Source organism: Ferrimonas sp. YFM, assembly GCF_030296015.1.
GTDB lineage: Bacteria > Pseudomonadota > Gammaproteobacteria > Enterobacterales > Shewanellaceae > Ferrimonas.
Map to the genome: position 1 here is coordinate 114,596 of NZ_AP027368.1, position 224,996 is coordinate 339,591.

The following is a 224,996-nucleotide window of genomic DNA, read 5'->3' on the forward strand; positions in this document are numbered from 1 at the left end:
GGTGGGCCATCTGGTGGACCTGGCACCAGGAGTAATCGTGCAGTGTCCGCTGTTTGGGTTGGCGCAGATAGATCTTGTCGCCCTGTACCCTGGCCCATTCATCCAGCAGCTCTACCGGAGTCTTGAAACTTTCAGCCATCAGATGTCCCTCTTCTGTATTTTTTGTGCCACGCGCCTGGTGGGGATTATGGATTCCGCTCTCCTGGCGGAATACGAAAAACCGGTCTAACCACTTGAAAATAGCAGGAAACGGTCATTTTTAAAGCGCCTTTTGTGCGATCTCTGTGCCTTTGTGGGCAGAGGCGACCTGTAAAGGTGTCGCGATAGTCGGGATTTGTGTGATCTCCGTCGACAAAGGGGCGAATAAACAGAGAGTTCGTTTGGTGGTGAACCAGTAGCCCGCGGGTAACCCTGTTTTTTGCCGTTTACCTGCACCAGTGAGATGAAGTTGCTGCCGGCGGCCTTGGCCGGGCAAAAAATGAGCAGGGGACGGGGGGAGACGGTGGGAGGAGCGAGGGTTGAAGCAGGGTGGGCCGAAGGGCGCTCAGTGCGCCCCCGGCTCCGGCATGGGTGAATCAGTCGTCCAGGTGTTCCCAGGAATCCTTGGTCATCTGGATCTTCTGCCACCACTCGTCGGGGGCGTCGATCTGGCCCTCGTCATCGACACGGGGATAGGGGATCCCTTTCTGACGGCAGATCTTGGCGAAGATGGGGTGGCCGCCTTCAAACAGCAGGCGCTGGCACTCACTGTCGTCCAGGGTGCGCTTGTCATACATGCCCGCTTCCTGGCGCTGGCGCTGGGCCTCATAAAGCATCAGGGCGGTGGCCACGGAGACGTTCAAAGATTGCACCATGCCCACCATGGGGATGATCACATCCTGATCCGCCAGGGCCAGGGCTTCCTGGGTGATGCCGGTCTTCTCCTGCCCCATCAGAATGGCGGTGGGCTTGGTGTAGTCGATCTCGCGGAAATCCACGGCGGTATCGGACAGGTTGGTGGCGATGATCTGCATCCCCTGCTCGCGCAGTGCCTGGATGGCGTCGGTGATCGATTCGTGGGACTTCAGGCCTACCCAGTTCTGACTGCCGGTGGCGGTGCCGCCGGAGAGCTTGGTTTTCTGATCAGTCCAGATGGCGTGCACCTGGTGAACCCCGACGGCATCGGCCGTGCGCACCATGGCCGCCAGGTTGTGCGGCTTGTGGACCTCCTCCATGCAGATGGTCAGGTCCGGCTGGCGCTTGTCCAGCATGGCGTTGATTCGAGCTAAGCGTTCGGGGCTCATGGGGATTCCTTAAGGTTAGAAACGAAGCCGGGGGCGCCCATGCGCCCCCGAAAGTATAGGTCTGTGTGGATCTGGTTTAGAGCACCATCACCGCATCCATCTCCACCAGGGAGCCTTTGGGCAGCTCCTTGACGCCGATGGCGGCACGGGCGGGGTAGGGCTGTTGAATGTACTGGCCCATCACCTCGTTGACCTTGGCGAAGTTGGCCAGGTCCAGCATGTAGATGTTCAGCTTCACCAGCTTCTGCAGGTCACCGCCGGCGGCTTCGCAGACCGCCTTCAGGTTGTCGAACACCTGGACCACCTGAGAATCGAAGTCGTCGCCCACCATCTCCATGGTTTCTGGGACCAGAGGGATCTGGCCGGAGATGTAGACGGTGTCCCCGGCGCGGATGGCCTGGGAGTAGGTGCCGATGGCGGCAGGTGCTTTGTCGGTGGCAATAACGAGCTTGTCGGTCATGGTGTCCCCACAGAGTTTGTCAGTTACGGCTGCGTGCAACCTTCAGTACTTCAGGCTGAACCCGCAGTTTACGCATCACATTGGCCAGGTGTACCCGGTTCTTCACCGTGAGCGTCAGGGTGATGGTGTAGACCCGCCCCTCCTTCTCCTCGGTGTTGAGATTATGAATATTTGCGTCGCAGGCCGCAATGATGGAGGTGAGCTTGGCCAGGATCCCCTGATGGTTGATGATGTCCATCCTCAGGCCGGTGAGGTACTCCTCCCGGTTGTCCTGATCCCACTCCACGTTGAGGAACTTTTCCGACTCCACTTCCCGGGCGCGACGGATGTTGCTGCAGGTGTCTCTGTGTACCACCAGCCCTTTGCCGGGGCTGACGTGGGCCACGATGTCGTCGCCGGGAATGGGTCGACAGCACTTGGCGAAGGAGAGCAGTACGCCCTCGGCGCCTCGAATCGGCAGCTTGTCGCGGCCCTCGGTGGACTCCAGCTCGCCCTTGAGCTTCTGGGCGACCACCAGGCTCATGGCGTTGCCCAGGCCGATGTCAGCCAGCAGACCATTGAACTCGTCGTGGCGGTATTCCGCCACCACCTGGTCGATGCGCTCGGCGGAGATGTCCTCCAGGGTGAGGTCGCCCAGGGCGTGATTGAGCAGACGTTTGCCCAGTGCGGTGGCGTCTCTGTCCTGCAGATTCTTCAGTACGTGACGAATCTTGGCCCTGGCCTTGGCGGTCACCACGAAGTTCAGCCAGGCGGCGTTGGGACGGGCGCCCGGTGCGGTGATGATCTCCACGGTTTGGCCAGATTTCAGTGGCTGGCTCAGAGGGTAGGCGTGACGATTGACCTTGGCGCCGACGGCGCCATTGCCCACATCGGTGTGCACCGCATAGGCAAAGTCCACCGGCGTGGCGCCCAGGGGCAGCTCCAGAATCTTGCCGGTGGGGGTGAAAACGTAGATCTCATCGGGGAAGAGATCGGTCTTAACGTTTTCGATGAATTCGAAGGAGTTGCCGGCACTTTGCTGCAGTTCCAGCAGACTTTGCATCCATTTGCGCGCCCGAACCTGGGCGGTGGTGGCGTTGGCTTCGGCGTCGCCCTTGTAGAGCCAGTGGGCGGCGACACCCTTGTCGGCCATCTGATCCATGTCTTCGGTGCGGATCTGCACCTCAACCGGCACCCCGTGGGGGCCATAGAGGGAGGTGTGCAGGCTCTGGTAGCCGTTGGCCTTGGGGATGGCGATGTAATCCTTGAAGCGATCCAGCCGCGGTTTGTACAGGGTGTGCATGGCGCCGAGCACCCGGTAACAGGTGTCGATGTCTTTGACGATCACCCTAAAGGCGTAGATGTCCATCACCTCTTGGAACTGGAGCTCTTTATTCGCCATCTTGTTGTAGATGGAGTAAAGGTTTTTCTCCCGCCCATAGACCTCACCCTCGATGGTCACCTCATCCAGCCGACCAAGGATCGCCTCGCGGATGGAGTTCATGATCGCCTTGCGGTTGCCGCTGGCGGCCTGCAGGGTGTCGCGCAGTACCCGATGGCGCATGGGGTAGAGGGCGGAGAAGCCCAGGTCTTCCAGCTCGTTCTTGATGTTGTGGATACCAAGACGGTTGGCGATGGGGGCGTAGATCTCCAGGGTTTCCCTGGCGATACGACGGCGCTTATCCGGGCGCAGAGAGCCCAGGGTACGCATATTGTGGGTGCGATCGGCGAGCTTTATCAGGATGACCCGGATGTCCTGCACCATGGCCAGGACCATCTTGCGGAAGTTCTCCGCCTGGGCTTCCTTCTTGTCGCGGAACTTAAGCTTATCGAGCTTGGAGACGCCCTCCACCAGCTCAGCCACCGAGGGGCCAAACTGTTCGGCCAGATCCTCTTTGGTGAGCTCGGTGTCCTCGATGACGTCATGCATCAGGGCAGCGGCCAGGGTCTCGTAGTCGAGACGCATCTCCGCCAGGATGCGGGTGACCGCAACCGGGTGGGTAATGTAGGGCTCGCCGCTGGATCGGGTTTGCCCATCATGGGCATCTCTGGCGGTGATATACGCTCGAGTGAGATTCTCGACCTGCTCAGGATCCAGATAGCTGGATACCAGTTCCCTCAGGCTTTCAAACAGATACAACGACGACCCCCGGTGCTGGAATTACAGAGTGCGTCCTTCAGCGATGGCAGCTACCGCAGCCAGCTCGGCCGCTTCCTGCTCGCGCTGAGCTTGCAGCTCTTGCTCATCCAGAGTCTTGGCATCGATCAGACCCGCTTCGATTTCGCGCAGGGCGATCACAGTGGGCTTATCGTTCTGCTCCTCGACCAGCGGTTCCTTGCCGTTTACAGACAGCTGACGCGCACGGCGAGAGGCGACCAGGATCAGGTCAAAACGGTTGCCAATCTTATCTACGGCGTCTTCAACAGTTACGCGTGCCATGAAAAGGAACTCCTGTGTTTGAGCTTAAAAAAATGACGCAAAAGTGTACATGAAGTTGACTAGCCTGCCAACAGATCATCTAGCATATCACCGTGGACAGTTTTTTGCCCAGCCAGATGCAGTCGGTTGGCCAAAACAATGGCAGAGAGATCCGCCAGTGCTGTGTCGAAATCTTCGTTGACGATCAGGTAGTCGTACTCATCATAGTGACTCATCTCATCCACCGCATCCGCCATGCGGGCGGCGATGGTGTCGGCGCTGTCCTGGCCGCGGCTGTTGAGCCGGCGCTCCAGCTCCTGCCGCGAGGGGGGCAGAATGAAGATGCCGATCGCCTCGGGCATCAGAGCCTTCACCTGACGGGCGCCCTGCCAGTCGATGTCCAGAAAGACGTCGATCCCTTTATCCAGGGTCTGCTCGATGGTGACGCGGGAAGTGCCGTAATAGTTGCCGAATACTTCTGCCCACTCGAAAAACGCGCCCTGATCGATCAGCGCCTTGAACGCTTCCTTATCGACGAAGTGGTAGTGCACGCCGTCGCTTTCGCCGGGACGGGGGGCTCGGGTGGTGTGAGAGACCGACACCTGCATGTCCGCAGGCTTGTCCTTGAGCAGGGCGCCGATGAGAGACGACTTACCTGCACCACTGGGGGCCGATACAATGAATAGGTTTCCACGACGGGTCATGGCTTATTCCACCCTGAAAAAAAGTTAAAACCGGGCCGCCGCCTCTGCAAAGCAGGGTCGGGGGAAACCGGTGTCTAAGTTCTAGTGACAGTGGCGGCAAGAAGCAAGGGCCGGCCACCTGATTCTGAGGCGGCGTAAATTACCATGAATGGGTGGATAAATCACCCGTTTGGGGCAGGAAAACGGGAGCACATCCATGGCTGTGGCCAATTCCTCTTGATTGGGGCCGGTGCTGGTGTGACTCTAGCTCAATCTATGGAGCCGGCCACTTTGTGATGAAGCTGAAACAACAGATCGCCCAGAAGTTGATGATCGACCTGCGCTATTTTGGCGATTCGTCCGCCTCGCGCACCCCAATGACCCGGTTGCCGAAAGCGGTGGCCGACTGGATCGCCCGTCATGGCCTGGGTGGGGTGATCCTGTTTTCCGAAAACCTGCAGCATCCGCAGCAGATTCGCGCCCTGACCTCGCAGCTGCAACAGGCGGCGGCGCGCTCTCCCCTTGGCAACCCTTTGCTGATCTCCGTGGACCAGGAGGGGGGACGGGTGTGTCGCACCCCCAAGGCGCACACCACCGCCTTTGCCGGCAACATGGCCCTGGGGGCGGCGTCATCCGTTTACCCTGAGCTGGCCAACGAGGTGGCCGTCGCCATGGGCCGGGAGTTGTCGGCCCTGGGGATCAATGTCAATCACGCGCCCTGCATCGACGTGAACAACAACCCGCACAACCCGGTGATCAACGTGCGTGCCTATGGAGATGACCCTCATCTGGTGGCCCGACTGGGGCTGGCTCAGGCCCAGGGTCTGGCCGCAGGGGGCGTTCTGGCCACCCTCAAGCACTTCCCAGGCCATGGGGATACCCACAGTGACAGCCACACCGGCCTGCCCCGAGTGGATCACGACCGAGCCCACCTGGACAGGGTGGAGCTGGCTCCCTACCGCACCATCCTCAGGCAGGTTCAGCCCGCCATGGTGATGACCGCCCACATTCAGTTTCCTGCCCTGGATGACACCACCCTGACCGGCTTGGACGGTCGGCAGCACCTGGTGCCGGCCACCCTCTCCCGCAAGATCATCACCGGCCTGCTGCGCCAGGAGATGGGATACCGCGGGGTGGTGATCACCGATGCCCTGGATATGGCGGGCATCAGCGGCTGGTTGCCACTGACCCAGGCGGTGATCCACACCTTTGCCGCCGGAGTGGACATTGCCCTGATGCCGGTGCGCATTCGCTGTGAGGCGGATTTGACCAAGCTCGATACCCTGATTGACGCTGTGGCCGGGGCGATGGACAGCGGCCAGCTGGACCCGGATGAGTGGCAGCGCTCCCTGGCGCGGATCGCCGACCTGAAGCGGCAGCTGACCTTGGGCGCTCTGCCCTCCCCAGAGGTGCTCGGCTGTGATGCCCACCGCGCCCTGGAGCGCAAGCTGGCGACCGCGGCTGTTACCCAGCTGTGCCCCAACACCCTGCCCAGGCCGGCCGCTGAACATCGCCACTGGTTGTTGATGATGCCCGATCTGGACAAGGCCCAGGCCCTGGCCGCCGCCCTGAGGGAGCTTAAGCCCGAACTTGAGATTAGCTGCGTCAGCCTGCTTCAGCCGGACGCGGAACTTCACAGGGCGATGGAGCGGGCGGAGTTGGTGGTCAGTGGCTTTATCTCGCCCCGCCAGAGCGCCGCCGAGTTGGGGGGCATGGAGGATGTGTCGGCGCTGAGTGAACAGGCACTGATTCAGGCCCACCAGCCTGAGCGGCTGGTGCGTTTGCTGACGCAGGCCAGAACCTGGGGCCAGTCGGTGGTCCACCTGAGCCTGCGAGCCCCCTACGAGTTTTCACAGGTCAGCCCCTGGTGCCACTGGGGCCTGGCCAGTTTTGCCTATCACCTGGACCGCCCCGGACGGGGGACGAGTTACGATTCACTGGCCGCGGTGCTGATGGGCCAGGCCCAGGCATCCGGTCTTATGCCCCTGAAGGAGGGAGAGGAATGAGCAAACGCTATCTGGTCAGCCAGATGTTCGACGGCCAGCAGATGTTTAAGAACGTGGTACTCACTGTAGAGAATGGCCGTGTGGCCGGCATCGACAAGGAGCGCAACCGCTGGGATGAGAAGCTGACCGGCATCCTGGCGCCGGGCTTTGTGGATCTTCAGGTCAATGGCGGCGGCGGCGTGCTGATCAACGACGCCGCCGACGCGGATCAGGTGCTGGAGGTGCTGAAGGCTCATGCCCGGTTTGGTACCTCGGCGATGCTGCCGACGGTGATCACCGATGACCTGGCCAGCATGACCCGGGCCGCAGACGCGGTGGCCAGGGCTAGGCAGAGTTCCCCCTACGGCATCCTGGGGATTCACTTCGAAGGGCCGCATCTGGCCCCGTCCAAAGGGGGCGTGCACAACACCGAGCATATGCGTCCCATCGGTGAGGCGGAGTGGCAGCTTTATGCACGGGACGACCTGGGGGTGAAGATGATCACCCTGGCGCCGGATGTGGTGTCAGAAGCGGAGATCCGTACCCTGGTGTCACTGGGGATGATCGTCTTCCTGGGTCACTCCAACGCCAGCGCCGACGAGGTGGACGCTGCCCTGGCCGCCGGCGCCGTCGGCTTTACCCATCTGTTCAATGCCATGTCGCCCCTGGCGTCCAGGGCGCCGGGCATGGTGGGCAGTGCTCTGCTGGATGAATACAGCATGGCGGGGATCATCCTCGATGGCCATCATATGGACTACCGCGCGGCCCGTCTGGCGCTGAAGTGCAAAGGGCAGGACAACCTGATGCTGGTGACCGATGCCATGCCGCCGGTGGGCAGCGATCAGCAGAGTTTTGAGCTGGTGGGGCGTCAGGTCACCCGTCACCATTGCCGGCTGGAGGGGCCGGATGGCCAGTTGGCGGGCTCGGTGCTGGATATGAACCAGGCGGTGCTTAATGCCATCGATGGCCTGGGAGTGGCTCCGGGCCAGGCACTGCGCATGGCGTCGGCCAATCCCGCCCGCGCCCTGGGGATGGAGGAGGTACTGGGACACCTTAAGCCCGGCGCACTGGCCAACATGGCGCTGTTGGGGCCAGGGATGAAGGTGAGCCGCACGTGGGTGGCCGGTGAGACCCTGTGGCAGGAGAAAGTGTGATCCTGCCCCATCCTGAGCGCCAGAAAAAATCATGAAGCGACATTCAAAACGATAAAGCCGATTAGGCCGATAGCCACACTCCGTTATACGAGAAGGGGAGGACTGGGTAGTCTGTAACCAATGGCCCACAGCACCAAGGCCCAGAGTACCGAGTTTCATCATCATCTCATATCGTTTTTTTGAGGGCCTGTTGGCCCTCTTTTTTTGCCCGATTCTCGCCCTGACAACACCGACAGAAGCACGGGAAAAACCGGAGCGGGATTCAAAGCGGCAAAGTCGATTAGTGCAATAGTAAGAGTGCGTTATACGACCAAGAAGGGGCCGAGTAAGCTGTAATCAATGGCCCACAGCACCAAGGACCAGAGTCTCCAGTTTCACGACCTTATCTTATCGATTTCCTTGAGGGCCTGATGGCCCTCTTTTTTTACTCCAGTGCCAGCTGCACCCGATTGTTCTTCACCCTCACCGGAAAGGTGGCCAGGGAGATCTCCTGCTGCTCCAGGTTGCGACCGCTGTGCAGACAGTAGCGCCGCCGCTGGCCGGCGGCCTCCAGGGCCAGGGTACGGGACTCTTCGTCGACCCGGGCACGAAAGACCGAGTTGGCTTTGCCCAGGGGATCGTGATTGTCCAGGGCAAACAGCTGGCCTGAACGCAACAGAAACAGCGCCAACTGCTGATCCTGCACCAGGGCGCACACTCCCTCACCCGGATTGAGTTCCGACAGGGCACAGATATCCTGCCAGTCTGTGCAATAACGGCTCATAAGCACCTCCCTCGTTTCCCGTCACAATAGCGGGTCGTCATGACCCTGCCATGACACAGCAAGAAGGGGGCCGGGTCATTGAAACATCAAAGCCTAATTAAGTATTTGTTTGATAATCAGAGTCTTATGTAGATAAATCTGAGATTTTGGTCTGAGCAGAATCGAGATGACCAGCTGCTATACTGCGCGGCATTGGCGCACAGTGCCCTGTTTTGGCGCGGCCATCCTATTGAAAAGGTGAAGATTGCGATGACTCAGCCCACTCCCCCAACCCTGCTCTGCTGTTGCCTGAGATTGACTCAGCAGGATGTGGACGAGGTGATCCTGGCCGGTGCGACCAGCGCCGATGAGGTGGCCAATGCCTGTGGCGCCGGCACCGGCTGCGGTTCCTGCCGACCGGAAATTACCCAGCGATGCCGCACTCTCGCCACCAATACCTCCGGTGATTCATAAAACAGATTGCGTCAATGGCTATTGTTCGCTTTATTCGTTAATGGTGCAGGGTTAATCTGAACTCAATCGCCACACAGCGTGGCCCAAAATTGAGATAAGGGGATAGCCATGAACAACACCAACCTGATTGGGCTGAACAGCCAGGGTGCCGAGCAACTGGCCGGTCAACTGAACGACCTGCTGGCCAACTACCAGATTCTTTACATGAACGTCCGCGGTTTCCATTGGAACATCAAAGGGGCCGATTTCTTTGAGTTGCACACCAAGTTTGAGGAGATCTACAACGTCCTGCTGGAGAAGGTGGACGAGATCGCCGAACGGGTCCTGACCCTGGGGCATCAGCCTCTGCACGCGTTTTCCGATTACCTGCAACACAGCGAGATCCGCGAAGCGGTGCAGGTGAGCAGCGGCAGTGAAGGCATCGACCTGCTGCTCGACGGCTACAAGGTGTTGATCGCCAAGCAGCGTGCCATCCTGGAGTCCGCCGGCGAATTGGGGGATGAAGGGACTGCCTCGCTGATGAGCGACTACCTGTCCCAGCAGGAGAAGGAGAGTTGGATGCTGGCAGCCTACCGCGGACGCAGTGCCTGATACAGCAAGCCCAGCCGATTGGCTGGGCTTTTTACTGCCTGAAGATCAGAACAGCTCCATCAGTTGTTGGTAAAGCTGGGCCTTACGGGCGTCCGAGGCAAAGCTGGCGTCGATGGCGTTGGCGCTCAACTTCAGCCACTGCTCCTTGCTCAGATTCAGAGCATTTTGCACGTTCACGTAATTTTCCAGCATATAACCACCAAAATACGCCGGATCGTCCGAGTTCAGTGTGACTTTCAGATCCTTGTCCAGCAGGGTCTTCAGGTTGTGATCTGCCATGGTGTCGAACACCCGCAGGCGGACGTTGGAGTTGGGGCACACCGTCAGCGGGATCTGATGCTCCGCCAGGTGGGCCACCAGCTCAGGATCCTGCAGGCAGGCCACCCCATGGTCGATGCGTTGCACCTTGAGCAGTTCCAATGCCTGCCAGATGTATTCCGCCGGCCCCTCCTCACCAGCATGGGCCACCAGTTTGTACCCCTGAGCTTCGGCAGCGGCGAAGGCTCGCTGGAACTTCTCCGGCGGATGACCCAACTCGGAGGAGTCCAGGCCGATGCCTAGGATCTTCTCCCTGAAGGGCTTGGCCTGCTCCAGGGTCTGAAGGGCGGATTCCTCGCTGAGATGACGCAGGAAACAGAGAATCAGGCCGTGGCTGATCCCCAACTGCTGTTGCCCCTGGTCCAGGGCCCGGGTCAGTCCGTTGATCACCGTTTCGAAGGGGATGCCGCGATCGGTGTGGGTCTGAGGGTCGAAGAAGATCTCGACGTGCTCAACGTTCTGCTCGCGGCAGCGCTGCAGGTAGGCCCAGGTGAGGTCAAAAAAGTCCTGTTCGGTCTGCAGGACATTGGCGCCCTGGTAGTAGAGGTCCAGAAAGGATTGCAGGTTGCTGAAGTCGTACGCCTGGCGGAGGGCATCCACGGAGTCGTAGGGCAGGGTGATGTTGTTGCGTTGTGCCAGCCGAAACATCAGCTCGGGCTCGAGAGAGCCTTCGATGTGCATGTGGAGTTCGACTTTGGGCAGGGCGTGGAGAAAATCGGTGGCCAGGGTCATAGGCATAATCTCTTTGTAGTCATTGTTAGGAGGTTATGCCCATCTAGTCTAACTCAATTCCCGTATATGAGTTAGAAGTTATCTGGGGACCGGGCGCAGGGAGGCAAAAATGAACTGGCTGAAACTCTTAATGGTTTCTTTGTGGCTGTGGGCCTGGCAGGCGGGAGCCGGCTGCCAGAGCCCCAGCTTCGAGTTTGATCGGCGCATTCCCAGTGGGGAGCGGGCCAAGCTTGACCGCTGGCTGGGAGAGGCGGCAGAGGCGGTGGCGGATCTGGCCGGCCAGCATCCGGTTCCCTGTGCCCGCATCCGGGTGTATGACGGAGGCCGTGGCAAGGGGGCGGTGCCCTGGGCCCAGATAGACCGGGGGGAGCGCGAGGGGATCCGTTTCTACGTGGATTACCGTCTTCCCCTCAATTCCTTGCGGGGCGACTGGACCGCCATGCACGAGTTCAGCCATCTGCTGATCCCCTTTCCCGGCAATGACCAACCCTGGTTCAGTGAAGGGTTGGCCAGCTATCTGCAGTATCTGCTGATGGCCAGGGCGGGCATTCTGTCCGCCGATGAAGCGATCAAGCGACTGGATCGGGGGTTTCGGCGCGGTATTGACGATGATGGTCATGGCGGTGTCGCTCTGGAAACCCTGTCCCGGGAGATGTGGCGTCGCCACGCCTACCGGCGGGTGTACTGGAGCGGCGCCGCCTACTTCCTGGCGGTGGATACCGAACTCAGGCGCACGGGTAAAGGGTCTTTGACTCAGGTGTTGAGCGAGTTTGTGGCCTGCTGCCGTCAGCAAAACCGTCACTGGACGGTGGACACCCTGGTGCAGGCGTTCGATCGTCTCAGCGGCACCACTTTGTTTGCCGACACCAGGTCGAGCATGATGCCTCAGACCGGCTTTCCGGATCTCAGCCGCTCCTATGAGTATCTGGGGCTGGTGCGCACCGAGGCCGGCCTCAGCCTGACCTCCGGCTCCCCCTGGCGGGAGAGGCGGCAGCAGCTGGTGGCGGACACTGTGCCCTCGCCACTGCCTGCGACCAGCCGCTAGCGGCTCGCACAGCTGCTGCCTGACAGGCAGGAAAAAGGGGAGCACAGCTCCCCTTGCTTCTCTCTCTTTCCCTGGGGCCTAGCTGAAGTAGGCCACCTGTTTGTCCAGGTTATCGGACAGCTGCTGCAACTCGGCGGCACTGTCGGCGGTTTGTGCCGAAGTGTCGCGGGTCATGCGATTAAGTTCGCTGACTGAGGTTGCATTGGCTGCGATCTCCTGGGAAACCTGGGCTTGTTGCTCGGATGTGGTGGCCATGCTCTGAGCCATGTCGGCGATGGCATTGATCTGGCCGGTGATGTTGTGCAGTGCCCCTCCCGCTGCCTGGGCCTTCTCCTTCACCGACACACTGGTGTTCTGGCTGGAGTTCATCATGGACACCGCAGACTCGATGCGCTGTTGCAGCTGGCTGATGATGGAGACCACCTCCTGAACCGAGCTCTGAGTGCGATGGGCCAGTTGACGCACCTCGTCGGCGACCACCGCGAAGCCGCGGCCCTGCTCACCGGCGCGGGCCGCCTCGATGGCGGCGTTCAGCGCCAGCAGGTTGGTCTGCTCGGCGATGGTGTCGATCATGGTGGTGACGCTTTCGATGTTGCGGCTCTCTTCATGCACCTGACGGATGGCATCGGTGGAGTCGTTGAGCTGGTCGCTGAGGCTGTTGATCTCCTGCTCCATGTCGGTGACCAGTACCGAGCCGGCGTTGCTGTCCTGGTTGGCGGTCTGGACGTTGTGGGCCACCGCTTCCACCTGTTCGGCCACCGCATTGGCGGAGGAGGCCATCTCCTCGATGGCGGTGGCCATTTGGTCCACCTGCTGCTGTTGCTGCTCGGACTGGCCCAGGTTGGACTGGGCGTGCTCGGCCACCAGGCGGGCGGCGGCGTTGGAGTCGTTGCTGGTGGTCTTGATCTCCCCCACCAGCTGGTTCAGCTGCTTGGCCATCTGCCCCATGGCGAAGGTCAGCCGGGTGATCTCGTTGCGGCTGTCTCCACAGACCTGAGGGATGTCGATGCTGACCCGGCCTTCGCCCAGGGCAACCATATAATCGCTGGCCTTGCCCAGAGGGCGCAGGATCCGCTGCAGTACCCAGGTGACCACCACTATGGTGAACAGGCCCGCCAGTGAGGCCACCAGGATGATGGTGGTCAGCAAAGAGCGGGTCTCTTTGGTGACCTCATCCAGGAAGGTGCCGCCGGACAGCACCCAGTTCCAGCCGGGCACCTTGGCAAACACCAGGTACTTTTCGCCGGTGACGCCATTGTAGGTATGGGGGTAGCGCACCACTCCGGTATCGCTTTCGAACAGTTTTTGGAAGGGTTTCTCTTCCGTGGCCAGCTGGATAATGTTCTTGGTCAGGTTCTCCTTCAGGGGATGATGGATGTACATCCCCCGCTTGGTGTCACTGTCGTCGAAAACGATGGAGTAGCCGGTGTCACCCCACTGGATGGTGGCCAGGTTGTCAAACAGATCTTGTGAGGCCTGATCCACCGGCAGACCCACGAAAGAGGCACCGATCTGGCGGCCATCTGCGCCCTCAATAGGTGCGTAGTAGGTGAGGTACTGCTTACCGAACAGGGTGACCTTGTTGTAGTAGCTGTCGCCCCGGCTCAGGGCGCGATAGGCGGCGCTGGTGCGGGTCAGTTCGGTACCCACTACCCGCTCACCACTGAGGTTGGTCAGAGAGGTGGAGAGGCGAACATAGTCACTGCCCTCTTTAACGAACACCGTGGCCACGGCACCGGTATCCCGGGTAAAGGCATCCACCAATCGGTTGTCACTGACCCGCTCGCCATAGACGCTGAGATCCTGCAAGGCGCGCCCTTTCAGCTCCACTTCCGAGGTGGCGGGCTGCAGGCCGTCCAGGTATTGGTTCTGGAAGGCGGTTTCCAGCACCTTGGCTTCCTTCAGGTAACCGTCGAAACTCTGTTTCAGCGTGATGCTCAGGGCTTGCACCTTGGATTGGTGCTCGGAGAGTGCCTTGTCCAGCAGGGTTTGATAACTCTCCCGGTAGACCAGATACCCGGTGAGAGAAAAGGCAATTACGATAAGGACAGTAATAATGGAGCAAAGCTGAAAGCCGATGCTTTTATTCTGCACATTGAAGGTGGACATATTATTTATCCGTAGTTAATGACGCCAATTAAATAAATCTAAAGTGTTTCTGCCCCATGGTCAGAATAGTCTTGGTGTCAAAGAACGCCGATGTACCAGGCCGCTGCGCTAGAAGCGGCCATCGATGGGGAAGGCCATAAAATCAAAGGGATCAATTGGATGTCAATATGGCAGATCTCTGAAGATGAGGGATGTGTGACCGGAGAAGGAATTTCGAATAAAAGAGACAAAATCGCTAAAGATTTAAATTTTGAATAACTTATCAAAATGGAAAGAATTGTGATTTGATGGGGTTTGTGCTGAATTCAATAAGTGATTGGCGTCATGCTTTGTGATGGAAATATACCTAATTCCTGCGAATTAACTTATCTAAACACCGGCCGTTTGTCATCTTATGAAACCATTTTTAATCCAGATTCAGGGCCGTTGAACTAGGGTTGTTGATAGCTCTTGACGTATAATGGCTTAATCATTGTACGTAATTACCTAACGGGGCGGGGCGATGAAGGGAGCCACCTTTAATCAGCTGATGATTTTTCAGAGCATAGTGCAAGAGGGCAGCATTCGCGGTGCCGCCCGCAAGCTGGAGATGGCGCCGCCGTCGGTGAGTCAGGCCCTGAAACAGCTGGAGGGGCAGGTGGGATTGCCCCTGTTTAACCGCAGCACCCGCCGCATCGAATTGACCGAAGCGGGTCAATTGCTCCATGAGCGCACCGCAGGCGCCATTTCGACCCTGGATTACGCCCTGGAGAGTGTCCAGGATCTGAGCGAAAGCCCCTCGGGGAAGGTGAGCATTACCCTGCCGCGGTTTGTGTTCCAGTTTTTCCTTAAGCCTATCTATGCGGAGTTCTGTCAGCGCTATCCCGACATTCAACTGGAGATCTCCGTCTCCGACGAAGCGGTCAACATCCTCAACGAGGGGTTTGATATGGGAATCCGTTTCGGCGATCGCATCGAGCCGGGCATGGTGGCCCGCCAACTGACCGCCCCCATGCGCGAGGCACTGTTTGCTTCACCGGACTACCTTGAGCGCCACGGCTGCCCAGACTTTCCCGAGTCACTTCAGCAACACAAGCTGGTGCAGTACCGGTTTATCGCCGCCAATCAGCTGGCACCGCTGTTGCTCCAGCACCAGGGGCAGCAGATCACGGTACAGATGCCTCTGGCCCTGGTGGTCAACGACACTGACGCCATGATGGATGCGACTCTGAAGGGGTTGGGGATCGGCAGGATGGTGACCCCCATGGTCACCGACTATTTCCAGCAAGGGCAGCTGCTGCCGGTGCTGGAGCAGAACTGGACTCCCTACCCGGGCCTCTACCTCTATTTTGTCCAGAACAGCCAGAAGGCGCGGCGGGTCAGGGTGCTGATCGACTTCCTGGTGGAGAAGGGCAAGGCGCTCTACGGCGCCTGATCGCCTAACCGGTCACCCTCTGGGCTTCCAGGGCTTCGCTCACCGGGTGGCTCCAGTGGCCCTCGGTGTCTGAGGCGAACTCCCAGTTCATCAGGCCACCCAGGCAGTGGGCGGCTTTCAGGGGCTGGATTACCTGTGAGATTATACGATCCACCGGAAGGTAGCTGTTGGCCTGAGCATTGTGACGGCTGACCGGCAGGCCCAGTATCGCCTTGTCCACGTTCATCCCCGGCAACTGACAGTATCTCTGATAGGACTCCACAATCCGCAGCGGGTCGCCGCTCCAGGGGCGGTTGTTGTAGAACTGGATGTTCACCAGATCGATGGCGCTGCCCGCCTGTTCCAACACCTTCAGATAGCCGCTCATGCCATAGCCGGATTCCAGATAGGGGGGCTGGGGCGCGTGGGAGATCAGGTAGCGGTCGCTGGGCAGCTCCCGCCTCAGGGCCAGGGTCAGGTTGACCAGAAACCCGATGCCGTCATAGCCCGCTCGACCGACAAAGGCGGCGCTGTCCTCCCAGTCGATGTCGATGCCATCCAGTTCGTTTTGGATGACAAACTGAGCCAGGATGTAGGCCAGATAACTCTCCTGTCCCACCAGTTGCCGGTAGGCGGAGCTGGTCATGGTGGCCCCGCCGAAGCTGATCATCACCTTGATCCCCTGCTGCTGCAGCTGGCGGACGGCCTGTTTGGTCCCCTGGGTCAGTATGGGCGGAGAGGGTTGGGCGGCGATGGCGCCGGACAACTCCAGGGTGAAGGGGCTGTGTTCACTGCAGCTGAGGAAGGCAAGAATGATGTGAGTGTAGGGGCGTTCCAGTGCCCGCTGCAGCGGAATGGTGCCACTGGAGAAGTAGCTGACCAGCTTAGGTTGGTTCATAACCTGTTCCTTGTGTTGCCGAGTCGCGGGCGGTTCCTTGCCCAATTGCAACTATAGGAGAGAGCCGGCGGTTACGCCAAAAAAGGTCTTTAAAAACAAAAGCCCCGCGATGCGGGGCTGGGCTGAGTGCGCTTGGGCTTACTCGATGTTCTGGATCTGCTCGCGCATCTGCTCAATCAGTACCTTGAGCTCCACCGCGGCGGCGGTGATGTCGGTGCTGATGGACTTGGAGGCCAGGGTGTTGGACTCGCGGTTGAACTCCTGCATCATGAAGTCCAGGCGACGGCCACAGGCGCCGCCCTTCTTCAGCACCTTGCGGGTCTCACTGACGTGGGTGTCCAGGCGGTCGATCTCCTCGGCCACGTCCATCTTCTGGGCCAGCAGAATCATCTCCTGCTCGATGCGGCCGGGATCCATGTCCTCTTTCACTTCCGCCAGGCGGTCGTTGAGCTTCTGACGCTGCCACTCCATGATCTCCGGCATGCGGCCACGAACAAAGGCGGCCTGCTCGGTCACCCCATCCAGGCGGTCGCTGATCATCTTCTCCAGGGCCTGGCCTTCGGAGCCGCGGGCCTCCAGGAACTGATCCACGGTGTCGTCGAACTTCTGCAGCAGCTCCTTGCCGATGGCGTCCATGTCGCGCTCACTGGCTTCCAGAACCCCGGGCCAACGCATCAGTTCCACCAGATTCAGCTGGCCGATGCCGGCCATGGTGTGCAGGTGCTGGGCCTTCTCGATGAGCTGGGCCGCCAGTTGCTCGTTCATCTGCACCGTGTCGCCGGCGTTTTCGGTCAGTTCGAAGCGCAGGTTCACCTCCACCTTGCCTCGTGCCAGGCGCTTGCGCAGGCGCTCTCTCAGCATGGGCTCCAGGGAGCGAAACTGCTCGGGCAGTCTCAGGTAGGTTTCCAGGTAGCGCTGGTTAACGGAGCGGATCTCCCAGGAGGCGCTGCCCCAGTCAGCTTTAACGTCGCTGCGGGCATAGGCGGTCATGCTGTGGATCATTGGAAGTGGCCTTGTAAAGTGTCAGTGGTCCGATTATACCCACGGGGGAGGGGAGACGGCAAAGCCCCCGGAAATTCCAGGGGCTTAGGCTCACTGTCCCCCGGGGGCCTTGGGGGTGTCCAGCCAGCGGTGCTGGGTGGTGTCGGTCATCGCCACCCCGTGCTGTTCCAGTATGGTGAGGATCGCCAGGTTCAGTTCCTCCGCGGCTTCCAGGTAGTCGGGGAAGGCGGTGGTCTGAATGTAGCTGAGTACGTTGAGCTGCAGGGCATTGGGGCCAAACTTGTGGAAGCGCACCCGCAGCGGCGATTCATGGGTCATGGGGTGATCCTTGAGCGCCTGGGTGATCTCATCCATCACTCCCCGCAGTTTGCTGGCCGGGGTGTCGTAGCGCAGGTTCAGCGCCGGGCTGTAGCGGATCTTCTCCCGTTCGGAAAAGTTTTCCAGCTGCAGGTCAACGAAGGTGGCGTTGGAGATGTGGATCACCGTCCGGTCTATGGTGCGCACCCGGGTGTAGCGCAGGCCGATCTCCTCCACCACCCCCATCTGGGTGCCGAACTTACAGAAGTTGCCCACCTTCACCGGCGAGGAGAGGTAGAGGGTGATGGCGCCGATGAGGTTTTCCACCGATTTTTGCGCCGCCAGGGCCACCGCCAGACCACCGATCCCCAGGCCCGCCAGTATGGTGGTGGCCTTGAACCCCAGGTTCTCCAGCCACATCAGCAGGCCGATGATGATGATCAGGATTTTGCCTATGGTGAACAGGGGTTTGAGCAGCTGGGCGCCCTGGTCCTTGCCCTTCTCCTGGAAGCTGCGATTGAGCCTCTCCCGGGCCAGCTCCATGCCGGAGACCATCACCCACACCAGGGCCAGGATCATCAGGGCGTGACCCTCGGCAATGGCCCTGGCTTCGATGGAAGGTCGCACCAGGGGGAAGGCCTCCCGCACCACCAGCACCACAAACAGCAGCCTCAGCGGACCGCTGATAAAGCGTTGCAGCTGGGCGTTGTCCGGGTAGCGCCTTCGCACCAGCCACTTGCTGATGGCGAACAGCGGCAGGCTGATGAGGTAGGCGATGAGGAACATCAGCAGCACCGCCACAAACTGCCAGCTCTGCAGGCCGAGGATTTCGAACTCGGGCAGGTGGTCGCTGAGGTACTCCCCTATGGGACCGTCGCCATACTGCTCGTAGAGATTGGGGACTTCACCCAGGGTGGCGTTGGAGATTTTCCAGATGTACTGGCCATCCCCCCGGGGCACTCGCTGCATGTAGACACTGACCTGACGGGAGCCCAAGGGGACGCGCCCCACCAGATCCCGGTAGGGCGGCAGACCGTCTCCGGTGAGGCCGTTTTTCGATTCGCTCAGGGTGTCCAGGTCGACCCACAGGGTGCGGTTGAGGATCAGCTTGAACTCCTCGGCCAGCAGCGACAGCGGCAGCTCGGCCACCCGTTTGGGCAGGTTGCGCCCATCCAGATAGTGGGCGGCCCGTTCGAAGTCGTTGTGGCGCAGGGCGTGCAGCAATCCTTCCATGGAGGAGCGAGGGGAGCCCCGCTCATATTCGTCCACCACAGTGGGCTCTGAGGCGGGTTTGTCCGGCGCTGGCTCCTCGGTTTCTGCCGGGGTTTCCTGCTCCATCATGTTTTTCAGTGTCGGCGGCTCCGCCTGCAGGCTCAGAGGCAGCAGCAGACAGAGCAACAGCAATCCATGTCCTAGTCGCATCATCATCGTCTGTTTTTTGTTCGGGCTATGATTCAGTTATATCAGATAATGCTGGTTAAACAACCAACTACCCACAGCGGGAGAGAGCCTCGCGTCCAGGGGGTCGGATCGGTATAATGTGCCGCACATTTTCAGAGCCAAGGCACTATTCATGCGTCCAGACAACCGAGCCCCCAACCAGACTCGCCCCATTACCCTGACCCGTAACTACACCCGTTATGCGGAAGGGTCCGTACTGGTGGAGTTCGGCCACACCAAGGTGCTGTGTAATGCCACCGTCGAAGAGGGCGTGCCCCGCTTCCTCAAGGGTAAGGGCCAGGGCTGGGTCACCGCTGAGTACAGCATGCTGCCTCGCGCCACCCACAGCCGCAGCGGCCGGGAAGCGGCCCGGGGCAAGCAGGGTGGCCGCACCCTGGAGATCCAGCGACTGATCGCCCGCTCCCTGCGTGCGGCGGTGGACCTGGAGAAGCTGGGTGAGTACACCATCACCGTGGATTGCGACGTAATCCAGGCCGATGGCGGCACCCGTACCGCTTCCATCACCGGCGCCTGCGTGGCCCTGGTGGATGCCCTTAACGGCCTGCAGCGCGACAAGAAGCTGACCGTGGACCCGCTGAAGTTCATGGTGGCCGCAGTGTCCGTGGGCGTGGTGGACGGTCAGGCGGTGTGCGATCTGGAGTACGTGGAAGACTCCGCCGCCGAAACCGACATGAACGTGGTGATGGCAGAGGATGGCCGCATGATCGAGGTGCAGGGCACCGCCGAGGGCGAACCCTTCACCCACGAGGAGTTGTTGGAGATGCTGGCCCTGGCCAAGTCGGGGATTCACGACATCGTCGAAGCCCAGAAATCGGCGTTGGCCGAAGGATAACTGTTTTATTGAAGGCGACTGAGAGGTCGCCTTTTTTGTACCCACACAACGAGAATAAGGTCGGAATAGAGTGAAAGCTTATCAACGAGAATTTATCGAGTTTGCCCTGGAACGTAACGTGCTGCGTTTTGGCGAGTTTACTTTGAAATCTGGCCGCAAGAGCCCCTACTTCTTCAACGCGGGCCTGTTCAATACCGGTGGCGATCTGGCGCGCCTGGGCCGCTTCTACGCGGCGGCGCTGGCGGACTCCGGCATCGAGTATGACCTGCTGTTCGGCCCCGCCTACAAGGGGATCCCCATCGCCACCACCACCGCGGTGGCCCTGGCGGATCACCACGGTACCGACAAACCCTATTGCTTCAACCGCAAGGAGAAGAAGGACCACGGCGAAGGTGGCAACCTGGTGGGCGCCGAGCTGGCCGGTCGGGTGATGCTGGTGGACGACGTGATCACCGCCGGCACCGCCATCCGCGAGTCCATGGAGATCATCCAGGCCAATGACGCCTCTCTGGCCGGGGTGCTGATCGCCCTGGACCGCCAGGAGAAGGGCAAGGGTGAGCTGTCGGCCATCCAGGAGGTGGAGCGGGATTACGGCTGCTCCATCATCGCCATCGTCACCCTGGGGGATCTCATCGCCTATCTGCAGGAGCAGCCGGGCCGTGAGCAGGAGCTGGAACAGGTGAGCGCCTACCGCGCCCAGTACGGCATCTGATTTCCAGGCTTTCCTGGATTTCAAAGAAAAACGGCGCCAGATGGCGCCGTTTTCGTCTCATTTCGCAGCCGTTTAGCTTTGCAGAAGCTGGCGCTGGATGAAGGCCCACTGTTCGCTGAAGCGCTCGGTGGGCAGCACCTTGAACTCGCTGCGCACGTACTGGGCGATGCGACCCTCGGCGTAGGAGAGCAGCAGGTTGGCCAGCATCCCCTCCTCCAGGTAGAAGCCGGAGCCTTCCCGAATCGCTTTCTCTCTCAGGGCCTGCTTGAGGTTGGTCTCGATGCGGGCGAACAGCTTGTTCATCCGCTCACGCAGGCGCTGCTGTTCCCCGGTGAGGGCGTCGCCGGTCAGCAGTCGGGTGATCCCCGGGTTGCGCTCGGCGAAGGTCAGCAGCAGCTGCAGGATCAGCTGGCAGCGCACCATGGTGTCCTCCTCCTCCTCCATGATCAGATTGATCCTGGAGAGCAGGGCGTCTTCGATGAACTCGATGAGCCCCTCGAACATCCGCGCCTTGGAGGGGAAGTGACGATACAGGGCGGCTTCGGACACGCCCACTTCGGCGGCCAGCTTGGAGATGGTGATCCGCTCTCCGGGGGAGGTCTCCAGCATCTTGGCCAGGGACTGCAGGATCTGCTCGCGACGGTTGCTTTTGTTATTACTGCTCATGGTCGTGACTCCGGAGTTACTTGGTACCGGAGTGGCCGAAACCGCCTTCGCCGCGCTCGCTGGCGTCGAAGGACTCGACCTGGGTAAAGGCGGCCTGGACCACGGGCAGGAACACCAGCTGAGCCACACGCTCGCCGGGCTCGATGGTGACGGTCTGGCTGCTGCGGTTCCACAGGGAGCACATCAACGGTCCCTGATAGTCGGAGTCGATGAGACCGACCAGGTTGCCCAGGACGATGCCCTTCTTATGGCCCATGCCGGAGCGGGGCAGGATGGTGGCGGCCAGGCTGGCGTCGCCGATGTGGATCGCCATGCCGGTGGGCACCAGCTGGCTCTGACCGGGCTCCAGCACCAGAGGTTCGTCCACCATGGCGCGCAGATCCATGCCAGCAGAGCCTGGGGTGGCGTACTCGGGCAGGGGCCACTCGCTGCCCAGGCGGGCGTCCAGAATTTTAAGCTCGATGGGTGTTTTCATTCTTGTCTCTTAGTTCGTCAGTTTCTCTGCGATGGTCAGCAGCAGTGCCTCAGCCTGGGTGGCCTTGTCGCTGTGGCCCAAATCCTTGCTGCCTCCGGGCCAGTACAGGGTCAGTGCATTGCTGTCCGCATTGAACCCCTGGCCAGGCTTGGAGACGTCATTGGCGGCGATCATGTCCAGCTTCTTGCGGGCCAGCTTATCCAGGGCGTAGTGCTCCACATCCCGGGTTTCGGCGGCGAAGCCGACAGTGAACGGTCGCTTACTGTGGCCGGCTACTGTAGCAAGGATGTCCGGGTTACGCACCATCTCAATGGTCAGAGTTTCCTGAGACTTTTTGATCTTGTCCGAGGCGGCACTCACCGGGCGGTAATCGGCCACGGCGGCGCAGCCGATGAAGATCTCATGACGCTCCACTTCGGCCATCACCGCGTCCAGCATCTGCTGGGCGGAGTCCACGTCGATGCGGGTGACGCCATCCGGGGTGGCCAGGTTGACCGGGCCGCTGACCAGGGTCACCTCGGCCCCGAGGCGGGCGGCTTGCTCGGCCAGGGCAAAGCCCATCTTGCCGGAGCTGTGGTTGGAGAGGTAACGCACCGGGTCCAGGGCTTCCCGGGTGGGACCGGCGGTGAGCAGCAGTTTCTTGCCGGCCAGGGGGCCGGGTGCGGCGTCCGCCTGGGCGGCGGCCAGGGAGAGGGCGGTGATCTCTTCCGGTTCCGGCATGCGGCCGGGGCCCACTTCGCCGCAGGCCTGATCGCCACTGGCCGGGCCCCAGAGGGTCACGCCACGGCTCTTCAGGGTGGCGAGGTTGGCCTGGGTGGCCTGGGCCAGGTACATCACCTGATTCATTGCCGGGCAGACCCGGATGGGGGCCTCGGTGGCCAGGCAGACCGCGGTGATCAGTTCATCCGCCATGCCGTTGGCCATGCGGGCGATGAAGTTGGCGCTGGCGGGGGCGATGATCACCTCATCGGCCCAGCGGGCCAGCTCGATGTGGCCCATTCCCAGCTCGGCGGCCGGGTCCAGCAGATCGTGGGCCACGGCGTGGCCAGACACCGCCTGCAGCGACATGGGGGTCACAAACGCCTTGGCGCCGCCGCTGAGGACAACGCGGACGTCGGCGCCGGTCTCCTTGAGGCGGCGAACCAGGATGGGGGCCTTGTAGGCGGCGATGCCACCGGAGATCCCCAGCACGATATTTCGGGTGATTTTGCTCATGGCCATTGGTCGTTTTCTGAGAGTGGCGCCTAAGATAACACATGGCGGACCGGGTCGGTGACGACCGGGTCACTAACTGCAGCAGCATCAGGGAGGGAACCCTATGGCAATTGGAGACTGGCCCGCGTCGGAGCGGCCAAGGGAGCGGTTGATGGATCGCGGGGCCCAGGCCCTCAGCGATGCGGAGCTGTTGGCGATCTTTCTGCGCACCGGCCACAGTGGCGTCAGTGCGGTAGAACTGGCCCGACAGGCGTTGGGTCAGGCGGGCAGCCTCAATGCCCTGCTGGGGATGCCCCCGGACAGCTTCACCGCCATCCACGGCATGGGGCCGGCCAAATACGTGCAGCTGCAGGCGGCCCGGGAGCTGGGGCGGCGCTGCCTGGGGGAGCGCAGCCAGGCCAGGAGCGCCCTCAACAGCCCTCACGCCGCCCGCGATTATCTGCAGGCGACCCTGGGTCATCGTCACCACGAAGTGTTCGCCATGCTGCTGCTCGACAGTCAGCACAGAGTAGTGGAACTTACCGAGCTGTTTCGTGGTACCATAGACGCCGCTAACGTGTACCCCCGGGAAGTGGTGAAGACGGTGTTGTCTGCCAACGCCGCCGCGGTGATCCTGGCCCATAACCATCCCAGCGGGGTGAGTGAACCCAGCCAGGCCGATCGCGCCATCACCAAACGGATACAGAATGCCTTGGCACTGATCGACGTATCGGTGCTTGATCATTTGGTCATCGGCCACGGCGAGTGCTGCTCATTTGCCGAAAGAGGATGGCTATAAGCTCAGTTTGCTTGATCTTTGCTTCTTTATCTTGTATAAAATGCGCCCTTCGTGTGCCTCGGGCGACGGCCATACGAGGTACAATGATGCTCGAGCAATATTTTGGAGACTGAAATGTCTAAAGTATGTCAAGTTACCGGCAAGCGTCCGGTAACCGGGAACAACGTTTCCCACGCTAAAAACCACACTAAGCGTCGTTTTCTGCCCAACCTGCAAACCCACCGTTTCTGGGTTGAAGGCGAGAAGCGCTTCGTGAAGCTGCGCGTATCCACCAAAGGTATGCGTATCATTGATAAGAAGGGTATCGATGTAGTTCTGGCTGAACTGCGTGCCCGCGGTGAGAAGGTTTAAGGAGATAAATCATGGCAGCTAAAGGTGGTCGTGAGAAGATCCGTCTGGTATCCACTGCTGGTACTGGTCACTTCTATACTACTGACAAGAACAAGCGCAACATGCCTGAAAAGTTCGAAATCAAAAAGTTCGATCCTAAGGCTCGTAAGCACGTTCTGTACAAGGAAGCCAAGATCAAGTAATTGATCGGCACCTTGAGAAAACCCGGCATCTGCCGGGTTTTTTTATGCCCGCCAAAAACCTACAATCGAACTCAATACTGGCTACCCTGAGGCCCGCCATGGCCAAACGTCGCACTTGGAACAACGCGCTGATCATCGCCCTCTCCCTGTTTGGCATGCTGTTGCTCTATGTCACCAACCTGGTGAGCCCCAAATCCAGCAGCTATCCGCTGTTGCCCGAGGGCAGCAGCATCGAGGCCCTGGTGTTTCAGGAGCTGGTGGTGCGCCGTGATGGCGATGGCTGGCTGTCGGCTCCGGTGCTTGAGGCGGAGCGCCTCAATGGGCTGATGGCCCTGTGGAGCGACGCCCGACTGCTGCCCATCAATGCCCCGGATCCTCTGCCCAGGGGGCCGGTCCAGGTGGATCTTTATCTGGACAATGGCAAGTCGCCGGTGACGGTGCTGCTCTATCCGGAGCTGGGGTACCTGAAACTGCTGGGGCAGGAGCAGTGGTGGAAGCTGCTGTCGGCCCAGGGAGAGGCGCTGCTGAATCAGGAGGAGAAGGATGCCTGAACTGCCGGAGGTTGAGGTTACCCGTCAGGGGGTGACACCCCATCTGATGGGACGCACCGTGGCCAGGGTGGTGGTGCGTCAGCCCAAGCTGCGCTGGCCAGTGCCACCGGAGATTTTGCAGCTGGAGGGGCAGGTGATCACCGCCGTCAGCCGCCGGGCCAAGTATCTGCTGGTGGAGAGTGAGGCCGGGGTGCTGATCCTGCACCTGGGGATGTCTGGCAGCCTGCGGGTGTTGTCGCCGGCGCCGCCGCCGGAGAAACACGATCACCTGGACATCGAGCTGGACAGTGGTGCGGTGCTGCGACTGAACGATCCCAGGCGCTTTGGCGCCGCCTTGTGGTGGACCCTGCCCTTGGACGCCCACCCACTCATCGCCAAATTGGGCCCTGAGCCACTCTCTGCGGCCTTCAATGCCCAACACCTGGCAAACTGCCTTAAGGGGCGCACCAAGGCAGTCAAATTGGCGCTGATGGACAATCACGTGGTGGTGGGCGTCGGCAACATCTACGCCAACGAAGCGCTGTTCAGTGCCGGCATCGATCCCCGCAAGCCCGGAGGCGAGTTGACGCCGACGGCCATCGAGCGGTTGGTGACCGAGGTGAAGGGGGTATTGAGCCGGGCGATCACCCAGGGGGGCACCACCTTGAAAGACTTCACCCAGGCCGATGGCAAGCCGGGTTACTTCGCCCAGGAGCTGCTGGTGTACGGCAAAGGGGGCCAGCCCTGTCCGGTGTGTGCCGATGAGCTGCAGACGGTGAAGCTGGGACAGCGCACCACCACTTACTGCCCCAGCTGTCAGCGCTGAGCGCTGGCACCTTGAATCATTGGCGGCTGGCCATCTCCTCGGCCACCGCCTGTTCCACGATGGGGTGGAGGAAGTTGCTGACATCGCCGCCGTGGAAGGCCACGTCCTTCACCAGGGAGGAGGAGATGAAGGTGTACTCCTGGGCCGGGGTCAGGAAGATGGTCTCCATCTCCGGGTGCAGGTGGCGGTTCATCCCCGCCAGCTGAAACTCGTACTCGAAATCCGCTACCGCCCGCAGGCCGCGGATCAGCACGTCGGCGTTCTGATCTTTGGCAAAATCCACCAGCAGCCCGGTGAACCCCTGAATCTCCACGTTGTCCATGTCGGCGGTGACCGCCTGAGCCAGTTCCACCCGTTTTTCCAGATCGAACAAAGGTCGTTTGCTGGCGCTGGCGGCGATGCCCACCACCACCTTGTCAAACAGCTTGGCGCTGCGCTTGATCAGGTCCAGGTGGCCATTGGTGATGGGGTCGAAGGTTCCGGGGTAGATGGCAATTCGTTTCATAGGTATTCAAGTGGAAAGGATTGAATTATTGATGCTAAGTCAATTAGCGCCGGAGATCATCCCGGCACCGGAAAAATCACCCCGGCTCAGGGTGGCGAAGATCACCTTGGGCACCGTGCCATTGGTGCGGAAAACTTGGGCAGGGTATACTGCCCCCAGTTGAATTTGGCCCCCCGTCGGCATGGCGTCGGCGGCGCGGTGGCCCCGAACAGAGGTTTGGACAGAGATCATGATTATTGTGACCGGTGGAGCCGGGTTTATTGGAAGCAACCTGGTGAAGATGCTCAACAACCAGGGACGTACCGACATCCTGGTGGTGGATGAGCTGGAAGATGGCACCAAGTTCGTCAACCTGGCGGACTGTGACATCGCCGATTATCTGGAGAAGGATCGCTTCCTGGAGCTGGTGAAGGCGGGACACGACTTCGGTGAGGTGGAGGCGGTATTCCACGAGGGCGCCTGCTCCTCCACCACAGAGTGGAACGGCCGCTACATGATGGAGAACAACTACGAGTACTCCAAGGTGCTGCTGCACTACTGCCTGGACCGTAAGATCCCCTTCCTGTACGCCTCCTCCGCTTCGGTGTACGGCATGGGCCCGGTGTTCAAGGAGGATCGTACCCACGAGAAGCCTCTGAACGTCTACGGTTTCTCCAAGTTCCAGTTCGACCAGTATGTGCGCCGGTTGCTGCCCACCTTCGAAAGCCAAGTGGTGGGTTTCCGCTACTTCAACGTCTACGGACCCCGTGAGCAGCACAAGGGCGGCATGGCCAGCGTGGCCTTCCACCTCAACACCCAGATCCACAAGGGCGAAAATCCCAAACTGTTCGGCGCCTACGACGGCTACGAAGCCGGCGGCCAGACCCGTGACTTCATCTACGTCGGCGACGTGTGCCAGGTGAACCTGTGGGCCTGGCAGGAGAAGGCCGAGTCCGGCATCTACAACCTGGGCACCGGCGCCGCCGAACCCTTCCAGGCGGTGGCCGACGCGGTGATCGACTTCCACGGCAAGGGCCAGGTGGAGTACATCGAGTTCCCCGACAAGCTCAAGGGCCGTTACCAGAGCTTCACCGAAGCGGACATGGCCAAGTTGCGTGCCGCCGGTTACGACCGCCCCTTCAAGACCGTGGCCCAGGGCGTAGCTGAGTACCTGGCCTGGCTGAACCAGTAGGACGGCGTCGATGAAATATCTGGTAGTGGGGCCCGCCTGGATCGGTGACATGGTGATGGCCCACAGCCTGCTGCGTCAGTTGCGCAAGCAGGATCCCGAGGCGGTGATCGACGTGCTCGCCCCCACCTTCTCCCTGCCTGTAGTGCGGCGGATGGCGGAGGTGAACGAGGCGTTGGACCTGGCGTTCAAGCATGGCGAAACCGCCCTGGGCCCCCGGGCGCAGTTGGGCCTCAGCCTCAAGGGACGCGGCTACGACAAGGCGATCATCCTGCCCCGCTCCTTCAAGACCGCGGTCACCCCCTTCTTCGCCGGCATTCCCGAGCGGGTGGGCTTCAGCGGCGAGCTGCGCAGCTGGATGCTGACCGACGCCAGGAAGCGTCTGCCCCGGGAGATCGACGGCCGCATCGCCGATCAGACGGTGACCCGCTTTATCTCTCTGGGCCTGACCGCCGAGCAGGCGCGCCAGCCCATCGAGGTGCTCAACCCGGTTCTGGGCATAGACCAGGCCAATCGGGATCAGGTGGTGGCCAAGCTGGGTCTGGATCTCAGCCGTCCGGTGGTCTGCCTCTGTCCCGGTGCCGAGTATGGTCCCGCCAAGCAGTGGCCCCTGGAGCGTCATGCCGAGCTGGCTCAGACCCTGGTGGCCAAGGGTTACCAGGTGTGGGTCATAGGTTCGCCCAAGGAAGCCGCCGCCGGTGACACCATCGCCGCCGGCGACAGCCCCCACATCCTCAATCTCTGTGGCAAGACCCAGCTGGTGGACGCCATCGACCTGTTCAGCCTGGCCACCGCCGTGGTCAGTCACGATTCGGGCCTGATGCACGTGGCCGCCGCCACCGGGGTGAAAACCGTCGGCATCTATGGCTCCTCCAGCGCCGAATTCACCCCGCCCCTGAGTGAGCGGGCGGTGGTGGTGTCGGTGCCCACAGACTGTGCGCCCTGCTTCAAGCGGGAGTGTCCCTATGGCCACTACAAGTGTCTGACCGGCATCAGTGTCGAGCAGGTGCTTGAGGCGGTGGAGAGCCCAGCATGAGCCGCAGCGTACGCCTGGCCTGTGCCATGATCACCAAGAACGCCGGCCCCCGCTTCGCCCAGGTGCTGGAGAGCGTCAACTGGGTGGATGAGATTGTCATCCTCGACAGTGGCAGCAGTGACAACACCCTGGAGTTGGCGGAGCAGGCGGGTGCCAAGGTGTTTCACAGCAGTGACTGGCCCGGCTTTGGCCCTCAGCGTCAGCGGGCCCAGGAGCACGTGACCGCAGACTGGATTCTGTGGCTGGACACCGATGAGGTGGTCACCCCACAGTTGCGCGCCTCCATCGAAGCGGTGCTGGCGGACCCGGATCCTCAGCTGGCCTATCGGGTGAACCGGTTGAGTGATTTCTTCGGCCGTTTCATCCGCCGCAGTGGCTGGTACCCGGATGCGGTGGTGCGGCTGCACGCCCGGGAGAGCTATCGCTACAACGATGCCATGGTCCATGAGGCGGTGGCGGCGCCCAAGGAGAAGGTGCGTGCCCTCAAAGGGGACCTGCTCCACTATACGTCGGACGACTTCCAGGGCTACATGGGCAAGTCCCTGAACTACGCCACGGCCTGGGCACAGGCGCGTCATGCCAAGGGCAAGCGCACCAGCGTGGCGGGGATCATCGGCAGCAGTCTGTGGTGCTTTATCCGTAAGTACCTGCTGCAGCTGGGGTGCCTGGAAGGGCGCCATGGCCTGCTGCTGGCGCTGCAGTCCAGCCACTATGTGTTCAACAAGTATTTTGCCCTGTGGGTGATGCAGAATCGCCGTTGACGTGCGGACAATAAAAAAAGGCGCCTCGGGCGCCTTTTTTATTTTCTCCGACTTTATTTGCGCAATATTTGTGGGGGAATTACAGCCAACATCACCCTTGTTAATAATTTCCTTTCAACTAAAGGCTGAGCGAAACTTAATTTGGTCTGGGTAATTCATTGACATTGTTATCAGCAGAATTCCCCTTACAGAGTCATTACACCCCCTTACGTTTCGAAAAGCGCGCCGTGATAATTTCGGCCAATCTCCAACTTTTCTGTTTTTTATTCGTTTGTCGTTCGACCACCTGTCGTTGACGTTTTAGCGACAGTGGCCGTGCTGGAATAAGACGCATGCCTGCGGAGGTGAAACCTCTGCTGCTCCCTGTGGGGCGAACCATCCAGTCCATAGAGTGTTTGTATGGAAATCAATGTACAAGGTAACTCCGGCTGCGCCCTGCGGCTGGTCCGTCATCAGGGGCAACTGGCCATCTCCAAGGTGGCGACCGACAGTGCCTATGTGGCCAGACTGAAAGATCAGATTGGCAAACAGAAGGACGCCCGAAATCGGGTGGATCTGCCTTTTATTCATGTGCCGGAAATATTGGCAGAGGTGGAAGATCGCACTGAGGGGCACCCGCCTTATACCGCAGTGATGGAGTATTTGAATTATCAGGACTACGCCGAGTTTTTCCTGAAATCCTCCAAGAACAAGATCGACGCATTTATCGACCAGATCATCGAATATATTCAGCTGGAACTCAGAGAATCCCGGCTGGAGACCATTCATGCCCAGGTCTTTCTTAAGAAGTTGGATGAGATTGCCGAGAAGATCAGAGGCAGTGCCAGGCAGGCGGTGAAAGAGCGTCAGCTGGCCAACCTTCGCCGTGAGGTGGAAAGCACCACAGTGGTGGTGCCCGTGGGCCACACCCATGGGGATCTGACCCTGGCCAACATGATGATCAGTGCCGACGGCAGCCGCATCGGCATCTTCGACTTTCTCGACAGCTACCTGGACTCGCCGCTGCTGGACGTGGCCAAGCTGCGCCAGGATACCCAGTTTCACTGGTCCCGGCTGATGACCCAGGGGCCGCTGGACGGTGCCAGGTATCGCGCCGTCATGGCTTACATCGACGCCAGGCTGGACCGGCATTTTCAGCAATTTCAGTGGTACCGGGATCATTATCGTCTGATCCAGGCCATCAACATCTCCCGAATCTTCCCTTACGAAAAGCACGCCGGGGTGACCGAGTTCACCATCTCGACCCTGGCCCGATTAGGATACTGACCCTATGAACATCATCATTCCCATCGCGGGCCGCTCCTCCCGCTTCCCGGATCTCAAGCCCAAGTGGATGCTGACCCATCCCCGTGGCGACTTTATGGTGGTCGAAGCCGTCAAGGGCCTGGATATGGCCCAGGTGTCCCGAATCTACCTGGTGGGCCTGGCAGAGCATGAGCGGGAGTATGGCTTTGTGGCGGCCCTGCAGGAGCAGTTTGAGGCGCTGGGGCTGGCGGATCGGGTGGAGTTTGTGCTGTTGGATGAGCAGACCCGCAACCAGCCGGAGACCGTGGCCCGGGGCATAGAGCAGGCCAGGATCCGGGGGCCCATCTACATCAAGGACTCCGACAACTACTTCGTGGATCTGCCGACGTCGGGCAACAGCGTCTCCTGCTACGACCTGCATAAGCTGGAGAACGTCAACGCCCGCAACAAGAGCTATGTGGAGCTCAATGCCGACGGCTGCATCATGAACATCGTGGAGAAGAAAATTGTCTCCAGCCTGTTCTGTGTCGGCGGTTATGGCTTTGCCTGTGCCGAGCAGTTCATCAGCTACTTCGAGGCGATGAAAGAGGAGGCGGATCTCTACCTGTCCCACATCATCTTCAAGATGATTCTCGACGGTGAGCACTTTGCCCACCAGCAGGTGGCGCACTACGTGGACTGGGGCACCATCAAGGAGTGGAACGCCTACAAGGCCCAGTACTCCACCCTGTTTGTGGATCTCGACGGCACCCTGGTGCGCAACTCAGGCCAGTTTACCGAGCCAAAGTGGGGCACCACCGACGCCATTGCCCCCAATGTGGCTACCCTGAATGCCCTGCACGCCTCGGGCAAGGTGGAGATCATCCTCACCACCTCCAGAAAGGAGAAGTTCCGTCAGGCCACCATCGATCAGTGTGAGCGCGAGGGGATTAAGTATGACCAGCTGATCATGGGGCTGGTGCACGGCCGGCGCATCGTCATCAACGACTACGCCAAGTCCAACCCCTATAAGAGTTGTGATGCCATCAACATCAAGCGCAACAGTGCGGATCTGAAGGAGAAACTCGAAGATTCCGTGGGCTTTTACATCGACCTGGACTGACAGCATGATCAACAACAGTGACATCAGCGTGGTGGTCCAGGGGCCGGTGCAGGCCCTGGCCGATCGTCCCATGGACGAGGGAATTACCGCCCGCGCCCTGAAAAGCATCCGTCAGCATCTGCCCGGTGCCACCATCATCCTCAGCACCTGGGAAGGGCAGCCAGTTGAGGGGCTGGACTATGACGAGCTGGTGCTCAGCGCCGACCCGGGTCCCAACATCAACCGTTACCGCCGGGACGGCACCCCGGACCGGGTCAACAACAACCGCCAGATTGTCTCCACCATCAATGGCCTCAAGCGGGTGACAACCCGCTACGCCATGAAGCTGAGATCGGACAATTTCCTGGTGGGGGATCAGTTCAAGGCCCTGCAGCAGAAGTTTGGCGCCCGCAATGAGCGGTGTCGGTTTCTGCAGGAGCGGGTGGTGGTCAACAACACCTTCACCCGGGAGTACGCCAAGGGGCTGCCTGTGGTGTTTCACGCCTGCGATTTCTTCTACTTTGGCCTGACTCAGGATGTGATCGCCCTGTGGGACTTCCCGCTGTTTGAGGATCTGCCCTACAACCCGAGACAGGCGGGGCGGGAGCAGCACGAGGGCTTCCCCTACTACATGCCGGATTGCACCCAAAATTTGTGGCTGGCGGCGCTGGGTCGGTTTGATTCCGGGCTGGCCATTGAGCATCTGCATCAGATGACGCCGCGACTGAAGCACCTGTCGGATCTCTGTTTTGCCAACAACCTGGTGGTGGGGGAGCCTGAGGTGATCGGGCTGGGGCTGAATGCCAAATTCAGCGGCCGCGAGCGGGCCAACCGCACCGGCAGCCTGATCACCTATCTGCATCATCTGGGGTGGCAGCGTCTCTATCGGCGTCATTGTGCCCCAGACCACTATATTCCTGGCGACTGGGCGGACCGGCTTCGCATCGGCGTGTTGCGGGGATTGCTGTTGCCGCCCAAATGGCTGGAGGGACGGATGCGGCTGAAGAAGAAGGTCAGGAACAGCTTGGCCTGAGGTGAGACCAACAGGGCCGGTCAGTTTGATCGGCCCTGCTGTTGGAAGGGGTTAGTGACCCAGCAGCCGCTCGAAGTAAGCCTTGGTCTGCTCGGCTGACTGACTGGTGTGGAAGTGCGCTTCGATGCGCTCCTTGGCCAGGCGGCCCATCTCCAGGGTCTGTTCCGGGCTTTGCCACAGAGTCTGCATCGCCTTGGCCAGGCCGGCGTCGTCACCGGGCTGCACCACCAGGCCACTCTCGCCGTCGACGATCAGCTCGGCGCTGCCGCCGGTGTCGGAGACGATGGGAGCCACCCCATACACCATGGCTTCAATGACGGTCTTGGGCAGCCCCTCCCGCTTGGTGGAGGGCAGGATGGAGGCGCTGCAGGAAGCGATCAGCGCCGGGGCGTCGGTGCGGAAACCCGCCAGGTGGATGCGCTCTTTCATGGGGCTGGCGTCGATGAGGGCGCGCACCTCGTCGGTGTCCATACCGCCGCCCACCAGCAGCAGGTGAATGTTGCTGTCTGCCGGCAGGTGATGGGTGGCCGCCAGCAGCACCGGCAGGCCCTTGCGGGGACGGGCATTGGCCACACAGCCGAAGGTGAAGGCGCCGTCTGGCACGCCAAACTGACTCAGATCCGCCGGGGTGTCCTGGTACCACTCCAGGCTGTGGCCCTTGTAGACGGTGGCCACGTTCTCCGGGTTGATCCAGACGTGGTTGCGCAGATCATCGCGCACCGCATTGGCCACACAGAGGATGCCATCCAGGCGGGGGTGCAGATGGGTCAGGTAGCTGCTGGGATCCCAGCGGCTGATGTTGCCGGTCTGGCCTCGGTAGCTGACCATCTTCACATCCAGGCCGATGGCGGCAAACAGGCCGTTGGTGATCGCCTTGTTGTTGAACATGTAGACGGCGTCGTAGCCCCCCTGTTTCAGTTCCTGACGAATCCGTTTGACGGCGCTCCACTGAAACTTCTTCTTGGGGTGGAAGTCGATCACCTTAACCCCATTTTCCCGGAACCTGGGCACATAATCCGCGTCTCCCTGGGTCATCAGGGTGACGTCTACCCCCAGCTTGGCCATGCCAATGAAGATCTCCGCTTCGGGACGCACGCTGTTCCAGGTGTCCTTGTAGGAGCTGATGATAAGGAGTTTGAATGACATGGCATTACCTTGGCTTAGGGGGGGGAGAAGGGCGCATTATATCAATGAAAATGAGCAGGGTAGAGGGAGATTGATGAATGGTGACTGAACCCGAAAGTCGGCGGCATGGGATCGGCTGAAGATACCGTGGTACACTTTTCCTCTTTTCCCGTCACCATGCGAGTCTGCCGTGTATTTAGAGTACTGTCACAGTAAGCTGGGTAACTTTGGGGATGATCTCAATCCCTGGATGTTCCCCAAGCTGATGCCCAAAGCGTTTGAAGATGAATCCGACAAGGTTGCCTTTCTGGGGATCGGCACCATTCTAGACCAGAAGCGCATCGATCGCAGCAATCTCAACGCCAATCGCGCCAATGTTGTCTTCAGCTCCGGTGCGGGATTTGGGACGCCTCCGGCCATCAATGACAGCTGGTACATCTACTGTGTCCGAGGGGAGCACACTGCCCGCCAATTGGGGGTGGACGCCTCCAAGGTGATTGCCGACGGTGCCTATCTGCTGCGCAATCTGGTGGAGTACCGCAATCCGGTCAAGAAGCACAAGATCGCCTTCATTCCTCACCACAGCAGTGAGGACTTTGCAGACTGGCAGGCGATCTGCGACCAGTGCGGCATCAAGATGATCACCGCCCGTCAGCCCGTGGACAGTTTCCTAGAGGATCTGCTGGCCTCCGAGCTGGTGATCACCGAGGCGATGCACGGCGCCATCGTGTCCGACGCCCTGCGGGTGCCCTGGGTGCCGGTGAGCTTCAGCCCCAAGTTTATGCCGGAGAAGTGGCGTGACTTTACCCGGGCACTGAAGATGGATCTGGAGGTGACTCCTCTGCCCTTCGTGGCCCACTACCCCCTGAATCTGGGCCAGAGCGTGGAGCACGGCTTCAAGCGGGGCATGAGCAAGCTGGGTGTGGGTCCCAGCAAGTGGGCGCGTCTGCCCAACGCCTACACCAAGGCGACCCCGGCTCAGATTGACGGGCTGTGTGAGGCGATCATGGCGGTCAGTCGTGACGGCAAGGTGCATCAGAGCAGCGATGCCGTGGTGGAGGAGGTGACCGAGCGTTTGGCTCAGTGCCTCGACGGTTTGTATGGGGACTTCCTGGCAGGCAAGTTCCACCAATAATCTCTGTGCCGGCACGCCGGCACGCTAGTGAACGACGGGAATAGACGATGCATATTTGCCATGTGAATCTGGCAAAGGGGTTCAGCGGCGGCGAGCGCCAGACCCTGAACCTGATCCGCACCCTGGCTGGCCGGGGCGAGGTGCGTCAGAGTGCGGTAATTCGGGCAGACTCGCCCCTGAATCAGCACCTGGCGGATCTGGATGTCACCATCATCCACATCAACCATCACCTGACTGGCCATGTGCGGCGGCGCCTGCCCAAGGGGACCCTGCTGCACGCCCACGACGGTAAGGCGGTGTACTGGTGCGCCCTGCAGAACCTGTTGCACGGCAACCCCTATGTGATCACCCGCCGGGTGGACAACCCGCTCAAATCCAACCGGCTGACCCGAATGGGTTACAGCCGGGCCCAGCGGGTGGTGTGCCTGAGCCGGGCCATTGCCGCCCAGGTCGGCAAACTCTCCGGTGAGATTGCCACCAGCATCATTCCCAGCAGTTATTCTGCGTTCGAAGCCGATGCCGACAAAGTGGCCGAGATTCGTAACCAATTCCCTGGAAAGGTGATCGTGGGTCAGGTGGGTAAGCTGATCCACCATAAAGGCTACCAGTTGACCATAGAGGCGGCCTCGCGCCTGGGCAGCAGCCAGCCGCAGATGCAGTTCATCTTCCTGGGGGCCGGCGCCGATGAGCAGGAACTCAAGGCTCAGGCCGAGGGGCTGGAGAATGTGCGCTTCCTGGGACATCAGGCCGAGGTGGGCCACTACCTGGCGGCGATGGATCTCATGGTGTTCCCCTCCCTCAACGAGGGACTGGGCTCCACCGTGCTGGAAGCCTGGCAACATGGTACTCCGGTGATCGGCAGCGACGCCGGCGGCATCCCGGACATGATTGAAGATGGGGTGACCGGCCTGCTGGTGCCCGCCGGTGACAGCCAGGCCCTGGAGCAGGCGATAGTGCGCCTGGCTGGCGACGCCGAGCTGCAAGCCAGACTGGCCTGTGGTGCCAAGGCGCGGCTGGCGGACTTTACCCCCCAGAGTGTGGCCGAGCGTTACCAGGCCCTGTATCACGAGCTGTTGAGCTAAGTTTCGATTTGAGTCCGCCGGAGTGGGCGGGCCCTTAACCCGGTCAGGGATGGCCAAGACTAAAGGACTGCGTTATGAAGCAGAGTATTCTCCGAGAGCTGACAGAAGCGGCCCAGGTGCTGGACAGCTTCCTCAATGACGAGGCCCAGCTGGCGGCCATTGAAGCGGCGGCCCGGCTGATTGCCGACTCCCTCAAGCTGGAGGGCAAGGTGATCTCCTGCGGTAACGGTGGCTCCCACTGCGATGCCATGCACTTTGCCGAAGAGCTGACCGGCCGCTATCGCGACAACCGCCCCGCCTATGGCGCCATTGCGGTGTCCGATCCCAGCCACCTCTCCTGCGTCAGCAACGACTACGGCTACGAGCATGTGTTCTCCCGCTTCATCGAAGGGGTGGGGCGCAAAGGGGATGTGCTGTTCGGCATCAGCACCAGCGGCAACTCCCAGAACATCCTCAACGCCATCGAGGCGGCTCGGGCCCAAGGGATGAAGACCGTGGTGCTCACCGGCAAGGACGGCGGCAAGATGGCCAACCTGGCGGACGTGGAGATCCGGGTGCCCCACTTCGGGTACGCCGACCGCATTCAGGAGGTGCACATCAAGGTGATTCACATCCTGATCATGCTCATCGAGGAGCAGATGGCGGGCTGAGCTTTGCTCTAAAAACAAAAAAGAGGCGCCTTGGCGCCTCTTTTTGTTTTCTGGGAAGGAGATCAGTTGCTGTTGATCTTCTTGATGATCTCCGTGGTGGAGACCCCATCTTCAAAGCCGAGGATCTTCACTTCGCCACCGTTGGCGATCACCTCTTTGTGGCCGGCGATCTGCTCCACCTGGTAGTCGCCCCCCTTGACCAGCAGGTCGGGCAGGACTTCGGCGATCAGCCGCTGCGGGGTGTCCTCACCGAAGGGCACCACCCAGTCCACGGCGCCCAGGGCGGACAGCACGCTCATGCGTCGTTCCAGGTTGTTCACCGGGCGGGCTTCCCCCTTGAGGCGTTTGACCGAGTCGTCGCTGTTGACCGCCACAATCAGGCGGTCCCCCAACTTGCGGGCCTGCATCAGGTAGCTGACGTGGCCGGCGTGGAGGATGTCGAAACAGCCGTTGGTCATCACCACCTTCTCGCCGCGCGCCTTGGCATCGGCCACTGCGTACAGCAGCTGACTCTCGCTCATCACGCCAAAGCCGCTCTCGTCGTGCATGGAGGCCACCATGGAGGCCAGCTCCACGGCAGAGATGGTGGAGGTGCCGCGTTTGCCTACCACCACCGAGGCGGCGGCGTTGGCCAGGGCACAGGCCTGGGCCAGATCGCTGCCCGCGGCCAGTGAGGCCGCCAGGGTGCCGATCACCGTGTCACCGGCACCGGTGACATCATAGACTTCCCGGGCCATGGCGGGCAGGTGCAGCTCCTGCTGACCCGGACGCAGCAGGGTCATCCCCTTCTCGGAGCGGGTCACCAGCAGGCCATCAAATTCAAACTGTTCGATCAGGGCCAGCCCCTTGGTCACCAGGTCTGCTTCGTCGGTGACCTTGCCGACAACGGCTTCGAACTCACCCATATTGGGGGTCAGCAGGGTGGCGCCGCGGTATTTCTCGAAATCGGTGCCCTTGGGATCCACCAGGCTGGGAACCCCGGCCTTGCGGGCCAGGCGCAGAATCTCCTGAACGTCCGACAGAGCGCCCTTGGCGTAGTCGGACACCACCACCACGCCTGCACGCTCCAGCGCCTGCTCGGTCTTGTCGTTGATCGCCTGTTCGCCACCTGTGCCGAAGGCCTCCTCGAAATCAAGGCGGATCAGCTGCTGGTTGCGGGACATCACCCTGAGCTTGGTGATGGTGGGGGCGCTGTCCAGGGCCACCAGGTTGGGGGTGACCCCCAGGCCCTGCACCTTGTTGATCAGGGTGTCGGCGGCCTCATCCTGGCCCACCAGGCCGATGAGCTCACTCTGGCCTCCCAGGGCGGCGATGTTCAGGGCGACGTTGGCGGCACCGCCGGGGCGGTCCTCGATCTCATTGATCTTCACCACGGGGACCGGGGCTTCCGGAGAGATGCGACCCGTGGGGCCATCCCAATAGCGGTCCAGCATCACGTCGCCGACGACCAGCACCCGGGATTGATTAAAGGAGGGCAGGGATACTTTCATTGCCTGGGAACCCTTAGTTCATTGAATTGGAAAAATCTTATCATGTTGACGCCGCGGAGGCCCGATCAGCCGTAGAAGCTTCGGTACCAGTCGGCGAACCGCTGCAGACCCTCTGCCAGGGAGGTGTCCGGGCTGAAGCCCACCGCCTGCTGCAGGTTGTCGGTGTCGGCGAAGGTGGTGTAGACGTCACCGGGCTGCATCGGCTTCATATTCAGCTTGGCCTTGACCCCCAGGGCTTGCTCCAGGGTCTGGATGAAGGTCAGCAGCTCCACCGGCTGATGGTTGCCGATGTTGAACAGCTGGTAGGGGGCGCTGGACTGGTCCGGAGTGGCGCAGTCGTTGTTGCCGTCCCGCTGGGGGATCGCCTCCATCACTCGCACCACGCCCTCGACGATGTCGTCGATGTAGGTGAAGTCCCGGGACAGCTTGCCGTGGTTGAACACGTCGATGGGCTCACCGGCGAGGATCTTGCGGGTAAAGCTGAAGTAGGCCATGTCCGGACGGCCCATGGGGCCGTAGACGGTGAAGAACCTCAGCCCGGTGGTGGGCAGGTCATACAGGTGGCTGTAGGTGTGGGCCATCAGCTCATTGGACTTTTTGGTGGCGGCGTACAGGCTCACCGGATGATCCACCGCGTCGCTCTCGCTGAAGGGCACCTTCTTGTTCATGCCGTATACCGAGGAGGAGGAGGCGTACACCAGGTGCGGCACCTTCTGCTGACGACAGCCCTCGAGGATGGTCATCATCCCCGCCAGGTTGGAATCCAGGTAGGCCATGGGGTTGTCGATGGAGTATCGCACCCCGGCCTGGGCGGCCAGGTGCACCACCCGGTCAAACTGGTCGCAGGCAAACAGCTGGGCCATGCCGTCCCGGTCCGCCAGGTCCAGCTCAACGAAGCTGAAGTTCTCCTCCGGCAGCAACTGTTCCAGACGGGCACGCTTGAGGGCTACGTCGTAGTAGTCGTTGAGGTTGTCCAGCCCCACCACCTGGTGGCCCATGGCCAGCAGTCGTTTGCTGGTGTAGAAGCCGATGAAACCGGCGGCGCCGGTAACCAGAATTCTCATAAATGTTTCCTTTGTCCTCGTGGGACCAATAATCAGGCCTGCGACAGCAGGGCATCCACCTTGGCGGTTACTGCATCGACCTCGATGGCGTGCATCAGTTCCTGGCCTTTGGCCCGGGTTCCCCAGGGGATCGCCGACAGGGGTTGGCCCTGTTGTGCCTCTATGTGCTCCTGGTAGGCGCTGACCACCCACTCCTGGCTGGTGTAGGGGCCGGTGCGGCCCGGGTTGGAGTGGGCGTACAGACCCACCACCGGGGTGCCCTGGGTGACCGCCATGTGGGCAGGGCCGGTGTCCGGGGCCAGCACCAGGGTGGCGCGCCCCAGCAGGGCCAGCAGCTGCTTCAGGCTGGTCTGGCCCACCAGATTGGTGATCTCAGCTTCAGCATAGTGCTGAATCTCCTGAGCCAACAGCTTTTCCAGTGGCGCCGGGCCGCCACACAGCAGCACGGTCAGGCCGCGACCGGCGGCGTGATCGGCCAGGGCGGCGTAGCGCTCCGGCAGCCAGTTGCGCTCGCCCTTGCTGGCGGCGGGGCAGATGATCAGGGTGCGCTGTCCCTGGGGAATCCGCTTCCGGGCGAAGCTCAGGTCCTCGTCTGACAGGGGCATCTGCCACTGCGGCGAGGTGTCGGTGACGCCGAGCTCCCGGGCGAAGTTCATAAAGCCATCGAGCACATGAGGCTCGGCCTGGGGCTGAATCTTGTGGTTGGTGAACAGCCACTGTCCCTCTTTGGCCCTGGCCTTGTCGAAGCCCACCTTGACCCTGGCACGAATGCCCAGGGTGGCGATGGAGGCGCGCAGGGCCACCTGCATGTGCAGCAGCACATCGAAGCGGCGGCCCTTGAGGGAGCGCCACAACGCCTTGTAGCCGTCCCAGCCCTTGCGCTTGTCGAACACCACCAGCTCGACGCCGGGCAGCCCCTCGAGCAGAGAGGCCTCCACCTTGCCCACCACCCAGGTGATGCTGGCCTGAGGGTGGCGGCGCTGCAGGGCCTGCACCATGGCCACCGCATGGCAGACATCACCGATGGCGGAGAGGCGCATGATGCAGATGGAGCTGGGCGTCGAGGGAATTGGCGAACTGGAGTGCATAAGCAGGGCGGTTTCCGGCCGATAAAGCGGCAATTTTAATGAAATTCCCCGCTGTGACCAAGTCTCTTTACCCCCTGTGTTGCCATCGCCCCGGACCAGGGTCACAATGAGCGCACTTTTTCTGGCCATTATTCGCGGAGTCCGGCCCCATGCAGCTGATTCAGAACCACCACTCCAGCCTGCTGCTGGCGGACGGCAGCCCTGCCGATGCCTCCTGGTTTGACCGCCAGGCTCTGGAGGCCGCGGGAAGGGTGGAGGGCCACTCCGATGCCAGTGGCCGTAACCCGGCCTGGTTCCTCAATGTGGATGGTTTTCGCTGTGTGTTGCGTCACTACTATCGGGGAGGGCTGCCGGGGAAGCTGATCAAGGACCTCTACCTGTGGCCCGGCCTGGAGCAGACCCGGGCCTACCGGGAGCTGGCGCTGCTGGAGCAGCTGGTGGCCCTGGAGCTGCCGGTGAGCCGGCCGGTGGCCGCCCAGGTGGTGCGCATAGGCCCGGTGTATCGGGCGGATCTCATCACCGAGCGTCTCGAGGGTTGCCAGGATCTGGTCAAGCGCCTGGTCAAGGGGCCTCTGCCTGAGGAGAAGTGGCGCCAGCTTGGCGCCCTGCTGGCCCGTTTCCATCGGGCCGGGGTCTATCATGCGGATCTCAATGCCCGCAACATCCTGATGGACGACGAGCAGTTCTACCTCATCGATTTTGACCGGGGCGAGATTCGTACCCCGGATAGTGGTTGGCAACAGGGGAATCTGCAGCGGCTGCTGCGCTCCTTCCGTAAGGAGTTGGGGCGGGTCGAGGGACTCCATTGGCAGGAGTCCCACTGGCAGGCGTTGTTAGCCGGCTACAACGCCTAGGATCACCTCCGCCTGACGCTGGGTGGCGCCGCGGTTGCGCGCCACAAACTGCAGCGCCGCATCCCCCATGCGTTGACGGCCATTGTGGTCGCTCAGCAGCTGATCCAGGGCCTGCACCAGGTTGTGTTCATCCTCCACCACCAGCATCACTCCCTCCTGCTTGAGCTGGTCACCGATCTCCTTGAAGTTGAAGTAGTGCGGGCCCATCAGCACCGGCTTGCCAAAGGCCGCCGGCTCCAGCGGGTTGTGGCCGCCCCGTTCGATGAGGCTGCCACCCACCAGGGCGATGTCGCTCATGCCGCACAGGGTTTTCAGCTCGCCCATGGTGTCGCCAATCAGCACCTGGGTGGTGTCGGCTATGGGGCCGCCGTCGCTGCGCCGGGCCAGAGTCAGGTTCGCTTCCTGGCTGAGATCGGCGGCGCGGGCAAACTGCTCCGGATGCCTGGGCACCAGCATCAGCAGCAGGTCAGGGAAGTGTTCTAGCAGGGTTTTGTGGGCGGCCAGGGCCAGCTCAAACTCGCCCGGGTGGGTGGAGGCGGCCAGCCAGCAGGGGCGTTCGCCCATCAGCTGCAGGCGCAGGGTGTTGGCGTGCGCTCGCTCTGCATCGTCCACCGCAATATCAAACTTGAGACTGCCACAGTCGGTCATGCCTGCCGGGGCGGCCCCCAGTTTCACCAGGCGGGCACCGTCGGTGCTGTTCTGGGCGGCCACGGCGGTCAGTTGTGCCAGCATCGGCCCCACCAGTGACGGAAAGCGGCCATAGCCCTTGGCAGAGCGCTCGGACAGGCGGGCGTTGGCCAGGATCACCGGGATCCGCCGTTTATGGCAATGGTGCACCAGGTTGGGCCACAGCTCGGTTTCCATCAATACCACCCCAACCGGCTTCAACCGGCTCAGGAACCAGGCCATCACCGGGCTCAGATCCAGCGGCAGGTAGCAGTGATGCACCAGTTCGCCCAGATGCTGTTTCACCTGGGCTGAGCCTGTGGGGGTGGTGGTGGTCACCAGAATCGGGGTGTCAGGACGTTGCTGTTTCAGGGTGCGGATCAGTCCCAGGGCGGCCAGGGTCTCCCCCATGGAGGCGCAGTGGACGATCAGTGGCGCCCGTACCCTGGGCAGGTTCAGGGCGAAGCGTTCGCCGAGGCGGCCACGGTAATCCGGGCTGCGCAGGGCACGCCAGCCCAGGTAGGCCAGCACCAGGGGAGTGAGCAGGATCAGCAGCAGGCTGTAGAGTATTCGGTTCATGGCCGGGTCTGTGACTGGTCGGAGCCCGCATCATAAGGCAGGGGCAGGGCTGTTTCAAATCCACTGGTGTCTGGTAAGCTAGGCCAGGTCAGAGAGAAGATAAAACTATGAAGACTAAAGACAGAATCATTCTTGCCAGCCGTGAACTGTTCAATGAGCATGGTGAGCGGGCGATCACAACGAATCACATCGCCGCCCATATGGGGATCAGTCCCGGCAACCTGTACTACCACTTCCGCAACAAGGAAGAGATCATCCGTTGCATCTACAAGGAGTACGAGAACTACATCGTTGAGGCGTTCCGGCCTCTGGATGTGGAGAACGAGAGTGATCTGGAGTTCCTGGTTCGTTACCTGGACGGTATGTTCCAGGCGATGTGGCGCTTCCGTTTCTTCTACGCCAACCTTACCGACATCCTTACCCGGGACAAGGAGCTGCACCAGCGTTACCTGGAGGTGCACAGCCGCATGACCAAGGTGGCGGCGGACAACCTGAGATTGCTTAGGGACAACGGCACCGTGGTGGTGGAGGACAAGTACATCGAGGACCTGGCTCAGACCCTGAAGCAGATCGTCACTTGTTGGATCTCCTATCGCAATGCCCAGATGCTGGAGAGCAGCATCACCAAGCGTGAGATCTACAAAGGGGTGATTCGGGTGCTGATCACCTTCAGGGGCATCGTTTCCGATGCGGCGATGCCGGAGTTCGATCGTATCGAGCGCAAGTATCGCGAACTCTACGAGAGCATGGGCGGCGAGCCGACCTAAGGCGCACCGACCCGGGCTGGCTGTATTTGCGCCAGTCCACCCTTTACAGTTTTAAATACCCCAAGGGGCAGATTGCTGCTGCAAGCTGCCCCATCCCCCGTTAGAATGTCGCCAATAATTAAGACGGGCTGTCGCGTCGCACACCCTTCCCATCTCCTCCCCTGACGGGGTCCGAGTCTGGGAAGTTCCTGTGCCCACCAGCGCGGCGCGTCCCACAATAATCAAGGATGCCAATGGGAGGCAGCATGTCATCTTCCGCATTTTACGCCCAGATCCAGCAGCAACTGGAGGACGTAAAGGCCGATGGGCTTTACAAGCACGAGCGAGTCATCACTTCACCCCAGCAGACCGCCATTGAGGTGAACACCGGGGAGCAGGTCATCAACTTCTGCGCCAACAACTACCTGGGTCTGGCCAACAGCCCGGAGCTGGTTGCTGCGGCTCAGCAGGGGCTGGCGGATCACGGCTTCGGCATGGCCTCCGTTCGCTTTATCTGCGGTACCCAGGACATCCACAAGGCACTGGAAGCCAAGCTGTCCGCCTTCCTGGGCATGGAAGACACCATCCTCTACTCCTCCTGCTTCGATGCCAATGCCGGCCTGTTTGAGACCCTGCTGGGGCCAGAAGACGCCATTGTCAGTGATGCCCTGAACCACGCCTCCATCATCGACGGCGTTCGCCTGTGTAAGGCCAAGCGGTTCCGCTACGCCAACAACGACATGGCCGAGCTGGAGAGCTGCCTGAAGCAGGCCCGTGAGGCCGGCGCCCGTAACATCCTGATTGCCACCGACGGCGTGTTCTCCATGGATGGCGTGATCGCCAACCTGGAAGGCATCTGTGATCTGGCGGACCAGTATGGCGCCCTGGTGATGGTGGACGACTCCCACGCCGTGGGCTTTGTCGGCGAAGGCGGTCGCGGCACCCATGAGCACTGCAAGGTGATGGAGCGGGTGGACATCATCACCGGCACCCTGGGCAAGGCCCTGGGCGGTGCCTCCGGCGGTTTCACTTCCGGCAAGAAAGAGGTGATCGACTGGTTGCGTCAACGCAGCCGTCCCTACCTGTTCTCCAACTCCCTGGCACCGGCCATCGTCGCCGCCTCCCTCAAGGTGCTGGACCTGATTGCCGAAGGTCAGGCACTGCGTGCCCAGTTGTGGGACAACGCCAACCATTTCCGCAGCCGCATGAGCGACGCCGGATTCACCCTGGCCGGTGCCGATCACGCCATCATCCCGGTGATGATTGGCGACGCTGCCCTGGCGTCCGAGTTCGCCGACCGCCTGCTGGCGGAGGGGATCTACGTGATTGGTTTCTCCTTCCCCGTGGTGCCCAAGGGCCAGGCGCGCATCCGTACCCAGATGTCTGCCGCCCACACCCGTGAACAGCTGGATAAGGCGATCGATGCCTTCATCCGCATCGGTAAAGAGCTGGAGATCATCTGATGACCACCATGAAAGCGCTGTCGAAACTCAAGCCCGAGATGGGGATCTGGATGGTGGATGCCCCCAAACCCAAGCTGGGGCACAACGACCTGCTGATCAAGATTAAGAAGACCGCCATCTGCGGCACCGATGTGCACATCTACAACTGGGACGAGTGGTCTCAGAAGACCATCCCGGTACCCATGGTGGTGGGACACGAGTACGTGGGCGAAGTGGTGGACATGGGCCAGGAGGTGCGTGGGTTTGAGCTGGGCGACCGGGTCTCCGGTGAAGGCCACATCACCTGTGGCCACTGCCGCAACTGCCGTGGCGGCCGTACCCATCTGTGTCGCAACACCTCGGGTGTGGGCGTCAACCGGGACGGCGCCTTTGCCGAGTACCTGGTGATCCCCGCCTTCAACGCCTTCAAGATCCCCGATGACATCAGCGATGATCTGGCGTCCATCTTCGACCCCTTCGGCAATGCGGTGCACACCGCCCTCTCTTTCGATCTGGTGGGTGAGGATGTGCTGATCACCGGTGCCGGTCCCATCGGCATCATGGCTGCCGCCGTGGCCCGTCACGTGGGTGCCCGTCACGTGGTGATCACCGACGTCAACGATTACCGTCTGGAGCTGGCCGCCAAGATGGGTGCCACCCGCACGGTGAACGTGGCTAAGGAGAAGCTGGAAGATGTGATGACCGAGCTGAAGATGACCGAGGGCTTCGATGTGGGCCTGGAGATGTCCGGTGTCCCCAGCGCGTTCAATTCCATGCTGGAAACCATGAATCACGGCGGCAAGATCGCCATGTTGGGCATTCCCCCGGGTTCCATGGGCATCGACTGGAATCAGGTGATCTTCAAGGGACTGATCCTTAAGGGTATCTATGGCCGGGAGATGTTCGAGACCTGGTACAAGATGGCCAGCCTGATCCAGTCCGGCCTGGACATCACCCCCATCATCACCCACCACTTCCACATCGACGATTTCCAGGAAGGGTTCGATGTGATGCGCGGTGGCCAGTCCGGCAAGGTGATCCTCAACTGGGATTGATCTCGTAAAGAGGATGAACAGGGCCGGTTTACCGGCCCTTTTTTATCCGCCGGGGTTTTTCGATACACTGAGGCTCTGGCGCTTGAGGGTGTATAGCGAAACAACGGCGGTCAGCAGGTCCAAAGGAGAAGTGTGTGGCCAACTATCAGAACATCGATCTGGGGGCACTTTCCCAGCTGCAGCAGCAGGGAGGGGTGCAACTGGTGGACATCCGGGATCCCGAGTCCTTCGTCCGGGGGCGGATCCCCGGCGCCCTGAGGTTGCATCAGGGCAACCTGGCCCAGTTTATGATGGAGGGGGAGTATGAGGATCCCCTGGTGGTGGTGTGCTACCACGGCATCAGCAGCCAGAGTGCGGCCCAGTACCTGGCGGAGCAGGGGTTTGAGCAGGTCTACAGCCTGATAGGCGGCATGGAAGCCTGGACACAGTCCGGCGCCGAGGTGGAAGCCGGATGATTGCCCTAGGTGTACTGAACAACCCCAGGGCGGCCCAGGCCTTTGTGGATTACCTGGCGGGCCTTGGGGTCAAAGCCGAGCTGAGCCGCAGTGAGCAGGGGGTGGAGATCTGGGTGCCCGAGGTGGATCAGCCCAGAGCCAAGGTGGAGTTCGAGCGCTTCCTGGCGGATCCTCTGCACCCCAGGTATCACGAGGCTTCCTGGCGCAACGGCAGTACCGATAATGGCCTGAGTTATGGCAAACCCCTGAAGCAGCTGATGGGAACCCTGCTGGGCCGGGCGGGACCGGTAACCCTGTTGGTGATGCTGGTCTGCATCGCCGTCTATATTCCCTGGGGAGTGCTGCGCTGGCAGCAGCCGCTGTTCTATGCCCTGCACTTCTTCGAAAGCTGGGATGCCTTCTCCCTGGAGCAGGGCTGGCGGCTGTTCTCCCCCATACTGCTGCACTTCGACCCCATGCACATCGTCTTCAACCTGCTGTGGTGGTGGTTCCTGGGGGGACAGGTGGAGCAGCGCCTGGGCAGTGGCAAGCTGTTTGTACTGCTGCTGGCGGGAGCGGCCCTGCCCAATCTGGTTCAGTTTGCCATGGTCGGGCCGGCGTTTGGCGGGCTCTCCGGGGTGGTGTATGCCCTGGTGGGCTACTGTTGGCTGATGGGCAGGCTGGCGCCCCAGCGGGGAATAGTGCTGCCCGACTCCTACATGATGTTTCTGATTCTATGGCTGGTGATGGGCTTCATGGGCTTTATGAACATGGCCAATTGGGCCCACCTTGGTGGATTGCTGGTGGGACTGGCCCAGGCGCTGATGGACAGCGGTGGCCGGACCCGAAGGGCATAAAGAAAGGGGAGCAGAAGCTCCCCTTTTTCTTCACTGATACAGGAATTTGGTAAACAACAGGTTGACCAGCAGGGGCTCCCCCACCTCCTGCTCCAGCAACTGGTTGACGGTCTCAAAGCAGTAGCGGCGAATCTCTTCCCGGCCGGTGAGAGACTGAATCTTCTCTTCGTCCTGTTCGCCGAGGATCTCGATGATGGTACTGCGGATCAGTGGGGCATGGTGCTCCACAATGGCGACGTTATTGGCGTCTTCGAGCATCAACTCGATGCTGACCCGGATATAGCCCAGGCGGCTGCTGTCGGTGACATAATTAGTGGTAATTTCCGGCTCCAAACCGTAATAACCATAATTGTCAGAGTATGCACTGGCAGCCCCCTCTTGTGCGGCCTCCTCGGCCATGGCCCACGGCGATAAAATCAGTATCAGGGCCAAAAAGCAGTTGGCTAAACGCATTATCCCTTGGGTCTCCATATTCACATGTGCGAGTAGTTAGCATATCAACTCTAATACAGAGTTTCCTTGGCTCCAAATCTAGTTTTGATACTATGGGAATGGGTGTGTGGATCTTCGCTGACGGTTTTGGCGCCAGCCTGTCTTGGCGGTGAAAAAAGGATGGTCAGGGGCGGCTTGAGATGAACCTGTTATCGGGCCCAAGGATCAACGGCCAACACACCCTGACCCACTGTATAGGAGTCGTAATGACGGCAACCACCCTAGAAGCCCTCAATCAGGCAGACGTGCACCCGGTCATCGAGATGACCCAGCCGCCGGCCAAACTGCTGCCCTGGCTGCAGGACAAGGGCTCTCTGACGCTCAAACTCAAAGCGCTCTGTCGACGCTTCGAGGTCGAGCTATTGCAGGAGGGGGTTGGGCCTGCGGTTCAGCCCGGCCCGGGCTGGGAGGTGGGGCAGCCCATCTGGCAGAGGGTGGTGTTGCTGAAGCTTGACGGCGTGCCCTGGGTGTACGCCATCACCGAAGTGCCCCGCGCCACCCTGGAGTGCTCCGAAATCGATTTCCCCAATCTGGGTAACCAACCCCTGGGAGAGAGGCTGTTTGCTTCCGGCAACCTGGTCAGAGGGCCTCTGCAGGTGTGCCGTTATGGGGAGCGCAGCAGTGCCGGTACTCAGGCGAAAAAACTGGGGTATCCGGTGGCCGAAGGGCTCTGGGGCCGCCAGCGAGAGTTTGAATTGGCAGGCCGAAGCCTGCGAGTATCCGAAGTGTTCCTGCCTCCCGCCTACGAGACTCTGCTCCTCTCCGCCTGATTTCATTGAGCTTTTTCTGTTCAGTAAATGTGAACTCGCACTCATTCTCATCTGCTTGATTCAGGCATAATATGCACAGTATCTAATATAAGGGGTTGAGGGTGACTCGCTGCTCCGTGCCGATGATGTTGATCTTGTTGCTGACCCTGGTGTGCCAGGGGGCGGTGGCGCGCATCCATCTTATGGCGCCACCCTCCGGGGAGCAGCATGGTCATGGCCATCATGTTGCCATGGAGGAGTCCGAGGCCGACTGTCACCCGACGCCTTGCCATGGCGTGGAGCACTACTGCGAAGGCGAGTGTGGCCATTGTCAGATCCTGATCCCTCCCACCAGCCTGGTGACCTCTCAGGTGGCCATGGCGGTAGCCCGGCATTCGGCGCCCCTGGCGCCCCCTCTGATGCATGTGGACTCCTGTCCGCCGGAACAGGCGTTGCGGCCTCCCATCGGTTAACTCCAGATTACTGCTCGACATAACGTCACCGATTAGATTGAATTTTGGAGTAACCATGAACAAGTTTTTTGCTGCAGTGGCCCTGATGGCCGCCTTGATTGCCACCCCATTCTCTGCCCAGGTTCAGGCCCATGCCGAGGGCCATGGCGCCCATGCCGCGGCCGAAGCCACCCACGCCTGCCCCATGCACCCCAAGGTGAAAGGGGTGGCCGGGGATGAGTGTCCCAAGTGTGGTATGGCACTGACGCCTGTGGCTGCCAAGGGCCACGGCCATCACAAACATCAGCATGCCAAACATGACTGCGACAAGGCCAATTGTCCCAACAAGGCCAAGCACGCCAAGCATGACTGCGACAAGGCCAACTGCCCCAACAAGGGCAAGCACGCCAAGCATGACTGCGACAAGGCCAATTGCCCCAACAAGGACAAGCATGCCAAGCATCAGCACAAGCATGATTGCGCCAACTGCCCCAAGATGAGCGGCAAAGGGGCCCACTACACCCATGCCTGCCCGATGAACCCCAAGATCGTCGGTTTTGAGGGCGACAGCTGTCCCAAGTGCGGCATGGATCTGGAGCCGGTTGCCAAGGCAGACCGTCAGGCCTATACCCACGCCTGCCCCATGAACCCCAAGATCCGCGGTTTTGAGGGTGACAGCTGCCCCAAGTGCGGCATGGATCTGGAGCCTATGGCCCAGGCCGGTAAGGGTCACAGCCATCATTGATGGCGGGCTTTGAAAAAAGGGTGAACTTTTTTTCGGAAATTCGTTCATAATGGTGGCCACAGGCTAGAGAACTGAACCGACCATGACCCCATTGAGCAGAGTACTGAGCATGCTGTTACTCGCACTGGCGCTGATAAGCCAGGGTGCGGTGGCGCGTATGCCGATGATGCCCATGGGAGACTCGGTTCAGGCCATGGCCACCATGGACTGCCACAGCCAGATGTCCGATTCGGCCCAGGCCGAAGAGGAGAGCTGCTGTTGTGATGGCGGGACCATGACCGGAACCATGGCCATGGACTGTGACAGCGGCTGCAGCCAGTGTCAGGACTGTTTCCATTACAGCTCCACGCCGGTTTCGCCCCTGCAGATCGGCCGTTCGCCACAGCATGGCGAACCCCCCGCCTATCTCACCAGTTTTGACTCCGTCTGTCTGGAGTCTGATGAGCGACCTCCCATCGCCTGACCCTTTATAGCGACGACTTTGACACCCAGGGTGCCTTGACCGGCACCCTACCTGGCCCGTGAATCGGGCCTACCGACTATAAAGAGGTGTCCGGGCTATCCCAGAGATAGAGCCGGATTCGAGGAGAAGCCAAGATGTTTGGTGACAACTTTTCCGCCCGTTGGCTGCTGGTTTTGATGCTGGCTGTGCCGATGTTGGCCATGCCACTCCACGCCCAGCAGGCCAGTGCGCCCGCCCATAATCACGCTGAACAGGCCGAACCCTACGCCTGTCCCATGCACCTGGATCAGACCGGCCACCAAGGCGACCGCTGCCCTGAGTGCAAGATGTTTCTCACCCCGGTGGATGCGCCCTATGCCTGCCCCATGCACCCGGACCAGACCGGGGCCATCGGCGATCGCTGTGCCATCTGCAATATGTATCTGACTCCGGAGGAGGATGAGGAGGAGGCGGCCCGGCCCTATGCCTGCCCCATGCATCCGGAGCAGACCGGTGGGGAGGGGGACCGCTGCCCCATCTGCAACATGTTCCTGCAGCCTGTGGAGGGCGACGCCCATGCAGGTCATGACCACGACGCCATGGCAGCACCAATGGCGTCTCCTGTGGCCAAGCCCAGCCCGCTGCCGTCCAACGGCGGAGGGGTCAAGTACGTCTGCCCCATGCACCCCCATATCGTCTCCGATGACCCAGGATCCTGCCCCATCTGTGGCATGGACCTGGAGAAGGTGGAGCTGGGTGCCAGCACCGAAGAGGTGGTGGTGGGTGTGCCCGGAGGCATGCAACAAGCCCTGGGTATGCGGGTGGAAGCCGTGGAGCAGGGCACCCTGTGGCGCTACATCAATACCATAGGCACGGTGGAGTATGACCAGGATGCCCTCAGCCACATCCATGCCCGGGTGTCCGGCTGGATCGAAAAGCTGGGGGTTGCCTCGGTCGGCGACCCGGTGAAAAAGGGCGACCTGTTGTTTGAGCTGTACAGCCCGGAACTGGTCAATGCCCAGGATGATTATCTGCTGGCCATGGGCAGCCTCAAGAGCGACACCATCCGCGGACCTGAGCTGATGCGCAAAGCCAGGTTGCGTCTGGAGTTGCTGGGGATGGACTCCGGCCTGATTCAGCGCCTGGAGCGTACCGGCAAGAGCCTCTACCGGGTGCCCTTCTATGCCCAGCAAGATGGCTACATCAGTCAGCTCAATGTCCGCGACGGCATGTATATCCAGCCAGCCACCGAGGTGATGAAGCTGGTGAATCTGGACAGGGTCTGGGTGATCGCCGAGGTGTTTGAGAACCAGCAGGGCTGGTTCAAGGTAGGCCAGGATGCGGCGGTAACCGCGTCTGCCCTGGGGCTGTTCGAGCTGGAGGGGCAGATCGACTACATCTATCCCGAGCTGGATCCGGTGACCCGGGCGATGCAGGTGCGGGTCAGTCTGGCCAACCCTGAAGGCAAGCTGCGTCCCGGCTCCCTGGTGGATGTGGAGCTCTATGGCACCGCCAAGCGCGGCCTGACTCTGGTGCCCACCGAGGCGCTGATCCAGACCGGTCGCAGTAACCGGGTGGTGGTGCAGAGGTCCGAGACCGAGTTTGTGGTCAAGGAGGTGACCCTGGGGATGATCGCCCGGGGCAAGGCGGAGATCCTCTCCGGCATCGAGCCCGGTGAGCGGGTGGTGGTGTCCGGTCAGTTCCTGCTGGATTCCGAGGCCAGCCTCAAGGGCAGCCTGATGCGGATGACCAGTGGCAGCGCCCACAGCGGCCACAGCCACTAGGAGGTCCCATGCTGGAAAAAATCATTGAAGCCTCCATCCGCCAGCGGGTGATGGTGCTGGTGGTGATGGCGGTGATCGCCCTGGTAGGCTGGCAGGCACTGCGCACCACCCCACTGGATGCCCTGCCGGACCTGTCCGACGTCCAGGTGATCGTCAAGACCCCCTATCCGGGACAGGCACCACAACTGGTGGAGGAGCAGGTGACCTACCCGCTCTCCTCGGCGATGCTGGCGGTGCCCGGCGCCAAGACGGTGCGCGGTTACTCCTTCTTCGGCGACTCCTACGTCTACGTCATTTTTGAGGATGGCACCGACATCTACTGGGCCCGTTCCCGGGTGCTGGAGTACCTGTCCCAGGTACAGGGGCAACTGCCGGCCGCCGCCCGGCCTGAACTGGGGCCCGACGCCTCCGGGGTGGGCTGGGTGTTTGAATACGCCCTGGTGGATCGCAGTGGTAAGCACGATCTGGCCCAGCTACGCAGCCTGCAGGACTGGTATCTGAAGCTGGAGCTGCAGAGTGTGGCCGGGGTGTCCGAGGTGGCCACCATAGGTGGCATGGAACAGAGCTACCAGGTGGTGGTCGACCCGCACAAGCTGGCCCTCTACAAGCTGGATATCGGCCGGGTGAAGCAGGCCATCGACCGGGCCAACGCCGAGGTGGGTGGTTCGGTGGTGGAGATGGCCGAGGCGGAGTACATGATCCGCTCCAAGGGCTATCGCCAGAGCCTGGTGGATTTCGCCGAGATCCCCCTGGGGGTGGTCTCCGACGTCGGCAACCCTGTGCTGCTCAAGGATGTGGCCACCCTGCGCCTGGGGCCGGCCTCCCGCCGCGGCATGGCGGAGCTGGATGGGGAAGGTGAAGTGGTGGGCGGCATCATCGTCATGCGTTACGGTGAAAATGCCCTGGCCACTATAGACGCGGTCAAAGCTAAGCTGGCTACCCTCAAGGCGGGCCTGCCCGAGGGGGTGGAGGTGGTGACCACCTACGACCGTTCCCAGCTGATTCTCAACTCTGTGGACAACCTTAAGGGCAAGGTGATCGAGGAGATGGCGGTGGTGGGCCTGGTGTGCCTGCTGTTTCTGCTGCACGCCCGCTCCACCCTGGTGGCGGTGATCACCCTGCCGCTGTCCATCCTGGTGAGCTTTATCATCATGGGCTGGATGGGGGTGAATGCCAACATCATGAGCCTGGGGGGGATCGCCATCGCCATCGGTGCCGTGGTGGATGCCGCCATCGTGATGGTGGAGAACGCCCACAAACACCTGGAGCACTTCAAGGCCGACCAGGGCCGTGAGCCCCTGGAGCCAGAGCGCTGGCAACTGATGAAGGAGGCGTCGGTGGAGGTGGGGCCGGCGCTGTTCTTCAGCCTGCTGATCATCACCCTGAGCTTCATGCCGGTGTTCGTATTGGAGGCTCAGGAGGGACGGCTGTTCCACCCCCTGGCCTACACCAAGACCTTTGCCATGGCCGCCTCGGCCCTGCTGGCGATCACCCTGATCCCGGTGCTGATGGGCTACTTCATTCGCGGACGCATTCCCGATGAGCGCAAGAACCCCATCAGTAGGCTGTTGATCGCCCTCTATCGTCCCTCCCTGGGACTGGTGCTGCGATTCCCCAGGATCACCCTGGTGCTGGCCATCGTTGCCCTGGCGAGTGCCTGGTACCCCACCAGCCGGCTGGGCTCGGAGTTCATGCCTGAGCTGGAGGAGGGGGACCTGCTGTATATGCCCACCACCCTGCCCGGAGTGAGCGCCGGCAAGGCGGCGGAGCTGTTGCAGCAGACCGACCGGCTGATCAAGACCATCCCCGAGGTGAAACGGGTGTTCGGCAAGGTGGGACGGGCGGAAACCGCCACGGATCCGGCCCCGCTGACCATGCTGGAGACCACCATCATGCTCAACCCCAGGGAGAGTTGGCGGGAGGGTATGACCCTGGAGGGGGTCATCGATGAGCTGCAGCGCACCGTGAAGGTGCCCGGGGTGACCAACGCCTGGGTGCAGCCGATCAAGACCCGCATCGACATGCTCTCCACCGGCATCAAGACCCCCATCGGCATCAAGATCTCCGGTGCGGACGTGGACGAGCTGCAGCGTATCGGCGGCGAAATTGAAGCGATACTGACCCCGCTGTCCGGCACTGTCTCCGCCTTCGCCGAGCGGGTAGGGGGCGGCCGCTACATCGACATCGAACCCAAGCTGGCGGTGGCGGCCCGCTACGGCCTCAGCCTGGACGATGTACAGAACGTGGTACGCCTGGCCATCGGTGGCATGCAGATTGGTGAATCGGTGCAGGGGGCAGAGCGCTACCCCATCAACCTGCGCTATCCCAGGGAGCTGCGGGATGACATCGATAAACTCAGGGCCCTGCCTGTGGTGACCGCCAAGGGTCATTACATCCCCCTGTCCAACATCGCCGACATCAGCATCAGCGACGGCGCCCCCATGCTCAAGAGCGAAAATGGCCGGCTGATCTCCTGGGTGTTTGTGGACATCAAGGGGATCTCCATCGGCGAGTACATCGATCAGGCCCGTCAGGCCCTGGACAGCCAGCTGAAGCTGCCGGCCCGTTACAGTGTCAGCTTCGCCGGTCAGTATGAGTATATGCAGCGGGTAGAGGCGAAGATGGTCCAGGTGATCCCCATGACCCTGGCGGTGATCTTCCTGCTGCTGATGCTCACCTTCGGTTCCACCCTGCAGGCGGGCATCATCATGCTCAGCCTGCCCTTTGCCCTGGTGGGCTCCGCCTGGCTGCTCTATCTGCTGGAGTACAACCTGTCGGTCGCCGTGGCGGTGGGGATGATCGCCCTGGCCGGGGTGGCGGCGGAGTTCGGGGTGGTGATGCAGGTCTACCTGAACAACGCCATCAAGGCCAGACGCAAGTCCGGTGCCTATTCGTCGGTGGCGGATCTGCGTGAGGCGCTGATGGAGGGGGCGGTGATGCGCATCCGACCCAAGGCGATGACCGTGGCCACCATCTTCTTCGGCCTGTTGCCCATCATGTGGGGTGCCGGTTCCGGTAATGACGTGATGCAGAAGATCGCCGCCCCCATGGTGGGAGGCATGGTGACTGCACCCCTGCTGTCGCTGTTCGTGATTCCTGCCCTCTATCTGTTGATCTACCGCAGGGAGCTGAAGGAGGAGGCATGAAGATAGGCGAGGTGGCCCGGGAGACCGGGCTCAGCGTCAAGGCCATTCGTTACTACCATGACATTGGTCTGGTGGCCGCCCCCCGGGGTGACAACGGCTACCGCAGCTATGGCCGGGTGCAGCTGGCTCAGCTGCAGTTTGTGGCCAGGTGCAAGGCCCTGGGGTTTTCTCTGGAGCAGTGCGCCACCCTGCTGGCTCTCAACGGCAGCGAACGGCGGACGGCCGCAGAGGTGAAAGCGATGGCATCGGAGCAACTGGGCCAGGTGCGTGACAAACTGGACCAGCTGAGGTCTCTGGAGCGGCGCCTGTCCGGGCTGGTTGGAGGCTGCCCCGGTGGTGCCGGGGCCCAGTGCAGCATCCTAGACACCCTGAATGGCGGCGTTCGCTAGCGTCGCACCGATGCAAATGCAAAGAGGCGCCGAGGCGCCTCTTTTTTATGGCTGTCTGGTTGTGCTTCAGCGATTCCCCACGGGCTCAACGGCGGTGCGCAGGTGCCGACCAGACAAAAAAAAGGCGGCCGAAGCCGCCAAGGTTGGTCAGAAATTGACGCTGGCTCTGGCCATCAGGGCCAGCAATTGGCTCTGAGTCAGCAGCCGGCTCTCCACCGGCCCGGCGTCACTGCGCAGGCTGACTTCGGGCTGTCGGGCGAATTCGCGTACCTCCGCATCGCTGCGCAGCTGAGGCAGCTGGAGCCGGTAGCTCTGATGGTCCTGGGCCTCGAAGCTGAGGTAAAGGGGCTCGGAACTCACGTATTCATGGTCCTCCGCATTGAGTTGCAACAGCTCGGCATAGCGCAGCTCGAGGATCTGCAGCCCGGCCTTGAGTGGCAAGGCGCTGCGGTAGCTGGGCACCGCTTCGCCATTCACCTTGTTGGCCCAGATGGAGGAGGGCAGTTCCAGGGTGGCGGCATTGGCCAGGACGGGCAGCAGGCTTATCAGTGCAGCGGAAATCAGGGTTTTCATAAGGTTATCTCCAGAAGATTCGTCAATTGAGTGGAATAGGGGTACGAACCGTCAGGAGATGGGAGGACGCAGGGGTTCCGGGTAAGGGGTCGGGTAGTTTGCCGGCATCTCAAAGGGGAGTGGAACACTTCCCGGTACGGGAGGCTGCGGGATCTCCACAGGCAGCAGAGTCGCCGCGGCCACCCACACACATCCCGTTTGACACTGCTGGCACAGTGACAGGTCGGCATGATGCGTCGCCAACTCGCAGTTGACCACCATGTCGGCGGGCATCCTGTGAGCGGGCTGGCCCAGGGTGGGTTGCGTCAGGCTGATGGTCAGGAGTGTCAACAGCAGGACGAACCACAACCCAGGTTTTCGGGAAGTGTTCCTAATCATATGGCCAGGGTAAAGCCTCCCGCCGCAGGAGGGTCAATACCTTGAGTGATCAGCTGCCAGTTTGACTGAACACTCCATTCACTCAGCTTGGTTTTTCCCCTTGCCGGTGCCGCCCACAATGGCGGCGACCTAATCGCTAAGGAGACACACCATGACCGAGTTACTGGAATCTGGCCGCAACCGCATCAAATGGGCCCGGGCCCATATGCCCATAGTCCGGGCCCTGGGGGAGGAGTTTGCCCGCACCCGCCCCTTCGAGGGACTGACCCTGGGGATCTGCTTGCACGTGGAGGCCAAGACCGGGGTCTGGTTGGAAACCCTCACCCAGGGGGGCGCCCGGGTGGTGATCACCGGCAGTCCCGGCACCACCCAGGATGACACCGCCGAGGCGATCCGCCACGACTATGGCGTGCAGGTGCTGGGGCACAGGAACGAGAGTTTCGAGGACCACATCGAGCAGTGCCGTCAGGTGCTGCGGGCCGAGCCGCAGATTCTGTCGGACAATGGCGCCGACCTGCACAGCCTGCTGTTCACCGAAGCGGAGTTTGCGCCTCTGCGCGGCGGCATTCTTGGGGCCACCGAGGAGACCACCACAGGGGCGATCCGGCTGCGCCAGTTGGCGCCGGAACAGGGCTTTCCCACCCTGGTGATCAACGACACCCAGGCCAAGCGCATCGTCGAGAATCGCTATGGCGTCGGCAGTTCTGTGGTGGATGGCATCATGCGCGCCACCAACGTGATGCTGCATGGCAAACGGGCGGTGGTGATCGGCTATGGCTACTGTGGCAGCGGTGTGGCCATGCGCCTGCGGGGCATGGGGGCGCATGTCACCGTGGTGGAGCAGGATCCTCTGATTCGTCTCGAGGCCCACATGGAGGGATTCCCCACGGAGGACCTGGAGCCGGCCCTGGCTCAGGCGGAGCTGGTGGTGACGGTCACCGGCTGTGACGGGGTACTGACCCGGGAGCACTTCGGCCTGATTCCCCACGGGGCGATCCTGGCCAATGCGGGTCACTTTGCCCGGGAGATGGAGCTGGATTATCTGCGGGCTGCATCGGACAAGGTTAGCCGCATCCGCGAACAGGTGGAGGCGTTTCGCTACAAGGGCAAGACCCTGTATCTGCTCAGTGGCGGCAACCTGGTGAACCTGGCCGCCGGGGATGGCAACCCGGTGGAGATCATGGATCTCGGGTTGGCGATGCAGGCCCTGAGCCTGGCGGCGGTGGCCCGTCGTGGCCAGGAGTATCCCAATGAGCCGCAGCCGGTGCCCCGGCCCATCGAGATGCAGGTGGCCAGGCTAGCGGTGGATCACTGGATCCGCAAAGGTGCGCCTCAGTAACTCCAGCAGTCGCTCCAGCCTGGGGGGCTTGTTCTCCCGGGCGGGGTAGACCACCGACAGGGGCACCGGGTGCAGCCACTGATCCATCTGCGCCTGCAGGGTGCCCTGCTTCAGCTCGCTGCGACAGAGAAACTCCAGGGCGGTGGTGATGCCGACGCCGCTGCGGGCCAGGCGCAATGCCATGGTTTCGCTGTCGGTCTCCACCACGAACTGGGGCTTGACCAGCACCGGCTGGCCGGACTCATCGATAAAGTCCCAGTGGCGGCCGGTGAGGCAGTGGCGATAGTGGATGCAGCGGTGGCCGGCCAGCTGCTCTATGGTGGTGGGGACCCCGGCCTGGCGCCAGTAGTCCGGACTGGCCACCAGCTTGGTGTCCAGCTGGCACAGGGGGCGGCACACCATGGAGCTGTCCTCCAGGCGACCAATCTGCAGCGCCAGGTCGATGCCACGGCCCACCAGATCCTCCACCGACTCCCCGATCAGCACCTCCAGCTTGACGCCGGGGTGCTGCAGCAGCATCTGCGCCAGGCAGTGGTGCAGGGGTTCGGCGTCCAGCACCGCCGGCACCTGAACTCTCAGAGTGCCCCGAATCTCCGCCGCCTGGTCGGCCATCTGCTGATCGGCTCGCTCCGCCTCATCCAGCAGCGGAGAGATCCGCTCCAGCAGCTGTCGTCCCTCATCGGTGAGAGACAGGCGTCGGGTGGTGCGATGCAGCAGGCGGACGCCGTAGTGCTCCTCCAGCTGGCGCACATGACCCGAGATCAGGGCGCGGGACAGATCCAGCGCCTCGGCGGCTGCGGCAAAGCTGCCCCGTTCCGCTACGGTGCGAAAGGTGAGCCATTGATCAAAGCGGTGTCGCATCCTGTTGCTCCCTCTGTTGGCAGGCGGCCAGACGATCAAATGCTTCGCCCTCGGTGGGCACTGGCAGCTGGTGCTTGCCGGCGTAGTAGTGGCTGGAGAACATCTGGAAGAAGGCGTCCATCACCTCGGCGGCATGGGCTTCCCCCGCCAGCTCCAGCACCATGGCGGCCACCTCGGCGGTGGCCAGCTGGTGATCGTGCACCGCTTCCCTGAGTTTGTAGTTGCTTAGATGCTCCGGATTGATGCTAAGCACCGGCATCTGCCTCAGGTAGGGGCTCTTGAAGTAGATCTTGCGTGCCTGGGCCCAGGTGGCGTCCAGCAGGACAAACAGTGGCCGCTTGCCCGATGGGCAGGGCCGCGGGGCCTCCACCACAGGCTGATCCTCCACATAGGCATCGGGAAACACCAGGTAGGGCTGCCAGCCGGGGTCGGCCAGGTAGTCCAGCAGCCGGGGATCCGGTTCGGTGCGGTCCCAGACGAAGGCGGCGGTGTCCGGCAGGATCTCGGCGATGAGGCGGCCGGTGTTGGTGGGCTTCATTGGTTCCTTGCGGTGCATGATCAGGCAGAACGCCGGATTCACCTGCTGAGGCTGACGGTAGTCGCAGACGCAGTGGGTCTGGGCGATCTGGCAGCGGGGGCAGCGCACTATGGTGGCGCCCCTGGACTGATAGGGCCTACTGGACTCGGCCACCAGCCTGGCCCGCAAGGTGAGTACCGCGTTCTCCATCGTCACTGTCCGAATACCGGCAATAGTTTCAGTTTACCGGCAATCTCACACAGGGCCACCGTCAGGCCGAAGGCCACCACCAGCCAGATGGCCCCCTGACCGCCCGGGGCACGGTAGTCACTCGCGGGATGAGTGCGGCGCACCGCCCGGGCCATCAGCGCCGGTACGATGGCGGCCCACAGGGTGGCGGCCAGGCCGGCAAAGCCGATGGCGTAGATAAAGCCGTGGGGCCAGGCCAGGGCCAGTAACAGTGGCGGCAGGAAGGTGATGGCGGCGGTTTTGCTGCGCCCCGAGACCGAGTTGTCGAAGCCAAACAGGTCGGCGATAAAGTCAAACAGGCCCAGGGTTACGCCCAGGAAGGAGCTGGCCACCGCCAGGTTGGCGAACAGTGAGAGCATGGTGCCCAGGCTGCCGCCGTCGTTGTGCTCCAGGGCGGCCACCAGATCCCCCATGTTGCCCCCGGCCTGGATCACCGGCAGCATCTGTTGCTGGCTGAGGTTGCCAAAGGTCAGGGTCAGCCACAGCAGGTAGATGGTGAACGCCAGACCGGTGCCCAGCAACAGGGCCAGGGCGATGCGCTTGGGCTGTTTGCCGTAGTACTTCACCAGGCTGGGGACATTGCCGTGGTAGCCGAAGGAGGCCAGCATGAAGGGCAGGGCCGCCAGGCCGAAAATGGCGTAGCTTTTGCCCTCCTCCTGGGCGGGGAACAGCTTGGTGGCTTCAATGCCCGGGGCCAGATCCAGGGTGGAGGCGGCGAAGGTGAGCAGCATGGCGCCGATCATGATGGTGCTGAGGCGATCCACCGCCGCAGCTCCCAGCCAGACGATGACTGCCAGAACTCCGGCGAAGCACAGGGCGGCCGGTTTGGCGCCGAGCTCCAGCCCCAGGGTGGCGGAGAGGCCGTGGCTGACGATGGAACTGCCACCGCTGATGTAGGCGTAGGTCAGGATGTAGAGCACGAAGGCGATGGAGATGCCGTTGGCCACCCGCCAGGGGCGGCCCAGGGTCTCACCCACCATGGAGTCAAAACTGGCGCCCACCGGGAAGTGCAGGTTGGTTTCCAGCACGAACAGGCCGGAGAGCAGCATGCACAGCCAAGCGAAGGCCAGCATCAGCAGGCTGTAGCCGTACCACATGCCGGCGCCGGTGACCGGTAGGGAAAACATGCCGGCACCCACTGTGGTGGCGGCGATGATCATGGCCCCGCCGAGAAGGCCGGGGGAGGAGCGGTGTGTCATTGGGATTCCAAACTCAAAAAGGGCCCCGCAGGGCCCTTGGATAACATAGTGGCGACTAGCCCGCCTGGCTGATGGAGGCGCGCATGCTGACCGGCAGCTGGGTCAGCACCAACTGGGCCAGCTCCTTGATCAGGTCGGTGTCCGGCGTGTCGCCGATGCAGCCCATCTCCTTCAGTCTCAGGGTCAGGGTGTTGAACACCTTCTTGTCGAAGAACTCAGGCGCACTGGTGCCGTGGAGCTTGCACAGACGCTCCGCCAGCTTGGTGGCTTCCTTCTCCAGGGAGCCCCGCTCGATGTGGGGCTCGGCCTGCAGCCTGGCAAGCAGGATGGCGTAGCGCTGCAGGGTCTCCTGACAGATGGCCGCCAGTTGCATCAGGCTGTTGCGCCGGCTCTCCACTATGGTCAGCTGGCCATGGTCGTCCTCAAGCAGGTGACCATGGTTGAGCAGTTCGTTGATCAGGGCGTGCAGATACTCATCCAGCTCGCCGTCCAGACCCATAAACAGCTCAGCCTGCAGCAGCGGGTAGAGCTTGTGGGCGTCTTCGATCAGCTGCTTGCGGCTGGGCTTGGCGCTCTTGACCACCAGCGAGGCCAGCAGGCTGGGCAGGATCATCAGGTGCAGGATGTTGTTGCGGTAGTAGGTCATGGTGACCGCCTGGTGGTCGGCGATGCTGACGATCTCACCCAGGTCATCCTGACTCAGCTGGAACTTCTCCAGGTCCAGCACGGTTTGCAGCACCTGCTTGCCATCCCCTTCGGTCAGGGTGGTGTAGGGGGTGTAGGGCACCGCCTGCAGCAGTTTCAGGTAGAAATCCAGCTGCTGCTCCAGGGTGGCCCGTGGCAAGGCGTGCTGCGGGGTGGCCAGCAGGGTGGTGGCGGTCAGGGTCACTGAACTGACGGCGGCGGCATCGTTGATGTTGCACATCAGCTGATTGGCCAGCTCGTTCACCGCCGGGGTCAGCCAGGGCTGACGCTGCTCAGGATCGTCCTGAGTATCCTCGCGCCAGTTGGGCACCTTGTCGTTGAGGAACTGATGCACGGTGATGGGCTGGCCAAAGTTGACGTAGCCTTCACCATAGTTGCGCAGCTTCTTGATGGCGGACAGCACCTGGCCCAGTCCCTCTTTCTCCTTCTTCTTACCCTTCAGCTCCTTGTGATAGGTGGATACCTCCATCACATGGTCATAGCCCAGGTAGATGGGCACCAGGGTCACCGGACGCTCGATGCCGCGCAGCACCGTCTGGATGGTCATGGCGATCATCCCGGTCTTGGGCGGCAGCAGGCGACCGGTACGGGAGCGGCCCCCTTCGCAGAAGTACTCGATGGAGTAGCCCCGGGCGAACAGCTGGTGCAGGTACTCGCGGAAGACGTCGGCGTACAACTTGTTACCGCGGAAGGAGCGGCGGATGAAGAAGGCACCGCCCTGGCGGAAGATGGGACCGGCAGGCCAGAAGTTCAGGTTCACTCCGGCAGCGATGTGCGGTGGCACCATCCCCTGTTGGTAGATGATGTAGGAGAGCAGCAGGTAATCCATGTGGCTGCGGTGGCAGGGCACGAACACGATCTCGTGACCATCCTGGGACAGCTGACGCACCTGCTCGGCACCGCGAACATTGATGCCGTTGTAGATCTTGTTCCACAGCCAGGAAAGGATGCGCTCACCGATGCGAATCAGGTTGCTGGAGTAGTCGGCGGCGATCTCCTCCAGGTATTCGGTGGCCTTCTCCCGGGCTTTCTCTTCGCTGATCCCCTTGCTCTTGGCCTCGTCGGCGACCGCTTGCTGCAGTCCCTTTGAGGCCAGCAGGCTGGCAAACAGGGCCTGGCGATCCGGCAGACGCGGGCCGGTGGCCACGGTGCGCTGACGACCGAAATGCACCCGGGCAACCCGGGCCAGCTTCTGGGCAATCCCCTCGTCGGTGCCGTGGTTGTCGGCCATGTAACGCAGTGACACGGGACGGGAGAAGCGGATGAAGCTATCCCGGCCCAGCATCATCAGGATAAAGAATTTGCGCAACCAGGTGGGGTGCTCCCGGTTCAGCAGGGTGGCGGAGACACTCTCCTCCTTGCCTGGGTCCCGGCCCCAGAACAGAGACACCGGCACCACCTGGGCGTCCAGGTCATCATAGGTGCGGTGCAGGCCCAGCAGCTTTTCGAAGCGGGCCATAAAGTCCGCTTTCTTGCGCGTGCCAAACAGGGGGGTGGCGCCGTTGAGCCACACCACCCGGCTCACCTTCTCTCCCTTGACCTCCAGGGGCTCAAGGGGACTGGGCAGGCCGCTGTTCAGACAGGCCTCATGCAGGGCCAGCAGATCAGAGTGGGATTCGTGGGCCATCACGTACACCAGGGGCCGCTTGGGATCGATATCCAGCTCAGAGATGGGGTCCTCGGGCACCAGGCGGGTGGTCACTACCGGCTTCTGCAGCCAGCGTGCACCCTGCATCCAGGGTGAAAGGTAGTCTTGAGTCACCGTTGAGTTCGCTTCTTGTTCTTCAATTGACGTAGATTCTACACCGAAAGCGCTCGGTACGGCAGTGGCTCAGATATTCAGTTGTCTCAAACTGTTCCGGAACTCCTGCCTGCAAATAACTGTTGAATTAATCGCCTACCTGTATATACTCACAGTGGTACTGTATAGATAAACAGGTAGAACTATGAAGCCGTTAACCCCAAGACAGAGCCAGGTGCTGGAGCTTATCCGCAGTCACATGCAGGAGACCGGCATGCCCCCCACCCGGGCCGAGATCGCCAAACGCTTGGGGTTCCGCAGTGCCAATGCCGCCGAGGAGCACCTCAAGGCCCTGGCCCGCAAACAGGTGATTGAGATTGTGCCCGGCACCTCCCGGGGCATCCGCCTGCTGGACAGCGGCCCTGAGCCGGAGCAGCTGGGTCTGCCCCTGATCGGTCAGGTGGCCGCCGGTGAGCCGATCCTGGCTCAACAGCATATCGAGCAGCACTGCCAGATGGATCCGGCCATGTTCCATCCCAGCGCCGACTTCCTGCTGAGGGTGCGCGGCGACTCCATGGTGGACATCGGCATCATGGATGGTGACCTGCTGGCGGTACACAGCCAGAAGGACGCCCGCAATGGCCAGGTGGTGGTGGCCAGAGTTGGAGAGGATGTGACGGTAAAACGCTTCGAACGTAAGGGTAACGTCGTCTATCTGCACGCAGAAAACCAAGAGTATCAACCCATAGTGGTCGACCTGGAGCAGGAGTACATGTGCATCGAGGGGCTGGCAGTGGGGGTGATTCGAAATGGAGGATTGCACTGATGAAAAGCCGCCAGGCAACACAATACCGCCACCCTGGCCTGTGGCAGGGAAGTTGGAATCATGGTGCCAGCCTGAACAAGCTGGAGGATGGCATCGAGACCTTGACCCGGCTCGCGCCGGAACTGGCTGAACTGAGCCGCAAAGAGCGCTGGCTGGTGCTGGTCAATCCGCCCGCCTTCGGCTGGAAGCGGATCCTGAAGGAGGCCGGTGTGGCCATGGATCGCATTTTGCTGGTGCGCTGCCAGGACGAGGTGGAGGGGCAGTGGGCCGTGGAGCAGGCCCTGAGCGGCCGCACCTGTTCTGCGGTGCTGGCCTGGTTGCCCACCATCGCCGCCCGTGACTGGCGACGCCTGGAGCTGGCCAGTCGCCGGGCCGATTGCTGTGGCTATCTGTTCCAGCCTCAACACCATCCCATGACTCCTGCCCTGGTCAGCAACTGGATCCACTGATTTTCGGGAAAAAGGGGGGCTTTAGGCTGTAATTAGCCCCAATCCCGATTTTTGAATCTAATTCGCCCCCTTCCTGCGATAATTCGCTCATTCTTTCATCTGCTTAGACTTATATTCCGACTTGGCCGGCATATAAGGTATTTCCTCTGTTTTGCCCTTCCATTGTTTCATTGAGTGCTATTCTTGATCTTGATCAAATGAGTTTGTCTCATTAGGTTAGGAAAAGACACGATCGCAGAATCGTGTGCGGCGGAGTGACTCCGGATTAAGCGGTTCCGCGGTATGCCCAAACCTATTGAGGGGGAGGGGAGCTTCATAGGGCTGTGAATTACTGTGCTGGCTCTCTTCTGGATATTGCAGGTTGCAATACACAGAGGAGCAGTATTTGTGAGACGTTACTTTTCGTTGGTGATCGGCCTGGTGCTGATGCCAACCCTGGCGCTGGCCACGGAATCAGACTACAACCTGACCCCCGGGGTGACCGCCATCAGCGAGCAGGTCTACGGCCTGCATATGACCATCTTCTACATCTGCTGTGCCATTGCGGCGGTGGTGTTCGGCATCATGCTTTACTCGCTGATCCGACACCGCAAGTCCAAGGGGGCAGTGCCTGCCAATTTCCATGAAAGCACCAAGGTTGAGGTGCTGTGGACGGTGATCCCTTTCATCATCCTGATCGTCATGGCGGTCCCGGCCACCAAGACCCTGGTGGCCATGGAGGACCCCAGTGCGTCGGATCTCACCATCCAGGTGACCGGTTCCCAATGGAAGTGGCACTACAAGTACTTCGACAAGGGCGTGGAGTTCTTCAGCCTGATGTCCACCCCTCAGGAGCAGATTAAGAACGCCGAAGCCAAGGGGGAAAACTACCTGCTGGAGGTGGACAAGCCCCTGGTGATTCCTGCCAATCGCAAGGTACGCTTCCTGATGACCTCCGACGATGTGATTCACTCCTGGTGGGTGCCCGCCTTCGCGGTGAAAAAAGACGCCAACCCGGGTTTCATCAACGAGGCCTGGACCAAGGTGGATAAGCCTGGCACCTACCGAGGTCAGTGTGCCGAACTCTGTGGCAAGGACCACGGCTTCATGCCTGTGGTGGTGGAGGTGTTGCCCGAAGCGGAGTTCGACATCTGGCTGGCGGAGCAGCAGGACTCGGCGGCGGCGGCGGCCCAGGCGGAGACCGCGGCCCTGACCGAGACCCTGACTATGGAGGAGTCCATGGTCCTGGGGGAGCAGGTCTATCTCTCCCGCTGCGCTGCCTGCCACATGCCTAATGGTGCCGGACTCCAGGGGGTGTTCCCGGCACTGAAGGACAGCCCCATCGCCCTGGGCGATCCCAAACCCCATATCGACATCGTGGTGCACGGAAAACCGGGCACCGCCATGCAGGCGTTCGCGGCTCAGCTGACCAATAAGGAGCTGGCGGCGGTGGTGACCTATGAGAGAAACGCCTGGGGCAACAACGTAGGCGACGTGATTCAGGCGGCGGATGTGGCTGCCTCCAAGGGACAGTGAGGGCAGGCCAATGACTTTAGCAACGCGAGAGAATCAGGCCGACGTCGGCCACATCGAGACCCCTGAACAGGAGCACCATCATGCCCCCCGTCGGGGATTGAAGCGCTGGTTGCTGACCACCAATCACAAGGAGATCGGTACCCTCTATCTGTGGTTCAGCTTCACCATGTTCCTGGTGGGCGGGGCCATGGCCATGGTGATCCGGGCGGAGTTGTTTCAGCCCGGCTTGCAGCTGGTGGAACCCAACTTCTTTAACCAGATGACCACGGTACACGGCCTGGTGATGGTGTTTGGCGCCGTGATGCCCGCCTTCACCGGCCTGGCCAACTGGATGATCCCCATGATGATTGGGGCGCCGGACATGGCCCTGCCCAGGCTGAATAACTGGAGCTTCTGGATCCTGCCTTTCGCCTTCGCCATGCTGCTGGGCAGCTTGTTTATGGAGGGGGGCGGTCCCGCCTTCGGCTGGACCTTCTATGCACCGTTGTCTACCACCTTCAGCGGCGACTCCACCGCCCTGTTTGTGTTCTCGGTGCACATCATGGGGATCAGCTCCATCATGGGGGCAATCAACGTCATCGTTACCATAGTCAACCTGCGGGCACCGGGGATGACCTACATGAAGATGCCCCTGTTTGTCTGGACCTGGCTGATCACCGCTTTTTTGCTGATCGCGGTGATGCCGGTGCTGGCGGGGGCGGTGACCATGGTGCTCACCGACAAGTACTTCGGCACCAGCTTCTTTGACGCGGCCGGGGGGGGGGATCCTGTGCTGTTCCAGCACATCTTCTGGTTCTTCGGTCACCCCGAGGTGTACATCATGATCCTGCCGGCCTTCGGCATAATCTCGGCCATTGTGCCGGCCTTCAGCCGCAAACGGCTGTTTGGCTATGCCTCCATGGTGTACGCCACCGCCTCTATCGCCCTGCTCTCCTTCATCGTTTGGGCACACCACATGTTTACCACAGGGATGCCGGTGGCGGCGGAGCTGTTCTTCATGTACTGCACCATGCTGATCTCGGTGCCCACTGGGGTGAAGGTGTTCAACTGGGTGGCCACCATGTGGCGAGGGGCCATCAGCTTTGAGGCGCCGATGATGTTTGCCCTGGCCTTCATCGTGCTGTTTACCATAGGCGGCCTGTCTGGGCTGATGCTGGCGATTACGCCGGTGGACTTTCAGTACCACGACACCTACTTCGTGGTGGCTCACTTTCACTATGTGCTGGTCAGCGGCGCGGTGTTCTCCATCATGGCCGCCGCCTACTACTGGCTGCCCAAGTGGACCGGCCATATGTACAGTGAAACCCTGGCCAAGTGGCACTTCTGGTGCTCCATCATCTCGGTCAATCTGCTGTTCTTCCCCATGCACTTCCTGGGGCTGGCGGGGATGCCGAGACGGATTCCTGATTACGCCCTGCAGTTTGCCGACATCAACAAGATCGTCTCCATCGGCGGCTTTGCCTTCGGCCTGTCACAGCTGATCTTCCTGGCCCTGGTAATCAAGTGCATTCGTGGCGGTGACAAGGCCCCGGCCAAGCCCTGGGACGGCGCCGAAGGCCTGGAGTGGAGTGTGGCGTCGCCGGCACCGCTGCACACCTTCGATACCCCGCCCGAGGTGAAGTGATGGCTGGCCGAGACGCGAACCGCGCCCTGGTGACCCGGCTGCTGCTGGTCACCCTGGGGATGTTCGGCTTTGGTTTTGCCCTGGTGCCCCTCTACGACGTGTTCTGTGAGGTGACCGGCATCAATGGCAAAACCGGCGGCCCGGCCACGGCCCAGGTGTCGGGAGTCAACCGGGAGCGCCTGGTGACCGTGGAGTTTGTTACCTCGGTCCACAGCGCCATGCCCTGGGAGTTTGAGCCGGAGATCAACCGCATTCAGGTGCACCCCGGGGAGACCAAGCAGGTGGCCTTCCTGGCGCGCAACCTGTCCGGTGACGCGATCATCGGTCAGGCGATCCCTTCGGTGAGCCCGGGCCAGGGGGCACTCTATTTCTCCAAGATCGAGTGCTTCTGTTTCAATCACCAGCCCCTGGGCGCGGGCGAACAGACCAAGATGCCGCTGCTGTTCTATCTGGATCCGGCACTGCCGGAGGAGATTCAGACCCTGACCCTGTCATACACCCTCTACAACGTCACCGACAAGGTGCAAGAGCGTGGCAAAGGAGTGTAATCCGATGAAGCACGAAAAGTACTATGTACCTGAACAGAGCTACTGGCCCATCGTGGGCGCAGTGGGGCTGTTTCTCATTGCCCTGGGGGCCGGCAACTATGTCGGGGGCCTGAAATCTGGTGACACCGGCATCTTTGGTTATGTACTGCTGTCCGGGATTGCGGTGATTGTGGTGATGGTGGTGGGCTGGTTCCGTAACGTGATTGACGAGTCCATGGCCGGCCTCTACTCCAAGCAGATGGACCGCTCCTTCCGGCAGGGGATGTCCTGGTTCATCTTCTCCGAGGTGATGTTCTTCGCCGCCTTCTTCGGCGCCCTGTTTTACGCCCGGATGATTGCGGTGCCCTGGCTGGGGGGCGAGGGCAACAACGCCATGACCAATGAGGTGCTCTGGCCGGGGTTTGAAGCGATCTGGCCCCTGGAGACCACCCCGTCCGGGCAGACCACTCAAGCCATGGGCTGGCAGGGACTGCCGCTGTACAACACCCTGATCCTGCTGACCTCCTCCATTACTCTGCACTTTGCCCATCTGGGGCTGGAACAGAACCGGCGCAAGGCGCTCACCCTGTGGCTGGGGGGGACCATATTGCTGGGGCTGGCGTTTCTGGTGCTGCAGGCGGAGGAGTATGTGCACGCTTACCAGGAGATGAACCTGACCCTGAGCTCAGGGGTGTACGGCAACACCTTCTTCCTGCTGACCGGGTTCCACGGACTGCACGTGACCCTGGGGACCATCATGCTGCTGGTGATGTTCTTCCGGGTGGTCAAAGGCCACTTCACCCCGGAAAACCACTTTGGGTTCCAGGCCACCAGCTGGTACTGGCACTTTGTGGACGTGGTGTGGCTGATGCTGTTTGTGTTTGTCTACATCCTGTAAGCGCAGCGAAGATCAGTAGGGGCGGGGGTTGGGGGCGATCCAGCCTCCCATCATCGCCAGGATCAGCAGGATGATGACAAAGGCGGAGAGAGCCACCCGCCGTCCCAGGAAGTGGCTCATGGATTTAGGGGCGTCCTTGCTCCTGAGCATCATCACCAGGGCCCGGCCCAGGTTGAAGATGATGAACAGCAGCAGGGCGACGATCAGCAGTTTGATGGCGAGTTCCATGGCAGTGTCCCGTGGCAACCGCCCCGAGTGATGGAAGCGGATGATAAAGAAGGTCCTTGTTCCTCTGGTTACTTTGCTGACATTTTGCGCACTGGTCAAGCTGGGCTGGTGGCAACTGCAGCGGGCGGAGGAGAAGCGGGACCTGCTGGCTCAGATGGTCCAGAACGGCCGGGTGGCGCTGCGTTGGGAACAGCTCAGTGACGAGCCTGCCCTGACCGGGCGACCGCTGAACATCAGCGGTGTCCCCCGGACCGAGCACAGTCTGCTGCTGGATAACCGCACCCTGTCAGGTCGGGTGGGCTATCAATGGCTGCTGCCCCTGGAGGTGGTTCCGGGAGAACCCTGGCTGCTGCTGGACATGGGGTTTGTGCCATCAGGACGAGACAGGGCCGTGTTGCCTGAGTTGCCACAAGTGGCCCAGCAGCTGCAATTGGAGGGGCGGCTCTATCGCCCGGGGCACAACCCCCTGGCGAACCGGCTATTGCCGGAGCCCGGGGCGGTGACCCGAATTCAGGCGGTGAACTTTCAGGAGCTGTCCGCCTGGCTGGAGCGCCCGCTGCACCCCTGGTTGCTGTTTGTGGACCAACCTGCAGACCTGGGTTTCGAGCGACACTGGCGGCCGGTGACCCTGTCCCCGGAGCGGCATCAAGGCTATGCCATGCAGTGGTTCGGCCTAGCCTTGGCCTGGGTGGTGGTGGTGGCCCTGGTGTGGCGCCGCCCAACAACACGTGTTCAGGCACCCAACTCCATTGAGTCCTGAACTTAATCCGCCCTCAACCGACGATGGGCGACCAGTAGAGGAGAGCCTATGAACTCCCGAGCACCATTGATTCTATTGTTACTCGCCTTTGTGGTTCCGGTGGCGGCGGCCTACCTGGTGCTCAATCAGGGGTGGTATCAGGGAGGCAGTACCAACAAGGGGACCCTGCTGGACAGCCTCGATTATCAGGCCATGGCTCAGTCGAATCCGGCTGAGCGGCAGTGGCAACTGCTGACCCTGGTTCCTGCCCACTGCGATGCCCAATGTGAAGACCGACTGACGGCATTGCAACAGATCCATGTGGCTCTGGGGCGGGAGAAGACCCGGGTGGTGCCCGTACTCTATCTGCAACAGGGCCAGAGTGAGGCCACCCGTCTGCTCAGCGAACGAGGGTTCGCCACTGCCAAAGCCAATGAGCAGATCAGCCAGTGGCTCCAACGTTATCCCCTGGTGATTGTCGACCCTATGGGGCAGTGGGTCATGGGCTATGAGCCCGCCGAGGGGCGGGAGCAGCAGATTGCCCAGGGCAAGGCGCTGCTGACGGATCTGCGCAAGATGCTCAAGCTGTCCCGCATCGGATAGGAGGCAGGATGAATCGATTGATACTGGCCACCGCTCTCCTCGCCTTTACCGTGATTTTGGTGGGGGCCTTTACCCGCCTCACCGATGCCGGTCTGGGGTGCCCGGACTGGCCCGGGTGCTACGGTTTCCTGACGCCCACCGCGGCTCAGGCCAATGCGGATCTGGCCCTGAGTCGCTACCCGGACAGGCCGCTGGAGGTGGCCAAAGCCTGGGCCGAGATGGGCCACCGTTATGTGGCCTCCCTGCTCGGCCTGATGATCCTGGTGATTGCGGTCAAATGTTGGCGCACACATCAGCGGGGACATGGCCTGGCCCTGGCGGCCCTGGTGCTGTTTCAGGGGGCTCTGGGGATGTGGACGGTCACCCTCAACCTGATGCCTGTGGTGGTGATGGGCCACCTGCTTGGCGGCCTGACGCTGTTTTGCCTGCTGATTCTGCTGTGGCTCCGGCGTCGGCCCCATCTGCCGGCGGCCTTGCCCGCCCTGGCGGTGCCCGCAGCCCTGGCGCTGGTGGCGCTGGTAATGCAGATCGCCCTGGGGGGCTGGACCTCCGCCAACTACGCGGCGGTGGTCTGCACCACCCTGCCGGTGTGCGAAGGGAGCTGGTGGCAGAATTTGGATTTTGCCTCTGCGTTTCGCCTGATTCAGCCCCAGGCCGAAAGCTATGAGTTCGGCACCCTGGATTACGCGGCGCGAATGACCATTCATGTGACCCACAGGCTGTGGGCGGTGGTGACCGCGGCCCTGCTGTTCTATCTGGCCTGGCAGCTGATGCGTCGCCCGCTGTGGCGCCCTCTGGGGCTGGCTATCGCCCTGATGACCCTGCTGCAGGTTGGACTGGGTCTTGCCAATGTGCTGTTCCAACTGCCCCTGGCAGTGGCAGTGGCGCACAACGGTGGCGGCGCCCTGCTGGCGATGCTGCTGGTCAGTACCAATTATCTGCTGCGGGCCCGGGCCCCCAGTTCAAGCCCTGTGGGGGAGGAGGCGCCATGCTGAAGGCGATTGGATGGAGTAAGGGGCGTCAGGGGCTGGCGTGGCGGGATCTGCTAGAGATGACCAAGCCCAAGGTGGTGCTGTTGATGCTGGTTACTGCCCTGGTGGGCATGGCTCTGGCTTCTCCCGGGATGGTCTCCCCCAGGGTGCTGATCCTGGGGCTGAGCGGCATCGGCTTGATGGCCGGTGCGGCGGCGGCGGTCAATCACCTGCTGGATCGGCAGATCGATCTTAAGATGGCCCGGACCCACAAACGGCCGGTGGCCACCGGCCGGGTCTCGCCGTTTCAGGGGGGGATGTTTGCCCTGGTGATCGGCACCCTGGGGTTTGTGATCCTCTACGGCTTCATCAACCCGTTGACCGCCTGGCTGACCCTGGCCAGCCTGGTGGGCTATGCCCTGGTGTACACCGGCTTTCTCAAGCGGGCGACGCCGCAGAATATCGTCATAGGCGGGCTGGCGGGGGCCATGCCGCCGCTGCTGGGCTGGACCAGTGTTACCGGGGACCTCCATGGCCACGGCCTGCTGCTGGTGATCATCATCTTTACCTGGACGCCGCCCCACTTCTGGGCCCTGGCCATTCACCGCCGGGAAGAGTACGCCAAGGCCGACATCCCCATGCTGCCGGTGACCCATGGGGTGGAGTACACCAAGACCTCCATACTGCTCTATAGCTTCCTGCTGGTGATCGCCTGCATGTTGCCCGTTCTGGTGGGCATGAGCGGCGCCCTCTATCTGGCGGGCTCCACCATCCTGAGTCTGTGGTTCCTGGCCCGGGCCTGGCAGCTCAAGTTTGCCCCTAAGCCGGATTCGGCCATCAAGCTGTTCCTGCTCTCCATTTGGCAGTTGCTGGCGCTGTTTGTGCTGATTCTGGTGGATCACTATCTGGGGGTGGCACTGTGAGTCGCGCATTGACCCTGGCCATTGCCCTGGTGGCACTGGCTGCCGGAGCCATGCTGGCCCTGTGGAGCAGCAAGCCGCCCCAGGTCTCGGCCCTGTGGCTTCCCGAACCCAGACCCCTGGCTTCTTTTGAGCTGACCGATGACATGGGGCGCCCCTTCAACAACGACAGCCTCCAGGGGCAGTGGACCCTGCTGTTTATGGGGTTTACCTCCTGCCCAGATGTTTGTCCGGGCACCATGGCTCGTCTGGCATCCAGCTATGACGAGCTGTCCAAGGCGGTGCCGCTGCAGGTGGTGCTGCTGTCGGTGGACCCTCAGCGGGACTCCGCCGAGCGGCTGCACCAGTACGTGACCTACTTCAATCCGCAGTTTCGCGGCATCACCGGTCCCCACGATCAGCTGTATGGCCTGAGCCGCAGCATGGGCCTGGTGTACGCCATGGTGGAGAGCGACGGGGCGGACGGTTACTCGGTGGACCACAGCGCGGACATCGCCCTGATCAATCCCAGGGGAGAGCTGGAAGCCCTGTTCCGGCCCCAGGGGGAGCCCGGTGAACTCCGATTGGTCTCCATGGGGCACATCCGCGACGATCTGCCCAAGATCGCCGCCTATGGTGGCTAGTGGTTGAGTCCATCCTCCGGAGTGTGATGTACTGACTTAATCTTCAGTGGATACAAGGATGTATCATGTTGCGGCTCCTCCCTTTGCTGCTGCCCCTACTCCTGGGCGGCTGCGCCTCCCTGGTGGCCAACCAGATCACCGATTTTCCTGCGCCTCAGCCCGGTGAGGATGAGATGAGACTGGTCGAGATTGCCCAGCTTGAGTCTCAACGCTTTTGCGCGCCGAATCGCTGCCTGAGTTACCTCCGTACTCGAGCAGACTTTCCTGGGGCGAAGCAGCTAAAGGTCAAAGTCCAGGCGGCTGATGAAACTACAGACTATTTGACTCTGAAGTGGGACAGGGAACCCAACGCCAAAGGCACCATAGTGCTGCTCCACGGTTACCAGATGTACAAAGAGGCGATGGTCCTCAATGCGGCCTACTGGCGGTTTTTGGGTTATCAGGTGCTGGTGCCGGACCTGGGGGGCCATGGTCAGAGTGACGGCCCCTTCAGCTTCGGGGTAAAGGATGCCCGGCTGCTGAGCCAATGGCTGGATGCCCAGAAGGAGCTGGAGCAGCCGCTGTACCTGTTCGGTAACTCCATGGGCGCGGTGGCGGCCCTGCACCTGGCCAGTGTCCGCGAGGATGTGGCCGGGTTGATTTTCCAGGCGCCCATGCTGGATCTGGAGACCGGTGTTCGGGCGTATCAGCAGAGTTTTGCCAGTGCCCCCATGCGGCTGATCGACGACGAGGATCTCAAGGAGGGGGTAGGTTTGGCCCTGCAGAACCTGGGCCTTAGCCCGTCTCAGCTGAGCTTTCGGCAACTGATGGGAGACAGCTCACTTCCTGCCCTGATTCTGGCCTCGGACCAGGATCCCTTTGCCCCTTTCGGGGCCCTGCAGCCACTCCAGGACGATAGGGTTGAGGTGGTAAACCTCCCCGGCCAGGATCATCTGCAGATGGGACTCATCGGTCCCGGGCAGCATGGACCGATAAGTCGTTGGATGGCCCGTCAGCAACCCGGGCTCATGGTTCCGAAGCTGGTCGGCAGTCCAGAGCAGGCTACTCCTTAGGCCAGCTGCCGTCGGCCCTGGCCTGAACCCAGGGCTGGGAGAACCAATAGTAGCCGCCGCTGCTGCGGCTGGGGGCGGTGCAGTTGTAGCGGGAGCGCCCTGCGGGCAGGGGCAGGTCCGCCTGGATGGTGAAGCTTTGCTCGTCCAGCCAGGTGGGGGCCTTGCCACCCTGACCCTGGATGTAACACATCAGGGCGTCACGACGCAGGTCCTCGCCCTCGAGGGTAACGGTGAGGATGGGGCGGGGGCGCTCCTTCAGTTCGGACTCATCCCCTTCCAGTTTTACCGCCGGCATGTTCAGGCTGTGCAGTTTCACCTTGAGGGCGTCCATGTCCGCGTAGGGGCCGGCCACCGGGAACCGTGGGACCGCCGTCAGGCTGGAGTAGGGACCCGCGGCCCCTGAATGCTGACCTATGCCCACATAACCCATCTGCTCCAGGCGCTGACGCAGGGCCTGGTTGAACTCCCCATAGGGGTAGGCCAGCTGGCGGACGCTGTAACCCAGCTCCTTTTCGATGGCCGCCTCGGTGCGCTCCAGGTTGGCCTGGATGCGGTCCAGCCAGGCGGCTTCATCTTCTCCATCCAGGCGGCGAATCAGGTGCTCGTGTCCCCAGCTGTGGTTGGCGATGACGGCGCCCTCTGACGACAGCTGCCGCAGGGTGTCCCAGTTCATCATCCGGGCAAAGTTGCGCTCTATGGGCTCGATGGCCACAAACAGGGTGTAGGGGAATCCGTGGGCTTTCAGCACCGGGTGGGCGTTGTCGGCCACGTTTCGATAACCGTCGTCGAAGGTGATGGCCACGGTTTTCGGCGGCAGGTGTTCACCCTTGCGTATGGCGTCGATCACCTGGGTCAGGGGCACCACGCTGAACTCATTCTGGGCCAGGTAGGCCATCTGCTCCTGGAATTGAGCAGGGGTGACGCTGGTACTGGCCGGGGTATCCTCGCTAACATGGTGATACTGGAGAATCACCGCCGCTGCTGCACTCTGTACCCACAGCAATGCCAGCAGGGACACCAGTGTTGTCATTCGTTTCATAACAGGTTCCAAGTTTCCATGACCCTTACCGCCATCCTCTCCCGGCGTCAGGCCCACAGGCGTACTTTTGCCCTGGCCTGGCCGATGATTCTGTCCAATATCACCATCCCTCTGCTGGGCCTGGTGGATACGGCGGTAATTGGTCATCTTGATGAGGCCTACTACCTGGGTGGCGTGGCCGTCGGGTCGATGATTATAACCTTTCTGATGTGGATGCTGGGCTTTTTGCGCATGGGCACCACCGCCCTGGTGGCCCAGGGCCATGGGGCCGATGATCTGCAGGCCCAGTTCGAGGTACTGAAACAGGGGCTGATGCTGGCATTGGGCCTGGCCCTGATTGTGGTGCTGTTGCAGTGGCCCATTCTTCATTGGGGCCTTCCCCTGGCGGGAGGCAGCGGTGAGGTACAGCAGTATGCGGCGCAGTACTTTGCCATTCGCATCTGGGGGGCACCGGCGGCCCTGACCAACCTGGTGCTGCTGGGCTTCCTCCTGGGCCGGGGACAGCCCAAGGTGGCCATGTGGCAGCTGTTGCTGGGCAATGGACTCAATATAGTGCTGGATCTGTTGTTCGTGGTGGGTCTCGGGTGGGGGGTGGCTGGCGCGGCCTGGGCCAGCCTGGTGGCGGAGTACGGCACCATGGCCCTGGCGGCGGTGCTGGTGTGGCGTCAGCTGCGACAGGGTGGTCAGTTGAACCGACAGTTTAAGTTCTCTGGCATGGGCCGCTTGGTGAAGCTGAACCGGGACATCTTCCTGCGCACCCTGTGTCTGCAGCTTTGCTTCAGCTTCGTCACCCTGATGGGGGCCAGGCTGGGTGACTCCGTGGTGGCGGGCAACGCGGTGCTGATGAACTTCCTGCTGGTGATCTCCTACGCCCTGGACGGTTTCGCCTACAGCGCCGAGGTGGAAGTGGGCCGGGCCTGGGGCGCCCGGGACAGAAACAGGTTGCGCCAGGCGGTGGTGCTGGGCTGGTTCTGGTCCGGGGTGACCGCCCTGCTGTTTACCCTGCTGTTTTCCCTGGCGGGAGAGGGGATGATCCGCTTGCTGACCGACATCGAGGCGGTGCGCAGCCACGCCCTGCACTATCTGCCCTGGGTGGTGGCACTGCCGCTGCTGGCGTTCAGCTGTTTCTTGTTTGACGGTGTCTACATCGGCGCGGCGCTGGGGCGGCCTATGCGCAACGCCATGCTGATCTCCGCCTTGGGTTTCTTCCTGCTGTGGTGGGGCTTCCGGGAGCTGGGCAACCACGGGCTGTGGCTGGCACTCTGCGGCTTCATGTTGCTGCGGGGAGTGACCCTGGGCTGGCACTACCTGGTGAGGCTGAAACCCGAAGCCCACTGGACACCATAAAAAACGCCCGGCACAGGCCGGGCGTTGTCGTGTCTGGGGCAGATCAGTAGAAGGAGTGGTCGCCGTGCTGGTGCTCGGTCATGTCCTTCACGCCGTTCAGCTCGCCGGGGAAAGCTTCCAGCAGCTGCTTCTCGATGCCATCTTTCAGGGTCACGTCCACCATGGAGCAGCCGTTACAGCCGCCGCCAAACTGGATCACGGCTACGCCGTCGTCGGTGAGCTCCATCAGGGTGATGAAGCCGCCGTGGCCAGCCAGCTGAGGGTTCACCTGGGACTGAATGATGTAGTCCAGGCGGTCCTTCAGAGGAGCGTCGTCGGCCACTTTTCGCATCTTGGCGTTGGGGGCTTTCAGGGTCAGCTGGGCACCCAGCTGATCGGTCACGTAATCGATGAGGGCCTCTTCCAGGAAGGGGGCGCTCTTCTCATCCACCAGGGCGTCAAAGCCATCAAAAGGCAGGGTGATGTCATCCTCTTCCACTGCGTCTGGCGGGCAGTAGGAGACGCCGCACTCAGCTTGAGGGGTGCCTGGGTTGATGACAAATACACGGATGTTGGTGCCGTCGGCCTGCTGCTCCAGCAGCTTCTTGAAGTGGCCCTGGGCGGATTCGGTAATGGTGATCATAACTGCTCTCTGCTGCGGCTAAAGCCTGAGTAGTGGAGTCGGATATCCGAATCATACTCCGATGCGAAGTCGGATAACACCCTTGAAGGGCGATCCCAGTCACGCTTTGGCTGGATCATGACCGGTCCCACTGTTAGCATTTGCCTACTATAAAAGCAGAAGAACCTCACGGAAGATGAGATATTTTTTATTAATATTCAGCATGATAGCTGGTTACGTCTGGGCCTCGCCCTCTGCCCTGCTCCCCAAGGACCGGGCGTACCTGACCTCCATTCAAACCCCACAGCAGGCGTTTGGCCGACCCGTAGGGGAGCGCCACCTGCGCTACGATCAGGTGCTCAGTTACTTTCAGACCCTGGCCCGGGAGTCGGACCGGGTGACCCTGGAGTCCGCCGGTTTCAGTCACCAGGGGCGACAGCAGATCGCTGCGGTGATCACCTCGCCGGAGAATCATCAGCGGCTGGACAGCATTCTGGCTCAGCGCGCCAAGGTGACCCAGGGAGAGCGGGTCGCCGGGCCCACCGTGGTGTGGCTGGCCTACAGCATCCATGGGGATGAGGCCAGTGGCCTGCATGCGGGCACCCTGTTCGCCTACTACCTGGCAGCCGCCCAATCCCAGGAGGTGGCCGACTGGCTCAAGGAGATGGTGATTCTGATCACCCCCAGCCAGAATCCCGATGGCAATGACCGCTTCGCCAACTGGGTAAACGGCTTTACCGGTGACACCCTCAATGGCTCCAGCTGGCACAGGGAGCATTTTCAGTCCTGGCCCAGCGGCCGGGTCAACCACTTCCTGGCGGATCTGAACCGGGACTGGCTCTACATGAGGCACCCGGAAAGCCGGGGGCGGGTGAAGGTATACCAGCGCTGGCAGCCTCATGTGGTGGGCGACTTCCATGAGATGGGACACAACAGCAGTTACTTCTTCCAGCCCGGCGTGCCCAGCCGCACCCACCCGCTGACCCCTTCCCAGAACCAGTCTCTTACCTCTGCCCTGGGCAACTACCATGCCGATGCCTTAGACGCCCTGGGCCAGCCCTATTTCTCCCGTGAGTCGTTCGATGACTTCTACTACGGCAAGGGCTCCACCTACCCGGACATCAACGGCGGCGTCGGCATCCTGTTTGAGCAGGCGACGGTTCGCGGCCACTTGCGTGAGACCGACTATGGCCCCCGCACTTTCAGTGAGGCGATTCGTAATCAGCTGGCCACCTCCTTCTCCACGGTGAGGGGCAGCTTCGATCAGCAGAAGGCGTTGCAGCAGTATCAGTACGATTTCTTTGCCGACTCCCTGGAGCGCGGCCAGGACCGCCGTGGCGCCGGTTTCATCGTCGGCGCCCAGGGAGATCAGGGGCGTCTGGACGCCCTGACCCGGGTGCTGGATGCCCACAGGGTCAGTTACGGCTACCTGGCCAAAACCGTCTCTGCCCAGCAGCGCACCTTTGAACCGGGCAGTCTGTTTATCCCCTTTGCCCAGAGCCGCTACGCCCTGGTGGAAGCGCTGTTCGACAAGCGCACCGAGTTTGAGGACAACACCTTCTACGATGTCTCCGCCTTTGCGGTGGACCTGGCCTTTGATCTGGATGTCGCCACCTTGAAGCGACAGCCCAAACTGATGAAGCAGCGACCACAGCAGGCACAGCCGCTGCAGCAGAGCGCTGTGGCCTGGGTGATCCCCTGGTCCGACAGACACTCTCCGGCGGCGTTGCAGCAACTGCTTAAAGCAGGCATACAGGTGCGTTTCAGCGAGCTGCCCAGTCGGCTGCAGGGCAGTGACGGCGAGCTGGTTCTGGCCCCGGGCGCCCTGGTAATCAACGGCCGTCAGCCGGGCGTTGCCCAGGCGCTGCAGCAGGTGCAGCAGGAGTTTGGCCTGGTGGCCAAGGCGGTAATCCGTGGTCAGGCCTTGAACGGCCCCGACCTGGGCAGCCGCACCTTCCGGGCGGTGAGCGAGGTGAAGCCGATGATCCTGGTGGGGCGCAATGTCTCCCAGTATGAAGTGGGCCAGCTGTGGCACTACCTGGATCAGCAGTTGGGGGTTGCCCCCACCCTGATCGACGGTGAGTATGCCGAGCGGGTGCCCATGGAGGAGTTCACCCATCTGTTTTTGGTGGATGGCCGCTACCGCAGCCTGACGCCGGCCCTGAGCAGTCGCATTCAGACCTTTGTCCGTCGGGGCGGGGTGCTGGTGGCCTGGCAGGGCGGTGCCCGAGAGGTGTCGGACTGGGGGATGGTGCCAGTGGACATTCAGGGCAGGGAGGAGTTGGGCCGTGAGTTTGAGGAGCATCCGATCCAGTTTGCCGAGCGCCACCATGAGGATGCCCGACGCACCATTGGCGGTGCCATCGTCGGCTGGGACCTGGACGTCAGCCATCCCCTGGCCTTCGGCCTGAGACCCACCCTGCCGATGATGAAGGACAGGGAGATGGTGCTCGAGGCCCGCGGCGGAGTGGTGGTGGGACGCTATGGCGACCAACCTCTGTTGTCCGGCTTTATGGCGCCGGAGTATCGCCAGTCCCTGGCCAGCCAGAGCAGTGCGGTGGTGGCCAAAAGCGGCAAGGGCGCCGTGGTGCTGCTGGCGGATAACCCCCTGTTCCGCAACTTCTGGTTAGGGGGAGAGCGCCTGGTGGCCAACAGTCTGTTCCTGGTTCCCGCCCTGCATTGATCCGAGTCAGCGCCTGTTGAGGGCGCTGGCCAGGGTCCAGAACTGAGTGACCCTCACCCCGGCCTGGCCCAGGGTGCGGGTCACTGTTTTCAGGGTGGAGCCTGTGGTGATGATGTCATCCACCAATGCCACCTGTTGCCCCTCTCCCTCTCCTGCCAGGCTGAAGGCATCCCTGAGGTTGTCCCGTCGCGCCTGACCATCCAGCTGGTGCTGCAATCGGGTGGGGCGGGCCTTAACCACCAGTTGGTCCAGCAATGGCAGCGTCAGCTCCCTAGAGAGGGCTTGGGCCACCAGCCAGGCGGGATTAAACCCCAGTTGCTGCAGCCTGGATGCGTGGGTGGGGACGGGCACCAAGGCCTGGGGCAGGGGAAGATGCCCCTGGTCATGGTATGCCTGGATTCGACTGGCCAGGACCTTGGCAAGGGGATTGACCAGCTGCGGCTGCCCATGAGCCTTGATACGGGCCACGCAGGGGCCGATGGGACCGTGATAATGAAAGGCGCTCACCACCGGCCGCCATCGTTTGCGGGTCAGGCAGCTGCCGCAGCGATGAGGCGGAGCCAGCTCCAGCGGGCGGTGACAGTGGAGGCACACCTGACCCAGGGCGCCGTCGGCCAGGCAGACGTCGCACAGCCCTGCTCCTCGGGCCAGGGGTTGCTGGCACAGGGTGCAGCGGTTGGGTAGACTGGCCGCCAGAATCGACGACAGGGCATGGGAGAGGGTCAGCATGTCATTAAGCCTAGACGAATCCATTCACATTCATTGGCAGGGTGAGGGGCAGCCTTTGTTGCTGCTTCATGGCTGGGGGATGAATGGCCAGGTGTTTGAGCCCTTTGCCCAGTTGCTGGCGGAGCGGGGATTTCGGGTGGGCCGGGTTGATCTGCCCGGCTTCGGCCGCAGTGCGCCGCTGAGCGACGGCCTGACTCTGGAGGGAGTCAGCCGGGCCCTGGCGCCGCGATTGCCTGAGGCCTGTGTCCTGGTGGGTTGGTCCCTGGGTGGGATGGCGGCTACCCGCCTGGCCCTGGATTGCCCAGAGCGGGTCAGTCACCTGATCACCCTGGCCAGCTCTCCCTGCTTCAGTGCCCGGGATGAGTGGGCGGGCATCAAGCCCAGGGTGCTGGCCGGGTTTGCCCAGGCCCTGACTCAGGATCTGGCCGGTACCCTAGAACGCTTTGTGGCGCTGCAGGCCATGGGCAGCGCCAGTGCCCGCAAGGACACCAAGGCGATCCGCACCCTGTTGTCTGAGGCGCCGGAACCCGACGGTGAGTCGCTGGCCCAGGGACTGGCGATCCTCAAGGATGTGGACCTGCGCCCCCAATTGCAGAGTCTGAGCCAGCCCTGGCTGCGACTCTATGGCCGACTGGATGCCCTGGTGCCGGCGGAGTCGCTGCCGGCGATGACCGCCCTGGCGCCCGCCAGCGAGCAGGTGGTGTTGCCCAAGGCGGCTCATGCCCCCTTCATCTCACACCCCAAGGAAACCCTTGCAAGCATCGAGACATTCTTAGGACGTGTCTAACCCGTTATAGAACAGAGAGTTCTTTTACATTTCGACCGGATTGTTGAATAATTGACCAGGAATAGGAGAGCCCATGTTCCTGGTTTCCAACTACCCTCAAGTGCCCATAGTGACCACCAATCCTGCCACGGACGATCTCCGTCAGCAGGCGTTGGCGCGTGCCCCTGTGGTGCCGGCCAGGGAAGCGGAGAAATCGGCGTCGGAGCGGGCGTTGGACCCGGAGCACGATGCGGTGCAGCTGCCCGGTGGCAGCAAGTTGAAGCGGCGTGATGCCGAGGGTGAAGAGTCCAGGGAGGAGTCCCAGGAGCAGCAGGAGAAGCGCGGTGCCCTGTTTGAGTTGTGGCGCCCGCCGACCTTTGATCGCCCCGGCGTTCGCCGGCAGGGCACGGGCGCAGTGCCCAGAGAGAGCGGCTCTCCTTCTCTGGAGCTGAGTGACAGCGAATATCAGCGGTTTACCCGAATCCTTCATCGTCACTACAGTCAGGTGGCCCGGCCCGCCGAGCCACCGACCTTCCAGGTTAACGCTTAGCCTTTTTGAAGGCGTCGGCGAAGGCGTTGCCCATGGTGCTGCTGCCGGGTTGGCTCTGGGTCTGTCTGTCATTGCGGCTGCGCTGACTGCGACGCTCTTGACCGCCCTTGGGCTGATTTTCCCGTCTGGGGCTTTTCTGTTGACCCGGCTCATCGTCCAGGCGCATGGAGAGTCCGATGCGTTTGCGCTCGATCTCCACCTCCATCACTTTCACCTTCACCACGTCGCCGGTTTTCACCACCTTGCGGGGGTCGTCCACAAACTGGTGGGACAGGGCAGAGATGTGCACCAGACCGTCCTGATGGACGCCGATGTCCACGAAGGCACCGAAGTGGGTGACGTTGGTGACCACCCCCTGAAGCACCATGCCCTGTTCCAGATCCTTGAGGGTCTCTACGCCGTCGGCAAACTGGGCGGTTTCGAACTGGCCCCGGGGATCCCGTCCCGGCTTTTCCAGCTCCGACAGCACGTCGGTGATTGTTGGCAGGCCAAACTGGTCACTGACGAACTGGGCCGGTTTCAGGCTCTTGAGGACACCGCGATTGCCAATAAGGGCTTCAATACCCTGGCCAGTGTGGTCGGCAATGCGCTTCACCAGGGAGTAACTCTCCGGGTGAACCCCTGAGGCGTCCAGGGGGTTGTTGCCCCCATTGATGCGCAGGAAGCCGGCACACTGCTCAAATGCCTTGGGTCCCAGGCGGGGCACCTTCAGCAGTTGTTTGCGCTCGTCGAAGCGACCGTTCTGGTCACGAAAATCCACCACATTCTGAGCCAGGGTGCGGGACAGGCCGGCCACCCGGTTGAGCAGCGCGGCGGAGGCGGTATTGAGATCCACCCCGACGGCATTTACGCAGTCCTCCACCACGGCGTCCAGGGAGTGGGCCAGGTGAGTCTGGCTGACGTCGTGCTGGTACTGGCCCACCCCGATGGACTTGGGCTCGATCTTCACCAGCTCCGCCAGGGGATCTTGCAATCGGCGGGCGATGGAGACCGCGCCGCGCAGGGAGACGTCCAGATCCGGAAACTCCTTGGCGGCGGTTTCCGAGGCGGAGTAGACCGACGCGCCGGCCTCACTGACCATCACCCGTTCCAGTTTCAGCTCTGGATGGCGTTTCTGCAGGTCCGCCGTCAGCTTGTCGGTTTCCCGGGAGGCGGTGCCGTTGCCGATGGCCACCAGCTCCACCTTGTGGGCTTTGGCCAGCCGGGCCAGGGACTGGATAGACTGATCCCACTGGTTGCGGGGAGCGTGAGGATAGATGGTGTCCGTGGCCACCAGTTTGCCGGTGTGATCCACCACCACCACCTTGACCCCGGTGCGCAGTCCGGGATCCAGGCCCAGGGTCGCCCGGGGGCCGGCCGGGGCGGCCATCAGCAGATCGCCCATGTTGTCGGCAAATACCTTGATGGCATCGGTTTCCGCCTTCTCTCTCAGGGCGGTCAGCAGCTCGCTCTCCATCTGCAGGCTCAGTTTCACCTTCCAGGTCCACTGCACCACGCTCTTGAGCCAGAGGTCCGCCGGCTGGCTGCCCAGGTTCAGCGACAGGGCCTGGGCGATCAGGGATTCGCAGATGCTGTGCTTCTGCCCCTCCTCCTGATTGGGGTCGGCGTTGAGGCTGATGGCCAGCACCCCTTCGTTGCGGCCACGCAGCATCGCCAGGGCCCGATGGGAGGGCACCTTGGTCAGGGCCTCATCGTGCTCAAAGTAGTCGCGGAACTTGGCCCCTGCCTGCTCCTGGCCGGGGATCAGCCGAACCTCCACCTGAGACTGGCGACGCATATGATCCCGCACCGCGGCGATCACCTCCGCCTGCTCGGCGAAGCGCTCCATCAGAATCGCCCGGGCGCCGTCCAGCACCGCCTTGGTGGAGTCGAAGCCGGCGTCGCCGTTGAGGAAGGCCTGGGCTTCGTGCTCCGGCGTCAGTTGGCGCTGCTCCAGCAGTTTGTCGGCTAGAGGCTCCAGCCCCGCCTCGATGGCGATCTGCCCCTTGGTGCGCCGCTTGGGCTTATAGGGCAGATAGAGATCTTCCAGTTCAGTCTTGGTGGCCGCCGAGTTAATCTTTGTAAGCAGGGATGTATCCAGCTTGCCTTGCTGCTCAATGCTTTGCAGAATCGTCTGACGACGGGCATCCAGTTCCCTCAGGTAGGTGAGCCGGCTGTCCAGCTGGCGTAACTGGGTATCATCCAGGCCGCCGGTGACCTCCTTTCGGTAACGGGCGATAAAGGGAACGGTGGCCCCTTCATCCAGCAGGGTGATGGTGGCGTCCACCTGTTGGGTTCGCACCTCCAGTTCCTGTGCGAGTCGTTGGGCAAGAGTCTGCATAGCGGTTGAATTTGCCTTTAATGGTTATGCGAGATAAAACTAAACCGGAATCTATCACAGACCTTCCCGGTTTTACCCACAACACCTTAGCGACTGAATGAAAAAAGCCAATCTTATTACCCGAGAGGGGTGGAACACCCTGGAACAGGAACTGAAGTACCTCTGGAAGGAGGAGCGCCCACGGGTGACGCAAGCGGTGCAGGAGGCGGCGGCCCTGGGGGATCGCTCCGAAAACGCCGAATACATCTACGGCAAGAAGCGACTGAGGGAGATCGATCGCCGGGTACGCTTCCTCTCCAAACGGATGGAGCAGCTGCGCATCGTCGAGCCGGATCCCCGCCAGGAGGGCAAGGTGTACTTCGGGGCCTGGGTGGTCCTGGAGGCGGAAGAGGGCGGCCTGAGTACCTACAGGCTGGTTGGCCCGGATGAATTCAATGTCAGTGAGGGTAAAGTCAGTATCGACTCCCCCCTGGCGAGGGCCCTGCTGGGCAAAGAGGTGGACGACGAGGTAATTGTTCGTACGCCCGAAGGCGAGCAGGTCTACTATATCAATGAGATACGCTATAAGGCAGCGGAATAAGGGAGAGGCAGATGACTCAGGAAACCTCAAAGGTTCTGGTGGTAGATGACGACCTCAGGCTCAGGGGACTGATTGAACGTTACCTAGGTGAGCAGGGCTACCAGGTGCGGGCGGCCGCCAATGCCGAGCAGATGGATCGCCTGCTGGAGCGGGAGAACTTTCACCTGCTGGTGCTGGACCTGATGCTGCCCGGAGAGGATGGCTTGAGCATCTGCCGCCGTCTGCGCCAGTCCAACAATGAGATCCCCATAGTGATGCTCACCGCCAAGGGGGATGAGGTGGACAGGATCATCGGCCTGGAGCTGGGCGCCGATGACTATCTGCCCAAGCCGTTCAACCCCCGCGAACTGCTGGCCCGCATCAAGGCGGTGCTGCGCCGCCGCCCCGGTGAGGTGCCCGGCGCCCCCTCCCTCAAGGAGCAGGAGGTGGCCTTTGGCGAGTACCGTCTCAACCTGGCGACCCGTGAGATGTTCAAGGGGGAGGAGCCCATCTCCCTTACCTCCGGTGAATTTGCCGTACTCAAGGTGCTGGTTTCCCACCCGAGGGAGCCCATGAGCCGGGATAAGCTGATGAACCAGGCCCGTGGCCGGGACTACAGTGCCCTGGAGCGCTCCATCGATGTGCAGGTGTCTCGCCTGCGTCGTCTGATCGAGGATGATCCCAGTAACCCCAGGTACATTCAGACCGTCTGGGGCCTGGGCTACGTCTTCGTTCCCGACGGCAGCTCAGCCAAGTAGATGGTCTCCAGACTGCTGCCCCGCAGCAACTTCGGCCAGACGGTTCTGCTGATCGGCTGCCTGTTGCTGATCAACCAGCTGGTGTCCTACATCTCCATGGACATCTATGTGGTGCGTCCCTCTACTCAGCAGATCAACCAGTTGCTCTCCCGTCAGGTGGAGCTGCTGTTCCGTGATCTGGAGTTGGACCGCACCAAGCTGACCGTGGTGGACGCCCTGAGGGACAAGCTGGCGGACGACAACTACATGGAGGTGTTTACCCTGCCAGAGGCCCGCCAGAATGGGCTGAGGGAAGCGCGGCTCTACTACGTGCTGTCGGATCAGATGTCTCAGTATCTGGGCGGTGAGGCCGAGGTGCGCATCTCCTTCGGAGAGCAGTATCTGATCTGGATTCGTCCCCCTCAGGCACCCACGGTGTGGCTGAGGGTGCCCCTGACCGGCTTCGATGAGTCGGTGATCTCCCCCCTGACTGTCTACCTGATGGTGATCGGTGCCCTGTCCGTGGCCGGTGGCTGGTGGTTTGCCCGTCAGCAGAGCCGGCCCCTGAGGCGGCTGCAGCGGGCCGCCCTGGCGGTTTCCCGGGGTAAGTTCCCCGATCCCCTGCCCCTGAAGGGGCCCGCCGAGGTGGTGGCGGTAACCCAGGCGTTCAACCAGATGTCCCGCTCCATGAAGCAGCTGGAAACCGACAGGCAGCTGTTGCTGGCCGGGGTGTCCCATGATCTGCGCACCCCCCTGACCCGCATCCGTCTGGCCAGTGAGATGATGAGCGACCAGGACAGTTTCCTGAAAGAGGGGATAGAGCACGACATCGATGACATGAACAACATCATCGATCAGTTCATCGAGTTTGTTCGAGGCAGCCCGGCGGAGGAGCACAGCCGAATCAGCCTGGATGAGCTGCTGCAGGAAGCGGCCCAGCAGGAGAGTCTGCGCCATACCAAGGTGGAGCTGAGCCTGGGCAAGGTGCCGCCGGTGCCCATGCCGGTGATCGCCATCAAGCGGGTGCTGGCCAACCTCATCGAAAATGGGGTGCGCTACGGCGGTGGCGATCTCAAGCTGAGTTCCGGCTTCGACGGCCGCTGGGTGTGGTTTGCCGTGTCCGATAACGGGCCGGGTATTCCGCCTAAACAGATTGAATCTTTGTTTGAACCCTTCACCCAGGGCGATGTGGCACGAGGCTCGGTAGGCTCAGGCCTGGGCCTGGCCATCGTCAAACGGGTGGTGGACAGTGAAGGTGGCCGGGTGGAGCTGGCCAACCGCAGTCATGGAGGCTTACGAGCGACCGTATGGTTACCCCGATCCTGACCCTGGCCGTTGCCCTGGCGGCCCCAATGGAACCCTTGCCTCCCTTGATGGAGGAGATCTCCGGCCTGGCCTTCGATGGTCAGCACCTGTGGGCCCACAACGACAGTGGTGATGGCCCCAGGATCTACAAGTTCGACGGCCAGGGGCGCTATCTGGGGCGGGTGGGGTTTCGCGGCGCCGATGCCCGGGACTGGGAGGATATGACCAGTGATGGTCAGCACCTGTTCGTGGCCGATTGCGGCAACAACCGGGGCAATCGCCGGGATCTGACCATCTACCGCACCCCAGTCCCCGGAGCAGAGGGCAGCAAGGTCAGCGCGGTGCCGATCCACTTCGCCTTTGCCGAGCAGCGGGATTTCAGCCGCAAAGGCTACATCCATAACTTCGACTGCGAGGCGATTGCCGCAACGGACCAATCCCTTTGGGTATTTTCCAAGAACTGGGGAGACGGCCAGAGCCGGGTGTACCGGCTGCCCAAGGAGCCGGGTGAGTACAGCCCGGCAGCGGTGCAGACCCTGGCGGTCCACGGCCAGATTACTGCGGCAGACTGGCAACCGGAAACCGGCCGTATCGCCTTGCTGGGGTACCGTGGCGGACTGGCGTTTCGTCCCTTTATCTGGATAGCTCAGATGGATGAGAGCGGAGTGAACTGGGACACGGCTAAGCGCTATACCCCTCTTGAGGATGGTCAGTGGGAAGCCCTGACCTGGGTCTCTCCCACCACCTTGCTGTTGGGCAAGGAGTCCAGTGACGTCAGCGATCATGGCTGGCAGCTGTGGCAGCCGCCGCAGCCGGTGTCCACGGACTAGGGCAACGCAACGAAAAAGAGGACTCCCAAGGGAGTCCTCTTCTGTTTTCAGCGTCGCTGTTACTCGTAGCTGATGTTCAGGGTGACACCAGAGAAGGCGCGGTAGGCGCGAATGCCCACAAACCAGGTGCCGGCGCTGGGGTTGGCTTCTACGCAGCTCTCGTTGTTGCCGGATTCATAGGGGCGGCAGTTGTAGGAGCGAGTCGTCGGCTGGGCGCCGAAGCGGGTGTAGAGGTCGGCATCACCGCTGCCGCCACTGATGGTGGCAGTGAAGTTGGTGGCACCGGCAGGCACCTCCACTTCATACATCACCCAGTCACGGCGGGAGGCAGACAGGTTGTCGAAGGTCCAGCTGTTGCCTTCACCATTGCCGTCACCACCGCCATTGTCGCCACCGGCAGCGGCGGCCACCGCGGCTGCCGCATCGACCAGGCCAACACCACAGTTGGAGCAGCTGTCGGCGCGGGCGGTGGACTTGAGGATGCTCTCCGCCTTATCGGGATCCATGGTGGGATCCGCTTCATACATCAGGGCTACCAGGCCGGCTACGTGAGGGGCGGCCATGGAGGTGCCCTGCAGGTAGTCGTAGTTGTCGGATGCGGGCGCCAGGCTGCCGCTGTTGTAGGTGGAGAGGATGCCGTTGGAGTCGCCGGCAAAGCTCATGGCACCACCCGGGGCAGAGACGTCGATGGCGCTGCCGTAGTTGGAGTAGTAGGCGCGGGTTGCGTCGCGGCCCAGTGCGGCCACGTTGACCACGCCATCACAGTTACCCGGATTGAAGTTGGCGGCATTCTGGTTGGAGTTACCGGCAGCTACCACCACGGTGGCACCGTTGGAGCGAGCGGTGTTGATGGCGTTCTGAGTGGTGGAGGAGCAGCTGCCGCCGCCACCCAGGCTCATGTTGATTACGTCCGCTGGGTTGGCGTTGGCAGGGACACCGGGTACGCTGCCGCCTGAGGCCCAGATGATGCCGTCGGCGATGTCAGAGGTGTAACCACCACACTTACCCAGAACACGAACCGGCACGATCTTGGCGCCATAGGCCACACCGGCCACACCTGTGTTGTTGTTGGCCACCGCAGCCACGGTGCCGGCCACGTGGGTACCGTGCCAGGAGCTGCCCTGGTCCTGCTCGGGGTAGCCGTTGCCGCACTCGCCGGCCTGGACGTGGTCGCCGGGATCGGTGGCATCGCTGTCGCGGCCATCACCGTCCACGGAGACGAAGGTATCGTTGATCATGTCGTAGCCAGGCAGGATGTTGCCGTTGAGGTCGGCATGGGGACGATAACCGGTATCCAGTACCGCCACCACGGTGCCTGCACCGGTTACGCTGTCCCAGGCTGCGGGCAGGTTCATGCCGGCGGCGGACTCGAAGTAGTGCCACTGATCGCCGTAGCGGGGATCGTTGGGGGTGGCCATGGGGCGCAGCATCTGGTCCAGCTCGATGGACTCGATGTTGCTGTCTGCGGCCAGCATAGTTTCCATCACTTGCTTGGCTTCTTGCTTGCTCATGGCGCCTTTCATGGCGAACACATGGTGCTTGGCCAGGGCCATGCTGCGGACGAAGCGCATATCACTGCCCACCTGAGCGGCCATGGTACGGGCCTTCTCTTTCATCAGGCTGGCCTGGTTGCCGTTGCCCATGAAGGAGAACAGGAAGGGCGCGTTGTTCTCTTGCTTGTAGCGAACGATGAAACGGGTCTGAGGCCCGGTTGCACTCTGATCTTCCAGCGTCAGATTGAAGCTCTTGAATCCACCTTGTCCGGCAGGCTCCCATGCCATGGCCGGAGCAGCCACTGCGGAGCCCAGGGCGACGCACAGTGCCAGCTTGGTAAAGTCTTTTCCTTGAATCATTGTTATTTCCTAATTGTGATTGCTGATTTATCAACGCCTTCCATACGTTGACTTTGCCGAACCTATCACTGCCGGAAATAACTCTCAATGGGCCCTGGCGCAAAAATTCAACCAAAATATACAAAATGATTACAATTTTAACATTTGGAAATATTGGTTATTGCGACCTTATAAAGTGTCGCTATTTCACTAAGTTGGGGTGGGTAAAGGGAAAATTCCCCCTCCGCTGGCGGATGAAATGAGTCGTTTTCCGCTTCGATGCGTAAGAGATTGCCCAAGGCGAATGTGCGTCGAAATAATTCACCGAACGGTGAATTATTTTTGAGGCGAATAGAAATGCAAAAGGGCCGCTAACATATTGGCGGCCCTTGTGTTTTTTGAGGTTGGTTCAGACCTTATCCCTGGGGACCGGCTTGTCGAATCCCGTCGGAAACCTGGTATTTGCCAAAGTTCTCTTTGAACTCGGCGGCCAGTTTGGCGGCGTAGCGATCGTACTCCTGGCCGTCCTCCCAGGTGTCGCGGGGATTGAGCAGTTTGCTGTCGACGCCGGCGATGCTCAGGGGCACCTCCAGGTTCAGCTGAGGCAGGTGCCGGGTCTTGGCGTCGGCCAGTTCACCGGAGACGATGGCGTCGATGATGGCCCGAGTGGTGGGGATGTCGAAACGCTGTCCCGCGCCATAGGGGCCACCGGTCCAGCCGGTATTCACCAGGTACACCTTGGTGTCGAAGCTCTCGATGCGCTTCATCAGCAGCTCGGCGTAGACCCCGGCAGGACGGGGGAAGAAGGGCGCGCCGAAGCAGGTGGAGAAAGTGGACTGAATGCCGGCGGCACTGCCCATCTCGGTGGAGCCGACCTTGGCGGTGTAGCCAGAGAGGAAGTGGTAGGCCGCCGCTTCCTTGCTCAGGCAGGAGACCGGGGGCAACACGCCGGAAACGTCGCAGGTGAGGAACACCACCGCATGGGGTTCGGCACCGCGATTGGCTTCGATGCGACGGGCGATGTGCTCCAGTGGGTAGGCGGCCCGGCTGTTCTGGGTCAGGCTGTCATCGCCGTAGTCCGGGGTGCGCTCCTCGTTGAGCACCACGTTCTCCAGGACGGTACCGAAGTGGATGGCATTCCAGATCACCGGCTCGTTCTTGGCAGACAGGTCGATGCATTTGGCGTAGCAGCCGCCTTCGATGTTGAACACGCCGCCGGGAGCCCAGCCATGCTCATCGTCACCTATCAGGGCACGCTTGGGATCGGCAGACAGGGTGGTCTTGCCGGTGCCGGACAGGCCAAAGAACAGGGTGGTGTCGCCCACTTCGCCGACGTTGGCGGAGCAGTGCATCGGCAGTACGCCCTTGGCGGGGAGCAGGAAGTTCTGAACGGAGAACATCGACTTTTTCATCTCGCCGGCGTAGCGCATGCCCGCCAGCAATACCTTGCGCTGGGCAAAGTTGATGATCACTGCGCCGTCGGAATTGGTGCCGTCCCGCTCGGGGACACACTGGAAGCCTGGTGCGTTGTAGATCTGCCACTCCTCCTTGTCCCCCTGGTTGTAGCGCTTGGGGACAATGAACAGATTGCGGGCGAACAACTGTTGCCAGGCGGTTTCCGTGGTCACCCTAACCGGCAGGTAGTGCTCTGGATCGGCGCCCACTTCCAACTCGGACTGGAAGCACTCTTTCTCGGCCAGGTAGGCTTCGACCAGAGACCAGAGGGCATCAAACTTGTTGGTGTCGAAGGGTTTGTTGATCTTGCCCCAGTCGATTTCGGCTTCGGTGGAGGGTTCTTTGACAATGAAGCGGTCGTTGGGGGAGCGGCCGGTGCGCTGACCGGTTTCGACGCAGAGGGCACCGTTGTCGGCCAGGGTGCCTTCGCCACGGTCGAGCGCATGTTCGACCAACTCGGCGGTGGAGAGGTTGTTCAGTACACGCATCCTGCATGTAGTCATACTGTTTTGACTCCTTGGCGTCGGGGCTCCTGCCGTCCGCCTGATTTCTATTTATTGGGGGGCCTGTAGGGTGTGAACAGTTTCTGTTCAACGAGGGGAGTGTAGCGTCGATGGGGCAAAAAATCGATATTTGTGACAAAGATCAAAGGGCGGCACAATGGCCGCCCTTATCTACAGATTGATGTTTGCTATCAGTGGCTCTGCGGGGAGCTGGCGGAGGAGCCGGCCCACAGGGCTTCCATGTCGATGCGGTCGAAGCGGTAACCGGCGCCGCAGTAGTCACAGTTGATGGCGATCTGGCCCTGTTCCTCCAGGACGCTCTCCAACTCCTCCTTGGGCAGGGTAGAGAGGGCGGACAGGCTACGCTCGCGGGAGCAACCGCACTTGAAGCTGACCTCGGCAGGGTCGAACAGGCGTACCTCTTCCTGGTGATAGAGGCGATGCAGCACCTCTTCTGCGTCCAGGGAGAACAGCTCTTCGGCCTTGATGGTGTCGGTCAGAGATTCCAGATGCTCGAACTCCACCTCCTGCTCCTTGGCACTCTCGGGCAGGATCTGCAGCAGCATGCCGGCGGCGTGCTGATTGTCGGCGTGCAGCCACAGGCGGGTCTTCAGCTGTTCGGACTGGGCAAAGTATTGCTCCAGGCAACTTGCCAGGTTGTCCTGATCCAGGGCGACAATGCCCTGATAGCGCTCGCCCTTATCCGGGGTGATGGTGATCACCAGGTGTCCCTGGCCCACCAGCTGCTTCAGATCCCCTTCGGGCGTGCCTTCCCAGCGGGCGATGCCGCGCAGCTGTTGATTGTGGTTGCCGTTGATGGCCACCAGGCTGATGGGGCCGGTGCCCTGCAACTGAACGGCGATCTCGCCCTCAAACTTGAGGATGGCGGTCAGCAAAGAGGTGGCGGCCAGGGTCTCGCCCAGCAGGCGGGCGACCGCTTCGGGATACTCTTTGCCCGCCAGCATCTGCTGGTAGCTTTGTTCCAGTTGCACGATTTCGCCGCGCACATCGGCTTGGTCAAACAGGTATCGGTATAACTTGTCTTGGCTCATGATGGTCTCTTTGCTTACTGCTGCTTCAGCTTCATGATCTGGCGGCGTTGTTTCTTGTCCGGCCGTGAGGAGGTGAGGGGTTGGCCCGCAGCCTCGAGTCTCCGTGATGTGGAGGCGGCTTCCCGTTTTTTCAAGCTCTCTTCTGTTTCCTGATACATCTCTTGCGCCAGAGGGGCGGAGAGGCGCTTCTCGGACAGACCTTGAATCACTATCTCTCGCTCATCATTGCCCTGCCACAGGGTGATGGTGCCGCCAACGGATATGAGTCGGCTTGGCTTGCATCTCTGGCCGTTATAGTGGACCTTACCGCCGCTGACCATCTCCTGGGCCATAGGCCGGGTCTTGTAGAACCTTGCTGCCCACAACCACTTATCGATGCGGACTGAGGTCAATTCGGTATGCGATTGTTTTTTGGCCATGATTCGATGTTCTACTATCTAAAGCGAGAGGTCGCGCGGACTATGAAGATCAAAAACTGGGGGAGCCTCACAGCGTGATGGGGCTGCCAAGGGTAGCATAACTAGCCAAAATTGACCATGACAGCCAGGCTGCCACCAAGTATGGTTAAGGGTTGTTGCGCCCTTGGTGGTGGGTTAGCATGAACTTTACGAATTTTTTTATTATTTCTAACTCGATACGCTGCCGGCACTAAGAGTAAAGAGCACTGAATTTATGGATTATCTGCAGCAGGGACTCAATGGCCTTGCCAAACTGCCTCAAGCGGCCATCGCTCGCGTCCTGACTGCCCTGTTGGCGGTTTACGCCATCTATCTTGCGTCGCAGCTGACCTGGATGATGGTGCCCAAAGAGAGCGGCCCCCAGCAGGCCTGGCGCCCCCAATCCCAGCAGGGGACCCAGACTCAGGGAAGGGATATGGGCCCGGTTCAGTCGCTGAACCTGTTTGGTAAGGCGGAAAAAGCCCAGGCCACCAAGAAGCCTGTGGTGGAAACCAATCTGATCACCGACGCCCCCAAGACCACCCTGAGAATCCTGCTGACCGGCCTAGTGGCCAGTTCAGAGCAGGAGCGGGGCATCGCCATCATCGAGAGCGCTGGCAGCCAGGAAACCTATGGCATCGGCGATAAGATCAAAGGCACCTCTGCCAGCCTGCATGAGGTTTACGCGGACAGGGCGATCATCGTCAATCGCGGCCGTTACGAAACTGTGATGCTGGATGGAATTGAGTACAGCAAAACCATCACCGATGAAACGAAACGGTTAAAGCAGACTCCAACAGAACCACAACAACAGGATCTGCGGGAAAACCAGGCCGTTTCTCGTCAGCTGGATGAGGCTCGCAGTGCACTGCTGAGCGATCCGGGCAAACTGACCGATTACCTCTCTATCAGTCCAGTGAAATCCCAGGAGGGGGGACTGAAGGGATATCGACTGAACCCAGGCAAAGACCGGGCTCTGTTTACCCAAGCCGGGCTCAAGGCCGGCGATCTCGCAGTGGCCATCAATGGCTACGACCTGACCCAGATGTCCGAGGCGATGCAGGTGCTCGCCGAGTTGCCGGAACTGACCGAGATGTCGGTGATGGTGGAGAGGGAAGGTCAACTTACGGAAATCATGTTTAGCCTGCCAAACCAAAACTGATCATGGCTATGGGGATGAGAATGAAGACACAAACACGCCGGATGCCCTGGATTCGCAACCGGATTGCCGCTGGCCTGATTGCCGGAGCGTCTGTACTGGCCATGGGCATGCCAGCCATGGCCGCCCAGTACGCCGCCAACTTCAAGGGCACCGACATCCAGGAGTTTATCAACATCGTTGGTAAGAACCTGCAGAAGACCATCATCGTCGACCCCACGGTGCGGGGGAAGATCAACGTCCGCAGCTATGACCTGCTCAACGACGATCAGTACTACCAGTTCTTCCTGTCGGTGCTGGAGGTGTATGGCTACGCCGTGGTGGAGATGGATGGCAATATCATCAAGGTGATCAAGGGCAAAGACGCCAAGAACGCCAATATCCGGGTGGCCGATGAAAATCAGCCCGGCGGCGGTGACGAGATGGTCACCCGCATCGTTCCCCTGTACAACGTCGAGGCCAAGCAGTTGGCGCCTCTGCTGCGTCAGCTCAACGACAACAGCGACGGCGGCAACGTGGTGAACTACGACCCCTCCAACGTGCTGATGATCACCGGCCGCGCGGCGACGGTGAACAAGCTGGTGGAGATCGTCAAACGGGTCGACCTCCAGGGGGACACCAAGGTTCAGGTGGTGAAGCTGCAATACGCGTCCGCCGCCGAAATGGTGCGCATCATCGATGCCCTATATCGCAGTGGTGCCCAGCAGTCTACCGCTGCTGGCTCCGTGCCCAAGGTGGTGGCGGACGAGCGCACCAACTCCGTGGTGATCTCCGGTGACGAGAAGGCCCGTAAGCGGGCGGTGCAGCTGGTGCACTCTCTGGACCAGGATATGCGCAACTCCGGCAACACCCGGGTGTTCTATCTCAAGTATGCCCAGGCCGAGGAGCTGCAGGAGGTGCTGTCCGGCTTCGCCGAAAGCCTGGAGCAGGCGGAAGACGCCGCCAAGGGCAACACCCGAGGCAAGTCGGGGCAGGGGATCACCATCATGGCCCACGCCGACTCCAATGCCCTGGTGATCAACGCCAAACCGGACCAGATGCAGGAGATCGAAAGCGTCATCCGTCAGCTGGATATCCGCCGTGCCCAGGTGTTGGTGGAAGCGGTGATCGTCGAGATCGCCGAAGGCGACGACATCAGCTTCGGCGTGCAGATGTACCATGAGTCCGGCGCCCTGACCCAGTTCAACAACGGTACTGGCGTGACCATTGGTGAGATCGCCGCCGGTCTGTGGGATGCCCGCGAGACTGAAGGTAGCGTGGTTATCGATGCCAATGGCAACAGAACCGAAAACCCGGATACCCCCGGAGACATCTCCACCCTGGCCAGTGCCCTGGCCAAGATTAACGGCATGGCCTGGGGCGCCCAGATTGGCGACTTCGGTGCCCTGGTGCAGGCGGTGGCGTCCGACTCCAACTCCAACGTGCTGGCCACCCCAAGCATCACCACCCTGGACAACCAGGAAGCCAGCTTCATCGTCGGTGACGAGGTGCCGGTGATCACCGGCTCCGCCGCCAGCTCCGGCAACGACAACCCTTTCCAGACCGTGGAGCGTAAAGAGGTGGGCATCAAGCTGACCGTCAAGCCCCAGATCAACGAAGGGGACGCGGTGCAGATGGAGATTGTTCAGGAGACCTCCAACGTTAACGGCCGCACCTCGGTGGACGTGACCTTCGGCAAGCGTGAGCTCAAGACCACGGTGCTGGCCGACTCTGGCGAAACCATAGTATTGGGCGGCCTGCTCAACGAGGACGTTCAGGAGAGTGTTTCCAAGGTTCCTCTGCTGGGGGACATCCCCTACCTGGGGGCGCTGTTTACCTCCACCTCCTCCAAGAAGACCAAGCGTAACCTGATGATCTTCATCAAGCCCACCATCATCCGTGATGGGGTGACCATGAACGGTCTGTCCGGTCGCAAGTACAACTACATCCGCGCCGCCCAGCTGGCCCAGGATGAAGAGGGTGTGGCGCTGATGCCCAACACCTCGGTGCCGGTTCTGCCTGAGTGGGTTCAGCCCAACAACCTGACTCCGGAAGCCCTGGAGATTCTGGAGAACTACCAGAAGGGCAACGACATGCAGACCCCCATCCGCGATGATTCCAGCTGGATGAACGACCAGATGGATCGTCTCAAGAAGGATAAGACCAACGGCATTCCGCCGGTGGAGGAGTAATCCATGGCCGAAGTGACTCACACCGAGGCTCTGGAGCAGGCCGCCCAGGAAGCGGACCTGGAGGCGATGGAGGAGGGGCATCAGGGCCTTGAACATCGCCTGCCCTTCGCCTTTGCCCGGCGTTTCAGCCTGGTTTTGAGCGAAACTGATACTGGCGAGCTGGTGCTCAGCTACGGCCCCAACTGCCCGCCCAAGGCACTGCTGGAAGCCCGCCGCCTGGCCGGCGGCCAGGTGAGCCTGCAGCCTTTGGACCAGAGCGCCTTCGACCTGAAACTGACCGAGGTGTATCAGCAGGACAGCTCCGAGGCTCAGCAGCTGATGGAGGACATCGGCAAGGATGATGACCTGACCTCTCTGGCGGATGAGCTGCCGGAGACCGAAGATCTGCTGGACGCCGAAGATGACGCCCCCATCATTCGCCTGATCAACGCCCTGTTGTCCGAGGCGATCAAGGTGGGCGCCTCCGATATTCACGTGGAGACCTACGAGCGTGAGCTGGTGGTGCGTTTCCGGGTGGACGGGGTACTGCGTGAAGTGCTCAAGCAACAACGTAAGATCAGCTCCCTGCTGGTGTCCCGAATCAAGGTAATGGCCCGCCTGGATATTGCCGAGAAGCGAGTCCCCCAGGATGGCCGTATCTCCCTGCGCATCGGCGGCCGCGCCGTGGATGTGCGGGTGTCCACCATGCCAGGCTCCCGCGGTGAGCGGGTGGTGCTGCGTCTGCTGGATAAGAACCAGGCGATGCTCAACCTGCGTCAGCTGGGGATGAGCGCCTCCATCCGAAAGGAGTTCGATGCCCTGATCCGCAAGCCTCACGGTATCTTGCTGGTGACCGGCCCGACGGGTTCGGGTAAATCCACCACCCTGTACGCCGGCCTGACTGAGATCAACAGCCGGGATCGCAATATCCTCACCGTTGAAGATCCCATCGAATATGAGATTGAAGGCATAGGCCAGACCCAGGTCAACACCAAGGTGGACATGACCTTTGCCCGTGGCCTGCGCGCCATCCTGCGTCAGGATCCCGACGTGGTGATGGTGGGTGAGATTCGAGATCTGGAGACAGGCTCCATTGCGGTTCAGGCCTCTCTTACCGGTCACCTGGTGCTTTCTACCCTGCACACCAACACCGCAGCCGGTGCCATCACCCGACTGCAGGACATGGGGGTGGAACCCTTCCTGGTGTCTTCCTCCCTGCTTGGGGTGTTGGCCCAACGCCTGGTGCGAACCCTGTGTGATGAGTGCAAGATCCCTCATCAGACCGATGCCCGCGAGATGGAGCTGCTGGGCCTGGCCCAGCCGGCGACCATCTACCGCGCCTGTGGGTGTGACGCCTGTAACCAGAGTGGTTACCGTGGTCGAACCGGCATTCATGAGCTGCTGGTGGTGGACGATCAGATCCGTGAACTGATCCACGGCGGCAGGGGCGAGCTGGCCATTGAGAAGTATGTGCGCCAACACGTGCCCTCCATTCGAGCCGATGGTTGTGGCAAGGTTCTGGAAGGTCGCACCACCCTGGAGGAAGTGCTCCGGGTGACCCGGGAGGAGTAATCCATGGCGGCCTTCGAATACAAAGCGCTCAACAACAAGGGGCGTCAGGTCAAGGGAGTGATCGAAGCGGACACTCCCCGCCAGGCCCGCAGCCTGCTTCGGGAGAAGCAACTGGTGCCCCTGGATCTCCAGGAGGCGGCGGCCCAGGAGAAGCGCAGCGACAGCCAGGGGCTCTCCCTGTCTCTGTTTAAACCCAGAATCTCCACCACAGAGCTGGCGCTGCTGACCCGTCAGCTAGCGACTCTGGTGGCCGGTGGCCTGCCCATCGAAGAAGCCCTCAAGGCGGTGGCGGAGCAGAGCGAGAAGCCCCGCACCAAGGGGATGGTGATGGCGGTGCGCTCCAAGGTGGTGGAGGGCTACTCCCTGGCCGAGTCCATGAAGGAGTTTCCCCACATCTTCGATGAGCTCTATGTGGCCATGGTGGCGTCCGGGGAGAAATCCGGTCACCTCGAGGTGGTGCTGGAACGACTGGCGGATTACAAGGAGCGTCAGCAGGAGCTGAACTCCAAGCTGATCCAGGCGATGGTCTACCCCATCATCCTGACTCTGGTGGCCATCGGTGTGGTCTCCTTCCTGCTGGTGGCCGTGGTGCCTCAGGTGGTGGATCAGTTCAGCTCCATGGGTCAGTCTCTGCCCTGGACCACCCAATTTTTGATCGACGCGTCGGAATTTTTGCAGGCCTGGGGTCTCTACATTGTAGGGGCTGTGGTCGTATCCCTGGTGCTGTTCAAGCAGGCTCAGCGCAACCGGGACTTCAAGCTGAAATGGCACAACTCTGTGCTGCACATGCCGGTGATCGGCAAGGTGGCCCGGGGGTTGAACACCGCCCGTTTCGCCCGCACCCTGAGTACCCTCTCCTCCTCCGGGGTTCCCCTGCTGGAGGCGATGGGGATCGCCTCGGACGTGCTGCTGAACCTGCGGGTGCGGGATGCGGTGGCGGAAGCCACCACCAAGGTGCGTGAGGGCGCCAGCTTGCGGGCGTCGTTGCAGCATACCGGCCTGTTCCCGCCGATGATGTTGCACATGATCGCCTCAGGTGAAAAGTCCGGTGAGCTGGACAGCATGCTGTCTCGGGCGGCGGACAACCAGGACCGGGAGTTTGAGACTCTGGTCAGCGTGGCCATGGCGGTGCTTCAGCCGCTGATCGTGGTGACCATGGCCGGCGTGGTGCTCTTTATTGTTGTGGCCATCATGCAGCCCATGATGGCAATGAATACCTTTATCTGATAACGCCTTTTGAGGTTAGACATGAGTAAAAAACATAACCGCCAGCGCGGCTTTACCCTGTTGGAAGTGATGGTGGTACTGGTGATCATCGGCATTATGGCCTCCCTGATCGCCCCCAACCTGATGGGCTCCAAAGACAAGGCGGATATCCAGAAAGCGGTGGCGGACATCGTGACTCTGGAAGGCGCCATGGACATGTATCGTCTGGACAACAACATCTACCCCACCACAGAGCAGGGGGTGACTGCCCTGGTGAACCGTCCCAACTACTCCCCCGAGCCTCGCAACTACCGCGAAGGTGGCTACATCAAGCGTCTGCCTAAGGATCCCTGGGGCAACGACTATGTGCTGCTGAGCCCGGGCGAAAAGGGTCGTTACGACCTCTGCTCTTCCGGTCCCGATTTCCAGTTGGGCACCGATGACGACATCTGTAACTGGAACCTGACGGAATACCAGTAATGATGGAAGGGGCGCGGCGCCAGGCGGGGTTTACCCTGCTGGAGATCATGCTGGTGCTGTTGCTTATCGGGGTGGCGGCGATGTCGGTCACCCTGACGGTGGGGGGAGACCCCCGCCAGGAGGCCCTGGATAAGGCGGCCAATGAGTTCGCCGCCGTGGTGTCCATGGCCCTGGAGGAGTCGGTGATCTCCGGCCAGGAGCTGGGACTGGTGGTGGAGGAAGACCACTACCTGTTTACCCGATTCAATCTGGACAAGAACGACTGGGAGCTGCTGGTGGGGGACCGTCTCTACCGGGAGCGCCGTATGCCCGAGGATGTGGTCCTGAGTCTGTCGGTGGAGGGGATGCCCCTGACGCAGTCAGACGAAGAGGATGAGAGCGAATTTGGATTGGATCGCTCCCTGTTTGAGAAGAGTGACGAGGAGAAGCGTAAGACGCCGGAACCTCAGCTGATCTTGCTTCCCTCCGGGGAGATCACCCCCTTTACCCTGCAGTTTCAAGAGGTCAGCGCTCGTCCTACTCTGGTGATTGAGCTGGAGGGCAACGCCATCGGCGACATCCGCCGCACCGGGGAGGAGTCATGAGGCAGCGCGGCTTTACCCTGCTGGAGGTGATGGTGGCCCTGGCGGTGTTTGCCCTGGCGGCGGTGGCTGTGGTCAACAGCGCCGGCGAACAGCTCAGTGCCGTGCCCATCCTTCGTGAGAAAACCTTCGCGGATTATGTGGCCCACAACCGGCTGGTGGATGCCAGGCTGGAATCCGACTTTCCTGAGCTGGGCAACAGCAAGAAGGGCCGGGTCGAGCTGGCCGGGCGCGAGTGGCACTGGCGTCAGGAAGTGATCAAAACCAGTGACAACGAATTTCGCGCCATCCGGGTCAAGGTGAGCCTGGATGACGATTTTGACAATGTAATCAGTGAGGTAACCACCTATGTGGCCAAACCGGACTAAGGCGTCTGGCTTTACCTTGCTGGAGATGATGCTGGCCATGGCGATCTTCGCCTTGCTGGGTGTGGCCACCGCCGCGGTGCTCTCCAACATACTGAACATCAGTGAGACCAGCGAGACTCATCATCTGCGCCTGAAGCAGGTGCAACGGGCGATGTCGATGATGGAGCGGGACTTCAGCCAGCTGGTGATGCGGCCGGTACGAGGTGCGGGCAGCAAACCCAGCGACTCCAACTACCAGTTTGGCGATGGTTGGCTGGATTCAGACGCCGATGGCATCAGCTTTTTCCGCCTGGGTTGGCTGAACCCCAGAGGACAGTTGCCCAGAGGCAGCCTGCAGCAGGTGGGGTACCGGATACAGAAGAACGAGCTGCAGCGGCTGCACCATATCTACCCGGATCCCGTGGTGGATACCGATCCGGAGGAGCTGGTGCTGCTGGACAGGGTTTTGGATTTCAAGCTGGCCTTCTATGTGGACGGCAAGTGGCAGACCAAGCTGGAGGGCAGCCCCCTGGCCCGGGCGGTGTCGGTGAAGCTGGAGCTGGAGGATTTCGGTGAGATCGAACGCCGCTTCCTGTTGCCCGATGGGGTGGGCAGCGCCCAATCGGAATCCGGTGGGGAGAATGGTAACGGCGGTGACAATGGCAACGGCGGTGATAATGGCAACGGCGGTGATAATGGTCCCGGTGACGGTTCTTCGGGAGAGGAGGGCAAATGATGTTCTCCAGACAGAAAGGGGTGGCCCTGCTGACGGTACTGCTGGTGTTGGCGGTGATGACCACCATTGCCGCCAGCTTCAATGAGCGCAGTCGCCTTGCGGTGAGACGCACCGTCAATCACCACCAGATGACTCAGGCCTACTGGTTTGCCCTGTCGGTGGAGGAGCTGGCCAAGCGCGCCCTGAAACAGGATATGGAGGACGCCGATGGTACGGTCCACCTTCAGCAGTACTGGGCCACCACCGATGTGATCTATCCGGTCGATGGCGGTCAGCTGATTGGCCAGATTGAAGACATGCGCAGCTGTTTCAACCTCAATGCCCTGGGGCAGGAGCTGACCCAGGCGGAGAAGAACGAAAACCCCAATCAGAAGCCTCTGGTGCAGAAGCAGTTCCAGGCGATGCTGGAAGATCTGGGGATGGATCTCTACCTGGCGGAGATGACCACAGAGCGGCTGCACGACTACATCGATGAAGACGACCGCTCCGAGGGCAGCTATGGTGCGGAAGACCCGGACTATGAGGCGCGAGAGGTGCCCTACCGGGCCGCCAATCAGCCCTTGTGGCATCACAGCGAGTTGCGGGCGGTACTGGGGATCAGCCAGCCCATGTATGAGGTCCTTAAGGATTACGTCTGCGTGATCCCTGGCGACACCACCCAGGTGGTGAACGTCAACACCGTCCCGGTGGAGCGCGCCTCCCTGTTGGTGGGGATGTTCGACGGCAAGTTGAGTCAGGGACAGGTGGAAGATTTGATCGCCAACCGTCCGGCGGACGGTTGGGAGGATATGGACAAGTTTTGGCAGGAGTCCCTGGTGCAGGGCGTGAGGCTGGACGACAAGGCCAAGAGCAGCTTTGTGGTGGACAGCAAGTATTTTCGCCTGCGTGCTGCGGCCAAGGTGGACAACACCTTGTTCCGGCTCGAAACAGTTTTACAGCGGTCGGGAGGCACCCGTTTTGTGGCGCTGACCCGACAGTATGGAGGCCAACAGTGAGCGAACGATTGGTGGTGCGTCTGGGCGAGAGAGCCGACACACCCATAAGCTGGATCACCTGGTCCGAAGAGCAGCAGAGTGTCATCAGTTCCGGGGTGTTGCCCGGTGCCGAAGCCCTCTCCAGCCTGACGGAGCGGGCGGGCGGTCGACCGGTGGAGGTGCTGGTGGATTCCAGTGCCCTGACCCTGACTCAGGTGAACCTGCCGGCCAAGATGGCCCGCCAGGCACTGAAGGGATTGCCCTTCATGCTGGAGGACGAACTGGCCCAGGAGGTGGATAAGCTGCACTTTGTCACCGGTCGTCGAGACGGTGATCAGTTGGCCGTGGCCGTGGTCAGCCATGAGCAGATGGGACTGTGGCGCCAATGGCTGAAGGACGCCAACCTGCAGGCGCTGCGTATGGTGCCGGATGTGTTGGCCTTACCGCAGCCCGAGGGGTGCGACGGTGCCCTGGTGCAACTGGAAGCTCAGTGGTTGTGCCGCTTTGGCCTGGAAGGCTCCAGCGTCGATGCGGACTGGCTGCCCATCATCCTGGCCGACAAGACGGAGGAGGGGGAGGTGTCTCTGGCGCACTACTCTCCGGTGGCCCTGGTGCTGGACGGCGTCCAGTGGCAGCCCCAGTCTCTGGAACTGCCGATGCAGGTACTGGTTCAGGGGATGGCCCAGTCGAGATGCAATCTGCTCAGCGGAGACTATGCCCCGAAGCGCGAGCTGGGCAAGGTGTGGAAGGTCTGGGGTAAGGTGGCCATCATGGCCGGCATCGCCCTGGTGCTGACCCTGGTGTACCAGGGTATGCAGTGGTATCAGATTGACGCCAAGCGCCAGCAGGTACGGGCCGAGTCCGACGCCATCTACAAGCGCCTGTTTCCTAACGAGCGGGTCAATCCGGCGATTCACCCCGCTCAGCGACTGGCGGGCAAGGTTCGTGGCCTTGGCGGCGGCGGTGGCCAGGGAGAACTGCTTGCCATGCTCAACCAACTGCAGCCGGCCTTTGCGGCGATTCCCGAACTCAAGCCTGTGTCACTGCGCTACAACGCCGATCGCGGCGAGTTGCGACTGCAGGTCAGGGCGGCCAACTTCGCCCAGTTTGAACAGTTTCAGAAAGCCGCTGGTGGTCACTTCCAGGTGGATACCGGTGCCATGAACAATGAGGAACAGGGAGTCAGTGGCGCCCTGACGGTGAAGGTGAAATGATGGATGCCCTGAAAGCCTGGTGGCACAAACTCAACCCCCGCGAGCGGCAGATGCTGACTCTGGCGGCGCCCTTTATTCTGATCGGCGGCTTTTACTGGCTTATCTGGCAACCGCTGAGTGGCGCTGTCGCCAAAGCGGAGCAAGGACTGAAGAGCGAGCTGAGTCGTCAGGCGAGCCTGAAGGCGGACGCCAATCGTTACCTGAGTCTGGGTCAGGGCGGTTCCGGTAACAACATGGCCACCGGCAGTCTCAGCCAACTGGCCACTCAGAGCGCCAAGCAGTTTGCCCTGAGTATTGAGCGGATGCAGCCTCAGGGAGACAAACTGCAGGTCTGGCTGACCGAGAGCAGCTTCGAAGGGCTGCTTAACTGGCTGGCTTACCTGTCTGAGCAGGGGGTTCGGGTCGAGTCCGTGGATCTGGCTGCGGCGGACACCGCAGGCAGAGTGGAAGTAAGACGGTTACAGCTGATTAAGGGTTAAGATGCGTTATCTGAAGTATGGTCTGGGTGCTCTGGTGCTCTACCTGGTGTTCCTGGCGGTGACCGTACCGGTGTCGCTGGTGTGGCAATTCTCTCCCAAACCCAAAGGTGTGCAGGTGTCTGGCCTGGAGGGCACAGTCTGGGCCGGGCGTGCCGACACTGTGACGGTAGCTGGACGTCGCCTGGAAAACCTCACCTGGGATCTGGATCCCTGGTGGGCATTGATCGGGGGCCAGCTGGAAGCTGTGGTCTCGGTGAGCGGTGACGTTCAGGGGCGGGGCACCATTCGTTATGGCTTCTCAGGGCTGGAGGTCGAAGGTCTGCGCCTGGAGAGCCCCATCTCAACCCTGGTGGGCAATCGCCGTTTGCCGTTTCGCACCAAGGTGGCCGGCGAGGTCAAGCTGAACCTGACCCAGGGCAGCCAGGGCGAGCCCTGGTGTGAGGCTCTCAATGGTCGCATCACGGTGCAGCAACTGGACGTGAATAACCAGTTTGGCGCCTTTCCGCTGGGCAACCTGGCAGGCACCCTCAGCTGCAGCCAGGGCAACCTGCAGCTGACCATGACCGAGCAGGACAACCGCATCGGCGTGGCAGGGACGGCTCTGCTCAAGGCCAATATGCAGGTAGAGGTGAACGCCGGTATCAAGGCAACGGCCGAGCAGCCGGACGCCATGGCCAAGTCCCTGTCTTTCCTTGGCCAGCCCGATGGCAATGGTGTCTACCCTCTTCGATACTCCGGACGAGTGCCGGGCTTTTGAATCTTTAAGGGACGCTCGGGCGTCCCTTTTGTTTTGTGACCGATATCAAATCGGTGTGTGAATGTGTATCCTAGTTTCACTCCAGTCAGACTACTCAGGACCCTATGAGCTCGAAACAGAAACCCCAGATCCTCCACACTGAATTGGTGGCCAGCAGCCGGCTTTTTCGGGTGGAGCAGGTCCACCTGCAGTTCAGCAATGGTGAGGAGCGGGTGTACGAGCGCATGCAGGGAGGCAACCGCGGTGCGGTGATGGTGGTGCCCATGCTGGACGAACACACCGTACTGCTGGTGAAGGAGTACGCCGTCGGGACGGAGACCTATGAGCTTGGCTTCGTGAAGGGGCTTATCGACCCCGGCGAGAGTGCCGTTGAGGCGGCCAACCGGGAGCTTCAGGAGGAGGCGGGTTTTCGGGCCGACAGCCTGACCCACCTGATGGAGATCGCCCTGGCCCCCGGGTATTTTTCTAGCAAGATGCAGATCTTACTGGCGCAGGGACTGTCGCCCAGTAAGCTGGAAGGCGATGAGCCTGAGCCCCTGGAGTTGGTGCCCTGGCCCATCGAGGATCTGGATGGCCTGCTGGCCCGGCCGGACTTTAACGAGTCCAGGGCCATCAGCGCCTTGTTTTTAGCAAGGAAAGCGCTGAAACTTAATTGAAGTACGACCGCAGTAGGTAGAGGTTTTGGAAAGCATTAGCACCCTGTTGGAGCCCGCCATAGAGATTGCCCGCCAGGCGGGGGAACGGATCCGCGAGATCTACGAAGAGGGCCAGTTTCAGGAGATCACCAAGTCCGACAACACCCCGGTGACCACGGCGGACCTGGCGGCTCACGATCTGATTGTGTCGGCGCTGACCCAGTTGGCCCCGGAGATTCCCATCCTGTCCGAAGAGGACGCCGATATTCCCCTGGCAGACCGCCAGAACTGGCACAGATATTGGCTTATCGATCCCCTGGATGGGACCCAGGAGTTTATCGCCGGCAGTGGTGATTTCGCGGTGAACATAGCCCTGGTGGAAAACCACAGACCGATCCTGGGCGTGGTGTACGCGCCCATCTCCCGGGCCTGCTACTTTGCGGTGGACGGTAAGGGAGCCTTCAAGCGCATGGATGGCCGTGATAGTCCTATCCACAGCCGGGAAGCCAGCGAGGCGGAGCAGGAGATGGTGATCGCGGTCAGCCGCCGCCAGAGACTGGATGCGGTGACCCAGCTGCTGGAACCGGGACGCAACTACCGATTTATTCCCTTTGGCAGTGCTTCGCTTAAGAGCTGTATGGTGGCCGAGGGTGAAGCGGATCTGTATCTGCGACTGGGGCCAACCGGCGAGTGGGATACCGGCGCCTCCCAGTGCATCGTCGAACAGGCGGGCGGGCGCATCCTGGATATAGAGCTGAACCCCCTCTCCTATAACGAGCGGGAGAGCCTGGAGAACCCCAACTATCTGGTATTGGGTGCGCCGGCGCTACCCTGGCACCAGATCCTGCAGAACCCGCAATAAAAAACGGCCCCTCGGGGCCGTTTTGTTATTCTGCTTGGTGGTCCAGCCATTGGTGAACCGCCTGGTGATCGCCGCTGAAGACCACCCGTTCCCTGCGTTTCTCCAACTGGTGGCGATACATGGGGTCGTAGTATTGGCTGAGCAGGGCGTCGATCCAGTGGCGATGGGCGTCCATCTCTCCCTGTTGCTGGTCGTCAAACCCCTGCTCCATGATGGCGCGCAGCTCCCGGTGACGTTCGTCTCCCAGGCGCTTCTTGATGCGATCCATGGCGCTGAGCAGGTGTTCTTTGAAGTTGAGGAAACCCTGCTCTTCACCGTCCCTTGCAATGAAGTCGGCGGCGATGTTGATGACGTAGTCGCGAAGAATCCGCTCGATGCGATCCTCCTGGCTCACCTCCAACAGCACCAGGGGGGCGGTTTGCATGCGCTCATGCATCTCCAGAGGCAATGACACCCGGCCGATTAACCGGCTTTCATCCTCCAGCACCAGGTGACGGTTTCCCGCCTGCTGGTGACGCATCAGCTGCACTGCCAGGGCATTTTCAAAGTCGATCTGACTCGGTTGTTCGGTTACCTGGCGGCCGAAGCTGGATCCCCTGTGGTTGGCCAGTCCTTCCAGGTCCACCATATCCTGGCGCAGCTTGAGGAAGTCGGTCTTACCACAGCCAGTCATGCCGCCGATGATCCACATTGGGGTGGAGGCGGTGATGCTGTCGGTTTGCTCCATCAGGAAGGTGCGCATTCCTTTGTAGCCGCCCTCGATGAAGGGGCGATCGTGGCCCACTTCGGCGATCCACTGCTGGCTCAGTTCGGAGCGCAGTCCGCCGCGAAAGCAGTAGAGGATGGCGTCCGGATGGCTGTCGAGGAAGGTTTTCCAGGCCTGTTGGCGCTGCGCCTTCACCTTGCCCTGCACCAGCTTGTGGCCCAGCTCGATGGCGGCCATCTGCCCCTCGCGCTTGTAGCAGGTGCCGACGGCGGCTCGCTCCTGATCGTTCATCAAGGGCAGGTTGACGCTGTTGGGGAAGGCGCCTTTGGTAAATTCCACCGGGGCCCGCAGATCGATGAGGGGGCGATCGGACAACAGCAGTTCCCGATAGTGGTCGGCACTGAGGCTTCTCATTACACCACCTTGACCATGGGGCCGGATTGCGGCGCCTGGAGCTCGCCAATAGGATGAACCCCCAGTCCGGCAGTCCGGAGAATCTCCTCTACCTGCTGACAGGCCTGGGGCTCTACGGCCACCAACAGGCCTCCTGAGGTCTGGGGATCACACAGCAGAGTGCGGGTGCGGGCATCAAGCTCAGGCAGCTTATGGCCGTAGCTGTCGAAGTTGCGGCCTGCGCCGCCGGGGATGCAGCCCTGAGTCAGATAATGATCCACCTGATCCAGCAGAGGCAACTTGTCCATCTCCAGGGTGGCGCTCAGGTTGGCGCCTTCACAGATCTCGGTGAGGTGTCCGGCCAGGCCAAAGCCGGTAACGTCGGTCATGGCACTGACACCCTCTATAGCGGCCAGCTGTGCGCCCACCTTGTTCATCTGACACATGGCGTCCACGGCGATCTGGTCGTGCTCTTCGGCGAGCTTTTTCTGCTTCTGGGCGGTGGTGAGGATGCCGATGCCCAGAGGCTTTGTCAGATAGAGTTTGCTGCCTGCGGTGGCGGTATCGTTACGTTTGAGCTGAGACAGGGGAACCTGGCCGGTGACCGCCAGGCCGAAGATGGGCTCAGGGGCATCGATGGAGTGGCCCCCGGCCAGCAGGATACCCGAATCGCGACAGGCGGCACGGCCCCCTTCGATCACCTGTTGTCCCACCTCCGCCGGCAGCAGATTCACCGGCCAGCCGAAGATGGCAATGGCCATCATGGGTGTACCGCCCATGGCGTAGATGTCGCTGATGGCGTTGGTGGCGGCAATACGACCGAAGGTAAAGGGGTCGTCGACGATGGGCATAAAGAAGTCGGTGGTGCTGATGATGCCGGTGGTGCCATCCAGGTCATAAACGGCGGCATCGTCCCGGCTGGCGTTGCCCACCACAAGACGGGCATCGTCGAGGGGGGTTAACTGGCTGGTCAGCAGGGTATCCAGTACCTTAGGGGAGATTTTGCAGCCGCAGCCGGCGCCGTGGCTGTACTCCGTCAGTTTGATCGCTTTGCTCATCTGGGGCTCTGTTGCTTGTGAATCTTTTGGTCAGGGGCAAGATAATACCCCAAGGGAGTATGGTTTGGGGGCGTATGACAGGCAAAACCTGGAATTTTCCTGGCAGGAAAGCGTTGAGTCGGTGAGTGGTCACTCACTCTCTTTGGTCTGAATCCGGTTACGAAAAGCCAGGTAATGTTGCAGCACCTGCTGGGGGGCTTCCAACTGGGGGTAGTGGCCGACTCCGTCGAGGGTTTCAATCCTGGGTTCGGGCACCCGCTCCCGATAAGCCTGAACCAGGCTGCGGCCGGAGATGGGATCCTGGGTGCCATCGATCAGCATCATCGGGCAGGGGGGATGAGTCAGGGGGCGGCTCCAGCGCTCACTGAACTGACGGCGCTCTGCCATGTAGTGCAGCAGGGAGGGGATCACTCGTTGGCCGTTGTTGTGGCTGAGCAATCGCCACAGGGTGTTGATCTCACCATCCTCCAGAGGGTGAGAGCCCCAGATCCGCCTCAGACTGGCACTGAAACGCCGTTGTCCCAGGAAGGGGGCCAGCAGAGGCCCCAGAGGGGACGCCAGCACTTTTTGAATCATCAGGGGCCGGTGTGCGTCGGCAAACAGACCGCCATTGAGGAAGGTGCAGCTGAGGTAGCGCTGAGGATCCCGGGCAAGCAGCTCCTGGGCGACGGTATCCCCATAGTCGTGAGCCAGCAGATGGCAGTGCTGAATACCCAGGTGGGCAAGCAGGGCCTCGAGGATTTGAGCCTGGTCGGCGATGTGGTAGTCGTGAGGGTGGGGCTTGCTGCTGAAGCCAAACCCCAACAGGTCCATCAACACCACCCGGTAGCGCTGACTCAGTTCCGGCAGGAGCTTATGCCAGTCCCAGCTGGCTGAGGGAAAGCCATGGATCAGTAGCAGGGTGTCTCCCTCCCCCTGGTCCAGGAAGAAGAGCCGGTGATCCTGATATTGGAACCAGTCTCCCTGTGCTTGCCACTCCCTCAGCCTGGTCATTTCACCCCCTAAGCATTAGCCAACTGCTGTCGCAGTTTCAGCCACTGTTGTTGCTGCTCTCTCAGGCACAGCTTAAGTTCCTTCAGCCTGGCCTTGGTCGAGGCATCCAGCTGCGCCCGGGTCTGCTTCAGCAGCGCCTGTTTGGCCTGGTAGTAATCGCGCATCCGCTCGGCAACACTCTGATATTGTTGCTCGAGCTGCTGAATCCACTCGTCGGAGAGTCCACGGTCCTGAGCCATCGCCTGGCTTCGCTTCAGCTGCATCTGCAACTTGGCGGTCTCGATCCGCTCAGCGGGGACCTCTCTCAGTCCGTTGGCCAGTTTGAACCTGGCAAACAGGGCGATGAGCCACTTGGTGGGATCAAAGTGGAACCAGCGGATGCCGTTACGCCAGTCATGCTCAAAGGTGTGGTGGAAGTTGTGGTAGCCCTCGCCAAAGGTGAACAGGGCCAGCACGCCGTTGTCCCGGCTGGACTGTTTATCACTGTAGGGTTGGCTGCCCCAGATATGGGCCAAAGAGTTGATGAAGAAGGTGCCGTGGTGCATGGCTACCAAACGTACCACGCCCGCCATCAGGAAGGTGCCCCAGATGTCGCCGATCAGGGCACCGGCCACCAGGGGAGTGATCACATTGGTGACCAGGACCAGCATGGCGTAGTGGCGATGCTGGAACATGACGATGGGGTTCTTCTGCAGGTCGCGGGCATTGGTGTAATCCGGCTCGCCCTGGTAGTTCCTGAGCATCCAGCCGATGTGGCTATACCAGAAGCCTCGGCTGGCGCTGTAGGGGTCCTTGTTGTCGTCATCCACGAACTTATGGTGACGACGATGATCGGAGGCCCAGTGAAGAATGCTGTTCTGCAGGGCCATGGCGCCGCCGATGGCCAGGAACCACTGGACGGCTGGGTGGGCAGAGTAGGCCTTATGGGACCAGAGTCTGTGATATCCGGCGGTGATGGACAGGCCGTTCCAGGCCCAGAACAGGAAGGCCAGAACCAGGGTTTCGGCTTGATACCCGACCAGCACCCCATGGAGTGGGGCCAGAGTCACCGCTGCCAGGGCGGTGAGGCTGAAGATCAGGGTATTGATGAGAATCAGTGGTGGCTTAGAATTCATCCTTGCGTCTCTTTGAGCGTACATCTGTGCGCTATTTTGGTGATCTTTGTCCGATAACGCAAGCCATGGTTGATCCAGCTCGCAGGTGAGCTTTGCCTCTATTCAAGTTAGAATGCATAAGTTTCTAATTAAGGGTAGTAAGTAATGGGGATTCGAGCACAGCAAAAGGAGCGCACACGTCGCGCCCTTCTGGATGCTGCGTTTAATCAGCTGAGCGCAGAACGCAGCATCTCCAACCTGAGTTTGCGAGAGGTGGCCAGGGAAGCTGGCATTGCCCCTACGTCTTTCTACCGCCACTTCAAAGATATGGAAGAGCTCGGCCTGACCATGGTGGATGAGGGTGGCCTGACCCTGAGGCAACTGATGCGCAAAGGGCGTCAGAGGGCCGAAGAGGGGGGCAGTGTCATTCGAGCCTCCATAGAGACCTTTATGGAGTTCATCGACAGCAACCCCAACGTCTTCCGGTTGTTGCTGCGGGAACGCTCCGGTACCTCGGCGGCATTTCGTGCGGCGGTGACCCGTGAGATTCGCCATTTTATTGAAGAACTCAGCGACTACCTGCAGGCGAAAACCGGTCGCCGGCCTGACTTGGCTTATGCCCAGTCGGAAGCTTTGGTGACCCTGGTGTTTGCCAGTGGTGCGGAAGCCCTGGATCTGAATAAGAAGGAGCGTCAGGCCCTGGCTGAGCGCCTCATCGTGCAGCTGAAGATGATCGCCAAAGGCTCGGAAGCGCTGCAGCGCAGTGGCCGGGAGCCGGAGCTGGAAAACCTGCCTAAATAGTATCAATCAGCCCGGGTTTATTGTTTTAGCTCGCTGCAAGGAGGACAGGTGAGGACAGGAAAGTTGTTTCAGATTGCATGCTTGGGGTTGTTTCTTCTTCTGGCTGGATGTGCCACAGTTCCTGAGAAAAATCCAGCATTGTGGATAGGCCAGCTCTCAGGCAATTACTCCTCGGCGGAAGTTTGTCGAGATATAGAAAGTTACAGTGAGCTTGGCTTTGCCTATCGGGATTCGAAGGGAGATACCTATCTTGGGCGGTTTAAGCCAAGTGTTCAGCAAGCGGGCATGGCATTTTCCGTAGATAACCGACCATTGGATGGGTTTGGAAAGAAAAGTGACCCTCAAGCTATGGTAGAGCTTGAGTCAGAGCGTTTGTCAGTATCGGTATCGAAAACGGAAATATGCCGCTCCATGGGCGGCCCGGAGGCGTTTACGGAAGCCCATTTATTGATGGAGGGTGCGCTGAGTTTGCGTGAAGCTCAGCCCATTCAATTACCCCTCCCTCTTGAAAGATGCTCGAAAGACCACTGTATGGCCATTGATGTATCCGGCATGGTGTCGGCGTGTGAAGGCGATCTTTGCACTATGATGGGGCAGCTTGACTTACAGAGTTCCAAACTGGGCATAGTTCCTTTTAAGGGAGATAGAGGCAGTATTCACTCGTTTAGAGTGGGTGAGCAGTGCATGGGACTGGTGCTGATGAAGGGAGTTGCGTTCGGATTTATAGACCCTTGTTCTAATTCCTAGATTACAAAAAAGCGCAGCACTAAGGCTGCGCTTTTTACATCAGTCTATTTTCTCTCCAGCAGCACACCCGCTTCCATATGGTGGGTGTAGGGGAACTGGTCGAACAGCGCCAGGCGGGTGACCTTGTGGGTTTGCCCCAGGGTTTGCAGGTTGTCCAACAGAGTGTCCGGGTTACAGGAGATGTAGAGAATCTTTTCGTAACCCTGAACCATCTTCTCGGTTTCCTTATCCAGACCGGCTCGTGGTGGATCCACGAAGATGGTGTTGCAGTTGTAGCTCTTAAGGTCGATGCCCCGCAGTCGGTTAAACTCCCGCACCCCATTCATGGCATCGGTGAAGTCCTCGGCGGACATGCGGATGATGGTGACATTGTCGATGTTGTTGGCGGCAATGTTGTGCTGGGCCGCCTCCACTGAAGGCTTGGCCAACTCGGTGGCCAGTACCTGGTTAAAGTTCTGCGCCAGGGCCAGGGAGAAGTTGCCGTTACCGCAGTAGAGCTCCAACAGATCGCCGCTGCTGTTGCGGGTGCAATCTACCGCCCACTCCAACATCTTTTCTGCCACCTTGCCATTGGGCTGGGTAAAGCTGTTTTCGATCTGGCGGTAGTGCATCTGGCGATCATGCACCTGCAGGGTTTCATCCACAAACTCACGGTCCAGACACCACTTCTGTTTGCGCGCCCGTCCGATGAAGTCCACCTTATGGCCCTCGGCGCGCCAGGCATCCCTCAGTTCCCTGATCCCTTCCACCCAGGCTTCGTCGAGCTGACGATGGTAGAGCAGGGAGATCAGCAACTCGCCACTGAGGGTGGAGAGAAAGTCCACCTGGAACATCTTGCGGCGCAGATGCTCATTGGGGCGCAGGGCTTCCATCAGTTTGGGCATGAACTGGTTGATCAGTTCGCTGGCCGGCAGAAACTGGTCGGTGCGTACCTTTTCGCCCTGAGCCTGATCAAACATGATGTAGTAGAGGTCATCGTCGTCGTGCCAGACGCGGAACTCTGCACGCATACGATAGTGCTTGGGCTCAGAAGGGAACACTTCCAGTTCCGGAGCATTGAATGGGGCGAACATCGACCTCATACGCTCGCATTTTTCGGCCAACTGCTGTTCGTAGTTCGCCGGATCAAGGGCTTTCAGATCCATGTAGTACTCCGGTGTCTGGATTTAGAGAGGGGGAATTCTAACCAAGCCAAAGCTTAAGTCCAGTCCCCTTGGTAAATGGCGGCCTCTGTGTGAGAATCAACGCCTATTCCGGTATAGCAACAGTTCCCTGTCGATGAGCTCCATTCTTCTGTTTGATTCTGGTGTCGGCGGCCTCTCCATTTTGGAGCACGTCCGCGATGCCTTTCCCCAGTGGCCTGTCCACTATCTGGCGGACAATGCCAGGTTTCCCTATGGGGAGTTGCCCGAACAGGAACTGATCGACGGCTGTGTGGAACTCATTACCACTTTGGTGCGGGAACTCAAGCCTGCCCTGGTGGTGGTGGCCTGCAATACCGCCAGTACCCTGACCCTGCCTGCCCTGCGCACTGCCCTGTCCATACCGGTCATTGGTGTGGTGCCCGCCATTAAGCCGGCGGCCGCGCTGTCCTACACCGGAACCATTGCCCTGCTCGCGACACCAGGCACTGTGTGTCGCAGCTATACCGATGGTCTGATTCAAGACTTTGCCCCCCATTGTCGGGTGATTCGCTTGGGCAGCAGCGACCTGGTCCGCCTGGCCGAAGACAAATTGGCGGGAAAGGGGTGTGACAGTGTGGCCTTGCAGGCGGTGTTGGCCCCGCTGACTCTTGAGCCCTCGTTGGATGTAGTGGTGCTGGGGTGCACCCACTTCCCTCTGCTTAATGAGGAGATCGGCCAGATCCTCGGGCCAAAGGTGAGACTGGTGGACTCAGGCAGCGCCATCGCTCGGCGCGTCGGCACCCTTATCAGTGAGTCTAAAGTTGTGCCGGGAACCGAATCCGGCAACTACTACTACACCGGAGCCAGCCCTTCAGATGAGTTATCGGCTGGTCTCAAGGCTCGTGGGCTGCTTTTATCGACTAAGGTCGCTGCTTCCTAAACCGAATTGATGGAAAAGATCGCAAAGGATCTTTTTGATCCAAAAAGGGGTTGCGCCAGAAAATTCTCCCCCTATAATGCGCTTCCTGTCGACGGGGCAAAGCGGAAGGAAAACGGACGCTGAGCAAAACTTCGACACTCGGCGCCAAGGCAGCGAATTAGCCCTTGACCGCCACGGAGAGTCGCGTAGAATGCGCCTCCTGTCTCGATGAGAGACACGCTCTTTAACAATTAGTCAGACAATCTGTGTGGGCACTCGCGCAGGATTGATATCTCATATATCAATGTTGCACTGAGTGACTATAACAAGTTAATTCAGTAATTCATTGAGTCGGAATTTTCGGATTCCAAAAAACTTTTTAATTGAAGAGTTTGATCATGGCTCAGATTGAACGCTGGCGGCAGGCCTAACACATGCAAGTCGAGCGGAAACGACAACAAAGATTCTTCGGATGATTTGTTGGGCGTCGAGCGGCGGACGGGTGAGTAATGCTTAGGAATTTGCCCAGTCGAGGGGGACAACAGTTGGAAACGACTGCTAATACCGCATACGCCCTACGGGGGAAAGAGGGGGATGCTTCGGCACCTTTCGCGATTGGATAAGCCTAAGTGAGATTAGCTAGATGGTGAGGTAATGGCTCACCATGGCGACGATCTCTAGCTGGTTTGAGAGGATGATCAGCCACACTGGAACTGAGACACGGTCCAGACTCCTACGGGAGGCAGCAGTGGGGAATATTGCACAATGGGCGCAAGCCTGATGCAGCCATGCCGCGTGTATGAAGAAGGCCTTCGGGTTGTAAAGTACTTTCAGCGAGGAGGAAAGGTTGGCGGTTAATACCCGTCAGCTGTGACGTTACTCGCAGAAGAAGCACCGGCTAACTCCGTGCCAGCAGCCGCGGTAATACGGAGGGTGCGAGCGTTAATCGGAATTACTGGGCGTAAAGCGCATGCAGGCGGTCTGTTAAGCGAGATGTGAAAGCCCCGGGCTTAACCTGGGAACTGCATTTCGAACTGGCAGACTAGAGTCTTGTAGAGGGAGGTAGAATTTCAGGTGTAGCGGTGAAATGCGTAGAGATCTGAAGGAATACCAGTGGCGAAGGCGGCCTCCTGGACAAAGACTGACGCTCAGATGCGAAAGCGTGGGGAGCAAACAGGATTAGATACCCTGGTAGTCCACGCTGTAAACGATGTCTATTAGGAGTCTGTGCCCTTGAGGCGTGGGTTCCAAAGCTAACGCATTAAATAGACCGCCTGGGGAGTACGGCCGCAAGGTTAAAACTCAAATGAATTGACGGGGGCCCGCACAAGCGGTGGAGCATGTGGTTTAATTCGATGCAACGCGAAGAACCTTACCATCCCTTGACATCCACGGAAGCTTTGAGAGATCGAAGTGTGCCTTCGGGAACCGTGAGACAGGTGCTGCATGGCTGTCGTCAGCTCGTGTTGTGAAATGTTGGGTTAAGTCCCGCAACGAGCGCAACCCTTGTCCTTAGTTGCCAGCACGTAATGGTGGGAACTCTAGGGAGACTGCCGGTGATAAACCGGAGGAAGGTGGGGACGACGTCAAGTCATCATGGCCCTTACGGGATGGGCTACACACGTGCTACAATGGTCGGTACAAAGGGTTGCGAGCTCGCGAGAGTCAGCCAATCCCATAAAGCCGGTCGTAGTCCGGATTGGAGTCTGCAACTCGACTCCATGAAGTCGGAATCGCTAGTAATCGTGAATCAGAATGTCACGGTGAATACGTTCCCGGGCCTTGTACACACCGCCCGTCACACCATGGGAGTGGGCTGCACCAGAAGTCATTAGCTTAACCTTCGGGAGGGCGATGACCACGGTGTGGTTCATGACTGGGGTGAAGTCGTAACAAGGTAGCCCTAGGGGAACCTGGGGCTGGATCACCTCCTTACGAAATAGATACGGTTTTGCGTTGAGTGTTCACACAGATTGTCTGAAATCATCCTTAGGGGTGATTTTGGCGTTTTTGCTTAGGCAAAAACTTGCTCTTTAACAATTTGGACAAGCTGATAATTTCTCGAGATATTTGCAATTTTTGCAAGTGCCTTGAATATCTGGCGATAGATTAACGTATTGGTTGTGAAGCAATACGATTCCAAGACTTATTGGGGTTGTATGGTTAAGCGACTAAGCGTACACGGTGGATGCCTAGGCAGTCAGAGGCGATGAAGGACGTACTAACTTGCGATAAGCGGTGATGAGGCAGTAAGAGCCATTTGAGTCACCGATTTCCGAATGGGGAAACCCGGCCGCATAAGCGGTCACTGTGCACTGAATACATAGGTGTACAGAGCGAACCAGGGGAACTGAAACATCTAAGTACCCTGAGGAAAAGAAATCAATTGAGATTCCCTAAGTAGCGGCGAGCGAACGGGGATTAGCCCTTAAGCACAGAGGGTGTTAGTGGAAGCTTCTGGAAAGTAGCGCGATACAGGGTGATAGCCCCGTACACGAAAACTAACTTTGTGTGAAATCGAGTAGGACGGGACACGTGATATCTTGTCTGAACATGGGGGGACCATCCTCCAAGGCTAAATACTCCTGACTGACCGATAGTGAACCAGTACCGTGAGGGAAAGGCGAAAAGAACCCCTGTGAGGGGAGTGAAATAGAACCTGAAACCGTGTACGTACAAGCAGTGGGAGCACCTTCGGGTGTGACTGCGTACCTTTTGTATAATGGGTCAGCGACTTACATTTTGTAGCGAGGTTAACCGAATAGGGGAGCCGTAGGGAAACCGAGTCTTAACTGGGCGAATGAGTTGCAAGGTGTAGACCCGAAACCCGGTGATCTACCCATGGGCAGGTTGAAGGTTGGGTAACACCAACTGGAGGACCGAACCGACTAATGTTGCAAAATTAGCGGATGACTTGTGGGTAGGGGTGAAAGGCCAATCAAACCGGGAGATAGCTGGTTCTCCTCGAAAGCTATTTAGGTAGCGCCTCGTATCTCACCATTGGGGGTAGAGCACTGTTAAGGCTAGGGGGTCATCCCGACTTACCAACCCTTTGCAAACTCCGAATACCAATGAGTGCAATTACGGGAGACACACGGCGGGTGCTAACGTCCGTCGTGGAGAGGGAAACAACCCAGACCGCCAGCTAAGGTCCCAAAGTTCTAGTTAAGTGGGAAACGATGTGGAAAGGCTCAGACAGCCAGGATGTTGGCTTAGAAGCAGCCATCATTTAAAGAAAGCGTAATAGCTCACTGGTCGAGTCGGTCTGCGCGGAAGATGTAACGGGGCTAAACTAGACACCGAAGCTGCGGATGCACACTTGTTGTGCATGGTAGAGGAGCGTTCTGTAAGCGGTTGAAGGTGTGTCGAGAGGCATGCTGGACGTATCAGAAGTGCGAATGCTGACATGAGTAACGTTAAAGCGGGTGAAAAACCCGCTCGCCGGAAGACCAAGGGTTCCTGTCCAACGTTAATCGGGGCAGGGTGAGTCGACCCCTAAGGCGAGGCCGAAAGGCGTAGTCGATGGGAAACGGGTTAATATTCCCGTACTTCTTCTTACTGCGATGGAGTGACGGAGAAGGCTAGGCCAGCGCACTATCGGATGTGCGTTTAAGGTTGTAGGCGGTGTGTTTAGGCAAATCCGGACACACATTACGCTGAGAGCTGATGACGAGGTGCTACGGCACTGAAGTGGTTGATGCCATGCTTCCAGGAAAAACTTCTAAGCTTCAGGTAAGAAGGAATCGTACCCCAAACCAACACTGGTGGTCAGGTAGAGAATACCAAGGCGCTTGAGAGAACTCGGGTGAAGGAACTAGGCAAAATGGTACCGTAACTTCGGGAGAAGGTACGCTGCTGACGGTGATGGGACTTGCTCCCTAAGCTGTCGGCAGTCGCAGATACCAGGTGGCTGCAACTGTTTATCAAAAACACAGCACTGTGCAAACACGTAAGTGGACGTATACGGTGTGACGCCTGCCCGGTGCCGGAAGGTTAATTGATGGGGTTATTCTTCGGAAGAAGCTCTTGATCGAAGCCCCGGTAAACGGCGGCCGTAACTATAACGGTCCTAAGGTAGCGAAATTCCTTGTCGGGTAAGTTCCGACCTGCACGAATGGCGTAATGATGGCCACGCTGTCTCCACCCGAGACTCAGTGAAATTGAATTTGCGGTGAAGATGCCGTATACCCGCGGCTAGACGGAAAGACCCCGTGAACCTTTACTACAGCTTGGCACTGAACATTGACCCTACATGTGTAGGATAGGTGGGAGGCTTTGAAGCGTTGTCGCTAGATGACGTGGAGCCGTCCTTGAAATACCACCCTTGTAGTGTTGATGTTCTAACCTGGGCCCCTGAATCGGGGTTAGGGACAGTGCCTGGTGGGTAGTTTGACTGGGGCGGTCTCCTCCCAAAGAGTAACGGAGGAGCACGAAGGTTGGCTAAGTATGGTCGGACATCATACGGTTAGTGCAATGGCATAAGCCAGCTTAACTGCGAGACAGACACGTCGAGCAGGTACGAAAGTAGGTCATAGTGATCCGGTGGTTCTGCATGGAAGGGCCATCGCTCAACGGATAAAAGGTACTCCGGGGATAACAGGCTGATACCGCCCAAGAGTTCATATCGACGGCGGTGTTTGGCACCTCGATGTCGGCTCATCACATCCTGGGGCTGAAGTCGGTCCCAAGGGTATGGCTGTTCGCCATTTAAAGTGGTACGCGAGCTGGGTTCAGAACGTCGTGAGACAGTTCGGTCCCTATCTGCCGTGGGCGTTTGAGAATTGAGAGGGGCTGCTCCTAGTACGAGAGGACCGGAGTGGACGAACCTCTGGTGTTCCGGTTGTCACGCCAGTGGCATTGCCGGGTAGCTAAGTTCGGAATCGATAACCGCTGAAAGCATCTAAGCGGGAAGCGAGCCTCAAGATGAGTTCTCACTAGACCTTTAAGGTCTCTAAAGGGCCGTCCAAGACTAGGACGTTGATAGGCAGGGTGTGTAAGCGTTGTGAGGCGTTGAGCTAACCTGTACTAATGACCCGTGAGGCTTAACCATACAACACCCAATGGGTTTTGAAATCCCAGATAGAAAAGCGCTTGCGAAAATGCAAACGAGAAACAGCTTGTGCGAATTGTTCCAAATTCGTCTGACGACCATAGCGCTGTGGTCCCACCTGATCCCATGCCGAACTCAGCAGTGAAACACAGTAGCGCCGATGGTAGTGTGGGAGTTCCCATGTGAGAGTAGGTCATCGTCAGGCACCAATTCCTTGATGTGAGAGTGCTAATCAGGTTCTTGCGTCAGGCATAAAATTCGGCGGAGTGGTAGTTCAGTTGGTTAGAATACCGGCCTGTCACGCCGGGGGTCGCGGGTTCGAGTCCCGTCCACTCCGCCAACATTTTCGAAGAAGCCTGAGTTAACGCTCAGGCTTTTTTCGTTTATCGCTCCCAAAAACTGCTGCGCAGATTGGTCGCGTGGCTGGGCGCCCCCGTACGAGTCCGTCCACTCCGCCAACATTTTGAAAGAGCCCGTCCAGTTGGGCGGGCTTTTTTCGTTTGTGCTGTTTAGAACTTCCAGGTTGCTCTATAAGGGCAACGGAGCGCTCCCCGTCTCATACGCACAATCGTCTCCCTGGCGCATGCCAGGGTCCAGCGGCTTTCTTTCGCCCCTTAAAAATCAAAGGCTCTGGATACCGGCGTGCGCCGGTATGACAGTGCTAGGGGGAACCGCATTAGGTTGGAATCAGATTCCCTGCGAATCTGCAGCTGCGTTTAAGGGAAGAAACGAAGCACTCCCCTCACCACACGCACAATCGTCTCCCTGGCGCACGCCAGGGGCCAGTGGCTTTCCTGTGCCTCACCAAAACTAAAGACGTATATGGACGCCCCTGCAGTTGCAAGACATTGATGAGATCGGTTTGCGGACGTATATCCGGCGTCTGTATTACCTTCGAGAGGTAGCGCCACAATGTGGTCCGAACCTGACCACCTTCACGCTGGAACGACATTCTCTGTCGGTCTTATGTCAGGCTCTTGCCAGGCCGGATAACCGTTTTTCATCAAGTTATGCAAACTCAGGTTGCTTGGTACCCTCTATTCCCCTCTTAAAGTGGAGGAAGTGGTTATTTGGAAGCTGTGAAAGCGTGATTCAACTCGAACTGGCTGCCGCTGACCGTCATGCTCCAGGCAATCCGGGCCAGTTTATTGGCCAGGGCCACGATTGCCTTGCGCTTGCCCCGGCGCACTATCAGATTGCTCAGCCATCTTCCCAGCCTGTCATTTCGTTTGGCCACATGAGCGAAGACCGCTCTTGCCCCGTGAATTAACAGCACCCGCAGTTGCTTGTTTCCTGCCTTGGTAATGCTGCCCAGCCGGGTTTTGCCTCCGGTGCTGTGCTGCTTTGGAACCAAGCCACACCAAGCCGCCAGTTGACGACCGTTGGAAAACTGTCGGCCGTCACCCACTTCACTGACGAAAGCTGCCGCGACAATGGGACCGAACCCCGGAATGCTCTGCAAAAGTTGATAGCGGGGTTGCTGTTTGCACAGCTGATGAATCTCCTGCTCTATGGCTTTGATCTCCTCATCCAGAGCCTTGAGCTCCCGCTCCATCCGCAGCAACAGCCCCCGCATGACAAAGCTCAACCCGTTATCGCCATCTTCAACGGATTCGGGTAACTGATTTCTCAACAGCTTTATCCCGGTACTGAAGTTAACGCCATATTCTCCTGCCAAGCCACGTATCTGACAGGCCAGTGCCGTTCTGTAGTCGACCATTCTCTGCCGGACGCAGCGCAGAGCCTTAATGTCTTGCTGCTCAATGGTCTTTATGGGAACTGGATGCAACTTAGGGCGGAAAGCCGCTTCGCAAATGGCCAGCGCATCATTGGCATCGTTCTTTTGCGCAGACACCATGGGTTTTACATGTTGTGCGGGGATGAGCTTCACCTGGTAACCGGCTTGCTGGAGCCGCCTTCCCCAATAGTGAGAACGAGCACAAGACTCCATGGCCACCAGTGTATCCGTTGGGAATTCAAGGAGTGTGTGCAGCAGCTTTTCTCTTTTGACCTTGCGGTTCCAAAGGATGGAGCCATCCTCCAGCAGAACGCAAACCTGAAAAACACTCTTGGCTAAATCAATTCCAATGGCTTTAATAGACATGATGGACGCTCCTCTCTGAATTATGTGTCGCAACTTAATTCTGGCGCATTTGACGCCGTATCGTAGGGGGGCGTCCATCACATCACTGGATACCGGCGTCCGCCGGCATGACCGTGCTAGGGGGAGCCGCATTAGGTTGGAATTAGGCTCCCTGCGAACCTAAAACTGCGCAGAACGCAGCAACAAAGCTCCGTACTTTCCACACGCACAATCGTCTCCCTGGCGCATGCCAGGGCCCAGTGTCTTTTCTGCATCTTTCCAATACCAAAGACTCTGGATACCGGCGTTCGCGATGTATGGACTCCTCCCTCCCCTAAGGGGCTAGAGTTAAGTCACCACAACCGCTCTAACAGCGAAAGGAGCCCATACATGCTTAACCTTAATATCATCGGCATCGACCTGGCAAAATCTTCTTTCCAAGTGGCAACGCTCAGTCCGGAACATCAAGTGTTGAATAACCGCAGTATGTCACGCGCACGACTTGAGCAATGGCTGGCCAAGCAGAAACCCTCCATTGTTGCCGTGGAGGCCTGTGGCTCCGCCCACTACTGGGGCCGCTTCGCTGAATCTTTTGGCCACTCCGTCATGATCATCGCCCCCAAAACAGTCACCCCATATCGGCAGGGCCATAAAACCGATAGCAACGATGCACTGGCCATCGCGATAGCAGCCCGTCAGCCAAGCACTCGCTCTGCAGCAGTCAAATCGGTTGAACAACATGCTTTGCAAAGCATTGAGCGGATGCGTCAGCACTGGCTGGATCATAACCGCTCAACCAGCAACATGATGCGTAGCTTGCTCTATGAGTTTGGTATCACCATCGCCAAAGGGAATACAGCACTTATACGGATCATGCCAGAGCTTCTAGACGGCTCGTCTGAGCTTCTTCCTCAGGCCTTCAAAGCTCAGCTTTCAAAGGTGTACCAGCAATGGCAACGGGGGAGAGATGAGCTCAAACAAATAGAGAATCAGCTATCAGAATTGATAAAGCAGCAGTCGCCCTGCAAGAGGCTCATGAAGCTTGAAGGCGTTGGCGAGGTTAATGCCTTGGCCTTGTATCTCATCTTAGGTGAGCGTGGTGAAGGGTTTAAGAATGGCCGGGAAGCCGCGGCCTGCATTGGAGTGACGCCTAAACAATTCAGTACCGGGGGCGTCACTTCTTTAGGTGGTATTGGCAAGCGGATTGGCCATAAGCGGCTGCGCGCCAACCTGATTCAGGGGGCATTAGCTGTGGCCATGCAATTAGGCCGTAGGCCACCTAAGACACTCAAAGAAAAATGGCTGTTGGCAATTATCGAGCGACGCGGGCTTCGACGTGCGGCAGTGGCGCTAGTTAACAAAACCATTCGCACTGCCTGGGCCATGTTGCACCGAGATCAGGATTATCAACAACCTCAAGCTATCTAACCATCGATTCAAGAGTTAAGAGTGACAACCAAGAGCGCATAACAAACAGGTGAGACCGACCACCAAGAGCCTGATCTTGCCGGCGAGAATTCAATTCCGCGTTCGCGTAGAGGCATGGTGGTGCGAAAACATCAGTGGCCAGGGATCGCAACCCATCAAGAGCCCGAATATACGCCTGCATCTTACTTTGTCTGTCTGCGCTGGAGGTTGAAACTCGGGAGGAGTCCATATACCGGCATGACAGTGCTAGGGGGAGCCGCATTAGGTTGGAATTAGGCTCCCTGCGAACCTGCAACTGCGCAGAAGGCAGCAACAAAGCTCCGTACTTTCCTCACGCACAATCGTCTCCCTAGCGCACGCCAGGGTCCAGCGGCTTTCTCTCGCTCCTGAAACATCAAAGATTCTGGATACTGCGTTGGCCGGAATGATCGTGTTGTGGGAGGCTGTATATCTGTAAACAGGCATCGAACGTGATGATGGTTTATGCAGAACGCCTTAGGTACCCATGTGACGAGGTGAAGAAGGAGTTCATTGGTCAATCCGTTCTGCAGCAGCAACCAAGTGCTTGCCGTCCTCTGATACGCAATAGTGGTCCAGGTCTCGCGGCTTTCTTGCACGTGAAGCCATAAATCCCATAAACCCAAGGTCCTGAATGACGGCATTCGCTGGCACCAGGTTGCCAGGTGACAGCAAATAAGTTGGCTTTCTATGGCTCTTGCTGTTCAGTTGCGGTCATCCTCTGGTGATCTACACTCTTTCATCTGGGGGCCACCTAAGGGGGTTTTCACTAAACGCAGTGGATAACCTTGTGGGTAAAATGTGTGAATGCAGTGTGTTTAGCCATTTGGATCGCGATCCTGGAAAAAGATCGTTTTTCCCCTTGCGCAGTGAAAATCACCCCCTATAATGCGCTTCCTGTTGACGGCGAAACGGCTGAGCCGAATCAAGGTCAACCGCTGAAAACCTTGAAAATAGGGGTTGACGGCAGCGGAGGAAAGCGTAAAATGCGCCTCCTGTCTCGATGAGAGACACGCTCTTTAACAATTAGTCAGACAATCTGTGTGGGCACTCGCGCAGGATTGATATCTCATATATCAATGTTGCACTGAGTGACTATAACAAGTTAATTCAGTAATTCATTGAGTCGAAGTTTTCGGACTTCAAAAAACTTTTTAATTGAAGAGTTTGATCATGGCTCAGATTGAACGCTGGCGGCAGGCCTAACACATGCAAGTCGAGCGGAAACGACAACAAAGATTCTTCGGATGATTTGTTGGGCGTCGAGCGGCGGACGGGTGAGTAATGCTTAGGAATTTGCCCAGTCGAGGGGGACAACAGTTGGAAACGACTGCTAATACCGCATACGCCCTACGGGGGAAAGAGGGGGATGCTTCGGCACCTTTCGCGATTGGATAAGCCTAAGTGAGATTAGCTAGATGGTGAGGTAATGGCTCACCATGGCGACGATCTCTAGCTGGTTTGAGAGGATGATCAGCCACACTGGAACTGAGACACGGTCCAGACTCCTACGGGAGGCAGCAGTGGGGAATATTGCACAATGGGCGCAAGCCTGATGCAGCCATGCCGCGTGTATGAAGAAGGCCTTCGGGTTGTAAAGTACTTTCAGCGAGGAGGAAAGGTTAACGGTTAATACCCGTTAGCTGTGACGTTACTCGCAGAAGAAGCACCGGCTAACTCCGTGCCAGCAGCCGCGGTAATACGGAGGGTGCGAGCGTTAATCGGAATTACTGGGCGTAAAGCGCATGCAGGCGGTCTGTTAAGCGAGATGTGAAAGCCCCGGGCTTAACCTGGGAACTGCATTTCGAACTGGCAGACTAGAGTCTTGTAGAGGGAGGTAGAATTTCAGGTGTAGCGGTGAAATGCGTAGAGATCTGAAGGAATACCAGTGGCGAAGGCGGCCTCCTGGACAAAGACTGACGCTCAGATGCGAAAGCGTGGGGAGCAAACAGGATTAGATACCCTGGTAGTCCACGCTGTAAACGATGTCTATTAGGAGTCTGTGCCCTTGAGGCGTGGGTTCCAAAGCTAACGCATTAAATAGACCGCCTGGGGAGTACGGCCGCAAGGTTAAAACTCAAATGAATTGACGGGGGCCCGCACAAGCGGTGGAGCATGTGGTTTAATTCGATGCAACGCGAAGAACCTTACCATCCCTTGACATCCACGGAAGCTCTGAGAGATCGGAGTGTGCCTTCGGGAACCGTGAGACAGGTGCTGCATGGCTGTCGTCAGCTCGTGTTGTGAAATGTTGGGTTAAGTCCCGCAACGAGCGCAACCCTTGTCCTTAGTTGCCAGCACGTAATGGTGGGAACTCTAGGGAGACTGCCGGTGATAAACCGGAGGAAGGTGGGGACGACGTCAAGTCATCATGGCCCTTACGGGATGGGCTACACACGTGCTACAATGGTCGGTACAAAGGGTTGCGAGCTCGCGAGAGTCAGCCAATCCCATAAAGCCGGTCGTAGTCCGGATTGGAGTCTGCAACTCGACTCCATGAAGTCGGAATCGCTAGTAATCGTGAATCAGAATGTCACGGTGAATACGTTCCCGGGCCTTGTACACACCGCCCGTCACACCATGGGAGTGGGCTGCACCAGAAGTCATTAGCTTAACCTTCGGGAGGGCGATGACCACGGTGTGGTTCATGACTGGGGTGAAGTCGTAACAAGGTAGCCCTAGGGGAACCTGGGGCTGGATCACCTCCTTACGAAATAGATACGGTTTTGCGTTGAGTGTTCACACAGATTGTCTGACGAAAGATAAGAGTTTCGATGGGTCTGTAGCTCAGCTGGTTAGAGCGCACGCCTGATAAGCGTGAGGTCGGTAGTTCAAGTCTACTCAGACCCACCAATCTTTCCCTTAAGATTGGGCATCGAGAACCATGATGGGGCTATAGCTCAGCTGGGAGAGCGCCTGCTTTGCACGCAGGAGGTCAGCAGTTCGATCCTGCTTAGCTCCACCACTTCTCCTTTGAAACTCAACATCTGGCAAGAAGCCAAAGCTAAATACCAGTATTTACCTTTGGCTTTTTTGGGCCTCGGCCTGAATAAGCATGCTCTTTAACAATTTGGACAAGCTGATAATTTCTCGAGATATTTGCAATTTTTGCAAGTGCCTTGAATATCTGGCGATAGATTAACGTATTGGTTGTTTAATCGTATTAAGCAACTTCAGTAGTTTCTGCGCAGGAATTTGGTGCTTAGGTGAGGCGAAAGCCGAACGAGCGAGGGCGTGTGGTTCATCCACATAACCGAGTGAGTGAGGATTTCAACGACGCATAAGCGACAAAGACCCAGCAGAAAAGACCTATTGGGGTTGTATGGTTAAGTGACTAAGCGTACACGGTGGATGCCTAGGCAGTCAGAGGCGATGAAGGACGTACTAACTTGCGATAAGCGGTGATGAGGCAGTAAGAGCCATTTGAGTCACCGATTTCCGAATGGGGAAACCCGGCCGCATAAGCGGTCACTGTGCACTGAATACATAGGTGTACAGAGCGAACCAGGGGAACTGAAACATCTAAGTACCCTGAGGAAAAGAAATCAATTGAGATTCCCTAAGTAGCGGCGAGCGAACGGGGATTAGCCCTTAAGCACAGAGGGTGTTAGTGGAAGCTTCTGGAAAGTGGCGCGATACAGGGTGATAGCCCCGTACACGAAAACTAACTTTGTGTGAAATCGAGTAGGACGGGACACGTGATATCTTGTCTGAACATGGGGGGACCATCCTCCAAGGCTAAATACTCCTGACTGACCGATAGTGAACCAGTACCGTGAGGGAAAGGCGAAAAGAACCCCTGTGAGGGGAGTGAAATAGAACCTGAAACCGTGTACGTACAAGCAGTGGGAGCCCTTCGGGGTGACTGCGTACCTTTTGTATAATGGGTCAGCGACTTACATTTTGTAGCGAGGTTAACCGAATAGGGGAGCCGTAGGGAAACCGAGTCTTAACTGGGCGAATGAGTTGCAAGGTGTAGACCCGAAACCCGGTGATCTACCCATGGGCAGGTTGAAGGTTGGGTAACACCAACTGGAGGACCGAACCGACTAATGTTGCAAAATTAGCGGATGACTTGTGGGTAGGGGTGAAAGGCCAATCAAACCGGGAGATAGCTGGTTCTCCTCGAAAGCTATTTAGGTAGCGCCTCGTATCTCACCATTGGGGGTAGAGCACTGTTAAGGCTAGGGGTCATCCCGACTTACCAACCCTTTGCAAACTCCGAATACCAATGAGTGCAATTACGGGAGACACACGGCGGGTGCTAACGTCCGTCGTGGAGAGGGAAACAACCCAGACCGCCAGCTAAGGTCCCAAAGTTCTAGTTAAGTGGGAAACGATGTGGAAAGGCTCAGACAGCCAGGATGTTGGCTTAGAAGCAGCCATCATTTAAAGAAAGCGTAATAGCTCACTGGTCGAGTCGGTCTGCGCGGAAGATGTAACGGGGCTAAACTAGACACCGAAGCTGCGGATGCACACTTGTGTGCATGGTAGAGGAGCGTTCTGTAAGCGGTTGAAGGTGTGTCGAGAGGCATGCTGGACGTATCAGAAGTGCGAATGCTGACATGAGTAACGTTAAAGCGGGTGAAAAACCCGCTCGCCGGAAGACCAAGGGTTCCTGTCCAACGTTAATCGGGGCAGGGTGAGTCGACCCCTAAGGCGAGGCCGAAAGGCGTAGTCGATGGGAAACGGGTTAATATTCCCGTACTTCTTCTTACTGCGATGGAGTGACGGAGAAGGCTAGGCCAGCGCACTATCGGATGTGCGTTTAAGGTTGTAGGCGGTGTGTTTAGGCAAATCCGGACACACATTACGCTGAGAGCTGATGACGAGGTGCTACGGCACTGAAGTGGTTGATGCCATGCTTCCAGGAAAAACTTCTAAGCTTCAGGTAAGAAGGAATCGTACCCCAAACCAACACTGGTGGTCAGGTAGAGAATACCAAGGCGCTTGAGAGAACTCGGGTGAAGGAACTAGGCAAAATGGTACCGTAACTTCGGGAGAAGGTACGCTGCTGACGGTGATGGGACTTGCTCCCTAAGCTGTCGGCAGTCGCAGATACCAGGTGGCTGCAACTGTTTATCAAAAACACAGCACTGTGCAAACACGTAAGTGGACGTATACGGTGTGACGCCTGCCCGGTGCCGGAAGGTTAATTGATGGGGTTATTCTTCGGAAGAAGCTCTTGATCGAAGCCCCGGTAAACGGCGGCCGTAACTATAACGGTCCTAAGGTAGCGAAATTCCTTGTCGGGTAAGTTCCGACCTGCACGAATGGCGTAATGATGGCCACGCTGTCTCCACCCGAGACTCAGTGAAATTGAATTTGCGGTGAAGATGCCGTATACCCGCGGCTAGACGGAAAGACCCCGTGAACCTTTACTACAGCTTGGCACTGAACATTGACCCTACATGTGTAGGATAGGTGGGAGGCTTTGAAGCGTTGTCGCTAGATGACGTGGAGCCGTCCTTGAAATACCACCCTTGTAGTGTTGATGTTCTAACCTGGGCCCCTGAATCGGGGTTAGGGACAGTGCCTGGTGGGTAGTTTGACTGGGGCGGTCTCCTCCCAAAGAGTAACGGAGGAGCACGAAGGTTGGCTAAGTATGGTCGGACATCATACGGTTAGTGCAATGGCATAAGCCAGCTTAACTGCGAGACAGACACGTCGAGCAGGTACGAAAGTAGGTCATAGTGATCCGGTGGTTCTGCATGGAAGGGCCATCGCTCAACGGATAAAAGGTACTCCGGGGATAACAGGCTGATACCGCCCAAGAGTTCATATCGACGGCGGTGTTTGGCACCTCGATGTCGGCTCATCACATCCTGGGGCTGAAGTCGGTCCCAAGGGTATGGCTGTTCGCCATTTAAAGTGGTACGCGAGCTGGGTTCAGAACGTCGTGAGACAGTTCGGTCCCTATCTGCCGTGGGCGTTTGAGAATTGAGAGGGGCTGCTCCTAGTACGAGAGGACCGGAGTGGACGAACCTCTGGTGTTCCGGTTGTCACGCCAGTGGCATTGCCGGGTAGCTAAGTTCGGAATCGATAACCGCTGAAAGCATCTAAGCGGGAAGCGAGCCTCAAGATGAGTTCTCACTAGACCTTTAAGGTCTCTAAAGGGCCGTCCAAGACTAGGACGTTGATAGGCAGGGTGTGTAAGCGTTGTGAGGCGTTGAGCTAACCTGTACTAATGACCCGTGAGGCTTAACCATACAACACCCAATGGGTTTTGAAATCCCAGATAGAAAAGCGCTTGCGAGAATGCAAACGAGAAACAGCTTGTGCGAATTGTAACGATTTTGCTTGGCGGCAATAGCGTTGTGGTCCCACCTGATCCCATGCCGAACTCAGTAGTGAAACGCAACCGCGCCGATGGTAGTGTGGGAGTTCCCATGTGAGAGTAGGTCACTGCCAAGCACCCATTCAAAGTTATGGCTCATTGAGCGGTAACGATGCTGAAATGCATCAACAAAATTCGTCTGACGACCATAGCACTGTGGTCCCACCTGATCCCATGCCGAACTCAGAAGTGAAACACAGTAGCGCCGATGGTAGTGTGGGAGTTCCCATGTGAGAGTAGGTCATCGTCAGGCACTCATTCAGAAAAAAGCCCAACCGCAAGGTTGGGCTTTTTTCGTTTCCGTAATCCGGTGCTGGAAACTATTCCTGGCGATCCCTCCTGTCGCCGTCCATGGCTCCACCTCCCTCGGCTGCGATGTTGCGCATCGGTCCTTGCTCACCCATCGGCGCGATGGTGGTGTGGCGGTGTTGGAGAGAGTCCATGTGAGACTTGGTCATCGTCAGGCACTTATTCAGGAGAAGCCCAGACTGGCCGTCCGCACCGCAAGGTTGGGCTTTTTTCGTTTCTACACGGTGCGGGATACCACTGCTGGTGATTCCTTCAGTCGATTTTGGCTGCCCTGTTGCGCCTCGATACTCCCCGCTCTCCCGCGCGGCGCAGAATCCGTTCGGCGAGTAAGGGAGCCGTTATTGCCTTTTCTGCAGCGGGTTAACTGCTGGTCAAAATCCCACCTGCGTCATCGATCTTTTTGGTGTTCTGCTATATCATCGCCGCCTTGCACTGCCCCTTTTATACGATGGAGAGATCGTGTCCCTGAATATTCGCAAAGAGTGTTGTCTCATCCCCTATCACAGCTTCAGGCTTCCCAGCACTGCATTGGCACTGGTCGAGGTCCATTCTGCTGAGGAGATGGCTGAGGCCTGGCATCTGGAGGCTTTTGCCGACTCCCCGAAACTGGTATTGGGCAGTGGCAGCAACACCGTGTTTGTGGAACGCTTTGAGGGGCTGGTGATCGTCAATCGCATCATGGGCCGTGAAGTGTTGGATGAGGGGAGCGACTGGCTTGTTAAACTGGGTGCCGGTGAAGACTGGCATGATGCGGTTATGTGGAGCTTGTCCCAGGGGATCTCCGGTCTGGAGAATCTCTCTCTTATCCCTGGTACCGCAGGTGCTGCGCCGGTGCAGAACATCGGTGCCTACGGCATGGAGTTTTCTGACCTGTGTGCCTACGTGGACATTCTGGACCTCGAGCAGGGTAGATTCAGCCGTTTGTCACAGGACGAGTGCTGCTTTGGCTACCGCGATTCCATCTTCAAGGGTGAGCTCAAGGGGAGGGCGGTGATCCTTGGAGTCGGCTTGCGCCTTCCCAAGCAGTGGTCCCCCCGGCTCAACTATGGCCCACTGAAGGAGCTTTCAGAGCCCAGTGCCCAAGCCATTGCGGAAAGGGTCATGAGTGTGCGGCGGGAAAAGCTGCCCGATCCCGACGTGTTGGGTAATGCGGGGAGCTTTTTCAAAAATCCCGTTGTGCCCAATGCTGTAGGCAAAGACCTCCAGCAGCGCCACCCCAATATGCCGGCCTACCCTGCGGGGGAGGGACAGATGAAACTGGCCGCTGGCTGGCTTATCGAACAAAGCGGCATGAAAGGCGCCAAGCTGGATGGGGTTGGTGTGCATCAGGACCAGGCCTTGGTGCTGGTAAACCATGGTGAAGGCACCGTTGAGCAACTGCTGGCTCTGGCGACCCAGGTGGTAAGGCGTGTTTCAGAGCGCTTTGGTGTGGTGTTGGAGCCCGAGGTGCGGCTTCTCAACCGTCAGGGTGAGCAGTGTTGGAGTCATTATGCTGATTAACGACAATCGTCAGAGAGTGCTGGAGACCCTGCTGGACGGTGAGTTTCATTCCGGTGCCCACCTTGCGGAGTGTTTAGGCCTGAGCCGGACTGCGGTCAACAACCATATTCAGGCTCTCGAGGCCCTCGGCCTGGAGATCTACAGCGTTAAGGGCAAGGGCTACCGGCTGGCCGAACCGGTCACATTGCTGGACGCCGACGTCCTCTCCTCCGGATTAGCGTCAAAGGTCCATCTGTTTGATGAAGTCGACTCCACCAACAGCTTCCTACTGAATAATCTTGGCGATCTTGCCTCCGGGGATTGTTGCCTGGCCGAGCGCCAGACTCAGGGCAGGGGACGTCGTGGGCGTGAATGGGTCTCCCCCTATGCCGGTTCTCTTTATCTCTCCATGTATTGGCGACTGGACGGCGGCATCGCTCAAGCGGGTGGCCTTAGCCTGGTGGTGGGCGTGCTCCTGGTGGAAGCGTTGGAGTCCCTGGGTATTGCCGGGGTGAGCGTAAAGTGGCCCAACGACCTCTACTATGGTGAGTCCAAACTCGCGGGCATTCTGGTGGAGATGCGGGGCCAGTATGGTGAACCTGCCCATATGGTGATTGGCTGTGGCATTAACGTGAATCTGGGGCAGGGCGCGGCGTCCCAGATTGACCGGGACTGGACAGATCTTCACCAGATTCATGGCGCACCGGTGGATCGCAACCTGCTGGCCCGGGAGGTCATCGGCCACCTGCAGAAAGGATTGCAGCAGTTTGAGCTGCAGGGACTGGCGCCCTTCCTGGAGAGGTGGCGTCAACGGGATCGCTACCTGGGCAAGCCGGTGCGAGTGCTGTTGGCGGATTCTGAAGTGACCGGAGTGGCGGCCGGCGTCGATGCCAGTGGCGCTCTGCTTCTGGAGACCGACAGCGGGCTTCAGGCTTTCAACAGTGGCGAAGTGAGCCTACGGCCAAGTTAACGCCTTAGCCAGACACGGTCGACCCTGTGGTCGTCCCCTTTGCTGAGAATCAAGTTGGCCCGGCTGCGGGTCGGTTTGATGTTGTCCATCAGGTTGGGGCCGTTGATCTCGTCCCAGATCTTACTGGCCGTCTTCCTGGCTTCGCCCTCGGTCAGCTTGGAGTAGTGGTGGAAGTAGGAGTTGGGGTCGGTAAAGGCGCCCTGGCGGAACTTGTCAAAGCGATCGATGTACCAGCTTTTCAGCAGATCGTAATCGGCGTCCACATAGATGGAGAAGTCGACGAAGTCTGAGACGAACAGCCTGTTGCCGGCTTCCGGATAGTCGTGAGCGGTTTGCAGGACGTTCAATCCCTCAAGAATCAGGATATCTGGCTTGCGGATCACATGCTGCTTGTCGGTGAGGCGATCGTACTCTCGGTGGGAGTAGATGGGGGCCCGGACTTCACTCTTGCCTGATTTCACGTCCCTGAGAAACTCCAGCAGCATCTTGCCGTCGTAGCTCTGAGGGAATCCCTTCTTGCCGAGCAGATCCTTGTCCTTGAGCTCTTTCAAGGGATAGAGGAAGCCATCTGTGGTGATCAGCTCCACCTTGGGGTGCTCTGGCCAGCGTTGCAGCAGGGCTTGCAGCAGACGCGCGGTGGTACTCTTACCCACGGCCACGGAACCGGCAACACTGATGATGTAGGGGCCATCTGCAGGGCGTTCGCCGAGAAACTCTTCGACCACCTGGCTGCGGCGCTGATTGGCGTGCACATAGAGATTAAGCAGCCTGGAGAGAGGCAGGTACACCGCTTCCACCTCACTCAGTGAGATGTCTTCATTGATACCGCGCAGGCGCTCAAGCTCGCCCTGGCTCAGTGGCAGGGGCACTGCGTCACGCAGTACAGACCACTGTTCCCGGCTGAACTCCAGGTAAGCGTTGCGGGTTGTCGATGGAATTGGCGCCATATTAACTCCTTAGATGCGCTGGCAAAACTACACCATCGCCCCCTAAAGGTACAGTCTGCTGAATAGGTTGATAAGAATTGGCACTCATTTAATCCACAAGACTAAATCTCAGCCAATTGAGCCCATTGGCGGCTTTTTTTTGAAAATTGGCTTGCACTGGTTTGTTCAATTTCCTATTATGCGCTCCGCACAAAGCGAAGCCGACTTAGCTCAGTAGGTAGAGCAACTGACTTGTAATCAGTAGGTCGCCAGTTCGATTCCGGCAGTCGGCACCATGCTAACGCTTTGTACTCGTGGAGGGGTTCCCGAGTGGCCAAAGGGATCAGACTGTAAATCTGACGGCTCCGCCTTCGAAGGTTCGAATCCTTCCCCCTCCACCACTTTTTCTCGGTTCGAGGTAGCCTGAAGATAGTTTTAGCGGGCATCGTATAATGGCTATTACCTCAGCCTTCCAAGCTGATGATGCGGGTTCGATTCCCGCTGCCCGCTCCAAGAAATTTGCTGATATAGCTCAGTTGGTAGAGCGCACCCTTGGTAAGGGTGAGGTCCCCAGTTCAAATCTGGGTATCAGCACCATTTCTTCCCTTCTTCACGCTGCTTCAATCCTTGTTTATACTCATACTCATTCTACGAGTATTACTACGTCAAACGTGGAAAACCACCACCTTAGTTTGGATTGAGGCACTATCATGTCTAAAGAAAAATTTGAGCGTTCGAAACCGCACGTAAACGTTGGTACCATTGGCCACGTTGACCACGGTAAAACCACTCTGACCGCGGCTATCACCAACGTACTGGCTAAAGTATACGGCGGTGAAGCCAAGGACTTCGCGTCCATCGATAACGCTCCTGAAGAGCGTGAGCGTGGTATCACCATCTCTACCTCTCACGTAGAGTACGATACTCCTACCCGCCACTACGCTCACGTAGACTGCCCCGGACACGCTGACTACGTTAAGAACATGATCACCGGTGCTGCCCAGATGGACGGCGCGATCCTGGTAGTAGCTGCCACCGATGGCCCAATGCCTCAGACCCGTGAGCACATCCTGCTGTCTCGTCAGGTAGGCGTACCTTTCATCATCGTATTCATGAACAAGTGCGACATGGTTGACGATGAAGAGCTGCTGGAACTGGTAGAGATGGAAGTTCGTGAACTGCTGTCTGAGTACGAATTCCCTGGCGACGACCTGCCTGTAATTCAGGGTTCCGCTCTGAAAGCTCTGGAAGGTGAAGAAGAGTGGGAGAAGAAGATCATCGAGCTGGCTGAAGCCCTGGATTCCTACATCCCAGAGCCTGAGCGTGCCATCGACGGTGACTTCATTCTGCCTATCGAAGACGTATTCTCCATCTCCGGCCGTGGTACCGTAGTTACCGGTCGTGTAGAGCGCGGCATCATCACCGTAGGTGACGAAGTAGAGATCGTGGGCATCAAAGAAACCACCAAGACTACCTGTACTGGTGTTGAGATGTTCCGCAAGCTGCTGGACGAAGGCCGTGCCGGTGAGAACTGTGGTGTTCTGCTGCGTGGTACCAAGCGTGACGAAGTACAGCGTGGTCAGGTACTGGCTAAGCCTGGTTCCATCACTCCTCACACCAAGTTCGAGTCTGAGGTATACGTACTGTCCAAAGATGAAGGTGGTCGTCACACCCCATTCTTCAAAGGCTACCGTCCTCAGTTCTACTTCCGTACTACTGACGTAACCGGTACCATTGAGCTGCCAGAAGGCGTTGAGATGGTAATGCCTGGTGACAACATCAAGATGGTTGTTACCCTGATCTGCCCAATCGCGATGGACGACGGCCTGCGCTTCGCTATCCGTGAAGGTGGCCGCACCGTTGGTGCTGGTGTTGTAGCTAAGATCGTCGAGTAATCGATATCTCGCTATGATAAAAGGGCGCCATCGGGCGCCCTTTTCGCATTTGTCTGCCTGTGCGGCTTGTAAGCAGATAGCAGAATGAATAGAATCTAGGGCTGCTTTTTTTACGGTGGTAGCCGGGGGGTGGTCCTTCTCCCGGAGAGTCAGTGGATCCCTACCCTGGCATGGCTGTCATCGCAACAGCAGCGGATGATTCTATCCGCTGGTTAACAGGATTGTTGTAATGAGTACCAATATTGAAAATCAAGGTGGTTCGCTGGATACCCTGAAATGGGCTCTGGCTGTGCTGGTTCTGCTGGCTGCCGTAGTGGGCAACTACTATTTTGATACTGTATCTGTTCTGATCCGCGCCATCGGCGTGGTTATTGCCATCGCTGCCGGCCTGGGTATTGCTGCCACCACAGTGAAAGGCAAAGAGGCCTGGGCCTTTGCGCAGGATGCTCGCCTGGAAGTTCGTAAGGTAGTCTGGCCTACTCGCCAGGAGACCATGCAGACCACGCTGATCGTTTTTGCCGTGACTGCCGTCCTGGCCTTTGTCCTGTGGTTGCTGGATATGGCTCTGGTTAACATCGTTGGTTTGATTACTGGGGTTTAATAGATGTCTGAAGAACAAAACATGCGCTGGTATGTGGTGCAGGCTTTTTCCGGTTTTGAGGCTCGCGTAGCCAAGACCCTGAAAGAGCACATTAAGATGCACGGTATGGAAGATCTGTTCGGCGAGGTACTGGTGCCTACCGAAGAGGTGGTTGAGATGCGTGCCGGTCAGCGTCGCAAGAGCGAGCGTAAGTTCTTCCCTGGCTACGTGCTGGTGCAGATGGAGATGAATGACGCCTCCTGGCACCTGGTGCGCAACACCCCCCGTGTGATGGGCTTTATCGGCGGCACTTCTGACCGTCCTGCGCCTATTACCGAGAAGGAGGCGAACGCCATCCTGAACCGCCTGCAGGAGTCCACCGAGTCTCCCAAGCCGCGCACTCTGTTCGAGCCCGGCGAAGTGGTTCGGGTCAACGATGGCCCATTTGCCGACTTCAACGGCACCGTGGAAGAGGTGGACTACGAAAAGAGCCGCCTGAAGGTGTCCGTTCTGATCTTCGGTCGTTCCACGCCAGTGGAACTGGACTTCTCCCAGGTGGAAAAGTCCTGATCATTAATTGGTCAAAAAAATGTTTGTTGAGGGGCAGAAGATTTGTATATAATCCGCTGCCCCTTTATTCACGGGGAGTCAGTAACCCTGACGTTTGAACCCAATTGAGGTATTGAAAAATGGCTAAGAAAGTCCAAGCATACATCAAGCTGCAAGTAGCAGCTGGTGCCGCTAACCCTTCACCACCAGTTGGTCCTGCTCTGGGTCAGCACGGTGTAAACATCATGGAATTCTGTAAGGCGTTCAACGCCCGTACTGACAAGATCGAAAAAGGTCTGCCAATTCCTGTTGTAATCACTGTTTACGCAGATCGTTCCTTCACCTTCATCACCAAGACTCCTCCAGCGTCTGTACTGCTGAAGAAGGCTGCTGGCGTTAAGTCTGGCTCCGGCCGTCCTAACACCGAGAAGGTTGGTACGGTAACCGACGCTCAGCTGCAAGAGATTGCTGAGACCAAGGCTGCCGACATGACTGGTGCTGACATTGAAGCGATGAAGCGCTCCATTGCCGGTACTGCTCGTTCCATGGGCCTGGTAGTTGAGGGATAAGACGATGGCTAAACTGTCTAAGCGCATGCGCGTTATCCGCGAGAAAGTTGACGCTACTCGCGAGTACGAAATCAATGAAGCCGTTGCTCTGCTGAAAGAACTGGCCACTGCCAAGTTCGTAGAGAGCGTTGACGTAGCGGTTAACCTGGGTGTTGATCCTCGTAAATCCGACCAGAACGTTCGCGGCGCTACCGTACTGCCTCACGGCACCGGTCGTGACGTACGCGTTGCCGTATTTACTCAGGGCGCCAACGCCGAAGCTGCCAAAGAAGCCGGTGCCGACCTGGTTGGTATGGAAGATCTGGCCGAGCAGGTTAAGAAAGGCGAAATGAACTTCGACGTAGTTGTTGCTTCTCCTGATGCAATGCGCGTTGTAGGTCAACTGGGTCAAATCCTGGGTCCTCGCGGCCTGATGCCTAACCCTAAGACCGGTACTGTAACTCCTAACGTTGCTGAGGCTGTTAAGAACGCCAAAGCTGGTCAGGTTCGCTACCGCACCGACAAGAACGGCATCATCCACACCACCATCGGTAAGGTTTCCTTCGACGCTGCTCAGCTGAAAGAAAACCTGGAATCTCTGCTGATCGCCCTGAAGAAGGCCAAGCCTGCTTCCGCTAAAGGTCAGTACATCCAGAAGGTGGCTATCTCCACCACTATGGGTGCCGGTGTGTCCGTGGACCAGGCGACTCTGGAAACCCAGACCGCTTAAAGTTTACAGGGCGCTAAGTTATCGAGTATAATTTTGCGCCCTTAAGGTCGAGGCCAGCTCGCTGGCCCTCGTCCGAGACCGCAGGTGCCGCAAGGCTTAATTTCCTGCGTAGACGGTGAAACAGGACCTTGGAAGATTTCTGATCTTCTGGAACCTAACCACCGTGTCGCTCCCCAGAGATGGGGATTGTTAAGTTTCTAGGTGTCAAAACCTAGGTGGAATCCAGGAGTAAAAGCCAATGGCATTAGGACTCGAAGACAAGAAAGCAATTGTCGCTGAGGTCAACGAAGCTGCCAAAGGTGCTCTGTCTGCTGTAGTTGCCGATTCTCGCGGCGTTACTGTGGGCAGCATGACTGCTCTGCGTAAAAGCGCTCGTGAAGCTGGTGTTGTTCTGCGCGTTGTGCGTAACACTCTGGCCAAGCGTGCCGTTGAAGGTACTCCTTACGAGTGCCTGACCGACGCATTCAGTGGTCCTACCCTGATCGCCTTCTCCAACGAGCACCCAGGTGCTGCGGCGCGTCTGTTCAAAGACTTCGCCAAAGAAGAAGCTGCGTTCGAGGTAAAAGCCCTTGCTTACGAAGGGGAACTGATCCCCGCCGAGCAGATTGACCGTCTGGCCAAGCTGCCTACTTACGACGAAGCTATCGCTCAGCTGATGATGACCATGAAGGAAGCATCTGCTGGCAAGCTGGTACGTACTCTGGCTGCTCTGCGCGACCAAAAAGAAGAGCAAGCTGCCTAAGGCTCGCTGCTTAAACTTTTTTTGAACTAATTTTTTAGGATTGTTAGTAATGTCTATCACTAAAGACCAAATCATCGAAGCCGTAGCTGAAATGTCCGTAATGGACGTTGTTGAGCTGATCGAAGCTATGGAAGAGAAGTTCGGCGTATCTGCTGCTGCTGCAGTAGTTGCCGGTGGCGGCGAAGCTGCTGCTGCTGAAGAGCAAACTGAGTTTGACGTAATGCTGACCGGCGCTGGTTCCAACAAAGTTGGTGCCATTAAAGCTGTTCGCGGCGCAACCGGCCTGGGCCTGAAAGAAGCCAAAGCTATGGTTGAGTCCGCTCCAGTAGCCGTTAAAGAAGCTGTTTCTAAAGAAGAAGCAGAAGGTCTGAAAGCTCAACTGGAAGAAGCCGGTTGTTCTGTTGAGATCAAGTAAGCTATTCTATAGCTTACGAGCCTAGGCTACGGCTTAGGTAAGGCTGGTGGTTAATTAACCACCGGCCTTTTTGCGCTGTATAGCGCTGACAAACTTCCCACCGTTTGTCGCCGATCATAGGATCGCGGACCTGGCAGAGATTATTGGTTGGGTTCTTGCACCCCGAGAATGGCGTGTTGCAAGTGCGTGGGCTCAGATGGGTCACCAAAGAGCGAGCAGAGGAACCAAATGGTTTACTCCGATTTTCAAAAAAAACGCATCCGTAAGGACTTTGGTAAGCGTCCAAAAGTTCTGGACATCCCTTACCTGCTGTCGATCCAGCTGGACTCGTTCCAAAACTTCCTGGAGCAAGACGTAGATGGCGAGCGTGGTCTGGAAGCTGCATTCCGCAGTGTATTCCCGATCAAGAGCTTCTCCGGTTACGCCGAGCTGCAGTATGTGAGTTACAAGCTGGGCGAGCCCGTATTTGACGTAAAAGAGTGCCAGATCCGAGGCATTACCTATTCCGCTCCCCTTCGGGTAAAACTGCGCCTTGTCCTGATGGACAAGGAGAACGGCGGTGCCGTTAAGGACATCAAGGAGCAGGAAGTGTACATGGGTGACATTCCTCTGATGACAGAGAATGGTACCTTCGTGGTAAACGGCACCGAGCGTGTGATCGTTTCCCAGCTGCACCGTAGCCCAGGTGTGTTCTTCGACCACGACCGTGGCAAGACTCACTCCTCCGGTAAGGTGCTGTATAACGCCCGTGTTATCCCCTACCGTGGCTCCTGGCTGGACTTCGAGTTCGATCCTAAGGACAACCTGTTTGTTCGTATCGACCGTCGTCGTAAGCTGCCTGCCACCATCATGCTGCGTGCGTTGGGCTTCGGCACCGACGAGATGCTGGACATGTTCTTCGACAAGTTGGAGTTCTCCATCAAGAAGGACAAGCTGGTTATGGCCCTAGTGCCAGAGCGCCTGCGAGGTGAAACTGCCGTATTCGACATCAAAGATGCCGAAGGCAAAGTACTGGTTGAAACTGGCCGCCGCGTGACCGCTCGTCACATCCGTGCCATGGAGAAAGCCGGTCAGACCGAACTGGAAGTGCCCGTAGAGTACCTGGTCGGCAAAGTTGCCGACAAAGACTACGTGGACGAAGCCACCGGCGAACTGCTGGTTGCCGCCAACCAGGAGATGAGCCTGGAAGACGTGGCCAAGCTGTCCCAGTCCGGTATCAAGGCATTCAACACCTTGTACACCAACGACCTGGATTCAGGTCCGTACATCTCCACCACTCTGGCCATCGACTCCTGTCAGGAGCGCATGGAAGCTCTGGTTGAGATCTACCGCATGATGCGCCCCGGTGAGCCGCCAACACGCGAAGCTGCCGAAGCGCTGTTCGAGAACCTGTTCTTCTCTGAAGATCGCTACGACCTGTCTACCGTAGGTCGGATGAAGTTCAACCGTCGCCTGGGCCGCAGTGAATCCACTGGTGCCGGCGTACTGGACAAGGACGACATCGTCGAGGTGATGAAGAAGATCATCGAGATCCGTAACGGCAACGACGAGGTGGACGATATCGACCACCTGGGTAACCGTCGTATCCGTTCCGTCGGTGAGATGGCTGAGAACCAGTTCCGCGTAGGCCTGGTGCGTGTTGAGCGTGCCGTACGTGAGCGTCTGTCCCTGGGTGACCTGGACAGCCTGATGCCTCAGGACCTGATCAACGCCAAGCCCATCTCTGCGGCGGTGAAGGAGTTCTTCGGTTCTTCCCAGCTGTCCCAGTTTATGGATCAGAACAACCCACTGTCTGAGGTGACTCACAAGCGTCGTATCTCTGCACTGGGCCCTGGCGGTCTGACCCGTGAGCGCGCCGGCTTTGAGGTTCGAGACGTACACCCGACCCACTACGGTCGTCTGTGCCCCATCGAAACTCCTGAAGGTCCAAACATTGGTCTGATCAACTCCCTGGCTAGCTACTCTCGTACCAACGAGTACGGCTTCCTGGAGACCCCTTACCGTCGCGTTATCGACGGCGTGGTGACTGAAGAGATCGATTACCTCTCCGCTATCGAGGAGGGCAACTTCGTTATCGCCCAGGCCAACACCAACCTGGACGAGAACAACCGCCTGCCCGAGGAAGAGCTGATCGCGAGCCGCCACAAAGGCGAGCCCGGCTTCATGACCGCTGACCAGATTCAGTACATGGACATCTCCCCGTCTCAGATCGTATCTGTGGCGGCGTCCCTGATTCCGTTCCTGGAGCACGACGATGCTAACCGAGCCCTGATGGGTGCGAACATGCAGCGTCAGGCCGTACCTACCCTGAAGGCGGACAAGCCTCTGGTTGGTACCGGCATGGAGCGTAACGTTGCCGTTGACTCCGGTGTAACCGCCGTAGCCAAACGTGGTGGTGTGGTGGATTACGTGGATGCCTCTCGCATCGTAGTCAAGGTGAATGAAGATGAGCTGGTACCGGGCGAAGCCGGTATCGACATCTACAACCTGACCAAGTACACCCGTTCTAACCAGAACACCTGCATCAACCAGCGTCCCGTATGTAACGTTGGTGAGCCGGTAACCCGTGGTGACGTTCTGGCCGATGGTCCTTCCACCGATCTGGGTGAGCTGGCGCTGGGTCAAAACCTGCGCGTGGCCTTCATGACCTGGAACGGTTACAACTTTGAGGATTCCATCCTGCTGTCCGAGCGTGTGGTTCAGGAAGATCGCCTGACTACCATCCACATTCAGGAACTCTCCTGTATTGCTCGTGACACCAAGCTGGGCAGCGAAGAGATCACCGCTGACATCCCCAACGTAGGTGAGTCCGCTCTGTCCAAACTGGACGAGTCCGGCATCGTATACGTTGGTGCCGAGATGAAGCCTGGTGACATCCTGGTTGGTAAGGTTACGCCTAAGGGTGAGACCCAGCTGACTCCGGAAGAGAAGCTGTTGCGTGCCATCTTCGGTGAGAAGGCGTCCGACGTGAAGGACTCCTCCCTGCGTGTGCCTAACTCCGTATACGGCACCGTGATCGATGTACAGGTCTTTACCCGCGACGGCGTGGAGAAGGACAAGCGTGCCATCGAGATCGAAGAGATGCAGCTCAAGGAAGCGAAGAAGGATCTGACTGAAGAGTTCAGCATCCTGGAGAACGGCGTTTACGACCGTGCCCGCACCCTGCTGCTGGCTTCCGGCATGTCCGAAGCTCAACTGGACAAGATGGATCGCGCCAAGTGGCTGGAACTGCCTCTGGATGACGAAGGCAAGCAGACCGAACTGGAACAGCTGGCCGAGCAGCACGAAGAGCTGCGCGCCGAGTTCGACAAGAAGTTCGAGATCAAGCGCCGCAAGATCATCCAGGGCGATGACCTGGCTCCTGGCGTACTGAAGATCGTTAAGGTTTACCTGGCCGTGAAGCGTCGCATCCAGCCTGGTGACAAGATGGCGGGTCGTCACGGTAACAAGGGTGTAATCTCCACCATCGTTCCCGTTGAGGATATGCCTTACGACGAGACCGGTACTCCTGTGGACATCGTACTGAACCCTCTGGGTGTACCGTCCCGTATGAACATCGGTCAGATCCTGGAAGTTCACCTGGGTGCTGCGGCCCGTGGTATCGGTACCAAGATCACCGCCATGATGGAGCAGCAGAAGGCGATTGCCGAACTGCGTGACTACATCCAGCAGGCGTACGATCTGGGTGAAGCCCAGCAGAAGGTGGATCTGAACACCTTCACCGACGAGGAGGTGATTCGCCTGGCGAAGAACCTGCAAGGCGGTATGCCTGTGGCCACCCCGGTATTCGACGGTGCCCGTGAGTCCGAGGTTAAGGACCTGCTGACCCTTGCCGGTCTGCCAGCCTCCGGTCAGGTTACTCTGTACGACGGCCGTACCGGTGACAACTTCGAGCGTCCTGTAACCGTGGGTTACATGTACATGCTGAAGCTGAACCACCTGGTTGACGACAAGATGCACGCCCGTTCCACCGGTTCCTACAGCCTGGTTACCCAGCAGCCGCTGGGTGGTAAGGCGCAGTTCGGTGGACAGCGCTTCGGTGAGATGGAGGTGTGGGCACTTGAGGCGTACGGCGCCGCCTACACCCTGCAGGAGATGCTGACCGTGAAGTCTGATGACGTGAACGGTCGTACCCAGATGTATAAGAACATCGTCGACGGTAACCACTCCATGCAGCCTGGTATGCCTGAGTCCTTCAACGTACTGTTGAAAGAGATCAAGTCCCTCGGTATCAACATCGAGCTGGACCAGGAATAAGCCACCCGCTGAGCGGTATATGACGCGGTGTCCCGTCAGACGGCGGGGCACCGAGGTTAAACCTCCACTAGGAGATGAACGTGAAAGACTTACTCCAGTTTCTGAAGAAGCAGAACAAGTCTGAAGAGTTTAACGGTATCAAGATCGGTCTGGCCTCCCCAGACATGATCCGCTCTTGGTCTTTCGGTGAAGTTAAGAAGCCGGAAACCATCAACTACCGTACCTTCAAGCCAGAGCGTGACGGCCTGTTTTGTGCACGTATCTTTGGTCCGGTAAAAGACTATGAGTGCCTGTGTGGCAAGTACAAGCGCCTGAAGCATCGCGGTGTTATCTGCGAAAAGTGTGGCGTTGAAGTTACCCAGACCAAGGTGCGCCGTGAGCGCATGGGCCACATCGAGCTGGCCAGCCCGGTTGCCCACATCTGGTTCCTGAAGTCCCTGCCTTCCCGCATCGGTCTGCTGCTGGACATGACCCTGCGTGACATTGAGCGCGTGCTGTACTTCGAAAGCTACGTAGTGATCGAAACCGGCATGACCTCTCTGGAGAAGGGCCAGATGCTCACCGAAGAGGAGTATCTGGACGCTCTGGAAGAGCACGGTGACGAGTTCGACGCCCGCATGGGTGCCGAGGCGATCCTGGAGCTGCTGAAAGCCATCGATCTCGAGAGCGAGATCAACGAGATGCGCGAAGAGCTGCCTCAGACCAACTCTGAGACCCGCCGCAAGAAGCTGACCAAGCGCCTGAAGCTGATGGAAGCCTTCTACCACTCCGGCAACAAGCCAGAGTGGATGATCATGGCGGTTCTGCCGGTTCTGCCACCGGATCTGCGTCCTCTGGTTCCTCTGGACGGCGGCCGATTCGCGACCTCGGATCTGAACGATCTGTACCGTCGTGTGATCAACCGTAACAACCGTCTGAAGCGCCTGCTGGACCTGGCGGCCCCTGACATCATCGTACGCAACGAAAAGCGTATGCTGCAGGAGTCCGTGGATGCCCTGCTGGATAACGGCCGTCGCGGTCGTGCCATCACCGGTTCCAACAAGCGTCCTCTGAAATCCCTGGCCGACATGATCAAGGGTAAGCAGGGTCGTTTCCGTCAGAACCTGCTGGGTAAGCGCGTGGACTACTCCGGTCGTTCCGTAATTACCGTAGGTCCTACTCTGCGTCTGCATCAGTGCGGTCTGCCCAAGAAGATGGCTCTGGAACTGTTCAAGCCCTTCATCTACGGCAAGCTGGAAGGTCGTGGCCTGGCCACTACCATCAAAGCCGCCAAGAAGATGGTTGAGCGTGAAGTACCTGAGGTTTGGGACGTACTGGACGAAGTGATTCGTGAGCACCCAGTTCTGCTGAACCGTGCACCGACTCTGCACCGACTGGGTATCCAGGCGTTTGAGCCCGTGCTGATCGAAGGTAAAGCGATTCAGCTGCACCCCCTGGTGTGTGCGGCCTATAACGCCGACTTCGATGGTGACCAGATGGCGGTACACGTACCCCTGACCCTGGAAGCCCAGCTGGAAGCCCGTGCGCTGATGATGTCCACCAACAACATCCTGTCGCCCGCTTCCGGTGATCCCATCATCGTTCCTTCCCAGGACGTGGTGCTGGGTCTGTACTACATGACCCGTGAGAAGGTGAACGATCTGGGTGAAGGCATGGTGTTTACCTCCGTGGCCGAAGCCGAGAAAGCCTACCGTACCAAGACCGCCAACCTGCACGCTCGCGTGAAGGTTCGTATCACCGACACCTTTGTGGGTGAAGATGGCGAGATCCAGGAAGAGCGTAAGATCGTCGACACCACCGTAGGTCGTGCCATCCTGTCCATGATTCTGCCTAAGGGTCTCTCCTTCGAGCACATCAACAAGGACATGGGTAAGAAGGCGATCTCCGGCGTACTGAACAGCTGCTACCGTATCCTGGGCCTGAAGCCCACCGTGATCTTCGCTGACCAGCTGATGTACACCGGTTTCCACTACGCCACCCGTTCCGGTACCTCCGTAGGTATCGACGACATGGTAGTGCCAGAAGCCAAGAAGACCATCATCGAGGCCGCCGAAGAGGAAGTCACCGAGATTCAGGAGCAGTTCCAGGCCGGTCTGGTGACCGCCGGTGAGCGCTACAACAAGGTGATCGACATCTGGGCCAGCGCCAACGAGAAAGTCTCCAAGGCGATGATGGAGAACCTGAAGACCGAAATCGTCATCAACCGTGACGGTGAAGAGGAAGATCAGGGCTCCTTCAACAGCATCTTCATGATGGCCGACTCCGGTGCTCGTGGTAGTGCTGCACAGATTCGTCAGCTGGCCGGTATGCGTGGCCTGATGGCCAAGCCAGACGGCTCCATTATCGAAACCCCCATTAAAGTGAACTTTAAAGAGGGTCTGTCGGTAGCGGATTACTTTATCTCCTCTCACGGTGCTCGTAAGGGTCTGGCGGATACCGCACTGAAGACCGCGAACTCCGGTTACCTGACTCGTCGTCTGGTGGACGTGGCTCAGGATCTGGTGATCATCGAGAACGACTGTGGCTCCGAACAGGGCCTGACCGTTAAGCCGCTGATCGAGGGTGGTGACGTGGTTGAGCCGCTGCGTGAGCGCGTGCTGGGTCGTGTGATTGCCCGTGACGTGATCAAGCCTGGCACCGAAGACGAAGTGCTGCTGCCTCGCAACACCCTGCTTGACGAGAAGATGTGTGACATCCTCGAAGAGCACTCCGTGGATGAGGTTGAAGTTCGCTCCGTTATTACCTGTGAAACCGACTTCGGCGTATGTGCCCACTGTTACGGCCGTGACCTGGCCCGTGGCCACATCGTTGGTAAGGGTGAGGCCATTGGTGTGGTTGCCGCCCAGTCCATCGGTGAGCCCGGTACCCAGCTGACCATGCGTACCTTCCACATTGGTGGTGCGGCATCTCGTGCGTCTGCTGAGTCCAACGTTCAGGTGAAGAACGCCGGTAGCCTGAAGCTGCACAACAGCAAGTACGTAACCAACTCCGACGGCAAGATCGTTATCACCTCTCGTTCTACCGAGCTGGCGATCATCGATGAGCTGGGTCGTGAGAAGGAGCGCTACAAGCTGCCTTACGGTGCGGTTCTGGAGAAGGCCGAGGAAGATGCGGTTGCCGCCGGTGACATCGTTGCCAACTGGGACCCGCACACGCACCCAATCATCACCGAAGTAGAAGGTGTGATTAAGTTCGTTGACATGATCGACGGCGTCACCATGAAGCGTGAAACCGACGAACTGACCGGTCTGTCCAGCATCGTCGTACTGGATCCGAACCAGCGCACCAGCGCCGGTAAAGAGATGCGTCCTGCGGTGAAACTGGTGGATGCGTCCGGTAACGAACTGATGATCCCTGGCACCGAAGTGCCGGCTCAGTACTTCCTGTCCGGTAACGCCATTGTCAGCATCGACGACGGCGCCACCGTGAACGTGGGTGATGCCCTGGCCCGTATTCCTCAGGAATCCGGCGGTACCAAGGATATTACCGGTGGTCTGCCACGAGTGGCCGACCTGTTTGAAGCCCGTAAGCCTAAAGAGCCTGCGATCCTGGCTGAAATCACCGGTACCATCTCCTTCGGTAAAGAGACCAAGGGTAAGCGTCGCCTGGTGATCACTCCTCACGATGGCGGCAAGCCATACGAAGAGATGATTCCGAAGTGGCGTAACCTGAACGTGTTCGAAGGTGAAAAAGTTGAGCGTGGCGAAGTGATCGCCGACGGTCCAGAGGCTCCGCATGACATTCTGCGTCTGCGAGGCATCCACGCCGTTGCCAACTACATCGTCAACGAAGTGCAGGAGGTTTACCGTCTGCAGGGTGTGAAGATTAACGATAAGCACATCGAGGTGATCATTCGCCAGATGCTGCGTAAGTGCATCATCTCCAGCGCCGGCGATTCCGATCTGCTGGAAGGCGAACAGGCTGAAGTGGCACGGGTGAACATCATCAACCGTAACCTCATCGCCGAGGGCAAGCAGCCCGCCACCTTCGAGCTGGAACTGCTGGGTATCACCAAGGCGTCCCTGGCCACCGAATCCTTCATCTCCGCGGCCTCCTTCCAGGAGACCACCCGCGTACTGACCGAAGCGGCAGTAAGCGGCAAGCAGGACGACCTGCGCGGCCTGAAGGAGAACGTGATTGTGGGTCGACTGATCCCTGCCGGTACCGGCTACGCTTATCACGAGCAGCGTAACGCCCAAGAGGAGCCAGTGGCTCCGGTGGTGAGCGCCTCGGAAGCGGAGCAGAACCTGGCGGATCTGCTGAACGCCGCCGACGACTAAGCCTCTGGCATAGCAAATGAGAAAGGGGCGCTAAGGCGCCCCTTTTTAGTTTTAGGCCGGAAAATGGCCCGGGAAGCGTACAGGTGGCAAGGAATCTTGCCTACAACGCCTGATCCTTCTGGCTATTTCTTGACACCCGGTCTGCGGGTGCTTAAAATTCCGCGTCCCCCTTTTTGGGGGTCGATTTTTCGCACCTGAAAATGAGTAGTAAACATCAATTGGAGTAATCAATGGCTACTGTAAACCAGTTGGTACGTAAGCCTCGCCAATCGAAGGTCGTTAAGACCAACGTTCCGGCTCTGGAAGCGTGCCCTCAAAAGCGTGGCGTGTGCACCCGTGTATACACCACCACCCCTAAGAAGCCGAACTCTGCACTGCGTAAAGTGTGCCGTGTTCGTCTGACCAACGGTTTTGAAGTGACCTCCTACATCGGTGGTGAGGGTCACAACCTGCAGGAGCACTCCGTGGTCCTGATCCGTGGCGGTCGTGTTAAGGATCTGCCAGGTGTGCGTTATCACACCGTTCGTGGTGCCCTGGATACTGCTGGCGTGAGCGATCGTCGCCAAGGCCGTTCCAAGTACGGTGCCAAGCGTCCTAAGTCTTAATGGTTCTCCGTTAAGTAAGGCCAAGCAACTTTAAGTTTTTGTACATCCTGTTTTGGATATACCTGAAGAAATCGGAGACATCCCATGCCAAGACGTCGCGTCGTAGGTCAACGTAAAATTCTGCCGGATCCTAAGTTCGGATCTGAGCTTCTGGCCAAGTTTGTAAACGTGGTAATGCTGGACGGTAAGAAGTCCACTGCCGAGCGCATCGTATACGGTGCCCTGGAAGCCGCTGCTTCCAAGTCCGGTAAAGACCACATCGAAATTTTTGAAACTGCTCTGGAGAACATCCGTCCTGCCGTCGAGGTTAAATCTCGTCGTGTAGGTGGTTCAACCTATCAGGTGCCGGTTGAAGTTCGCCCAGTTCGTCGTAACACCCTGGCCATGCGCTGGTTGGTGGAAGCTGCTCGTAAGCGTGGCGAAAAATCGATGGCTCTGCGTATGGCAGGTGAGCTGCTGGACGCTGCCGACAACAAAGGTTCTGCGGTTAAGAAGCGTGAAGACGTTCACCGTATGGCCGAAGCCAACAAGGCGTTTGCCCACTACCGTTGGTAAGCGCGACGGCGCAGCACAGTGTGTGCTGCGCCTGTTTTGCATGATCTCCCGGGCGATTTCCGGGATAAGAGGAAGAAATCGTGGCTCGTACTACTCCACTAGAGCGCTACCGCAACATCGGTATCTGTGCTCACGTTGACGCCGGTAAAACTACCACCACTGAGCGGGTGCTGTTCTACACCGGTTTGTCACACAAGATCGGTGAAGTGCACGATGGCGCCGCAACTATGGATTGGATGGAGCAGGAGCAGGAGCGTGGTATCACCATCACCTCTGCTGCGACCACCACCTTCTGGCGTGGTATGGAGGGTCAGTACCCCGAGCACCGCATCAACATCATCGACACCCCCGGACACGTGGACTTTACCATTGAGGTAGAGCGTTCCCTGCGTGTACTGGATGGTGCCGTCGTGGTGTTCTGTGGTTCCTCCGGTGTTGAGCCTCAGTCTGAGACCGTATGGCGTCAGGCTGACAAGTACCAGGTTCCGCGCATGGTGTTCGTCAACAAGATGGACCGCGCTGGCGCTGACTTTGAACGCGTTATCGAGCAGATCCGTGATCGTCTGGGGGCCAACTGTGTGCCTATCCAGCTGAACATCGGTGCCGAGGATGAGTTCAAGGGCGTCATCGACCTGCTGAAGATGAAGGCCATTAACTGGAACGAAGCGGACCAGGGCATGACCTTCAGCTACGATGAGATTCCTGCCGAGCTGGTCGATACGGCCACCGAATGGCGGGAATACATGGTAGAGTCCGCCGCCGAAGCATCCGAAGAGCTGATGGATAAGTACCTGGAAGAGGGTGACTTGTCCGAGGCCGAGATTCGCCAGGGTCTGCGTACTCGCACCCTGAACAACGAGATTGTTCTGGCCACCTGTGGTTCCGCCTTTAAGAATAAGGGCGTACAGGCGGTACTGGACGCGGTTGTGGAATATCTGCCGGCTCCCATTGATGTGCCTGCTATTAAAGGTGTGGATGAGCGTGAGAATGAAGTTGAGCGTCACTCCGACGACAACGAGCCCTTCTCTGCGCTGGCGTTTAAGATCGCCACTGACCCCTTTGTTGGTACCCTGACTTTCTTCCGGGTTTACTCTGGTGTAGTGAGCACCGGCGACACCGTCTACAACTCCGTTAAGGAGAAGCGTGAGCGCTTTGGTCGTATCGTGCAGATGCACTCCAACGACCGTAAAGAGCTCAAAGAGGTGCGCGCCGGGGACATCGCTGCTGCCATCGGTCTGAAAGACGTGACCACGGGTGACACCCTGTGCGACATGAATCAGAAGGTGATTCTGGAGCGCATGGAGTTCCCTGAGCCGGTCATTCAGATTGCGGTAGAGCCTCGTACCAAGGCCGACCAGGAGAAGATGGGCATTGCCCTGGGCAAGCTGGCTGCGGAGGATCCGTCCTTCCGCGTGGAGACCGATGAGGAATCCGGCCAGACCCTGATCTCCGGCATGGGCGAGCTGCACCTGGATATTATCGTTGATCGAATGAAGCGTGAGTTCAGCGTTGACTGCAACGTTGGTAAACCTCAGGTAGCTTACCGTGAGACCATCCGCTCCAAGGTGGAAGTTGAAGGTAAGTTCGTTCGTCAGTCCGGCGGTCGTGGCCAGTATGGTCACGTATGGCTCAAGATGGAGCCCAAAGAGGCTGGCGAAGGTTTCGAATTCGTCAACGACATCGTGGGTGGTGTGGTTCCCAAGGAATACATCCCCGCGGTTGAAAAAGGCTGTAAAGAGCAGATGGACATGGGTGTACTGGCTGGCTTCCCAATGCTGGACGTCAAAGTCACCCTGTTCGACGGTTCCTTCCACGATGTTGACTCCAATGAAATGGCGTTTAAGATCGCGGGTTCCATGGGCTTTAAGAAAGGCGCCATGGAAGCGGATCCCGTTCTGCTTGAGCCGATGATGAAGGTTGAGGTCACCACTCCGGAAGACTGGATGGGTGACGTCGTTGGCGACATTAACCGTCGCCGCGGAATGATCGACGGTATGGATGATGGCCCAGCCGGGCTGAAAATTATCCGCGCTAAGGTGCCATTAGCCGAAATGTTTGGTTATGCTACCGATCTGCGCTCTGCTACCCAAGGTCGCGCTTCCTACTCCATGGAATTCCTGGAGTATAACGAAGCACCGCAAAACGTAGCTCAAGCTGTAATCGATGGCCGATTTGGCTAAATCCCTTTAATACCCGGGTCGCGCCCGGGTACTTATGTAAATTGAAAGGAACACGACGTGTCTAAAGAAAAATTTGAACGTTCAAAACCGCACGTTAACGTTGGTACTATCGGCCACGTTGACCACGGTAAAACCACTCTGACCGCTGCTATCACCAACGTACTGGCTAAAGTATACGGTGGTGAAGCCAAGGACTTCGCTTCCATCGATAACGCTCCTGAAGAGCGTGAGCGTGGTATCACCATCTCTACCTCTCACGTAGAGTACGATACTCCTACCCGTCACTACGCCCACGTAGACTGCCCCGGACACGCTGACTACGTTAAGAACATGATCACCGGTGCTGCCCAGATGGACGGCGCGATCCTGGTAGTAGCTGCCACCGACGGCCCAATGCCTCAGACCCGTGAGCACATCCTGCTGTCTCGTCAGGTAGGCGTACCTTTCATCATCGTATTCATGAACAAGTGCGACATGGTTGACGATGAAGAGCTGCTGGAACTGGTAGAGATGGAAGTTCGTGAACTGCTGTCTGAGTACGAATTCCCTGGCGACGACCTGCCTGTAATTCAGGGTTCCGCTCTGAAAGCTCTGGAAGGCGAAGAAGAGTGGGAGAAGAAGATCATCGAGCTGGCTGAAGCCCTGGATTCCTACATCCCAGAGCCTGAGCGTGCCATCGACGGTGACTTCATTCTGCCTATCGAAGACGTATTCTCCATCTCCGGCCGTGGTACCGTAGTTACCGGTCGTGTAGAGCGCGGCATCATCACCGTAGGTGACGAAGTAGAGATCGTGGGCATCAAAGAAACCACCAAGACTACCTGTACTGGTGTTGAGATGTTCCGCAAGCTGCTGGACGAAGGCCGTGCCGGTGAGAACTGTGGTGTTCTGCTGCGTGGTACCAAGCGTGACGAAGTACAGCGTGGTCAGGTACTGGCTAAGCCTGGTTCCATCACTCCTCACACCAAGTTCGAGTCTGAGGTATACGTACTGTCCAAAGATGAAGGTGGTCGTCACACCCCATTCTTCAAAGGCTACCGTCCTCAGTTCTACTTCCGTACTACTGACGTAACCGGTACCATTGAGCTGCCAGAAGGCGTTGAGATGGTAATGCCTGGTGACAACATCAAGATGGTTGTTACCCTGATCTGCCCAATCGCGATGGACGACGGCCTGCGCTTCGCTATCCGTGAAGGTGGCCGCACCGTTGGTGCTGGTGTTGTAGCTAAGATCATCGAGTAATCGATATCTCGCTATGATAAAAGGGCGCCCTGGGCGCCCTTTTTTGTGGCTGGCGAATGGGGCCGGCCACCGTGGGGAGAAGATCTCGGAAAAGCTTGCAATGCGGCGAAACCCGAGTATAATCCCTCCGGTTCGCTATTAGGGCGAACGCGTAATATACGCGGTGGTGCGATAGGCATCACCTTTAACAGCGACTCCGATTTGGAGTCGAATGGTTGCGATAATCGCCGTCTTTGACCCAACTTAAAATAAAGGGGTTCAAGGATGGACGTTTTTTTGCGTAATTATTGGTTGGAGCTCTGGTCAAATGCAGAACCAAAGAATCCGTATCCGCCTGAAGGCGTTCGATCACCGTCTGATCGATCAGTCTACCGCGGAAATCGTTGAGACTGCGAAGCGCACAGGGGCTCAAGTACGGGGTCCAATCCCTCTGCCCACCCGCAAAGAGCGCTACACAGTTCTGATTTCTCCTCACGTGAACAAAGATGCACGTGATCAGTATGAAATCCGTACTCACAAGCGCATGGTGGACATCGTTGAGCCTACCGATAAGACTGTTGACGCTTTGATGCGTCTGGATCTGGCTGCCGGCGTAGACGTGCAGATCAGTCTGGGCTAATCCCAGTTTCGGAATAGAGGTTAGATAGATGGCAATCGGTCTTGTAGGTCGTAAAGTTGGTATGACTCGCATCTTCGCTGAAGATGGCGCGTCTATCCCAGTTACCGTTATCGAAGTAGAACCGAACCGCGTAACTCAGATTAAGACTCTGGAAAGCGATGGCTACGCAGCCCTGCAGATCACTGTAGGCGCTAAGAAAGCCAACCGCGTTACCAAACCTGAAGCAGGTCACTTTGCTAAAGCCGGTGTAGAAGCTGGTCGTGGTCTGTTCGAGTTCCGTCTGGGCGAAGGTGAAGGCGAAGGCATCGAAATCGGTGCTGAGCTGAAAGTTGATACTTTCGAAAACGGCCAAATCGTAGACGTTACTGGTCGCTCCAAGGGTAAAGGTTTCCAAGGCGCTGTTAAGCGTTGGAACTTCCGCACCCAGGACATGACCCACGGTAACTCCCTGAGCCACCGTGCTCCTGGTTCTATCGGTCAGAACCAGAGCCCCGGTAAGGTGTTCAAGGGCAAGAAGATGGCTGGTCACATGGGTGACGAGCGCGTAACTACCCAGAATCTGGAAGTAGTTCGCGTTGACGCCGAGCGCAACCTGCTCCTGATCAAGGGTGCAGTACCTGGCGCCAACGGCGGTAACGTTATCGTTAAACCCGCCGTTAAAGCGTAACGTCTGAGGAGATAGTAATGGAATTGGTAATGAAAGACGCGCAGAGCGCTCTTGAAGTTTCCGAAACTACCTTCGGACGTGAGTTCAATGAAGCTCTGGTACACCAGGTGGTGACTGCTTACGCAGCCAACGCCCGTCAAGGTACCGTGTCTCAGAAGACCCGCGCTGAAGTAGCTGGCACTGGCAAAAAGCCATGGCGCCAGAAAGGTACTGGCCGTGCTCGTGCCGGTACCGTTAAGAGCCCAATCTGGCGCTCCGGTGGTGTAGCTTTCGCAGCTAAGCCACAAGATCACTCTCAGAAAGTGAACAAGAAGATGTACCGCGCCGCTCTGCAGAGCATTCTGTCCGAGCTGGTACGTCAAGAACGTCTGATTGTGGTTGAGAAGTTTGGTGTTGAAGCCCCTAAAACCAAGGAGCTGGTAGCCAAGCTGAAAGAGCTGTCTGTTGATGACGTGCTGATCGTAACTGGCGAAGTAGACGAGAACCTGTTCCTCGCTTCTCGCAACCTGTACAAGGTTGACGCCCGTGACGTTGCTGGCATCGACCCAGTTAGCCTGATTGCATTCGACAAGGTGCTGATGACTGCTGATGCAGTTAAGCAGATTGAGGAGATGCTGGCATGATCCGTGAAGAACGTTTGCTGAAAGTGCTGCGTGCTCCGCACATCTCTGAAAAGAGCACCATGGCTGCTGAACTGAACAACACTATCGTGTTCAAGGTTGCCACTGATGCCACTAAGGCTGAAGTGAAAGCGGCTGTTGAAAAGCTGTTCGAAGTTGAAGTCACCGGCGTTCGCACTGTGAACGTTAAAGGCAAGACTAAGCGTACCGGCGCCCGTTTCGGCCGTCGTTCCGACTGGAAGAAAGCGTACGTTACTCTGGCCGAAGGTTCTGACATCGACTTCGTCGGCGGCGCAGAATAAGGACGAGGAGTTAAATAGATGGCTATTGTAAAATGTAAGCCTACCTCCGCGGGCCGTCGCCACGTCGTTAAGGTAGTAAACAAGGACCTGCACAAGGGTAAGCCCTTCGCAGCCCTGTTGGACAAAAAGTCCAAGTCCGGCGGTCGTAACAACGCTGGTCGCATTACTACCCGTCACATCGGTGGTGGTCACAAGCAGCACTACCGTATCGTTGACTTCAAGCGCAATAAAGATGGCATCCCTGCCACTGTAGAGCGCCTGGAATACGATCCAAACCGCAGCGCTAACATCGCTCTGGTTCTGTACGCTGACGGTGAGCGTCGCTACATCCTGGCTCCTAAGGGCCTGCAGGCTGGCGACAAGATCATGTCCGGTCTGGAAGCTGACATCAAAGTGGGTAACACGCTGCCTATGCGTTCTATCCCTGTCGGTTCCACCGTACACAACGTAGAAATGAAGCCTGGTAAAGGCGGTCAGATTGCCCGCTCCGCCGGTGCCTACGTTCAGATCGTTGCTCGTGACGGTGCCTACGTAACCGTACGTCTGCGTTCCGGCGAAATGCGTAAGCTGCCTGCCGATGGCCGCGCTACCCTGGGTGAAGTTGGCAATGCTGAGCATATGCTGCGTTCTCTGGGTAAAGCCGGTGCAAGCCGCTGGCGTGGTGTTCGTCCTACCGTTCGTGGTGTTGCCATGAACCCGGTTGATCACCCACACGGTGGTGGTGAAGGTCGTACCTCTGGTGGCCGTCACCCCGTTACTCCATGGGGTGTTCCAACCAAAGGTAAGAAGACCCGCAGCAACAAGCGTACCGACAAGTACATCGTACGTCGTCGTACCAAGTAACTTTATTGAGGATTCACCATGCCACGTTCTCTCAAGAAAGGTCCATTTATTGACCTGCACTTGCTGAAGAAGGTAGAGAAAGCGGTGGAAAGCGGGGACAAAAAGCCAGTTAAAACCTGGTCCCGTCGTTCTATGATCATTCCAGATATGATTGGTCTGACCATCGCTGTCCATAATGGTCGTCAGCACGTTCCAGTTTTCGTTACCGAAGATATGATCGGTCACAAACTGGGTGAGTTCGCGCCTACTCGTACTTATCGCGGTCACATCGCCGATAAGAAAGCGAAGAAGAAGCGTTAAGGGGTAGATGATGGAAGTTTTAGCTAAACACCGCTTCGCCCGCACTTCTCCTCAGAAGGCGCGCCTGGTAGCTGATCAAATCCGTGGTCTTCCGGTAGATCGCGCTCTGGAAATTCTGACCTACAGCCCTAAGAAAGCGGCCGTACTGGTTAAGAAGGTTCTGGAGTCTGCCATTGCCAACGCGGAGCACAACGAAGGTCTGGACATCGACGACCTGAAAGTTGCTAAAGTCTTCGTTGACGAAGGCCCGACCATGAAGCGCATCATGCCTCGCGCCAAGGGTCGTGCTGACCGCATCCTGAAACGTTCCAGCCACATCTCTGTGGTTGTGGCTGACAAGTAAGGGGACTGCAATGGGACAGAAAGTTCATCCTAATGGTATCCGCCTGGGTATTACCAAGCCTTGGAATTCTACCTGGTACGCGGATAAGAAAGAGTTTGCCGGTAACCTGCTGGGCGATCACGAAGTACGCGAGTTCCTGAAAAAGGAACTGAAGAGTGCTTCTGTGTCCAAGATTACTATTGAGCGTCCTGCCAAGAGCATCCGTGTGACCATTCACACCGCTCGTCCAGGCGTTGTAATCGGCAAGAAAGGTGAAGATGTTGAAAAACTGCGTAAGAAGGTAGCCAAGCTGGCTGGCGTTCCTGCTCAAATCAACATCTCTGAAGTTCGTAAACCAGAGCTGGACGCTCAACTGGTAGGTGACTCCGTTGCCTCTCAGCTGGAGCGTCGCGTTATGTTCCGTCGCGCTATGAAGCGTGCCGTACAAAACGCCATGCGTCTGGGTGCCAAAGGCATCAAGATCGAGGTTTCTGGTCGTCTGGGTGGCGCTGAGATCGCACGTACCGAATGGTACCGTGAAGGTCGTGTGCCTCTGCATACTTTGCGTGCTGACATCGACTACGCTACTTCCTCTGCTCACACCACTTACGGTGTAATCGGTATCAAAGTTTGGATCTTCAAAGGTGAAGTTCTGGGCGGTATGCCGGTTGAGCAGGAGCAGCCTAAGCCGGCGAAGCGCAAAGGTCGTGGTAAGTAAGGGGAACCGAGATGCTGCAACCGAAACGTACCAAGTTCCGTAAGGTTCACAAAGGTCGTAACCGTGGTATGGCTACCACTGGTGATAAGGTTAGCTTCGGTTCCTACGGACTGAAAGCTACCACTCGTGGCCGTATCACTGCTCGCCAGATTGAAGCGGCCCGTCGTGCTATGACCCGTCACATTAAGCGTCAAGGTAAAATCTGGATCCGTGTGTTCCCAGACAAGCCTATCACTGAAAAGCCGCTTGAAGTGCGTATGGGTAAAGGTAAAGGTAACGTTGAATACTGGGTAGCCCAGATTCAGCCTGGCCGTGTACTGTATGAGATGGAAGGCGTAGCCGAAGATTTGGCTCGCGAAGCCTTCGCTCTGGCTGCTGCTAAGCTGCCTGTACAGACCACCTTTGTAACTCGGACGGTGATGTAATGAAAGCTACTGAATTGCGTGAAAAAAGCGTTGAAGAGCTGAACGCGGAGCTGCTGAGCCTGCTGCGTGAACAGTTCAATCTGCGTATGCAGAACGCGACTGGTCAGCTGAAGCAGACCCACGAGCTGAAGAAGGTACGCCGCAACATCGCGCGCGTTAAGACCATTCTGACTCAGAAGGCAGGTGCGTAATGAGCGAGACTATCCGTACTCTTCAAGGTCGTGTCATCAGCGACAAGATGGATAAGTCCATCACCGTAGCCATCGAGCGCAAAGTTAAGCACCCGATCTACGGTAAGTATGTAAAGCGTACCACTAAGGTACACGCTCACGATGAGACCAACCAGTGTGGTATCGGCGACGTGGTAGAAATCCGCGAATGCCGTCCACTGTCTAAGACCAAGTCTTGGATGCTGGTAAACGTCATCGAAAAAGCTCTGTAAAACAGGCTTTTACATACTAGATAAATGGCCGGACCAGGATTTTCCCTGGACCGGCTATTTTTTATTTACCTTTTGGGCCGGAGTGGTGTTATAATTTCGCGCCTTTTAAAGGTAGCCAGTGTCCCAATTCGGGACGATTGTTGTAAAACATTCGGAGCACAAAATGATCCAAATGCAATCTGTGCTGGACGTTGCCGATAACTCCGGCGCTCGCAGCGTGCAGTGTATTAAGGTCTTGGGTGGCTCTCACCGTCGTTACGCCGGTATCGGCGACATCATCAAGGTTTCCGTTAAGGAAGCCATTCCTCGCGGTAAAGCGAAGAAAGGTGATGTATTCAACGCGGTGGTAGTACGTACCAAGAAGGGCGTTCGTCGTCCTGACGGTTCTGTTATTCGCTTTGACCGCAATGCGGCTGTACTGCTGAACGCCAGCAACCAGCCGATTGGTACTCGTATCTTCGGCCCTGTGACCCGTGAACTGCGTAATGAGCAGTTTATGAAAATCGTGTCTCTGGCCCCAGAAGTACTGTAAGGAGCTAAGAGATGGCAGCAAAAATCCGTCGCAATGACGAAGTTGTTGTACTAGCCGGTAAGGACAAGGGTAAGCGCGGTAAGGTTACCCAGATTCTGTCCAACGGCAAAGTAATCGTAGAAGGCGTTAACCTGGTGAAAAAACACCAGAAGCCTAACCCTCACCTGGGTATGGCTGGTGGCATCGTTGAAAAAGAAGCCGCCATTGACGCATCTAACATCGCGATCTTCAACCCTGCTACCAGCAAGGGCGATCGCGTAGGCTTTAGACTGGAAGACGGCAAAAAAGTCCGTTTCTTCAAGTCTAATGGTGAACTTGTTTAAGTAATTGGAGTAAACGATGGCGAAACTGCATGATTACTACAAAGATACTGTAGTAGCAGAACTGACCAAACAGTTCGATTACAAAAGTATCATGCAAGTCCCTCGGGTCGAAAAGATCACCCTGAACATGGGTGTTGGTGAAGCCGTGGCTGACAAGAAGGTACTGGAAGCAGCAGTTGCAGATATGACTGCTATCTCCGGCCAGAAGCCTCTGGTAACCAAAGCTCGCAAGTCTGTTGCTGGCTTCAAGATTCGTGAGGGCTATCCGATCGGCTGTAAAGTAACCCTGCGCGGCGAGCGTATGTGGGAGTTCCTGGAGCGCCTGATTTCTATCGCTGTTCCACGTGTACGTGACTTCCGTGGCTTGAACCCCAAGTCTTTCGACGGTCGCGGTAACTACAGCATGGGCGTTCGTGAGCAAATCATCTTCCCAGAGATCGACTACGACAAAGTAGATAAGATTCGTGGTATGGACATCACCATCACCACTTCTGCGAACTCTGACGAAGAAGGTCGTGCTCTGCTGGCTGCCTTTAACTTCCCATTCCGCAAGTAAGGTGTAGGGTTATGGCTAAAGTATCGATGAAGCAGCGCGAAATTAAGCGCGCTAAGCTGGTTGCTAAGTACGCTGAGAAGCGTGCTGCTCTTAAAGCAATCATCAATGACGTCAACTCAACCGATGAACAGCGTTGGGAAGCCGTACTGAAACTGCAACAACTTCCTCGTGACTCCAGTGCAAGTCGTCAGCGTAACCGCTGTAACATCACTGGTCGTCCGCACGGTGTACTTCGCAAGTTCGGCCTGAGCCGTATCAAACTGCGTGAAGCCGCCATGCGTGGTGAAGTTCCTGGCCTTAAAAAGGCCTCTTGGTAAGCCAACGGGAGTAAGCCAATATGAGCATGCAAGATCCGATCGCGGATATGCTGACGCGCATCCGTAACGGCCAGGCTGCCAACAAAGTTGCAGTTAAAATGCCGTCCTCAAAGCTGAAAGTAGCTATCGCCGATGTACTGAAAAAAGAAGGTTACATCGCTGATTTCGCTGTTTCCGGCGACGTTAAGTCCGAACTGGAAGTTACCCTGAAGTACTTCGAAGGTAAGCCAGTTGTAGAAAAAATCGAGCGAATCAGCCGTCCTGGCCTGCGCATCTACAAGAAAAAAGATGAGCTTCCAAAGGTTATGGGTGGTCTGGGTGTCGCTATCGTGTCCACTTCTCAAGGCGTGATGACCGACCGTGCTGCCCGTAAACTGGGTATGGGCGGCGAGATCGTCTGCTACGTGGCATAAGGAGAGTAACAATGTCTCGAGTAGCTAAGGCTCCCGTTACTATCCCTGCGGGCGTAGAGGTGACTCTGAACGGTCAAGAGATCGTTGTTAAAGGTGGCAAGGGTACTCTGACTCGCGTCCTCAACGATGCCGTTGAGATCGTGAAAGAAGAGAACGAAGTTAAGTTCGCTCCTCGCGAAGGCTTTGCTAAAGCCAACGCGCAGGCAGGTACTGCTCGTGCTCTGGTCAACAACATGGTTGTCGGCGTTAGCGAAGGCTTCACTAAGAAGCTGCAGCTGAACGGCGTAGGTTACCGTGCTGCCATCAAAGGCAACGCCGTAGCTCTGACCCTGGGCTTTTCTCACCCTGTAGAGCACGCTCTGCCTGAAGGTGTGAAGGCTGAGTGCCCAAGCCAAACTGAAATCGTTCTTACTGGCGCAGATAAGCAGGCCGTTGGTCAAGTGGCCGCTGACATCCGTGCATACCGTGCTCCTGAGCCTTACAAAGGCAAGGGTGTTCGTTACGCGGATGAGAACGTGCGTCGTAAAGAAGCCAAGAAGAAGTAAGGTAACACGATGGACAAGAAAGCAGCTCGTCTTCGTCGCGCGACTCGCGCACGCAAGCAAATGCAAGAACTGGGCGCGACTCGTCTGGTTGTGCACCGTACTCCACGTCACATTTACGCTCAGGTTATCAACGCCGAATCTCAGGTACTGGCTGCGGCCTCTACCACCGAGAAAGCCGTTGCTGCTGATCTGAAGGGCACTGGTAACATCGACGCCGCCAAGCTGGTAGGTAAGGTGATTGCCGAGCGTGCTCAAGAGAAGGGCGTTAAGAATGTGTCTTTCGACCGCAGCGGATTCAAGTATCACGGCCGTGTTGCTGCACTGGCTGATGCTGCCCGTGAAGCTGGTCTCCAGTTCTAAGGTTGGGAGTGGAAAATGGCTAATATTGAAAAGCAAGCCGGTGACCTGCAAGAAAAACTGATTGCAGTAAACCGTGTTTCTAAAGTAGTTAAGGGTGGTCGCATCTTCAGCTTCACCGCTCTGACTGTAGTTGGTGACGGCAACGGCCGCGTTGGCTTTGGTTACGGTAAGGCTCGTGAAGTGCCTGCCGCTATCCAGAAGGCAATGGAAAAGGCTCGCCGCAACCTGGTTACCGTTCGTCTGCACAACGGCACCCTGCAGCACCCTGTTAAGGGCCGTCACTCCGGCTCCAAGGTGTACATGCAGCCCGCTTCCGAAGGTACCGGTATCATCGCCGGCGGTGCAATGCGCGCCGTTCTGGAAGTTGTAGGTGTACATAACGTACTGTCTAAGGCATACGGCTCTACCAACCCGATCAACATCGTTCGTGCAACTATCGACGCTCTGACTTCGATGCACGCTCCTGATCAGGTGGCAGCTAAGCGTGGCCTGAGCATCGACGAGATCCTGGGGTAAGCTGACATGGCTAAAACTATCAAGGTTACTCAGACCAAGAGCTCTATCGGTCGTCTGCCTAAGCATAAGGCGACTCTGGTAGGCCTGGGTCTGCGCAAAATCGGTCACACCGTTGAGCTGGAAGACACTCCTTCCGTTCGCGGCATGATCAACAAGGTTTCCTACATGGTTAAGGTGGAGGGCTAAGATGCGTCTGAATACTTTGTCTCCAGCCGCTGGTGCTAAGACTTCCGCCAAGCGTGTAGGCCGTGGTATCGGTTCCGGTCTGGGTAAGACCGGTGGCCGTGGTCACAAGGGTCAAAAGTCCCGTTCCGGCGGTGGCGTACGTCCAGGTTTCGAAGGTGGTCAAATGCCTATGAAGCAACGCCTGCCGAAGTTCGGTTTTACCTCCCGCAAGGCGATGGTAACTGCCGAAGTTCGTCTGAGCGAGCTGACTAAGGTTGAAGGCGACCTGGTGACTCTGGAAACCCTGAAAGATGCGAACGTTGTTTCTGGCAACATTAAGTTTGCGAAAGTTGTTCTTTCAGGTAAAATCGAGCGCCCTGTGACCATCAAAGGTCTTAAAGCGACCAAAGGTGCACGCGAAGCCATTGAGGCTGCGGGCGGCAAGATCGAAGAATAACGGGATAGTACAATATGGCTAAGCCAGGTGTTGAGTTAAATAGTGCGAAAGGTGGCCTTTCGGAGCTGAAAGCGCGTCTGCTGTTTGTGCTGGGCGCAATCATCGTTTTCCGAGCTGGTTCTTTCGTACCAATCCCTGGTATTGACGCCGCTGTACTGGCCGAGCTGTTCGATCAGCAACAGGGCACCATCGTGAGCATGTTCAACATGTTCTCCGGTGGCGCCCTGGAACGCGCCTCCATCCTTGCACTGGGGATCATGCCGTACATTTCGGCGTCGATCATCATGCAGCTTCTGACTGTGGTTCACCCAGCAATGGCTGAACTGAAGAAGGAAGGGGAGGCGGGTCGCCGGAAGATCAGCCAATACACCCGTTACGGGACTTTGGTATTGGCGACCTTCCAGTCGTTCGGTATTGCAACTGGTTTGCCCAACATGATCTCCGGACTGGTGGTTAACCCGGGCCCTGCGTTTTACTTTACCGCAGTGGTTTCCCTGGTAACCGGTACCATGTTCCTGATGTGGTTGGGTGAGCAGATTACCGAGCGTGGCATTGGTAACGGCATCTCCATCATTATCTTTACAGGTATTGTTGCCGGCCTGCCATCGGCGATTGGCCAGACTGCAGAACAAGCGCGTCAAGGTGAACTGCACGTGCTGCTGCTGCTCGTACTTGCGGTAATCATCTTTGCCGTGACCTACTTTGTGGTATTCATGGAGCGCGGACAGCGCCGTATCGTGGTAAACTACGCCAAGCGTCAGCAAGGCCGCCGCGTATTCGCTGCCCAGAGCACCCATCTGCCGCTGAAGGTCAACATGGCTGGTGTGATTCCGCCAATCTTCGCGTCCAGTATCATTCTGTTCCCAGGAACCCTGGCTCAGTGGTTCGGTAACAATGAAGGTCTGCGTTGGTTGTCTGACATCTCTGTAGTGCTGTCCCCAGGTCAGCCGCTGTATGTGATGATCTATGCGGTAGCGATTATCTTCTTCTGTTTCTTCTACACCGCGCTGGTATTTAACCCTCGCGAAACGGCAGACAACCTGAAGAAGTCCGGTGCATTCATCCCTGGTATTCGTCCAGGTGAACAGACCGCCCGTTATATCGATAAAGTGATGACCCGCCTGACTCTGGCTGGTGCCGCTTACATCACCTTTATCTGTCTGATTCCGGAATTCATGATGATCGGCCTGAACGTTCAGTTCTATTTCGGCGGTACTTCGCTGCTGATTATGGTCGTGGTAATCATGGATTTCATAGCTCAGGTCCAGACTCATATGATGTCTCATCAGTATGATTCTGTTCTGAAAAAAGCGAACCTTAAGGGCTATAGCCGTTAAGTCGCTCTCGACGGAGTAGCAAAATGAAAGTTCGTGCGTCCGTAAAAAAGATGTGTCGTAACTGCAAAGTTATTAAGCGTCACGGCGTTGTACGTGTTATCTGCTCTGAGCCGAAGCACAAGCAGCGTCAAGGTTAATCAGAGTTCTCTCTGAGAAAAACCAAAAAACGTAGCGCTAGGCTGACCTCGGTCAGCCTATGCGTTGTTGCAAACTAGTCGGTTGTCGAGTATCCTACCGGGCTTTTCACAATCGACCACTGGAATTGAGGAGTGCTATAGTGGCCCGTATCGCTGGCATTAACATTCCTGAGCATAAGCATGCGGTTGTTGCTCTGACCGCCATCTTCGGTGTTGGCCGTACCCGCGCACAGCAGATCTGTGCCGAGGCCGGTATCGCTGAAGATGTGAAGATCAAGGATCTGGACGAATCTACCATCGATAAGGTTCGTGACGTTGTAGGTCAGTTCACCGTTGAAGGTGACCTGCGTCGTGAGATCTCTATGAACATCAAGCGTCTGATGGACCTGGGTTGCTACCGCGGCCTGCGTCATCGTCGTAGTCTGCCACTTCGTGGTCAACGTACTAAGACTAACGCTCGTACCCGTAAGGGTCCGCGTAAGCCGATCAAGAAGTAAGGGGAACTAAGCAATGGCTAAAACTCCTTCTCGTACCCGTAAAAAGGTACGCAAGCAGGTTGCAGACGGTGTGGCCCACGTGCACGCATCTTTCAACAACACAATCGTGACCATCACCGACCGTCAAGGTAACGCTCTGGCATGGGCGACCGCAGGCGGCTCCGGCTTCCGTGGTTCTCGTAAGTCCACTCCGTTCGCTGCACAGGTTGCTGCTGAGCGCTGCGCCGAAATGGCCAAAGAGTATGGTCTGAAGAACCTGGAAGTTGAAGTTAAGGGTCCGGGTCCGGGTCGTGAGTCCTCTATTCGTGCGTTGAATGCTGCGGGTTTCCGCATCACCAACATCACCGATGTGACTCCAATTCCGCACAACGGTTGTCGTCCGCCTAAGAAACGTCGCGTATAACGCCCGTTTCAGGATAGTTGGAGAAAGAACATGGCAAGATATTTGGGTCCTAAGCTCAAGCTAAGCCGTCGTGAAGGTACAGATCTGTTCCTGAAAAGCGGCGTACGAGCAATCGATTCTAAATGTAAGATCGACAATGCACCTGGTCAGCACGGCGCTCGTAAAGCTCGTCTGTCTGACTACGGTCTGCAGCTGCGTGAAAAGCAGAAGGTTCGCCGTATCTACGGTGTACTGGAAAAGCAATTCCGCAACTACTACAAAACTGCTGCTAGCAAGAAAGGCAATACTGGTGAAAACCTGTTGCAGCTGCTAGAAAGTCGTTTGGATAACGTGGTTTACCGCATGGGTTTCGGTGCTACTCGCAACGAAGCACGCCAGCTGGTTAGCCACAAGGCAATCATGGTTAATGGCCGTGTTGTTAACATTCCATCTTTCGTTGTGACTGCTGACGACGTGGTAAGCGTACGTGAGAAGGCTCAGAAGCAAGCTCGTATTAAGGGTGCGCTGGAGCTGGCAGATCAACGTGAGAAGCCGACTTGGATGGAAGTAGACAGCTCTAAGATGGAAGGCACTTTCAAGCGCCTGCCTGAGCGTAGCGATCTGTCTGCCGACATCAATGAACAGCTGATCGTCGAGCTTTACTCTAAGTAAGGCTTAACCGTTAAGAGAGGACACAATGCAGGGTTCCGTTACCGATTTTCTTAAGCCACGTCTGGTCGATGTCGTGCAAGTCAACCCCACTCGGGCTAAAGTGACTCTTGAGCCCCTTGAGCGTGGTTTCGGCCACACCTTGGGTAATGCGCTTCGCCGCATTCTGCTTTCTTCTATGCCTGGTTGTGCAGTTACCGAAGTCGAGATCGACGGCGTACTGCATGAGTACAGCAGCAAAGAGGGTGTGCAGGAAGACGTACTTGAGATCCTGTTGAACCTGAAAGGTTTGGCAGTGAAAATCGAAGGTAAGGATGAAGTCACGCTGACTTTGAACAAGTCTGGTGCAGGCCCTGTTACTGCAGGTGATATCACCCATGGTGGTGATGTCGAGATCATGAATCCTGATCACCTCATCTGTACTCTGACCGGTGATGACGCTGAAATCAGCATGCGCATCAAGGTTGAGTGGGGCCGCGGCTATGTGCCTGCGTCTGCCCGTGCTCAATCCGACGAAGACGAGCGTCCAATCGGTCGTCTTCTGGTTGATGCCTCCTTCAGTCCTGTTGTCCGCATCGCCTACAATGTTGAGGCGGCGCGTGTAGAACAGCGTACTGACCTGGATAAGCTGATTATCGACATGCACACCAACGGCACCCTGGATCCTGAAGAAGCGATCCGCCGTTCTGCCACTATTCTGGCAGAGCAACTGGATGCCTTCGTTGAGCTGCGTGACGTAAGCGAGCCGGAAGAGAAAGAAGAGAAGCCAGAATTCGATCCAATTCTGCTGCGTCCTGTCGATGATCTGGAACTGACTGTTCGTTCGGCGAACTGCCTGAAAGCAGAAGCCATTCATTATATCGGTGATCTGGTTCAGCGCACTGAAGTTGAGCTGCTTAAGACCCCTAACCTGGGTAAGAAGTCGCTTACTGAAATCAAGGACGTTCTCGCTTCCCGCGGTCTGTCCCTGGGTATGCGGCTTGAAAACTGGCCGCCAGCTTCACTCGCCGACAACATGTAACCAGGTCTGGTAAAGATTTAGGTTAAAAGGATAAGGTCATGCGCCATCGTAAGAGTGGTCGTCAACTGAACCGCAACAGCAGCCACCGCCAAGCTATGTTCCGCAACATGGCTGGTTCTCTGGTACGTCATGAGATCATCAAGACTACCGTGCCAAAGGCGAAAGAACTGCGTCGCGTAGTTGAGCCCCTGATTACACTTGCTAAAACTGACAGCGTTGCCAACCGTCGTCTGGCTTTCGCCCGTACTCGTGACAACGATGTAGTTAGCAAGCTGTTTAATGAGCTGGGTCCTCGCTACCAGGAACGTGCCGGTGGTTACACCCGCATCCTGAAGTGTGGATTCCGTGCCGGTGATAACGCCCCTATGGCGTACATCGAGCTGGTAGACCGCCCCGAGGCGGACGCTACCGAAGAAGCTGCAGCTTCTGAAGAGTAATAGAAAGGCCGGTCACTGACCGGCCTTTTTCTTTTCCCCTCCCGAAAATTCCCCTTTTCCCCGTTGACTACACTTAAGTAGGTTTCTTCCTCTTCGAGGTGCCTATGACCCTGGTGCGGCTGTTGCCTCTGCTCGTCACCCTGATCCTGTTGCTGCCTTCGACTCTAAGGTCCGACAATGGTGCCCAGGTGTGGGTGCTGCCCATTCAGGGGGTGATAGGCCCCGCCACCTCAGAACTGCTGCTCAATACCCTGGAGGACGCCACAGAGGCCAATGTCGAGCTGCTGGTGCTGGCCATAGACACCCCGGGCGGGCTGGACAGCGCCATGAGAGAGATGATCCAGGGGATCCTGGCCAGCCCAGTGCCCGTGGCCGGGTACGTGTCGCCTCCGGGCGCGCGGGCCGCCAGTGCCGGCACCTATATGCTGTACGCCTGCCATATTGCTGCCATGGCGCCAGCCACCAATTTGGGTGCGGCCACCCCGGTGGCTCTGAGCCCCGGCGCCTCGCCAGCCACTCCCAACCCCACCGAGGGTGAGACACCGGCCCAGGCGCCCTCCAATGAACAGAGCATGCGCAATAAGGTGGTCAACGATGCGGTGGCCTACATTCGCGGTCTGGCTGAGCTCAGGGGACGCAATGTGGAGTGGGCCGAGAAGGCGGTGCGTGAAGGTGCCAGTCTGTCCGCGGTCGATGCATTGGAGCAGGGGGTGGTGGATATGATGGCCGAGGATCTTGTGGCGCTTGTCGCTGCCCTCGATGGTCATTTGGTGGGTGAGCGCTCGCTAACCACGGCCGGTGCCAGCGTGGTGACCATAGAGCCGGGTTGGCGACATAACCTGCTGCAGGCACTGACCAACCCCAACGTGGCCCTGTTATTGCTGATGCTGGGCTTCTACGGCCTGGTACTGGAGTTTTACAGCCCGGGGGTGGGGTTGCCCGCCATTGTGGGGGGAATCAGCCTGCTGCTGGGTCTCTACGCCCTGAACATGTTGCCCATCAACCTAGCCGGTGCCGGGCTGATGTTGCTGGGGTTGGCGCTGATGGTCACCGAGGCCTTCTTGCCCAGCTTCGGTCTGTTTGGCATCGGCGGCGTGGTGGCCTTCCTCGCCGGAGCCCTGCTGCTGATGGATACCGACGTGCCTGAATTGCAACTGGCCATGCCCCTGGTGAGTGCGGTCGCGGTGGCCTCGGCGCTGTTCACCATACTGGTGCTGCGGATGGCCCTGCGCAGTCGCAATCAGGTGGTGGTGACCGGGGTACAGACCCTGGTCGGTAAACGCGTGGCTGTGGACGAGCGGCTGCGCTCCCAGGGGATGGTCGAACTGGGGGGAGAGTTGTGGCAAGCCCGGTGCGATGGCGAGATAACCGGCTCCAGTGCCACTGTGGTGGCCGTGGAAGGGCTGACTCTGGTATTGGCCGACAAGGAGAATAAGCATGATGGCTGAGAACTTCACCTCCTACTTTACCCTGACTCTGGCGTTTCTGATTCTGGCGCTGCTGATCAGCACCTTCCGCATCCTGCGCGAGTATGAGCGGGGGGTGATCTTCCTGCTGGGACGCTTCTATCGGGTCAAGGGCCCAGGTCTTATCATCGTCATCCCCATAGTGCAGCAGATGGTGCGTGTGGATCTGCGAACCCTGGTGATGGATGTGCCCACCCAGGATGTGATCTCCCGGGATAACGTGTCGGTGCGGGTCAACGCGGTGGTCTACTACCGGGTGGTGGATCCGGAGAAGGCGATCAACCAGGTGGAGGAGTACCATGAGGCCACCAGTCAGTTGTCCCAGACCACCCTGAGATCGGTGCTGGGTCAGCATGAGCTGGATGAGATGCTGTCGCAGCGGGAGGTGCTCAATGCGGACATTCAGCGGATACTGGACAAGCAGACCGACGTATGGGGCATCAAGGTGTCCAATGTGGAGATCAAACACGTGGATCTGGACGAGTCGATGATTCGAGCCATCGCCCGTCAAGCGGAGGCGGAGCGGGTTCGTCGGGCCAAGGTGATTCACGCCACCGGCGAGCGAGAGGCCGCCGACAAACTGGCTGAAGCGGCGTCAGTGCTGGCCGAGGAGTCCGGCGCTTTGCAGCTCAGGTACCTGCAAACCCTGACAGAGATCGCCGGCGACAAGTCCAGCACCATCGTCTTCCCTCTGCCCATGGAACTGGCCGACTGGCTGTCAAAAAACAAAAAGGCCGGTGAGTAACCGGCCTTAGTCGTGCGTCTGGGGTGACCTTAGTAGGTGCCGCCCTGAGTCTGTGACGCGTCGTAGTCGAGCTTCTCGTGCTTCTTGCCCATGGCTTCGGCCACTTCTGGCGGCATGTAGTTCTCGTCGTGCTTGGCCAGTACTTCGGTGGCATCGATGACGGCGAACTCATTCATGGGACCCTGGGCAACAATACCCTGACCTTCACGGAAGAGATCCGGCAGCATGCCATCGTAACGGATGGTCACCGCTGGGCCGGTATCGGCGATCTGGAACTCCACTTTCAGGCTTTCCGGGTCGCGCTTGACCGAGCCTGGTACCACCATGCCGCCGATGCGGATGCGTTGGCCAATCTCGGGCTTGATGCCGGTGCCCTCTTTGCCCAGATGAATCTCTGAGGCGGTGTAGAACAGGTCCAGATTGCTGTTCAGTGCGTACAGCAGCAGGGAGGCGATGGCCGCAACACCGCCGATCAGTGCTGAGGCGAACACCAGGCGTTTTTTACGTCTTGGATTCATACCGCTTTGCTCCTGTGTTGACGCAGACGCTCTTCTCGGGCCTGCTTTTGGCTGATCTGTTTAATGACTCGCTTTCGCTGGGAGAGGCAACTTACCACTAACAACCCCAGGGCAGCAAATGCCACGCCGTAGGCCAGCCAGACGAAGAAGGCGTAGCCGCCCATATCCAGAAACTCTGACAGGCCGGCAAATTGGAAGTTCCAGTTCATTAGCGTTTCTCCTCAGCAGCAACAAGGTCGCGAACCCAGGGACGCATGGCGTTACGGGCCAGCACCTCGGCGCGGAAGCGCAAGATGGTCAGTGCGCCGATCATCATGGCAAAGCCAAAGATGTTCATCAGCAGCGGAATCAGCATCTCCGGAGGCATGGCGTTGCTCTTGCCCACGGTGATGGCGTTGGGCTGATGGAGGGTGTTCCACCACTCAACGGAGTACTTGATGATGGGCAGGTTGATGGAGCCCACAATCGCCAGGATGCCGGCAGCCTTGGCGGCCAGGACCTTATCCTCGAAGGAGGCGTACAGGGCAATGACGCCCAGGTAGAGGAACAGCAGCACCAGCTCTGAGGTCAGGCGTGCGTCCCACACCCACCAGGTGCCCCACATGGGCTTACCCCAGGTGGCGCCGGTGAACAGGGCGATAAAGGTCAGCACGGCACCGATGGGGGCGATGGCGGCGGCGGCGATGTCGGCCAGCTTGATCTGCCACACCAGGCCAATGAACGCCGCGATGGCCATGGCGAAGTAGGCGGACATGGACATGGAAGCCGCAGGCACGTGAATAAAGATGATGCGGTAGGAGTTACCCTGCTGGTAATCCACCGGAGCGAAACCCAGGCCCAATACAGTGCCTGTGCCGATCAGCAGTACCGCCAGGATGGCAAACCAGGGCAGCATCTTGCCAGCCAGTTGGTACGCCTTCTCAGGGTTGGCGTAGGGGTGAAGCCATTTCCACATATCAGTTTGTACTCACTCTCAAAGAGGCCCCGATTGCTACGGGAGCCAGGACCAAAGCGCCCACCAGCATAGCTGCCAGTATAGACAGGTGTCCGGTGTAGGGCAGGTTCATGCCCGCAGCGTCTATCGCGCTGGTGGCAAAAATCAGTACTGGAATATAGAGGGGCAGGATCAGCAGACTGATCAGCACGCCCCCTTTGCGTAAGCCTACCGTCAAAGCGGCGCCAATGGCACCCAACAGGCTCAGAACCGGGGTGCCCAGGGCCAGAGTCGACATCAGGGCACCGTAACTGTTGCTTTCCAGGTGCAGCAGGGTCGCCAGCAGGGGAGAGGCCACGATCAGCGGCACTCCGGTGACGATCCAGTGAGCCAGCACCTTCGCCAGCACCATCAGCGACAGCGGCTGAGGGCAGAGCATCATCTGCTCCAGGGAGCCGTCGGCGTAGTCGGTCTTAAACAGGCGCTCCAGGGACAGCATGGCGGACAGCAGGGCGGCTACCCAGATGATCCCGGGGGCGATGCGCGCCAGCACCTGTGGCTCTGGGCCAATGCCCAGGGGGAACAGGCTCACTACGATAAAGAAGAACATCAGCGGGTTGAAGATGTCATTGCGGTGGCGGAAGGCCACCTGCAGATCCCGCTTTAGGACCGTATTGAAGGCCCGGCTATAGCTTACATCTCGGCTCATTGTCGGACCCCTAGTCGAATTGGTACTCAAGACGCAGCTTCTTCAGCCGGTCCGGCCCCACCAGTTGCAGATCCTGGTGAGTGGTAAGGATGACGCAACCGCCACGGTTGGCGTGGTCGAGGAACAGCTGCTCCAGTTCGGCCACACCGCGTTTGTCGATGGCGGTCAGGGGTTCGTCCAGAATCCAGATGCGTGCCTCGCTGTGCCACAGGCGGGCCAGGGCGATGCGACGGTGCTGGCCTGCGGAGAGGTGACCGGCAGGGTGCTCTTCGAAGCCGGTGAGGTTCACCTTGGCCAGGGTGGCGCGGATGTCCACCTGGTTATAACCGGCGATGCTCAGGTTGAACGCAAGATTCTCTTCGGCGGTCAGTTCACTCTTGACCCCGGGCAGGTGGCCCAGATAGAGCAGGTCCTCGTGAAAATCGTCTCGTACGTCGCTGGTGGGGGTGCCTTTGTAGTGCACGTCACCGGCGTAGGGGCGGGAGAGGCCGGCCAGGATCCGCAGCAGGCTGGTTTTGCCGGCGCCGTTGGGGCCCTCAATCTGGATGATGTCGCCGCCGCGCACGTCGAAGCTGAGGCCGTCGAACAGGATCCGCTCTTCGCGGATACAGGTAAGCTCCTCGGCGCTGAGTAGTATTTCGCTGTCCTGCATTCTTTCGTATTCACACCTGAACTGATTGAAGGCGATTCTACCATATTGGGTACAAGTTAACTTGGGCTTGCTCCCATTCTTAACAACTGCTAGGGCGCGCTGGATCACATGGCCTGGCAGCGGGGCAGAATATGGCCCTTTTTAAGCGAATTAACAAATGATTAGCTTCTATGACTCTCAATAAGGTGGAATAGTTGCATCCCACCTCCAAGAATGGTGATTTATATCAAAAAAAGATGAACGCCTGTGAGGTATGTGTTATTTTAATATCGAGCTTGGCTGTGAACGCATATCACTCAAGTTAATAAAAAATGTCAACAATTTGGAACGAAGTAGCATGAAAAAGATTATCGCTTTTGCTGCAGTAGCTATGCTGGCTTCTGCTCCCGGTGTGATGGCTCAGGAAGGTGAAGCTGTATACAACAAGGCCTGCCAGACCTGCCACGCCATGGGCATTGCCGGTGCTCCTAAGCTGAACGACGCTGCCGCCTGGGAGCCTCGTATGGCCAAGGGCATGGATAGTCTGGTCCAGAGTGTTAAGAACGGCCTGAATGCCATGCCCCCAGGTGGTATGTGCATGGATTGCAGCGACGAAGATTACAAAGCTGCCATCGAGTTCATGGCTGAGAAGAAGTAATCCAGACCAGATTGTTTAAAGGGGCCCGCACTGTGCGGGCCTTTTTATTGCCTGAACTCTTTGGCAGCCGGACAACAAAAAGGGCCCGAATGGGCCCTTGTTCATTTTTGGCGCAGTAAAACCTGAAGCTCGCTTCGGTTTTACTGAATCTGGGTGTCGATCACTACCTGAACGTCGCTGCCCAGGGCGGCACTGTCCAGTCGACCCACCAGGTCGCCAGGGGTGGCGCCCGGGTTGGAGTCGTGGTTCACCACCACCTCGATGGACACCGCCTGCTGGCTGCTGAGCAGCATCTCAGGGGTCATGGCGTCGCTGTCCTTGAGCACCACCAGAGTGGGCAGGTCAGACAGCTTCAGGCGCTTCACCGCCACCGGCATCATGCCGCCGCTGAGGGGGCGAGCCATCACCAGAACACTGGCACCGGGCTGAGCCTTGGCAGCCATGGCCTCGTCCAGAGAGACGGAAACATGGATGCTCTTGGCCTTGGCCTCCACATCCTTGTTCAGCTCGGGGTTGTCGACGCTGTCGGTACCCAGGAAGCTCTTGGCCTGCATGATGGCGGCCTGAATGGCGGAGCGGTCAAAGTCATCGCGTGGGCTGGTGAGCAGGATCTCCCAGTGACGGATGGCATCTTCATAGTTTGCATTGAAGAAGGCGTCCATACCCAGCAACAGGCGGGTGGAGGGATCCTTGAAGTCGCTTTCCAGGGCTTCTTTGATCACCGCGTCGATCTCTGGGGTCATCTTCTCACCGGCCAGGTAATACATGGCGGTGGCGCGGGGGCCCAGGAGTTCGGCGTGGCGGCCAACCAGCTCCATGACGGTATCGAAGGCGGCGACCGCCTTCTGGTACTGGCCACCGGAGATGTAGGCGTGACCCAGGGAGAACCAGGCCTGGCTGTTGTCAGGCTCGTTCATCACTGTGCTTTCCATCTGAGCGATGCGCATCTGCTGCATCTGCTCAGGGGTCATGCCCTGGTGAGGGTTGGATTGCTGTGCGGTTTCGGGGCGAGCGTTCTGCCACTCGTCGAAACGGCCCAGTTCCATGTAGCTGTAGCCGGAGAGCACCAGGACGATGACGCTGATCAGCACCGGCCACAGAGGGCCACGGCTGTTGTCGGTGATGGCGGAGCTCTCCCCGTCATCCACGTCCTGCAGCAGGTTCATCTCCTGCTCCTGCTTGAGGGTTTCAAACTCCGCCTCGGTCAGGCGGCCCTCCTGCTTATCTACCTCCAGTTCGGCAATACGCTCGTTAAACAGTTTTACGTTGGTTTGCGTGCGTAGCTCAGTCTGCTGGGCCCCTTTTGCGGTACGTCGGAAAAAGGGCAGCCAAACCAAGAGCAGAGCCAGTGCGGTCAGTGCCGCGATTGCGATCCAAAAAGTCGTCATAGCTGCTTCTGTAGTCTGTGATGTGCGTAAGTCGTGGAGTGTTTCGCAGTCAGGGGCGCGTCACACCAACTTAAAAAATTTGCAGATGGATTATACGGCAACCACGTTCAAGCGCCATAGCTGCATAAATCTGACCTTGGCGAAGCACCGCAATTGAGGTAGGGGTCACATAATGTAAATCTAATACAACAATGGCGGAAACTTTTTGTAAGCTGCCTCGTCAAAGGCCACAGCACCGTCAGGGCATGCGCATGGCGCGTGGGTGTGAGCTACATCGTTTTAAGCGTGATTAAAGGCAGACAAGCAGCGCAACTCTGCCTAAAATGGCGTCAATGAGCACTGTTCGGCTGAGCGAGTTGGGCGCGCAGCCGTATATGGATACATTCCCTCGCAGAGGTAATTCATGGTTCCGGAACTAGGACATTACGCACTCATTATCGGCATGGCGTTCGCCGCCATCATGTCGATCGTCCCCTTAGTGGGCGTGGCAAGGCGAGACGCCTTCCTGGTGAGTTACAGCCGGCCTTTGGCATACGGCACTTTTCTCTTTATGGGTCTCGCGGTAGTGGCTTTGGGCTACGCCTTCGTTACCGACGATTTCTCCGTGGCCTATGTGGCGCACAACTCCAATAGCCACCTGCCGACGCCGTTCAAGATCGCCGCCATCTGGGGTGGTCATGAAGGTTCACTGCTGTTCTGGGTGTTCTCCATGGCAGTCTGGAGCGCCGCCGTTGCCCTGTTCAGTCGCAACCTGGACGACGCCTTCGTTGCCCGGGTGCTGGCGATCATGGGCATGGTGACTCTGGGCTTCTGCCTGTTCATGTTGCTGACCTCCAGCCCATTCGAGCGCTTCCTGCCTGTGGTGCCTGCCGAGGGTCGCGACCTGAACCCCATGCTTCAGGACGTGGGCCTGATCTTCCACCCGCCCATGCTGTATCTGGGGTATGTAGGTTTCTCCGTGGCCTTCGCTTTCGCCATCGCGGCACTGCTGAGCGGTCGACTGGACTCCGCCTGGGCCCGCTGGTCCCGCCCCTGGACCCTGGCCGCCTGGATCTTCCTGACCGGCGGTATCTCTCTGGGTTCCTGGTGGGCTTATTATGAGCTTGGCTGGGGTGGCTGGTGGTTCTGGGATCCGGTAGAGAACGCCTCCTTTATGCCCTGGCTGGTGGGCACCGCGTTATTGCACTCGCTGATTGTGACCGAGAAGCGGGGCACCTTCCGTAACTGGACCATCCTGCTGGCGATCTTTACCTTCTCCCTCAGTCTGCTGGGTACCTTCCTGGTGCGTTCCGGCGTACTGACTTCGGTGCACTCCTTTGCCGCTGACCCCACCCGGGGTATGGCGATTCTGGGCTTGCTGGGTCTGACCATCGGTGGTTCTCTGACCCTGTTCGCGGTCCGGGCGACCGAGTTTGCCAGCCCGGCCAAGTTTGAGCTGTTCTCCAAAGAGACCATGATGCTCGGCTGTAACATCCTGTTGGTGGTTGCCACAGGCTCTGTGCTGCTGGGGACTCTCTACCCACTGCTGGGCGATGCCCTGGGTCTGGGTAAGATCTCCGTAGGTCCTCCGTACTTCAACACCGTATTCAACCCCATAGTCCTGGTGCTCTTTGTGCTGATGGGCATAGGGCCGGTGATTCGATGGAAGAAAGCCAAAGATACCGAGACCCGTCAACTGATGGTGCCTGCGGCCGTGGCCCTGATTGCCGGTCTGGCGACGCCTTTCATCATCGACGGCAAGATGAACCTGTGGGTAAGCGCCGGTGTGGCCACCGCGGTGTGGATTGTGCTGACCCTGATGCTGGATCTGTACAATAAGACCAGGGAGCCCAATGGTGGCTTCACCACCAAGCGTCTGAGCCGCAGCGTCTGGGGCATGCAGTTCGCTCACCTGGGTATCGCCATGGCGATCATCGGCGCGGCCATGGTGTCCCACTACGCGGAAGAGAAATCCGTGCGCATGGGCCCAGGTAAGAGCCATGAACTGGCGGGTTACACCTTCACCTATGAAGAGACCCGTATGGTCCAGGGCCCCAACTACACCGCAGAGCAGGGTCGCATCACTGTGATGCAGGATGGCGAGCTGGTGACCACCCTGTACCCGGATCGTCGTAAGTACAATGTACGGACCATGGACATGACCGAAGCTGGCATCGACTGGGGCTTCTTCCGCGATCTGTACGTGACCATGGGTGATCCCCTGGATTCCACCGACTACGCCGTGCGCCTGAACTACAAGCCCATGGTGCGTTGGATCTGGTTTGGCAGTATTCTGATGATGATCGGCGGTACCCTGGCAGCGACCGATAAGCGAGCTCGCAGCCGTAAGAGTGCCCCAGTCAACGAAGCACAAGTGGCGACTGCCTGAGGTTAGAGTAGAGCTATGAAACGCGCGTTACTGTTTATCCCCCTGCTGATTTTCATCGGCATGGCGGTGTTCCTGTACAAGGGGTTGTTCCTCAACCCCAAGGAGCTGGATTCTGCCCTTGAGGGCAAGCCGGTTCCCACTTTCACCCTGGAGTCTCTGGAAGACGCCCAGGTCACCATCACCAACAAGGACCTTGAAGGTGAGGTGTATCTGCTGAATGTGTGGGCCACCTGGTGTCCCTCCTGTAAGTATGAGCACCCCTTCCTGAACAAGTTGTCCAGACAGGGTGCTATCCCTATCTACGGCATCAACTACCGGGATGAGCGTGGACTGGCTCTGCGCTATCTGGCCAACAGTGGTGATCCCTACACCAAGAACCTGTATGACCCAGAGGGTAAGCTGGGTCTGGATCTGGGTGTGTATGGTGCACCTGAAACCTTCGTGGTGGATCACAACGGGGTCGTTCGCTATCGCTTTGCCGGTGTCCTCGGCCCGCAGAACTGGGCTGAGACCTTTATGCCGATGATCAGCGAGCTGCGCCGTGAAGCGGCGGCCGCCAAGGGAGGTGCCTGATGAAAGCTTTGTTGAAGTGGTTCTCCAGTGCCATCTGCCTGTTGCTGGTGGCGGGGGCGGTGCACGCCACCCCCATCGATACCTACGAGTTCAAGAGTGAGGAGAACAAGGAGCGTGGGCTGCAACTGGCCAATGAACTGCGTTGTCCCCAGTGTCAGAACCAGAATCTGATCGACTCCAACTCCCCGGTTGCCCGTGACCTGCGCCTGAAGGTGTATGCCATGGTGGATGAGGGCAAGAGCAACGATGAGATCGTGACCTTTATGACCGATCGCTATGGCGACTTCGTTCGCTACCGCCCCGCCTTCGACAACCGCACCCTGGTGCTGTGGCTGGGTCCGGTGGCCTTCGCCGTCGTCGGTCTGGGTGTGGGTCTGCTGTTCATCCGCGCTCAGCGCCAGAAGAGTGCCAAGGCAACGACGGCCATGACCGATGCCGATCGAGAGCGTCTGGCGAAGATGCTCAAGGAGAAACAGGGCTGATGCGAGGCCTGATTCTTATGTTGGCGCTGCTTACGGGCAGCGCCTTCGGTTTTCCGGGAATGAACCAGGCTGGCGACGACCCTGCGCTGCAGAGATTCGTTCAGCTCACCTTTCCTCAGGATCTGGACAGCATTGAGCTGAAGGATCTGGAGGGTGAGGCGGTAGAGTTGTCCATTTATAAGGGGAAGGTGGTTGTCCTGAACCTTTGGGCGACCTGGTGTCCCCCCTGTGTTCGTGAGCTTCCCTCCCTGGCGCGATTCCGCGCCAAGCTGGAGAGTCAGGGCGCGGTGGTACTCCCGGTGGCCATCGATCGTGATCCCGCCGTGGTCGCCCCTTTCCTTAAGGAGCTTGGCCTGGAGTCCTTCTCCACCCTGTATGACACCACCGACGCGGTGGGTCGGGTGTTGCCGACGGATCTGGTGCCCGCCACCTTTATCCTCAATGAGCAGGGACAACTGGTGGCCTTTGTCCGCAGCTTTGTGGATTGGGATAACCCCAAGGTGCAAAAGCTGGTCGAGACCTACCTCGGCGAATAGATGGACGAAAAACACACTGAAAAGCACCCGAAAGGGTGCTTTTGTCTATTAACTGTCCGCTCGATCGCAAATGATCCTTTTAGGGGTTGCCAAGAAAAAATCCCTCCCTATAATGCGCTCCTCGTTGACCGGGCAAAAGCCGACAAGGCCGAAGCGAGATGGTTAACAAGGCGTCAGCCACTAAGAAAACACTGGGCCCGAGGGCTGTAGTCGATAACTTAAGTGGTGAAAACGGCGCTTAGCTTTCAATGAGGGCTCCAAGCCTTCATAAGTAAAGCGAAACGCCTCAAGCGGCAACTTGAAAAAGTTTGCAATTAGGGCTTGACGGCAACGGAGAGTCGCGTAGAATGCGCCTCCTGTCTCGATGAGAGACACGCTCTTTAACAATTAGTCAGACAATCTGTGTGGGCACTCGCGCAGGATTGATATCTCATATATCAATGTTGCACTGAGTGACTATAACAAGTTAATTCAGTAATTCATTGAGTCGGAATTTTCGGATTCCAAAAAACTTTTTAATTGAAGAGTTTGATCATGGCTCAGATTGAACGCTGGCGGCAGGCCTAACACATGCAAGTCGAGCGGAAACGACAACAAAGATTCTTCGGATGATTTGTTGGGCGTCGAGCGGCGGACGGGTGAGTAATGCTTAGGAATTTGCCCAGTCGAGGGGGACAACAGTTGGAAACGACTGCTAATACCGCATACGCCCTACGGGGGAAAGAGGGGGATGCTTCGGCACCTTTCGCGATTGGATAAGCCTAAGTGAGATTAGCTAGATGGTGAGGTAATGGCTCACCATGGCGACGATCTCTAGCTGGTTTGAGAGGATGATCAGCCACACTGGAACTGAGACACGGTCCAGACTCCTACGGGAGGCAGCAGTGGGGAATATTGCACAATGGGCGCAAGCCTGATGCAGCCATGCCGCGTGTATGAAGAAGGCCTTCGGGTTGTAAAGTACTTTCAGCGAGGAGGAAAGGTTAGCGGTTAATACCCGTTAGCTGTGACGTTACTCGCAGAAGAAGCACCGGCTAACTCCGTGCCAGCAGCCGCGGTAATACGGAGGGTGCGAGCGTTAATCGGAATTACTGGGCGTAAAGCGCATGCAGGCGGTCTGTTAAGCGAGATGTGAAAGCCCCGGGCTTAACCTGGGAACTGCATTTCGAACTGGCAGACTAGAGTCTTGTAGAGGGAGGTAGAATTTCAGGTGTAGCGGTGAAATGCGTAGAGATCTGAAGGAATACCAGTGGCGAAGGCGGCCTCCTGGACAAAGACTGACGCTCAGATGCGAAAGCGTGGGGAGCAAACAGGATTAGATACCCTGGTAGTCCACGCTGTAAACGATGTCTATTAGGAGTCTGTGCCCTTGAGGCGTGGGTTCCAAAGCTAACGCATTAAATAGACCGCCTGGGGAGTACGGCCGCAAGGTTAAAACTCAAATGAATTGACGGGGGCCCGCACAAGCGGTGGAGCATGTGGTTTAATTCGATGCAACGCGAAGAACCTTACCATCCCTTGACATCCACGGAAGCTTTGAGAGATCGAAGTGTGCCTTCGGGAACCGTGAGACAGGTGCTGCATGGCTGTCGTCAGCTCGTGTTGTGAAATGTTGGGTTAAGTCCCGCAACGAGCGCAACCCTTGTCCTTAGTTGCCAGCACGTAATGGTGGGAACTCTAGGGAGACTGCCGGTGATAAACCGGAGGAAGGTGGGGACGACGTCAAGTCATCATGGCCCTTACGGGATGGGCTACACACGTGCTACAATGGTCGGTACAAAGGGTTGCGAGCTCGCGAGAGTCAGCCAATCCCATAAAGCCGGTCGTAGTCCGGATTGGAGTCTGCAACTCGACTCCATGAAGTCGGAATCGCTAGTAATCGTGAATCAGAATGTCACGGTGAATACGTTCCCGGGCCTTGTACACACCGCCCGTCACACCATGGGAGTGGGCTGCACCAGAAGTCATTAGCTTAACCTTCGGGAGGGCGATGACCACGGTGTGGTTCATGACTGGGGTGAAGTCGTAACAAGGTAGCCCTAGGGGAACCTGGGGCTGGATCACCTCCTTACGAAATAGATACGGTTTTGCGTTGAGTGTTCACACAGATTGTCTGAAATCATCCCAAGGGGTGATTTTGGCGTTTTTGCTTTAGGCAAAAACTTGCTCTTTAACAATTTGGACAAGCTGATAATTTCTCGAGATATTTGCAATTTTTGCAAGTGCCTTGAATATCTGGCGATAGATTAACGTATTGGTTGTGAAGCAATACGATTCCAAGACTTATTGGGGTTGTATGGTTAAGCGACTAAGCGTACACGGTGGATGCCTAGGCAGTCAGAGGCGATGAAGGACGTACTAACTTGCGATAAGCGGTGATGAGGCAGTAAGAGCCATTTGAGTCACCGATTTCCGAATGGGGAAACCCGGCCGCATAAGCGGTCACTGTGCACTGAATACATAGGTGTACAGAGCGAACCAGGGGAACTGAAACATCTAAGTACCCTGAGGAAAAGAAATCAATTGAGATTCCCTAAGTAGCGGCGAGCGAACGGGGATTAGCCCTTAAGCACAGAGGGTGTTAGTGGAAGCTTCTGGAAAGTAGCGCGATACAGGGTGATAGCCCCGTACACGAAAACTAACTTTGTGTGAAATCGAGTAGGACGGGACACGTGATATCTTGTCTGAACATGGGGGGACCATCCTCCAAGGCTAAATACTCCTGACTGACCGATAGTGAACCAGTACCGTGAGGGAAAGGCGAAAAGAACCCCTGTGAGGGGAGTGAAATAGAACCTGAAACCGTGTACGTACAAGCAGTGGGAGCCCTTCGGGGTGACTGCGTACCTTTTGTATAATGGGTCAGCGACTTACATTTTGTAGCGAGGTTAACCGAATAGGGGAGCCGTAGGGAAACCGAGTCTTAACTGGGCGAATGAGTTGCAAGGTGTAGACCCGAAACCCGGTGATCTACCCATGGGCAGGTTGAAGGTTGGGTAACACCAACTGGAGGACCGAACCGACTAATGTTGCAAAATTAGCGGATGACTTGTGGGTAGGGGTGAAAGGCCAATCAAACCGGGAGATAGCTGGTTCTCCTCGAAAGCTATTTAGGTAGCGCCTCGTATCTCACCATTGGGGGTAGAGCACTGTTAAGGCTAGGGGGTCATCCCGACTTACCAACCCTTTGCAAACTCCGAATACCAATGAGTGCAATTACGGGAGACACACGGCGGGTGCTAACGTCCGTCGTGGAGAGGGAAACAACCCAGACCGCCAGCTAAGGTCCCAAAGTTCTAGTTAAGTGGGAAACGATGTGGAAAGGCTCAGACAGCCAGGATGTTGGCTTAGAAGCAGCCATCATTTAAAGAAAGCGTAATAGCTCACTGGTCGAGTCGGTCTGCGCGGAAGATGTAACGGGGCTAAACTAGACACCGAAGCTGCGGATGCACACTTGTGTGCATGGTAGAGGAGCGTTCTGTAAGCGGTTGAAGGTGTGTCGAGAGGCATGCTGGACGTATCAGAAGTGCGAATGCTGACATGAGTAACGTTAAAGCGGGTGAAAAACCCGCTCGCCGGAAGACCAAGGGTTCCTGTCCAACGTTAATCGGGGCAGGGTGAGTCGACCCCTAAGGCGAGGCCGAAAGGCGTAGTCGATGGGAAACGGGTTAATATTCCCGTACTTCTTCTTACTGCGATGGAGTGACGGAGAAGGCTAGGCCAGCGCACTATCGGATGTGCGTTTAAGGTTGTAGGCGGTGTGTTTAGGCAAATCCGGACACACATTACGCTGAGAGCTGATGACGAGGTGCTACGGCACTGAAGTGGTTGATGCCATGCTTCCAGGAAAAACTTCTAAGCTTCAGGTAAGAAGGAATCGTACCCCAAACCAACACTGGTGGTCAGGTAGAGAATACCAAGGCGCTTGAGAGAACTCGGGTGAAGGAACTAGGCAAAATGGTACCGTAACTTCGGGAGAAGGTACGCTGCTGACGGTGATGGGACTTGCTCCCTAAGCTGTCGGCAGTCGCAGATACCAGGTGGCTGCAACTGTTTATCAAAAACACAGCACTGTGCAAACACGTAAGTGGACGTATACGGTGTGACGCCTGCCCGGTGCCGGAAGGTTAATTGATGGGGTTATTCTTCGGAAGAAGCTCTTGATCGAAGCCCCGGTAAACGGCGGCCGTAACTATAACGGTCCTAAGGTAGCGAAATTCCTTGTCGGGTAAGTTCCGACCTGCACGAATGGCGTAATGATGGCCACGCTGTCTCCACCCGAGACTCAGTGAAATTGAATTTGCGGTGAAGATGCCGTATACCCGCGGCTAGACGGAAAGACCCCGTGAACCTTTACTACAGCTTGGCACTGAACATTGACCCTACATGTGTAGGATAGGTGGGAGGCTTTGAAGCGTTGTCGCTAGATGATGTGGAGCCGTCCTTGAAATACCACCCTTGTAGTGTTGATGTTCTAACCTGGGCCCCTGAATCGGGGTTAGGGACAGTGCCTGGTGGGTAGTTTGACTGGGGCGGTCTCCTCCCAAAGAGTAACGGAGGAGCACGAAGGTTGGCTAAGTATGGTCGGACATCATACGGTTAGTGCAATGGCATAAGCCAGCTTAACTGCGAGACAGACACGTCGAGCAGGTACGAAAGTAGGTCATAGTGATCCGGTGGTTCTGCATGGAAGGGCCATCGCTCAACGGATAAAAGGTACTCCGGGGATAACAGGCTGATACCGCCCAAGAGTTCATATCGACGGCGGTGTTTGGCACCTCGATGTCGGCTCATCACATCCTGGGGCTGAAGTCGGTCCCAAGGGTATGGCTGTTCGCCATTTAAAGTGGTACGCGAGCTGGGTTCAGAACGTCGTGAGACAGTTCGGTCCCTATCTGCCGTGGGCGTTTGAGAATTGAGAGGGGCTGCTCCTAGTACGAGAGGACCGGAGTGGACGAACCTCTGGTGTTCCGGTTGTCACGCCAGTGGCATTGCCGGGTAGCTAAGTTCGGAATCGATAACCGCTGAAAGCATCTAAGCGGGAAGCGAGCCTCAAGATGAGTTCTCACTAGACCTTTAAGGTCTCTAAAGGGCCGTCCAAGACTAGGACGTTGATAGGCAGGGTGTGTAAGCGTTGTGAGGCGTTGAGCTAACCTGTACTAATGACCCGTGAGGCTTAACCATACAACACCCAATGGGTTTTGATATCCCAGATATAGAAAGCGCTTGCGAGAATGCAAACGAGAAACAGCTTGTGCGAATTGTTCCAAATTCGTCTGACGACCATAGCGCTGTGGTCCCACCTGATCCCATGCCGAACTCAGCAGTGAAACACAGTAGCGCCGATGGTAGTGTGGGAGTTCCCATGTGAGAGTAGGTCATCGTCAGGCACCAATTCCTTGATGTGAGAGTGCCAATCAGGTTCTTGCGTCAGGCACCAAATATCAGTGTGCTGATATAGCTCAGTTGGTAGAGCGCACCCTTGGTAAGGGTGAGGTCCCCAGTTCGACTCTGGGTATTAGCACCATTTATACGGAACCCCGGCTCTACCGGGGTTTTCCATATCCGCATTGCGGACAACGAGTTTGCTGATATAGCTCAGTTGGTAGAGCGCACCCTTGGTAAGGGTGAGGTCCCCAGTTCGACTCTGGGTATTAGCACCAGATTAAGCCCCGACCGAAAGGTCGGGGCTTTTTTGGTTTTATAGCCTTATCTTTCTGAAAATTAAGAACGCCTTCCCAGCTATTGCCATCCCCCTGCCGCTGCTCTAGTGTGAGTCTCACAAGGAGGAGCCTATGAAGATTGAGATGATCTGCACCGGTGAAGAGGTGCTGTCCGGTCAAATTGTCGACACCAACGCCGCCTGGGTGGCCAACACTCTGATGGAGAGTGGCTATGAACTCAGTCGTAAGACTACGGTGGGAGACAGGCTGGAGGATCTGGTGGGGGCCTTTAAAGAGAGTGCTGCCCGGGCGGATCTGGTGATCGTCAATGGCGGTCTGGGGCCCACCAGTGATGATTTGAGCGCTGAAGCCGCCGCTCAGGCTCTGGGAGAGCCGCTGGTGATGTTCGATCAATGGCGCACCGTGATGGAGCAGATGTTTGCCGCCCGTGGCCGAACCATGACCTCGAGCAATTTGAAGCAGGCGATGTTGCCGGCATCGGCGGTGGTGGTGGACAACCCTGTGGGTACCGCCTGCGGCTTCAGAGTGAAGCTCGACGGTGCTTGGCTGTTCTTTACCCCAGGTGTCCCCCATGAGCTGTTCCGCATGGTGCAGGAGCAACTGCTGCCTTTCCTGGTCGACCTTGACCCGCTCAATGGTGGATCGGTGAAGGTACATAAACTGCTGACCCTGGGTCAGGCGGAATCCGCCATGGCCAATGACATCGATGATCTCTCCTTGCCTTGTCCTGAGGGGGTGACCATAGGTTACCGGGCGTCCATGCCCCATATCGAAGTGAAACTGTTCCACCGGACAAGGGTGGACGAAGCCCAGTGGCAGGCTTACCTGACCGAGGTGAAATCCGCACTGGGTGACTCCCTGGTGGGGGAGAACCAGAAGAGCATGGGGGAGATCGTCCACAGCCTGCTGGTGGAGCGCGGAGAGACCCTGGCTCTGGCCGAGTCCTGTACCGGCGGCATGGTGGCGGATCAGCTGGTGACTCTGGCGGGAAGTTCGGCTTATCTGCTGGGCTCCCTGGTGACCTACAGCAACAGCGCCAAGCAGTCTCAATGTGGCGTTCAGGCCGAGACTCTTGAGCAGTTCGGTGCGGTCTCTCTGGAGACGGTGACGGAGATGGCCCAGGGCGCCCGACGGGCGCTGGGCAGTGATTTCGGAGTCAGCATCAGTGGCATCGCCGGCCCTGACGGGGGCACAGAGGAGAAGCCGGTTGGCACCGTGTGTTTCTGTGTCTGCAGTGACCAGGGCCACTGGAGCCAGACCCTGGCATTCGGCAGTGGCGCCAACCGCTCCCGCACTCTGGTGCGTAAGCTGTCATCGGCGGTGGCTCTGGATATGCTCAGGCGCCACATTCTGGGACTGGAGCCTGTTGCCGACTACCCCTTCCTGAAACGGGTCGAATCCAGAGCCGGCTAGTTGCCGGTTCCATCCAGATGGAAGCGGATGATGCCGGGCTCTATGGTGATCTCCCGGCCAAAGCGGCCCAGAATATCCTGGGCCCAGTCATCTTCGTCCAGGGTATAGATAGGCTGGCTGGCCAGGAACAGCTGTACCGCTGCCAGGCTCTCCTTCCCCAACCGCTCCAGGGGCAGAGTCAGGTCATCCGGGTCCGCTTTGACCTCCACCAGGGTCAGATCCCTCAGGTAGATCCCCCGGTCTTCCGGGCGATACCAGGGGGTGGCCGCCAAGGTGGCGGTCAGTGAGGCCCTCAGTGGCAGCAAGGGGGTGCGGATGACAAACTCCGACAGGGTGGTCACCCGAACCTGCCCCTGGTTGTGCCTTCCAATCTCTACGTCGATGCGGTTGAGGTTCACCTCGGTATCCAGTACCGGGATCGGGGAGTGGCGCTCCTCGATGGTGAGCTTGTCCTGGAGGTAGCCCTCCACCTCCTTTTCATCCAGGGTATAGCTGGTGGCGCAGCCGCCCAAAGTCAGAAGCAGTCCCATTACCAGGGCGCCTTGCAGTTGCCTCATGGTTTTCTCCCATAAAAAAAGCGGGCCGCAGCCCGCTTGTTCCTTTACCCGGTGTTGCGCATGCCGGCAGCGATGCCGGCGATGGTGACCATCAGGGCCTGCTTAATGTCATCCAGTTCCTCCTCCTTGCCCCGGCAGCGGCGCAGCAGCTCCGCCTGCAGGAAGTTCAGGGGATCGATATAGGGATGGCGCAGTTCAACGGATTCCCGGTTCCAGGGGGTGTGCTCCATCAGGGTCTGTTCCTGGGTCAGCTGCAGCACGGTGCGAATGTCCTGCTCCAGCTGGCTGCGCAGCTTGTTGCCCAAGCCATGGAGTTCCTGGGGTACCAGCACTCGGTCGTAATAGGCGGCCAGGTGAGGCTCCGCCTTGGCGTACACCATCTCCAGCATGGAGAGGCGGGTGCGGAAGAAGGGCCAGGACTGGAACATGGCGGTCAGAGTCGGTTGCTCTCCGGCGTCGATCGCTTCCTTGAGGCCGGCACCGGCGCCCAGCCAGGCGGGCAACATCAGCCGGTTCTGAGTCCAGGCAAAGATCCACGGGATGGCGCGCAGAGATTCCACACCGCCGTCGGCGCGGCGTTTGGCGGGACGGCTGCCCAGGGGCAGATCCGCCAGCTCCTGCTCCGGTGTGGCGGCACGGAAGTAGGGCACAAACTGGGGCTCTTCCCGCACGATGCTTCGATAGGCGGTCACTGAGGTGTCGGCGATGCGGTCCATCAGATCACGCCAGGACTGCTTGGGCTGTGGTGGGGGCAGCAGGGTGGCTTCCAGCACCGCAGAGGTGTAGAGAGCCAAGCTCTGTACCGCCACCTTGGGCAGACCGAACTTGAAGCGGATCATCTCACCCTGCTCGGTGACTCGCAGACGGCCGTCTACTGAGCCCGGAGGCTGAGACAGGATCGCTTCGTGAGCGGGACCGCCACCACGGCCGATGCTGCCGCCGCGACCGTGGAACAGGGTCAGGGCGACGTTGGCCTGTTTGCACACCTCGACCAGGGATTCCTGGGCGCGGTACTGAGCCCAGGAGGCGGCCATCACGCCGGCGTCCTTGGCGGAGTCGGAGTAGCCGATCATCACCTGCTGTTTGCCGCGGATGTATCCCAGGTACCAGTCGATGGCCAGCAGTTGCTCGACGCAGGTGGCGGCGTTTTGCAGGTCGTCCAGGGTTTCGAACAGGGGCACGATGGGCATGGCAAACTGGCAGCCACACTCCTTGAGCAGCAGGGCCACCGCTAAAACGTCTGAGGGGGCACTGGCCATGGAGATGACGTAGGAGCCCAGGGCTTCAGGGTGCTGCTGGGCGATCAGCTTGCAGGTGTCCAGCACCTCCTTGGTGTCCTCGGTCGGTGACCAGCTGCTGGGCAGCAGCGGACGACGGTTGGCCAGCTCTCTGAGCAGGAAGGCTTGTTTCTCCTCCTCCTGCCAGTGCTCGTAATCTCCCAGTCCCAGATAGCGGGTGATCTCCGCCAGGGCGCTGGTGTGGCGGGCGGAGTCCTGGCGGATATCCAGGCGGATCAGGCCGACGCCGAAGCAGTGCAGACGACGCAGGGTGTCCAGCAGCAGGCCGTTGGCGATCAGACGCATCCGGCACTGCAGCAGGCTGTCGTAGATAAGTTGCAGAGGCTCGAGCAGCTCTGCCTTACTGGTGATCTTCTGCTCCGGCTCCAGGTAGGGAGGATAACCGTCGAGGCAGGCGTGCACCTCTTCCAGATTGATGATCAGCTTGTCTCTCAGCTGCCTCAGCGCAACCCGGTAGGGTTCGTTGGTGTCCCCTGCCAGCGCCCGCAGCTCTTCGGAGCACTCCTCCATGGAGAGCTCGCTGATGAGGGTCTTAACGTCGGCCAGGTACAGGTTCAGGGCGATTTTGCGATTCTTCAGCAATACCCTGGAGGTGACCTTGGCGGTGACATTGGGGTTGCCGTCGCGGTCACCGCCCATCCAGCTGGAGAATTTCACCGGTACGGTGTCCGGCGGCAGTTGCACGCCGGCATGGGCTTCCAGGCGGTCGTTTACCTGACGCAGGAAGTCGGGCACGGCTTGCCACAGGCTGTCCTCGACGGCAGCCCAGCCCCAGCTCGCCTCATCCTCTGGGGTGGGGCGCTGGGTACGAATCTCGTTGGTGTGCCAGATCTGGGCGATCAGCTGGCGCAGGCGAAGTCGCTGCTGCTGAAGCTCCCGCTCGCTGAGTTGGGGGTTTTCCAGTTCGGCCAGACACTCGATGATGGCACTGTATTTGGTGATCAGGGTACGACGGGTCACCTCTGTGGGGTGAGCGGTCAGCACCAGGTCGATCTCCAGACGGCCCAGTTCTTCCAGCAGCTTCTCAGGTTCCAGCTGGGCCTTGCCGTTGAGCAGTCGGCCCAACAACATGTCTACCGGGTCGGGTACGCACACCAGCTGGTCGCAATTGCGGGAGATGGTGTGGAACTGCTCCGCCAGGTTGGCCAGGTTCAGAAACTGGTTGAAGGCACGAACAAAGGGAACAAGCTCTTGATCGCTCAGTTGATCCAATAGCTCCAGCATCTTATGACGCGCACCGGGTTCGCGTTTTCTGGAGGCCTTGGAGAGCTGACGAATGGTCTCCACTTTATCGACGAAACCCTCACCCAAATGGTCGCCGATGGTCTCCCCCAGCAACTGTCCCAACATGCTGATGTTGGCCTTGAGTGGTGCGTTGATGTCGCTCATGGTGATGTTTCCCCTCTGCATAAATACCGCACTGCAATCGATCAAAGTATCACGAATGACCGGACTCAGATAGTCCGGTCAGTGAGATTAAACAGTCGTTTACTCCCCGGATAAGCAAAATTTATTAATGAAGTGGCCGAGCAACCTGGGTGTTGAGGTGAGATATTCCATGGATAGATATTCATCGGGCTGGTGGGCCTGCTCGATGCTTCCCGGCCCCAGCACCAGGGTCTGGCAGCCCAGTTGATTGATGTAGGGTGCCTCGGTGGCGTAGTTCACCGCACGGGCCTCTTCACCGCACAGCTGGCCAGCCAGCTTGAGCAGGGTGTCCTCCCCCCGATAGGCGAAGGCCTCGGAGCCGGGGTAGAGATGGCTGAGGCTGACGGCGCCCGGGTAGCGATCGGTCACCGGCTTGAGCGCCTGACTCAGCAGCAGTTCAAGCTGCTCCAGGCTCATCCCCGGCAGGGGACGCAGATCCAGGTTGAGGCTGCAGCAGCCACAGATGCGGTTCACCGCATCGCCGCCGTGGATGTGCCCCAGGTTGAGAGTGGGGTAGGGCACCGAGAACTCCTCTTGACGGAAACTTTGTGCCAGAGTCTGTTTCAATTGGATGAGCTGGCTGATCACCAGATTCATCACCTCGATGGCGTTGAGCCCCTTGTCCGGATCCGAGGAGTGGCCGCTGCGGCCGGTGACCCGAATCCCCAGGGCCGCGTGCCCCTTGTGCATGTGCACCGGCTTAAGGCCTGTGGGTTCACCTATCAGGGCGTAGTCTGGCGAGATACCGGCGCCGGCGGCAAAGGCCTTGGCCCCGGCCATGGTGGTCTCTTCGTCGGCGGTGGCCAGTATATAGAGGGGACGGGTGAGCTTGCTCAGGTCCACAGAGACCGCGGCTTCCAGCACCAGGGCAAAGAAGCCCTTCATGTCACAGGTGCCCAGGCCATACCAACGGTTGTCCTTCTCCTCCAGGGTGAAGGGATCACGACTCCAGCGGCCCTCATCAAAGGGCACGGTGTCGGTGTGGCCTGCCAACAGCAGTCCGCCGGGCAGGTTGGGGCCGATGCGCGCCAGCAGGTTGGCTTTGCCCGGTTGGTCCGGCAGGGGCAGCACCTCACATTGAAATCCCAGTTGGCTGAACCAGCCGTGCAGCAGCTCAATGACCGGCAGGTTGCTCTGGTCCCATTTGTCGTCCAGAGCGCTGATGGAGGGCGTGGCGATCAGTTGCTGGAATCTCTGCTTCAGTTCTGGAATCTTTTTCATAATTAATAATTCAAAAAGGTTGCATAACTATGTTGAGGTGGTAGTCTATCAAGGTCGCAGCCGTTAGACGATAGCCAAGGTTATGAAAATTCAAATCAGGACAGTACATACCCACCTCCTACGACGACGATAAATCCACATCGTCGCCACCCCTGCTGGCGCCTCTTCGCTACCCTTATATTTGCTAGTTAACGGACACAACCTCATGACCACTATAGCCGTAATCGGCGCCACCGGGTATGCCGGTGCCACCCTGGCCAAACTGATTGCCCTGTCGCCAGCCCTGACCCTGGGCGGCCTCTATGTTTCTGAAAACAGCCTGGATGCGGGCAAACCTCTGAGTCAGCTCTATCCAGAGATGCTGGGTCTGGTGGACGATGTCGTCCAGGGACTGGGGGCCGAGGCCCTGGCGGTTCTGGCCAGTCAGTGTGATGGCGTCGCCCTGGCCACCGAACACCTGGTGTCGGCCTCCCTGGTGCCACAGCTGCTGCAGGCGGGCCTGTCGGTGTTCGATCTCTCTGGCGGCCACAGGTTTAAAGACGCCAGCGTCTATCCCAGCTACTACGGTTTCGAGCACCCTCATCCTCAGCTGCTGCTGGAGGCGGAGTACGGACTGGTGGACTGGTACCCCCATACCCTTAAGGGCAGCAAGCTTATCGCCGTTCCCGGTTGCTACCCCACCGCTTCATTGCTGGGACTCAAGCCGTTGAAGCAGTCCGGCTTGTTGCAGGAGTCCTCCATGCCGGTGATCAACGCCGTCAGTGGCGTCAGTGGCGCAGGCCGCAAGGCTCAGCTCAATACCCACCTGTGTGAAGTGAGCCTGACCCCTTACGGTGTACTGAGCCACAGGCATCAGCCGGAGATTGAGACCTACCTGGGGCAGCAGGTGGTGTTCACCCCTCACCTGGGGAATTTCAAACGGGGCATTCTGGCCACCATCACCTGTCAGGTGAAACCGGGTACCACCGAGGAGGAGGTTGCCCAAGCCTTTGAGATCTATCAGGGCAGCGACAAGGTGAAACTGCTGCCCGCCGGCAGCTGGCCTAAAATCGATGATGTGGCCGGCAGTGATCGTTGCCTGCTGGCTTGGAAGCTGGATCCTCTGCGCAACGTCCTGGTGGTGGCCAGTGCCATCGATAACCTGATGAAAGGGGCTGCCAGTCAGGCCCTGGAGTGCATAAACATTCATTTTGGTCATGAGGTGTATTCATGAAGTTGATGGTGATCAAGGTAGGGGGCGCCCTACTGGAGTGTGATAAGGGGATGACCCGGCTGTTTGACACCCTGACCAAGCTGACCGCCCAAGGCTGGCAGCCGGTGCTGGTGCACGGCGGCGGCGTGCTGGTGGAGCAGCAACTGAGTGCCAATGGCATGGTGTCCACCAAGCATCAGGGGCTGCGAGTCACACCGGAGGAGCAGATGCCCATCGTCGCCGGCGCCCTGGCGGGCATCGCCAACACCAAGCTGGTGGCGGCAGCCAAGGCCTCCGGACTGACCCCTGTGGGGCTGACCCTGGGAGACGGTGACATGGTGACCGCTCAGGTACTGGATCCCCAGCTGGGATTCGTGGGCCAGGTGGTGCCCAAGAGTGATGCCCTGCTGTCGGCGCTGCTGACCTGCGGCATGTTGCCCATCATCAGCTCCATTGCCGCGGATGACCATGGTCAGTTGCTTAACGTCAACGCCGACCAGGCGGCCACCGCCATCTGTCAGCTGCTGAAGGCGCCGCTGACCCTGCTCTCCGATGTGTCCGGCGTGCTGGATGGCAAGGGGCAGCTGATCCCGGAGCTGACCCCGGAACTGGCCCAGGAACTGGTGCGCAGTGGCGTCATCGAGGGCGGCATGAAGGTCAAGGTGGAGGCAGCCCAGGCGGCGGCCCAGACCATTAATAACAAGGTGACGGTGGCCAGCTGGCGTCATCCGGAGCAGCTGGCAGGCCTGGTGGATGGCCACAGCGTCGGCACTCAGATCTATCCAAAAGGAGCATAGGATGCAGCATCTGTTAACTCTGAAACACTGGAGCAGCGCCCAGATTGAGGCGGTGCTGGAGAAGGCCCTGACCCTGAAGGCGGACTACACCCCTCACCATGAGGCCCTCAAGGGCAAGAGTGTGGCGACCCTGTTTGAGAAGCCCTCCCTGCGTACCCGGGTCAGCTTCGACGTGGGGATCAACAAGCTGGGTGGCCATGCGGTCTACCTGGATCAGCAAAACGGTGCCCTGGGTCAGCGGGAGTCGGTGAAGGACTTCGCCCAGAATCTGTCCCGTTGGTGTGACGCCATCGTCGCCCGGGTGTTTGATCATGGCACCCTGGAAGAGCTGGCGGCCCACGCCACTGTGCCTGTGGTGAACTCCCTGTGCAATCTGTACCACCCCTGCCAGGCGATGGCTGACATGCTGACCCTGAAGGAGCAGTACGGCTCCCTCAAGGGTAAAACCCTGGCCTATGTCGGCGATGGCAACAACGTCACCCACTCGCTGATGATCATCAGCGCCAAACTGGGGGTGAATATGGTGGTGGTCTGCCCTCCGGGCCACTTTCCGGATGGTCAGCAGGTGGTGGAGGCCCAGGCCCTGGCGGCGGAGCACGGCACCACACTGACCCTGAGCAGCGATCTGGCGGCCCTGAAGGGGGTGGATGCCATCTACGCCGACACCTGGATCTCCATGGGGGACAGCACCCCCATCGAGCAGATCAAAGCCAAGTTCGCCCCCTATCAGGTGAACGCCAAGATGATGGCCGACAGTGGCGCAAGCTATTTCCTTCACTGTCAGCCAGCCCACCGCGAGGTGGAAGTGACTTCAGAGGTGATGGATTCGGAACAATCCCTGGTGATGGACCAGGCGGAGAACCGGATGCATGCCCAAAACGCCATACTTCTGACCCTAATTTGAGGACACCCCTATGACAACCATTAAAAAAGTCGTGCTGGCCTATTCCGGCGGCCTGGACACCTCCGCCATCATCCCCTACCTGAAGGAGCAGTATGACTGCGAAGTGGTCGCCTTCGTGGCTGATGTGGGCCAGGGGGCCGAGGAGCTGGAAGGGGTTGAGGAGAAGGCCCTGGCCTCCGGTGCCTCCAGCTGCCACGTGGTGGACCTCAAAGATGAGTTTGTGGCCGACTACATCAACCCCATTCTCAAGACCGGCGCCCTGTATGAGGGCACCTACCTGCTGGGTACCGCCATGGCCCGCCCCATCATCGCCAAGGCCCAGGTGGAGCTGGCACTGCAGGTGGGGGCCGACGCGGTGTCCCACGGCTGTACCGGTAAGGGTAACGACCAGGTGCGCTTCGAGTCCACCTACGCCGCCCTGGCACCTCAGCTGAAGGTGATCGCCCCCTGGCGCGACTGGACCATGAAGTCCCGGACCGATCTGCTGAACTACCTGGCCAGCAAGAACATCCCCACTACCGCCAGCGCCGAGAAGATCTACAGCCGCGACGCCAACTGTTGGCACATCTCCCACGAAGGTGGCGAGCTGGAGGATCCCGCCTGCGAGCCCACCGAGCAGGTGTGGACCTGGAGTGTCTCCCCGGAGCAGGCGCCGGACCAGGCCGAGTACGTCACCCTGGCGTTTGAGGCCGGTGTGCTGACCCAGGTCAACGGCGAAGCAATGACCCCCTACAACGCCCTGGTGCTGCTGAATGAGCTGGGTGCCAAGAATGGCGTGGGCCGCATCGACATCGTCGAGAACCGGCTGGTGGGAATGAAGTCCCGTGGCTGCTATGAAACCCCAGGAGGCACTATTGTCAACGCCGCCCTGCGTGGACTGGAGACCCTGGTGCTGGACAAGTCCGCCTTTAAGTTCCGTGAGCAGGTGGGCCTGGAGTTCTCCCATGTCCTCTATGACGGTCGCTGGTTTACCCCGGTATCCAAGGCGCTGCTGGCGGCGGCCACCAGCCTGGCCGAGCCCCTGACCGGTGAGATCACCGTCAAGCTGTACAAGGGCCAGGCGGTGGTGGTGAAGCGGTCCAGCCCCAACAGCTTGTACTCAGAAGCCTTCTCCACTTTCGAGGAGGATGAGGTATACAACCAGAAGCATGCCGAAGGCTTTATCCGGTTGTTCTCCCTCTCCAGCCGGATCTCGGCCCTGCATAAGGAGCAAAACTGATATGGCGCTATGGGGTGGACGGTTCAGCGGCGCAGCAGACAGCCGCTTCAAGCAGTTTAATGACTCCCTGCCGGTGGATTACCGCCTGGTGCAGCAGGACATCACCGGGTCCATCGCCTGGGCCGGTGCCCTGGTGCAGGTGGGAGTGCTCGATGAGCTGGAGCACGGTCAGCTGATCCGTGCCCTGCACCAACTGGCACAGGAGGTGACCGATGAACAGATCCTGGCGTCCGGTGCCGAGGACATCCACAGCTTTGTGGAGCAACAGCTGATCGCCAAAGTGGGCGATCTGGGCAAGAAACTGCACACCGGCCGCTCCCGTAACGACCAGGTGGCGACGGATCTCAAGCTGTGGTGCAAGGACCAGGGTCAGGAGCTGATTGAAGCCCTGGTCAAGGCCCAGCAGCAGCTGCTGACCCTGGCGGAGCGGGAGGCGCAGACGGTGATCCCCGGTTACACCCACCTGCAACGGGCTCAGCCCATCACCTTCGGCCACTGGTGCCTCTGCTATGTGGAGATGCTGGAGCGGGACTTGACCCGGCTCAAGGACGCTCTGACCCGGCTGGACACCTGTCCCCTGGGCAGTGGCGCCCTGGCGGGCACCGCCTACCCGGTGGATCGCTTCGCCCTGGCGGCGGAGCTGGGCTTCCGTGGTCCGGTGACCAACAGCCTGGATGCGGTCTCCGACCGGGATCATGTGGTGGAGCTGTGCAGCGCCGCCGCCACCTCCATGATGCACCTGTCCCGGATGGCGGAGGATCTGATCTTCTACAACAGCGGAGAAGCGGGCTTCATCGAGCTGTCCGACGCGGTGACCTCAGGGTCTTCGCTGATGCCACAGAAGAAGAACCCGGATGCCCTGGAGCTGATCCGCGGTAAGGCGGGCCGGGTCTACGGCGCCCTGATGGGGATCCTGACCACCATGAAGGCCCTGCCCATGGCCTACAACAAGGACATGCAGGAGGACAAGGAGGGGCTGTTCGACGCCATCGACTCCTGGCTGATGTGCCTGGATATGCTGACCCTGGTGCTGGAGGGGGTAAAGGTCAACAGCCAGCGCACCCTGGCGGCGGCGCAGCAGGGCTACGCCAACGCCACCGAGCTGGCGGATTACCTGGTGGCCAAGGGGATCCCCTTCCGGGAAGCCCATCACATCGTGGGCGAAGTGGTGTTGGGCGCCATCGGCCAGGGCAAGGCCCTGGAGGATTTCACCCTGCAGGAGCTGCAGGAATACAGCGACACCATCGAGTCCGATGTCTACCAGCACCTGACCATCGAGGCGACCCTGGCCAAGCGGGAAGCCCTGGGGGGCACCTCCATCAAGCAGGTGCAGCAGGCCCTGGCGCTGCAGACGGTGTCTCAGATCGAGGTGCCGGCCATCGAGGAGGCCCTGGGGGCCAGCCAGCAGCGACTCAATGCCCACGTGGCGGAGATCCTCATGGTGCGCCCCGCCCGGCTCTCCGATGTGGACGCCATCACCGGCATCAACGATCACTGGGCCGAGAAGGGGGAGACCCTGCCGCGCAGCCGGGATCAGGTGCTCAGAGACATCCTCGACTTTGCCGTGGCGGAAACCGACGGCCAGGTGGTGGGGTGTGCGTCCCTCTACATCTACGAAACCGGCCTGGCGGAGATGCGCTCCCTGGGGGTCTCCAATGACCATCAGGGCCACGGTCAGGGCAAGGCCCTGGTGGATTACATGCTGCAACGGGCACGGGAGCTGGAGCTGCGGCGGGTGATTGTCCTCACCCGGGTGCCCAAGTTCTTCGCCAAGTCCGGCTTCCAGCTGACCGAGATGGAGAGCCTGCCGGAGAAGGTGATGAAGGACTGCGAGCTGTGTCCGCGCAAACACGCCTGCGACGAGGTGGCGATGGAGTACCTGTTCTAGCCGGGGAGCCCATCGTTGAAAACAGAAAGGGGACGCACATGCGTCCCCTTTTCTATGACTGAGTCCGAATCAGAACAACTCCTCGGTCTCCTGCTCAAACACCGGCTGTTCGCTCTGCTGAGACTCGGCGTACTCCGTCGGCTCGGTGCCGGCGATAAAGAACTCGAACATGGAGCTGTGGTCGTTGCGGCGGGACAGCTTGCCGCTGTCCAGATCGATGCGGGCGGTGACCACCCCTTCCGGCGGCGTGCGGCTCTCGCCGGGGACCCCCTCGAGGTAGTGATACATAAACTGGTTCCAGGCGGGGCCGGCGGTCTTGGCACCGGACTCGGCGCCGGTGATCTGGCCCCGGGGACCGTAGTTGTCCCAGGCGGTGCGACCCAGCTCGCGGCTGTGATCGTCGAAGCCCACCCAGGCGGTGGCAACGATGCCCGGGCCGTAACCTGAGAACCAGGTGTCCCTGGATTCGTTGGTGGTGCCGGTCTTGCCGCCGATGTCCCGGCGCTTGATCAGCTGAGATGCCCGCCAGGCGGTGCCGTTCCAGCCGGTGCCTTTGCTCCAGTCTCCGCCGCCCCAGACTACGCTGCGCAGGGTGTCCTTGATCAGGAAGGCCACCTGGGGCGAGAGGATCGCCGGCGCCAGTTGTCCCTCGGGGATGGGGCAGATCGCCGCCAGGCTGTTCTCCTCGAACTCGGTCTGTTGCGCCAGGGCCTTCTGACAGTCACCACAGGCGATCCTGGGCTGGGACTGATAGAGCACCTGGTCCAGGGCGGAGTCCACCCGCTCGATGATGTAGGGGTCCACCTTGAAGCCGCCATTGGCGAAGGTGGCAAAACCTCGCACCACCTCCAGCGGGGTGGCCACGGCGCTGCCCAGGGCCAGGGATTCATTGCGGGGCAGGTCGTTGCGGCTGAAGCCGAATTTCTGCAACTGGTCGATGGCGCCGTCGATGCCCACATGGCGCAGGGTGCGTACCGCCATCACGTTGACCGACTGACCCAGTCCCTTACGGACCCGGGTCGGGCCGGTGTAGACGTCCGGGGAGTTCTTCGGGCGCCAGGCGGTGCCCTGACTGCGGTCCCACTGGTTGATGGGGGCGTTGTTCACCAGGGTGGCCAGGGTGTAGCCGTTCTCCAGGGCCGCCGAGTAGATAAAGGGCTTGATGTTGGAGCCCAGCTGACGCTTGGCCTGGGTCACCCTGTTGTACTGGTTGTTGCGAAAATCATAGCCGCCCACCAGTGCCTGGATGGCGCCGGTGTCCGGGTGCATCGCCACCAGGGCGCTGCTCACCTCCGGCACCTGGGCCAGAGCCAGGTGGTCAGGCTCTTCTCTTACCCAGATCAGATCGCCGCGGCTGAGCACCTCGGCGGCGCCCTTGATGGCGGGTCCCTGACGGGTATCGCTGATGTACTCACGCGCCCAGTTCAGCCCCTCCCAGGGGATCAGCCTGTGCTGTCCGTCGCCGGTCATCACCCAGGCCTGTTTCTCCTCGACGCCGGTGACCACCGCAGGCAGCAGATCTTCCACCGGGGTGACGCTGGCCAGCTTCTCCAGGATCTGCTCCCGGGTCCAGGTGGGATCTTCAGTCACCTTGGTCTGAGGCTGGGCTTGTGCGCTCTCCGTGGGTTCGTCGTCTGCGGGGGCCTCGGGCATCTGCCACAGGGAGGCGATGGGGCCCCGGTAGCCGTGACGGCGGTCGTAGGCGTACAGGTTATCCCGCACGGACTGCTGAGCCATGCCCTGGGCCTTGGCGCTGATGGTGGTGTACACCTTGTAGCCGCCGGTGTAGGCCTCCTCTTCGCCGTAGCGCTGGACCATAAAGTCTCTCGCCATCTCGGCCACATAGGGGGCGCTCAGTTCGATCTCTGCACCATGGTAACGGGCGGAAACCGGCTCCAGGCGGGCCAGTTCATACTCCTCTTCGGTGATGGAGCCCACCTCCAGCATCCTGCCCAATACCACATTGCGGCGTTTGATGGCCCGCTGAGGGTTGCGGATGGGGTTGGCGGCGGATGGAGCCTGGGGCAGGCCGGCGATCATTGCCATCTGGGCCAGGTCCAGCTCACTGACTTCCTTGCCGTAGTACACCTGGGCGGCGGCACCGACCCCATAGGCGCGGTTCCCCAGGAAGCTGCGGTTGAGGTAGAGCTCGAGAATCTGCTCTTTGCTCAGCAGTTGCTCGATCTTCAGGGCCAGGAAGATCTCCTTCACCTTGCGGATGTAGGTCTTCTCGCGGGTCAGGAAGAAGTTACGGGCCACCTGCATGGTGATGGTACTGGCGCCCTGAGACTTGCGCCCTGTGGTGATCAGCACCACGGCGGCGCGGACCACGCCGATGGGGTCCACTCCCTTGTGCTCGAAGAAGCGGGCATCTTCGGTGGCCAGGATGGCGTCCACCAGCTGGGCGGGGACATCCTCATAGCGCACTGGAATGCGGCGCTTTTCACCAAACTGAGAGATCAGCTTGCCGTCGGCGCTGTAGATGCGCATCGGGGTTTGCAACTGCACCGTTTTCAGGCTGGCGACGTCAGGCAGGGTCGGCGCCACCCAGAAGTAGAGTCCGGCGATCCCCGCCACACCCAAGAGTCCACAAACCAGGAAAATCCAGAAAATACGCTTTAACCAGCTCACCAGCCACCTACATCAGGGTTAATTTAAGCCCACCAGTATAACGGCTCGGAGCCGATGCTCAAAAAACAACAGGAGGGAAAATCCGCACCCAAGCTCAAAAATTCGCCGCTGTGCTACGCTCAAAGTACGCAAACGGATTTGCGCAGCAACAGGATAAGCACGGATGTTTTCTCTGTTTTCCCGGTCGGCACCCTCACTGGTGGGGGTCGACATAGGATCCACACACCTTAAGGCGGTGATGCTGCAGCAGGATGACAGCGGCTATCGCCTCTCTCTGGCCCACGCCATCCCTATGGCAGCGGATGCCCCTCTGGCCGCCATGACTCAACTCGGTTCACTGTTGCCAAAGGGCGCGCACCGGGCGGCGGCGGCCGTCAGTGGCACCACGGTGATGACCAAGGTAATCACCATGGATGCCACCCTCTCTGACGAAGAGCTGGAAACCCAGATAGAGATTGAAGCGGATAGCCTGATCCCCTATCCCCTGGATGAGGTCAATCTGGATTTTGAGCCCGTGGCCAACGGGACCCGGGGAGGGCAGATGGAGGTGCTGCTCAGCGCCTGTCGCCGGGAGGATGTTCAGTCGCGGGTGGACGCCCTGGCGGCCGCGGGCCTGACCACCGAAGTGGTGGATGTGGAGGGATATGCCCTGGGCCGGGCCCAGGCCCTGCTGGAGAGTGATCAAAAGGGTGATCTGGCCCTGGTGGAGGTGGGCGCCTGCAAAAGCCTGCTGGCGATCAATCAGGATGGGGAGACCCGGTTTGTCCGTGAGGTCTCCCTGCCCAGGGGAGACACCGAGGAGCTGGCGCCCTGGGTGGATCAATTGGCGCAGCAACTGCAGCGCAGCATTCAGATTCATCTGGGGGGGGCAGAGGGACGCCGGGTGGCGCGAGTGGTGCTCTGCGGCCATCAGCCTGACACCCTGGCCCCCATGCTGCAGGAGCGCCTGGGGCTGCCCTGTGAATGCGCCAGGGTGAAATGCCAGGAAGGGCTGCAGCTGACTCAGCCGGCTCAGTTTCTGCTGGCGGCCGGGCTGGCGATGCGGGAGGCACCATGAGTCGCATCAACCTGCTGCCCTGGCGGGACACCCTGCGCCAGCGCCAGAAACGCCATTACCTGATGGTTTTGGCCCTGGTGGCCGGCGGGGCGGCGTCCCTGGTGTTTGTGATTCACCTGCTGGTCACGGTGCAGGTGGAGGCGCAACTGGCCAGGAACCATTACCTGCAGCAGGAGATCGCCCGGGTTGAAGCGCGAATCCGGCAGATGAGTGAGATTGAGCAGCGCAAGAGAGAGCTGAACCAGAGGATGGGACTGATCGTGCAACTGCAGCAGGAGCGCAACCTGCCGGTTCATCTGCTCAATGAATTGCATCGGGTGGTGGTGCCCGGGGTGATGCTGACCCGGCTGCGCCTGGAGGGGGGACAGCTGAGCCTGTCCGGCTACTGCGAGTCCAACAATCAGCTGGCGGAGCTGCTGAGAAGAATGGAGGCCTCCCCCTGGCTGATTCGCCCCCGGGTGCAGCGGGTTCAGGCGGCGGACCAGCAGGCGGTGCGCCGCCACAGCTTCGAGCTGACCCTGGCGATGAAGCGGGAGGTGTCGGGATGACCCTGGAGGAGCTGAGGTACCTGGACCTTGAGGGAATAGGTCAGTGGCCGCGCCAGGTGAAATGGGCGGTGGCCCTGATTCTGGCCCTGGTGGTGGGTGGCCTGGGGGGCCACTTCCTGGTGGGGGAGGATCTCAGTCGGCTGCGGGCTGAGCAGCAGCAGGAGCAGCAGCTCAAACAGGTCTTCAGAGACAAGTTTCAGTTCTCCGCCCACCTGGAGCGGCATCAGCAGCAGCTGGTGCAGACTCAGCTGGCCCTGGAGGAGATGCTGGGGATGCTGCCCAAAGAGGATGAGATGCCCGGGCTGTTGGATGACATCACCTACCTGGCCACCAAGACCGACCTGAGGATCCTCAGCATAGGCTGGTTGCCAGAGCAGCCCGGCGAGCTTTACGTCACCCTGCCGCTCAAGGTGGAGCTGTCTGGCCACTACCCCCAGTTTGGTGAATTTGCCGCCAGCCTGGCGGCCCTGCCGAGGATCGTCAACCTGCAGGATCTCTCTCTGAGTCGCGGGGAGTCCGAACTGGCCATCGAACTGGTGGCGCGAACCTACAGGCTGGCGCCGGATTCCGGGGAGGGGCAATGAGGAGTGTGATGCTGCTTTGCCTGGGGCTGCTGGCGGGCTGCGGCGGCGACCTGGCCGATCTGCAAGCCTACGTGAGTCATGTCCAGGCCAATCCGCCCCCCTATCGGGGGCAGTCCCCGGCCCTGCCCAGTTTTCACCGGGTCGGCTATGAGCCTGGGGAGAGGGCCAGCCCCTTCGTGGATGCGGCCCGCACCAGTGCCGAAGCCAGAGCAGGTCGCCCCGGTTGCCTGGGACCTGTGCCCGGTCCCGTGCCTCCCCTGGCCAGGGTGGCGCTGGACTCGCTGTCGATGCGCGGCACCCTGATGGAGGATGAGCGGCGCTGGGCCCTGATTCAGAGCAGTGATGGCCGGATTCACAGGGTCAGGGTCGGAGACCGGCTGGGACTGTTTGGGGGACGGGTGGACCGCATTGGCTCGGAGAGCATCGAGCTGACCGAGCGGGTCGAGCAGGGAATGGGATGCTATGTGGAGCGGCAGGCCAGTCTGAGCCTGCCTCTGCCTGAGGGAGAGAGTCTATGAGTCGAGCGGGTGTCTGGCTGATGGGGTTGTGGCTGCTGGTGTTGCCTGTGCAGGGGGCGGAGTTGCTGGAGGTGCGGGTGTCTGACCTGCCGGGAAGCCGGTTGTCGCTGCATCTGGTGTTTGACCAGCCGGGGCCGGCCCCTCAGATAGTGCAGTCTGATGAGGGGGCCACCCTCAGCCTGTGGTTTCCCCAGAGCCGGACCCAGCTGGCCTCCCAGCAGATTCCGGTGGCGGCCCCTGAGGTCACCTCCCTGACCGCCCGCAATGAGGGGGAGGGGGTGATGGTGACCCTGGCGCTGGACCGCAGTGGTCCCTATCGGGGCCAGTGGCAGGGCAGTGATTACCTGATCACCTTTGCCGACCGCTCCATGGTGGCCGCGGCCCTGAAGCAGGAGACGGCGCAGGCACTGCCCCTGGCCAGGGTGGAATCGGTCCGGTTCCATCCCCGAGGAAAGGGCGGGGACCTTGTTTTCAGCCTGGATCGCCCTGCCGGCAAGGCGCAGCTGGCTCAGCAGCCCGGTCGCCTTGCCATTACCCTGCCTCACAGCCAGCTCCCCCCCCGGGAGCAGCGGGTGATGGACCTGTCGGAACTGGGTACCCTGGTGCGCAGTTTCGAGACCTTCAGTGAGCCGATGCAGACCCGGGTGGTGGTGCAGCTGGATGGGGACCTGAGCAGCAGTGAGCAGCGCCGGGGCAATCAGCTGGTGCTGTCTCTGACGCCGAAAACCCCTGTTAAGGCCCCTCAGGGATTCCGGGGGGACCGCATCTCCCTCAATTTTCAGGATGTGCCTGTGCGCAGCGTGCTGCAGATCCTGGCGGAGCATAAGCAGCTCAACTTGGTCACCAGCGATTCGGTGGACGGCAATCTGACCCTGAGGCTGGATTCTGTGCCCTGGGATCAGGCCCTGGCCCTGGTGCTCAAGGTGCGGAGCCTGGCCAGCCGCCGTGAGGGCAATGTGTTGCTGGTGGCCCCGCGGGAGGAGCTGGCGGCTCAGAAGCAGGCGGAGCTGCAATTGCAGCAGGAGGCTCAGCAGCTGGCGCCGCTGATCTCCCGTCACTACAAGATCAACTACGCCAAAGCCGACGACATTGCCAACCTGCTTCGGGGTGAGTCGGGCAGCAACCGCCTGCTCAGTGACCGTGGTTCCGCCACCGTGGATGAGCGCACCAACATCCTGCTGCTGCAGGATGCGCCCAGGCGCCTGGCCGAAGTGGAAGCCCTGATTCAGGTGCTGGATGTGCCGGTACGTCAGGTGGTGATCGAGTCGCGGATGGTCAATGTCCGGGACAACGTGGACAGCGAACTGGGGATCCGCTGGGGGGTCTCCTCCGGTCAGAGCGACGGTTCGGTGTCCGGCTCCATCGAAGGCAACGACAGCATTCGCCAGGGGGTGATGCCGGCCATCGGCGATCGCCTCAACATCAATCTGCCCGCGGTGAGCAGCAACGCCTCCAGCTTCGCCTTTCAGGTGGCCAACCTGGGGGATGAGTTCATCCTGGATCTGGAGCTGTCGGCCCTGGAGGCGGAGGACAAGGGGGAGATCATCGCCAGCCCGCGGCTGACCACTTCCAATCAGTACACCGCCTTCATCGAGCAGGGGGAGGAGATCCCTTACGAGGAGAGTACCTCCAGTGGCGCCACCTCCATCGCCTTCAAGAAAGCGGTGCTCAGCCTGACGGTAACGCCCAGGATCACTTCCGACGACAAGGTGGTGCTGGACCTGCTGGTCACCCAGGATACCCGGGGGCGGGAGAGCTCCAGCGGCGAAGTGGGGATCAACACCCAGAGGATCTCCACCCAGGTGCTGGCCAAGAATGGCGAAACCGTGGTGCTTGGGGGAATTTTTCAGCAACAGGAGCTGAAGACGGTGAGCAAGGTTCCTGTGCTGGGAGACATCCCCTACGCGGGCTGGTTGTTCCGCAATACCCGCAATACCGCCATCAAGTCAGAGCTGCTGATTTTCGTCACTCCGAGGATAGTAGTGGAGAGCTTTTAACCTGAGCCACCACCATAGCGGGCACCTCTATTGCCTTCACCGGGCCTTCCTTGCGATAATCGTCCACCAAATTTATGTCACAGTGGTGTTTTAAAGCCATCTGCTGATGGTCGACTAATTGAAGATTTGAGTATTTAGACGTAGAAAATGGCTGAAAAAAGAAACATTTTCCTTGTGGGACCCATGGGTGCAGGCAAGAGTACTATTGGCCGTCACCTGGCCGGAATGCTGCATCTGGACTTCTATGACTCCGATCAGGAGATCGAGGCACGCAGTGGCGCCGACATCGCCTGGGTGTTTGATGTGGAAGGCGAAGAGGGCTTCCGTGTCCGTGAAGCTCGCGTAATCGAAGAGCTGACCGAGAAGCAGGGCATCGTCCTGGCGACCGGTGGTGGCTCAGTAAACAGTAAGGAAATCCGCAACCGTCTGTCGGCCCGTGGTATTGTGGTCTATCTGGAGACCACCATCGACAAGCAGGTTGCCCGTACCCAGCGTGATAAGCGCCGTCCTCTGCTGCAGGTGGACGATCCACGTCAGGTGCTGGAAGATCTGGCGGAAGAGCGCAACCCCCTGTATCAGGAGATTGCCGACATCGTTATCCGCACCGATGACCAGAGTGCCAAGGTGGTGGCCAGCCAGATCGTAGAGAAGCTCGGCTTCTAAGGTTTGCTTATTTCGGGGGATGCATGGAACAGATTCAGGTTGACCTGGGGGCGCGCAGCTACCCCATTATGATCGCCGAGGGGGTGCTGACTCAGCCCGCCCTGTTCCAGCCCTACGTCGAAGGCCGCCGCCTGCTGGTGGTCAGCAACGATGTGGTGGGCCCCCTGTACCTTTCTGCCCTGACCCAGACCCTGGGTCAGGCCGGTGCCCAGGTGGAGTCTCTGGTGCTGCCCGATGGTGAGCAGCACAAGAATCTGGAGCATCTGAACGCCATCTTTACCCGTCTGCTTGAGGCCAACTTTGGCCGGGACACCTTGTTGGTGGCCCTGGGGGGCGGTGTGATTGGCGATATGGTGGGCTTTGCCGCCGCCTGTTATCAGCGCGGTGTGCCCTTCCTGCAGGTGCCCACCACCCTGTTGTCCCAGGTGGATTCCTCGGTCGGTGGCAAAACCGCCATCAACCACCCCCTTGCCAAGAACATGATTGGTGCCTTCCACCAGCCCCAGGCGGTATTCATCGATACCCGGTGCCTGGCCACTTTGCCGGCGCGGGAGTTTGCTGCCGGAATGGCGGAGGTGATCAAGTACGGCATCATCTGGGATAAACCCTTCTTCGAAGAGCTGGAGCAGAATGTGGACGCCTTGCGCGCCCTGGCGCCGGCTCAGATTGCCCGCATCATCGCTCGCTGCTGTGAAGTCAAAGCCGAGGTGGTAGCCGAGGATGAGACCGAGCGCGGGGTGCGTGCCCTGCTCAACCTGGGACACACCTTTGGTCACGCCATCGAAGCGGATCAGGGCTATGGCGTCTGGCTGCACGGCGAGGCGGTGGCCGCCGGCACCGTAATGGCGGCCAGGCTGGCCCACCGCCGCCATCAGATGAGCGCCGAAGAGCTGGACCGCATCGTCGCCATCCATCAGGCCTATGGCTTGCCGGTGGCCCCTCCTGCTGAGATGACCCTGGAGCGTTTCCTGGCCCCGATGCAGAAGGACAAGAAGGTGGTGGCCGGTACCTTGAGATTCGTTTTGCCCCGCCATATTGGCGAGGCGGAGCTGGTGGCGGACGTGACCCGGGACGAACTGGCCGCCCTTATCGCCGCCGATGAGTGATACCGCCCCCTCCCTGCTTCCCAGCCAACAGGTGCTGCTGGAGCGACTGAAGTACCTGATTGAGTATGGTGATCACGCCATCCTGCTTCATGGCAAGCCGGGTGTGGGTAAGAGCACCCTGGCTCAGGCGTTGCTGGGCATCAGCGAAGGCTTCAATCAGGGGATGGTGCTCTGTCCCGCCCAGGCGGACCCCGCTCAGCTTAGGGTGGACATTCTGCATCAGTTGTTCACCGATCCCCTGTTTGATCCCCATGAGCCGTTGATCGACAGCTTCGAGCGTCTGCTGAAGGAGAGCGAGCAGCGGCTGTTGCTGGTGATCGATGACGCCCATAGCCTGCCCCAGGTGATCCTGGCGGAACTGCTGGCGATGCTGCTGGAGCAGGGGGAGCGCAGCTGGCGACTGACCCTGATCCTGGTCTCCCGGCCCAAGCTGGTGCAACACCTGCTGGCGGAGCTGCCGACCGAGTGTCAGCAGCATCTGCTGCCGGTCACCATCGAGCCCCTTTCCCTCAGTGAACAGAAACAGCTCTACCGGGCCTTGACCGCCGATCGTCCCCTGTCCCGCTTTATCAATCAGCTGGGCATCGAACCTTTGCTGCAGAGATCCGATGGCTCCGCTCAGGCGGTGGTGGATCTGGTGACGGGCAAGGGGGAGGAGACGCCGGCCAGGGCCGGGCTGCTGCGTCACCGAGCGTTGATTTTTGCCCTGCTGGGTGTGGTGGCTGCCCTGGCGGTGTGGATCGCCGTGGATCCCCTCGGCCCTGAGCCGCAGCAGGATTCCCAGGGGCGCTCCGACAGTGTGCGTCTGGTGGACGTGGCCCCAGGGCTGACAGAGTCGGAACCGGCACAGTCGCAGGAGAGGGTTGAGGCCCAGGCTGATGCGCCGCAGGATAATGGCGAGGAGTTGGGATTGGCCGGCGAGTGGCAGGCGATCAACACCCCTCAGCCCAAGCCGGAGGCCAAACCCGAGGATCCTCTGCTACAGTCTGCCCGGGAGGGACTGGCGGATCTGGAACAGCAGCTGGCGGCCAAACAGGCGGCGGATACTCCGGCGCCCGAGCCGGCGCAACCTCAGGCAGAAGCCCCGGAGCCTCAGCCAGAGCGCAAAACCCGAACGGTGCCTGAAGCCAAGCCAGTGCCCCTGTCAGAGCAGCCTCTGATGGCGCGCCCCGGTGACAGTTACACCCTGCAGCTGGCGGTCTACTCCTACCCCAACCTGGCGGCTCAGTATCTGAAGCAGCTGCCTCTGAAGCAGGGCCTGGCCCTCTACGTCAACAACCGCCAGCCCCGTCCCTGGCATGTGGTGGTCTACGGCGGTTTTGAGACCAAGGCGGCGGCCCAGGCGGCGGTGTCCACCCTGCCGGAAGCGCTTCGAAACAACAGTCCCTATGTCAAACCGATGCAAGACGTGCAAAAGGAGTTGGTAGAGCAACTCGATTTAGCTGCGTTTTTATCGGAGTGACGGTAGAATCCTATCTTTTCCACGGTGGTCGGCGAGCCAATGACAAAGAAAACAAGGGCTTTTTTGAAATGGGCAGGGGGCAAGTTTGCCCTGGTCGAGGAGATCGCCCGCCGTCTGCCGGACGCCGACAGACTGGTTGAGCCCTTTGTGGGGGCCGGCTCGGTCTTCATCAACACAGACTACCCCTCCTACCTGCTCAGCGACATCAACCCGGATCTGATCAACCTGTATCAGACCCTCAAGCATGATGCGGACCACTACATCTGTGAGTCCAGGAAGATGTTCGTGCCCGAGTGGAATGATAAAGAGGCCTACTACAAGGTTCGTCAGAGGTTTAACGACACCAACGATCAGTTTGAGCGGGCGGTGCTGTTTCTCTATCTGAACCGTCATGGTTACAACGGCCTGTGTCGCTACAACAAGAAGGGCGGATTCAATGTGCCTTTCGGTTCCTACAAGCGGCCCTATTTCCCCCAGAAGGAGATGGAGTTCTTCGCCGAGAAGGCCCAGCGGGCCACCTTCCTGTGCGCGGACTACCACACCACCTTTGCCCAGGTTCAGACCGGGGACGCGGTCTACTGCGATCCTCCGTACCTGCCTCTCTCCAGCACCGCCAGCTTCACCAGCTACGCCAGTGGTGGCTTCAATATGGAGGCCCAGCATGCCCTGGCGGAGTGCGCCAGAGAGGCGGCCGTCAAAGGCGCCAGCGTGCTGATCAGCAATCACGACACTGTGGATGCCCGTGAGATCTACCATCATGCGGACCGTCAGGAGTTTTTGATGGTGAAGCGCACCATCAGCCAGAAGGGCAATGGTCGTAAGAAGGTCAATGAGATCTTTGCCGGCTACGGCGCCAGTCGCTAGGCCAGCACCCAGTTCACCAGGGCGATCAGTCCAAGCACAAACAGACTCACCAGCACGACACCGGTCAGAATAAAGGGCAGGGGAGAGGAGTGACTGAAGTCACGTTGACGGTTGGCTTCACTCTGGACACCGAACAGGGCCGCCAGGACACTGGCGACCACCTTCATTGGGCTCACTGTTGATCCATGAAGGCGTTTTGTTCCTCCTGCTTGTCATCGTGGGTGGCACGATACAGCAGTTCCAGAAGATCGATAAAGTGATACTGGCTTGAGCCACTGCTGCCCACCAGCCAGGTGCGCCATTTGATGGAGGCGATCTCTGTGTGGTCGCAGTCTAAGCCGCACTGATGAAGATTCCAGGCAACCGTGCCGCCCAGAGGCAGGGACAGGGCCAACGCGAACAGCCAAATTTTCCTTTTTTTCAGCATGATGACGTATTCCTGGAACACACAAGTTTCTTGAGTATAACAGTGAGACGAGAAATTGAACAGCCCCGCAACAACGGGCGGGGCTGTGATCCTCGTCATCCGTTAGAAGTAGACGGACACACCCACCAGGTAGGTCTCATCTTCCTCTTCGTGGTGGGCGATGCCACCGTAGAGATCGACGTTGTCGTTGAGGCTGTAGTTCAGGGTGGCCATCAGGTCGTAGGCGCCGTCACCCTCGTCAGGCTCGGCGTAGCCACCGTGCAGGCTCAGGGTCAGGGGCTCAGTCAGGCTGATGTCGTAGTTGGCTTCGCCGTACCAGGACTCCAGAGTCTGGTCATAGTGCAGGGCGGTGCCGATGCCGTACAGATCCAGGCCCACGTGCCATTCGGTGGTGTGGCCACCCACATCGGCGTAGTAGTAACGGATACCGCCGATGTCGACGCTGACGTCGTCACTCAGGTTGAAGCTGTAACCGGCGTACCAGTCCACCTCGATCTCGGAGTCGCCGCCATTGTCGTAGTTGGAGGCCCAGATGCCGGCGTAGAGGCCGCTGTTGTGGGCATAGTCCACACCGCCCTGGATCGCTGGATCTTCATCGGACAGGGTGACGCCACGGAAGATGTAGTTGCTCACCAGGCTGGCGTTGAAGCTCACCTCATGGCCACCTTCAAACTCAACGGCGGATACGGAAGTCGAAGCCAGAACCAGTGCGGCAATGGCGGAAGTTTTGAACAGAGTTTTCATGTGTCCAGACCCTTATTAATTAACCGGCGGATTTTGCCATAAAAAACGTAAAAAGGAGTCGGACCTGGGGGTCTTTTTGAAACTAATCACTTTTGGCGCACTTGGCAAGGTATTTGCCGCTTGGGTCGCGTCCCCATAGGGGCTAAAATATGCGCCAGTTATCTGACTATACCGAATAAGGAATGGTGATGAGCAAGTTTCTGATTGCGCCCTCTATCCTCTCCGCCGATTTCGCCCGCCTGGGTGAAGAGGTGGAAAACGTCCTGGCCGCCGGCGCCGACGTGGTTCATTTTGACGTGATGGACAACCACTATGTGCCCAACCTGACCATTGGCCCCATGGTGTGCCAGGCCCTGCGCGACTATGGCATCCAGGCCCCCATTGATGTGCACCTGATGGTCAAACCGGTGGATCGTATTATCCCCGATTTTGCCAAGGCCGGTGCCTCCATCATTACCTTCCACCCGGAAGCGTCCGAGCACGTGGATCGCTCCCTGCAGCTGATCAAGGACCACGGTTGCCAGGCTGGCCTGGTGTTCAACCCGGCCACGCCGCTGCACTACCTGGACTATGTGATGGACAAGGTGGACGTGATCCTGCTGATGAGCGTCAACCCGGGCTTTGGCGGCCAGTCCTTCATCCCTGCCACCCTGGATAAGATCCGCGAAGTGCGTCGTCGTATCGAGGCCAGCGGCCGCGATATCCGCCTGGAGATCGACGGTGGCGTCAAGGTGGACAACATCGCCGAGATCGCCGAGGCCGGTGCCGACATGTTCGTGGCCGGTTCCGCCATCTTCGCCAAGGAAGACTACAAGGCGGAGATCGACAAGATGCGCGCCGAGCTGGCTAAGGTAGCCGGCTAATGAGTGACCTCTCCGCCATTCGCGCCATCGCCTTCGACTTGGACGGTACCCTGGTGGACAGTGTGCCGGACCTGGCGGTGGCCTGTGATCGCGCCCTGAAGCAGCTGGGCCACCCCGGCTGTGACGAAAGTCAGGTGCGCAACTGGGTTGGCAATGGTGCCCGGGTGCTGATGCAGCGGGCCCTGGCCTCGGTGGGCATCGACGCCGACGAGGCTCAGTCCGACGACGCCCTGGCCGCGTTTCAGCATCAGTATCGGCAACATTTGAGTGGAGGCAGTCGCCTTTACCCCGGTGTGTCTGATACCTTAGCCTGTCTGGCCCGGCGCGGTTACCGAATGGCGGTGATCACCAACAAGCCCATGGAGTTTGTTCCCGGGCTGCTCAAGGCCCTGGAGATTGACGGTTACTTCGACCACATTTTTGGTGGTGACTCCCTGGCGGAAAAGAAGCCGTCGCCCCTGCCCCTGAACCATGTGCTGGGCCTGTGGCAACTGGCCCCGGAGCAGATGCTGATGGTGGGGGACAGCCGCAATGACATCCAGGCTGCCCAGGCCGCCGGCATGGCCAGTGTTGGCCTGAGCTACGGCTACAACTATGGCGAGGATATCCGTGACAGCGGCCCGACCCTGGCCATGGACCAATTTGAAACCCTGCTGGCGCACCTGCCGGCACTGAACCAAGAAGAGACCACAGAACATGAGTAAACCTGTAGTATTGAGCGGCGCCCAGCCCTCCGGCGAACTGACCATCGGCAACTACATGGGTGCCCTGCGCCAGTGGGTCAAGCTGCAGGAAACCCATGACTGTCTGTTCTGCATCGTGGATCAGCACGCCATCACCGTGCGTCAGGATCCCGAAGCCCTGCGTAAGGCCTGTCTGGACACCCTGGCCCTCTACCTGGCAGTGGGTATCGATCCGGAAAAGAGCACCGTCTTCGTCCAGTCTCACGTGCCCGAGCACGCGCAGCTGGCCTGGGTGCTGAACTGCTACACCCAGATGGGTGAGCTGAACCGCATGACCCAGTTCAAGGACAAGTCCCAGAAGCACGCCAGCAACATCAACGTCGGCCTGTTCAGCTATCCCGCTCTGATGGCGGCGGACATCCTGCTCTATCAGGCCGACGAGATCCCCGTGGGCAGCGATCAGAAGCAGCACCTGGAACTGACCCGGGACATCGCCACCCGCTTCAACAACGTCCACGGCGACATCTTCACCGTACCAGAGCCCTTCATCCCGCCCGTGGGCGCCCGGGTGATGAGCCTGCAGGACCCCACCAAGAAGATGTCCAAGTCCGACGACAACAACGCCAACGTCATCGGTCTGCTGGAAGATCCCAAGAAGGTGACCAAGAAGATCAAGCGCGCGGTGACCGACTCCGATGAGCCGCCAGTGGTGCGCTTCGACGTGGAGAACAAGCCTGGTGTGTCCAATCTGCTGAGCATCCTCTCCGGCGCGTCCGGCAAGAGCTTCGACGAGCTGGAGACCGAGTTCGAGGGCAAGATGTACGGCCACCTGAAAGGGGCCACCGCCGACGCCGTGGTGGCCATGCTGGAGCCGCTGCAGGAGCGTTACAACGCCATCCGCAACGACCAGGAGTACCTGGAAAAGGTGATGCGCGACGGTGCCGCCGAGGCGCGCAAGCGTGCCGCCAAGACTTTGAAGCAGGTCTACCAGGCGGTCGGTTTCCCGGTTCTCTAAGAGTCGAGTTCCATAAAAAAAGCCGGGCAGTTGCCCGGCTTTTTTGTGCCTGATGCGATCAGAGCATCTCGAACACCTTGACCACCTTGCGCACGCCGCTGGTGTTGCGGGCGATTTCCACCGCCTGGGCGGCTTCCTCCCGGGTGACCAGCCCCAGCAGGAACACCTCGGCGTTCTCGGTGATCACCTTGACCCGGGTGCTGTCGAAGTTGTCATCCGCCAGCATCCGGCTCTTCACCTTGGTGGTGATCCAGCTGTCGTTGCTGATGGTGCTGAAGCCCACTGGATTGCCGATGCGGATCTGGTTGTGCACCATGCGCACTCCGGTCACGGCCCGTGCCTTGGCCACGGCACGATCCCGCAGCATGGTGTTGGGGGCCTGGCCCACCAGCAGCACCGACTGGTTCATGCTGGTCACCGAGATGTGGGTCTGGTTCTTGATCCCCTCATCTTCGTCCATGGCACGACGAATCTGCACCTCTAGGGTCTGATCGTCGATCTGGCTGCCGACGCTGCGGCGGTCGTTGACCATCATGGCACCGCCGACGGTGCCGAGCATCACCGCACCGGCACAGCCGTTGAGGATAAGCAGAATAAGAGCGGTTACGGCCCAGCGCATATCAATCCTCCTGCTGAGGGAACAGGGTGCGATCGATGGCGTCGCACAGGCAGTGAATGGCCAGCAGGTGCACCTCCTGAATGCGGGCGGTGCGGTTGCTGGGGACGCGAATCTCCTCATCCCGGTCGGACAGCAGCCCGGCCATGGCACCGCCATCCTTGCCGGTGAGGGCGACGATGGTCATGTCCCGGTTGACCGCCGCTTCCATCGCCTTGATGACGTTGTCCGAGTTGCCACTGGTGGAGATGGCCAGCAGCACATCGCCGGGCTGGCCCAGGGCGCGCACCTGCTTGGAGAACACCTCGGAGTAGCTGTAGTCGTTGGCGATGGAGGTCAGGGTGGAGGAGTCCGTGGTCAGGGCGATGGCCGGCAGGCTGGGGCGCTCGGTCTCGAAACGGTTCAGCAGCTCAGAGGAGAAGTGCTGGGCATCGCCGGCGCTGCCGCCGTTGCCGCAGGTAAGGATCTTGTTTCCGTTGAGCAGGCACTGAACCATGATGTAGGCGGCCTTCTCCAGACTCTCGGGCAATGCCTCCAGGGCATCGATCTTGGTCTGGATGCTCTCAGTAAAACTCTCTTTGATCCGCTCTAACATTGGAACCTCATTAAAATGCGTTTTGAATCCAGTCGATGTGCCCGTTCTCCACGGTGACCACATCAAAGCGGCAGGGGCGATCGCTCCAGCCCTGCTGCTGCAGATAGAAGGCAGCGGCGCGCCGCAGTTTCTGCTGTTTGCTTGGGGTGACGGCGGCGAGGGCGCCGCCGTATCCTGGTGTTTGCCGGTATTTTACCTCAACAAACACCAACTCGTTAGCCTGGGTCATCACCAGGTCCAGTTCGCCAAACCGGCAATGGACGTTGCAGGCCAGGGGCGTCAGCCCCTGTTCGGTCAGCCACCCCTGAATCTGCTGTTCGACAATTTGACCCTTGCTGCGACTCATTGTTCTGCGCGCAGCCGCCCGCGACGATACTGGGCCCAGCCTAACTGCCGGCGCAGCACCCCGTCCTCGGCCACAGCCAACTGGCCGGACAGCCCCTGAATGCGGTAGCCGGAGAACACCCGCATCTGCGCCAGGCGATCGATCAGTGCCCAGCTGTCGTGGCCCATGGCGTACAGGCGCAGCTGGCTGTCGCTGCGCTCGGGCCACAGCTCACCGACCTTGCTGCGTACCGGGGTCTCCCCCAGCAGCCAGGGCATGTCACTGATGTAGAGCCGGTCCAGGTCACGCCGCTCCTGGCCGTTGTCCGCCTTGGCGTTGGCCCGGCTGCTGGTGTACAGCTGGGGCGGCTGGGCAAACACCGAAATGTTTACATCGATAAAGGGCTTGAGCAGCCTGATCTCTCCGGAGTCGGCGATGATGAAGATGGCATCCACGTCACCACGGGAGCGGAAATCCGCCTTGGTGGTGCGGCCAAACGCCTGCTTCACCGTCTTAATCCGATCCAGGCTGGCGTCCACCTGCAGGGCGCTGCGTACCGAGGCTTGCATGGTGTCGGTGCGGTCGAAGTAGTGCACCTCCGCCGGCTCCTCGGTCAGTGTCAGCCAGGTGGCTTCAAACTCCCGGGCCATGCGCCGTCCCAGGGAGGAGGCGGGCGCCAGCACCAGGGGATATTGTCGGCCGTCCTGGTAGAGCTTCTCGGCCACATGCATCGCCTCCTCTTCAGGGGAGAGGGCGAAGAAGTAGTGATGCTCTTCCGGCTGCGGCAGGCTGGCGGGTTGATTCAGCAGCAGCATGGGCATCTGCGGGTCGGCCACGGCCAGCACCTTGTCCACATTGCTCTTGAGCAGGGGGCCGATGATGAACTCGGCGCCATCGGCCACCGCGGCCTGATAGGCTTCGGCCGCATCCAGGCTGCCGGTGTCATAGAAACGGATCTGACGGCCACTGTCCTGCTCCAGGGCCCGGGAGAGCAGCCCATCCTGAATCGCCTTGGCCTGGGCGGCCACCCGGCCGGAGAGAGGCAACAGCACCGCCACCGACTGGGGACGGTAGGGCTGCACCGTCAGGGCGCGCTGAAGGTCCGACGGCAGATTGCGGGCGGCGGGGTGTGACGGGTTATTGCGCTGCCAGCGTGCCAGCTCACCCACCAGAGTGGAGGGCTGGATGGCAAAGTGCTTGGCCAGCCAGGCCAGTTCAAGCCAGCCCCGCCATTGGGGATCCTGGCTTTGGCTGACCGCCTCCAGCAGGGCCTGTTCATCCACCTGCCCCAGGTTGCGCCACAGGGCCTCGTAGCTCTGTTGCTGTTGTTCAGTCCCCTGGTATTTGGACAGGGTATAGAAGGCCGCGGAAGCGGGCAGAGGGGCGGCGGAGAGTTGGTAGAGCTCCCCCTTCAACCGGTAGAAGTGTTGCCACTGGGGCCTGTCCAAGGGCCAGTCCAGAGGCCAGTCCAGCAGGGCCAGGGCCTCGCTGCGCTTCTGCTCCCTCAAGGCCTGCTCGGCCATCAGCAGTCGGTATTCCGCCTGAAGCTTCGGCGAGGCCGACAGGCTCTGCTCTAGGGAGCCGAGCAGTTGGGCGGCAGAGGTCAGATCGCCCTGTTCGGTGTAGGCGCGGGCCGCCAGCAGCAGCCACTGCTGACGCAGCTCCCCCTCACTGGCGGAGGCTTGTTGCAGATACTGGGAGGCACTCTGGGTGACCAGGCCCATCTCGATCTTGGCCTCGGGTGCCTTGGGAGCCGGTGCCGGCCCGCTGGCACAGGCGGCCATCAGGGCAGCCAACAGCAGAGGCACTGCCCTTTTGCTCAGTTTGCATGAGAAGTTTTTCAACAGCCAAACCCACTCTGATAAAATCACAGCCAATAGTGTAACCCCCTGTCGATGCTAAACCAATCAACAGACACCAAGAGATTTTCCATGGAATCCACTGCAACTCTCTATATTGTGCCCACCCCCATAGGCAACCTGGCGGACATTACCCAGCGGGCACTGACCGTGCTGGAGCAGGTGGATCTCATCGCCTGCGAAGACACCCGCCACAGCGGCAAACTGCTCAGCCACTTCGGCATCGGCACCAAGACCGTGGCGATTCACGACCACAACGAGCGCCAGCGCGCCCAGTGGGTGATCAGCCGACTGGAGCAGGGGGAGTCCATCGCCCTGGTTTCCGACGCCGGCACGCCGCTGATCTCCGACCCCGGCTATCATCTGGTGACCCAGGTGCGCGAGGCGGGTCACCCTGTGGTGCCTCTGCCCGGCCCCTGCGCCGCCACCACAGCCCTGTGCGCCGCCGGCCTGCCATCGGATCGCTTCAGCTTCGAGGGCTTCTTGCCCGCCAAGGGCAAGGGGCGGCTGGATCGCCTCAGCGCCCTGGCCAAGGAGCCGCGCACCATGATCTTTTATGAGTCCCCCCGCCGGGTGCTGGACACCATCGCCGACATCGTCGAGGTGATGGGGCCGGAGCGTCCGCTGGTGCTGGCCCGGGAACTGACCAAGACGTTTGAGACCATCGAGGGACAGCCTGCCGCCGAGCTGCTGGCCTGGCTCAAGGAGGATGATAACCGTACCCGGGGTGAGATGGTGCTGATGGTTCACGGCCATAAGGCTCAGGATGATGAGTTGGATGGTCAGACGGTTAAGACCCTGGAATTGCTGGCCAAGGAGCTGCCGCTGAAGCGGGCGGCGGCGATCACCGCCGAGATCTTCGGTCATAAAAAGAACGCCCTGTACAAGTACGGCTTGGAGCAGGGCTGGTAGCGGGTTATACTCCGCCTCCGGAGTCGGCCAGACAATCGCTGCCTTGTCGTTGTGCAGGTTTACCTGCAGACGGGCAAGGGGGAGGAAAGTCCGGGCTCCACAGGGCAGGGTGCCAGGTAACGCCTGGGGGGCGAAAGCCTACGACCAGTGCAGCAGAGAGCAAACCGCCGATGGCTCCTTCGGGAGCACAGGTAAGGGTGAAAGGGTGCGGTAAGAGCGCACCGCGCGGCTGGTAACAGACCGTGGCACGGTAAACTCCACCCGGAGCAAGACCAAATAGGCCCCCATTGGCGTGGCCCGCGTTGGGGGCGGGTAGGTTGCTTGAGCCCAGGAGCGATCCTGGGCCTAGAGGAATGATTGTCCACGACAGAACCCGGCTTATCGGCCGACTCCGACCTACATATGAAAAAGCCGCTAACTCGAAAGAGTTAGCGGCTTTTTTCTTACACGCGAATCAGAGTGTGGTGCCCGCAGGCAACCGCTGTGGCAGGTTGGATGATTGTCCACTCCGCTCGTGTCAAAATCGCGGCTTATGGGCCGACTCCGACCTACATATGGATAACCCGCATTGCCGAAAGGTGATGCGGGTTTTTCTTTATCTAAAGCATTGGTGCCCGCAGGCAACCGCTGTGGCAGGCCGGATGTGGGTCCACTCCGCTCGTGTCAAAATCGCGGCTCACCGGCCGACTCCGACCTACATATGGATAACCCGCAGACTCGAAAGAGTCTGCGGCTTTTTCTTTATCCAAGGCATCGCTATGAGTTGTGGCGGGCCGACACGTCAATACTCTTCCTTTATCGCCTCAGAAACAGCCAGAATCAGCGCTCCAACTGATTCCAATCTAAGCTTTTTTCCTCAGCCTTGGTCGGTTGACGACTGTGCTTAATCCGCTATCAGCCACCAAAAAAGCTTGATCGCGATCATGTTTCTGCCGGTTTTTGCGTGGTAAAAACCTGACCTCGTAGGCGAACACGCTTCACATTTTCATGCTTTGGCCGATAGAACGGTTAACAGGGACAGAGCATCAGTCGATAACTTTAATTGTTGTCTTTCTGATGAAACAAATGGGCGGTACGCCGCCATAAATGGAGAGGAATCCATGGCCAATACGCTGAACCAGTGGCTCCATGCCGTGCTGCGTCTAGTGGGTATCAAGTCGGTAAAGGGACAGTTCCTGGTGATCTTCCTGGTGCTGTTTCTCCTCGCGGCGGTCAATGCCGTCATGCTCTACGCCACCTCGGGCAACAGTGCCGAGCGGATCAACATCGCCGGGGCCCAGCGGATGCTGAGCCAGCGCTACGCCAAAGAAGCCTTGCTGGTGGTCCAGGGAGGACTGGTGCCGGCGGCCATGGAGAAGACGGTGACCCGCTTCGAGAAGGCCCATCAGCTGCTGCTGAGCGGGGATCCCAGCCGCAAACTGGCGCCGGTGAGTGAGCCCCACATCCGCGAGCAGTTGCTCAAGGTGGGCGGCCTCTGGCGCACCTACAGAGAGCGGGTGGAAGCCTATCTGCAGATGCCCGAACCCGCCGCTCTGCCGGAGATTCAGGCCCTCTCCATCGAGGTACTCAAGAACATGCACCAGGCGGTGGGGATGATGGCACAAAGCGCCAACTCCACGGTGGCGATGCAGCAGCGGGTCGCCCTGGGCACCTCCCTGGGGATCCTGCTGATGGTGCTGCTCGGCCAGCTTTATGGCAGCCGCACCCTGATACGCCCCCTGGCCCAACTGGCGGACGCCCTGCAGCGGGTGGGCAGAGGGGAGTTCAATCACCCCATTGCCGCTTCGGTCATTGGCCGGGACAACGAACTGGAACGGGTGCATCAGGCCTACAACTCCATGCTGAGTCAGGTGAGTGAGCTGTTGACCAAAATCCAGGGGGTGACCGGCAAGGTGGAGCACAGCGCCCTGACGGTGCGGGATGCGGCGCGGGAAGCCCGCGACGGCATGACCCGTCAGTCTGACGAGGTGGCCCGCATCTCCCAGTCCATGAACGAGATGAACCGCACCGTCCATCACGTGACCGAGAACATCTCCAGGGCTTCCGAGGCCGCGGCCCATGCGGACGAAGAGGCCAGGTCCGGCTCTGTGGTGGTGTCCGATACCGCCGGCGCCATCAACCTGATGGCGGAGCAGGTGGAGAGCGCTTCAGGTGAGCTGACCAAGCTGGAGGAGGAGAGCCGTCAGGTGGGGCGGGTGCTGGAGGTGATCACCGGCATCGCCGAGCAGACCAACCTGCTGGCGCTGAATGCGGCCATCGAGGCGGCCCGGGCCGGTGAACAGGGACGGGGCTTTGCGGTGGTGGCCGATGAGGTGCGCACCCTGGCGCAGAAGACCCAAAACTCCACCGAGGAGATCCGCGAGATCGTCGAGCGCCTGCAGTCTCAGGCACTGAGCGCCGTGGATGTGATGGGACAGAGCCGGGAACAGGCTCAGGGCAGCGTCGCAAAAACGGAGCAGGCGGACGGCGCCCTGGCGCAGATCGTCAGCTCGGTATCGGTGATCAGCGACATGAACCGTCAGGTGGCCACGGTGGCAGAGGAGCAGAGCGCGGTGGCCGAGGAGATGGACGCCAGCATGCAGAACGTCAGTGGCCTGGCCCGGGAAACCTCCCAGACCGCGGAGCGGATGCTGGAGTCGGCCCGCCAGATCGAGGGAGAGATGGCGGAGCTCCATGGCCTGGTGGGACGCTTCTCCCACCTCTGATGAAAATAAAACGCCCCGCCAGTTCCGTGGCGGGGCGAAAAGGACGAACACAACCATTCAAGGTAGTCACATCGCAAGTGACTCTCTCAACCTAGTCCCTGCCGATGCAATATTCAACAAAAATGAATAAATATTAATCAGTGGTCTCTTGTCCTGGGTTGAGGTTCTCCTCGAACAGGCGGTAGATGCGGCGGTACTCATCCAGCCAGCTGGAGGGCTGGCGGAAGCCGTGGGGCTCCACCGGGTAGATGGCGGTCTCAAACATCGGCTTCTCCAGCTCGATCAGCCTCTGCACCAGGCGCACACTGTCCTGGAAGAAGACGTTGTCGTCCAACACGCCACTCATGATCAGCAGGGGTTTCTGTAATCCCTGGGCAAACTCGATGGGGGAGCTGCGCTCATAGGCGATGGGATCCACATCCGGGGTGTTGAGGATGTTGGAGGTGTAGCCGTAGTTGTAGTGGGCCCAGTCGGTCACCGGCCGCAGGGCGGCTCCGGCCTGGAAGCGTTCAGGTTCGGTAAACAGCGCCATAAAGGTGAGGAAACCGCCGTAGGAGCCGCCGTAGGTGCCCACCCGCTGCGGGTCCACCCCCAGGGAAGCGGACATCCAGTCGATGCCGTCGAGCATGTCTTCCACTTCGCTGTGGCCCATGTTGCGGTAGATGGCGGTGCGCCAGTCTCGGCCATAGCCCTTGGAGCCGCGGTAGTCGATGTCCATCACCACGTAGCCCTGTTGGGCCAGCAGGTTGTGGAACATGAATTCGCGGAAGTATCCGGACCAGCCGAAGTGGGCGTTCTGCAGGTAGCCGGCGCCATGGTTGAAGATCACCGCCGGGTATTTGCCATCGCGCTTCTTGCTGTCGTTCTGGGGGCGGAAGATGCGGGCATAGACCGGCTTGGCCTGATGGGTGGAGGGAATCGCCACCACTTCAGGGGCCAGCCAGGGGTAATCCAGGAAGGCCTGGCTGGTGGTGTGGGTCAGCTGAGCGGGTTGAGCGCCCAGAGGCTGCAGGAACAACTCCGGCGGCTTGGTGCGGCTGGAGGCGGTGAGCAGCAGCTGGGTTTCATCCGGGCTGAGGCGATACTCCAGGCCACCCTTGAGATCGGTCTCCTGACGCAATTCGCCGCCGTCACTGGCCACGCTGAACACCTCATACTGGCCGGGGTGATGGCGGTTGGCCTTGAAGAAGAAGCGGCTGCCGTCGCGACTCTGGGTCAGGTTGCTCACCACAAACTCGCCCCGGGTCAGCGCCCTGGCTTTGCCATTCAGTGGCTTGAGGTAGAGGTGGGAGTAGCCGCTCTCCTCGGAGAGGTAGTAGAGACTCTGACCATCCCGGCTCCAGCCAAATTCGTTGTGGGTGTAGTTCACCCAGGCCTCATCGTGGAGGCGATGTTCGGTGGTGAGGCTGCCCTTGGCCAGATCCACCGTCGCCAGCCAGCGATCCTTGTTATCCGCCTGAGACTCCAGCATCACCGCCAGCTTGTCACCCTGGGGAGACCACTGGATTGGGCTCTGCTCCCAGCCCCAGTCCTGCATCAGGGTGATCACCCGCAGCGCCTTTTCACTCTGGTAGGTGTCGCCGCGCTTGGCAGCGTTCTCCGCCTTGACGCTGGCCAGCACATCCTCATCGAAACCGGTCAGTCCTTCCCAGCTGATGTGGGTGACGCTGCCGTTTTGGCTGTCCAGCAGCACCAGCCTGTGGGCCTTGACCTCGGCTTCGGCGACCCGGGCCCGGGCGGGCTGGGCAGCCACATAGCCCTTCTTGTCCAGGTAGTTGGGCATGATGTCGTGATCTTTGCGCCAGCTGCCCTCCTTGTCGGTGACCACCGCCAGGATATGGCGACCGTCGGGGGAGGGGCTCAGGGTCACCAGTCGCTCACTGGCATTCAGGTAGAAAGGCTCCGGCGCCAGGCTGGCGTCGGCCTGACGACGTTGCGTCTGACGGGCAGTCTGTTCGGCGGCGTCTTTGTACTGATTGTCCACGTACTGGATCAGCCGTTTTTGCTGCTTGGCCAGGTAGGTGTCAGCCACTTTGGCGCCGTCTGGCTTCTGGCCAAACACCAGCTCGGCGTGCAGCAGGGTGCGGCCACTCTTGGGGTCGATGCGAAACAGCTTGTTGCCCCGCCGCACCAGCAACTGGTTGTCCTGGGTGAAGCTGAACTGGTCGATGGCACTGCTGTCCCGGGTCAGCTGACGGGGTTGGTCGCCGGGGCGGGCCACAAACAGGTTGCCCTCATACAACCAGGCGGCCAGGGTGCCGTCCGGGCTCAGGGTCTTCCTTTCGGCCAGGGCCCAGTCGCTGAAGGCCAGGGGTTGGGGATCGCCCTTGGCGTCGACCTGGAAGGCGCGGCTCAGCTTGGACCCCTGCTCCTTCTGCCAGTAGTAGACCCGCTGGCCATCCAGAGACCACAGGGGCTGCTGAGGCGCATTCCCCATCCAGTCTGGGTCCGCCATGATCTGTTTCAGGGTCAGAGGCTGTGCCGCGTCAACTATGGGCAACGGAGCCATCACTTGAGGTGGAGATTGGGTGACAGCGGTGGGGGCGTCGGGCGCGGTGGCCGCGCAAGCGCTCAGCAGACTGAGGGAGATGCCCAGACTCATCCATTTTTTCATTGTTGTAGGGATCCTTGGCGTTTGTTTGACCGTGATTTATATCACAGTGACTCCTCGGCATCAGCCAGGAGAGAGGCCTGGGGTGTTCAGTTTTGTTTCAAGAAGTTATCCAGCAGCGCCAACCCCTGCTCGGTGAGCACGGACTCGGGGTGGAACTGTACGCCCTCCAGGGGCAGGGAGGTGTGGCGCAGGCCCATGATCTCCGGCTGTCCCAGCTGGTTGTGGCACCAGGCGGTGACCTCCAGGCAGTCGGGCAGGGTATCCGGGTCCACCACCAAGGAGTGGTAGCGGGTGACCCTGAGGGGGTCCGGCAGCCCCTGAAACACCCCCAGGTTGCGGTGGCGAATGTTGGAGGTCTTGCCGTGCATCACCTGGTGGGCCCTCACCACCTTGGCGCCCAGGCTCTGGGCGATGGTCTGGTGCCCCAGGCAGACGCCGAGGAGGGGCAGCCGGCCGGAAAAGTGTTCCACCAGTTTGAGGGAGAGTCCGGCTTGGTTGGGGCTGCAGGGCCCGGGGGAGATCACCAGGTAGTCGGGATTCAGGGCTTCGATCTCTGCCAGGCTGGTGGCGTCGTTTCGACGGACCACGACCTGTTCACCCAACTGCTGGAAATACTGCACCAGGTTGTAGGTGAAGGAGTCATAGTTGTCGAGCATCAGCAGCATGGAGGGTCCCTGTCGGCTTAGGCGAAGCGCTGGCATTCTACCCCCATGGGCCCAAGAGATCACCCTGGATGGACGGGTTGCCCTGTACAGGGGAAAGATCTTTGCGGGAAGATGGGTCTATTCAACGTATTCTTCCAAGGAGAGAACGGATGTCCCTGTTTGCCCTGTGGCTGGCGGCCAGCCCAATGCACCTGCCCCCCATGCCGGAACCGGTCAGCAACAATGCGGTGGCCAAGGTGGTCAGTGAGGGCGTGCCCTACGTGCTGAGCTTCAGCGGCCTGGGGCCGGATAAGGATTACCGGGCGGTGCACAACCGGGCCTGGGCGCTGCCTCTGACCGATGACGGACAGTGGCGTGCCCTGGAATCGGTGCCCGGACAGGGGCGGCTGGCGTCGGTGGCGGTGGGGCTGGGGGCCGATGCCTATCTCTTCGGCGGCTACACGGTGGAGGCGGACCACAGCGAGGTCTCCCTGCCGGATGTACACCGATTCACCCTGGGACAGGGGTATCAGCCCCTGGCGCCCATGCCGGTGCCGGTGGACGACGCGGTGGCCCTGGTCTACCAGCAAAGGTACATCTACCTCGTCAGCGGCTGGCACAACGACGGCAACGTCAATCTGGTGCAGCTGTACGATACCCAGACCGACCGCTGGACCCAGGCCAGCCCCTTCCCCGGAGTGCCGGTGTTTGGTCACTCCGGGGCGTTGCTGGGTAACACCCTGCTGGTGTGTGATGGGGTCAAGGTGGTTTATCACGACAATCGCCGTCGCGGCTTTGCGCCTGAAGCTGCCTGCTACCTGGGCAGCATCGACAAGGACAACCCCACTCGTATCGACTGGCGCCTGGCGCCGCACCACAGTGGCACGGCCCGCTACCGGATGGCGGCCGCGGCGGTGGCTGAGCGCAATGAGCTGTGGTTTGTCGGTGGCACTCACTCCCCCTATAACTACGACGGCACCGGCTATGACGGGGTGGCGGCCCACCCCAGTGAGCGGATCAGCGTCTACAGTCTGACTGACGGGCGTTGGCGCAACCTGGCATCAACCCAGGCCAGCATGGATCACCGAGGCGCCGTGCAACAGGGGGATCGGCTGTTGGTTCCCGGAGGCATGGGACCCGGGCAAGAGGTGCTCACAGAGGTTCGGCAGATCCCTCTGTCCGGTGGGGATTAAAGCTCCTTCTTGGCGGTCTCCGCCAGACTCTCCCCGGCATCCTTGAGCAGGGTGACCGGGGCGGTCAGCACCCCTTTCACCGATCCCTGTACCGCCCCTTCGGTGGCCTTCTGGACAATCTGCTCGGCATTCTTGGAGAGCGTCTGGGCTTCCGCCAGCAGTTCCGGGGCCAGGGTGCGCACCTCGGCAGACTCCTTCAGCAGTGCCGGGATGGTGTCGTCCTGCATCTGCCGGGTCTGGGACAGTACCTGGGGCAGAGTCTGAGTCCTCAGGGTTTCAACTTCACTCAATACCCGGGGCAGGGTGTGCTCGTTGGTCAGGGCCACCTGCTCAATCACCGGTGGCACCACCTGGGTTCGCACCAGACGGACCTCGGTGAGGATGTTGGGCACAGTGTGCTGCTGCAGCTGGTCGACCTGGCGAACGATGTCCGGCAACTGGCGGTTGATCGCGTCGATTTGGGCGATGGCCGGAGGCAGCTGCTCATTGACCTTCTCTGCCAGCGCCAGCCATTGGCTGATCTGCAAGGAGTGCTCCAGGGTTTGCACCCGCTCCACCAGCGGCGGCAAAGCCTGCCTGACCTGACGCACCTCCTGGGTGACCTGCAGCAGGGCATAGGCCAGGAAGGCGATGGCGCCGGCCAGGGCGAGAAGGGCGATCTGTCTGAGGTTGGCCACCATGGCAACGGCTCCCTTGGGGCGATGGAAAACGGAGGTATGCTAGCACGAAAGTGCTGGAGGGTAGGGTGAGCGAAAGTCAGCAGAAACAACAACGCCGCTCAGGGAGCGGCGTTGACAGGGTAAGGCGCGTGGGCGGCCTTACAGGCTCTCGGTGAAGGTCCGGGCAACAACGTCGCGCTGCTGTTCCAGAGTCAGAGAGTTGAAGCGTACGGCGTAGCCGGAAACCCGGATGGTCAGCTGAGCGTTGTCGCTGATCAGGGCGTAGTCGTCGTCGTTGGCGGAACCGGCTTCGACACGCTCACGGGCGTCCATCAGCTTCTGCAGAACGTCACGCTGCAGTACGTTCACGTTCAGGTGCTGACCACCTTCGCGACCGGCTGGGTTGGCGGACTCAACAGGCAGTTCACGGGACTCGTACTCACCCAGGTCAGACAGGGCAACAACCTGGTCGGCTTCATACTTCTCTTTCGCGGCGACACAGCGAGCTTCGCCAGCGGCCTTGTCAATCAGCCAGATGCTGCCTACCAGGGCGGTGTCGGCGGATTGAGTGATCTGAATTCCTGTTACCATCTTCGTACATCCTATTGTGATAGTGAGAACTGGCTTCAGATTACGCCATCCCCACCCCGTTGACACATGACTTATTTCGTGGTGGTTAATGAAACCCGCTCATGCGGTGTGGTTTTTTGTGATCTGGATCTGTGGTAGGGCGCTGAAACCTTCTCGCCGGGATGCACCCTAATGGTGCGTGGGAATTTCCTCTGGGGAAAAACTGTTTCCGCAAGGCGGCATTTCCCTAAGTGCTTGTGATATAAAAGTCAAAAAGGTCCAACCATTAGATAACAGTGAATACCCAACTTCCCAAACCTCAGATGCTGGAGCAGCTCGAACAGCAGTTCTGGCAGTATCAGAGCCTGTCTGAACCCGTTCACGCCCCCTCTGCCTCCATGGAGGATGAGGTCGCCTTCGTCTGGCGTCATAAACTGGCGGTGGAGCGGGCGGCGGAGTTCAAGAGGATCCAGAAGAATCTGAAGCGCAATGAGGAGCAGGAGAAGCTGAGGCAGTTCTTCTGCCGCGCCTATGAAACCGAGTTGGGACGCCTGATGGCTCAACCCGAGGGGCTGCAGAAGGTATTGGGCATCGAGGTGGCTCAGCTGGATATGCTGGAGCTGCTGCTCAACCCAGATGGGGATATTCGCCGACTGACCCGGTTCATCGAAGCGGATCCCTGGCTGAGTCAGGCGCTGATCCGTCACATCAACTCCAACCGTTCCGAGTACCGCCGCGCCAGTGGTTTGCAGGATGTGCATCTGGCGATCAACTACCTGGGCTATGAAAAGCTGGCCCAACTGGTCCCAGGTCTGGTGTTTGAACACTGGAGCTGGTCACCGGATCAGAGCCAGGGTCTGCACCAGCGAAAGTTGTGGCGCTGGTGTCGTTTGCTGAAATCCAAGGCGGAGTACTGGCTGAGGGAGGAGGGAGAGAGTCCCGACCATGCCCGCATCTATGCCTGCCTGTTTGCCCTGGGCCCCATACTGATTCACCGCAAGGCCACCCGCCTCTATCAGCGGATGAAGGGGGAATGGATGAACCAGGCCAGGCTGGAGCCCGGCGGCGAGCTCTACGAAGCCCTGCGCTATCTGCGCCTGCCCTGTGAGCCGGTGGCGAAACACCTGCAACAGCATCTGGTCATCGGCCGCCGTTTTCTCGAGGGGATCGGCTACCAAGGGCGGTTGTTGGAGCTGATGGGTTCACTGGAGCAGCCCTGGTTGCGCGCCGAGCCTGCCGCCCGTGCCATGAGCCGCGCCTTCGGCGAGGTGGTCTACCTGACCCTGTCCGGCCGGGTAATGAAAGAGGTGGAGGGGTTGGAGGTGATCACCGGCTATTACCAGATCCCGGAAGCCAGAGTGAAGGTCCAGAACCGGCGCTGACAGGTTTTTTTCGGTGAATGGGGCAGCGATAATGCTGCATAGATAACGTAAAGAGGGGTTTGGTCAGCAAAAATCTTCAGAATCCGCAATTACTTAGTAAAAGCCTAGGATACTATTAGATTACAATGGGTTAATTATTGTTCGGCTATTATATATGGATGTATCAGTGTCTTTAATGGTGAATAATTACCCTGTTTTCGCGCTTTTGTCCTGCACTTCGCCATTTTGACTGCAAAGCGACAATTTTATATGGTTGGTTGTTATCAGAATGATAATTAGGTCACATTTGTGCCTCACACCCGAGGGGCGCAAAGAGTAAGGCCAAGGAGAACATGACAATGCAATCACAGCTTAACCGCGCCCTGTTTGACCAGGTAATGGTCCCCAACTACAACCCCTCCAGTGTTATTCCTGTCCGTGGCGAAGGCGCCCGGGTGTGGGATCAGGAGGGTCGTGAGTTTATCGACTTCGCCGGCGGCATCGCCGTGAACTGCCTCGGCCATTGCCATCCCGCCCTGGTCGGCGCCCTGAAGGAGCAGGGAGAGAAGCTGTGGCACCTCTCCAACGTAATGACCAACGAGCCCGCCCTGCAGCTGGCCAAAACCCTGACCGACAGCACCTTTGCCGATCGCGTCTACTTCGCCAACTCCGGTGCCGAAGCCAACGAGGCGGCCCTGAAGCTGGCCCGTCGCTGGGCCCTGGAGAACGGCGGCGAAGAGAAGAACCAGATCATCGCCTTCACCAAGGCGTTCCACGGCCGCACCTTCTTCACCGTGACCGTAGGTGGCCAGCCTGCCTACTCCGACGGCTTCGGTCCCAAGCCTGAAGGCGTTGACCACATCGAGTTCAACGATCTGGCCGCCCTGGAAGCGGTGATCTCCGACAAGACCTGCGCCGTGATGATGGAACCCATCCAGGGCGAAGGCGGCATCATTCCTGCCACCCAGGAGTTCATGGACGGGGTACGCGCCCTGTGTGATAAGCACAACGCCCTGCTGATCTTCGATGAGGTTCAGACCGGGGTTGGTCGTACCGGCGCCCTGTACGCCTACCAGCACTATGGTGTGGCCCCCGATATTCTGACCACCGCCAAAGCCCTGGGCGGCGGTTTCCCCGTGGCGGCCATGCTGACCAAGGCCGAGATCGCCTCCAGCCTGAAGGTGGGCACCCATGGTTCCACCTATGGCGGTAACCCTCTGGCCTGTGCCGTGGCCAACGCAGTACTGGACGTGGTCAACACCCCGGACGTGCTGGAAGGGGTAACCGTTAAGCACCGCAAGTTTGTCGACGGCCTCAACGCCATCAACGACAAATACCAGGTGTTCTCCGAAGTGCGTGGTCAGGGCCTGCTTATCGGCGCGGTACTCAACGACGAGTTCCAGGGCCGCGCCCGTGACTTCCTGGTGGCCTCCGCCGAAGCTGGGCTGATGTGCCTGGTGGCCGGTGCCAACGTTGTGCGTTTCACCCCCTCTCTGGTGATCACAGACGAAGAGATTGAACTGGGTCTGGCCCGCTTCGAGGAAGCGGTTGCCAAGGTAAAACAGGGCTAACTCCCTCCCCGCCAGGGCGAGTAGGAGAGGAGACCGGCCATGCTTAGAGTACGACCGATCGCCGAGCGGGATTACCCCGCTCTGTATCAGATTGCCGAGGATTCCGGCCACGGATTTACCTCGCTGCCAATCGACGAAAAACTGCTGAAGAGTAAGATCCAGCGCTCTGTCCGCAGCTTCGCCAAGGAGGTGGAGCAGCCGGGTGACGAGCTCTACCTGATGGTGCTGGAGGAGATGGAAACCGGTGAGGTGGTGGGCACCTGCGCCATCGAGGCGGCGGTGGGCATCGAAGATGCGTTCTACCACTACCGCCTGGGCAAGGATGTGCATGTCTCGCCTCAGCTGGAGATCCGCCGGGAAGTGAACACCCTGACCCTGTGTAACGACTACACCGGGGCCGCGGAGTTGTGCACCCTGTTCCTCAAGCCGGAATGGCGTAAAGGGGACAACGGCCGCTTCCTGTCCATGTGCCGCTTCCTGCTGCTGGCGGCCTTTCCCGAGCGCTTCGGGGATAAGGTGATTGCCGAGATGCGCGGCGTCAGCGATGCCAACGGGGCCTCCCCCTTCTGGCAGTGGCTGGAGGATCACTTCTTCGGCATCGACTTCCCCACCGCAGACTACCTGACCGGCATAGGTGACAAGGTGTTCGTGGCCGAGCTGATGCCGCGCCACCCCATCTACGTCAATCTGCTGAGCGAGGAAGCGCAGGCGGTGGTGGGCGAGGTGCACGAGAACACCAAGCCAGCCCTGAGGCTGCTGCAGAGCCAGGGGTTCCGTTGCCAGGGCTACGTGGACATCTTCGATGCCGGCCCGACGGTGGAGTGTCAGCGCAGCGAAATCAAGGCGGTTCGCGAATCCGCCAGCCTGACCCTCAAGGTGGGTGAGCACGACGGTGACGACAAGGTGATCGTCACCAACGCCAACCTCAAGGATCTGACCATCATCAGAGCCAGTGCCAAGGTCGACAGGGAGGCCGGAGAGATCTTCCTGAGCCAGGCTGACGCCGACGCACTGGCCCGAGACACCGGGGCCACTGTGTGGGTCCTGGGCATGAATCGATAAGGAAGCAGTGATGAGCCATTTGATTAACGGCCAGTGGGCCCAGGGCCTGGGGCATGAGATGCACTCGGTGAACCCGGCCACCAACGAGGTGATCTGGCAGGGCCAGAGCGCCACTCCTGAGCAGGTGGATGCGGCCCTGAAGGCGGCCCGCTCAGCCCAGTTCCCCTGGTTCAGCCTGGGCCTGGAAGGGCGCCTGGAGATCATCAACGCCTATAAGGCGCAGCTGGAAGCCAACAAGGAGCAGATGGCCCTGACCATCGCCGAGGAGACCGGCAAACCCCTG

Annotated in this window: 215 protein-coding genes, 9 tRNA genes, 10 rRNA genes, 1 other RNA gene and 1 pseudogene (2 of these 236 running past the window's edge); 170 read left to right on the top strand and 66 right to left on the bottom strand. The window is 59.3% G+C overall.

Features of this window, described 5'->3' with window-relative positions; all coding sequences use genetic code 11:
* From QUE41_RS00515 to gmk, 6 genes are all read right to left on the bottom strand, one after another.
* Positions 1–139, bottom strand: the start of a protein-coding gene (locus QUE41_RS00515; RefSeq protein ID WP_286341078.1) for an AMP-binding protein. Its footprint begins 1,535 nt before the window's first position; the window shows 139 of its 1,674 coding nt (coding positions 1–139); it begins with the start codon at positions 137–139; its stop codon lies off the left edge, out of view.
* Positions 140–575: 436 nt separating this feature from the next.
* A complete protein-coding gene (trmH, locus tag QUE41_RS00520; protein ID WP_286341079.1) occupies positions 576–1,283 on the bottom strand; it encodes a tRNA (guanosine(18)-2'-O)-methyltransferase TrmH in 708 nt (235 codons plus the stop codon).
* Between the two features lie 76 nt (positions 1,284–1,359).
* Positions 1,360–1,743: a deaminase RidA gene (ridA, locus tag QUE41_RS00525; RefSeq protein ID WP_286341080.1), complete on the bottom strand. Its 384-nt coding sequence runs from the start codon at positions 1,741–1,743 to the stop codon at positions 1,360–1,362.
* 19 nt (positions 1,744–1,762) lie between these two features.
* Positions 1,763–3,862 carry a bifunctional GTP diphosphokinase/guanosine-3',5'-bis pyrophosphate 3'-pyrophosphohydrolase gene (spoT, locus tag QUE41_RS00530; protein ID WP_286341081.1) on the bottom strand — a complete coding sequence of 700 codons (2,100 nt, stop codon included), beginning with the start codon at positions 3,860–3,862 and terminating at the stop codon, positions 1,763–1,765.
* Between the two features lie 21 nt (positions 3,863–3,883).
* Positions 3,884–4,162, bottom strand: a complete 279-nt coding sequence (rpoZ, locus tag QUE41_RS00535) for a DNA-directed RNA polymerase subunit omega (RefSeq protein ID WP_028109328.1) — start codon at positions 4,160–4,162, stop codon at positions 3,884–3,886.
* Between the two features lie 59 nt (positions 4,163–4,221).
* Positions 4,222–4,845, bottom strand: a complete 624-nt coding sequence (gene gmk, locus QUE41_RS00540; RefSeq protein WP_286341082.1) for a guanylate kinase — start codon at positions 4,843–4,845, stop codon at positions 4,222–4,224.
* Between the two features lie 275 nt (positions 4,846–5,120).
* Here gmk and QUE41_RS00545 point away from each other — a divergent pair, with 275 nt between their 5' ends.
* Together QUE41_RS00545 and nagA are read left to right on the top strand one after the other, a co-directional pair.
* Complete coding sequence (locus QUE41_RS00545; protein WP_286342883.1) at positions 5,121–6,830, top strand: glycoside hydrolase family 3 protein; 1,710 nt, start codon at positions 5,121–5,123, stop codon at positions 6,828–6,830.
* Complete coding sequence (nagA, locus tag QUE41_RS00550; protein WP_286341083.1) at positions 6,827–7,963, top strand: N-acetylglucosamine-6-phosphate deacetylase; 1,137 nt, start codon at positions 6,827–6,829, stop codon at positions 7,961–7,963. The genes QUE41_RS00545 and nagA overlap by 4 nt, the downstream gene beginning before the upstream one ends.
* Before the next feature lie 424 nt (positions 7,964–8,387).
* On the opposite strand, the gene QUE41_RS00555 is transcribed toward nagA, so the two are convergent.
* Positions 8,388–8,726 carry a nitrite reductase (NAD(P)H) small subunit gene (locus QUE41_RS00555; RefSeq protein ID WP_286341084.1) on the bottom strand — a complete coding sequence of 113 codons (339 nt, stop codon included), beginning with the start codon at positions 8,724–8,726 and terminating at the stop codon, positions 8,388–8,390.
* Between the two features lie 249 nt (positions 8,727–8,975).
* Between QUE41_RS00555 and QUE41_RS00560 the strand changes: the two genes are divergently transcribed.
* Both QUE41_RS00560 and QUE41_RS00565 read left to right on the top strand, forming a co-directional pair.
* Complete coding sequence (locus QUE41_RS00560; protein WP_286341085.1) at positions 8,976–9,179, top strand: (2Fe-2S)-binding protein; 204 nt, start codon at positions 8,976–8,978, stop codon at positions 9,177–9,179.
* 108 nt (positions 9,180–9,287) lie between these two features.
* The gene (locus tag QUE41_RS00565) at positions 9,288–9,770 is read left to right on the top strand and encodes a Dps family protein (RefSeq protein ID WP_286341086.1); all 483 of its coding nucleotides are present in this window, start codon (positions 9,288–9,290) and stop codon (positions 9,768–9,770) included.
* A gap of 45 nt (positions 9,771–9,815) precedes the next feature.
* Here QUE41_RS00565 and QUE41_RS00570 read toward each other — a convergent pair whose 3' ends face one another.
* Positions 9,816–10,820, bottom strand: coding sequence for an adenosine deaminase (locus QUE41_RS00570; RefSeq protein WP_286341087.1), 1,005 nt, complete (start codon positions 10,818–10,820; stop codon positions 9,816–9,818).
* Positions 10,821–10,929: 109 nt separating this feature from the next.
* Here QUE41_RS00570 and QUE41_RS00575 point away from each other — a divergent pair, with 109 nt between their 5' ends.
* Complete coding sequence (locus tag QUE41_RS00575) at positions 10,930–11,865, top strand: M61 family metallopeptidase (protein WP_286341088.1); 936 nt, start codon at positions 10,930–10,932, stop codon at positions 11,863–11,865.
* Between the two features lie 78 nt (positions 11,866–11,943).
* Here the strand turns inward: QUE41_RS00575 and QUE41_RS00580 are convergent, their stop codons facing one another.
* Positions 11,944–13,974: a methyl-accepting chemotaxis protein gene (locus QUE41_RS00580; RefSeq protein ID WP_286341089.1), complete on the bottom strand. Its 2,031-nt coding sequence runs from the start codon at positions 13,972–13,974 to the stop codon at positions 11,944–11,946.
* Between the two features lie 90 nt (positions 13,975–14,064).
* On the opposite strand from QUE41_RS00580, the gene QUE41_RS00585 reads away from it, so the two are divergent.
* A complete protein-coding gene (locus QUE41_RS00585) occupies positions 14,065–14,232 on the top strand; it encodes a hypothetical protein (protein WP_286341090.1) in 168 nt (55 codons plus the stop codon).
* A 244-nt stretch (positions 14,233–14,476) separates the two neighbouring features.
* Positions 14,477–15,388 (top strand): LysR substrate-binding domain-containing protein, encoded by a 912-nt coding sequence (locus QUE41_RS00590; protein ID WP_286341091.1) that lies wholly within the window; start codon positions 14,477–14,479, stop codon positions 15,386–15,388.
* Between the two features lie 4 nt (positions 15,389–15,392).
* On the opposite strand, the gene QUE41_RS00595 is transcribed toward QUE41_RS00590, so the two are convergent.
* From QUE41_RS00595 to QUE41_RS00605, 3 genes are all read right to left on the bottom strand, one after another.
* Complete coding sequence (locus tag QUE41_RS00595; protein ID WP_286341092.1) at positions 15,393–16,265, bottom strand: glycoside hydrolase family 18 protein; 873 nt, start codon at positions 16,263–16,265, stop codon at positions 15,393–15,395.
* A 138-nt stretch (positions 16,266–16,403) separates the two neighbouring features.
* Entirely contained in the window at positions 16,404–17,267 is an 864-nt protein-coding gene (locus tag QUE41_RS00600) for a YicC/YloC family endoribonuclease (RefSeq protein ID WP_286341093.1), read from the bottom strand.
* Between the two features lie 90 nt (positions 17,268–17,357).
* Entirely contained in the window at positions 17,358–18,989 is a 1,632-nt protein-coding gene (locus QUE41_RS00605) for a mechanosensitive ion channel family protein (protein ID WP_286341094.1), read from the bottom strand.
* Positions 18,990–19,137: 148 nt separating this feature from the next.
* Here QUE41_RS00605 and rph point away from each other — a divergent pair, with 148 nt between their 5' ends.
* Positions 19,138–19,857: a ribonuclease PH gene (rph, locus tag QUE41_RS00610; RefSeq protein WP_286341095.1), complete on the top strand. Its 720-nt coding sequence runs from the start codon at positions 19,138–19,140 to the stop codon at positions 19,855–19,857.
* Positions 19,858–19,927: 70 nt separating this feature from the next.
* On the top strand, positions 19,928–20,569 hold the full coding sequence (pyrE, locus tag QUE41_RS00615) for an orotate phosphoribosyltransferase (protein ID WP_286341096.1): 642 nt from the start codon (positions 19,928–19,930) through the stop codon (positions 20,567–20,569).
* A gap of 72 nt (positions 20,570–20,641) precedes the next feature.
* Here pyrE and slmA read toward each other — a convergent pair whose 3' ends face one another.
* From slmA to coaBC, 3 genes are read right to left on the bottom strand one after another with little or no spacing between them, the layout of a single operon-like run.
* Positions 20,642–21,235 (bottom strand): nucleoid occlusion factor SlmA, encoded by a 594-nt coding sequence (slmA, locus tag QUE41_RS00620; RefSeq protein WP_286341097.1) that lies wholly within the window; start codon positions 21,233–21,235, stop codon positions 20,642–20,644.
* 16 nt (positions 21,236–21,251) lie between these two features.
* The gene (dut, locus tag QUE41_RS00625; protein ID WP_286341098.1) at positions 21,252–21,710 is read right to left on the bottom strand and encodes a dUTP diphosphatase; all 459 of its coding nucleotides are present in this window, start codon (positions 21,708–21,710) and stop codon (positions 21,252–21,254) included.
* A gap of 9 nt (positions 21,711–21,719) precedes the next feature.
* Positions 21,720–22,925, bottom strand: a complete 1,206-nt coding sequence (coaBC, locus tag QUE41_RS00630; protein WP_286341099.1) for a bifunctional phosphopantothenoylcysteine decarboxylase/phosphopantothenate--cysteine ligase CoaBC — start codon at positions 22,923–22,925, stop codon at positions 21,720–21,722.
* Positions 22,926–23,028: 103 nt separating this feature from the next.
* Between coaBC and radC the strand changes: the two genes are divergently transcribed.
* The 5 genes from radC (at position 23,029) to mutM (ending at position 25,592) form a co-directional block, all read left to right on the top strand.
* Positions 23,029–23,703, top strand: coding sequence for a RadC family protein (gene radC, locus QUE41_RS00635; RefSeq protein WP_286341100.1), 675 nt, complete (start codon positions 23,029–23,031; stop codon positions 23,701–23,703).
* Positions 23,704–23,817: 114 nt separating this feature from the next.
* On the top strand, positions 23,818–24,054 hold the full coding sequence (gene rpmB, locus QUE41_RS00640) for a 50S ribosomal protein L28 (protein WP_028109346.1): 237 nt from the start codon (positions 23,818–23,820) through the stop codon (positions 24,052–24,054).
* 11 nt (positions 24,055–24,065) lie between these two features.
* Entirely contained in the window at positions 24,066–24,236 is a 171-nt protein-coding gene (rpmG, locus tag QUE41_RS00645) for a 50S ribosomal protein L33 (protein ID WP_028112610.1), read from the top strand.
* A 98-nt stretch (positions 24,237–24,334) separates the two neighbouring features.
* A complete protein-coding gene (locus tag QUE41_RS00650) occupies positions 24,335–24,787 on the top strand; it encodes a hypothetical protein (RefSeq protein ID WP_286341101.1) in 453 nt (150 codons plus the stop codon).
* Positions 24,780–25,592, top strand: a complete 813-nt coding sequence (mutM, locus tag QUE41_RS00655; RefSeq protein WP_286341102.1) for a bifunctional DNA-formamidopyrimidine glycosylase/DNA-(apurinic or apyrimidinic site) lyase — start codon at positions 24,780–24,782, stop codon at positions 25,590–25,592. The genes QUE41_RS00650 and mutM overlap by 8 nt, the downstream gene beginning before the upstream one ends.
* A gap of 16 nt (positions 25,593–25,608) precedes the next feature.
* On the opposite strand, the gene coaD is transcribed toward mutM, so the two are convergent.
* Together coaD and QUE41_RS00665 are read right to left on the bottom strand one after the other, a co-directional pair.
* Positions 25,609–26,097, bottom strand: a complete 489-nt coding sequence (gene coaD, locus QUE41_RS00660; protein ID WP_286341103.1) for a pantetheine-phosphate adenylyltransferase — start codon at positions 26,095–26,097, stop codon at positions 25,609–25,611.
* A gap of 39 nt (positions 26,098–26,136) precedes the next feature.
* Positions 26,137–26,328, bottom strand: a complete 192-nt coding sequence (locus QUE41_RS00665) for a hypothetical protein (protein ID WP_286341104.1) — start codon at positions 26,326–26,328, stop codon at positions 26,137–26,139.
* On the opposite strand from QUE41_RS00665, the gene rfaD reads away from it, so the two are divergent.
* The 6 genes from rfaD to QUE41_RS00695 all read left to right on the top strand — a co-directional run bounded on the left by rfaD (position 26,327) and on the right by QUE41_RS00695 (position 32,421).
* Complete coding sequence (gene rfaD / locus QUE41_RS00670; RefSeq protein WP_286341105.1) at positions 26,327–27,268, top strand: ADP-glyceromanno-heptose 6-epimerase; 942 nt, start codon at positions 26,327–26,329, stop codon at positions 27,266–27,268. The two genes, QUE41_RS00665 and rfaD, sit on opposite strands and share 2 nt — an antisense overlap.
* A gap of 10 nt (positions 27,269–27,278) precedes the next feature.
* On the top strand, positions 27,279–28,301 hold the full coding sequence (waaF, locus tag QUE41_RS00675) for a lipopolysaccharide heptosyltransferase II (RefSeq protein ID WP_286341106.1): 1,023 nt from the start codon (positions 27,279–27,281) through the stop codon (positions 28,299–28,301).
* Positions 28,298–29,062 (top strand): glycosyltransferase family 2 protein, encoded by a 765-nt coding sequence (locus QUE41_RS00680; RefSeq protein ID WP_286341107.1) that lies wholly within the window; start codon positions 28,298–28,300, stop codon positions 29,060–29,062. The genes waaF and QUE41_RS00680 overlap by 4 nt, the downstream gene beginning before the upstream one ends.
* Before the next feature lie 399 nt (positions 29,063–29,461).
* On the top strand, positions 29,462–30,328 hold the full coding sequence (locus QUE41_RS00685; protein ID WP_286341108.1) for a phosphotransferase: 867 nt from the start codon (positions 29,462–29,464) through the stop codon (positions 30,326–30,328).
* 4 nt (positions 30,329–30,332) lie between these two features.
* Positions 30,333–31,409 (top strand): hypothetical protein, encoded by a 1,077-nt coding sequence (locus QUE41_RS00690; protein ID WP_286341109.1) that lies wholly within the window; start codon positions 30,333–30,335, stop codon positions 31,407–31,409.
* A 4-nt stretch (positions 31,410–31,413) separates the two neighbouring features.
* Positions 31,414–32,421 carry a WavE lipopolysaccharide synthesis family protein gene (locus QUE41_RS00695; RefSeq protein ID WP_286341110.1) on the top strand — a complete coding sequence of 336 codons (1,008 nt, stop codon included), beginning with the start codon at positions 31,414–31,416 and terminating at the stop codon, positions 32,419–32,421.
* A gap of 51 nt (positions 32,422–32,472) precedes the next feature.
* Here the strand turns inward: QUE41_RS00695 and QUE41_RS00700 are convergent, their stop codons facing one another.
* Positions 32,473–33,567: a glycosyltransferase family 4 protein gene (locus QUE41_RS00700; protein WP_286341111.1), complete on the bottom strand. Its 1,095-nt coding sequence runs from the start codon at positions 33,565–33,567 to the stop codon at positions 32,473–32,475.
* Positions 33,568–33,736: 169 nt separating this feature from the next.
* On the opposite strand from QUE41_RS00700, the gene QUE41_RS00705 reads away from it, so the two are divergent.
* The 3 genes from QUE41_RS00705 to lpcA all read left to right on the top strand — a co-directional run bounded on the left by QUE41_RS00705 (position 33,737) and on the right by lpcA (position 36,413).
* Positions 33,737–34,681: a polysaccharide pyruvyl transferase family protein gene (locus QUE41_RS00705; RefSeq protein WP_286341112.1), complete on the top strand. Its 945-nt coding sequence runs from the start codon at positions 33,737–33,739 to the stop codon at positions 34,679–34,681.
* A gap of 47 nt (positions 34,682–34,728) precedes the next feature.
* Positions 34,729–35,763 (top strand): glycosyltransferase family 4 protein, encoded by a 1,035-nt coding sequence (locus QUE41_RS00710; RefSeq protein ID WP_286341113.1) that lies wholly within the window; start codon positions 34,729–34,731, stop codon positions 35,761–35,763.
* Between the two features lie 74 nt (positions 35,764–35,837).
* A complete protein-coding gene (gene lpcA, locus QUE41_RS00715; RefSeq protein WP_286341114.1) occupies positions 35,838–36,413 on the top strand; it encodes a D-sedoheptulose 7-phosphate isomerase in 576 nt (191 codons plus the stop codon).
* A gap of 62 nt (positions 36,414–36,475) precedes the next feature.
* Here lpcA and hldE read toward each other — a convergent pair whose 3' ends face one another.
* The 3 genes from hldE to QUE41_RS00730 form a co-directional block, all read right to left on the bottom strand.
* A complete protein-coding gene (gene hldE / locus QUE41_RS00720; RefSeq protein ID WP_286341115.1) occupies positions 36,476–37,903 on the bottom strand; it encodes a bifunctional D-glycero-beta-D-manno-heptose-7-phosphate kinase/D-glycero-beta-D-manno-heptose 1-phosphate adenylyltransferase HldE in 1,428 nt (475 codons plus the stop codon).
* A 65-nt stretch (positions 37,904–37,968) separates the two neighbouring features.
* Positions 37,969–38,967: an NAD-dependent epimerase gene (locus QUE41_RS00725; RefSeq protein WP_286341116.1), complete on the bottom strand. Its 999-nt coding sequence runs from the start codon at positions 38,965–38,967 to the stop codon at positions 37,969–37,971.
* Between the two features lie 32 nt (positions 38,968–38,999).
* Positions 39,000–40,055 carry a glycosyltransferase family 9 protein gene (locus QUE41_RS00730; RefSeq protein WP_286342884.1) on the bottom strand — a complete coding sequence of 352 codons (1,056 nt, stop codon included), beginning with the start codon at positions 40,053–40,055 and terminating at the stop codon, positions 39,000–39,002.
* Between the two features lie 149 nt (positions 40,056–40,204).
* Here QUE41_RS00730 and QUE41_RS00735 point away from each other — a divergent pair, with 149 nt between their 5' ends.
* Positions 40,205–40,909 (top strand): 3-deoxy-D-manno-octulosonic acid kinase, encoded by a 705-nt coding sequence (locus tag QUE41_RS00735; protein WP_286341117.1) that lies wholly within the window; start codon positions 40,205–40,207, stop codon positions 40,907–40,909.
* Here QUE41_RS00735 and waaA read toward each other — a convergent pair.
* A complete protein-coding gene (gene waaA / locus QUE41_RS00740) occupies positions 40,889–42,154 on the bottom strand; it encodes a lipid IV(A) 3-deoxy-D-manno-octulosonic acid transferase (RefSeq protein WP_286341118.1) in 1,266 nt (421 codons plus the stop codon). The genes QUE41_RS00735 and waaA overlap by 21 nt on opposite strands.
* Before the next feature lie 107 nt (positions 42,155–42,261).
* On the opposite strand from waaA, the gene QUE41_RS00745 reads away from it, so the two are divergent.
* From QUE41_RS00745 to glpG, 5 genes are all read left to right on the top strand, one after another.
* Positions 42,262–42,921: a TetR/AcrR family transcriptional regulator gene (locus tag QUE41_RS00745; RefSeq protein ID WP_286341119.1), complete on the top strand. Its 660-nt coding sequence runs from the start codon at positions 42,262–42,264 to the stop codon at positions 42,919–42,921.
* A 245-nt stretch (positions 42,922–43,166) separates the two neighbouring features.
* Positions 43,167–44,363, top strand: a complete 1,197-nt coding sequence (locus QUE41_RS00750; protein ID WP_286341120.1) for a glycine C-acetyltransferase — start codon at positions 43,167–43,169, stop codon at positions 44,361–44,363.
* A gap of 8 nt (positions 44,364–44,371) precedes the next feature.
* On the top strand, positions 44,372–45,397 hold the full coding sequence (gene tdh / locus QUE41_RS00755; protein WP_286342885.1) for an L-threonine 3-dehydrogenase: 1,026 nt from the start codon (positions 44,372–44,374) through the stop codon (positions 45,395–45,397).
* Between the two features lie 134 nt (positions 45,398–45,531).
* Complete coding sequence (glpE, locus tag QUE41_RS00760; RefSeq protein ID WP_286341121.1) at positions 45,532–45,852, top strand: thiosulfate sulfurtransferase GlpE; 321 nt, start codon at positions 45,532–45,534, stop codon at positions 45,850–45,852.
* The gene (glpG, locus tag QUE41_RS00765) at positions 45,849–46,688 is read left to right on the top strand and encodes a rhomboid family intramembrane serine protease GlpG (protein ID WP_286341122.1); all 840 of its coding nucleotides are present in this window, start codon (positions 45,849–45,851) and stop codon (positions 46,686–46,688) included. Before glpE ends, glpG begins: the two co-directional genes overlap by 4 nt.
* Positions 46,689–46,718: 30 nt before the next feature.
* Here the strand turns inward: glpG and QUE41_RS00770 are convergent, their stop codons facing one another.
* Positions 46,719–47,021 (bottom strand): flagellar basal body-associated protein FliL, encoded by a 303-nt coding sequence (locus QUE41_RS00770; RefSeq protein WP_286341123.1) that lies wholly within the window; start codon positions 47,019–47,021, stop codon positions 46,719–46,721.
* Between the two features lie 365 nt (positions 47,022–47,386).
* Here QUE41_RS00770 and QUE41_RS00775 point away from each other — a divergent pair, with 365 nt between their 5' ends.
* The 7 genes from QUE41_RS00775 (at position 47,387) to QUE41_RS00805 (ending at position 54,887) form a co-directional block, all read left to right on the top strand.
* Positions 47,387–47,950, top strand: coding sequence for a chorismate--pyruvate lyase family protein (locus QUE41_RS00775; protein ID WP_286341124.1), 564 nt, complete (start codon positions 47,387–47,389; stop codon positions 47,948–47,950).
* Positions 47,951–48,051: 101 nt separating this feature from the next.
* Entirely contained in the window at positions 48,052–48,402 is a 351-nt protein-coding gene (locus QUE41_RS00780) for a hypothetical protein (RefSeq protein WP_286341125.1), read from the top strand.
* A 55-nt stretch (positions 48,403–48,457) separates the two neighbouring features.
* A complete protein-coding gene (locus QUE41_RS00785) occupies positions 48,458–49,126 on the top strand; it encodes a heavy metal-binding domain-containing protein (RefSeq protein ID WP_286341126.1) in 669 nt (222 codons plus the stop codon).
* A 109-nt stretch (positions 49,127–49,235) separates the two neighbouring features.
* Positions 49,236–49,589 (top strand): hypothetical protein, encoded by a 354-nt coding sequence (locus tag QUE41_RS00790; protein WP_286341127.1) that lies wholly within the window; start codon positions 49,236–49,238, stop codon positions 49,587–49,589.
* 134 nt (positions 49,590–49,723) lie between these two features.
* A complete protein-coding gene (locus QUE41_RS00795; RefSeq protein WP_286341128.1) occupies positions 49,724–51,352 on the top strand; it encodes an efflux RND transporter periplasmic adaptor subunit in 1,629 nt (542 codons plus the stop codon).
* 8 nt (positions 51,353–51,360) lie between these two features.
* Positions 51,361–54,498: an efflux RND transporter permease subunit gene (locus QUE41_RS00800; RefSeq protein WP_286341129.1), complete on the top strand. Its 3,138-nt coding sequence runs from the start codon at positions 51,361–51,363 to the stop codon at positions 54,496–54,498.
* Positions 54,495–54,887, top strand: a complete 393-nt coding sequence (locus QUE41_RS00805; RefSeq protein ID WP_286341130.1) for a MerR family DNA-binding protein — start codon at positions 54,495–54,497, stop codon at positions 54,885–54,887. The genes QUE41_RS00800 and QUE41_RS00805 overlap by 4 nt, the downstream gene beginning before the upstream one ends.
* A gap of 147 nt (positions 54,888–55,034) precedes the next feature.
* On the opposite strand, the gene QUE41_RS00810 is transcribed toward QUE41_RS00805, so the two are convergent.
* Positions 55,035–55,460 (bottom strand): DUF2057 family protein, encoded by a 426-nt coding sequence (locus QUE41_RS00810; RefSeq protein ID WP_286341131.1) that lies wholly within the window; start codon positions 55,458–55,460, stop codon positions 55,035–55,037.
* 51 nt (positions 55,461–55,511) lie between these two features.
* Complete coding sequence (locus tag QUE41_RS00815) at positions 55,512–55,790, bottom strand: hypothetical protein (protein ID WP_286341132.1); 279 nt, start codon at positions 55,788–55,790, stop codon at positions 55,512–55,514.
* A 199-nt stretch (positions 55,791–55,989) separates the two neighbouring features.
* On the opposite strand from QUE41_RS00815, the gene QUE41_RS00820 reads away from it, so the two are divergent.
* The gene (locus QUE41_RS00820; RefSeq protein WP_286341133.1) at positions 55,990–57,177 is read left to right on the top strand and encodes an adenosylhomocysteinase; all 1,188 of its coding nucleotides are present in this window, start codon (positions 55,990–55,992) and stop codon (positions 57,175–57,177) included.
* On the opposite strand, the gene QUE41_RS00825 is transcribed toward QUE41_RS00820, so the two are convergent.
* The 4 genes from QUE41_RS00825 to plsB are packed head-to-tail and all read right to left on the bottom strand — an operon-like array spanning position 57,136 to position 62,443.
* Positions 57,136–58,038, bottom strand: a complete 903-nt coding sequence (locus QUE41_RS00825) for a LysR family transcriptional regulator (protein WP_286341134.1) — start codon at positions 58,036–58,038, stop codon at positions 57,136–57,138. The genes QUE41_RS00820 and QUE41_RS00825 overlap by 42 nt on opposite strands.
* Complete coding sequence (locus tag QUE41_RS00830) at positions 58,022–58,765, bottom strand: tRNA-uridine aminocarboxypropyltransferase (RefSeq protein WP_286341135.1); 744 nt, start codon at positions 58,763–58,765, stop codon at positions 58,022–58,024. Before QUE41_RS00830 ends, QUE41_RS00825 begins: the two co-directional genes overlap by 17 nt.
* Positions 58,766–58,767: 2 nt before the next feature.
* Positions 58,768–60,003: an aromatic amino acid transporter gene (locus QUE41_RS00835; protein WP_286341136.1), complete on the bottom strand. Its 1,236-nt coding sequence runs from the start codon at positions 60,001–60,003 to the stop codon at positions 58,768–58,770.
* A gap of 55 nt (positions 60,004–60,058) precedes the next feature.
* Positions 60,059–62,443 carry a glycerol-3-phosphate 1-O-acyltransferase PlsB gene (gene plsB, locus QUE41_RS00840; protein WP_353506872.1) on the bottom strand — a complete coding sequence of 795 codons (2,385 nt, stop codon included), beginning with the start codon at positions 62,441–62,443 and terminating at the stop codon, positions 60,059–60,061.
* A 211-nt stretch (positions 62,444–62,654) separates the two neighbouring features.
* Here plsB and lexA point away from each other — a divergent pair, with 211 nt between their 5' ends.
* The 6 genes and pseudogenes from lexA to QUE41_RS00870 all read left to right on the top strand — a co-directional run bounded on the left by lexA (position 62,655) and on the right by QUE41_RS00870 (position 68,288).
* Positions 62,655–63,275, top strand: coding sequence for a transcriptional repressor LexA (gene lexA, locus QUE41_RS00845; RefSeq protein WP_286341137.1), 621 nt, complete (start codon positions 62,655–62,657; stop codon positions 63,273–63,275).
* A complete protein-coding gene (locus tag QUE41_RS00850) occupies positions 63,275–63,724 on the top strand; it encodes a SulA-like leucine-rich domain-containing protein (RefSeq protein ID WP_286341138.1) in 450 nt (149 codons plus the stop codon). Before lexA ends, QUE41_RS00850 begins: the two co-directional genes overlap by 1 nt.
* 387 nt (positions 63,725–64,111) lie before the next feature.
* Positions 64,112–65,224, top strand: a pseudogene (gene coxB / locus QUE41_RS00855) (cytochrome c oxidase subunit II); the annotation flags it as partial.
* A gap of 25 nt (positions 65,225–65,249) precedes the next feature.
* Positions 65,250–66,863 (top strand): cytochrome c oxidase subunit I, encoded by a 1,614-nt coding sequence (gene ctaD, locus QUE41_RS00860; protein ID WP_286341139.1) that lies wholly within the window; start codon positions 65,250–65,252, stop codon positions 66,861–66,863.
* On the top strand, positions 66,863–67,411 hold the full coding sequence (locus QUE41_RS00865; protein ID WP_286341140.1) for a cytochrome c oxidase assembly protein: 549 nt from the start codon (positions 66,863–66,865) through the stop codon (positions 67,409–67,411). Before ctaD ends, QUE41_RS00865 begins: the two co-directional genes overlap by 1 nt.
* A 4-nt stretch (positions 67,412–67,415) precedes the next feature.
* Positions 67,416–68,288: a cytochrome c oxidase subunit 3 gene (locus tag QUE41_RS00870; protein ID WP_035385268.1), complete on the top strand. Its 873-nt coding sequence runs from the start codon at positions 67,416–67,418 to the stop codon at positions 68,286–68,288.
* Between the two features lie 12 nt (positions 68,289–68,300).
* On the opposite strand, the gene QUE41_RS00875 is transcribed toward QUE41_RS00870, so the two are convergent.
* The gene (locus QUE41_RS00875) at positions 68,301–68,516 is read right to left on the bottom strand and encodes a DUF2909 domain-containing protein (RefSeq protein ID WP_028109386.1); all 216 of its coding nucleotides are present in this window, start codon (positions 68,514–68,516) and stop codon (positions 68,301–68,303) included.
* 40 nt (positions 68,517–68,556) lie between these two features.
* Between QUE41_RS00875 and QUE41_RS00880 the strand changes: the two genes are divergently transcribed.
* From QUE41_RS00880 to QUE41_RS00905, 6 genes are all read left to right on the top strand, one after another.
* Positions 68,557–69,276, top strand: a complete 720-nt coding sequence (locus QUE41_RS00880) for an SURF1 family protein (protein ID WP_286341141.1) — start codon at positions 68,557–68,559, stop codon at positions 69,274–69,276.
* A 48-nt stretch (positions 69,277–69,324) separates the two neighbouring features.
* Complete coding sequence (locus QUE41_RS00885) at positions 69,325–69,858, top strand: redox-active disulfide-containing membrane protein (RefSeq protein WP_286341142.1); 534 nt, start codon at positions 69,325–69,327, stop codon at positions 69,856–69,858.
* Positions 69,859–69,866: 8 nt separating this feature from the next.
* A complete protein-coding gene (locus tag QUE41_RS00890; protein WP_286341143.1) occupies positions 69,867–70,853 on the top strand; it encodes a COX15/CtaA family protein in 987 nt (328 codons plus the stop codon).
* A complete protein-coding gene (gene cyoE / locus QUE41_RS00895) occupies positions 70,847–71,752 on the top strand; it encodes a heme o synthase (RefSeq protein WP_286341144.1) in 906 nt (301 codons plus the stop codon). The genes QUE41_RS00890 and cyoE overlap by 7 nt, the downstream gene beginning before the upstream one ends.
* Complete coding sequence (locus tag QUE41_RS00900; RefSeq protein ID WP_286341145.1) at positions 71,749–72,372, top strand: SCO family protein; 624 nt, start codon at positions 71,749–71,751, stop codon at positions 72,370–72,372. Before cyoE ends, QUE41_RS00900 begins: the two co-directional genes overlap by 4 nt.
* A 65-nt stretch (positions 72,373–72,437) precedes the next feature.
* A complete protein-coding gene (locus QUE41_RS00905) occupies positions 72,438–73,424 on the top strand; it encodes an alpha/beta hydrolase (RefSeq protein ID WP_286341146.1) in 987 nt (328 codons plus the stop codon).
* On the opposite strand, the gene QUE41_RS00910 is transcribed toward QUE41_RS00905, so the two are convergent.
* The gene (locus tag QUE41_RS00910) at positions 73,414–74,463 is read right to left on the bottom strand and encodes a polysaccharide deacetylase family protein (RefSeq protein ID WP_286341147.1); all 1,050 of its coding nucleotides are present in this window, start codon (positions 74,461–74,463) and stop codon (positions 73,414–73,416) included. The genes QUE41_RS00905 and QUE41_RS00910 overlap by 11 nt on opposite strands.
* A gap of 18 nt (positions 74,464–74,481) precedes the next feature.
* On the opposite strand from QUE41_RS00910, the gene dinF reads away from it, so the two are divergent.
* On the top strand, positions 74,482–75,810 hold the full coding sequence (dinF, locus tag QUE41_RS00915; protein WP_286341148.1) for an MATE family efflux transporter DinF: 1,329 nt from the start codon (positions 74,482–74,484) through the stop codon (positions 75,808–75,810).
* 43 nt (positions 75,811–75,853) lie between these two features.
* Here dinF and nfuA read toward each other — a convergent pair whose 3' ends face one another.
* A complete protein-coding gene (gene nfuA, locus QUE41_RS00920; RefSeq protein WP_286341149.1) occupies positions 75,854–76,432 on the bottom strand; it encodes a Fe-S biogenesis protein NfuA in 579 nt (192 codons plus the stop codon).
* A gap of 202 nt (positions 76,433–76,634) precedes the next feature.
* Between nfuA and QUE41_RS00925 the strand changes: the two genes are divergently transcribed.
* A complete protein-coding gene (locus tag QUE41_RS00925; protein ID WP_286341150.1) occupies positions 76,635–79,094 on the top strand; it encodes a M14 family zinc carboxypeptidase in 2,460 nt (819 codons plus the stop codon).
* 6 nt (positions 79,095–79,100) lie between these two features.
* Here QUE41_RS00925 and QUE41_RS00930 read toward each other — a convergent pair whose 3' ends face one another.
* Entirely contained in the window at positions 79,101–79,823 is a 723-nt protein-coding gene (locus QUE41_RS00930; protein ID WP_286341151.1) for a ComF family protein, read from the bottom strand.
* Here QUE41_RS00930 and bioH point away from each other — a divergent pair.
* Both bioH and QUE41_RS00940 read left to right on the top strand, forming a co-directional pair.
* Positions 79,822–80,610: a pimeloyl-ACP methyl ester esterase BioH gene (gene bioH / locus QUE41_RS00935; protein ID WP_286341152.1), complete on the top strand. Its 789-nt coding sequence runs from the start codon at positions 79,822–79,824 to the stop codon at positions 80,608–80,610. The genes QUE41_RS00930 and bioH overlap by 2 nt on opposite strands.
* Positions 80,611–80,683: 73 nt before the next feature.
* On the top strand, positions 80,684–81,139 hold the full coding sequence (locus QUE41_RS00940; protein ID WP_286341153.1) for a hypothetical protein: 456 nt from the start codon (positions 80,684–80,686) through the stop codon (positions 81,137–81,139).
* Here QUE41_RS00940 and QUE41_RS00945 read toward each other — a convergent pair.
* Entirely contained in the window at positions 81,129–83,459 is a 2,331-nt protein-coding gene (locus QUE41_RS00945; protein WP_286341154.1) for a Tex family protein, read from the bottom strand. The two genes, QUE41_RS00940 and QUE41_RS00945, sit on opposite strands and share 11 nt — an antisense overlap.
* 97 nt (positions 83,460–83,556) lie before the next feature.
* Here QUE41_RS00945 and greB point away from each other — a divergent pair, with 97 nt between their 5' ends.
* From greB to QUE41_RS00965, 4 genes are read left to right on the top strand one after another with little or no spacing between them, the layout of a single operon-like run.
* Positions 83,557–84,039, top strand: coding sequence for a transcription elongation factor GreB (gene greB / locus QUE41_RS00950; RefSeq protein WP_286341155.1), 483 nt, complete (start codon positions 83,557–83,559; stop codon positions 84,037–84,039).
* An 11-nt stretch (positions 84,040–84,050) separates the two neighbouring features.
* Positions 84,051–84,776, top strand: a complete 726-nt coding sequence (ompR, locus tag QUE41_RS00955) for an osmolarity response regulator transcription factor OmpR (protein WP_286341156.1) — start codon at positions 84,051–84,053, stop codon at positions 84,774–84,776.
* Positions 84,777–86,081: a two-component system sensor histidine kinase EnvZ gene (gene envZ / locus QUE41_RS00960; RefSeq protein ID WP_286341157.1), complete on the top strand. Its 1,305-nt coding sequence runs from the start codon at positions 84,777–84,779 to the stop codon at positions 86,079–86,081.
* A complete protein-coding gene (locus QUE41_RS00965; RefSeq protein ID WP_286341158.1) occupies positions 86,063–86,890 on the top strand; it encodes an NHL repeat-containing protein in 828 nt (275 codons plus the stop codon). Before envZ ends, QUE41_RS00965 begins: the two co-directional genes overlap by 19 nt.
* A 59-nt stretch (positions 86,891–86,949) precedes the next feature.
* Here QUE41_RS00965 and QUE41_RS00970 read toward each other — a convergent pair whose 3' ends face one another.
* The 4 genes from QUE41_RS00970 to hslR form a co-directional block, all read right to left on the bottom strand.
* A complete protein-coding gene (locus tag QUE41_RS00970) occupies positions 86,950–88,743 on the bottom strand; it encodes a S8 family peptidase (protein WP_502875924.1) in 1,794 nt (597 codons plus the stop codon).
* Between the two features lie 395 nt (positions 88,744–89,138).
* A complete protein-coding gene (locus QUE41_RS00975) occupies positions 89,139–90,680 on the bottom strand; it encodes a phosphoenolpyruvate carboxykinase (RefSeq protein ID WP_286341159.1) in 1,542 nt (513 codons plus the stop codon).
* Positions 90,681–90,871: 191 nt separating this feature from the next.
* The gene (hslO, locus tag QUE41_RS00980; protein WP_286341160.1) at positions 90,872–91,732 is read right to left on the bottom strand and encodes an Hsp33 family molecular chaperone HslO; all 861 of its coding nucleotides are present in this window, start codon (positions 91,730–91,732) and stop codon (positions 90,872–90,874) included.
* A 14-nt stretch (positions 91,733–91,746) separates the two neighbouring features.
* Entirely contained in the window at positions 91,747–92,151 is a 405-nt protein-coding gene (gene hslR, locus QUE41_RS00985; RefSeq protein WP_286341161.1) for a ribosome-associated heat shock protein Hsp15, read from the bottom strand.
* Between the two features lie 253 nt (positions 92,152–92,404).
* On the opposite strand from hslR, the gene gspC reads away from it, so the two are divergent.
* The 14 genes from gspC (at position 92,405) to cysQ (ending at position 105,321) form a co-directional block, all read left to right on the top strand.
* On the top strand, positions 92,405–93,331 hold the full coding sequence (gene gspC, locus QUE41_RS00990) for a type II secretion system protein GspC (RefSeq protein WP_286341162.1): 927 nt from the start codon (positions 92,405–92,407) through the stop codon (positions 93,329–93,331).
* Positions 93,332–93,351: 20 nt separating this feature from the next.
* Positions 93,352–95,499, top strand: a complete 2,148-nt coding sequence (gene gspD / locus QUE41_RS00995; RefSeq protein WP_286341163.1) for a type II secretion system secretin GspD — start codon at positions 93,352–93,354, stop codon at positions 95,497–95,499.
* A 3-nt stretch (positions 95,500–95,502) separates the two neighbouring features.
* Positions 95,503–97,050 carry a type II secretion system ATPase GspE gene (gene gspE, locus QUE41_RS01000; RefSeq protein WP_502875925.1) on the top strand — a complete coding sequence of 516 codons (1,548 nt, stop codon included), beginning with the start codon at positions 95,503–95,505 and terminating at the stop codon, positions 97,048–97,050.
* 3 nt (positions 97,051–97,053) lie between these two features.
* Positions 97,054–98,277, top strand: a complete 1,224-nt coding sequence (gene gspF / locus QUE41_RS01005) for a type II secretion system inner membrane protein GspF (protein ID WP_286341164.1) — start codon at positions 97,054–97,056, stop codon at positions 98,275–98,277.
* A 21-nt stretch (positions 98,278–98,298) separates the two neighbouring features.
* Entirely contained in the window at positions 98,299–98,736 is a 438-nt protein-coding gene (gene gspG / locus QUE41_RS01010) for a type II secretion system major pseudopilin GspG (protein ID WP_286341165.1), read from the top strand.
* Positions 98,736–99,320, top strand: a complete 585-nt coding sequence (gene gspH, locus QUE41_RS01015; protein WP_286341166.1) for a type II secretion system minor pseudopilin GspH — start codon at positions 98,736–98,738, stop codon at positions 99,318–99,320. Before gspG ends, gspH begins: the two co-directional genes overlap by 1 nt.
* The gene (gspI, locus tag QUE41_RS01020; protein WP_286341167.1) at positions 99,317–99,685 is read left to right on the top strand and encodes a type II secretion system minor pseudopilin GspI; all 369 of its coding nucleotides are present in this window, start codon (positions 99,317–99,319) and stop codon (positions 99,683–99,685) included. The genes gspH and gspI overlap by 4 nt, the downstream gene beginning before the upstream one ends.
* Positions 99,666–100,400 (top strand): type II secretion system minor pseudopilin GspJ, encoded by a 735-nt coding sequence (gene gspJ, locus QUE41_RS01025; RefSeq protein WP_286341168.1) that lies wholly within the window; start codon positions 99,666–99,668, stop codon positions 100,398–100,400. The genes gspI and gspJ overlap by 20 nt, the downstream gene beginning before the upstream one ends.
* Positions 100,400–101,395 (top strand): type II secretion system minor pseudopilin GspK, encoded by a 996-nt coding sequence (gene gspK / locus QUE41_RS01030; protein WP_286342888.1) that lies wholly within the window; start codon positions 100,400–100,402, stop codon positions 101,393–101,395. Before gspJ ends, gspK begins: the two co-directional genes overlap by 1 nt.
* Entirely contained in the window at positions 101,392–102,588 is a 1,197-nt protein-coding gene (gspL, locus tag QUE41_RS01035) for a type II secretion system protein GspL (protein ID WP_286341169.1), read from the top strand. Before gspK ends, gspL begins: the two co-directional genes overlap by 4 nt.
* Entirely contained in the window at positions 102,588–103,067 is a 480-nt protein-coding gene (locus QUE41_RS01040) for a type II secretion system protein M (protein WP_286341170.1), read from the top strand. Before gspL ends, QUE41_RS01040 begins: the two co-directional genes overlap by 1 nt.
* A 1-nt stretch (position 103,068) precedes the next feature.
* Positions 103,069–103,824, top strand: coding sequence for a type II secretion system protein N (locus QUE41_RS01045; protein ID WP_286341171.1), 756 nt, complete (start codon positions 103,069–103,071; stop codon positions 103,822–103,824).
* Positions 103,825–103,928: 104 nt separating this feature from the next.
* Complete coding sequence (nudE, locus tag QUE41_RS01050) at positions 103,929–104,480, top strand: ADP compounds hydrolase NudE (RefSeq protein ID WP_286341172.1); 552 nt, start codon at positions 103,929–103,931, stop codon at positions 104,478–104,480.
* Positions 104,481–104,505: 25 nt separating this feature from the next.
* Positions 104,506–105,321, top strand: a complete 816-nt coding sequence (cysQ, locus tag QUE41_RS01055; protein ID WP_286341173.1) for a 3'(2'),5'-bisphosphate nucleotidase CysQ — start codon at positions 104,506–104,508, stop codon at positions 105,319–105,321.
* A 25-nt stretch (positions 105,322–105,346) separates the two neighbouring features.
* Here cysQ and mnmH read toward each other — a convergent pair whose 3' ends face one another.
* From mnmH to QUE41_RS01075, 4 genes are all read right to left on the bottom strand, one after another.
* The gene (gene mnmH, locus QUE41_RS01060) at positions 105,347–106,441 is read right to left on the bottom strand and encodes a tRNA 2-selenouridine(34) synthase MnmH (RefSeq protein ID WP_286341174.1); all 1,095 of its coding nucleotides are present in this window, start codon (positions 106,439–106,441) and stop codon (positions 105,347–105,349) included.
* Positions 106,441–107,478, bottom strand: coding sequence for a selenide, water dikinase SelD (gene selD, locus QUE41_RS01065; protein WP_286341175.1), 1,038 nt, complete (start codon positions 107,476–107,478; stop codon positions 106,441–106,443). The genes mnmH and selD overlap by 1 nt, the downstream gene beginning before the upstream one ends.
* Positions 107,479–107,607: 129 nt before the next feature.
* Positions 107,608–108,471: an alpha/beta fold hydrolase gene (locus tag QUE41_RS01070; protein WP_286341176.1), complete on the bottom strand. Its 864-nt coding sequence runs from the start codon at positions 108,469–108,471 to the stop codon at positions 107,608–107,610.
* 8 nt (positions 108,472–108,479) lie between these two features.
* The gene (locus tag QUE41_RS01075; protein WP_286341177.1) at positions 108,480–109,586 is read right to left on the bottom strand and encodes an acyl-CoA desaturase; all 1,107 of its coding nucleotides are present in this window, start codon (positions 109,584–109,586) and stop codon (positions 108,480–108,482) included.
* Between the two features lie 144 nt (positions 109,587–109,730).
* On the opposite strand from QUE41_RS01075, the gene fabR reads away from it, so the two are divergent.
* Both fabR and QUE41_RS01085 read left to right on the top strand, forming a co-directional pair.
* Positions 109,731–110,366: an HTH-type transcriptional repressor FabR gene (gene fabR / locus QUE41_RS01080; protein WP_286341178.1), complete on the top strand. Its 636-nt coding sequence runs from the start codon at positions 109,731–109,733 to the stop codon at positions 110,364–110,366.
* 63 nt (positions 110,367–110,429) lie between these two features.
* On the top strand, positions 110,430–111,113 hold the full coding sequence (locus tag QUE41_RS01085) for a hypothetical protein (RefSeq protein WP_286341179.1): 684 nt from the start codon (positions 110,430–110,432) through the stop codon (positions 111,111–111,113).
* Between the two features lie 44 nt (positions 111,114–111,157).
* Here QUE41_RS01085 and trmA read toward each other — a convergent pair whose 3' ends face one another.
* Positions 111,158–112,258, bottom strand: coding sequence for a tRNA (uridine(54)-C5)-methyltransferase TrmA (gene trmA, locus QUE41_RS01090; protein ID WP_286341180.1), 1,101 nt, complete (start codon positions 112,256–112,258; stop codon positions 111,158–111,160).
* A gap of 133 nt (positions 112,259–112,391) precedes the next feature.
* Here trmA and murI point away from each other — a divergent pair, with 133 nt between their 5' ends.
* The 5 genes from murI (at position 112,392) to QUE41_RS01115 (ending at position 118,546) form a co-directional block, all read left to right on the top strand.
* Positions 112,392–113,177: a glutamate racemase gene (gene murI, locus QUE41_RS01095; RefSeq protein ID WP_286341181.1), complete on the top strand. Its 786-nt coding sequence runs from the start codon at positions 112,392–112,394 to the stop codon at positions 113,175–113,177.
* Positions 113,178–113,536: 359 nt separating this feature from the next.
* Positions 113,537–115,091: ribosomal RNA gene (locus QUE41_RS01100) — 16S ribosomal RNA — on the top strand.
* A 226-nt stretch (positions 115,092–115,317) separates the two neighbouring features.
* Positions 115,318–118,206 (top strand): 23S ribosomal RNA (locus tag QUE41_RS01105).
* A gap of 90 nt (positions 118,207–118,296) precedes the next feature.
* Positions 118,297–118,411 (top strand): 5S ribosomal RNA (gene rrf / locus QUE41_RS01110).
* The 16S, 23S and 5S rRNA genes sit together here with 1 tRNA gene alongside, the layout of an rRNA operon.
* Before the next feature lie 58 nt (positions 118,412–118,469).
* A tRNA-Asp gene (locus QUE41_RS01115) sits at positions 118,470–118,546 on the top strand.
* Positions 118,547–119,272: 726 nt separating this feature from the next.
* Here the strand turns inward: QUE41_RS01115 and QUE41_RS01120 are convergent.
* Positions 119,273–120,310 carry an IS110 family RNA-guided transposase gene (locus QUE41_RS01120; protein ID WP_286341021.1) on the bottom strand — a complete coding sequence of 346 codons (1,038 nt, stop codon included), beginning with the start codon at positions 120,308–120,310 and terminating at the stop codon, positions 119,273–119,275.
* A gap of 369 nt (positions 120,311–120,679) precedes the next feature.
* On the opposite strand from QUE41_RS01120, the gene QUE41_RS01125 reads away from it, so the two are divergent.
* The 9 genes from QUE41_RS01125 (at position 120,680) to birA (ending at position 130,830) form a co-directional block, all read left to right on the top strand.
* On the top strand, positions 120,680–121,717 hold the full coding sequence (locus QUE41_RS01125) for an IS110 family RNA-guided transposase (protein ID WP_286341182.1): 1,038 nt from the start codon (positions 120,680–120,682) through the stop codon (positions 121,715–121,717).
* Positions 121,718–122,890: 1,173 nt separating this feature from the next.
* A 16S ribosomal RNA gene (locus QUE41_RS01130) occupies positions 122,891–124,445 on the top strand.
* Positions 124,446–124,511: 66 nt separating this feature from the next.
* Positions 124,512–124,588 (top strand) — tRNA-Ile (locus QUE41_RS01135).
* 36 nt (positions 124,589–124,624) lie between these two features.
* Positions 124,625–124,700 (top strand) — tRNA-Ala (locus QUE41_RS01140).
* 359 nt (positions 124,701–125,059) lie between these two features.
* Positions 125,060–127,944 (top strand): 23S ribosomal RNA (locus QUE41_RS01145).
* A gap of 90 nt (positions 127,945–128,034) precedes the next feature.
* Positions 128,035–128,149, top strand: a 5S ribosomal RNA gene (gene rrf, locus QUE41_RS01150).
* 61 nt (positions 128,150–128,210) lie between these two features.
* Positions 128,211–128,325: ribosomal RNA gene (gene rrf, locus QUE41_RS01155) — 5S ribosomal RNA — on the top strand.
* Between the two features lie 515 nt (positions 128,326–128,840).
* Complete coding sequence (murB, locus tag QUE41_RS01160; RefSeq protein WP_286341183.1) at positions 128,841–129,881, top strand: UDP-N-acetylmuramate dehydrogenase; 1,041 nt, start codon at positions 128,841–128,843, stop codon at positions 129,879–129,881.
* On the top strand, positions 129,871–130,830 hold the full coding sequence (gene birA / locus QUE41_RS01165) for a bifunctional biotin--[acetyl-CoA-carboxylase] ligase/biotin operon repressor BirA (protein WP_286341184.1): 960 nt from the start codon (positions 129,871–129,873) through the stop codon (positions 130,828–130,830). The genes murB and birA overlap by 11 nt, the downstream gene beginning before the upstream one ends.
* Here the strand turns inward: birA and coaA are convergent.
* Positions 130,827–131,777 carry a type I pantothenate kinase gene (gene coaA / locus QUE41_RS01170; protein ID WP_286341185.1) on the bottom strand — a complete coding sequence of 317 codons (951 nt, stop codon included), beginning with the start codon at positions 131,775–131,777 and terminating at the stop codon, positions 130,827–130,829. The two genes, birA and coaA, sit on opposite strands and share 4 nt — an antisense overlap.
* Before the next feature lie 199 nt (positions 131,778–131,976).
* On the opposite strand from coaA, the gene QUE41_RS01175 reads away from it, so the two are divergent.
* The 47 genes from QUE41_RS01175 to QUE41_RS01405 all read left to right on the top strand — a co-directional run bounded on the left by QUE41_RS01175 (position 131,977) and on the right by QUE41_RS01405 (position 166,467).
* Positions 131,977–132,052 (top strand) — tRNA-Thr (locus QUE41_RS01175).
* 20 nt (positions 132,053–132,072) lie between these two features.
* Positions 132,073–132,157 (top strand) — tRNA-Tyr (locus QUE41_RS01180).
* A 37-nt stretch (positions 132,158–132,194) separates the two neighbouring features.
* A tRNA-Gly gene (locus QUE41_RS01185) sits at positions 132,195–132,269 on the top strand.
* Between the two features lie 8 nt (positions 132,270–132,277).
* Positions 132,278–132,353 (top strand) — tRNA-Thr (locus tag QUE41_RS01190).
* Between the two features lie 113 nt (positions 132,354–132,466).
* Positions 132,467–133,651: an elongation factor Tu gene (tuf, locus tag QUE41_RS01195; protein ID WP_286341186.1), complete on the top strand. Its 1,185-nt coding sequence runs from the start codon at positions 132,467–132,469 to the stop codon at positions 133,649–133,651.
* A gap of 229 nt (positions 133,652–133,880) precedes the next feature.
* A complete protein-coding gene (gene secE / locus QUE41_RS01200; protein WP_286341187.1) occupies positions 133,881–134,252 on the top strand; it encodes a preprotein translocase subunit SecE in 372 nt (123 codons plus the stop codon).
* Between the two features lie 3 nt (positions 134,253–134,255).
* Positions 134,256–134,801: a transcription termination/antitermination protein NusG gene (gene nusG / locus QUE41_RS01205; protein WP_286341188.1), complete on the top strand. Its 546-nt coding sequence runs from the start codon at positions 134,256–134,258 to the stop codon at positions 134,799–134,801.
* Between the two features lie 119 nt (positions 134,802–134,920).
* On the top strand, positions 134,921–135,349 hold the full coding sequence (gene rplK, locus QUE41_RS01210; RefSeq protein WP_028110716.1) for a 50S ribosomal protein L11: 429 nt from the start codon (positions 134,921–134,923) through the stop codon (positions 135,347–135,349).
* Positions 135,350–135,353: 4 nt separating this feature from the next.
* Positions 135,354–136,058 (top strand): 50S ribosomal protein L1, encoded by a 705-nt coding sequence (rplA, locus tag QUE41_RS01215; protein ID WP_286341189.1) that lies wholly within the window; start codon positions 135,354–135,356, stop codon positions 136,056–136,058.
* 238 nt (positions 136,059–136,296) lie between these two features.
* A complete protein-coding gene (rplJ, locus tag QUE41_RS01220) occupies positions 136,297–136,800 on the top strand; it encodes a 50S ribosomal protein L10 (protein ID WP_286341190.1) in 504 nt (167 codons plus the stop codon).
* A gap of 49 nt (positions 136,801–136,849) precedes the next feature.
* Positions 136,850–137,215, top strand: a complete 366-nt coding sequence (rplL, locus tag QUE41_RS01225; protein WP_028110713.1) for a 50S ribosomal protein L7/L12 — start codon at positions 136,850–136,852, stop codon at positions 137,213–137,215.
* Positions 137,216–137,443: 228 nt separating this feature from the next.
* Positions 137,444–141,472 (top strand): DNA-directed RNA polymerase subunit beta, encoded by a 4,029-nt coding sequence (gene rpoB, locus QUE41_RS01230; RefSeq protein WP_286341191.1) that lies wholly within the window; start codon positions 137,444–137,446, stop codon positions 141,470–141,472.
* A gap of 80 nt (positions 141,473–141,552) precedes the next feature.
* On the top strand, positions 141,553–145,752 hold the full coding sequence (gene rpoC / locus QUE41_RS01235; protein WP_286341192.1) for a DNA-directed RNA polymerase subunit beta': 4,200 nt from the start codon (positions 141,553–141,555) through the stop codon (positions 145,750–145,752).
* A gap of 230 nt (positions 145,753–145,982) precedes the next feature.
* The gene (gene rpsL, locus QUE41_RS01240) at positions 145,983–146,357 is read left to right on the top strand and encodes a 30S ribosomal protein S12 (RefSeq protein WP_028110710.1); all 375 of its coding nucleotides are present in this window, start codon (positions 145,983–145,985) and stop codon (positions 146,355–146,357) included.
* 84 nt (positions 146,358–146,441) lie between these two features.
* Positions 146,442–146,912: a 30S ribosomal protein S7 gene (rpsG, locus tag QUE41_RS01245; protein ID WP_028110709.1), complete on the top strand. Its 471-nt coding sequence runs from the start codon at positions 146,442–146,444 to the stop codon at positions 146,910–146,912.
* An 80-nt stretch (positions 146,913–146,992) separates the two neighbouring features.
* A complete protein-coding gene (gene fusA / locus QUE41_RS01250; RefSeq protein ID WP_286341193.1) occupies positions 146,993–149,092 on the top strand; it encodes an elongation factor G in 2,100 nt (699 codons plus the stop codon).
* A 57-nt stretch (positions 149,093–149,149) separates the two neighbouring features.
* Complete coding sequence (gene tuf / locus QUE41_RS01255; RefSeq protein WP_286341194.1) at positions 149,150–150,334, top strand: elongation factor Tu; 1,185 nt, start codon at positions 149,150–149,152, stop codon at positions 150,332–150,334.
* Positions 150,335–150,641: 307 nt separating this feature from the next.
* Positions 150,642–150,953, top strand: a complete 312-nt coding sequence (gene rpsJ / locus QUE41_RS01260; protein WP_028110655.1) for a 30S ribosomal protein S10 — start codon at positions 150,642–150,644, stop codon at positions 150,951–150,953.
* A gap of 28 nt (positions 150,954–150,981) precedes the next feature.
* On the top strand, positions 150,982–151,620 hold the full coding sequence (gene rplC, locus QUE41_RS01265) for a 50S ribosomal protein L3 (RefSeq protein ID WP_028110656.1): 639 nt from the start codon (positions 150,982–150,984) through the stop codon (positions 151,618–151,620).
* A 17-nt stretch (positions 151,621–151,637) separates the two neighbouring features.
* A complete protein-coding gene (rplD, locus tag QUE41_RS01270) occupies positions 151,638–152,243 on the top strand; it encodes a 50S ribosomal protein L4 (RefSeq protein WP_028110657.1) in 606 nt (201 codons plus the stop codon).
* Positions 152,240–152,542, top strand: coding sequence for a 50S ribosomal protein L23 (gene rplW / locus QUE41_RS01275; protein WP_028110658.1), 303 nt, complete (start codon positions 152,240–152,242; stop codon positions 152,540–152,542). The genes rplD and rplW overlap by 4 nt, the downstream gene beginning before the upstream one ends.
* Before the next feature lie 18 nt (positions 152,543–152,560).
* Entirely contained in the window at positions 152,561–153,385 is an 825-nt protein-coding gene (gene rplB / locus QUE41_RS01280) for a 50S ribosomal protein L2 (protein WP_286341195.1), read from the top strand.
* A gap of 18 nt (positions 153,386–153,403) precedes the next feature.
* Positions 153,404–153,685: a 30S ribosomal protein S19 gene (rpsS, locus tag QUE41_RS01285; protein ID WP_028110660.1), complete on the top strand. Its 282-nt coding sequence runs from the start codon at positions 153,404–153,406 to the stop codon at positions 153,683–153,685.
* 10 nt (positions 153,686–153,695) lie between these two features.
* Positions 153,696–154,028 carry a 50S ribosomal protein L22 gene (rplV, locus tag QUE41_RS01290; RefSeq protein WP_028110661.1) on the top strand — a complete coding sequence of 111 codons (333 nt, stop codon included), beginning with the start codon at positions 153,696–153,698 and terminating at the stop codon, positions 154,026–154,028.
* A 10-nt stretch (positions 154,029–154,038) separates the two neighbouring features.
* Complete coding sequence (gene rpsC / locus QUE41_RS01295) at positions 154,039–154,725, top strand: 30S ribosomal protein S3 (protein ID WP_028110662.1); 687 nt, start codon at positions 154,039–154,041, stop codon at positions 154,723–154,725.
* A gap of 11 nt (positions 154,726–154,736) precedes the next feature.
* Entirely contained in the window at positions 154,737–155,150 is a 414-nt protein-coding gene (gene rplP / locus QUE41_RS01300) for a 50S ribosomal protein L16 (RefSeq protein WP_028110663.1), read from the top strand.
* Entirely contained in the window at positions 155,150–155,341 is a 192-nt protein-coding gene (gene rpmC / locus QUE41_RS01305) for a 50S ribosomal protein L29 (protein WP_028110664.1), read from the top strand. The genes rplP and rpmC overlap by 1 nt, the downstream gene beginning before the upstream one ends.
* Positions 155,341–155,592: a 30S ribosomal protein S17 gene (gene rpsQ / locus QUE41_RS01310; protein ID WP_028110665.1), complete on the top strand. Its 252-nt coding sequence runs from the start codon at positions 155,341–155,343 to the stop codon at positions 155,590–155,592. The genes rpmC and rpsQ overlap by 1 nt, the downstream gene beginning before the upstream one ends.
* 163 nt (positions 155,593–155,755) lie before the next feature.
* On the top strand, positions 155,756–156,124 hold the full coding sequence (gene rplN / locus QUE41_RS01315; RefSeq protein WP_286341196.1) for a 50S ribosomal protein L14: 369 nt from the start codon (positions 155,756–155,758) through the stop codon (positions 156,122–156,124).
* A gap of 11 nt (positions 156,125–156,135) precedes the next feature.
* Positions 156,136–156,447, top strand: coding sequence for a 50S ribosomal protein L24 (gene rplX / locus QUE41_RS01320; RefSeq protein ID WP_286341197.1), 312 nt, complete (start codon positions 156,136–156,138; stop codon positions 156,445–156,447).
* 16 nt (positions 156,448–156,463) lie between these two features.
* Positions 156,464–157,003 carry a 50S ribosomal protein L5 gene (gene rplE / locus QUE41_RS01325; RefSeq protein WP_028110668.1) on the top strand — a complete coding sequence of 180 codons (540 nt, stop codon included), beginning with the start codon at positions 156,464–156,466 and terminating at the stop codon, positions 157,001–157,003.
* A gap of 11 nt (positions 157,004–157,014) precedes the next feature.
* Complete coding sequence (gene rpsN / locus QUE41_RS01330; protein WP_136854575.1) at positions 157,015–157,320, top strand: 30S ribosomal protein S14; 306 nt, start codon at positions 157,015–157,017, stop codon at positions 157,318–157,320.
* 20 nt (positions 157,321–157,340) lie between these two features.
* Positions 157,341–157,733, top strand: a complete 393-nt coding sequence (rpsH, locus tag QUE41_RS01335) for a 30S ribosomal protein S8 (RefSeq protein ID WP_028110670.1) — start codon at positions 157,341–157,343, stop codon at positions 157,731–157,733.
* 11 nt (positions 157,734–157,744) lie between these two features.
* Complete coding sequence (gene rplF / locus QUE41_RS01340) at positions 157,745–158,278, top strand: 50S ribosomal protein L6 (protein WP_286341198.1); 534 nt, start codon at positions 157,745–157,747, stop codon at positions 158,276–158,278.
* Between the two features lie 9 nt (positions 158,279–158,287).
* Positions 158,288–158,638, top strand: a complete 351-nt coding sequence (gene rplR, locus QUE41_RS01345) for a 50S ribosomal protein L18 (protein WP_136854578.1) — start codon at positions 158,288–158,290, stop codon at positions 158,636–158,638.
* A gap of 15 nt (positions 158,639–158,653) precedes the next feature.
* Positions 158,654–159,154 carry a 30S ribosomal protein S5 gene (gene rpsE / locus QUE41_RS01350; protein WP_028110673.1) on the top strand — a complete coding sequence of 167 codons (501 nt, stop codon included), beginning with the start codon at positions 158,654–158,656 and terminating at the stop codon, positions 159,152–159,154.
* A 6-nt stretch (positions 159,155–159,160) separates the two neighbouring features.
* Complete coding sequence (gene rpmD, locus QUE41_RS01355) at positions 159,161–159,340, top strand: 50S ribosomal protein L30 (protein WP_028110674.1); 180 nt, start codon at positions 159,161–159,163, stop codon at positions 159,338–159,340.
* 1 nt (position 159,341) lies between these two features.
* Positions 159,342–159,776 carry a 50S ribosomal protein L15 gene (gene rplO, locus QUE41_RS01360; protein WP_028110675.1) on the top strand — a complete coding sequence of 145 codons (435 nt, stop codon included), beginning with the start codon at positions 159,342–159,344 and terminating at the stop codon, positions 159,774–159,776.
* Between the two features lie 14 nt (positions 159,777–159,790).
* The gene (secY, locus tag QUE41_RS01365) at positions 159,791–161,113 is read left to right on the top strand and encodes a preprotein translocase subunit SecY (RefSeq protein ID WP_028110676.1); all 1,323 of its coding nucleotides are present in this window, start codon (positions 159,791–159,793) and stop codon (positions 161,111–161,113) included.
* 23 nt (positions 161,114–161,136) lie between these two features.
* Positions 161,137–161,250, top strand: a complete 114-nt coding sequence (rpmJ, locus tag QUE41_RS01370) for a 50S ribosomal protein L36 (protein ID WP_083938388.1) — start codon at positions 161,137–161,139, stop codon at positions 161,248–161,250.
* A 140-nt stretch (positions 161,251–161,390) separates the two neighbouring features.
* Entirely contained in the window at positions 161,391–161,747 is a 357-nt protein-coding gene (rpsM, locus tag QUE41_RS01375) for a 30S ribosomal protein S13 (protein ID WP_028110677.1), read from the top strand.
* Between the two features lie 13 nt (positions 161,748–161,760).
* Positions 161,761–162,150: a 30S ribosomal protein S11 gene (gene rpsK, locus QUE41_RS01380; protein WP_028110678.1), complete on the top strand. Its 390-nt coding sequence runs from the start codon at positions 161,761–161,763 to the stop codon at positions 162,148–162,150.
* A 30-nt stretch (positions 162,151–162,180) separates the two neighbouring features.
* Positions 162,181–162,801, top strand: a complete 621-nt coding sequence (gene rpsD, locus QUE41_RS01385; RefSeq protein ID WP_028110679.1) for a 30S ribosomal protein S4 — start codon at positions 162,181–162,183, stop codon at positions 162,799–162,801.
* A 25-nt stretch (positions 162,802–162,826) separates the two neighbouring features.
* Positions 162,827–163,819 (top strand): DNA-directed RNA polymerase subunit alpha, encoded by a 993-nt coding sequence (locus QUE41_RS01390; RefSeq protein WP_028110680.1) that lies wholly within the window; start codon positions 162,827–162,829, stop codon positions 163,817–163,819.
* A gap of 38 nt (positions 163,820–163,857) precedes the next feature.
* Positions 163,858–164,256, top strand: a complete 399-nt coding sequence (gene rplQ / locus QUE41_RS01395) for a 50S ribosomal protein L17 (protein WP_028110681.1) — start codon at positions 163,858–163,860, stop codon at positions 164,254–164,256.
* 104 nt (positions 164,257–164,360) lie between these two features.
* On the top strand, positions 164,361–165,704 hold the full coding sequence (locus tag QUE41_RS01400) for an NfeD family protein (RefSeq protein ID WP_286341199.1): 1,344 nt from the start codon (positions 164,361–164,363) through the stop codon (positions 165,702–165,704).
* The gene (locus QUE41_RS01405) at positions 165,694–166,467 is read left to right on the top strand and encodes a slipin family protein (protein ID WP_286341200.1); all 774 of its coding nucleotides are present in this window, start codon (positions 165,694–165,696) and stop codon (positions 166,465–166,467) included. The genes QUE41_RS01400 and QUE41_RS01405 overlap by 11 nt, the downstream gene beginning before the upstream one ends.
* Before the next feature lie 29 nt (positions 166,468–166,496).
* Here QUE41_RS01405 and ccmE read toward each other — a convergent pair whose 3' ends face one another.
* The 5 genes from ccmE to ccmA are packed head-to-tail and all read right to left on the bottom strand — an operon-like array spanning position 166,497 to position 169,280.
* Positions 166,497–166,985: a cytochrome c maturation protein CcmE gene (gene ccmE, locus QUE41_RS01410; RefSeq protein ID WP_286341201.1), complete on the bottom strand. Its 489-nt coding sequence runs from the start codon at positions 166,983–166,985 to the stop codon at positions 166,497–166,499.
* Complete coding sequence (ccmD, locus tag QUE41_RS01415) at positions 166,982–167,194, bottom strand: heme exporter protein CcmD (RefSeq protein WP_286341202.1); 213 nt, start codon at positions 167,192–167,194, stop codon at positions 166,982–166,984. Before ccmD ends, ccmE begins: the two co-directional genes overlap by 4 nt.
* Entirely contained in the window at positions 167,194–167,940 is a 747-nt protein-coding gene (locus QUE41_RS01420; RefSeq protein ID WP_286341203.1) for a heme ABC transporter permease, read from the bottom strand. The genes ccmD and QUE41_RS01420 overlap by 1 nt, the downstream gene beginning before the upstream one ends.
* 1 nt (position 167,941) lies before the next feature.
* Entirely contained in the window at positions 167,942–168,628 is a 687-nt protein-coding gene (ccmB, locus tag QUE41_RS01425) for a heme exporter protein CcmB (protein ID WP_286341204.1), read from the bottom strand.
* Between the two features lie 10 nt (positions 168,629–168,638).
* On the bottom strand, positions 168,639–169,280 hold the full coding sequence (gene ccmA, locus QUE41_RS01430; RefSeq protein WP_286341205.1) for a cytochrome c biogenesis heme-transporting ATPase CcmA: 642 nt from the start codon (positions 169,278–169,280) through the stop codon (positions 168,639–168,641).
* Between the two features lie 337 nt (positions 169,281–169,617).
* On the opposite strand from ccmA, the gene QUE41_RS01435 reads away from it, so the two are divergent.
* Positions 169,618–169,917, top strand: coding sequence for a c-type cytochrome (locus QUE41_RS01435; RefSeq protein ID WP_286341206.1), 300 nt, complete (start codon positions 169,618–169,620; stop codon positions 169,915–169,917).
* A 140-nt stretch (positions 169,918–170,057) separates the two neighbouring features.
* On the opposite strand, the gene ccmI is transcribed toward QUE41_RS01435, so the two are convergent.
* Complete coding sequence (ccmI, locus tag QUE41_RS01440) at positions 170,058–171,305, bottom strand: c-type cytochrome biogenesis protein CcmI (RefSeq protein ID WP_286341207.1); 1,248 nt, start codon at positions 171,303–171,305, stop codon at positions 170,058–170,060.
* Positions 171,306–171,708: 403 nt separating this feature from the next.
* Here ccmI and QUE41_RS01445 point away from each other — a divergent pair, with 403 nt between their 5' ends.
* From QUE41_RS01445 to QUE41_RS01490, 10 genes are all read left to right on the top strand, one after another.
* Positions 171,709–173,673: a heme lyase CcmF/NrfE family subunit gene (locus QUE41_RS01445; protein ID WP_286341208.1), complete on the top strand. Its 1,965-nt coding sequence runs from the start codon at positions 171,709–171,711 to the stop codon at positions 173,671–173,673.
* Positions 173,674–173,688: 15 nt separating this feature from the next.
* A complete protein-coding gene (locus QUE41_RS01450) occupies positions 173,689–174,246 on the top strand; it encodes a DsbE family thiol:disulfide interchange protein (RefSeq protein WP_286341209.1) in 558 nt (185 codons plus the stop codon).
* Positions 174,246–174,728, top strand: coding sequence for a heme lyase NrfEFG subunit NrfF (gene nrfF, locus QUE41_RS01455; protein WP_286341210.1), 483 nt, complete (start codon positions 174,246–174,248; stop codon positions 174,726–174,728). The genes QUE41_RS01450 and nrfF overlap by 1 nt, the downstream gene beginning before the upstream one ends.
* Positions 174,728–175,264 carry a TlpA family protein disulfide reductase gene (locus tag QUE41_RS01460; protein ID WP_286341211.1) on the top strand — a complete coding sequence of 179 codons (537 nt, stop codon included), beginning with the start codon at positions 174,728–174,730 and terminating at the stop codon, positions 175,262–175,264. Before nrfF ends, QUE41_RS01460 begins: the two co-directional genes overlap by 1 nt.
* 516 nt (positions 175,265–175,780) lie before the next feature.
* Positions 175,781–177,335: ribosomal RNA gene (locus QUE41_RS01465) — 16S ribosomal RNA — on the top strand.
* 227 nt (positions 177,336–177,562) lie between these two features.
* Positions 177,563–180,448: ribosomal RNA gene (locus tag QUE41_RS01470) — 23S ribosomal RNA — on the top strand.
* Between the two features lie 91 nt (positions 180,449–180,539).
* Positions 180,540–180,654: ribosomal RNA gene (gene rrf / locus QUE41_RS01475) — 5S ribosomal RNA — on the top strand.
* Positions 180,655–180,715: 61 nt separating this feature from the next.
* Positions 180,716–180,791: transfer RNA gene (locus tag QUE41_RS01480), tRNA-Thr, on the top strand.
* A gap of 60 nt (positions 180,792–180,851) precedes the next feature.
* A tRNA-Thr gene (locus QUE41_RS01485) sits at positions 180,852–180,927 on the top strand.
* A gap of 132 nt (positions 180,928–181,059) precedes the next feature.
* On the top strand, positions 181,060–182,361 hold the full coding sequence (locus QUE41_RS01490; RefSeq protein ID WP_286341212.1) for a CinA family nicotinamide mononucleotide deamidase-related protein: 1,302 nt from the start codon (positions 181,060–181,062) through the stop codon (positions 182,359–182,361).
* Here the strand turns inward: QUE41_RS01490 and QUE41_RS01495 are convergent.
* The 3 genes from QUE41_RS01495 to argE form a co-directional block, all read right to left on the bottom strand.
* Entirely contained in the window at positions 182,358–182,918 is a 561-nt protein-coding gene (locus tag QUE41_RS01495) for a YceB family lipoprotein (protein ID WP_286341213.1), read from the bottom strand. The two genes, QUE41_RS01490 and QUE41_RS01495, sit on opposite strands and share 4 nt — an antisense overlap.
* Positions 182,919–182,962: 44 nt before the next feature.
* The gene (gene ppc, locus QUE41_RS01500; RefSeq protein ID WP_286341214.1) at positions 182,963–185,605 is read right to left on the bottom strand and encodes a phosphoenolpyruvate carboxylase; all 2,643 of its coding nucleotides are present in this window, start codon (positions 185,603–185,605) and stop codon (positions 182,963–182,965) included.
* Between the two features lie 99 nt (positions 185,606–185,704).
* Positions 185,705–186,865: an acetylornithine deacetylase gene (gene argE / locus QUE41_RS01505; RefSeq protein WP_286341215.1), complete on the bottom strand. Its 1,161-nt coding sequence runs from the start codon at positions 186,863–186,865 to the stop codon at positions 185,705–185,707.
* A 205-nt stretch (positions 186,866–187,070) separates the two neighbouring features.
* Here argE and argC point away from each other — a divergent pair, with 205 nt between their 5' ends.
* The 5 genes from argC to argH are packed head-to-tail and all read left to right on the top strand — an operon-like array spanning position 187,071 to position 192,865.
* The gene (argC, locus tag QUE41_RS01510; protein WP_286341216.1) at positions 187,071–188,078 is read left to right on the top strand and encodes an N-acetyl-gamma-glutamyl-phosphate reductase; all 1,008 of its coding nucleotides are present in this window, start codon (positions 187,071–187,073) and stop codon (positions 188,076–188,078) included.
* Complete coding sequence (argB, locus tag QUE41_RS01515; protein WP_286341217.1) at positions 188,075–188,854, top strand: acetylglutamate kinase; 780 nt, start codon at positions 188,075–188,077, stop codon at positions 188,852–188,854. Before argC ends, argB begins: the two co-directional genes overlap by 4 nt.
* Position 188,855: 1 nt before the next feature.
* Positions 188,856–189,758 (top strand): ornithine carbamoyltransferase, encoded by a 903-nt coding sequence (locus QUE41_RS01520; RefSeq protein ID WP_286341218.1) that lies wholly within the window; start codon positions 188,856–188,858, stop codon positions 189,756–189,758.
* Between the two features lie 10 nt (positions 189,759–189,768).
* Positions 189,769–190,977 (top strand): argininosuccinate synthase, encoded by a 1,209-nt coding sequence (locus QUE41_RS01525; protein WP_286341219.1) that lies wholly within the window; start codon positions 189,769–189,771, stop codon positions 190,975–190,977.
* Position 190,978: 1 nt separating this feature from the next.
* Entirely contained in the window at positions 190,979–192,865 is a 1,887-nt protein-coding gene (gene argH / locus QUE41_RS01530; RefSeq protein ID WP_286341220.1) for an argininosuccinate lyase, read from the top strand.
* A 69-nt stretch (positions 192,866–192,934) separates the two neighbouring features.
* Here argH and QUE41_RS01535 read toward each other — a convergent pair whose 3' ends face one another.
* Positions 192,935–195,496: a penicillin-binding protein 1A gene (locus QUE41_RS01535; protein WP_502875926.1), complete on the bottom strand. Its 2,562-nt coding sequence runs from the start codon at positions 195,494–195,496 to the stop codon at positions 192,935–192,937.
* A gap of 163 nt (positions 195,497–195,659) precedes the next feature.
* Between QUE41_RS01535 and pilM the strand changes: the two genes are divergently transcribed.
* The 9 genes from pilM to QUE41_RS01580 all read left to right on the top strand — a co-directional run bounded on the left by pilM (position 195,660) and on the right by QUE41_RS01580 (position 204,295).
* Positions 195,660–196,553 carry a type IV pilus biogenesis protein PilM gene (gene pilM, locus QUE41_RS01540; RefSeq protein WP_286341222.1) on the top strand — a complete coding sequence of 298 codons (894 nt, stop codon included), beginning with the start codon at positions 195,660–195,662 and terminating at the stop codon, positions 196,551–196,553.
* The gene (locus QUE41_RS01545; protein ID WP_286341223.1) at positions 196,550–197,101 is read left to right on the top strand and encodes a PilN domain-containing protein; all 552 of its coding nucleotides are present in this window, start codon (positions 196,550–196,552) and stop codon (positions 197,099–197,101) included. Before pilM ends, QUE41_RS01545 begins: the two co-directional genes overlap by 4 nt.
* Complete coding sequence (locus QUE41_RS01550) at positions 197,098–197,685, top strand: type IV pilus inner membrane component PilO (protein ID WP_286341224.1); 588 nt, start codon at positions 197,098–197,100, stop codon at positions 197,683–197,685. The genes QUE41_RS01545 and QUE41_RS01550 overlap by 4 nt, the downstream gene beginning before the upstream one ends.
* On the top strand, positions 197,682–198,203 hold the full coding sequence (locus QUE41_RS01555; protein ID WP_286341225.1) for a pilus assembly protein PilP: 522 nt from the start codon (positions 197,682–197,684) through the stop codon (positions 198,201–198,203). Before QUE41_RS01550 ends, QUE41_RS01555 begins: the two co-directional genes overlap by 4 nt.
* Entirely contained in the window at positions 198,200–200,200 is a 2,001-nt protein-coding gene (locus QUE41_RS01560; protein WP_286341226.1) for a type IV pilus secretin PilQ, read from the top strand. The genes QUE41_RS01555 and QUE41_RS01560 overlap by 4 nt, the downstream gene beginning before the upstream one ends.
* A 147-nt stretch (positions 200,201–200,347) precedes the next feature.
* Positions 200,348–200,863: a shikimate kinase AroK gene (aroK, locus tag QUE41_RS01565; RefSeq protein ID WP_028109656.1), complete on the top strand. Its 516-nt coding sequence runs from the start codon at positions 200,348–200,350 to the stop codon at positions 200,861–200,863.
* 23 nt (positions 200,864–200,886) lie between these two features.
* Positions 200,887–201,969 (top strand): 3-dehydroquinate synthase, encoded by a 1,083-nt coding sequence (aroB, locus tag QUE41_RS01570; RefSeq protein ID WP_286341227.1) that lies wholly within the window; start codon positions 200,887–200,889, stop codon positions 201,967–201,969.
* Positions 201,962–203,431, top strand: a complete 1,470-nt coding sequence (locus QUE41_RS01575; protein WP_286341228.1) for an AAA family ATPase — start codon at positions 201,962–201,964, stop codon at positions 203,429–203,431. Before aroB ends, QUE41_RS01575 begins: the two co-directional genes overlap by 8 nt.
* Before the next feature lie 39 nt (positions 203,432–203,470).
* Complete coding sequence (locus QUE41_RS01580) at positions 203,471–204,295, top strand: Dam family site-specific DNA-(adenine-N6)-methyltransferase (protein WP_286341229.1); 825 nt, start codon at positions 203,471–203,473, stop codon at positions 204,293–204,295.
* Here the strand turns inward: QUE41_RS01580 and QUE41_RS01585 are convergent.
* From QUE41_RS01585 to QUE41_RS01595, 3 genes are all read right to left on the bottom strand, one after another.
* Positions 204,292–204,462, bottom strand: a complete 171-nt coding sequence (locus QUE41_RS01585; RefSeq protein ID WP_286342889.1) for a DUF2970 domain-containing protein — start codon at positions 204,460–204,462, stop codon at positions 204,292–204,294. The genes QUE41_RS01580 and QUE41_RS01585 overlap by 4 nt on opposite strands.
* Positions 204,463–204,467: 5 nt before the next feature.
* A complete protein-coding gene (locus tag QUE41_RS01590; protein WP_286341230.1) occupies positions 204,468–204,722 on the bottom strand; it encodes a hypothetical protein in 255 nt (84 codons plus the stop codon).
* A 102-nt stretch (positions 204,723–204,824) separates the two neighbouring features.
* A complete protein-coding gene (locus QUE41_RS01595) occupies positions 204,825–205,466 on the bottom strand; it encodes a TorF family putative porin (protein ID WP_286341231.1) in 642 nt (213 codons plus the stop codon).
* A 188-nt stretch (positions 205,467–205,654) separates the two neighbouring features.
* Between QUE41_RS01595 and rpe the strand changes: the two genes are divergently transcribed.
* From rpe to trpS, 3 genes are read left to right on the top strand one after another with little or no spacing between them, the layout of a single operon-like run.
* A complete protein-coding gene (gene rpe, locus QUE41_RS01600; protein ID WP_286341232.1) occupies positions 205,655–206,329 on the top strand; it encodes a ribulose-phosphate 3-epimerase in 675 nt (224 codons plus the stop codon).
* The gene (locus QUE41_RS01605; protein ID WP_286341233.1) at positions 206,329–207,033 is read left to right on the top strand and encodes a phosphoglycolate phosphatase; all 705 of its coding nucleotides are present in this window, start codon (positions 206,329–206,331) and stop codon (positions 207,031–207,033) included. Before rpe ends, QUE41_RS01605 begins: the two co-directional genes overlap by 1 nt.
* Positions 207,026–208,027: a tryptophan--tRNA ligase gene (trpS, locus tag QUE41_RS01610; protein ID WP_286341234.1), complete on the top strand. Its 1,002-nt coding sequence runs from the start codon at positions 207,026–207,028 to the stop codon at positions 208,025–208,027. Before QUE41_RS01605 ends, trpS begins: the two co-directional genes overlap by 8 nt.
* Before the next feature lie 58 nt (positions 208,028–208,085).
* Here trpS and dolP read toward each other — a convergent pair whose 3' ends face one another.
* Genes dolP through QUE41_RS01630 form a run of 4 tightly spaced genes read right to left on the bottom strand, consistent with a single transcriptional unit; the run spans position 208,086 to position 211,407 of the window.
* On the bottom strand, positions 208,086–208,646 hold the full coding sequence (dolP, locus tag QUE41_RS01615) for a division/outer membrane stress-associated lipid-binding lipoprotein (RefSeq protein ID WP_286341235.1): 561 nt from the start codon (positions 208,644–208,646) through the stop codon (positions 208,086–208,088).
* A 1-nt stretch (position 208,647) separates the two neighbouring features.
* Positions 208,648–209,238, bottom strand: coding sequence for a phosphoheptose isomerase (locus QUE41_RS01620; protein ID WP_028109665.1), 591 nt, complete (start codon positions 209,236–209,238; stop codon positions 208,648–208,650).
* Positions 209,239–209,248: 10 nt separating this feature from the next.
* Positions 209,249–209,584, bottom strand: a complete 336-nt coding sequence (locus QUE41_RS01625) for a YraN family protein (protein WP_286341236.1) — start codon at positions 209,582–209,584, stop codon at positions 209,249–209,251.
* Complete coding sequence (locus QUE41_RS01630; RefSeq protein ID WP_286341237.1) at positions 209,581–211,407, bottom strand: penicillin-binding protein activator; 1,827 nt, start codon at positions 211,405–211,407, stop codon at positions 209,581–209,583. Before QUE41_RS01630 ends, QUE41_RS01625 begins: the two co-directional genes overlap by 4 nt.
* Before the next feature lie 87 nt (positions 211,408–211,494).
* Between QUE41_RS01630 and rsmI the strand changes: the two genes are divergently transcribed.
* From rsmI to QUE41_RS01645, 3 genes are all read left to right on the top strand, one after another.
* Positions 211,495–212,334: a 16S rRNA (cytidine(1402)-2'-O)-methyltransferase gene (gene rsmI / locus QUE41_RS01635; RefSeq protein ID WP_286341238.1), complete on the top strand. Its 840-nt coding sequence runs from the start codon at positions 211,495–211,497 to the stop codon at positions 212,332–212,334.
* A gap of 19 nt (positions 212,335–212,353) precedes the next feature.
* Positions 212,354–212,731, top strand: an RNA gene (gene rnpB, locus QUE41_RS01640) — RNase P RNA component class A.
* Positions 212,732–213,434: 703 nt separating this feature from the next.
* Positions 213,435–215,039 carry a methyl-accepting chemotaxis protein gene (locus QUE41_RS01645; RefSeq protein WP_286341239.1) on the top strand — a complete coding sequence of 535 codons (1,605 nt, stop codon included), beginning with the start codon at positions 213,435–213,437 and terminating at the stop codon, positions 215,037–215,039.
* A gap of 133 nt (positions 215,040–215,172) precedes the next feature.
* Here QUE41_RS01645 and QUE41_RS01650 read toward each other — a convergent pair whose 3' ends face one another.
* Positions 215,173–217,653, bottom strand: a complete 2,481-nt coding sequence (locus QUE41_RS01650) for a S9 family peptidase (protein WP_286341240.1) — start codon at positions 217,651–217,653, stop codon at positions 215,173–215,175.
* Positions 217,654–217,739: 86 nt separating this feature from the next.
* Positions 217,740–218,318, bottom strand: a complete 579-nt coding sequence (locus tag QUE41_RS01655) for an anthranilate synthase component II (protein WP_286341241.1) — start codon at positions 218,316–218,318, stop codon at positions 217,740–217,742.
* Between the two features lie 149 nt (positions 218,319–218,467).
* On the opposite strand from QUE41_RS01655, the gene QUE41_RS01660 reads away from it, so the two are divergent.
* Positions 218,468–219,490 (top strand): Kelch repeat-containing protein, encoded by a 1,023-nt coding sequence (locus QUE41_RS01660; protein WP_286341242.1) that lies wholly within the window; start codon positions 218,468–218,470, stop codon positions 219,488–219,490.
* Here the strand turns inward: QUE41_RS01660 and QUE41_RS01665 are convergent.
* Positions 219,487–220,170, bottom strand: a complete 684-nt coding sequence (locus QUE41_RS01665) for a hypothetical protein (RefSeq protein WP_286341243.1) — start codon at positions 220,168–220,170, stop codon at positions 219,487–219,489. The genes QUE41_RS01660 and QUE41_RS01665 overlap by 4 nt on opposite strands.
* A gap of 138 nt (positions 220,171–220,308) precedes the next feature.
* Positions 220,309–220,740 carry an autonomous glycyl radical cofactor GrcA gene (locus tag QUE41_RS01670; RefSeq protein ID WP_286341244.1) on the bottom strand — a complete coding sequence of 144 codons (432 nt, stop codon included), beginning with the start codon at positions 220,738–220,740 and terminating at the stop codon, positions 220,309–220,311.
* 275 nt (positions 220,741–221,015) lie between these two features.
* Here QUE41_RS01670 and QUE41_RS01675 point away from each other — a divergent pair, with 275 nt between their 5' ends.
* The 4 genes from QUE41_RS01675 to astD all read left to right on the top strand — a co-directional run.
* Entirely contained in the window at positions 221,016–222,101 is a 1,086-nt protein-coding gene (locus QUE41_RS01675; protein ID WP_286341245.1) for an HDOD domain-containing protein, read from the top strand.
* 338 nt (positions 222,102–222,439) lie between these two features.
* Positions 222,440–223,651: an aspartate aminotransferase family protein gene (locus QUE41_RS01680; protein ID WP_502875927.1), complete on the top strand. Its 1,212-nt coding sequence runs from the start codon at positions 222,440–222,442 to the stop codon at positions 223,649–223,651.
* 39 nt (positions 223,652–223,690) lie between these two features.
* A complete protein-coding gene (gene astA / locus QUE41_RS01685) occupies positions 223,691–224,713 on the top strand; it encodes an arginine N-succinyltransferase (RefSeq protein WP_286341247.1) in 1,023 nt (340 codons plus the stop codon).
* Between the two features lie 10 nt (positions 224,714–224,723).
* Positions 224,724–224,996, top strand: the 5' portion of a protein-coding gene (gene astD, locus QUE41_RS01690; RefSeq protein ID WP_286341248.1) for a succinylglutamate-semialdehyde dehydrogenase. Its footprint extends 1,188 nt past the window's final position; 273 of the gene's 1,461 nt are visible here — the first part of the coding sequence; it begins with the start codon at positions 224,724–224,726; its stop codon lies beyond the right edge, outside the window.

Bases quoted from the DNA above. Each gene is read 5' to 3' on its own strand.
- QUE41_RS01400 (WP_286341199.1), top strand. From the start codon at position 164,361: ATGACCCTGGTGCGGCTGTTGCCTCTGCTCGTCACCCTGATCCTGTTG.
- lexA (WP_286341137.1), top strand. From the start codon at position 62,655: ATGAAGCCGTTAACCCCAAGACAGAGCCAGGTGCTGGAGCTTATCCGC.
- secY (WP_028110676.1), top strand. From the start codon at position 159,791: ATGGCTAAGCCAGGTGTTGAGTTAAATAGTGCGAAAGGTGGCCTTTCG.
- pilM (WP_286341222.1), top strand. From the start codon at position 195,660: ATGTTTTCTCTGTTTTCCCGGTCGGCACCCTCACTGGTGGGGGTCGAC.
- QUE41_RS00800 (WP_286341129.1), top strand. From the start codon at position 51,361: ATGCTGGAAAAAATCATTGAAGCCTCCATCCGCCAGCGGGTGATGGTG.
- gspF (WP_286341164.1), top strand. From the start codon at position 97,054: ATGGCGGCCTTCGAATACAAAGCGCTCAACAACAAGGGGCGTCAGGTC.
- rpe (WP_286341232.1), top strand. From the start codon at position 205,655: ATGAGCAAGTTTCTGATTGCGCCCTCTATCCTCTCCGCCGATTTCGCC.
- gspC (WP_286341162.1), top strand. From the start codon at position 92,405: ATGGATTATCTGCAGCAGGGACTCAATGGCCTTGCCAAACTGCCTCAA.
- ompR (WP_286341156.1), top strand. From the start codon at position 84,051: ATGACTCAGGAAACCTCAAAGGTTCTGGTGGTAGATGACGACCTCAGG.
- glpG (WP_286341122.1), top strand. From the start codon at position 45,849: ATGATTGCCCTAGGTGTACTGAACAACCCCAGGGCGGCCCAGGCCTTT.
- QUE41_RS00970 (WP_502875924.1), bottom strand. From the start codon at position 88,743: ATGATTCAAGGAAAAGACTTTACCAAGCTGGCACTGTGCGTCGCCCTG.
- gspD (WP_286341163.1), top strand. From the start codon at position 93,352: ATGAAGACACAAACACGCCGGATGCCCTGGATTCGCAACCGGATTGCC.
- rplJ (WP_286341190.1), top strand. From the start codon at position 136,297: ATGGCATTAGGACTCGAAGACAAGAAAGCAATTGTCGCTGAGGTCAAC.
- QUE41_RS00790 (WP_286341127.1), top strand. From the start codon at position 49,236: ATGCTGTTACTCGCACTGGCGCTGATAAGCCAGGGTGCGGTGGCGCGT.
- rpmD (WP_028110674.1), top strand. From the start codon at position 159,161: ATGGCTAAAACTATCAAGGTTACTCAGACCAAGAGCTCTATCGGTCGT.
- envZ (WP_286341157.1), top strand. From the start codon at position 84,777: ATGGTCTCCAGACTGCTGCCCCGCAGCAACTTCGGCCAGACGGTTCTG.
- rpsJ (WP_028110655.1), top strand. From the start codon at position 150,642: ATGCAGAACCAAAGAATCCGTATCCGCCTGAAGGCGTTCGATCACCGT.
- QUE41_RS00710 (WP_286341113.1), top strand. From the start codon at position 34,729: ATGCATATTTGCCATGTGAATCTGGCAAAGGGGTTCAGCGGCGGCGAG.
- QUE41_RS00665 (WP_286341104.1), bottom strand. From the start codon at position 26,328: ATGATCTCTGTCCAAACCTCTGTTCGGGGCCACCGCGCCGCCGACGCC.
- hslR (WP_286341161.1), bottom strand. From the start codon at position 92,151: ATGGCCAAAAAACAATCGCATACCGAATTGACCTCAGTCCGCATCGAT.
- QUE41_RS01045 (WP_286341171.1), top strand. From the start codon at position 103,069: ATGCGTTATCTGAAGTATGGTCTGGGTGCTCTGGTGCTCTACCTGGTG.
- gspJ (WP_286341168.1), top strand. From the start codon at position 99,666: ATGTGGCCAAACCGGACTAAGGCGTCTGGCTTTACCTTGCTGGAGATG.
- dolP (WP_286341235.1), bottom strand. From the start codon at position 208,646: ATGCGCTGGGCCGTAACCGCTCTTATTCTGCTTATCCTCAACGGCTGT.
- QUE41_RS00650 (WP_286341101.1), top strand. From the start codon at position 24,335: ATGGCCAAACGTCGCACTTGGAACAACGCGCTGATCATCGCCCTCTCC.
- QUE41_RS01680 (WP_502875927.1), top strand. From the start codon at position 222,440: ATGCAATCACAGCTTAACCGCGCCCTGTTTGACCAGGTAATGGTCCCC.
- QUE41_RS00570 (WP_286341087.1), bottom strand. From the start codon at position 10,820: ATGACCCTGGCCACCGATTTTCTCCACGCCCTGCCCAAAGTCGAACTC.
- greB (WP_286341155.1), top strand. From the start codon at position 83,557: ATGAAAAAAGCCAATCTTATTACCCGAGAGGGGTGGAACACCCTGGAA.
- QUE41_RS00965 (WP_286341158.1), top strand. From the start codon at position 86,063: ATGGTTACCCCGATCCTGACCCTGGCCGTTGCCCTGGCGGCCCCAATG.
- QUE41_RS01670 (WP_286341244.1), bottom strand. From the start codon at position 220,740: ATGGTAACAGGAATTCAGATCACTCAATCCGCCGACACCGCCCTGGTA.
- rpsN (WP_136854575.1), top strand. From the start codon at position 157,015: ATGGCTAAAGTATCGATGAAGCAGCGCGAAATTAAGCGCGCTAAGCTG.
- gmk (WP_286341082.1), bottom strand. From the start codon at position 4,845: ATGACCCGTCGTGGAAACCTATTCATTGTATCGGCCCCCAGTGGTGCA.
- QUE41_RS00730 (WP_286342884.1), bottom strand. From the start codon at position 40,055: ATGCACTCCAGTTCGCCAATTCCCTCGACGCCCAGCTCCATCTGCATC.
- ccmA (WP_286341205.1), bottom strand. From the start codon at position 169,280: ATGCAGGACAGCGAAATACTACTCAGCGCCGAGGAGCTTACCTGTATC.
- coaBC (WP_286341099.1), bottom strand. From the start codon at position 22,925: ATGAGCAAAATCACCCGAAATATCGTGCTGGGGATCTCCGGTGGCATC.
- QUE41_RS00605 (WP_286341094.1), bottom strand. From the start codon at position 18,989: ATGATGCGACTAGGACATGGATTGCTGTTGCTCTGTCTGCTGCTGCCT.
- QUE41_RS00545 (WP_286342883.1), top strand. From the start codon at position 5,121: ATGAAGCTGAAACAACAGATCGCCCAGAAGTTGATGATCGACCTGCGC.
- slmA (WP_286341097.1), bottom strand. From the start codon at position 21,235: ATGAGCAGTAATAACAAAAGCAACCGTCGCGAGCAGATCCTGCAGTCC.
- QUE41_RS01435 (WP_286341206.1), top strand. From the start codon at position 169,618: ATGAAAAAGATTATCGCTTTTGCTGCAGTAGCTATGCTGGCTTCTGCT.
- rplO (WP_028110675.1), top strand. From the start codon at position 159,342: ATGCGTCTGAATACTTTGTCTCCAGCCGCTGGTGCTAAGACTTCCGCC.
- cyoE (WP_286341144.1), top strand. From the start codon at position 70,847: ATGCTGAAGGCGATTGGATGGAGTAAGGGGCGTCAGGGGCTGGCGTGG.
- QUE41_RS01625 (WP_286341236.1), bottom strand. From the start codon at position 209,584: ATGAGTCGCAGCAAGGGTCAAATTGTCGAACAGCAGATTCAGGGGTGG.
- QUE41_RS00975 (WP_286341159.1), bottom strand. From the start codon at position 90,680: ATGACTACATGCAGGATGCGTGTACTGAACAACCTCTCCACCGCCGAG.
- rpmB (WP_028109346.1), top strand. From the start codon at position 23,818: ATGTCTAAAGTATGTCAAGTTACCGGCAAGCGTCCGGTAACCGGGAAC.
- rpsH (WP_028110670.1), top strand. From the start codon at position 157,341: ATGAGCATGCAAGATCCGATCGCGGATATGCTGACGCGCATCCGTAAC.
- QUE41_RS00805 (WP_286341130.1), top strand. From the start codon at position 54,495: ATGAAGATAGGCGAGGTGGCCCGGGAGACCGGGCTCAGCGTCAAGGCC.
- rplA (WP_286341189.1), top strand. From the start codon at position 135,354: ATGGCTAAACTGTCTAAGCGCATGCGCGTTATCCGCGAGAAAGTTGAC.
- hldE (WP_286341115.1), bottom strand. From the start codon at position 37,903: ATGAAAGTATCCCTGCCCTCCTTTAATCAATCCCGGGTGCTGGTCGTC.
- waaF (WP_286341106.1), top strand. From the start codon at position 27,279: ATGAAATATCTGGTAGTGGGGCCCGCCTGGATCGGTGACATGGTGATG.
- QUE41_RS00735 (WP_286341117.1), top strand. From the start codon at position 40,205: ATGCAGCTGATTCAGAACCACCACTCCAGCCTGCTGCTGGCGGACGGC.
- QUE41_RS01390 (WP_028110680.1), top strand. From the start codon at position 162,827: ATGCAGGGTTCCGTTACCGATTTTCTTAAGCCACGTCTGGTCGATGTC.
- gspG (WP_286341165.1), top strand. From the start codon at position 98,299: ATGAGTAAAAAACATAACCGCCAGCGCGGCTTTACCCTGTTGGAAGTG.
- QUE41_RS01585 (WP_286342889.1), bottom strand. From the start codon at position 204,462: ATGAAGGTGGTCGCCAGTGTCCTGGCGGCCCTGTTCGGTGTCCAGAGT.
- gspK (WP_286342888.1), top strand. From the start codon at position 100,400: ATGTTCTCCAGACAGAAAGGGGTGGCCCTGCTGACGGTACTGCTGGTG.
- QUE41_RS01550 (WP_286341224.1), top strand. From the start codon at position 197,098: ATGACCCTGGAGGAGCTGAGGTACCTGGACCTTGAGGGAATAGGTCAG.
- nudE (WP_286341172.1), top strand. From the start codon at position 103,929: ATGAGCTCGAAACAGAAACCCCAGATCCTCCACACTGAATTGGTGGCC.
- QUE41_RS00830 (WP_286341135.1), bottom strand. From the start codon at position 58,765: ATGGAGAACGCGGTACTCACCTTGCGGGCCAGGCTGGTGGCCGAGTCC.
- QUE41_RS01520 (WP_286341218.1), top strand. From the start codon at position 188,856: ATGCAGCATCTGTTAACTCTGAAACACTGGAGCAGCGCCCAGATTGAG.
- QUE41_RS00795 (WP_286341128.1), top strand. From the start codon at position 49,724: ATGTTTGGTGACAACTTTTCCGCCCGTTGGCTGCTGGTTTTGATGCTG.
- QUE41_RS00820 (WP_286341133.1), top strand. From the start codon at position 55,990: ATGACCGAGTTACTGGAATCTGGCCGCAACCGCATCAAATGGGCCCGG.
- QUE41_RS00925 (WP_286341150.1), top strand. From the start codon at position 76,635: ATGATAGCTGGTTACGTCTGGGCCTCGCCCTCTGCCCTGCTCCCCAAG.
- rsmI (WP_286341238.1), top strand. From the start codon at position 211,495: ATGGAATCCACTGCAACTCTCTATATTGTGCCCACCCCCATAGGCAAC.
- QUE41_RS01590 (WP_286341230.1), bottom strand. From the start codon at position 204,722: ATGCTGAAAAAAAGGAAAATTTGGCTGTTCGCGTTGGCCCTGTCCCTG.
- ridA (WP_286341080.1), bottom strand. From the start codon at position 1,743: ATGACCGACAAGCTCGTTATTGCCACCGACAAAGCACCTGCCGCCATC.
- QUE41_RS01580 (WP_286341229.1), top strand. From the start codon at position 203,471: ATGACAAAGAAAACAAGGGCTTTTTTGAAATGGGCAGGGGGCAAGTTT.
- rpmJ (WP_083938388.1), top strand. From the start codon at position 161,137: ATGAAAGTTCGTGCGTCCGTAAAAAAGATGTGTCGTAACTGCAAAGTT.
- fabR (WP_286341178.1), top strand. From the start codon at position 109,731: ATGGGGATTCGAGCACAGCAAAAGGAGCGCACACGTCGCGCCCTTCTG.
- bioH (WP_286341152.1), top strand. From the start codon at position 79,822: ATGTCATTAAGCCTAGACGAATCCATTCACATTCATTGGCAGGGTGAG.
- mutM (WP_286341102.1), top strand. From the start codon at position 24,780: ATGCCTGAACTGCCGGAGGTTGAGGTTACCCGTCAGGGGGTGACACCC.
- coaA (WP_286341185.1), bottom strand. From the start codon at position 131,777: ATGGCGCCAATTCCATCGACAACCCGCAACGCTTACCTGGAGTTCAGC.
- QUE41_RS01445 (WP_286341208.1), top strand. From the start codon at position 171,709: ATGGTTCCGGAACTAGGACATTACGCACTCATTATCGGCATGGCGTTC.
- QUE41_RS01525 (WP_286341219.1), top strand. From the start codon at position 189,769: ATGACAACCATTAAAAAAGTCGTGCTGGCCTATTCCGGCGGCCTGGAC.
- QUE41_RS00700 (WP_286341111.1), bottom strand. From the start codon at position 33,567: ATGTCATTCAAACTCCTTATCATCAGCTCCTACAAGGACACCTGGAAC.
- rpsD (WP_028110679.1), top strand. From the start codon at position 162,181: ATGGCAAGATATTTGGGTCCTAAGCTCAAGCTAAGCCGTCGTGAAGGT.
- rplR (WP_136854578.1), top strand. From the start codon at position 158,288: ATGGACAAGAAAGCAGCTCGTCTTCGTCGCGCGACTCGCGCACGCAAG.
- rplE (WP_028110668.1), top strand. From the start codon at position 156,464: ATGGCGAAACTGCATGATTACTACAAAGATACTGTAGTAGCAGAACTG.
- QUE41_RS00685 (WP_286341108.1), top strand. From the start codon at position 29,462: ATGGAAATCAATGTACAAGGTAACTCCGGCTGCGCCCTGCGGCTGGTC.
- QUE41_RS01560 (WP_286341226.1), top strand. From the start codon at position 198,200: ATGAGTCGAGCGGGTGTCTGGCTGATGGGGTTGTGGCTGCTGGTGTTG.
- QUE41_RS00745 (WP_286341119.1), top strand. From the start codon at position 42,262: ATGAAGACTAAAGACAGAATCATTCTTGCCAGCCGTGAACTGTTCAAT.
- rplQ (WP_028110681.1), top strand. From the start codon at position 163,858: ATGCGCCATCGTAAGAGTGGTCGTCAACTGAACCGCAACAGCAGCCAC.
- QUE41_RS00875 (WP_028109386.1), bottom strand. From the start codon at position 68,516: ATGGAACTCGCCATCAAACTGCTGATCGTCGCCCTGCTGCTGTTCATC.
- gspE (WP_502875925.1), top strand. From the start codon at position 95,503: ATGGCCGAAGTGACTCACACCGAGGCTCTGGAGCAGGCCGCCCAGGAA.
- QUE41_RS00600 (WP_286341093.1), bottom strand. From the start codon at position 17,267: ATGATCCACAGCATGACCGCCTATGCCCGCAGCGACGTTAAAGCTGAC.
- QUE41_RS00890 (WP_286341143.1), top strand. From the start codon at position 69,867: ATGAATCGATTGATACTGGCCACCGCTCTCCTCGCCTTTACCGTGATT.
- rph (WP_286341095.1), top strand. From the start codon at position 19,138: ATGCGTCCAGACAACCGAGCCCCCAACCAGACTCGCCCCATTACCCTG.
- QUE41_RS00930 (WP_286341151.1), bottom strand. From the start codon at position 79,823: ATGCTGACCCTCTCCCATGCCCTGTCGTCGATTCTGGCGGCCAGTCTA.
- rplV (WP_028110661.1), top strand. From the start codon at position 153,696: ATGGAAGTTTTAGCTAAACACCGCTTCGCCCGCACTTCTCCTCAGAAG.
- mnmH (WP_286341174.1), bottom strand. From the start codon at position 106,441: ATGAGAAGCCTCAGTGCCGACCACTATCGGGAACTGCTGTTGTCCGAT.
- rpmG (WP_028112610.1), top strand. From the start codon at position 24,066: ATGGCAGCTAAAGGTGGTCGTGAGAAGATCCGTCTGGTATCCACTGCT.
- lpcA (WP_286341114.1), top strand. From the start codon at position 35,838: ATGAAGCAGAGTATTCTCCGAGAGCTGACAGAAGCGGCCCAGGTGCTG.
- QUE41_RS01650 (WP_286341240.1), bottom strand. From the start codon at position 217,653: ATGAAAAAATGGATGAGTCTGGGCATCTCCCTCAGTCTGCTGAGCGCT.
- QUE41_RS00690 (WP_286341109.1), top strand. From the start codon at position 30,333: ATGAACATCATCATTCCCATCGCGGGCCGCTCCTCCCGCTTCCCGGAT.
- QUE41_RS00835 (WP_286341136.1), bottom strand. From the start codon at position 60,003: ATGACACACCGCTCCTCCCCCGGCCTTCTCGGCGGGGCCATGATCATC.
- rplF (WP_286341198.1), top strand. From the start codon at position 157,745: ATGTCTCGAGTAGCTAAGGCTCCCGTTACTATCCCTGCGGGCGTAGAG.
- QUE41_RS01420 (WP_286341203.1), bottom strand. From the start codon at position 167,940: ATGTGGAAATGGCTTCACCCCTACGCCAACCCTGAGAAGGCGTACCAA.
- gspH (WP_286341166.1), top strand. From the start codon at position 98,736: ATGATGGAAGGGGCGCGGCGCCAGGCGGGGTTTACCCTGCTGGAGATC.
- QUE41_RS00560 (WP_286341085.1), top strand. From the start codon at position 8,976: ATGACTCAGCCCACTCCCCCAACCCTGCTCTGCTGTTGCCTGAGATTG.
- rplK (WP_028110716.1), top strand. From the start codon at position 134,921: ATGGCTAAGAAAGTCCAAGCATACATCAAGCTGCAAGTAGCAGCTGGT.
- nagA (WP_286341083.1), top strand. From the start codon at position 6,827: ATGAGCAAACGCTATCTGGTCAGCCAGATGTTCGACGGCCAGCAGATG.
- QUE41_RS01120 (WP_286341021.1), bottom strand. From the start codon at position 120,310: ATGTCTATTAAAGCCATTGGAATTGATTTAGCCAAGAGTGTTTTTCAG.
- ctaD (WP_286341139.1), top strand. From the start codon at position 65,250: ATGACTTTAGCAACGCGAGAGAATCAGGCCGACGTCGGCCACATCGAG.
- QUE41_RS01490 (WP_286341212.1), top strand. From the start codon at position 181,060: ATGAAGATTGAGATGATCTGCACCGGTGAAGAGGTGCTGTCCGGTCAA.
- rplP (WP_028110663.1), top strand. From the start codon at position 154,737: ATGCTGCAACCGAAACGTACCAAGTTCCGTAAGGTTCACAAAGGTCGT.
- rplB (WP_286341195.1), top strand. From the start codon at position 152,561: ATGGCTATTGTAAAATGTAAGCCTACCTCCGCGGGCCGTCGCCACGTC.
- argB (WP_286341217.1), top strand. From the start codon at position 188,075: ATGAAGTTGATGGTGATCAAGGTAGGGGGCGCCCTACTGGAGTGTGAT.
- ccmI (WP_286341207.1), bottom strand. From the start codon at position 171,305: ATGACGACTTTTTGGATCGCAATCGCGGCACTGACCGCACTGGCTCTG.
- QUE41_RS01405 (WP_286341200.1), top strand. From the start codon at position 165,694: ATGATGGCTGAGAACTTCACCTCCTACTTTACCCTGACTCTGGCGTTT.
- dut (WP_286341098.1), bottom strand. From the start codon at position 21,710: ATGAAAACACCCATCGAGCTTAAAATTCTGGACGCCCGCCTGGGCAGC.
- QUE41_RS01605 (WP_286341233.1), top strand. From the start codon at position 206,329: ATGAGTGACCTCTCCGCCATTCGCGCCATCGCCTTCGACTTGGACGGT.
- QUE41_RS00680 (WP_286341107.1), top strand. From the start codon at position 28,298: ATGAGCCGCAGCGTACGCCTGGCCTGTGCCATGATCACCAAGAACGCC.
- QUE41_RS00750 (WP_286341120.1), top strand. From the start codon at position 43,167: ATGTCATCTTCCGCATTTTACGCCCAGATCCAGCAGCAACTGGAGGAC.
- rpmC (WP_028110664.1), top strand. From the start codon at position 155,150: ATGAAAGCTACTGAATTGCGTGAAAAAAGCGTTGAAGAGCTGAACGCG.
- selD (WP_286341175.1), bottom strand. From the start codon at position 107,478: ATGAGCAAAGCGATCAAACTGACGGAGTACAGCCACGGCGCCGGCTGC.
- rpoZ (WP_028109328.1), bottom strand. From the start codon at position 4,162: ATGGCACGCGTAACTGTTGAAGACGCCGTAGATAAGATTGGCAACCGT.
- QUE41_RS00885 (WP_286341142.1), top strand. From the start codon at position 69,325: ATGAACTCCCGAGCACCATTGATTCTATTGTTACTCGCCTTTGTGGTT.
- QUE41_RS01645 (WP_286341239.1), top strand. From the start codon at position 213,435: ATGGCCAATACGCTGAACCAGTGGCTCCATGCCGTGCTGCGTCTAGTG.
- ppc (WP_286341214.1), bottom strand. From the start codon at position 185,605: ATGAGCGACATCAACGCACCACTCAAGGCCAACATCAGCATGTTGGGA.
- rfaD (WP_286341105.1), top strand. From the start codon at position 26,327: ATGATTATTGTGACCGGTGGAGCCGGGTTTATTGGAAGCAACCTGGTG.
- nfuA (WP_286341149.1), bottom strand. From the start codon at position 76,432: ATGATCACCATTACCGAATCCGCCCAGGGCCACTTCAAGAAGCTGCTG.
- QUE41_RS01495 (WP_286341213.1), bottom strand. From the start codon at position 182,918: ATGAGGCAACTGCAAGGCGCCCTGGTAATGGGACTGCTTCTGACTTTG.
- trpS (WP_286341234.1), top strand. From the start codon at position 207,026: ATGAGTAAACCTGTAGTATTGAGCGGCGCCCAGCCCTCCGGCGAACTG.
- rpsL (WP_028110710.1), top strand. From the start codon at position 145,983: ATGGCTACTGTAAACCAGTTGGTACGTAAGCCTCGCCAATCGAAGGTC.
- QUE41_RS00865 (WP_286341140.1), top strand. From the start codon at position 66,863: ATGGCTGGCCGAGACGCGAACCGCGCCCTGGTGACCCGGCTGCTGCTG.
- QUE41_RS00905 (WP_286341146.1), top strand. From the start codon at position 72,438: ATGTTGCGGCTCCTCCCTTTGCTGCTGCCCCTACTCCTGGGCGGCTGC.
- QUE41_RS00585 (WP_286341090.1), top strand. From the start codon at position 14,065: ATGTACCAGGCCGCTGCGCTAGAAGCGGCCATCGATGGGGAAGGCCAT.
- trmA (WP_286341180.1), bottom strand. From the start codon at position 112,258: ATGGATCTGAAAGCCCTTGATCCGGCGAACTACGAACAGCAGTTGGCC.
- rpsG (WP_028110709.1), top strand. From the start codon at position 146,442: ATGCCAAGACGTCGCGTCGTAGGTCAACGTAAAATTCTGCCGGATCCT.
- tdh (WP_286342885.1), top strand. From the start codon at position 44,372: ATGAAAGCGCTGTCGAAACTCAAGCCCGAGATGGGGATCTGGATGGTG.
- QUE41_RS00590 (WP_286341091.1), top strand. From the start codon at position 14,477: ATGAAGGGAGCCACCTTTAATCAGCTGATGATTTTTCAGAGCATAGTG.
- QUE41_RS00910 (WP_286341147.1), bottom strand. From the start codon at position 74,463: ATGAAACGAATGACAACACTGGTGTCCCTGCTGGCATTGCTGTGGGTA.
- rplL (WP_028110713.1), top strand. From the start codon at position 136,850: ATGTCTATCACTAAAGACCAAATCATCGAAGCCGTAGCTGAAATGTCC.
- rplD (WP_028110657.1), top strand. From the start codon at position 151,638: ATGGAATTGGTAATGAAAGACGCGCAGAGCGCTCTTGAAGTTTCCGAA.
- QUE41_RS00725 (WP_286341116.1), bottom strand. From the start codon at position 38,967: ATGAGAATTCTGGTTACCGGCGCCGCCGGTTTCATCGGCTTCTACACC.
- rplX (WP_286341197.1), top strand. From the start codon at position 156,136: ATGGCAGCAAAAATCCGTCGCAATGACGAAGTTGTTGTACTAGCCGGT.
- QUE41_RS00575 (WP_286341088.1), top strand. From the start codon at position 10,930: ATGAACTGGCTGAAACTCTTAATGGTTTCTTTGTGGCTGTGGGCCTGG.
- argH (WP_286341220.1), top strand. From the start codon at position 190,979: ATGGCGCTATGGGGTGGACGGTTCAGCGGCGCAGCAGACAGCCGCTTC.
- QUE41_RS01075 (WP_286341177.1), bottom strand. From the start codon at position 109,586: ATGAATTCTAAGCCACCACTGATTCTCATCAATACCCTGATCTTCAGC.
- hslO (WP_286341160.1), bottom strand. From the start codon at position 91,732: ATGAGCCAAGACAAGTTATACCGATACCTGTTTGACCAAGCCGATGTG.
- QUE41_RS00565 (WP_286341086.1), top strand. From the start codon at position 9,288: ATGAACAACACCAACCTGATTGGGCTGAACAGCCAGGGTGCCGAGCAA.
- tuf (WP_286341186.1), top strand. From the start codon at position 132,467: ATGTCTAAAGAAAAATTTGAGCGTTCGAAACCGCACGTAAACGTTGGT.
- secE (WP_286341187.1), top strand. From the start codon at position 133,881: ATGAGTACCAATATTGAAAATCAAGGTGGTTCGCTGGATACCCTGAAA.
- rpsQ (WP_028110665.1), top strand. From the start codon at position 155,341: ATGAGCGAGACTATCCGTACTCTTCAAGGTCGTGTCATCAGCGACAAG.
- nrfF (WP_286341210.1), top strand. From the start codon at position 174,246: ATGAAAGCTTTGTTGAAGTGGTTCTCCAGTGCCATCTGCCTGTTGCTG.
- argE (WP_286341215.1), bottom strand. From the start codon at position 186,865: ATGAAAAAGATTCCAGAACTGAAGCAGAGATTCCAGCAACTGATCGCC.
- rplN (WP_286341196.1), top strand. From the start codon at position 155,756: ATGATCCAAATGCAATCTGTGCTGGACGTTGCCGATAACTCCGGCGCT.
- QUE41_RS00945 (WP_286341154.1), bottom strand. From the start codon at position 83,459: ATGCAGACTCTTGCCCAACGACTCGCACAGGAACTGGAGGTGCGAACC.
- QUE41_RS01545 (WP_286341223.1), top strand. From the start codon at position 196,550: ATGAGTCGCATCAACCTGCTGCCCTGGCGGGACACCCTGCGCCAGCGC.
- QUE41_RS01665 (WP_286341243.1), bottom strand. From the start codon at position 220,170: ATGGTGGCCAACCTCAGACAGATCGCCCTTCTCGCCCTGGCCGGCGCC.
- waaA (WP_286341118.1), bottom strand. From the start codon at position 42,154: ATGAACCGAATACTCTACAGCCTGCTGCTGATCCTGCTCACTCCCCTG.
- rpsK (WP_028110678.1), top strand. From the start codon at position 161,761: ATGGCTAAAACTCCTTCTCGTACCCGTAAAAAGGTACGCAAGCAGGTT.
- QUE41_RS00555 (WP_286341084.1), bottom strand. From the start codon at position 8,726: ATGAGCCGTTATTGCACAGACTGGCAGGATATCTGTGCCCTGTCGGAA.
- murI (WP_286341181.1), top strand. From the start codon at position 112,392: ATGAGCTCCATTCTTCTGTTTGATTCTGGTGTCGGCGGCCTCTCCATT.
- nusG (WP_286341188.1), top strand. From the start codon at position 134,256: ATGTCTGAAGAACAAAACATGCGCTGGTATGTGGTGCAGGCTTTTTCC.
- QUE41_RS00775 (WP_286341124.1), top strand. From the start codon at position 47,387: ATGACGGCAACCACCCTAGAAGCCCTCAATCAGGCAGACGTGCACCCG.
- QUE41_RS00595 (WP_286341092.1), bottom strand. From the start codon at position 16,265: ATGAACCAACCTAAGCTGGTCAGCTACTTCTCCAGTGGCACCATTCCG.
- rplW (WP_028110658.1), top strand. From the start codon at position 152,240: ATGATCCGTGAAGAACGTTTGCTGAAAGTGCTGCGTGCTCCGCACATC.
- coaD (WP_286341103.1), bottom strand. From the start codon at position 26,097: ATGAAACGAATTGCCATCTACCCCGGAACCTTCGACCCCATCACCAAT.
- plsB (WP_353506872.1), bottom strand. From the start codon at position 62,443: ATGCAGGGTGCACGCTGGCTGCAGAAGCCGGTAGTGACCACCCGCCTG.
- QUE41_RS01460 (WP_286341211.1), top strand. From the start codon at position 174,728: ATGCGAGGCCTGATTCTTATGTTGGCGCTGCTTACGGGCAGCGCCTTC.
- rpsS (WP_028110660.1), top strand. From the start codon at position 153,404: ATGCCACGTTCTCTCAAGAAAGGTCCATTTATTGACCTGCACTTGCTG.
- QUE41_RS00695 (WP_286341110.1), top strand. From the start codon at position 31,414: ATGATCAACAACAGTGACATCAGCGTGGTGGTCCAGGGGCCGGTGCAG.
- QUE41_RS01655 (WP_286341241.1), bottom strand. From the start codon at position 218,318: ATGCTGCTGATGCTCGACAACTATGACTCCTTCACCTACAACCTGGTG.
- ccmE (WP_286341201.1), bottom strand. From the start codon at position 166,985: ATGAATCCAAGACGTAAAAAACGCCTGGTGTTCGCCTCAGCACTGATC.
- ccmD (WP_286341202.1), bottom strand. From the start codon at position 167,194: ATGAACTGGAACTTCCAATTTGCCGGCCTGTCAGAGTTTCTGGATATG.
- QUE41_RS01450 (WP_286341209.1), top strand. From the start codon at position 173,689: ATGAAACGCGCGTTACTGTTTATCCCCCTGCTGATTTTCATCGGCATG.
- QUE41_RS01555 (WP_286341225.1), top strand. From the start codon at position 197,682: ATGAGGAGTGTGATGCTGCTTTGCCTGGGGCTGCTGGCGGGCTGCGGC.
- QUE41_RS01070 (WP_286341176.1), bottom strand. From the start codon at position 108,471: ATGACCAGGCTGAGGGAGTGGCAAGCACAGGGAGACTGGTTCCAATAT.
- trmH (WP_286341079.1), bottom strand. From the start codon at position 1,283: ATGAGCCCCGAACGCTTAGCTCGAATCAACGCCATGCTGGACAAGCGC.
- ccmB (WP_286341204.1), bottom strand. From the start codon at position 168,628: ATGAGCCGAGATGTAAGCTATAGCCGGGCCTTCAATACGGTCCTAAAG.
- rpsC (WP_028110662.1), top strand. From the start codon at position 154,039: ATGGGACAGAAAGTTCATCCTAATGGTATCCGCCTGGGTATTACCAAG.
- rpoB (WP_286341191.1), top strand. From the start codon at position 137,444: ATGGTTTACTCCGATTTTCAAAAAAAACGCATCCGTAAGGACTTTGGT.
- radC (WP_286341100.1), top strand. From the start codon at position 23,029: ATGGCAATTGGAGACTGGCCCGCGTCGGAGCGGCCAAGGGAGCGGTTG.
- QUE41_RS00940 (WP_286341153.1), top strand. From the start codon at position 80,684: ATGTTCCTGGTTTCCAACTACCCTCAAGTGCCCATAGTGACCACCAAT.
- QUE41_RS00850 (WP_286341138.1), top strand. From the start codon at position 63,275: ATGAAAAGCCGCCAGGCAACACAATACCGCCACCCTGGCCTGTGGCAG.
- QUE41_RS01595 (WP_286341231.1), bottom strand. From the start codon at position 205,466: ATGAAAACTCTGTTCAAAACTTCCGCCATTGCCGCACTGGTTCTGGCT.
- QUE41_RS00810 (WP_286341131.1), bottom strand. From the start codon at position 55,460: ATGAAAACCCTGATTTCCGCTGCACTGATAAGCCTGCTGCCCGTCCTG.
- rpsE (WP_028110673.1), top strand. From the start codon at position 158,654: ATGGCTAATATTGAAAAGCAAGCCGGTGACCTGCAAGAAAAACTGATT.
- QUE41_RS00880 (WP_286341141.1), top strand. From the start codon at position 68,557: ATGATAAAGAAGGTCCTTGTTCCTCTGGTTACTTTGCTGACATTTTGC.
- QUE41_RS01620 (WP_028109665.1), bottom strand. From the start codon at position 209,238: ATGTTAGAGCGGATCAAAGAGAGTTTTACTGAGAGCATCCAGACCAAG.
- QUE41_RS01575 (WP_286341228.1), top strand. From the start codon at position 201,962: ATGAGTGATACCGCCCCCTCCCTGCTTCCCAGCCAACAGGTGCTGCTG.
- gspI (WP_286341167.1), top strand. From the start codon at position 99,317: ATGAGGCAGCGCGGCTTTACCCTGCTGGAGGTGATGGTGGCCCTGGCG.
- rplC (WP_028110656.1), top strand. From the start codon at position 150,982: ATGGCAATCGGTCTTGTAGGTCGTAAAGTTGGTATGACTCGCATCTTC.
- aroB (WP_286341227.1), top strand. From the start codon at position 200,887: ATGGAACAGATTCAGGTTGACCTGGGGGCGCGCAGCTACCCCATTATG.
- QUE41_RS00825 (WP_286341134.1), bottom strand. From the start codon at position 58,038: ATGCGACACCGCTTTGATCAATGGCTCACCTTTCGCACCGTAGCGGAA.
- dinF (WP_286341148.1), top strand. From the start codon at position 74,482: ATGACCCTTACCGCCATCCTCTCCCGGCGTCAGGCCCACAGGCGTACT.
- QUE41_RS00580 (WP_286341089.1), bottom strand. From the start codon at position 13,974: ATGTCCACCTTCAATGTGCAGAATAAAAGCATCGGCTTTCAGCTTTGC.
- birA (WP_286341184.1), top strand. From the start codon at position 129,871: ATGCTGATTAACGACAATCGTCAGAGAGTGCTGGAGACCCTGCTGGAC.
- QUE41_RS01125 (WP_286341182.1), top strand. From the start codon at position 120,680: ATGCTTAACCTTAATATCATCGGCATCGACCTGGCAAAATCTTCTTTC.
- QUE41_RS00785 (WP_286341126.1), top strand. From the start codon at position 48,458: ATGAACAAGTTTTTTGCTGCAGTGGCCCTGATGGCCGCCTTGATTGCC.
- QUE41_RS01660 (WP_286341242.1), top strand. From the start codon at position 218,468: ATGTCCCTGTTTGCCCTGTGGCTGGCGGCCAGCCCAATGCACCTGCCC.
- QUE41_RS01040 (WP_286341170.1), top strand. From the start codon at position 102,588: ATGGATGCCCTGAAAGCCTGGTGGCACAAACTCAACCCCCGCGAGCGG.
- aroK (WP_028109656.1), top strand. From the start codon at position 200,348: ATGGCTGAAAAAAGAAACATTTTCCTTGTGGGACCCATGGGTGCAGGC.
- QUE41_RS00870 (WP_035385268.1), top strand. From the start codon at position 67,416: ATGAAGCACGAAAAGTACTATGTACCTGAACAGAGCTACTGGCCCATC.
- astA (WP_286341247.1), top strand. From the start codon at position 223,691: ATGCTTAGAGTACGACCGATCGCCGAGCGGGATTACCCCGCTCTGTAT.
- argC (WP_286341216.1), top strand. From the start codon at position 187,071: ATGACCACTATAGCCGTAATCGGCGCCACCGGGTATGCCGGTGCCACC.